General features: G+C 64.1%; 225 protein-coding genes, 2 tRNA genes and 2 pseudogenes (2 of these 229 cut by a window edge). 123 read left to right on the top strand and 106 right to left on the bottom strand.

Annotated features, from left to right (window positions below; translation table 11 throughout):
• The 3 genes from KVP70_RS13985 to KVP70_RS13975 form a co-directional block, all read right to left on the bottom strand.
• Positions 1-1,509 carry the beginning of an EAL domain-containing protein gene (locus tag KVP70_RS13985; RefSeq protein WP_217942829.1) on the bottom strand. It extends 2,631 nt beyond the left edge of the window, so 1,509 of the gene's 4,140 nt are visible here — the first part of the coding sequence; the start codon lies at positions 1,507-1,509; its stop codon lies off the left edge, out of view.
• Positions 1,509-2,642: an ABC transporter substrate-binding protein gene (locus tag KVP70_RS13980; protein WP_229224804.1), complete on the bottom strand. Its 1,134-nt coding sequence runs from the start codon at positions 2,640-2,642 to the stop codon at positions 1,509-1,511. Before KVP70_RS13980 ends, KVP70_RS13985 begins: the two co-directional genes overlap by 1 nt.
• A gap of 118 nt (positions 2,643-2,760) precedes the next feature.
• Positions 2,761-3,687: an ABC transporter substrate-binding protein gene (locus tag KVP70_RS13975; RefSeq protein ID WP_217942827.1), complete on the bottom strand. Its 927-nt coding sequence runs from the start codon at positions 3,685-3,687 to the stop codon at positions 2,761-2,763.
• Positions 3,688-3,869: 182 nt separating this feature from the next.
• On the opposite strand from KVP70_RS13975, the gene KVP70_RS13970 reads away from it, so the two are divergent.
• Positions 3,870-5,216 (top strand): MATE family efflux transporter, encoded by a 1,347-nt coding sequence (locus tag KVP70_RS13970; RefSeq protein ID WP_229224803.1) that lies wholly within the window; start codon positions 3,870-3,872, stop codon positions 5,214-5,216.
• Between the two features lie 110 nt (positions 5,217-5,326).
• The gene (locus KVP70_RS13965) at positions 5,327-6,229 is read left to right on the top strand and encodes a carbohydrate kinase family protein (RefSeq protein WP_229224802.1); all 903 of its coding nucleotides are present in this window, start codon (positions 5,327-5,329) and stop codon (positions 6,227-6,229) included.
• Between the two features lie 43 nt (positions 6,230-6,272).
• Here KVP70_RS13965 and KVP70_RS13960 read toward each other — a convergent pair whose 3' ends face one another.
• From KVP70_RS13960 to KVP70_RS13945, 4 genes are all read right to left on the bottom strand, one after another.
• The gene (locus KVP70_RS13960) at positions 6,273-6,683 is read right to left on the bottom strand and encodes a type 2 periplasmic-binding domain-containing protein (protein ID WP_217942825.1); all 411 of its coding nucleotides are present in this window, start codon (positions 6,681-6,683) and stop codon (positions 6,273-6,275) included.
• Positions 6,684-6,694: 11 nt separating this feature from the next.
• Positions 6,695-7,897: a porin family protein gene (locus KVP70_RS13955; protein WP_217942824.1), complete on the bottom strand. Its 1,203-nt coding sequence runs from the start codon at positions 7,895-7,897 to the stop codon at positions 6,695-6,697.
• A gap of 274 nt (positions 7,898-8,171) precedes the next feature.
• Entirely contained in the window at positions 8,172-8,612 is a 441-nt protein-coding gene (locus tag KVP70_RS13950) for a carboxymuconolactone decarboxylase family protein (protein ID WP_217942823.1), read from the bottom strand.
• Positions 8,613-8,725: 113 nt separating this feature from the next.
• Positions 8,726-12,316 (bottom strand): CHASE domain-containing protein, encoded by a 3,591-nt coding sequence (locus tag KVP70_RS13945; RefSeq protein ID WP_217942822.1) that lies wholly within the window; start codon positions 12,314-12,316, stop codon positions 8,726-8,728.
• 142 nt (positions 12,317-12,458) lie between these two features.
• Between KVP70_RS13945 and KVP70_RS13940 the strand changes: the two genes are divergently transcribed.
• The 5 genes from KVP70_RS13940 (at position 12,459) to KVP70_RS13920 (ending at position 19,166) form a co-directional block, all read left to right on the top strand.
• Complete coding sequence (locus tag KVP70_RS13940) at positions 12,459-15,113, top strand: PAS domain-containing hybrid sensor histidine kinase/response regulator family protein (RefSeq protein WP_217942821.1); 2,655 nt, start codon at positions 12,459-12,461, stop codon at positions 15,111-15,113.
• Between the two features lie 135 nt (positions 15,114-15,248).
• Positions 15,249-15,665, top strand: a complete 417-nt coding sequence (locus KVP70_RS13935; RefSeq protein WP_217942820.1) for a DUF2141 domain-containing protein — start codon at positions 15,249-15,251, stop codon at positions 15,663-15,665.
• A 14-nt stretch (positions 15,666-15,679) separates the two neighbouring features.
• Positions 15,680-17,179, top strand: coding sequence for a carotenoid oxygenase family protein (locus tag KVP70_RS13930; RefSeq protein WP_229224801.1), 1,500 nt, complete (start codon positions 15,680-15,682; stop codon positions 17,177-17,179).
• 17 nt (positions 17,180-17,196) lie between these two features.
• Positions 17,197-18,390 carry a sensor histidine kinase gene (locus KVP70_RS13925; RefSeq protein ID WP_217942819.1) on the top strand — a complete coding sequence of 398 codons (1,194 nt, stop codon included), beginning with the start codon at positions 17,197-17,199 and terminating at the stop codon, positions 18,388-18,390.
• A gap of 20 nt (positions 18,391-18,410) precedes the next feature.
• Positions 18,411-19,166 carry a LytR/AlgR family response regulator transcription factor gene (locus KVP70_RS13920; RefSeq protein WP_229224824.1) on the top strand — a complete coding sequence of 252 codons (756 nt, stop codon included), beginning with the start codon at positions 18,411-18,413 and terminating at the stop codon, positions 19,164-19,166.
• On the opposite strand, the gene KVP70_RS13915 is transcribed toward KVP70_RS13920, so the two are convergent.
• A complete protein-coding gene (locus KVP70_RS13915) occupies positions 19,129-19,854 on the bottom strand; it encodes an ArsR/SmtB family transcription factor (RefSeq protein WP_217942818.1) in 726 nt (241 codons plus the stop codon). The two genes, KVP70_RS13920 and KVP70_RS13915, sit on opposite strands and share 38 nt — an antisense overlap.
• A gap of 75 nt (positions 19,855-19,929) precedes the next feature.
• On the opposite strand from KVP70_RS13915, the gene KVP70_RS13910 reads away from it, so the two are divergent.
• Positions 19,930-20,337: a RidA family protein gene (locus KVP70_RS13910; protein ID WP_217942817.1), complete on the top strand. Its 408-nt coding sequence runs from the start codon at positions 19,930-19,932 to the stop codon at positions 20,335-20,337.
• On the opposite strand, the gene purT is transcribed toward KVP70_RS13910, so the two are convergent.
• Positions 20,315-21,526: a formate-dependent phosphoribosylglycinamide formyltransferase gene (purT, locus tag KVP70_RS13905; RefSeq protein WP_217942816.1), complete on the bottom strand. Its 1,212-nt coding sequence runs from the start codon at positions 21,524-21,526 to the stop codon at positions 20,315-20,317. The genes KVP70_RS13910 and purT overlap by 23 nt on opposite strands.
• Before the next feature lie 54 nt (positions 21,527-21,580).
• The gene (locus tag KVP70_RS13900; RefSeq protein ID WP_217942815.1) at positions 21,581-22,321 is read right to left on the bottom strand and encodes a DUF481 domain-containing protein; all 741 of its coding nucleotides are present in this window, start codon (positions 22,319-22,321) and stop codon (positions 21,581-21,583) included.
• Between the two features lie 335 nt (positions 22,322-22,656).
• Between KVP70_RS13900 and KVP70_RS13895 the strand changes: the two genes are divergently transcribed.
• On the top strand, positions 22,657-23,295 hold the full coding sequence (locus KVP70_RS13895) for a PEP-CTERM sorting domain-containing protein (protein ID WP_229224800.1): 639 nt from the start codon (positions 22,657-22,659) through the stop codon (positions 23,293-23,295).
• On the opposite strand, the gene KVP70_RS13890 is transcribed toward KVP70_RS13895, so the two are convergent.
• Complete coding sequence (locus KVP70_RS13890) at positions 23,285-24,193, bottom strand: LysR family transcriptional regulator (protein ID WP_217942814.1); 909 nt, start codon at positions 24,191-24,193, stop codon at positions 23,285-23,287. The two genes, KVP70_RS13895 and KVP70_RS13890, sit on opposite strands and share 11 nt — an antisense overlap.
• A gap of 131 nt (positions 24,194-24,324) precedes the next feature.
• Here KVP70_RS13890 and gcl point away from each other — a divergent pair, with 131 nt between their 5' ends.
• From gcl to KVP70_RS13860, 6 genes are read left to right on the top strand one after another with little or no spacing between them, the layout of a single operon-like run.
• Positions 24,325-26,100, top strand: coding sequence for a glyoxylate carboligase (gene gcl / locus KVP70_RS13885; RefSeq protein WP_217942813.1), 1,776 nt, complete (start codon positions 24,325-24,327; stop codon positions 26,098-26,100).
• Positions 26,101-26,111: 11 nt separating this feature from the next.
• On the top strand, positions 26,112-26,891 hold the full coding sequence (gene hyi / locus KVP70_RS13880) for a hydroxypyruvate isomerase (RefSeq protein ID WP_217942812.1): 780 nt from the start codon (positions 26,112-26,114) through the stop codon (positions 26,889-26,891).
• 25 nt (positions 26,892-26,916) lie between these two features.
• Positions 26,917-27,804 (top strand): 2-hydroxy-3-oxopropionate reductase, encoded by an 888-nt coding sequence (locus tag KVP70_RS13875; RefSeq protein WP_026334569.1) that lies wholly within the window; start codon positions 26,917-26,919, stop codon positions 27,802-27,804.
• Entirely contained in the window at positions 27,804-29,072 is a 1,269-nt protein-coding gene (locus KVP70_RS13870; RefSeq protein WP_217942811.1) for a glycerate kinase type-2 family protein, read from the top strand. Before KVP70_RS13875 ends, KVP70_RS13870 begins: the two co-directional genes overlap by 1 nt.
• Before the next feature lie 14 nt (positions 29,073-29,086).
• A complete protein-coding gene (gene pyk, locus KVP70_RS13865) occupies positions 29,087-30,526 on the top strand; it encodes a pyruvate kinase (RefSeq protein WP_217942810.1) in 1,440 nt (479 codons plus the stop codon).
• A 6-nt stretch (positions 30,527-30,532) separates the two neighbouring features.
• Complete coding sequence (locus KVP70_RS13860) at positions 30,533-31,441, top strand: urea transporter (protein ID WP_217942809.1); 909 nt, start codon at positions 30,533-30,535, stop codon at positions 31,439-31,441.
• Here KVP70_RS13860 and KVP70_RS13855 read toward each other — a convergent pair.
• Entirely contained in the window at positions 31,357-33,369 is a 2,013-nt protein-coding gene (locus KVP70_RS13855) for a peptidase U32 family protein (RefSeq protein ID WP_217942808.1), read from the bottom strand. The two genes, KVP70_RS13860 and KVP70_RS13855, sit on opposite strands and share 85 nt — an antisense overlap.
• A gap of 29 nt (positions 33,370-33,398) precedes the next feature.
• Positions 33,399-34,319 (bottom strand): LysR family transcriptional regulator, encoded by a 921-nt coding sequence (locus KVP70_RS13850; protein WP_217942807.1) that lies wholly within the window; start codon positions 34,317-34,319, stop codon positions 33,399-33,401.
• Between the two features lie 99 nt (positions 34,320-34,418).
• Here KVP70_RS13850 and KVP70_RS13845 point away from each other — a divergent pair, with 99 nt between their 5' ends.
• Positions 34,419-35,375, top strand: coding sequence for an NAD-dependent epimerase/dehydratase family protein (locus KVP70_RS13845; protein WP_217942806.1), 957 nt, complete (start codon positions 34,419-34,421; stop codon positions 35,373-35,375).
• On the opposite strand, the gene KVP70_RS13840 is transcribed toward KVP70_RS13845, so the two are convergent.
• The 9 genes from KVP70_RS13840 to KVP70_RS13800 form a co-directional block, all read right to left on the bottom strand.
• Positions 35,372-36,109, bottom strand: coding sequence for a substrate-binding periplasmic protein (locus KVP70_RS13840; RefSeq protein ID WP_217942805.1), 738 nt, complete (start codon positions 36,107-36,109; stop codon positions 35,372-35,374). The two genes, KVP70_RS13845 and KVP70_RS13840, sit on opposite strands and share 4 nt — an antisense overlap.
• 49 nt (positions 36,110-36,158) lie before the next feature.
• Positions 36,159-36,347 carry a 4-oxalocrotonate tautomerase gene (locus tag KVP70_RS13835; RefSeq protein ID WP_217942804.1) on the bottom strand — a complete coding sequence of 63 codons (189 nt, stop codon included), beginning with the start codon at positions 36,345-36,347 and terminating at the stop codon, positions 36,159-36,161.
• An 11-nt stretch (positions 36,348-36,358) separates the two neighbouring features.
• Positions 36,359-37,087 carry a class II aldolase/adducin family protein gene (locus KVP70_RS13830; RefSeq protein WP_217942803.1) on the bottom strand — a complete coding sequence of 243 codons (729 nt, stop codon included), beginning with the start codon at positions 37,085-37,087 and terminating at the stop codon, positions 36,359-36,361.
• Positions 37,088-37,091: 4 nt separating this feature from the next.
• Positions 37,092-38,414: a guanine deaminase gene (gene guaD, locus KVP70_RS13825; RefSeq protein WP_217942802.1), complete on the bottom strand. Its 1,323-nt coding sequence runs from the start codon at positions 38,412-38,414 to the stop codon at positions 37,092-37,094.
• 228 nt (positions 38,415-38,642) lie between these two features.
• Complete coding sequence (xdhC, locus tag KVP70_RS13820; RefSeq protein ID WP_217942801.1) at positions 38,643-39,743, bottom strand: xanthine dehydrogenase accessory protein XdhC; 1,101 nt, start codon at positions 39,741-39,743, stop codon at positions 38,643-38,645.
• A gap of 2 nt (positions 39,744-39,745) precedes the next feature.
• Positions 39,746-42,115: a xanthine dehydrogenase molybdopterin binding subunit gene (gene xdhB / locus KVP70_RS13815; protein ID WP_217942800.1), complete on the bottom strand. Its 2,370-nt coding sequence runs from the start codon at positions 42,113-42,115 to the stop codon at positions 39,746-39,748.
• Positions 42,112-43,602: a xanthine dehydrogenase small subunit gene (gene xdhA / locus KVP70_RS13810; RefSeq protein WP_217942799.1), complete on the bottom strand. Its 1,491-nt coding sequence runs from the start codon at positions 43,600-43,602 to the stop codon at positions 42,112-42,114. The genes xdhB and xdhA overlap by 4 nt, the downstream gene beginning before the upstream one ends.
• A gap of 13 nt (positions 43,603-43,615) precedes the next feature.
• The gene (locus tag KVP70_RS13805; RefSeq protein WP_217942798.1) at positions 43,616-45,370 is read right to left on the bottom strand and encodes an allantoate amidohydrolase; all 1,755 of its coding nucleotides are present in this window, start codon (positions 45,368-45,370) and stop codon (positions 43,616-43,618) included.
• Positions 45,371-45,567: 197 nt separating this feature from the next.
• Positions 45,568-46,506, bottom strand: a complete 939-nt coding sequence (locus KVP70_RS13800) for a LysR family transcriptional regulator (protein ID WP_217942797.1) — start codon at positions 46,504-46,506, stop codon at positions 45,568-45,570.
• A gap of 223 nt (positions 46,507-46,729) precedes the next feature.
• Here KVP70_RS13800 and KVP70_RS13795 point away from each other — a divergent pair, with 223 nt between their 5' ends.
• From KVP70_RS13795 to KVP70_RS13775, 5 genes are all read left to right on the top strand, one after another.
• Positions 46,730-47,968 carry a urate hydroxylase PuuD gene (locus tag KVP70_RS13795; protein WP_217942796.1) on the top strand — a complete coding sequence of 413 codons (1,239 nt, stop codon included), beginning with the start codon at positions 46,730-46,732 and terminating at the stop codon, positions 47,966-47,968.
• A gap of 14 nt (positions 47,969-47,982) precedes the next feature.
• A complete protein-coding gene (locus KVP70_RS13790) occupies positions 47,983-49,608 on the top strand; it encodes an HAL/PAL/TAL family ammonia-lyase (RefSeq protein WP_217942795.1) in 1,626 nt (541 codons plus the stop codon).
• Positions 49,609-49,796: 188 nt separating this feature from the next.
• Complete coding sequence (locus KVP70_RS13785; RefSeq protein WP_217942794.1) at positions 49,797-51,098, top strand: NCS2 family permease; 1,302 nt, start codon at positions 49,797-49,799, stop codon at positions 51,096-51,098.
• An 88-nt stretch (positions 51,099-51,186) separates the two neighbouring features.
• Positions 51,187-52,050 (top strand): outer envelope protein, encoded by an 864-nt coding sequence (locus KVP70_RS13780; RefSeq protein ID WP_217942793.1) that lies wholly within the window; start codon positions 51,187-51,189, stop codon positions 52,048-52,050.
• 174 nt (positions 52,051-52,224) lie between these two features.
• Positions 52,225-53,106, top strand: a complete 882-nt coding sequence (locus tag KVP70_RS13775; protein ID WP_217942792.1) for a PEP-CTERM sorting domain-containing protein — start codon at positions 52,225-52,227, stop codon at positions 53,104-53,106.
• 28 nt (positions 53,107-53,134) lie between these two features.
• Here KVP70_RS13775 and KVP70_RS13770 read toward each other — a convergent pair whose 3' ends face one another.
• The 5 genes from KVP70_RS13770 to KVP70_RS13750 all read right to left on the bottom strand — a co-directional run bounded on the left by KVP70_RS13770 (position 53,135) and on the right by KVP70_RS13750 (position 57,350).
• Positions 53,135-54,190, bottom strand: coding sequence for a GGDEF domain-containing protein (locus tag KVP70_RS13770; protein WP_217942791.1), 1,056 nt, complete (start codon positions 54,188-54,190; stop codon positions 53,135-53,137).
• A gap of 93 nt (positions 54,191-54,283) precedes the next feature.
• Complete coding sequence (locus KVP70_RS34875; RefSeq protein WP_304515518.1) at positions 54,284-55,096, bottom strand: beta/gamma crystallin-related protein; 813 nt, start codon at positions 55,094-55,096, stop codon at positions 54,284-54,286.
• A gap of 92 nt (positions 55,097-55,188) precedes the next feature.
• The gene (locus tag KVP70_RS13760) at positions 55,189-55,599 is read right to left on the bottom strand and encodes a type 2 periplasmic-binding domain-containing protein (protein WP_217942789.1); all 411 of its coding nucleotides are present in this window, start codon (positions 55,597-55,599) and stop codon (positions 55,189-55,191) included.
• Between the two features lie 15 nt (positions 55,600-55,614).
• The gene (locus tag KVP70_RS13755) at positions 55,615-56,769 is read right to left on the bottom strand and encodes a hypothetical protein (protein ID WP_217942788.1); all 1,155 of its coding nucleotides are present in this window, start codon (positions 56,767-56,769) and stop codon (positions 55,615-55,617) included.
• A gap of 122 nt (positions 56,770-56,891) precedes the next feature.
• Positions 56,892-57,350 carry an Lrp/AsnC family transcriptional regulator gene (locus KVP70_RS13750; protein WP_217942787.1) on the bottom strand — a complete coding sequence of 153 codons (459 nt, stop codon included), beginning with the start codon at positions 57,348-57,350 and terminating at the stop codon, positions 56,892-56,894.
• A 126-nt stretch (positions 57,351-57,476) separates the two neighbouring features.
• On the opposite strand from KVP70_RS13750, the gene KVP70_RS13745 reads away from it, so the two are divergent.
• Entirely contained in the window at positions 57,477-57,764 is a 288-nt protein-coding gene (locus tag KVP70_RS13745) for an ACT domain-containing protein (RefSeq protein ID WP_217942786.1), read from the top strand.
• Here KVP70_RS13745 and KVP70_RS13740 read toward each other — a convergent pair.
• Complete coding sequence (locus KVP70_RS13740; RefSeq protein ID WP_217942785.1) at positions 57,761-59,059, bottom strand: NCS2 family permease; 1,299 nt, start codon at positions 59,057-59,059, stop codon at positions 57,761-57,763. The genes KVP70_RS13745 and KVP70_RS13740 overlap by 4 nt on opposite strands.
• 136 nt (positions 59,060-59,195) lie before the next feature.
• Between KVP70_RS13740 and KVP70_RS13735 the strand changes: the two genes are divergently transcribed.
• The 3 genes from KVP70_RS13735 to KVP70_RS13725 are packed head-to-tail and all read left to right on the top strand — an operon-like array spanning position 59,196 to position 62,631.
• Complete coding sequence (locus KVP70_RS13735) at positions 59,196-59,549, top strand: STAS domain-containing protein (RefSeq protein ID WP_217942784.1); 354 nt, start codon at positions 59,196-59,198, stop codon at positions 59,547-59,549.
• Positions 59,546-60,514, top strand: a complete 969-nt coding sequence (locus KVP70_RS13730) for an MBL fold metallo-hydrolase (RefSeq protein WP_217942783.1) — start codon at positions 59,546-59,548, stop codon at positions 60,512-60,514. The genes KVP70_RS13735 and KVP70_RS13730 overlap by 4 nt, the downstream gene beginning before the upstream one ends.
• A gap of 8 nt (positions 60,515-60,522) precedes the next feature.
• Positions 60,523-62,631, top strand: a complete 2,109-nt coding sequence (locus KVP70_RS13725; RefSeq protein ID WP_217942782.1) for a CHASE2 domain-containing protein — start codon at positions 60,523-60,525, stop codon at positions 62,629-62,631.
• A gap of 4 nt (positions 62,632-62,635) precedes the next feature.
• Here KVP70_RS13725 and KVP70_RS13720 read toward each other — a convergent pair whose 3' ends face one another.
• Together KVP70_RS13720 and KVP70_RS13715 are read right to left on the bottom strand one after the other, a co-directional pair.
• Positions 62,636-63,226 (bottom strand): OmpA family protein, encoded by a 591-nt coding sequence (locus KVP70_RS13720; protein ID WP_217942781.1) that lies wholly within the window; start codon positions 63,224-63,226, stop codon positions 62,636-62,638.
• 3 nt (positions 63,227-63,229) lie between these two features.
• Positions 63,230-63,682: a FecR family protein gene (locus tag KVP70_RS13715; protein ID WP_217942780.1), complete on the bottom strand. Its 453-nt coding sequence runs from the start codon at positions 63,680-63,682 to the stop codon at positions 63,230-63,232.
• A 40-nt stretch (positions 63,683-63,722) separates the two neighbouring features.
• On the opposite strand from KVP70_RS13715, the gene KVP70_RS13710 reads away from it, so the two are divergent.
• Both KVP70_RS13710 and KVP70_RS13705 read left to right on the top strand, forming a co-directional pair.
• Positions 63,723-64,142 (top strand): ATP-binding protein, encoded by a 420-nt coding sequence (locus KVP70_RS13710; RefSeq protein ID WP_217942779.1) that lies wholly within the window; start codon positions 63,723-63,725, stop codon positions 64,140-64,142.
• Positions 64,143-64,170: 28 nt separating this feature from the next.
• Positions 64,171-64,812 carry an FABP family protein gene (locus KVP70_RS13705; RefSeq protein WP_217942778.1) on the top strand — a complete coding sequence of 214 codons (642 nt, stop codon included), beginning with the start codon at positions 64,171-64,173 and terminating at the stop codon, positions 64,810-64,812.
• 6 nt (positions 64,813-64,818) lie between these two features.
• On the opposite strand, the gene KVP70_RS13700 is transcribed toward KVP70_RS13705, so the two are convergent.
• A complete protein-coding gene (locus tag KVP70_RS13700; protein WP_229224799.1) occupies positions 64,819-67,185 on the bottom strand; it encodes a diguanylate cyclase domain-containing protein in 2,367 nt (788 codons plus the stop codon).
• A 101-nt stretch (positions 67,186-67,286) separates the two neighbouring features.
• On the opposite strand from KVP70_RS13700, the gene KVP70_RS13695 reads away from it, so the two are divergent.
• Complete coding sequence (locus tag KVP70_RS13695) at positions 67,287-67,937, top strand: HAD family hydrolase (RefSeq protein WP_217942777.1); 651 nt, start codon at positions 67,287-67,289, stop codon at positions 67,935-67,937.
• Here KVP70_RS13695 and KVP70_RS13690 read toward each other — a convergent pair.
• Positions 67,934-68,986, bottom strand: a pseudogene (locus KVP70_RS13690) (methyl-accepting chemotaxis protein); the annotation flags it as partial. The gene KVP70_RS13695 and the pseudogene KVP70_RS13690 overlap by 4 nt on opposite strands.
• Positions 68,987-69,370: 384 nt before the next feature.
• Between KVP70_RS13690 and KVP70_RS13685 the strand changes: the two are divergent.
• A complete protein-coding gene (locus tag KVP70_RS13685; RefSeq protein WP_217942776.1) occupies positions 69,371-69,619 on the top strand; it encodes a hypothetical protein in 249 nt (82 codons plus the stop codon).
• A gap of 136 nt (positions 69,620-69,755) precedes the next feature.
• On the opposite strand, the gene KVP70_RS13680 is transcribed toward KVP70_RS13685, so the two are convergent.
• Positions 69,756-70,385, bottom strand: a complete 630-nt coding sequence (locus KVP70_RS13680) for a LysE family translocator (RefSeq protein ID WP_217942775.1) — start codon at positions 70,383-70,385, stop codon at positions 69,756-69,758.
• 85 nt (positions 70,386-70,470) lie between these two features.
• Here KVP70_RS13680 and KVP70_RS13675 point away from each other — a divergent pair, with 85 nt between their 5' ends.
• The 4 genes from KVP70_RS13675 to KVP70_RS13660 are packed head-to-tail and all read left to right on the top strand — an operon-like array spanning position 70,471 to position 74,283.
• Positions 70,471-71,433, top strand: a complete 963-nt coding sequence (locus KVP70_RS13675) for a helix-turn-helix transcriptional regulator (RefSeq protein ID WP_217942774.1) — start codon at positions 70,471-70,473, stop codon at positions 71,431-71,433.
• Positions 71,434-71,465: 32 nt separating this feature from the next.
• Positions 71,466-72,254: a DNA/RNA non-specific endonuclease gene (locus KVP70_RS13670; protein WP_217942773.1), complete on the top strand. Its 789-nt coding sequence runs from the start codon at positions 71,466-71,468 to the stop codon at positions 72,252-72,254.
• Entirely contained in the window at positions 72,251-72,499 is a 249-nt protein-coding gene (locus tag KVP70_RS13665; protein WP_217942772.1) for a hypothetical protein, read from the top strand. The genes KVP70_RS13670 and KVP70_RS13665 overlap by 4 nt, the downstream gene beginning before the upstream one ends.
• A 53-nt stretch (positions 72,500-72,552) precedes the next feature.
• Positions 72,553-74,283, top strand: coding sequence for a DUF4214 domain-containing protein (locus KVP70_RS13660; RefSeq protein WP_217942771.1), 1,731 nt, complete (start codon positions 72,553-72,555; stop codon positions 74,281-74,283).
• Here the strand turns inward: KVP70_RS13660 and KVP70_RS13655 are convergent.
• Together KVP70_RS13655 and KVP70_RS13650 are read right to left on the bottom strand one after the other, a co-directional pair.
• A complete protein-coding gene (locus KVP70_RS13655) occupies positions 74,280-75,266 on the bottom strand; it encodes a sensor domain-containing diguanylate cyclase (protein ID WP_229224798.1) in 987 nt (328 codons plus the stop codon). The two genes, KVP70_RS13660 and KVP70_RS13655, sit on opposite strands and share 4 nt — an antisense overlap.
• A 23-nt stretch (positions 75,267-75,289) precedes the next feature.
• Complete coding sequence (locus tag KVP70_RS13650; protein ID WP_217942770.1) at positions 75,290-76,111, bottom strand: sensor histidine kinase; 822 nt, start codon at positions 76,109-76,111, stop codon at positions 75,290-75,292.
• Positions 76,112-76,254: 143 nt separating this feature from the next.
• Here KVP70_RS13650 and queE point away from each other — a divergent pair, with 143 nt between their 5' ends.
• The 8 genes from queE (at position 76,255) to KVP70_RS13610 (ending at position 83,598) form a co-directional block, all read left to right on the top strand.
• On the top strand, positions 76,255-76,890 hold the full coding sequence (gene queE / locus KVP70_RS13645; protein ID WP_217942769.1) for a 7-carboxy-7-deazaguanine synthase: 636 nt from the start codon (positions 76,255-76,257) through the stop codon (positions 76,888-76,890).
• Positions 76,891-76,892: 2 nt separating this feature from the next.
• On the top strand, positions 76,893-77,339 hold the full coding sequence (gene queD, locus KVP70_RS13640; RefSeq protein WP_116989189.1) for a 6-carboxytetrahydropterin synthase QueD: 447 nt from the start codon (positions 76,893-76,895) through the stop codon (positions 77,337-77,339).
• A complete protein-coding gene (gene tadA / locus KVP70_RS13635; RefSeq protein WP_217942768.1) occupies positions 77,332-77,814 on the top strand; it encodes a tRNA adenosine(34) deaminase TadA in 483 nt (160 codons plus the stop codon). Before queD ends, tadA begins: the two co-directional genes overlap by 8 nt.
• An 85-nt stretch (positions 77,815-77,899) precedes the next feature.
• Entirely contained in the window at positions 77,900-78,844 is a 945-nt protein-coding gene (locus KVP70_RS13630; protein ID WP_217942767.1) for an alpha/beta fold hydrolase, read from the top strand.
• A 10-nt stretch (positions 78,845-78,854) separates the two neighbouring features.
• Positions 78,855-79,784, top strand: a complete 930-nt coding sequence (ldcA, locus tag KVP70_RS13625) for a muramoyltetrapeptide carboxypeptidase (protein ID WP_217942766.1) — start codon at positions 78,855-78,857, stop codon at positions 79,782-79,784.
• 154 nt (positions 79,785-79,938) lie between these two features.
• Positions 79,939-80,922 carry a porin gene (locus KVP70_RS13620; protein WP_217942765.1) on the top strand — a complete coding sequence of 328 codons (984 nt, stop codon included), beginning with the start codon at positions 79,939-79,941 and terminating at the stop codon, positions 80,920-80,922.
• A gap of 54 nt (positions 80,923-80,976) precedes the next feature.
• Positions 80,977-81,927, top strand: coding sequence for a substrate-binding domain-containing protein (locus tag KVP70_RS13615; RefSeq protein WP_217942764.1), 951 nt, complete (start codon positions 80,977-80,979; stop codon positions 81,925-81,927).
• A gap of 33 nt (positions 81,928-81,960) precedes the next feature.
• The gene (locus KVP70_RS13610) at positions 81,961-83,598 is read left to right on the top strand and encodes an ATP-binding protein (RefSeq protein WP_217942763.1); all 1,638 of its coding nucleotides are present in this window, start codon (positions 81,961-81,963) and stop codon (positions 83,596-83,598) included.
• On the opposite strand, the gene KVP70_RS34260 is transcribed toward KVP70_RS13610, so the two are convergent.
• From KVP70_RS34260 to KVP70_RS13485, 26 genes and pseudogenes are all read right to left on the bottom strand, one after another.
• Positions 83,543-84,481 (bottom strand): EDSAP-1 family PEP-CTERM protein, encoded by a 939-nt coding sequence (locus KVP70_RS34260; protein ID WP_229224797.1) that lies wholly within the window; start codon positions 84,479-84,481, stop codon positions 83,543-83,545. The genes KVP70_RS13610 and KVP70_RS34260 overlap by 56 nt on opposite strands.
• 348 nt (positions 84,482-84,829) lie before the next feature.
• The gene (locus tag KVP70_RS13600) at positions 84,830-85,939 is read right to left on the bottom strand and encodes a tyrosine-type recombinase/integrase (protein WP_217942762.1); all 1,110 of its coding nucleotides are present in this window, start codon (positions 85,937-85,939) and stop codon (positions 84,830-84,832) included.
• Positions 85,940-86,197 carry an excisionase gene (locus KVP70_RS13595; protein WP_229224796.1) on the bottom strand — a complete coding sequence of 86 codons (258 nt, stop codon included), beginning with the start codon at positions 86,195-86,197 and terminating at the stop codon, positions 85,940-85,942. It lies immediately after the preceding gene.
• Entirely contained in the window at positions 86,194-86,520 is a 327-nt protein-coding gene (locus KVP70_RS13590) for a DUF4031 domain-containing protein (protein ID WP_217942761.1), read from the bottom strand. Before KVP70_RS13590 ends, KVP70_RS13595 begins: the two co-directional genes overlap by 4 nt.
• Positions 86,520-86,837 (bottom strand): hypothetical protein, encoded by a 318-nt coding sequence (locus KVP70_RS13585; RefSeq protein ID WP_217942760.1) that lies wholly within the window; start codon positions 86,835-86,837, stop codon positions 86,520-86,522. Before KVP70_RS13585 ends, KVP70_RS13590 begins: the two co-directional genes overlap by 1 nt.
• Positions 86,834-88,561 carry a hypothetical protein gene (locus tag KVP70_RS13580; protein WP_217942759.1) on the bottom strand — a complete coding sequence of 576 codons (1,728 nt, stop codon included), beginning with the start codon at positions 88,559-88,561 and terminating at the stop codon, positions 86,834-86,836. Before KVP70_RS13580 ends, KVP70_RS13585 begins: the two co-directional genes overlap by 4 nt.
• A gap of 1 nt (position 88,562) precedes the next feature.
• Positions 88,563-88,790, bottom strand: a complete 228-nt coding sequence (locus KVP70_RS13575; RefSeq protein ID WP_217942758.1) for a hypothetical protein — start codon at positions 88,788-88,790, stop codon at positions 88,563-88,565.
• Positions 88,791-88,902: 112 nt separating this feature from the next.
• A complete protein-coding gene (locus tag KVP70_RS13570) occupies positions 88,903-89,613 on the bottom strand; it encodes an ASCH domain-containing protein (RefSeq protein WP_217942757.1) in 711 nt (236 codons plus the stop codon).
• Positions 89,610-89,984 (bottom strand): DUF2528 family protein, encoded by a 375-nt coding sequence (locus KVP70_RS13565; RefSeq protein WP_217942756.1) that lies wholly within the window; start codon positions 89,982-89,984, stop codon positions 89,610-89,612. The genes KVP70_RS13570 and KVP70_RS13565 overlap by 4 nt, the downstream gene beginning before the upstream one ends.
• Positions 89,981-90,214: a DNA translocase FtsK gene (locus KVP70_RS34255; protein WP_229224822.1), complete on the bottom strand. Its 234-nt coding sequence runs from the start codon at positions 90,212-90,214 to the stop codon at positions 89,981-89,983. The genes KVP70_RS13565 and KVP70_RS34255 overlap by 4 nt, the downstream gene beginning before the upstream one ends.
• A 63-nt stretch (positions 90,215-90,277) precedes the next feature.
• Positions 90,278-91,159: pseudogene (locus KVP70_RS13560) on the bottom strand (recombination-associated protein RdgC); the annotation flags it as partial.
• Positions 91,152-92,312, bottom strand: coding sequence for an RNA-directed DNA polymerase (locus KVP70_RS13555; protein WP_229224795.1), 1,161 nt, complete (start codon positions 92,310-92,312; stop codon positions 91,152-91,154). The pseudogene KVP70_RS13560 and the gene KVP70_RS13555, both read right to left, overlap by 8 nt.
• Before the next feature lie 250 nt (positions 92,313-92,562).
• Positions 92,563-92,922, bottom strand: a complete 360-nt coding sequence (locus tag KVP70_RS13550) for a four helix bundle protein (RefSeq protein WP_217942753.1) — start codon at positions 92,920-92,922, stop codon at positions 92,563-92,565.
• Between the two features lie 20 nt (positions 92,923-92,942).
• Positions 92,943-93,353 carry an Lcl C-terminal domain-containing protein gene (locus tag KVP70_RS13545; protein WP_217942752.1) on the bottom strand — a complete coding sequence of 137 codons (411 nt, stop codon included), beginning with the start codon at positions 93,351-93,353 and terminating at the stop codon, positions 92,943-92,945.
• A 17-nt stretch (positions 93,354-93,370) separates the two neighbouring features.
• Entirely contained in the window at positions 93,371-93,832 is a 462-nt protein-coding gene (locus KVP70_RS13540) for a recombination protein NinB (protein ID WP_217942751.1), read from the bottom strand.
• 28 nt (positions 93,833-93,860) lie between these two features.
• A complete protein-coding gene (locus tag KVP70_RS13535) occupies positions 93,861-94,544 on the bottom strand; it encodes a hypothetical protein (RefSeq protein WP_217942750.1) in 684 nt (227 codons plus the stop codon).
• Positions 94,541-95,266 carry a KTSC domain-containing protein gene (locus KVP70_RS13530; RefSeq protein ID WP_217942749.1) on the bottom strand — a complete coding sequence of 242 codons (726 nt, stop codon included), beginning with the start codon at positions 95,264-95,266 and terminating at the stop codon, positions 94,541-94,543. Before KVP70_RS13530 ends, KVP70_RS13535 begins: the two co-directional genes overlap by 4 nt.
• A gap of 24 nt (positions 95,267-95,290) precedes the next feature.
• Positions 95,291-96,748, bottom strand: coding sequence for a hypothetical protein (locus tag KVP70_RS13525; protein ID WP_217942748.1), 1,458 nt, complete (start codon positions 96,746-96,748; stop codon positions 95,291-95,293).
• Positions 96,745-97,515, bottom strand: a complete 771-nt coding sequence (locus KVP70_RS13520; protein ID WP_217942747.1) for a lambda exonuclease family protein — start codon at positions 97,513-97,515, stop codon at positions 96,745-96,747. Before KVP70_RS13520 ends, KVP70_RS13525 begins: the two co-directional genes overlap by 4 nt.
• Complete coding sequence (locus KVP70_RS34870; protein ID WP_304515517.1) at positions 97,512-98,648, bottom strand: RecT family recombinase; 1,137 nt, start codon at positions 98,646-98,648, stop codon at positions 97,512-97,514. The genes KVP70_RS13520 and KVP70_RS34870 overlap by 4 nt, the downstream gene beginning before the upstream one ends.
• A 230-nt stretch (positions 98,649-98,878) precedes the next feature.
• A complete protein-coding gene (locus KVP70_RS13510; RefSeq protein ID WP_217942746.1) occupies positions 98,879-99,103 on the bottom strand; it encodes a hypothetical protein in 225 nt (74 codons plus the stop codon).
• Positions 99,104-99,236: 133 nt separating this feature from the next.
• Positions 99,237-99,470: a hypothetical protein gene (locus tag KVP70_RS13505; RefSeq protein WP_217942745.1), complete on the bottom strand. Its 234-nt coding sequence runs from the start codon at positions 99,468-99,470 to the stop codon at positions 99,237-99,239.
• Positions 99,467-100,408: a radical SAM protein gene (locus KVP70_RS13500; protein ID WP_217942744.1), complete on the bottom strand. Its 942-nt coding sequence runs from the start codon at positions 100,406-100,408 to the stop codon at positions 99,467-99,469. The genes KVP70_RS13505 and KVP70_RS13500 overlap by 4 nt, the downstream gene beginning before the upstream one ends.
• A 360-nt stretch (positions 100,409-100,768) precedes the next feature.
• The gene (locus KVP70_RS13495) at positions 100,769-101,152 is read right to left on the bottom strand and encodes a hypothetical protein (RefSeq protein WP_217942743.1); all 384 of its coding nucleotides are present in this window, start codon (positions 101,150-101,152) and stop codon (positions 100,769-100,771) included.
• Positions 101,149-101,298 carry a hypothetical protein gene (locus tag KVP70_RS13490; protein WP_217942742.1) on the bottom strand — a complete coding sequence of 50 codons (150 nt, stop codon included), beginning with the start codon at positions 101,296-101,298 and terminating at the stop codon, positions 101,149-101,151. The genes KVP70_RS13495 and KVP70_RS13490 overlap by 4 nt, the downstream gene beginning before the upstream one ends.
• Before the next feature lie 32 nt (positions 101,299-101,330).
• Positions 101,331-101,963, bottom strand: coding sequence for an Lcl C-terminal domain-containing protein (locus KVP70_RS13485; RefSeq protein WP_217942741.1), 633 nt, complete (start codon positions 101,961-101,963; stop codon positions 101,331-101,333).
• A 100-nt stretch (positions 101,964-102,063) separates the two neighbouring features.
• Here KVP70_RS13485 and KVP70_RS13480 point away from each other — a divergent pair, with 100 nt between their 5' ends.
• On the top strand, positions 102,064-102,408 hold the full coding sequence (locus KVP70_RS13480) for a hypothetical protein (protein WP_217942740.1): 345 nt from the start codon (positions 102,064-102,066) through the stop codon (positions 102,406-102,408).
• A 312-nt stretch (positions 102,409-102,720) separates the two neighbouring features.
• Positions 102,721-102,945 (top strand): hypothetical protein, encoded by a 225-nt coding sequence (locus KVP70_RS13475; protein ID WP_217942739.1) that lies wholly within the window; start codon positions 102,721-102,723, stop codon positions 102,943-102,945.
• A 691-nt stretch (positions 102,946-103,636) separates the two neighbouring features.
• On the opposite strand, the gene KVP70_RS13470 is transcribed toward KVP70_RS13475, so the two are convergent.
• The 5 genes from KVP70_RS13470 to KVP70_RS13450 all read right to left on the bottom strand — a co-directional run bounded on the left by KVP70_RS13470 (position 103,637) and on the right by KVP70_RS13450 (position 106,265).
• Positions 103,637-103,858: a hypothetical protein gene (locus KVP70_RS13470; protein ID WP_217942738.1), complete on the bottom strand. Its 222-nt coding sequence runs from the start codon at positions 103,856-103,858 to the stop codon at positions 103,637-103,639.
• Positions 103,859-103,976: 118 nt separating this feature from the next.
• Positions 103,977-104,534 (bottom strand): hypothetical protein, encoded by a 558-nt coding sequence (locus KVP70_RS13465; protein WP_217942737.1) that lies wholly within the window; start codon positions 104,532-104,534, stop codon positions 103,977-103,979.
• Positions 104,535-104,614: 80 nt separating this feature from the next.
• Positions 104,615-105,307 (bottom strand): hypothetical protein, encoded by a 693-nt coding sequence (locus KVP70_RS13460; protein ID WP_217942736.1) that lies wholly within the window; start codon positions 105,305-105,307, stop codon positions 104,615-104,617.
• 18 nt (positions 105,308-105,325) lie between these two features.
• A complete protein-coding gene (locus KVP70_RS13455; RefSeq protein WP_217942735.1) occupies positions 105,326-105,568 on the bottom strand; it encodes an Arc family DNA-binding protein in 243 nt (80 codons plus the stop codon).
• Positions 105,569-105,878: 310 nt separating this feature from the next.
• The gene (locus tag KVP70_RS13450; RefSeq protein WP_217942734.1) at positions 105,879-106,265 is read right to left on the bottom strand and encodes a hypothetical protein; all 387 of its coding nucleotides are present in this window, start codon (positions 106,263-106,265) and stop codon (positions 105,879-105,881) included.
• A 71-nt stretch (positions 106,266-106,336) separates the two neighbouring features.
• Between KVP70_RS13450 and KVP70_RS13445 the strand changes: the two genes are divergently transcribed.
• From KVP70_RS13445 to KVP70_RS13385, 13 genes are all read left to right on the top strand, one after another.
• Positions 106,337-106,612 carry a transcriptional regulator gene (locus KVP70_RS13445; protein ID WP_217942733.1) on the top strand — a complete coding sequence of 92 codons (276 nt, stop codon included), beginning with the start codon at positions 106,337-106,339 and terminating at the stop codon, positions 106,610-106,612.
• Positions 106,609-106,821 (top strand): hypothetical protein, encoded by a 213-nt coding sequence (locus KVP70_RS13440; protein WP_217942732.1) that lies wholly within the window; start codon positions 106,609-106,611, stop codon positions 106,819-106,821. The genes KVP70_RS13445 and KVP70_RS13440 overlap by 4 nt, the downstream gene beginning before the upstream one ends.
• A gap of 273 nt (positions 106,822-107,094) precedes the next feature.
• Positions 107,095-107,433 carry a hypothetical protein gene (locus KVP70_RS13435; protein ID WP_217942731.1) on the top strand — a complete coding sequence of 113 codons (339 nt, stop codon included), beginning with the start codon at positions 107,095-107,097 and terminating at the stop codon, positions 107,431-107,433.
• An 82-nt stretch (positions 107,434-107,515) separates the two neighbouring features.
• Positions 107,516-107,803 carry a hypothetical protein gene (locus tag KVP70_RS13430; RefSeq protein ID WP_217942730.1) on the top strand — a complete coding sequence of 96 codons (288 nt, stop codon included), beginning with the start codon at positions 107,516-107,518 and terminating at the stop codon, positions 107,801-107,803.
• Positions 107,804-107,849: 46 nt separating this feature from the next.
• Complete coding sequence (locus KVP70_RS13425) at positions 107,850-108,581, top strand: phage antirepressor KilAC domain-containing protein (protein WP_217942729.1); 732 nt, start codon at positions 107,850-107,852, stop codon at positions 108,579-108,581.
• Positions 108,582-108,585: 4 nt separating this feature from the next.
• Positions 108,586-108,882, top strand: a complete 297-nt coding sequence (locus KVP70_RS13420; protein WP_217942728.1) for a hypothetical protein — start codon at positions 108,586-108,588, stop codon at positions 108,880-108,882.
• Between the two features lie 22 nt (positions 108,883-108,904).
• The gene (locus tag KVP70_RS13415) at positions 108,905-109,420 is read left to right on the top strand and encodes an Lcl C-terminal domain-containing protein (protein WP_217942727.1); all 516 of its coding nucleotides are present in this window, start codon (positions 108,905-108,907) and stop codon (positions 109,418-109,420) included.
• Between the two features lie 69 nt (positions 109,421-109,489).
• Positions 109,490-110,254 (top strand): hypothetical protein, encoded by a 765-nt coding sequence (locus KVP70_RS13410; RefSeq protein WP_217942726.1) that lies wholly within the window; start codon positions 109,490-109,492, stop codon positions 110,252-110,254.
• A 55-nt stretch (positions 110,255-110,309) separates the two neighbouring features.
• Complete coding sequence (locus KVP70_RS13405) at positions 110,310-111,194, top strand: prohibitin family protein (RefSeq protein WP_217942725.1); 885 nt, start codon at positions 110,310-110,312, stop codon at positions 111,192-111,194.
• On the top strand, positions 111,195-111,443 hold the full coding sequence (locus tag KVP70_RS13400; protein WP_217942724.1) for a hypothetical protein: 249 nt from the start codon (positions 111,195-111,197) through the stop codon (positions 111,441-111,443).
• 83 nt (positions 111,444-111,526) lie between these two features.
• Positions 111,527-111,709: a hypothetical protein gene (locus KVP70_RS13395; protein WP_217942723.1), complete on the top strand. Its 183-nt coding sequence runs from the start codon at positions 111,527-111,529 to the stop codon at positions 111,707-111,709.
• Positions 111,706-112,053: a hypothetical protein gene (locus tag KVP70_RS13390; RefSeq protein ID WP_217942722.1), complete on the top strand. Its 348-nt coding sequence runs from the start codon at positions 111,706-111,708 to the stop codon at positions 112,051-112,053. The genes KVP70_RS13395 and KVP70_RS13390 overlap by 4 nt, the downstream gene beginning before the upstream one ends.
• 104 nt (positions 112,054-112,157) lie before the next feature.
• On the top strand, positions 112,158-114,446 hold the full coding sequence (locus KVP70_RS13385; protein ID WP_416053843.1) for a DNA cytosine methyltransferase: 2,289 nt from the start codon (positions 112,158-112,160) through the stop codon (positions 114,444-114,446).
• 11 nt (positions 114,447-114,457) lie between these two features.
• Here KVP70_RS13385 and KVP70_RS13380 read toward each other — a convergent pair whose 3' ends face one another.
• Positions 114,458-115,039: a DUF6680 family protein gene (locus tag KVP70_RS13380; protein WP_217942720.1), complete on the bottom strand. Its 582-nt coding sequence runs from the start codon at positions 115,037-115,039 to the stop codon at positions 114,458-114,460.
• A gap of 33 nt (positions 115,040-115,072) precedes the next feature.
• Here KVP70_RS13380 and KVP70_RS13375 point away from each other — a divergent pair, with 33 nt between their 5' ends.
• From KVP70_RS13375 to KVP70_RS13230, 30 genes are all read left to right on the top strand, one after another.
• A complete protein-coding gene (locus tag KVP70_RS13375) occupies positions 115,073-115,519 on the top strand; it encodes a hypothetical protein (protein WP_217942719.1) in 447 nt (148 codons plus the stop codon).
• Positions 115,516-115,920 carry a DUF4406 domain-containing protein gene (locus KVP70_RS13370; protein WP_217942718.1) on the top strand — a complete coding sequence of 135 codons (405 nt, stop codon included), beginning with the start codon at positions 115,516-115,518 and terminating at the stop codon, positions 115,918-115,920. Before KVP70_RS13375 ends, KVP70_RS13370 begins: the two co-directional genes overlap by 4 nt.
• Positions 115,920-116,135, top strand: coding sequence for a hypothetical protein (locus KVP70_RS13365; RefSeq protein ID WP_217942717.1), 216 nt, complete (start codon positions 115,920-115,922; stop codon positions 116,133-116,135). Before KVP70_RS13370 ends, KVP70_RS13365 begins: the two co-directional genes overlap by 1 nt.
• A complete protein-coding gene (locus KVP70_RS13360; RefSeq protein WP_262311685.1) occupies positions 116,132-116,521 on the top strand; it encodes an HNH endonuclease signature motif containing protein in 390 nt (129 codons plus the stop codon). Before KVP70_RS13365 ends, KVP70_RS13360 begins: the two co-directional genes overlap by 4 nt.
• Positions 116,521-117,201, top strand: coding sequence for a recombination protein NinG (locus tag KVP70_RS13355; protein ID WP_217942716.1), 681 nt, complete (start codon positions 116,521-116,523; stop codon positions 117,199-117,201). Before KVP70_RS13360 ends, KVP70_RS13355 begins: the two co-directional genes overlap by 1 nt.
• A 32-nt stretch (positions 117,202-117,233) precedes the next feature.
• Positions 117,234-119,873, top strand: a complete 2,640-nt coding sequence (locus tag KVP70_RS13350) for a helicase-related protein (protein WP_217942715.1) — start codon at positions 117,234-117,236, stop codon at positions 119,871-119,873.
• Positions 119,870-120,085: a hypothetical protein gene (locus KVP70_RS13345; protein ID WP_217942714.1), complete on the top strand. Its 216-nt coding sequence runs from the start codon at positions 119,870-119,872 to the stop codon at positions 120,083-120,085. The genes KVP70_RS13350 and KVP70_RS13345 overlap by 4 nt, the downstream gene beginning before the upstream one ends.
• Positions 120,078-120,611: a hypothetical protein gene (locus KVP70_RS13340; protein ID WP_217942713.1), complete on the top strand. Its 534-nt coding sequence runs from the start codon at positions 120,078-120,080 to the stop codon at positions 120,609-120,611. Before KVP70_RS13345 ends, KVP70_RS13340 begins: the two co-directional genes overlap by 8 nt.
• Positions 120,583-121,344, top strand: a complete 762-nt coding sequence (locus KVP70_RS13335) for a hypothetical protein (RefSeq protein WP_217942712.1) — start codon at positions 120,583-120,585, stop codon at positions 121,342-121,344. Before KVP70_RS13340 ends, KVP70_RS13335 begins: the two co-directional genes overlap by 29 nt.
• Complete coding sequence (locus tag KVP70_RS13330) at positions 121,341-121,757, top strand: hypothetical protein (protein WP_217942711.1); 417 nt, start codon at positions 121,341-121,343, stop codon at positions 121,755-121,757. Before KVP70_RS13335 ends, KVP70_RS13330 begins: the two co-directional genes overlap by 4 nt.
• Before the next feature lie 262 nt (positions 121,758-122,019).
• Positions 122,020-122,577: a hypothetical protein gene (locus KVP70_RS13325; RefSeq protein WP_217942710.1), complete on the top strand. Its 558-nt coding sequence runs from the start codon at positions 122,020-122,022 to the stop codon at positions 122,575-122,577.
• 44 nt (positions 122,578-122,621) lie between these two features.
• A complete protein-coding gene (locus KVP70_RS13320) occupies positions 122,622-123,137 on the top strand; it encodes a hypothetical protein (protein WP_217942709.1) in 516 nt (171 codons plus the stop codon).
• A 263-nt stretch (positions 123,138-123,400) separates the two neighbouring features.
• The gene (locus tag KVP70_RS13315) at positions 123,401-123,562 is read left to right on the top strand and encodes a hypothetical protein (RefSeq protein ID WP_217942708.1); all 162 of its coding nucleotides are present in this window, start codon (positions 123,401-123,403) and stop codon (positions 123,560-123,562) included.
• 35 nt (positions 123,563-123,597) lie between these two features.
• Complete coding sequence (locus KVP70_RS13310; protein WP_217942707.1) at positions 123,598-123,885, top strand: hypothetical protein; 288 nt, start codon at positions 123,598-123,600, stop codon at positions 123,883-123,885.
• Between the two features lie 232 nt (positions 123,886-124,117).
• A tRNA-Ser gene (locus KVP70_RS13305) sits at positions 124,118-124,205 on the top strand.
• Between the two features lie 5 nt (positions 124,206-124,210).
• Positions 124,211-124,284, top strand: a tRNA-Gly gene (locus tag KVP70_RS13300).
• Between the two features lie 76 nt (positions 124,285-124,360).
• Complete coding sequence (locus tag KVP70_RS13295; protein ID WP_217942706.1) at positions 124,361-124,498, top strand: hypothetical protein; 138 nt, start codon at positions 124,361-124,363, stop codon at positions 124,496-124,498.
• Between the two features lie 103 nt (positions 124,499-124,601).
• The gene (locus tag KVP70_RS13290; protein WP_217942705.1) at positions 124,602-124,769 is read left to right on the top strand and encodes a hypothetical protein; all 168 of its coding nucleotides are present in this window, start codon (positions 124,602-124,604) and stop codon (positions 124,767-124,769) included.
• A 131-nt stretch (positions 124,770-124,900) separates the two neighbouring features.
• Complete coding sequence (locus tag KVP70_RS13285) at positions 124,901-125,146, top strand: hypothetical protein (RefSeq protein WP_217942704.1); 246 nt, start codon at positions 124,901-124,903, stop codon at positions 125,144-125,146.
• A 153-nt stretch (positions 125,147-125,299) separates the two neighbouring features.
• Entirely contained in the window at positions 125,300-125,938 is a 639-nt protein-coding gene (locus KVP70_RS13280) for a putative metallopeptidase (RefSeq protein ID WP_416053841.1), read from the top strand.
• Between the two features lie 32 nt (positions 125,939-125,970).
• Positions 125,971-126,450, top strand: a complete 480-nt coding sequence (locus KVP70_RS13275) for a DUF2280 domain-containing protein (protein WP_217942703.1) — start codon at positions 125,971-125,973, stop codon at positions 126,448-126,450.
• Entirely contained in the window at positions 126,425-127,744 is a 1,320-nt protein-coding gene (locus KVP70_RS13270; protein WP_217942702.1) for a phage terminase large subunit family protein, read from the top strand. The genes KVP70_RS13275 and KVP70_RS13270 overlap by 26 nt, the downstream gene beginning before the upstream one ends.
• 22 nt (positions 127,745-127,766) lie before the next feature.
• Positions 127,767-129,206, top strand: coding sequence for a DUF4055 domain-containing protein (locus KVP70_RS13265; protein ID WP_217942701.1), 1,440 nt, complete (start codon positions 127,767-127,769; stop codon positions 129,204-129,206).
• Positions 129,206-130,348 (top strand): putative phage head morphogenesis protein, encoded by a 1,143-nt coding sequence (locus tag KVP70_RS13260; RefSeq protein WP_217942700.1) that lies wholly within the window; start codon positions 129,206-129,208, stop codon positions 130,346-130,348. Before KVP70_RS13265 ends, KVP70_RS13260 begins: the two co-directional genes overlap by 1 nt.
• 14 nt (positions 130,349-130,362) lie before the next feature.
• Positions 130,363-130,572 (top strand): hypothetical protein, encoded by a 210-nt coding sequence (locus KVP70_RS13255; protein WP_217942699.1) that lies wholly within the window; start codon positions 130,363-130,365, stop codon positions 130,570-130,572.
• A complete protein-coding gene (locus tag KVP70_RS13250; RefSeq protein WP_217942698.1) occupies positions 130,569-130,760 on the top strand; it encodes a hypothetical protein in 192 nt (63 codons plus the stop codon). The genes KVP70_RS13255 and KVP70_RS13250 overlap by 4 nt, the downstream gene beginning before the upstream one ends.
• A 159-nt stretch (positions 130,761-130,919) precedes the next feature.
• Positions 130,920-131,714, top strand: coding sequence for a DUF6651 domain-containing protein (locus KVP70_RS13245; protein WP_217942697.1), 795 nt, complete (start codon positions 130,920-130,922; stop codon positions 131,712-131,714).
• A 157-nt stretch (positions 131,715-131,871) separates the two neighbouring features.
• Entirely contained in the window at positions 131,872-133,227 is a 1,356-nt protein-coding gene (locus KVP70_RS13240; RefSeq protein WP_229224794.1) for a major capsid protein, read from the top strand.
• Between the two features lie 67 nt (positions 133,228-133,294).
• Positions 133,295-133,714, top strand: coding sequence for a hypothetical protein (locus KVP70_RS13235; RefSeq protein WP_217942696.1), 420 nt, complete (start codon positions 133,295-133,297; stop codon positions 133,712-133,714).
• Between the two features lie 66 nt (positions 133,715-133,780).
• Positions 133,781-135,541, top strand: coding sequence for an SGNH/GDSL hydrolase family protein (locus KVP70_RS13230; RefSeq protein WP_217942695.1), 1,761 nt, complete (start codon positions 133,781-133,783; stop codon positions 135,539-135,541).
• Here KVP70_RS13230 and KVP70_RS13225 read toward each other — a convergent pair.
• On the bottom strand, positions 135,538-136,728 hold the full coding sequence (locus KVP70_RS13225) for a hypothetical protein (RefSeq protein ID WP_217942694.1): 1,191 nt from the start codon (positions 136,726-136,728) through the stop codon (positions 135,538-135,540). The genes KVP70_RS13230 and KVP70_RS13225 overlap by 4 nt on opposite strands.
• Positions 136,729-136,766: 38 nt before the next feature.
• Here KVP70_RS13225 and KVP70_RS13220 point away from each other — a divergent pair, with 38 nt between their 5' ends.
• From KVP70_RS13220 to nadC, 20 genes are all read left to right on the top strand, one after another.
• A complete protein-coding gene (locus tag KVP70_RS13220) occupies positions 136,767-137,288 on the top strand; it encodes a DnaT-like ssDNA-binding protein (RefSeq protein WP_217942693.1) in 522 nt (173 codons plus the stop codon).
• Positions 137,285-137,725, top strand: a complete 441-nt coding sequence (locus tag KVP70_RS13215) for a hypothetical protein (protein ID WP_217942692.1) — start codon at positions 137,285-137,287, stop codon at positions 137,723-137,725. Before KVP70_RS13220 ends, KVP70_RS13215 begins: the two co-directional genes overlap by 4 nt.
• A complete protein-coding gene (locus KVP70_RS13210; RefSeq protein ID WP_217942691.1) occupies positions 137,722-138,105 on the top strand; it encodes a hypothetical protein in 384 nt (127 codons plus the stop codon). Before KVP70_RS13215 ends, KVP70_RS13210 begins: the two co-directional genes overlap by 4 nt.
• On the top strand, positions 138,105-138,695 hold the full coding sequence (locus tag KVP70_RS13205) for a hypothetical protein (RefSeq protein ID WP_217942690.1): 591 nt from the start codon (positions 138,105-138,107) through the stop codon (positions 138,693-138,695). The genes KVP70_RS13210 and KVP70_RS13205 overlap by 1 nt, the downstream gene beginning before the upstream one ends.
• A complete protein-coding gene (locus KVP70_RS13200) occupies positions 138,692-139,105 on the top strand; it encodes a phage tail terminator-like protein (protein WP_217942689.1) in 414 nt (137 codons plus the stop codon). The genes KVP70_RS13205 and KVP70_RS13200 overlap by 4 nt, the downstream gene beginning before the upstream one ends.
• Positions 139,106-139,184: 79 nt before the next feature.
• A complete protein-coding gene (locus tag KVP70_RS13195) occupies positions 139,185-140,390 on the top strand; it encodes a phage tail tube protein (protein ID WP_217942688.1) in 1,206 nt (401 codons plus the stop codon).
• Positions 140,391-140,508: 118 nt separating this feature from the next.
• Entirely contained in the window at positions 140,509-141,009 is a 501-nt protein-coding gene (locus tag KVP70_RS13190) for a hypothetical protein (RefSeq protein ID WP_217942687.1), read from the top strand.
• A complete protein-coding gene (locus KVP70_RS13185; RefSeq protein WP_439897411.1) occupies positions 141,006-141,311 on the top strand; it encodes a phage tail assembly chaperone in 306 nt (101 codons plus the stop codon). The genes KVP70_RS13190 and KVP70_RS13185 overlap by 4 nt, the downstream gene beginning before the upstream one ends.
• A complete protein-coding gene (locus tag KVP70_RS13180; RefSeq protein ID WP_217942685.1) occupies positions 141,311-147,556 on the top strand; it encodes a hypothetical protein in 6,246 nt (2,081 codons plus the stop codon). Before KVP70_RS13185 ends, KVP70_RS13180 begins: the two co-directional genes overlap by 1 nt.
• Entirely contained in the window at positions 147,556-148,608 is a 1,053-nt protein-coding gene (locus KVP70_RS13175) for a hypothetical protein (protein ID WP_217942684.1), read from the top strand. Before KVP70_RS13180 ends, KVP70_RS13175 begins: the two co-directional genes overlap by 1 nt.
• Positions 148,605-150,629 carry a hypothetical protein gene (locus KVP70_RS13170; RefSeq protein ID WP_217942683.1) on the top strand — a complete coding sequence of 675 codons (2,025 nt, stop codon included), beginning with the start codon at positions 148,605-148,607 and terminating at the stop codon, positions 150,627-150,629. The genes KVP70_RS13175 and KVP70_RS13170 overlap by 4 nt, the downstream gene beginning before the upstream one ends.
• Positions 150,626-151,039, top strand: coding sequence for a hypothetical protein (locus KVP70_RS13165; RefSeq protein ID WP_217942682.1), 414 nt, complete (start codon positions 150,626-150,628; stop codon positions 151,037-151,039). The genes KVP70_RS13170 and KVP70_RS13165 overlap by 4 nt, the downstream gene beginning before the upstream one ends.
• Positions 151,040-151,086: 47 nt before the next feature.
• Complete coding sequence (locus KVP70_RS13160) at positions 151,087-151,344, top strand: hypothetical protein (protein ID WP_217942681.1); 258 nt, start codon at positions 151,087-151,089, stop codon at positions 151,342-151,344.
• Between the two features lie 2 nt (positions 151,345-151,346).
• Positions 151,347-151,571, top strand: coding sequence for a DUF7940 domain-containing protein (locus KVP70_RS13155; RefSeq protein WP_217942680.1), 225 nt, complete (start codon positions 151,347-151,349; stop codon positions 151,569-151,571).
• Positions 151,552-152,031 (top strand): lysozyme, encoded by a 480-nt coding sequence (locus tag KVP70_RS13150; RefSeq protein ID WP_217942679.1) that lies wholly within the window; start codon positions 151,552-151,554, stop codon positions 152,029-152,031. Before KVP70_RS13155 ends, KVP70_RS13150 begins: the two co-directional genes overlap by 20 nt.
• The gene (locus tag KVP70_RS13145) at positions 152,028-152,435 is read left to right on the top strand and encodes a hypothetical protein (RefSeq protein ID WP_217942678.1); all 408 of its coding nucleotides are present in this window, start codon (positions 152,028-152,030) and stop codon (positions 152,433-152,435) included. Before KVP70_RS13150 ends, KVP70_RS13145 begins: the two co-directional genes overlap by 4 nt.
• Positions 152,432-152,683: a hypothetical protein gene (locus tag KVP70_RS13140; protein ID WP_217942677.1), complete on the top strand. Its 252-nt coding sequence runs from the start codon at positions 152,432-152,434 to the stop codon at positions 152,681-152,683. Before KVP70_RS13145 ends, KVP70_RS13140 begins: the two co-directional genes overlap by 4 nt.
• Before the next feature lie 144 nt (positions 152,684-152,827).
• Positions 152,828-154,429: an ABC-F family ATPase gene (locus KVP70_RS13135; RefSeq protein ID WP_217942676.1), complete on the top strand. Its 1,602-nt coding sequence runs from the start codon at positions 152,828-152,830 to the stop codon at positions 154,427-154,429.
• Positions 154,430-154,520: 91 nt separating this feature from the next.
• Positions 154,521-155,666 (top strand): quinolinate synthase NadA, encoded by a 1,146-nt coding sequence (nadA, locus tag KVP70_RS13130; RefSeq protein WP_217942675.1) that lies wholly within the window; start codon positions 154,521-154,523, stop codon positions 155,664-155,666.
• Positions 155,663-156,529: a carboxylating nicotinate-nucleotide diphosphorylase gene (nadC, locus tag KVP70_RS13125; RefSeq protein WP_217942674.1), complete on the top strand. Its 867-nt coding sequence runs from the start codon at positions 155,663-155,665 to the stop codon at positions 156,527-156,529. Before nadA ends, nadC begins: the two co-directional genes overlap by 4 nt.
• A gap of 4 nt (positions 156,530-156,533) precedes the next feature.
• Here the strand turns inward: nadC and KVP70_RS13120 are convergent, their stop codons facing one another.
• Positions 156,534-157,571 carry a DUF418 domain-containing protein gene (locus KVP70_RS13120; protein ID WP_217942673.1) on the bottom strand — a complete coding sequence of 346 codons (1,038 nt, stop codon included), beginning with the start codon at positions 157,569-157,571 and terminating at the stop codon, positions 156,534-156,536.
• Positions 157,572-157,633: 62 nt separating this feature from the next.
• On the opposite strand from KVP70_RS13120, the gene KVP70_RS13115 reads away from it, so the two are divergent.
• Positions 157,634-158,209, top strand: coding sequence for a TetR/AcrR family transcriptional regulator (locus KVP70_RS13115; RefSeq protein ID WP_217942672.1), 576 nt, complete (start codon positions 157,634-157,636; stop codon positions 158,207-158,209).
• 102 nt (positions 158,210-158,311) lie between these two features.
• On the top strand, positions 158,312-159,091 hold the full coding sequence (locus tag KVP70_RS34245) for a PEP-CTERM sorting domain-containing protein (RefSeq protein WP_229224793.1): 780 nt from the start codon (positions 158,312-158,314) through the stop codon (positions 159,089-159,091).
• 37 nt (positions 159,092-159,128) lie between these two features.
• Here KVP70_RS34245 and KVP70_RS13105 read toward each other — a convergent pair whose 3' ends face one another.
• Both KVP70_RS13105 and nadB read right to left on the bottom strand, forming a co-directional pair.
• Complete coding sequence (locus tag KVP70_RS13105) at positions 159,129-159,665, bottom strand: GNAT family N-acetyltransferase (protein WP_217942671.1); 537 nt, start codon at positions 159,663-159,665, stop codon at positions 159,129-159,131.
• A 9-nt stretch (positions 159,666-159,674) separates the two neighbouring features.
• Complete coding sequence (gene nadB, locus KVP70_RS13100; RefSeq protein ID WP_217942670.1) at positions 159,675-161,288, bottom strand: L-aspartate oxidase; 1,614 nt, start codon at positions 161,286-161,288, stop codon at positions 159,675-159,677.
• 184 nt (positions 161,289-161,472) lie between these two features.
• Between nadB and KVP70_RS13095 the strand changes: the two genes are divergently transcribed.
• Genes KVP70_RS13095 through prsR form a run of 3 tightly spaced genes read left to right on the top strand, consistent with a single transcriptional unit; the run spans position 161,473 to position 166,233 of the window.
• A complete protein-coding gene (locus KVP70_RS13095; RefSeq protein ID WP_217942669.1) occupies positions 161,473-162,855 on the top strand; it encodes a TIGR03013 family XrtA/PEP-CTERM system glycosyltransferase in 1,383 nt (460 codons plus the stop codon).
• On the top strand, positions 162,855-164,870 hold the full coding sequence (prsK, locus tag KVP70_RS13090) for an XrtA/PEP-CTERM system histidine kinase PrsK (protein ID WP_217942668.1): 2,016 nt from the start codon (positions 162,855-162,857) through the stop codon (positions 164,868-164,870). Before KVP70_RS13095 ends, prsK begins: the two co-directional genes overlap by 1 nt.
• A 16-nt stretch (positions 164,871-164,886) precedes the next feature.
• The gene (prsR, locus tag KVP70_RS13085) at positions 164,887-166,233 is read left to right on the top strand and encodes a PEP-CTERM-box response regulator transcription factor (protein ID WP_217942667.1); all 1,347 of its coding nucleotides are present in this window, start codon (positions 164,887-164,889) and stop codon (positions 166,231-166,233) included.
• A gap of 3 nt (positions 166,234-166,236) precedes the next feature.
• Here prsR and KVP70_RS13080 read toward each other — a convergent pair whose 3' ends face one another.
• From KVP70_RS13080 to KVP70_RS13055, 6 genes are read right to left on the bottom strand one after another with little or no spacing between them, the layout of a single operon-like run.
• A complete protein-coding gene (locus tag KVP70_RS13080) occupies positions 166,237-166,881 on the bottom strand; it encodes a tetratricopeptide repeat protein (RefSeq protein ID WP_217942666.1) in 645 nt (214 codons plus the stop codon).
• A complete protein-coding gene (locus tag KVP70_RS13075; protein ID WP_229224792.1) occupies positions 166,878-168,107 on the bottom strand; it encodes a glycosyltransferase in 1,230 nt (409 codons plus the stop codon). The genes KVP70_RS13080 and KVP70_RS13075 overlap by 4 nt, the downstream gene beginning before the upstream one ends.
• Before the next feature lie 11 nt (positions 168,108-168,118).
• Positions 168,119-168,949, bottom strand: a complete 831-nt coding sequence (locus KVP70_RS13070; protein WP_217942664.1) for a hydrolase 1, exosortase A system-associated — start codon at positions 168,947-168,949, stop codon at positions 168,119-168,121.
• Positions 168,946-169,752, bottom strand: a complete 807-nt coding sequence (locus KVP70_RS13065) for a hydrolase 2, exosortase A system-associated (protein ID WP_217942663.1) — start codon at positions 169,750-169,752, stop codon at positions 168,946-168,948. Before KVP70_RS13065 ends, KVP70_RS13070 begins: the two co-directional genes overlap by 4 nt.
• The gene (locus KVP70_RS13060; protein ID WP_217942662.1) at positions 169,749-169,991 is read right to left on the bottom strand and encodes an acyl carrier protein; all 243 of its coding nucleotides are present in this window, start codon (positions 169,989-169,991) and stop codon (positions 169,749-169,751) included. The genes KVP70_RS13065 and KVP70_RS13060 overlap by 4 nt, the downstream gene beginning before the upstream one ends.
• Entirely contained in the window at positions 169,982-170,689 is a 708-nt protein-coding gene (locus KVP70_RS13055) for a GNAT family N-acetyltransferase (protein ID WP_217942661.1), read from the bottom strand. Before KVP70_RS13055 ends, KVP70_RS13060 begins: the two co-directional genes overlap by 10 nt.
• A gap of 157 nt (positions 170,690-170,846) precedes the next feature.
• Between KVP70_RS13055 and KVP70_RS13050 the strand changes: the two genes are divergently transcribed.
• Genes KVP70_RS13050 through KVP70_RS13040 form a run of 3 tightly spaced genes read left to right on the top strand, consistent with a single transcriptional unit; the run spans position 170,847 to position 175,494 of the window.
• Positions 170,847-172,427: an acyl-CoA ligase (AMP-forming), exosortase A system-associated gene (locus tag KVP70_RS13050; protein ID WP_217942660.1), complete on the top strand. Its 1,581-nt coding sequence runs from the start codon at positions 170,847-170,849 to the stop codon at positions 172,425-172,427.
• Positions 172,424-173,665, top strand: a complete 1,242-nt coding sequence (locus KVP70_RS13045; RefSeq protein ID WP_262311686.1) for a pyridoxal-dependent decarboxylase, exosortase A system-associated — start codon at positions 172,424-172,426, stop codon at positions 173,663-173,665. Before KVP70_RS13050 ends, KVP70_RS13045 begins: the two co-directional genes overlap by 4 nt.
• Positions 173,662-175,494, top strand: a complete 1,833-nt coding sequence (locus KVP70_RS13040) for an asparagine synthetase B family protein (protein WP_217942659.1) — start codon at positions 173,662-173,664, stop codon at positions 175,492-175,494. Before KVP70_RS13045 ends, KVP70_RS13040 begins: the two co-directional genes overlap by 4 nt.
• Here the strand turns inward: KVP70_RS13040 and KVP70_RS13035 are convergent.
• Positions 175,471-176,361: a polysaccharide deacetylase family protein gene (locus KVP70_RS13035; protein WP_217942658.1), complete on the bottom strand. Its 891-nt coding sequence runs from the start codon at positions 176,359-176,361 to the stop codon at positions 175,471-175,473. The two genes, KVP70_RS13040 and KVP70_RS13035, sit on opposite strands and share 24 nt — an antisense overlap.
• Entirely contained in the window at positions 176,358-177,653 is a 1,296-nt protein-coding gene (locus KVP70_RS13030) for a putative O-glycosylation ligase, exosortase A system-associated (protein ID WP_217942657.1), read from the bottom strand. Before KVP70_RS13030 ends, KVP70_RS13035 begins: the two co-directional genes overlap by 4 nt.
• Before the next feature lie 99 nt (positions 177,654-177,752).
• Here KVP70_RS13030 and KVP70_RS13025 point away from each other — a divergent pair, with 99 nt between their 5' ends.
• Genes KVP70_RS13025 through KVP70_RS13005 form a run of 5 tightly spaced genes read left to right on the top strand, consistent with a single transcriptional unit; the run spans position 177,753 to position 185,028 of the window.
• On the top strand, positions 177,753-179,834 hold the full coding sequence (locus KVP70_RS13025) for a glycosyltransferase (RefSeq protein ID WP_229224791.1): 2,082 nt from the start codon (positions 177,753-177,755) through the stop codon (positions 179,832-179,834).
• 9 nt (positions 179,835-179,843) lie between these two features.
• Positions 179,844-181,289 (top strand): lipopolysaccharide biosynthesis protein, encoded by a 1,446-nt coding sequence (locus KVP70_RS13020; protein WP_217942656.1) that lies wholly within the window; start codon positions 179,844-179,846, stop codon positions 181,287-181,289.
• A 10-nt stretch (positions 181,290-181,299) separates the two neighbouring features.
• On the top strand, positions 181,300-182,373 hold the full coding sequence (locus KVP70_RS13015; protein ID WP_229224790.1) for a glycosyltransferase family 4 protein: 1,074 nt from the start codon (positions 181,300-181,302) through the stop codon (positions 182,371-182,373).
• Entirely contained in the window at positions 182,363-183,841 is a 1,479-nt protein-coding gene (locus KVP70_RS13010; RefSeq protein ID WP_217942655.1) for an MBOAT family O-acyltransferase, read from the top strand. The genes KVP70_RS13015 and KVP70_RS13010 overlap by 11 nt, the downstream gene beginning before the upstream one ends.
• Before the next feature lie 2 nt (positions 183,842-183,843).
• On the top strand, positions 183,844-185,028 hold the full coding sequence (locus tag KVP70_RS13005) for a hypothetical protein (RefSeq protein ID WP_217942654.1): 1,185 nt from the start codon (positions 183,844-183,846) through the stop codon (positions 185,026-185,028).
• Here KVP70_RS13005 and KVP70_RS13000 read toward each other — a convergent pair.
• The 13 genes from KVP70_RS13000 to KVP70_RS12940 are packed head-to-tail and all read right to left on the bottom strand — an operon-like array spanning position 185,025 to position 202,187.
• Entirely contained in the window at positions 185,025-185,771 is a 747-nt protein-coding gene (locus KVP70_RS13000; protein ID WP_217942653.1) for a class I SAM-dependent methyltransferase, read from the bottom strand. The genes KVP70_RS13005 and KVP70_RS13000 overlap by 4 nt on opposite strands.
• A 13-nt stretch (positions 185,772-185,784) precedes the next feature.
• The gene (locus KVP70_RS12995) at positions 185,785-188,256 is read right to left on the bottom strand and encodes a glycosyltransferase (protein ID WP_217942652.1); all 2,472 of its coding nucleotides are present in this window, start codon (positions 188,254-188,256) and stop codon (positions 185,785-185,787) included.
• Positions 188,253-189,461 (bottom strand): TIGR04063 family PEP-CTERM/XrtA system glycosyltransferase, encoded by a 1,209-nt coding sequence (locus tag KVP70_RS12990; RefSeq protein WP_217942880.1) that lies wholly within the window; start codon positions 189,459-189,461, stop codon positions 188,253-188,255. Before KVP70_RS12990 ends, KVP70_RS12995 begins: the two co-directional genes overlap by 4 nt.
• A 2-nt stretch (positions 189,462-189,463) precedes the next feature.
• Complete coding sequence (locus tag KVP70_RS12985; protein ID WP_217942651.1) at positions 189,464-191,389, bottom strand: XrtA/PEP-CTERM system amidotransferase; 1,926 nt, start codon at positions 191,387-191,389, stop codon at positions 189,464-189,466.
• 17 nt (positions 191,390-191,406) lie between these two features.
• Entirely contained in the window at positions 191,407-192,573 is a 1,167-nt protein-coding gene (locus KVP70_RS12980) for a TIGR03088 family PEP-CTERM/XrtA system glycosyltransferase (RefSeq protein ID WP_217942650.1), read from the bottom strand.
• Positions 192,557-194,128: an exosortase A gene (gene xrtA / locus KVP70_RS12975; protein ID WP_217942649.1), complete on the bottom strand. Its 1,572-nt coding sequence runs from the start codon at positions 194,126-194,128 to the stop codon at positions 192,557-192,559. Before xrtA ends, KVP70_RS12980 begins: the two co-directional genes overlap by 17 nt.
• Positions 194,125-195,354 (bottom strand): TIGR03087 family PEP-CTERM/XrtA system glycosyltransferase, encoded by a 1,230-nt coding sequence (locus KVP70_RS12970; protein ID WP_217942648.1) that lies wholly within the window; start codon positions 195,352-195,354, stop codon positions 194,125-194,127. The genes xrtA and KVP70_RS12970 overlap by 4 nt, the downstream gene beginning before the upstream one ends.
• Before the next feature lie 3 nt (positions 195,355-195,357).
• On the bottom strand, positions 195,358-196,386 hold the full coding sequence (locus KVP70_RS12965; protein WP_217942879.1) for a FemAB family XrtA/PEP-CTERM system-associated protein: 1,029 nt from the start codon (positions 196,384-196,386) through the stop codon (positions 195,358-195,360).
• Positions 196,386-197,219 (bottom strand): XrtA system polysaccharide deacetylase, encoded by an 834-nt coding sequence (locus KVP70_RS12960; protein ID WP_217942647.1) that lies wholly within the window; start codon positions 197,217-197,219, stop codon positions 196,386-196,388. The genes KVP70_RS12965 and KVP70_RS12960 overlap by 1 nt, the downstream gene beginning before the upstream one ends.
• Positions 197,219-198,361 carry a non-hydrolyzing UDP-N-acetylglucosamine 2-epimerase gene (wecB, locus tag KVP70_RS12955; protein ID WP_217942646.1) on the bottom strand — a complete coding sequence of 381 codons (1,143 nt, stop codon included), beginning with the start codon at positions 198,359-198,361 and terminating at the stop codon, positions 197,219-197,221. Before wecB ends, KVP70_RS12960 begins: the two co-directional genes overlap by 1 nt.
• Before the next feature lie 12 nt (positions 198,362-198,373).
• On the bottom strand, positions 198,374-199,852 hold the full coding sequence (locus KVP70_RS12950) for a TIGR03016 family PEP-CTERM system-associated outer membrane protein (RefSeq protein ID WP_217942645.1): 1,479 nt from the start codon (positions 199,850-199,852) through the stop codon (positions 198,374-198,376).
• 34 nt (positions 199,853-199,886) lie between these two features.
• Entirely contained in the window at positions 199,887-200,651 is a 765-nt protein-coding gene (locus KVP70_RS12945) for an XrtA-associated tyrosine autokinase (protein WP_217942644.1), read from the bottom strand.
• Between the two features lie 9 nt (positions 200,652-200,660).
• A complete protein-coding gene (locus KVP70_RS12940) occupies positions 200,661-202,187 on the bottom strand; it encodes an XrtA system polysaccharide chain length determinant (RefSeq protein ID WP_217942643.1) in 1,527 nt (508 codons plus the stop codon).
• Between the two features lie 157 nt (positions 202,188-202,344).
• Here KVP70_RS12940 and KVP70_RS12935 point away from each other — a divergent pair, with 157 nt between their 5' ends.
• Both KVP70_RS12935 and KVP70_RS12930 read left to right on the top strand, forming a co-directional pair.
• Positions 202,345-202,953: an XrtA/PEP-CTERM system exopolysaccharide export protein gene (locus tag KVP70_RS12935; RefSeq protein WP_217942642.1), complete on the top strand. Its 609-nt coding sequence runs from the start codon at positions 202,345-202,347 to the stop codon at positions 202,951-202,953.
• A 107-nt stretch (positions 202,954-203,060) separates the two neighbouring features.
• The gene (locus tag KVP70_RS12930; RefSeq protein ID WP_217942641.1) at positions 203,061-203,813 is read left to right on the top strand and encodes an N-acyl amino acid synthase FeeM domain-containing protein; all 753 of its coding nucleotides are present in this window, start codon (positions 203,061-203,063) and stop codon (positions 203,811-203,813) included.
• Here the strand turns inward: KVP70_RS12930 and KVP70_RS12925 are convergent, their stop codons facing one another.
• Together KVP70_RS12925 and KVP70_RS12920 are read right to left on the bottom strand one after the other, a co-directional pair.
• Positions 203,814-204,569 (bottom strand): S1 family peptidase, encoded by a 756-nt coding sequence (locus KVP70_RS12925; protein WP_217942640.1) that lies wholly within the window; start codon positions 204,567-204,569, stop codon positions 203,814-203,816.
• On the bottom strand, positions 204,563-206,938 hold the full coding sequence (locus tag KVP70_RS12920) for a hypothetical protein (protein ID WP_217942639.1): 2,376 nt from the start codon (positions 206,936-206,938) through the stop codon (positions 204,563-204,565). Before KVP70_RS12920 ends, KVP70_RS12925 begins: the two co-directional genes overlap by 7 nt.
• 185 nt (positions 206,939-207,123) lie before the next feature.
• On the opposite strand from KVP70_RS12920, the gene KVP70_RS12915 reads away from it, so the two are divergent.
• Together KVP70_RS12915 and KVP70_RS12910 are read left to right on the top strand one after the other, a co-directional pair.
• Positions 207,124-208,404 carry a nucleotide sugar dehydrogenase gene (locus KVP70_RS12915; RefSeq protein ID WP_217942638.1) on the top strand — a complete coding sequence of 427 codons (1,281 nt, stop codon included), beginning with the start codon at positions 207,124-207,126 and terminating at the stop codon, positions 208,402-208,404.
• Entirely contained in the window at positions 208,404-209,465 is a 1,062-nt protein-coding gene (locus KVP70_RS12910) for an SDR family oxidoreductase (RefSeq protein ID WP_217942637.1), read from the top strand. The genes KVP70_RS12915 and KVP70_RS12910 overlap by 1 nt, the downstream gene beginning before the upstream one ends.
• Here KVP70_RS12910 and KVP70_RS12905 read toward each other — a convergent pair.
• The 12 genes from KVP70_RS12905 to KVP70_RS12850 all read right to left on the bottom strand — a co-directional run.
• Complete coding sequence (locus KVP70_RS12905; protein ID WP_217942636.1) at positions 209,422-210,813, bottom strand: SpoVR family protein; 1,392 nt, start codon at positions 210,811-210,813, stop codon at positions 209,422-209,424. The genes KVP70_RS12910 and KVP70_RS12905 overlap by 44 nt on opposite strands.
• Positions 210,810-211,955, bottom strand: coding sequence for a DUF444 family protein (locus KVP70_RS12900; RefSeq protein WP_217942635.1), 1,146 nt, complete (start codon positions 211,953-211,955; stop codon positions 210,810-210,812). The genes KVP70_RS12905 and KVP70_RS12900 overlap by 4 nt, the downstream gene beginning before the upstream one ends.
• A 9-nt stretch (positions 211,956-211,964) precedes the next feature.
• Positions 211,965-213,893 (bottom strand): serine protein kinase, encoded by a 1,929-nt coding sequence (locus tag KVP70_RS12895; protein ID WP_217942634.1) that lies wholly within the window; start codon positions 213,891-213,893, stop codon positions 211,965-211,967.
• Between the two features lie 105 nt (positions 213,894-213,998).
• Positions 213,999-214,910: a LysR family transcriptional regulator gene (locus KVP70_RS12890; protein WP_217942633.1), complete on the bottom strand. Its 912-nt coding sequence runs from the start codon at positions 214,908-214,910 to the stop codon at positions 213,999-214,001.
• A gap of 104 nt (positions 214,911-215,014) precedes the next feature.
• Complete coding sequence (locus KVP70_RS12885; protein WP_217942632.1) at positions 215,015-215,440, bottom strand: hypothetical protein; 426 nt, start codon at positions 215,438-215,440, stop codon at positions 215,015-215,017.
• A gap of 592 nt (positions 215,441-216,032) precedes the next feature.
• The gene (locus tag KVP70_RS12880; protein ID WP_217942631.1) at positions 216,033-216,443 is read right to left on the bottom strand and encodes an Hpt domain-containing protein; all 411 of its coding nucleotides are present in this window, start codon (positions 216,441-216,443) and stop codon (positions 216,033-216,035) included.
• A gap of 58 nt (positions 216,444-216,501) precedes the next feature.
• A complete protein-coding gene (locus KVP70_RS12875; RefSeq protein ID WP_217942630.1) occupies positions 216,502-217,377 on the bottom strand; it encodes a proteasome-type protease in 876 nt (291 codons plus the stop codon).
• Between the two features lie 56 nt (positions 217,378-217,433).
• Positions 217,434-218,237: a transglutaminase family protein gene (locus KVP70_RS12870; protein ID WP_217942629.1), complete on the bottom strand. Its 804-nt coding sequence runs from the start codon at positions 218,235-218,237 to the stop codon at positions 217,434-217,436.
• A 13-nt stretch (positions 218,238-218,250) separates the two neighbouring features.
• The gene (locus KVP70_RS12865) at positions 218,251-219,201 is read right to left on the bottom strand and encodes an alpha-E domain-containing protein (protein WP_217942628.1); all 951 of its coding nucleotides are present in this window, start codon (positions 219,199-219,201) and stop codon (positions 218,251-218,253) included.
• A 9-nt stretch (positions 219,202-219,210) separates the two neighbouring features.
• Positions 219,211-220,641, bottom strand: coding sequence for a circularly permuted type 2 ATP-grasp protein (locus KVP70_RS12860; RefSeq protein WP_217942627.1), 1,431 nt, complete (start codon positions 220,639-220,641; stop codon positions 219,211-219,213).
• Between the two features lie 75 nt (positions 220,642-220,716).
• The gene (locus KVP70_RS12855) at positions 220,717-221,436 is read right to left on the bottom strand and encodes a transporter substrate-binding domain-containing protein (RefSeq protein WP_217942626.1); all 720 of its coding nucleotides are present in this window, start codon (positions 221,434-221,436) and stop codon (positions 220,717-220,719) included.
• 87 nt (positions 221,437-221,523) lie between these two features.
• Positions 221,524-222,320: the 3' portion of an ABC transporter substrate-binding protein gene (locus KVP70_RS12850; protein ID WP_217942625.1), read on the bottom strand. 286 nt of this gene lie beyond the right edge of the window; the window shows 797 of its 1,083 coding nt (coding positions 287-1,083); its start codon lies off the right edge, out of view — the gene reads right to left on this strand; the stop codon is at positions 221,524-221,526.

Here is a 222,320-nt window from a genome sequence, read left to right as displayed (position 1 = left end):
GGCCACCTGCTGCTGCGCCGGACGGCTGCGTATCGTGAAGTGGAAGGTGGTGCCGCTGCCGGTGACGCTGTCGACGCCGATGCGACCGCCCAGCAGTTCGACCAGCTGCTTGCAGATGGCCAGGCCGAGGCCGGTGCCGCCGTAGCGGCGCGTGGTGCTCGGGTCCGGCTGTACATAGGCTTCGAACAGGTGGCGGCGGACGTCCTCGCTCATGCCGATGCCGGTGTCGCGCACCTCGAAGCGCAGGCCGAACTCGGCGCCCGGCGCCAGCGCCACGTCGACCGCCACTTCGCCCTGGTCGGTGAACTTGACGGCGTTGCCGATCAGGTTGATGAGGATCTGGCGCAGGCGCAGCGAATCGCCGGCGATGCGCACCGGCACGTCGGGGGCGATGGTCCAGTTCAGGGTCACGCCTTTCTGCTGCGCGGGACGGGCCACCAGTTCCAGCACCTCGGACAGCAGGGTGCCGAGGCAGAACTCGGTCTCTTCCAGCTTGAGCTTGCCCGCTTCCATCTTGGAGAAGTCGAGGATGTTGTTGATCAGCGCGATCAAGGTGCGCGACGAGTTCCAGGCGACATCGACGAATTCCTGCTGGCGCGGCGTGAGGCGGGTTTCCTTGAGCATGTCGAGCATGCCGACCACGCCGTTGAGCGGGGTGCGCACCTCGTGGCTGACGGTGGCGGCGAACTGCGCCTTCATCTGCGCCATGTTGACGGCGGCGTCGCGCGATTCCTTCAGCTCGGCCTCGCGCTGTTCCAGCACGTTCATCATCTGGTTGAAGGCGTGCGCCATCTCGATCAGGTCGCGCGGGCCTGCGGGCGCGGCGCGCATGCCGGACTCGCCCGATTCGGCGCGGCGCATCAAGGTCGACAGCGCGTTGAGCGGGTTGATCATGTGGCGCGTCAGCAGGCGGCCCAGCACCAGCAGCACCACGGCGAACGACAAGGTCAGCGCCAGGTTGCCCAGCAACAGCGACCAGGTCAGCTGCTTGAGCGTGTTCTTGGCGATCTGCACGTGGACGTAGCCCAGCAGCTGCTGCTGGTGTTCCTGCAGTTCAAACGGCGAGGCTTCGCTCTGGCCGCCGTACACCGGCGCGGCGAACAGCCAGCCGTCGGAGGTTTCACCGACCAGGCCGGCGTGCGCCGGGACCACCTTGTTCAGGTTGGCGACGTCCAGCGTGGCGCCGGCCACCACCTTTGACAGCAAGACCTTGCGCCTGGCGTCCATGATTTGCAGCGCCGCCACGTCCGGGAAGGACAGCGTGGAGTTGACCACTTCGCGGGCGTTCTCGGCCGAGTGGAACAGCAGCGCCAGCGTGCTCTGGCGCGCCAGGTTGTCGGCCACGCGCTGGCCCTGGCCGATGAAGTAGTCGCGCATGCGGGCATTGGCTTCCCACGAATTCATCAGCGCCGAGAACACGGCAAGACCAAGGATGGCGGCCGAGACGATGACCGTCAGTTGGCGCTGGAAACCGGTACGACGGAGAAAGTTACGGACTATGGAGATCATCAGGGCTGCGGGTAGACAAAGTCGAAACTGCGCTGTTGCAATGCGCCCAGGTTGAGGCCGATATGGCTGGCGGTCCGTAAGTTGATGGCGGTCTGCAGCTCGCGCAGCGGCACCAGCGGCCGGCGCCGCACGTCGCCGGCGATCACGCCCAGCGCCGAGGCGGCCAGGGTGCGGCCCAGCTCGACGTTGTCGGGCACCATGGCGAACAGCGCGCCTTTTTTCACGTGCAGCACGTTGCTCGAGAACAGCGGCACGCCGCTGTTCCACGATTCGCGCAGCACCAGCGGCAGGATGGTGCTTTCCTCGACGGTGGTGCTGTCGTGCGGCAGCCAGACGGCGTCGTGGCGGTTGTCGGCGGCGCCGATCAGCTGGGTGTACAGCTGGGCCGCGCGGGCCAGGTCGCCGGCCACGTGGGCTTGCAGCTCCAGGCCCTGGGCCCTGGCCGCCTCGCGCGCCAGCTTGACCAGCCATTCGGATTTCTGCGGGTTGTAGACCACGATCACGCGCTTGAGCTCGGGCAGCAGCGCGCGCAGGCGCGAGAACAGCATGGCCGGGTCGGGCGTCATGCTGATGCCCATGACGTTCTCGGCGTCCGACAGCAGCAGCACGCCGCCGGCCAGCACGGCGATCTCGCGGTCCAGTCCGGCGGTGGCGTTCAAGCCCTGGCGGCCCAGCGCGATCACCACCTTGGTGCCGTTGCGCTTGAGCGTGGCGTTCAGCTCGGCGATGTCCATTTTCGGATCGACCGGATAGCTGCGCACCTTGAGCTTGGTGCGCTCCTCGATGCCTTGGATCATGGCGATGAAGGCCGAGCGGAACGGTTCCTCGACATTCGGATAGACGACGGCGATGCTGCCCTTGCCGATCGAGGCCTGCAGTTCGGGGCGGCGCAGCTGGTCTTCCAGCTGGGCCAGGGTGACGGGGCGGACGTCGGCGCGCAGCGGCGCCAGCGGCGGCAGCAGCAGTGGCTCGGCCGGCGCGATCAGCATGCCGCCATGGGCGGCGCTGGCGCTGACCAGCGCGATGCTCGATGGCACGACACCGCCAGCCGCGTGCGTTGCGCCGGTGACGCTGGCGAGCAGCAGGGCGCCGGCGCGTCTCAAGCGCCGCAGATTGAATATTGTGTTTTTCATCATACTATCTTTGCTGCACCGCTACCACGGCGCCAGGAACGGCGCTGTCAAGATGCTTTCATAGTATAAGCCGAGACTTTGCAATTCGGAAATAAAATCGCCGCTAGCGACCGCAACGCTAGGGCTCGGGGAAGACGGCGTCGAAGCTCCGTTGTTGGCTGGAGACAAGATTCAGGCCGATGTGGCTGGCCGTGCGCGAGTTGAGCGCGCTGCGCACCGCGCGCAGCGGCGTCACGCCCCGTTTTGGCATGTCGCCGTTTTGCATGGCCAGCGCCAGCGCGGCCAGGTCGCGGCCCAGCTGCACATTATTGGGGTACATGCCGAACAGCACGCCTTTTTTGACGTGCAGCACGCTGCTGGAAAACACCGGCAGATTGCGGCTCCAGGACTCCTTCAGTACCAGCGGCAGGATGGTGGTTTCCTCGACGGTGGTGGCGTCCTGCGGCAGCCAGAGGGCGTCGCGGTGGCCGTCGGCGGCGGCGAACTGGGTCTCGTAGGCGCGCGCGGCGCCGGCCAGGTCGCTCGCTTCCAGCGCCACCAGTTCCAGCCCCAGGCCGCGCGCCGCCTCGCGCGCCAGGCGGATCTGCGCCTCGTTGCTGGCCGGGTTGTAGACCACGATCACGCGGCGTATGCCGGGCAGCAAGGTCTTGAGCATGCCGAACAGCAGGGCCGGGTCGGGCGCCAGGCTGATGCCGTTGAGGCGTTCGGCGTCCGGCGCCGCGCCGACGCCGCCGATCACCACGGCCTGCGCCGGATCGAGCATGGCGGCAGCCTTCAAGCCCTGGCGGCCGAGGGCGATCACCACCTTGCTGTTCTTGAGCGTGTTGCGCAGTTCGGCCAGGTCGGTGCCGGCGCCTAGGGCGATGGCGCGCGGCTTGGTCTTGGCTTGTTCTTCGACGCCCTGGAGGATTTCGGTGAACACGGTGCGGTAAGGCTCGCCGATGTCGGGATACAGCACCGTCAGCGTCTGGGCGTGGACCCGCCCGCCGGGTAAGCCCAGCAGCAGGGTGCAGAGAAAGGCAACGACGTTGATGGTTAATCGCACAATGATAGTCGCAGCGTGTTGAGTCAGCGGAAGTGTATCCTTTGCTAACGATTTTACATCCATAGATTATTTCAATGGTGTCAGTGAGAGCGCTTCCAGTTGATGTAAACTAAGATTAATCCGCAACACTTTTCCGCCAGCTCAAGATGCCCGCCGCCAAAACACCGATCCGTACCCCGCCCATGTTCAATCTTGCCTGGCCCCTGCTCGTCGAGCTGGGCATGGCGATCGCTTCCAGCGTCATCGGCACCGGGCTGGCGTCGCGCATTTCAGACGAGGCCGGCGGCGCTTTCGCCATCGCCAGCCAGGTGTCGGCCACACTGTTCATTCTATTCCGCATCATCGGCGCCGGGGTCAGCGTGGTGGTCACCCAGAACCTGGGCGCTGGCCAGCGCCAGGCCGCCAACCGCGTGGCCTGCGCGGTGGTGGGCGCCAGCACCTGGCTGGGCGCGGTCACCGGCCTGTTGGCGCTGCTGGGCGCGAATGGCTTGCTGCATCTGCTGAACGCGCCGGCCGAAGTGCTGCCACTGGCGGCGCCATTGCTGCAGGCGCTGGCGCCGGCCATGCTGCTCGACGCCTGGAACGCGTCGATGGCCAGCGTGATGCGGGCCCACCTGCGCACCCGCGACACGCTGGTGGTGCTGGTGATCATGCATGTCAGCCATCTGGCGCTGGCGATTCCGATGATGCATGGCTGGGGGCCGATACCGGCGCTGGGCCTGCCCGGCTACGCGTATGCGCTGGCGATCAGCCGCGCCATCGGCCTGGCGCTGCATTTGCTGATGTGGCGCGTGCACCTGGGCATCTGCGTGGCGCGCGACGACTGGTGGCGCCTGCCGCGGCGCGAGCTGGGCGCGGTGCTGCATATCGGCCTGCCCGGCGCTGCCGAAAACATCGCATGGCGACTGGCCTTCATGGTCAGCGTGGCGACGGCGGCCGAGCTGGGCGCCAAGTCGCTGGCCACGCAGGCGTATGTGCTGCAGCTGATGGGCGGGGTGATGATGTTTTCCATCGCCACCGGGCTGGCGGTCGAGATCGTGGTCGGCTACCTGATCGGCGCCGGGCGGCTGCGGGAAGCGCATGGCGTGGTGCGGCGTGCGCTGGCGCGCGGACTGGTGGTGTGCATCCTGATCGCCGCCTGCGCCGCGCTGCTGGGACGTTGGCTGCTGGGCTGGTTCACGCAGGACCAGGACATCATCGCCGCCGGCGCCACGCTGCTGTGGATCACCGTGCTGCTCGAGCCGGGCCGCACCTTCAACCTGGTGGTGATCAATGCGCTGCGCGCGGCCGGCGATGCGCGCTTTCCGGTGATGGCGGGCGCCTTGTCGATGTTGCTGGTGCTGGCCGGCGGCAGCTGGCTGCTGGGCGTGGTGCTGGGCTGGGGCTTGCCCGGCGTGTGGATCGCCTACGCCGCCGACGAATGGATACGCGGCCTGATCATGTGGCGCCGCTGGCAGACCCACGCCTGGGTGCCGCACGCGCGGGCGTCGCGCAAACGATTGCGGCCGGTGATCGTGGTCGAGGGTTAGCTAATTTTTGTAATTTAACTACATGCTCTGCGTAATGCGGCCATAATGTTGTTGACCTTATAAATAACGACTGTTATTTTGCTACATTCTCAGTCTTCCGGGAGTGTGTAATGCAACAGCTTTCTGACGTGCGCGTGCTGGTTGCCGGCGGTGTCGGCATCGACACCATTGTGATGGTGCCATCGCTGCCGCTGGCCGAGGCGGACTCCATCCACGTGCCCGCCGTGTACGATTACGTTGCCCACACCGGCAATGGCGTGGCGCTCAACTTGCTGGCGCTGGGACATCACCCCGTGCTGCTCGATTTCATCGGCGCCGACGCACAAGCGGCGCTGGTCCATGCGCGCTACCGCGAACGCGGCCTGGAATTCCATGGCGTGGTGCACCCCAGCGGCACACGGCGCAGCGTCAATCTGGTGTCGCCGGACGGCCGCCGGCTGTCGCTGTACGACGGCCGCCATCCGGACGACTTGCGCATGGAACGCGAATTCTACTTGCCGCACATGGAGCGCGCCCAGCACCTGCACCTGACCATCATGCCGTGGGCGCGCCATTGGTACGAGGACGCCGCCGCCTGCGGCCTGCCGGTATCGACCGACCTGCACGACTGGGATGGCAGCAATCCCTACTATCACGATTTCGCGCGGCGCTCCGACCTGGTGTTTGTCAGCACGGCTGCCTTGCGCGGCCGGCATGAGCAGGTGATGCGGGAGATACTTGAGAGGGGAGGCGCGGCGGCGGTGATCGCCATGGCCGGCGCGCAGGGCAGCTACTTGCTGCGGCGCGGTGATGCCGAGGTGCTGCATGTGCCTTGCGCCAGGCTCGACCTGCCCGTGGTCGACAGCAATGGCGCGGGGGACGCCTTTGTCAGCGCCTTCCTGCACGGGAAATTTCAGGGGGTGGAGATTGAGGATTGCATGCGCCTGGGCGCCATCGCCGGCGCCCATGCCTGCAGCGTGCCCGGCACGGCGGAGCGCAGCTTGTCGCTGGCAGAGCTGGCACGCTATCTTTGAAGCCCGAAAGCTGGCATCCAGCTTTCGGGCCGGGGATGCCGGCTTAAGGCACGGTGAGGATGACCTTGACCGTGTCGTCGACCTGCGACTTCTCGATGTAGCCGATGGCCTGCGGGTCGGCCGCCACGGCCTTCTTTACCTCGGCGCTGGAACCCATCTCCTTCGGTGCGCTGGCTTTACCGGTGAACACCAGCTTGGACCAGATGGCCTTGACCTGGGTTGAGTCCTTGTCCAGCACTTTTTTATAGAACTCGTTGCGCAGCGGGCCGTCGCTGTGCTCGATCGGCGTGAACAGCGTCGATTTGCCGAGGAAGAACTGGGCCGCCTGTTCGCCGAACATGCGCGTGGCCGGATTCTTCGGGCTGACGATGACCACGATCTCGGTTGCGAACGCAGGGGCGATGGCCAGCCAGGCGCCGGTCGCCAGCAAGATTTTTGCGATTGTCGTTTTCATCTGGATTCTCCTTAGAAGACGAAATCGATGGCGGCGGCGTACACGTTGACGCTGCTGCCCGCAAAGCCCGGCTTGGGATTGACGAAGTAGCCGGCGCCGTCGCGCGTCTTGATGCGGTCCATCTGCACCTTGAACGCTGCCGATTTGTAGAAGTCCCAGCGCAGGCCGATGCCGGTGGTCGATTGCAGGCCGGACTTGATGGCGCCGTTGGTGCCGGCGGTCAGCGCGGCCAGCGGGCCGGTGGTCGGCATCGAGGCGAAGCTGCGGATGCTGTCCTGCTTGACGTCGCCGTGCAGGATGAAGGGCACGAACTTGCCGTAGCGGTAGCCTGCCATGATGTACCAGGAGCTGGTGTCCGGCACCAGGCGCGACTCGGTCTTGCGCTTGGCGTATTCGGCCTGGCCGATGATGTTGTTGTAGTCCATCGCGATGCCGGCCGAAGTGAAGGTGCCCTTGATGTCGGTCAGTTTGTTTTCGTTGGCCACCGCGACCAGGCCGACCTTGTTCAGCGTCGCCACCAGGCCGGTGAGGCTGGCGTTGTCGTAGATGCCGAAATTGGCCTGGGAACGGCCCAGGCGATAGGTGAACGGGCCGTTCTCGACCACCAGCTGGGTCGAAATGACCGGCTTGAAGTCGACGTAGTAATTGCCGGGCGCGCGCGTCCTGGCGCGGCCGATCGCGGCTTGTGCGGTCACGGTGGTGTCGCCAAAGCTGTGCTGGTAGGTGACGTCGCCGCCGTCCGCATTGTCGACGCTGACCTGGCGGTACACTTCATTCGGCGGGCGCAGCATGGTGTTGGCGTAGCCGACGTTGCGCACGTCGGAAATCATGTACACCGGCAGGCCGATGCGGCCGACGCGCAGCGAGAAGTCGTCGTTGAGCTTGATCTTGGCGAAGGCCCAAGCCAGCTCGGCGCCGAATTGATCGTTGTTGCCGTTCTTGCGCACCAGGCCCTGGGCGGTGAAGGAGATGGTGTCGCTCCATTTGGCGGTGGCCTGGATGCCCAGGTTGGAATCGACGCCGGGACGGGCGTCCTTGCCGACGCCGGCGGCCTGGTTGACGCGGTTGAATTCTGCCTGGTCGGAATTGGTCATGGTCAGCGCGCCGGTGCCGAATCCGCTGACGGTGATGGGCATGCCGTCTTGCGCATGGGCGGTGGCGGCCAGGGCACTGAGGACTGCTAAAGTTGTCAATGCAAGCTTGGGTTGTTTCATCGTGTACCCCTCCAAAGGTTAATGGCGACTGTCGTTGTGATGTTGTGCGCCTTATTTAGTGTGGACCGGAGGAGCGGGAAGGTGGGTGTTTTTGTGGCAAAATGTCACAAATCCGTTGTTCCGTGGCAACGAATTGCATAATGGAAGCGGTATCACATGATGCAAACGGCAAGCTTGTTTAGTGGATGTGCTTGATGTAACGCGGTATTTCCACGGCCGGCGGCGCCGCTTGTCCTGAACATGCAAGACACAATTGACGCCGGCCGCGGCGGCTTTACGGCGCCGGCATTTTGCGGAAACCGACCCCCAGGCGATTCCAGCAGTTGATGGTATTGATCGCCAGCGTCAGGTCGACCTGTTCCTTGGGCGTGAACTGGGCTTGCAGGCGCTCGTAGTCGGCGTCCGGCGCGTGGCTGGTGGCCAGCTGGGTCAACGCCTCGGTCCACGCCAGTGCGGCCTGTTCGCGCGCGGTGAAGAAGGGCGTCTCGCGCCAGGCCGCCACGCCGTGCATGCGGCGGTCGGTCTCGCCGGCCTTGCGGGCGTCGGTGGTGTGCATGTCGATGCAGAAGGCGCAGCCGTTGATCTGCGACGCGCGCAGCTTCACCAGTTCCAGCAGCGGCGCCTCCAGGCCCAGCTTGTTGACCGCGACTTCCAGCGCGATCATGGCTTTCATCGCGTCCGGCGAGGCGGTGTAGAAATCGGTACGTGCGTTCATGTTGGTTTCCCCTGGCAGTGATGGTTGAGTGCATCCATTCTAGGAGACCAATCACGGCCGGCGGGAGGCCAATCCGGACGAAACACGCTAGTCCAATGCGGCGGTCCCGCCGGCTAGCGGCCGGCGGCGGCGCGCTGGGCGGCGGGCAGGTTGCGCGTGATCGCGCGCAGCATCTGTTCGACGTCGATGGGTTTGGCGATGAAGTCGTTCATGCCGCAGGCGATGCACTGTTCGCGCTCGGACAGCATGACGCCGGCCGTCATCGCCAGCACCGGCAATTCCAGTTCGAGCTCGGTGCGGATGCGGGCGGTCGCTTCGAAACCGTCCATTTCCGGCATCTGCACATCCATCAGCACCAGGTCGTAGCGGTGGGCGTCGCTGCGCAGCCGGTCGAGCGCGGCGCGGCCGTTGTCCACCGCGTCGACGCTGGCGCCGGCGTAGGACAACATGCTCTGCGCCACCAGCTGGTTGATCGGATTGTCTTCCACCAGCAGGATGCGCACGCCGTCGATGCGCAGCCCCGGCTGGGCGCCGCTATCGGCGCTGGCGCTGGCGGCGGCCGGGGTGCCGGCCCGCGCCTGCTGCAAGGTCTCGTTCAGGCGCGCCATGGTGACCGGCTTGAGCAGCACTGCGTTGGCCGTCTCGGCGCCCTGGGTGTGCAGCAGCTTGCCCTGGCCGAAGGCGCTGACCATCAGGATGATGGCGGGGCAGTCCTGCGCCAGCGTCTGGCGCATCGCCTGCATGGTGGCCAGGCCGTTCATGCCGGGCATGTCCCAGTCGACCAGGATGGCGTCGTAGCGGCCGGCTGCGCGGCGCAGCAGCGCCAGCGCCTGTTCGCCGCAGCCGGCGCTGTCGCTGCTCCAGCCGCGCGCGCGGATGGTGCGGCCCAGATAGTCGGCGCTGACCGGGTCGTCGTCGACCATCAGCAGGTGCTGGGGCGGCAACGGCGCGCCGCCAGGCGCCGCCTCGCCGGCCGCTTGCAGCGGCACGGTCAGGATGAAGGCGCTGCCGGCGCCGGCGATGCTTTGCACGTCGATCGCGCCGCCCATCAGCGCGGCGATGCGGCGCGAGATGGCCAGCCCCAGTCCGGTGCCGCCGAAGCGCCGGGTCATCGAGGCGTCGGCTTGCGAGAACGGCGCGAACAGCAACGCCAGCTGGTCGGGAGGAATGCCGATGCCGCTGTCGCGCACCGTGAAGCGTAGCGTGACGGCGCCGGCCAGGGCGTCGCCGGTGCGTTCCACCAGCACCGAGACCGAGCCCTTTTCGGTGAACTTGATGGCGTTGCCGACCAGGTTGATCAGGATCTGCTGCAGGCGGTGGCCGTCGCCCAGCAGGGCCTGCGGCACGGCCGCTTCGACGCCGATCGCCAGTTCCAGGTCCTTCTCGCCGGAGTTGACGGTCATGATGGTGGCGATGGCCTCCAGCACGGCGCTCAGCTGGAACGGCGCCGGCGCCAGCTCCATGCGGCCCGCCTCGATCTTGGAGAAATCCAGCACGTCGTTGAGGATGCTGAGCAGCGAATTGCCGGACCACCGTATCATCTCCAGGTACTTCTGCTGGTCGGGCGAGAGCGCGGTGTTGTTGAGCAGGTGCGTCATGCCCAGCACGGCGTTGAGCGGGGTGCGGATCTCGTGGCTCATGTTGGCGACGAACTCGGACTTGGCGCGGCTGGCCGCTTCGGCCAGGTCGCGCGCGACGATCAGCGAGCTTTCCGATTCGCGCAGCGCCGCGGTCTTTTCCTCGGCCAGCGCGGCGGCATAGGCCTGGCGCGCGGTCAGCGCCCGCACTACGCCGAAGAACAGCAGGCTGATGATCACGCCGGCCAGCAGCACGATGTGGGACTTCTGGCGGTCGATCGAGTTCTCGAACGCCGGCAGCGAGGTAAAGCGCAACGTCCAGCGATGCTGCATCTGGATCAGCGGCGCGGTGCGCAGGTAGGGGTTCGGATATTGCAGCTGGTCGTTGTCGGTGCGGGTGCCGCTGGCGTACAGCAGGGCGGCGGCGCCGGTCTCGGCGCCGTCGAAGATCTCCAGCTGCACCACCTGGCCGGAGGGGCCGAGCAGGCCGGCCATCATGTCGTCGGCGCGGATCGGGCTGTACGAGTAGCCCTGCAGCGCGGCCATGCGCTGCGCCGGCGCCTTCACGGCCAGCTGGCGGTAGATGGGGAAGAACATCAGGAAGCCCGGCCGGCCCTGCTCGGCGCCGTTCTGCACCAGCGTCACCTTGGCCGACAGGACCGGCTTGCCGCTGCGCGCCGCCTCCAGCAGCGCGGCCTGGCGGATCGGCTCGGACATCAGGTCGTAGCCGAAGGCGCGCAGGTTCTGGCCCTGGAACGGCTCGAGATACAGCACCACCGTGGACAAGGGCCCCAGCGCGCTGCCGGCCTTGGCCCAGACGCGGAAATCGGGGTAGCCTTGGCCGCGCACCTGCGCTTCCAGGGCGTCGCGCTGGCCGGCCGGCACCTGGCCGGCATAGCCCAGTCCCATCACGCCGGGCAGGCTGTGGGGCAGATCGAGCGCCTCGGTGAAATTGCGCCATTGCGCGCGGCTCGGTTCCGGCGCGGCGCTGAACAGCGCGCGGGCGCCGCGCAAGCCCGATTCGTACAGGACCATGCGGCTGGCGATGCGCTCGGCGATGTCGGCGCATTCGGTGTCGAACTGTTCGCGCGCGCGGCGCTCGGTGCTCAGCGCCACCAGGTGCCAGACGATCACGGTCAGGCCGACGCAGATCAGCAGCGTGGCCCATTGCGCGGCGCTGTGGCCGCGCACCGCGCCGCTCATGCGGCGCCGTTCGCTGGCGTCGGCGCACAGCACCATGCCGATCAGGCTGCACAACACCACGAAGCTGTCGAGCGAAATCAAGGCGTCGTTGAGGGTGCCGACCGCGAACGGCCCCAGGCCGCGCACCGTGCACAGCACCGCGCCGCCGGCGGTGGACAGCCAGGCCAGGCTGGCGCCGCGCAGCCCGAAGCGGAACGAGGCCCAGGCCACGCACAGCATGAAGACATACGGCAGCCAGCCCGGATCGTCGTTGGCGGTGTAGTGGCGGCCGAAGATCCAGGCGATCAGCGCCGCCAGCAGCAGCAGCGACAGCGTGGCCTCCAGCACCACCGCCTGGCGCCAGCGCGGCCGGCGCCAGGCCAGGATGGCCGGCGCCACCAGCAGCACGCCGGCGACGTCGCCGACCCACCAGGTCAGCACCACGGTGCCCCAGGCCGGCGCCGGCACCAGAGCGCCCAGCACCAGCGTGGCGCTGCCGATACCGGCGCTGATCAGGCACACCAGCAAGGCGATGGTGGCGAATTTGTAGACATCCTGCAACTGGCCGAACGGCCGGGCGGCGTCGGTGTGGCGGCGCATCAGCCAGGCGCCGGCCAGCGCTTCGAGGGTATTGCCGACGGCGATCAGCAGCGACGCCACCACCAGGCCGGCATTGAAGGGCTGGCCGTTGGTGGTGAAGGTGGCCAGGTTGGCGGCCAGCGCGCCCAGCAGGATGGCAGGCCAGGCGCGGTAGCCCAGCAGCAGGACGGCGGCAAAGGCGATGCCGGACGGCGGCCAGACGGGCGTGGCGTTGGTGTGGGCGAAGGCCAGCAACAGGCTGGTGTTGGCCACCAGGTAGTAGCAGGCCGTCAGCAGCAGCAACGCCAGCGGCGCGGGGCCTGACGCGGGTATGGCCGGTTTGAGCTGGTCGGAGCCTGCGCGCATGGCGGATAGCTGGGTTGTCTCGGTGGCAATCACTATACCCCGAGCTGCGGCATATTTGTTGGGTTTATGGCGTGCAGGCGTAGCCAAACCGGCCTACAACATGTAATACTTTGATATCATCTTTCTAGTGAGTACGCTGCCCATGGCGTTGAAACAGTATCTGCCGTCCACCCTGCGCTTCAGGCTCAGCGGCCTGGTCATGCTGCTGGTGCTGGGAGCGACCGTCACCGTGACGGTGGTGGCGCTGGTGCTGGCCGAGCGCGACATGAAGGAAGTCATCGGCAGCCAGCAGTACGCCTTGCTGTCCGGCGCCGCCGCCCACATCGACGAGCACCTGGCCGGCAAGAAGGCCATGCTGGCGGCGCTGGCCGAGTCACTGCCGGCATCCACGCTGCGCGATCCCGCGGCGCTGCGCGCCTACCTGAAGGCGCGGCCGACCGCGCGCGGCCAATTCTCTTTTTTGGAAATCTACGACAGCGACGGCCTGCTGACCGGCGCGCTGGAAGAGGACATGCCGGCGCAGCCCTTTCGCGCCGCCGGCCAGGAATGGTTCGACCTGACCGTGGCGCGCGGCCGTGGCGTGGTGTCGGCGCCGTTCGCCAGCAAGCTGGCCGGCGCGCCGACGGTGCTGATCACGGCGCCGGTGTTCGACAGCGACGGCCGCGTTTCGCTGGTCCTGGCCGGCGGCATCAACCTGCTGCACTATGCGCCGTTCGAGTCGCTCAGCGCGCTCAAGCCGGGCAGCACCGGCTTCACCTTCATCATGACGGCCGAGGGCGTCCTGCTCAGCCATCCGAACAAGGCGCGGCTGCTGCACCATATTAACGAGCGTCCGGGCACCAACCGCGCCACCGAGATGGCGCTGGGCGGCTTCCAGGGCTGGACCGAGGCCGGGAACAAGGATGGCGTCAGGGGCATCTATTCCTACCGCCGCCTGCAGCACGCGCGCTGGATCGTCGCGGCGCGCTTCCCCAGCGACGAGGCGCTGGCGCCGTTGCGCGAGATGCGCTACGAGGCCGCCGCCGCGGCGACGCTGTTCGCCGGCCTGGCCGGCCTGCTGTCCTGGCTGGGCATCGCGCGGCTGCTGCGGCCTTTGCAGCGGCTGCGCCGCAACATCGCCGAGATCAAGAACAGCCGCGCCGGCATCCAGGTGCTGCAACTGGACCGCAAGGACGAAATCGGCGAATTGAGTGGCGCCTTCTACCGCCTGATGGCCGAGCGCGAGGCGGCCCAGCTGCGCACCTATGAAAGCGAAAAGCGGGCGCGCATCCTGGCCGACAATCTGCCGCTGCTGATCGCCTACCTGGACCGCGAACGGCGCTTCCTGTTCACCAACGAGCACTATCGCACCCAGTTCGGCCTCGATCCGCACGAGATGCTGGGCCAGACTGTGTCCGACATTTTCGGTGCCGCCGCCGACAGCTGGCTGGGCGACCTGGATCAGGCGCTGCTGGGCCGCCGGCTGCACTTCGAACGCGCCTTCGAGCAGCAAGGCCTGACGCAGCACTTCATGTTGGACCTGGTGCCGGACGTGGCGGCCGACGGCATGGTGGTGGGCACCTACCTGATGGCGATGGATATCACCGACCGCAAGAACGCGGAGCTGATCCAGGCCGCCGGCGAACAGCGCGCCGCCGCCGCCAGCCGCGCCAAGAGCGAGTTCGTGGCCAATATGAGCCACGAGATCCGCACGCCGATGAACGCGGTGCTGGGCGTGGCCTACCTGCTCGGCAATATGGACCTGAGCGCGCAGCAGCGGGAGTACGTCGACATGATACGGTCGTCCGGCAATGTGCTGCTAGGGATACTGAACGATGTGCTGGACTTCTCCAAGATCGAAGCGGGCCGCATGGAGCTGGCGCCGTCGACCTTCCAGCTGGACGAGGTGCTGGCGGCGGTCAACACGGTGATGACGACCACGGTGGCCGCCAGCGGCATCCGCTTCGACATCGCCACCGACGCCGCCGTGCCGCAGGCGCTGGTGGGCGACGCCATGCGCCTGCAGCAGATCCTGATCAATTTGGTCGGCAACGCCATCAAGTTCACCGAGCGCGGACAAGTGCTGTTGCGGGTGGAGCGTTCGGCCAACGGCATGGCCGGCTATGCCGGCGACGCCGTCGGCCTGCGCTTCGTGGTGCGCGACACCGGCATCGGCATGGACCAGGAGCAGCAGAGCCGCTTGTTCGAAGCCTTCAACCAGGCTGACGCCTCGACCACGCGGCGCTTCGGCGGCACCGGACTGGGACTGGCGATCTGCCGCCGCCTGGCCGAGTTGATGGGCGGCGCCATCGCCGTCAGCAGCACGCCGGGCGAGGGCAGCGAGTTTGTCGTGACGCTGCCGTTCCTGCTGCCGAAGACCACGATGCCGGCGGCGCCCGAGCCGGCCGACGAGTACCTGGCGGAGCAGCGCCTGCGCGGCGTGCGCCTGTTGCTGGTGGAGGACCACCCGCTCAACCAGGTGGTGGCGCGCGGCATGCTGGAGTACGCCGGCGCCAGCGTCGACATGGCGGAGAACGGCCAGCTGGCGGTGGAACGCCTGCGCGAGCATCCGCACGACTATGACATCGTGCTGATGGACGTGCAGATGCCGGTGATGGACGGCTTCGCGGCGACCGGTGTGATACGCCGCGAGCTCAAGCTGGACCTGCCGATCCTGGCGATGACGGCCGGCGTGATGCAATCGGAGCAGGAGCGCTGCATCGCCGCCGGCATGAACGATTTCATCGCCAAGCCGGTCGACGTCGAGCAGATGCTGGACATCATTTCACGCCATATTCCGGCCGGGCGTCGTCCCTGAGGCGGGGCCGCAGCGGTCTGTATTTCGCGCCGGCCGGCTGCATTTCGCGCCGCATTTGCGCATTTCGTCGCATCGTTCTCCGGGCCGGCGGGCCGCTGGCTAGAGTGGAGCCTCTTTCACTCAACGGAGTTCACCATGCGATCCACCAGCTTTGCCGCCGCCTTCCTGACCATCCTGGCGTTGACGCCCGCCGTCGCCGCCGACCTGAAAATCGCCCTCACCGGGGTTTCCAGCGCCGACGGCCAGATCATGGTCGCCCTGTACAACTCGGCCGACAGTTTCCTGGGCAAGCCGTTCCGCGCGACCGCGGCGCCGGCCGTGGCGGGGGCCACGCAGATCGAGTTCAAGGACCTGCCGGCTGGCGACTACGCCTTCTCGCTGTACCACGACGCCAACGCCAACGGCAAAATGGACCGTAACCTGATCGGCATGCCGACCGAGGACTACGCCTTCAGCAACAACGCCATGGGCAAACGCGGCGCGCCGGAATATGAGGCCGCGCGCTTTGCGCTGCCAGCCAGCGGCGCCACGGCCAGCGTCAGCCTGCGCTGATCTGGGAGGTCGACATGAGCCACGCGATGAATGAGCGCCGTCAGTTCCTGACCCGCAGTATCGGCCTGGCCGCGCTGGGCCTGAGTTCCGGCGCCGCGCGGGCCGACAGCGACACCTACCGCCGCTTCCACCAGGCGCTCGAGCACGACGCCAGGCTGTCGGCGTATGCCGGCGTCACCGGTGAACTGGCCGGCGATGCGGTGATCCACGGCCGCATGCCGGACGACCTGCAAGGGACCTTCTACCGCAACGGGCCTGGCCGCTTTGAACTGGGCGGCGAACGCTATCACCACTGGTTCGACGGCGACGGCTACGTCCAGCGCTGGCAGGTCGGCGGTGGCAAGGTCAGTCATCGCGGGCGCTTCGTCGCCACCCAGAAGTACATCGAAGAGACGGCGGCCGGCCAGTTCCTGTATCCGGCCTTCGGCACCTACATCGACCGCAGGCCGGTCAAGTCCAACGACACCGTCAACGTCGCCAATACCAACCTGCTGCCGTTTGGCGGCCGCGTGTACGCCTTGTGGGAAGGCGGCTCGGCCATCGAAGTCGATCCGCAGACGCTGGAGACGCGCGGCATCAAGACCTGGCGCCCGAACTTGAAGGGCATGCCATTCTCCGCCCATCCCAAGGCCGATCCCGACGGCGGCTTGTGGAACTTTGGGAACATGCCCGGCGCGGACAAGCTGATGATCTATCGCCTGAATGCGGCCGGCGAAGTGGCGCGCACCGGCATGGTCGATGTGCCCGACCTGAACATGGTGCACGACTTCGCCATCAGCGCGCGCCACCTGATCTTCCTGGTGCCGCCCTACGACATGAAGTCCGGCCCGGAGCTCAGCCTGGGCGACAGCCTGCACTGGGCCGGCGCAACGCGGCCGCTGCGCGTGATGGTCATCGCCAAGGACACGCTGCAGCTGCGCCAGGTGTTCGAGCTGCCGGCGCGCATGGTGTTCCACGTCGGGAACGCGTTCGAGGACGGCGCCTGCACCCGGCTGGACGCCGTGATGCACGAGGGCGATACGCTGCACGAACTGGCGGACGTCATGCATGGCGAGATACGGCCATTCCGCGACGGCTCCAGCACGGTGCAGATCACGCTGGACTACGTTGCGGGGCAGGCGCGCGAGGCGCGGCTGTTCGGCGCCAGCGAATTCCCGAGGGTGGCGCCGCAAGTGGTGTCGGTCCGCCACCGAAAGCTGGCAGTGATGGGCGTGGCGCCGGGCAGCGCGGACGACAGCTTCAATACCGTGAACCTGATCGACATCGACAGCGGCAAGGCGGACAGCTACCGCTTCGACGCCGGCTGGGTGGCGGAGGAGCATGTGCTGGTGCCACGGCGCGGCGCCCGCGCCGAGACCGACGGCTATCTGGTCGGCGTCGCACAGGATGTGCGGCGCGGCCAGACGGTGTTGACCGTGTTTGATGCGCACAACATCAAAGCCGGCCCGCGGGCGATGGCGCGCCTTTCTTATGCGCCGCCGCCCTGCATTCATGGTAACTTTCTGCCGTCCTGAATATTTTGGAAACCTCGATGAACCACAGCAGCAAACAGGTCACGGCGCCTTTGGACTGCGACAACGCGCGGTTGGCGCACCCGCTGGAACTGATGCCATTTTTCCGCCGCTGGCCAGCGTCGACGCGGCGCGACCTGCTGTACACCCTGATCTGGAACTGCGGCCTGGGCACAGTCTTGACGGTGGTTGATGTGCTGGTGTCGGGTAGCGAGCGGCTGGTGACGGGGCATTGGCTGCCGATGCTACTCATCTCGAACCTGATTGGCTACCTGATCCACTTCGGGCACCTGCTGGCCAACGCCGTCAGCGGCGGCTGGCCGCGCCGCGCCACGGGCTTGCCACGGCTGGTGTTCAGCATCGTGCTGGTGGGGGGCAGTGTGGTGCTGGGTCTGGGGATGGGGACCGCGCTGCTGAACGGTAAAGGTTTCGGGCAGGTGATGGGCAACCGCAGCGCGTTGAATCAGTCGCTGGTGGTGGCCGCGGTCATCGCGCTGATGATGTACCTGATAAGCCGCAGCGCCGAAATGCGGGTGGCGCAGGCGCTGGAGAAGGCGCGGCAACAGGAGCTGATCGCCTCGACTGCACGCCTGCTGGCCGAGGCGCGGCTGCGCGCCTTGCAGGCGCAGATCGAGCCCCACTTCCTCTACAACACACTGGCCAACGTCGTGAGCCTGATTGGCCCGCAGCCGGCCAAGGCCCAGCGCTTGCTGGAGCGGTTTATCGACTATCTGCGCGCCAGCCTGGCGGCCAGCCGCAGCGAAGAGGCCACACTGGGCTCGGAGGCCAGGCTGATTGCCGCCTACCTGGATGTGCTGGGGGTGCGCATGGGTGAGCGGCTGCGCTACCGCATCGAAGTGCCCGACGCCTTGCGCCAGTTCGCCATCGCGCCGATGCTGCTGCAACCGCTGGTGGAAAACGCCATCGCCCACGGCCTGGAGCCGAAGGTGGAGGGCGGCGAGATCGTCGTCAGCGCGCGCGCGGACGGCGAACGTGTCTACCTGCAGATCAGCGACACCGGCGTGGGCCTGGGCAGCACCATGTCGGCCAAGCCGGGCGGCGGCGTGGGCCTGAGTAATCTGCGCGAACGCCTGCGCAGTTTGTACGGCGGCGCTGCTAAGGTAGAATTATTGGAAAATCAACCCTGTGGCATGACGGTGCGCCTCATGTTGCCTTTAAATGCGAGTCCGACATCGATACACTCCGTGCCCTGATCGCCGATGACGAAGAACATCTGCGTGATTATCTGGAAGGCCAGCTGAGGACAGCATGGCCGGAATTGAAAGTGATCGCCAAGGCGGCCAACGGCCTCGAAGCCCTGCGCCTGATCGACGAACAGGCGCCGGACGTGGTGTTCCTCGACATCCGCATGCCCGGCATGACGGGCCTGGACGTGGCCGCGCGGCTGGTGGCCGGCGCCAAGCCGCCGCATATTGTGTTCGTGACGGCCTTCGACCAGTATGCGGTGGAGGCGTTCGAGCATTCGGCGGTCGATTATCTGCTCAAGCCCGCGAGCCAGGAACGGCTGGATAAGACTGTCGGCAAGCTGAAAGCCGCGTTGCGTTCAAGCGCGCCGGCAGCGGCGCCTGGTGTGACGGCGGCGACGCTGCAAGCGCTGTTGCAGCAGCTGGGCGGCGCGGCCCCCGTCGCGGCGGCGCCGGCGCCCACCCTGCAATGGATACGCGCCTCGCAGGGCGAACACACGCGGCTGATCGCCATCGACGAGGTGATCTACTTCCAGAGCAACGACAAGTACACCAGCGTGTTCCTGGCCGACGGCGAGAGTCTGATCCGCACGCCGATCAGCAAGCTGCGCGAGCAGCTGGACGAGCAGCAGTTCTGGCAGATACACCGCAGCGTGATCGTCGCCGCGCGTCATGTGGCCGGCACCCGCCAGGATTTTCGCGGACGCCTGATGGTGGAGCTGAAGGGGCGCGATGAGCAATTGGTCGTCAGCCGCAACTACGTGGATCTGTTCCGGCAGATGTAGGCGCCAGCAGCCTGGCGAATGCTGCGCGCCCCTTGGGCGTCACGCTCACCACGCGCGAACGCGGCGCCCGCAATATCCAACCCTCCCGCACATACATGTCCAGCAGCGCCGCACCCAGCGTGCCCGAAAGGTGGGGGCGGCGCTGGGTCAGGTCGACACAGCATCGCGCAAACGGACGCCGGCTTCCCGGAGGCGGCTGCCCGGGAACGCCCAAGGCAGTCAACTGCCGCCGGCCCGCTTCCGTCAGTTCGTAGTCCTGGCCGGCGATTTCCAGCCACTGGTCGTCGATCATTTTTTGCAGCAGTTGCACCGCGAGTTCGCCGGCCAGATGGTCGTAGCAGGTGCGCGCTTGCAGGAAGTGCGGCGGCATTGCCCGCACCAGCGCCGGCGCCGGCGGCTTTTTGGGCTTGATCGACATGCTGAACGAGGCCAGGCTTTCAATCATGTGCGCAGCTTCCGGGCTGGCGATGCGAAAGTAGCGGTGGCGGCCCTGCGTGTCCGCCGCCAGCAGCCTGCCGTCGACCAGTTTTGCCAGGTGGGCGCTGGCCGACTGCGCCGAGATGTTGGCTGCGAAGGCCAGTTCGCCCGCCGGCCTGCGGGTGCCGTCGATCAGCGACCAGGCGATCGTGGCGCGGGCCGGGTCGGCCAGCAAGGCCGCGACCAGCGCAATGTCAGGATTGTCGTCCATTGTTCATCCCAGGCTGAAGTATCAGTGCCTATCTTGCCTCAGAATGCGATGCATTGTCCATAACGAGGAGCGTCAATGAACACACAGCACCATACCGGCGTGGCGGAGCGGATCGGGCGATATGCCGATGGGGTGGAGGCGTCGGCCGGCTCGCGATGGCTGTACAGCGCGGGCACGCCGGGCATGCGGGCCGATGGCACGCTGCCCGGTGATATCGCGGGCCAGACCGAACTGGCGTGGTCGAATATCATGGCGGTGCTGGACAAGGCCGGCATGACGGCGGCCGACATCGTCAAGATGACGCACTACCTGGTCAACGCCGCGGACCTTCCCGCTTGCGTCGCGGTGCGTAACCGCGTGCTGGGCGAGCTGCGCCCAGCGTCGATGTTGATGGTGGTGGCGGCCCTGCCGCGGCCGGATTTCCTGGTGGAGGTGGAAATCGTCGCGGCGCGGCCGCTTGTTACTTGCCCAGCACCGGCTTGACCTTGGCCGCCGCCTCCTTGGCGCGCAGGCGCGCGGTTTCCACGTCGTCGGCGACGGCCAGCGCCACGCCCATGCGGCGGCGCGCGAACGATTCCGGCTTGCCGAACAGGCGGATGTCGGTGCCCGGCACGCGCAGCGCTTCGGCCACGCCTTCGAAGGCGATGCCCGCCGCCTCATGCTGGCCGTAGATCACTGCTGACGCGCCAGGCGTCTTCAGCGCCACGTTGACCGGCAGGCCGAGGATGGCCTTGGCGTGCAGTTCAAATTCGCTTTGTACCTGGGTCGCCATGGTCACCATGCCGGTGTCGTGCGGGCGCGGGCTCACTTCCGAGAACCAGACCATGTCTTCCTTGACGAACAGCTCGACGCCGAACAGGCCCAGGCCACCCAGGTCGCCGGTGACTTTCCCGGCGATGTCGCGCGCGCGCTCCAGCGCCAGTGGATTCATGCGGCACGGCTGCCAGGATTCGACGTAGTCGCCCTGCACCTGCACGTGGCCGATCGGATCGCAGAATTGTGTCTCGACCTGGCCGTCGGCGCCGATGGAGCGCACCGTCAGCAGCGTGATTTCGTAGTCGAAGTCGATGAAGCCTTCGACGATGACGCGGCCCGAATCCACGCGGCTGCCGGCGGCGGCGTAGTCCCAGGCGGCTTTGACTTCGGCGGCGCTGTCGATCTTGGACTGGCCTTTGCCCGACGAGGACATGACCGGCTTGATCACGCACGGGAAGCCGATGGCGGCGGTGGCCGCCTCCAGTTCCGCCAGGCTGCTGGCGAAGCGGTAGGGCGACGTCGCCAGGCCCAGGGTTTCGGCGGCCAGGCAGCGGATGCCTTCGCGGTTCATGGTCAGCTGGGCCGCGCGCGCGGTCGGGATGCAGGTGATCTTGCCGGCTTTTTCCAGCGCCGCCAAGGTGTCGGTGGCGATGGCTTCGATTTCAGGCACGATCAGGTCTGGCTTTTCCTGTTCGATCAGCGCGGCCAGGGCGGCGCCGTCGGCCATGTTGATGACATGGGCGCGGTGGGCGACCTGGTGGCCGGGCGCATTCGGATAACGGTCGACGGCGATCACTTCCACGCCCAGGCGCTGCAGGGCGATGATGACTTCCTTGCCGAGTTCACCGGAGCCGAGCAGCATGACTTTGGTGGCGTTAGGAGACAGGGGAGTACCGAAAATGCGGGGAGTGTTCATGTAAACGTCCGGGAATAAAGGGAAAACGGTAAATGGCGCGCAGGCGCGGCGCTGTTAGAACGAGTAGACCAGCGTCACCGACGTTTGGGTATCGGTGTTCTTTTTATCTTCCGGCACATTGGTGTCGTTGCGGACGCTGAACGCGGCCTTCATCTGCATGGTGCTGTTGATTTTGGTGCGCAGCGCCGTCTCGGCCAGCGAATGGATGTTCGAGGTGCCGCGTTCCACGCTCAGGTTCTGGGTGAACAGGGCGCTGTCGCTCAATTTCCATTTCAGGTTGGCCGCGCCGCGCACGGTCATGCCGCTTTCCGCTTCGCCGGTTGAACGGGTGCCATTGAAATAGCCAGGGCCGATTTCCACGTCCAGGCTGTGGTCCGGCGTTTTATACGTCTCAGTGCCGTAGCCGACGCCCACGGTGGAGTAGCGCGTGTAGGCGCCGAATTTGTCGTTGACGTGGGTGGCCAGCGCGAACAGCTTGTCGTGATCCTGAAGCAGCTTGTATGCGGCCTTGGCGGAGAACGAATAGCGCTGGGCGGAACGTTCGCGCACTTTTTCGCCGTCGGCTTGCGTGACCTGTTCGTCCTTGAAATAGCCGGCCAGGACGTACTCGTTGCTCCAGTCGGGCAGCTCCTGCCTGGCATCCAGCTTGCCGGTCACCGAAGTGCCGACCGTGTTACCCGAGGTGGAGATGGCGCCCAGTTCAGCGGAGTTGTTCCAACCGTGGACAGGGGCGGTATCCGCAGCGGCAAGGCCGTGGACCAGGGCAAGGGTGGAGAAGAGGAGAATCGCTTTCATGGCGATATTGTACCTTAGCCCAAAAAACAACGCATACAAAGGGGCGCCAGGGCTGCGTGCGAGGCCGTACAAAAAAATAACCAAGCTTGCGAGAAGATCAATATACTTTACAAAGGGGTATCGATCATGAACGCCGCGCTCAGCGTGTCGCAGTTGCTGTTTTGGCGGTGGCGCCGCTGCCGCGCAGCTCCTGGGGCGATCTGCCGCGTCCCTAGGTACGCAAGAGCGTGGGGCTGGACGCTGGAACCCTGCAGGCGGCATATCAAACCATGCAGATGGACGACGAGATGCGCCGCCAGCGGCATCTGGTCGCGCTGCGCTAACGAGGATACAGGATGAGAGCTTTCACCGCTGTAGCATTGACCGCAATGATGTTCGCCTACGGCGCCCGCGCCGATGACAATGTCGCCTATCTGGCCAAGGTCGCCACGTATGGCGCCGGCATCGGCGACTCCGCGGGCGCAGTGTGGGGCGGCGGCATGGCGCGGCTTGATAGTGTGACGGATGGCGCGTTCAACCCGAGCGGGCAGCAGTGGAATTTCGATTCGGTGTATTGGTCCGGCACGCAGAGCGGCGTGACCATCACGCTGGCCCATGCCGCATTGGTCAGTCAGCTGGTGCTGGAGGCCGATAATAACGATGACTACCATATCGAGTTCCTCGACCAGGACCATGTCTGGCAAGGCCTGACGGCCGTCGATACGGACAGCAACCCTCCCGGACAAAACATGTATCGCGGCCCCTTGGAGTCGCCGGTCGTGGCGCGGGCGTTTCGCATCTCCGCCAGTGGCGACAATCACTATTCGATCGCCGAGTTCCAGGCGTTAGGGGCCTGGGTGGTCGATGAGGAACCGGTCGTGCTGCCGGTATCCCCGGTTGATCCGTTGCCGGTGCCGGAGCCTGCCAGCTACCTGATGCTGGCCGCAGGCCTGGCGTTGCTGGCGCTGGCCGGCCGCAAGAACATCAACTGGTAAGCCAGTAATCCGGCCGCGCGTAGATTTCCTTCAGCATGTCGATGAAGAAGCGCACCTTGGCCGGCAAGTGCCGTTGCTGCGGATAGACGGCCACGATGTCGTACTGCGGCAGCGCGTAGTCGTCCAGCACCGTAATCAACTCGCCCGACGCCAGTTGCGACTGGATCTCCCACGACGAGCGCCACGCCAGCCCCAGTCCTTCCGTGGCCCAGCGGTGCAGCAGTTCACCGTCGTTGCAGTTCAAATTGCCATCCGCCCGCACAGTCACCTGCTTGCCATGATCCTGGAAGTACCAACCGCGTTGCTGGCCACCTTGCAGGTTGAAGGCCAGGCAGTTGTGCTGCGACAGGTCGTCCAGCGTGCGTGGAATGCCGTGGCGTTCGAAGTACTCCGGCGTGCCGCATACCACGCGCCGGTTGCTGGCCAGCTTGACGGCGACGAAACTGGGATCGATCACGCCGCCAATACGGATACCGACGTCATAACCATCCCGCACCAGATCGACCACGCGGTCGGTCAGGTTGAACGATATCTGCACGTCTGGGTGTGCGCGCACAAAGCCCGCCGCATGGGGCGCCACGTGCTTGCGCCCGAAGGCTGCCGGCGCCGAGACGATCAGGTGGCCGGTGGCGCGGTGCCGCCCCTCGGACACCATGCGGTCCGCATGCCCCAGATCCGCGAGCAATTTGCGGCAATGGTCCAGGTATAGCGTGCCTTGTTCGGTCAGCGTCAGATGGCGGGTGGTGCGGTGCATCAGCTTCACGCCCAGGCGCTTTTCCAGCGCGTCGATACGCCTGCCCAGCATGACGGGGGTGATGTGTTGGCCCATCGCCGCGCGTACCAGGCTGCCCTTTTCGGCCACGTCGACGAAGGCCTCGATTTGCGTCAGTTTATCCATATGCAGATTATTCCACACTTATTCCATATTTTGAGTATCGAATAAAGCGAGAGTTTGTCTTCTTATCACGGGCCGCCTTTCCCGCTACGATGATCCCATCAAGTTCAGTACTTAACCATCAGGGGACAATCATGGCACGGATGACAGCAGCGCAGGCAGCAGCAATCGTTTTGGAAAAAGAGGGCGTGAATCAGGTGTTCGGAGTTCCGGGCGCCGCGATCAACCCATTCTACGCGGCGTTGAAGAAGCAGGGCAGTGCCAAGCACATACTGGCGCGTCACGTTGAAGGCGCTTCGCACATGGCCGAGGGCTATACCCGCGCCAAGGCCGGCAACATCGGCGTCTGCATCGGCACCTCCGGCCCGGCCGGCACCGACATGATCACCGGCCTGTATTCGGCCCAGGCAGATTCCATACCTATCCTCTGCATCACCGGCCAGGCCCCGCGTGCCCGCCTGTACAAAGAGGACTTCCAGGCGGTCGATATCGAATCGATCGCCAAGCCGGTGACCAAGTGGGCTGTGACCGTGCGCGAGCCGGCGCTGGTGCCGATGGTGTTCCAGCAGGCCTTCCACATCATGCGCTCCGGCCGTCCAGGCCCGGTGCTGGTCGACCTGCCGTTCGACGTGCAGATGGCCGAAATCGAATTCGACCCGGACACCTACCAGCCGCTCGAAGCCTACAAGCCTAAAGCCACCCGCGCCCAGATCGAAAAAGCGCTGACGATGCTGAACGACGCCGAGAACCCTATCCTGACCCCGGGCGGCGGCGTCATCAACGCCAACGCCTCCGAGTTGCTGGTGCAATTCGCGGAGCTGACCGGCATTCCAGTGATCCCGACGCTGATGGCGTGGGGCTGCATCCCGGACGATCACCCGCTGATGGTTGGTATGGCCGGCTTGCAGACCAGCCACCGCTACGGCAACGCCACCGTGCTGGCATCGGACTTCGTGTTCGGTATCGGTAACCGCTGGGCCAACCGTCACACCGGCACCATCGAGGTGTACACCAAGGACCGCAAGTTCGTCCACATCGACATCGAGCCTACCCAAATCGGCCGCGTCTTCGGCCCGGACTTCGGCATCGTCTCCGACGCCGGCGCCGCATTGAAGCTGATGATCGAAGTGGCGACCGAATGGAAAGCCGCAGGCAAGCTGAAAAATCGCTCGGCCTGGGTGTCGCAGTGCCAGGAACGCAAGCGCACCATGCAGCGCAAGACCCACTTCGAACAAGTGCCGGTCAAGCCGCAGCGCGTGTACGAAGAAATGAACAAGGCTTTCGATCGCAACACCTGCTACGTCAGCACCATCGGCCTGTCGCAGATCGCCGCAGCGCAGTTCCTGCACGTGTACAACGCACGCCACTGGATCAACTGCGGCCAGGCCGGCCCGCTGGGCTGGACCATCTCAGCCGCGCTGGGTGTGGTCGCCGCCGATCCGCAGCGCAAAGTGGTCGCGATTTCCGGCGACTACGACTTCCAGTTCATGATCGAGGAACTGGCCGTGGGCGCGCAATTCAAGCTGCCGTACCTGCACGTGGTGGTCAACAACTCCTACCTGGGTCTGATCCGCCAATCCCAGCGCGGCTTCGACATGGACTACTGCGTCCAGCTGGCGTTCGAGAACATCAACGCGCCAGAGCTGAACGGCTACGGCGTCGATCACATCGCCGTGGTGGAAGGCCTGGGCTGCAAGGCGATCCGCGTCCTGAACGCAGATGATCTGCCAGCCGCCTTCGAGCAAGCCCACAAGTGGATGGAAGAGTTCAAGGTGCCGGTGGTGGTCGAAGTGATCCTGGAGCGTGTGACCAATATCGCCATGGGCACGGACCTCGACAAGGTCAACGAGTTCGAAGAGCTGGCGCTGCGCGGAACCGACGCACCTACCGCAATCTCCCTGCTGGACTGAGAGGAATCGCCATGACCAAACTTGCAGCCAACCTGACCATGCTGTTCACCGAAGTGCCGTTCATCGAGCGCTTCGAGGCGGCGGCCCGCGCCGGTTTCCAGGCGGTGGAATTCCTGTTCCCGTATGCCTACAGCGCCCGCGACCTGTCCGAGCGCCTGAAGGCCAACCAGCTGGAACTGGTGCTCCACAACCTGCCGGCCGGTCACTGGGAAGCCGGTGAGCGCGGCATCGCCTGCCACCCGGACCGCGTTGCCGAGTTCCGCGACGGTGTATGGACCGCCATCGCCTACGCCAAGGAACTGGGCGTCAAGCAGGTGAATTGCCTGGTCGGCATTCTGCCGCAAGGCGTGACGCGGCAGGACGCGCAAGTCACGCTGGTGGACAACCTGCGCTTCGCCGCTGCGGCGCTGAAGGACGAGGGCATCCGCCTGCTGATCGAACCGATCAACAGCTACGACATTCCCTGCTTCTTCCTGACCAACACCGCGCAGGCGGCATCGCTGATCGCCGCCACCGGTTCGGACAACCTGTTCATCCAGTACGACATCTATCACATGCAGCGCATGGAAGGTGAGCTGACGAACACCATCAAGAAGCACCTGCCGCTGATCGGCCACGTGCAGCTGGCGGATAACCCCGGCCGCAACGAACCTGGCACCGGCGAAATCAACTACCGCTACCTGTTCGAGCAGTTGGACGCCTCCGGCTATGACGGCTGGATCGGTTGCGAATACAAGCCGCGCACCACGACGGAAGCGGGCCTGGGCTGGCGCGCAGCGCACGGCGTTTAAATCACATCTTTACAAGGAAAATATCATGTCTCGAGTTGGATTTATTGGTCTGGGTATCATGGGCGCACCGATGGCGCAGCATTTGCTGAACGGTGGTCACAAACTGTACCTGCACGACATCAAGAACCCGCCGTTCCCGTTGATCGAAGCCGGTGCGACGGTCTGCACCTCGGCCGCCGAAGTGGCCGCCCGCGCCGACATCATCATCGTCATGGTGCCGGATACGCCGCACGTTGAAGCTGCGCTGTTCGGTGAAGAAGGCGTGGCCAAGGGTCTGCGTCCGAACACCATCGTGGTCGACATGAGCTCGATCTCGCCGATCGAAACCAAGAAGTTCGCCAAGAAGATCAACGCTCTCGGTTGCGAATACCTGGATGCGCCGGTGTCCGGCGGTGAAGTCGGCGCCAAGGCCGGTTCGCTGACGATCATGGTCGGCGGCTCGGAAGCGGCGTTCGAGATCGTCAAACCGCTGTTTGAACTGATGGGCAAGAACATCACCCTGGTCGGCGGCAATGGCGACGGCCAGACCACCAAGGTCGCCAACCAGATCATCGTGGCGCTGAATATCCAGGCCGTGGCCGAGGCGCTGCTGTTCGCATCCAAGGCCGGCGCAGATCCCGCCAAGGTACGCTCGGCGCTGATGGGCGGCTTCGCCAACTCGCGCATCCTGGAAGTGCACGGCGAGCGCATGGTCAAGCGCACCTTCAATCCGGGCTTCCGCATCGAACTGCACCAGAAGGACCTGAACCTGGCCCTGCAAGGCGCCAAGGCGATGGGCGTGTCGCTGCCGAACACCGCGATGGCGCAGGAACTGATGAATGCCTGCGCAGCCAATGGCCTGGGCGGCATGGATCACTCGGCACTGTGCCGCGCGATCGAAATCATGTCCAACCACCAGATCGCCGAGGCGTAATGAGTACCCTGAATCCACGCCAATTCCTGCTCGATCTGTACGGCAGCGCGGTGGACGCTGTCAGTGCCGAGAAGTGCCTGCCGGCCTACCTGCCGGAGCCGCCGAAGAACGGCCGCACGCTGGTGATCGGCGCAGGCAAGGGTGCCGCCGCGATGGCGCGCGCCGTCGAGCGTCACTGGAAAGGTGACATCTCCGGGCTGGTCGTCACGCGCTACGAGCATGGCGTGGACTGCGAGCGTATCGAAGTGATCGAAGCGGCCCATCCGGTCCCGGATGCGGCGGGACTCGCCGCCGCCGGTCGCATGATGGAGATGGTCAAGGGCCTGAGCGAAAACGATCTGGTGTTGTGCCTGATCTCGGGCGGCGGTTCCTCGCTGCTGGCATTGCCGGCGCCCGGTATCACGCTGGAGCAGAAGCAGGCGCTGAACAAAGCCTTGCTGAAGAGCGGCGCCGCGATCTCCGAAATGAACTGCGTGCGCAAGCACCTGTCGGCCATCAAGGGCGGCAGGCTGGCGCTGGCTTGCGCGCCGGCCCGTGTGGTCACGCTGTTGATCTCGGACGTCCCAGGCGACGATCCCGGCATCATCGCCAGTGGTCCGACACTGCCCGATGCAACCACCTGCGCCGACGCGCTGGCGGTGCTGCGCAAGTACGACATCGCCATCCCGGACAGCATCCGCGAGCATCTGGAATCCGGCGCCGGCGAGACGCCGAAGCCGGGCGATCCACGCTTCGCCCGCAACAGCCACCACGTCATCGCCATCGCGCAGGACGCGTTGGAAGCGGCGGCGGCGCACGCTGCCGCAGTTGGCATCACGCCTTACATCCTGTCCGACGGGATTGAAGGCGAATCGCGCGATGTCGCCATCGTCCACGCGGCGATGGCCCGACAGGTGGCGACGCGCGGCCAACCGTTCCAACGGCCTTGCGTCATCATTTCCGGTGGCGAGACCACGGTCACGGTGCGCGGTTCGGGGCGCGGCGGCCGGAATGCCGAATTCCTGCTCAGCCTTGCGGTGGCGCTGGACGGCCATCCCGGCATCCATGCGGTGGCCTGCGATACCGACGGCATCGACGGTTCTGAAGACAACGCCGGTGCCCTGTACGGGCCGGATTCGCTGGAACGCGGCCTGACGCAGAAGCTGCGGGCCAAGACTCTGCTGGAAAACAACGACGGCTACGGCTACTTCAGCGCGTTGAACGATCTGGTGGTCAGTGGCCCGACCCGCACCAACGTCAACGACTTCCGTGCCGTATTAATTCTGTAAAAAAGGAATACCCAATGCGACGTCAACGTCAGGCCAAAATCGTGGCCACGCTCGGCCCGGCCAGCAGCAGCAAGGAAGCCATCCAGGCTTTGTTTGAAGCGGGCGCCGATGTGTTCCGTTTCAACTTCAGCCACGGCACCCATCAGGACCATCAGGCGCGCTGCAACATCGTGCGCGAAATCGAACGCAGCGTCGGACGGCCGATCGCCATCCTGGCCGATTTGCAAGGCCCCAAGCTGCGCGTGGGGCAGTTCGCCGAAGGTAAAGTGACGCTGGTGGCGGGGCAGGAGTTTGCGCTGGACCGCGATACGACGCCAGGCACCGCGCAGCGCGTATGCCTGCCGCACCCGGAGCTGTTCGAAGTAATCGGCGCCGGCCAGTCGCTGCTGCTGGACGACGGCAAGCTGCGCTTGGCGGTGCTGGGCAATGAAGGCCGCGTGATCCGCACTCGCGTGGTCAACGGCGGCGTGCTGTCGGACCGCAAAGGTGTCAACGTACCGGATGTGGTGCTGCCCATCCCTGCGCTGACCGAGAAGGATCTGCGCGACCTGGATTTTGCGCTGGAAATGGGTGCGGACTGGATTGCGCTGTCGTTTGTGCAGCGTCCTGAAGATCTGGTGCAGGCCCGCGCCATCGTCGGCAACCGCGCATCGCTGCTGGCGAAGCTGGAAAAGCCGGCGGCGCTGGATGCGCTGGACGCCATCGTCGCCGTTTCCGACGCGATCATGGTGGCGCGCGGCGACCTTGGCGTGGAAGTTCCACCGGAGCGTGTGCCGGGTGTACAGAAACGCATCCTGCGCGCCTGCCGCCTGCAAGGCAAGCCGATTGTGATCGCCACGCAGATGCTGGAGTCGATGATTTCGGCGCCTGTGCCAACGCGGGCGGAAGCTTCGGACGTTGCCAGTGCGATCTATGACGGCGCCGATGCGGTGATGCTGTCGGCGGAATCGGCCAGCGGCGCCTATCCGACGGAAGCGGTGTCCATGATGAACCGCATCATCTGCGAGGTTGAGAAGGACCCGCTGTACCGTCAGATGATCGACGCCCAGAACCAGGCGCCGATGCCGAACAGCGGCGACGCGATCTGCTCGGCCCTGCGTGATGTGACGCAGATCGTCGGCGCGGTGGCGACGGTGACCTACACCAGCTCCGGCCACACCAGCCTGCGCGCGGCGCGCGAACGGCCGATGGCGCCTATCCTGAGCATCACGCCTAACCTCTCAACGGCGCGCCGTCTGGCGCTGGCGTGGGGCGTGCATTCGACGGTGAGCCCGGACGTGCGCAATGTGGATCGCATGGTGGCTGCTGCTTGCCAGGCGGCGTTGCGGGAAGGCTTCGGCAAACCGGGCGACCAGATCGCGATCACGGCGGGCGTGCCGTTCGGCCAGCCGGGCAGCACCAACTTGCTGCGTATCGCGCAGATCTGGCCGGACGACGAACCTGTGGCCGCGTGAGGTGTGATGTTTTACGAGTGGCCCGGCCGGAATCCGGCCTGGCGCGTCGGGGTTCCGCTGGCCGTCCGTGGCCAGTTGAGCGCCATCGCGCAGATCTATTTGCAGTCATCGCCGATTTTCGGCACCGTCCTCCTGCTTTGCCTGTATCTGACCCAGCCGGTGTTGGCGCTGGGTTGCCTGGTGGGCGCCTGCGTCGCGTCGGCCATGGCCTGGGCGCTGGCTTTCCCCGATGGAGACCGTCGCCAGGGCCGGTACAGTTTCAACGCCGCGCTGAGCGGGGCGGGCCTGTGCGCCGGCTACCAGTTCAGTTCCGCGCTGGTGGCATGGATTGTCGTCCTTGCCGTGTTGACCGCCTTGCTCAGTCGCGTCGCACAACGTGCCGGCATCCCTGTGCTGACTTCCCTGTTCGTGGCCGCGATGTGGCTGACCGATGCCTGCGCACCGCTACTGGGTTTGCGGTCGGCAGCGCAAGTCGCCGCCATTCCAGCCTGCAGCTTGGCGCCGTCAAGCTTCCTCTTTTGCACGCTGGGCCAGGTCAGCTTCGTCGGTCCGGCCGCACTCGGTGTGTTGGTATGGGCGGCGCTGGCCCGCCATAGCAGGCAGTTGGCCTTGTGGATGCTGTATGGCGCCGCTCTGGCCTGGTGCGTCGCGAGCAGCGCTGAATGGGTGCTGAATTGGCCCGTCGTCAGCAGCCAGTCCACCGGTATGGGCATCAACAGCGCGTTGACCGCGCTGGCACTGGCCACCTTCGAACGCTCCCGGTCCCAGCGCCTGCTGGGGCCAGCGCTGAGTATTCTGCTGTGTCTCGCGCTGGCCGCGACCGGCCTGGCTTACTTTACCGCCCCGTTTGTGCTGGCGACCTGGCTGCTGTTGTCGGCGCGCGGGCGTTGGCGGTGGAAGGTCAGCGGAGAGTAGGCGACGTTCGACGGTGGGGGCGAGTTCAGGATGCCTGGCTTCATGGCGCCGACCACGTGCATCTCGCAGGGTTTGCAATCGAAGCGCAGGGTGTAGGTCTCGTCGCCGCTCACCAGGGTCATGGGCTCCGCGCGCACCTGACCCTGAACGCCTTGCACACCCTTGGCCTGCTTCGGACAGAGGTTGAACGAGAAGCGCAGGCAGTGCTTGGTGATCATCAACGGCACTTCGCCCGCTTCCTCGTGCGATTCATAGGCGGCGGCGATCAGTTGCACGCCGTGGTTGTGATAGAAGGCGCGTGCCTTCTCGTTGTAGACATTGGCCAGATAGCTCAGCTGCGTGTCCGGATAAGCGGCGCGGGGCTGGGCGGGCTTCTTGCGCGCCGGGCGTTCCCAGGCCGCCAGGCGCGCCGCCTCATGCGCACCGATGGCGTCGCGACGCAGGCCGTTAATGACGCCGGCCGGCACGAACCATGGCTGCGTAAGCTTCAATTCGATGCCGTCAGCTTCGAACATCGTGCTGCCCAACTTGCCCAGGTGGGCGCGTAGCGAGGCGTCGGCCTGCGCCGCCTGCTGCGCCGGCTCCAGCGCCAAGGCGGCGTCGGTACTGCTGCAGATGCCATCCTCGTCGCGCAGCGACAGGCGCAGGCCGTGGGCGTGTTCGCTCAGTTCCAATTGCAGCGACACCTTGCGTTCGGAAGACTTCTTCTGCAGGGTCGCATCCCACTGGTGATCGCGGTTGCGGAGCACCGTGGTGCCGGGTTTGAGGCCGGTCAGCGTGCGCATGTCCTCATTCGGGAATACGCGCCACAGCTGGCCGTCGTCAACGTCGTCCAGCTTCTGCGCGCGGTTGGCCTGGATGCCGACCGTGTCGCGCTTGAGCATGTAGTTCAGGCCATCGCCATTGGCCATGGGCGCATTGGTGACGATGTCGAAGTAGTCCAGGCCAAGGCGGTCGACCACGCCCAGCTCAACACCCACGTACTTGGGCGAATCGAAGGCGCCGATTTCTTCCGTGCGGCCGTTGGCGAAGTAGTCGGTGTGGCCGCGGTGGAAGGTCTTGTCCACGTCCGGCGTGAACAGGATGCGGGTGTGGCCGCTCGCCGCGCGGGTGAATTCGGTGCGGCGCTCCATGATCTCGTCCAGCAGCAGCCGGTAGTGGGCGGTGATGTTCTTCACGTAGCCCATGTCCTTGTAGCGGCCCTCGATCTTGAAGGAACGGATGCCCGCGTCCACCAGCGCCTCCAGATTGCGGCTCTGGTCATTGTCCTTCATCGACAGCAGATGCTTTTCGTAGGCCACCACGCGGCCCTGGTTATCGCTGAGTGTGTACGGCAGGCGGCAGGCTTGCGAGCAGTCGCCGCGGTTGGCGCTGCGGCCGGTGTCCGCGTGCGAGATGTAGCACTGGCCCGAGTAGGCCACGCACAGGGCGCCGTGGATGAAATACTCCAGCGGTGTGTCGACTTCCGCGCGGATCTTGCGGATTTGTTCGATGGTTAGTTCACGCGCCAGCACCAGCTGGGAGAAGCCGACCGCGCCCAGGAAGCGCGCCTTTTCCATGGTGCGGATATCGCACTGGGTGCTGGCGTGCAGCTGGATCGGAGGGAGGTCCATTTCGAGCAGGCCCATGTCCTGCACGATCAGCGCGTCGACGCCGGCGTTGTACAGCTGCCAGATTTGCTTGCGCGCCGCATCGAGCTCGGAGTCGTGCAGGATGGTGTTGAGCGTGACGAAGATGCGCGAGCGGTAGCGGTGCGCGAAGTCCACCAGGGCGGAGATCTCCTCAATGGTGTTGCTGGCGTTGTGACGGGCGCCAAAGGCCGGTCCGCCGATGTACACGGCGTCGGCCCCGTGCAAGATGGCTTCGCGGCCTATCTCGGCGGTTTTGGCTGGCGCCAGCAATTCGAGTTGGTGATCTAGCAGTGACATGATGGATTCCTGACTATCGAAGCCGGAAATTATAGCAGGCCGCCCTGGGAATCGACATAGGCCGACAGCCCGGCGGCCAGGGCGCTGAAGACGGCGCTGCAGGCAGGGTTGTTGCGCAGGTTTTCGTGCATGGCGAGCCAGGTGTCGAGCTGGATGGACAGCTGATCGGGCAGGACCCGGACCAGCGAGCCATGGGCCTGGCCTAGCGCGGCCTGGCAAATGCCGATGCCGACGCCGGCGCGGATGGCCGCCAGCTGCACCACGTCGTTGTCGCAGCGGAGCTGATGCGCTTCGTGCGGCGGAGCATTGAACCTGGTACGCATGGCGCGGGTGTAGGCGGTTTCGCTGTCGACGCCGATCAGGGTGTGGCCGGCCAGTTCTTCCCATTTCAGGGGCGTGCCGCGCCGCTTCAGGTAGCTGCGGTGGGCGAAGAATCCCAGTTCGATATTGCCGATGCGGCGGGCGATCAAGGCTTCATGTTCCGGCTTGGTCATGCGTATTGCGATGTCGGCGTCGCGTCGCAGCAGGTTTTCCAGCTTGTTCGATACGGCCAGTTCGATCTGGATATGCGGATGGCTGCGGGACAGCTTGGCCAGAAGTGGCGGCAGCACCTCGACGCTGACGACTTCACTGGCCGTGATCCGCACCGTGCCATGGATGCCTTGTTCGCCCTCGCGGCCCATGCTGGAGGCGGCGCGCAGCAGGGCCGAGGAGGTGGCGGCCAGCGTCGCCGCATACGGTTCCAGCTCATAGGCCGCCTCGGTTGGAATGAAGCCCGTTTGGGAGCGAGTGAATAGCGCCAGCCCGAGCGCCTGCTCAAGCGCATCGATATGACGGCCGACTGTCGGCTGGGTCAGCGCCAGCGTCCGGGCGGCGCCCGATAATGAGCCTTCCTTCAGAACGGCGAGGAAGGAGCGGTACAGATCCCAGTTTGGTTCGGCGGTAGTCATACAAAATAGTATAACGTCTATGCGGTTTTCGGCAATTTTCTTTTAGCTCGGGCTGCGTCACACTTCCTCCATCGAACTTCAATCAAGCGGAGGAACAGCATGGAACAGGTAAAGACGGCTTTGGTGTTGGGCGCAACCGGCGGCGTGGGTGGCGAGGTGGCGCGGCTGCTGGTGGCGCGCGGCTGGCGGGTGAAAGCGCTGCACCGGGCGCCGCAGGCGGCCGCGCGCCGTGGTGACGGCATGGAGTGGCTGCCTGGCGATGCGATGGTGCGCGAGGATGTGGTGGCGGCAGCGAAAGGCGTTCAGCTCATCGTCCACGCGGTGAATCCGCCCGGATACCGCAACTGGGGCCAGCTGGTGCTGCCGATGATCGACAACAGCATCGCCGCCGCCCGCGCCAGCGGCGCCCGCATCCTGCTGCCTGGCACCGTGTACAACTATGGCCCGGACACGTTTCCCATCATCGATGAAGAATCGCCGCAGCATCCGGTCACTCGCAAGGGCGCGATCCGCGTCGAGCTGGAGGCGCGCCTGCAAGCGGCGGCCGCCGACGGCGTGCGCACGCTGATCGTGCGGGCTGGCGATTTCTTCGGTCCCAAGGCCGGCAACAACTGGTTCGCACAAGGTCTGATCAAGCCGGGTAAGCCGCTGACCGCCATCAGTTATCCGGGCAGCGCAGGCGTCGGACACCAATGGGCCTATCTGCCGGATGTCGCCGAGACGATGGTGCGGCTGATCGAGAAGGATGATCAGCTGGACACCTTCGCCCGCTTCCAAATGGAGGGGCACTGGGACGCCGACGGCACCCAGATGGTCGCGGCCATCGCGCGTGCGGCCGGCAAGCCTGAGATGAAAGCCAGCGCGTTCCCATGGTGGCTGTTGGCGTTGGCATCGCCGTTCGTGGCGGTGTTCCGCGAACTGCGCGAGATGCGCTATCTGTGGCAGCAGCCAGTCCACATGCCCAACAAGCGCCTGGTGCAGTTGCTCGGCGCCGAGCCACGCACGCCGCTGGACGTCGCGGTGCACCGGACCCTGGCCGGCTTGGGAAATCTTTAAGCCAGGTTGTATTTTCCCAGGATGCGGCGGGTCGTGCCGTCGGCATCCATGGCGGCTTTCGCGTGTTGGAATAACTGGACGGTAGCGTCGTCGAAGTCCAGTGAACCGGCCAGCCAGGCAGTGGTGCTGCGCACCGGCGCGCTGAGATGAAAGTCTTTTTGCGCCGAGCGGCTCTGGAGCGAACTTTGGATGATGTGTTGTTCGCCGAACGCCGCGTCGGCCATGCCCTTGAGCAGATAGCGGTGTACCTCTTCGATCGAATTGGCTTCGATGATATTCCGATAGCCGAGTTCCTGCAAAATCGCCGCCTGCGCCGCCCCGCGCAGCAATGTGATGCGGCGGGCCTTCATGTCTTCCGGATGCTGGATGTCGAACTTGCCGTTGCGCGCTGCAAGGAACATGTAGTGCTCCTCGTACAACGGCGCCAGCCAGCGGAATTTGGTCTCGCGGTCCAGCAGGCGCGTGACGGGGAAGATCGCCGTCTCGGGCATCGACGTGGCCAGGAACAAGGCTCGCTTCCACGGCACAAATTCCAGCTTGAGGGACATTTGTACGCGTTTGCACAGTTCACTCAGCAGTTCACGCAGCGCGCCTGGATGCTGGTCATCGTTTTCCATGACCAGCGGCGGCAAGTGGGTCGTGACGACCCGTAGTTCCTTGCCTTGTGCGGCCCGCGCAAAACCTGTGCCGCAGCTGAGTGCTGCGGCGAGGCTGAGTAAAGTTCTTCGTTTCATGGTGCTGTACGCTGATCTGCGCCGGTTGCGCTGCTTGTATCGTAACCGATTACTCCTGATCAGACCACAGCTTGCCTGCGGTGGCCCAGTTCTCGCGCTTGCACTCGTGGATGATAATGTCGACCGATTCCGCCGTCGCGCCCAGCGTCTGAACGGTGACCTCGGTGATGGCTTTGACAAAGGCGCGCTTCTGCTCCTGCGTGCGGCCTTCGAACAGTTGTACGTTGATAGTTGGCATAGCGGTTCCTTTCAGGAGCGATAGTTGGGACTGAGTTTGTCCAGTTTGCGCAATAGCGCGGGCCATTCCAGCCTGCCGTCCGGCGTGCCGTCGCCCACCAATTCCTGATGCGTCTTGAGGCAGGTCTCGTGCGATGGAACATGACGCCGGCCGCCTGCGGATTGCGCTTTGAGCTGGATCGCGCAGGCTTTGTCGAGCGCCTCCATCAGCACGAAGGCCTCGGCGATGGTCCGGCCGCAGACCAGCGATCCGTGGTTCCGCAACAGCATGGCCGGATGGTCGGCAAGCCGCTCCAGCAGGCGCGCTTGCTCGCCATCGGTCATCGCCAGCCCTTCGTAGTCGTGATAGGCCAGCACGCCGTAGAAACGCAGCGCATGCGCCGACAGCGGCAGCAGGCCCTCGCTTTGCGCGCCGACCGCGATGCCGTTCACGTTATGCAGATGCATGACGCAAGCCACGTCATGACGGGCGCCGTGCACCGCCGCGTGCAGCGCGAAGCCTGGGCGGTTGATGTCGTACTGCGCCGCGTCGACCGGGTTGCCGTCGCGGTCCACCTTCACCAGGTTCGATGCGCACACCTCGTCGAAGCGCAACCCGAACGGGTTGATGAGGTAGCGCTCCGCCTCGCCCGGCACGGCGGCCGAGATGTGCGTATAGATCACGTCATCCCAGCCGTTCAGAGCGCACAGGTGATAGCACGCGGCGAGATCGACGCGTGCTTGCCATTCGCTTGGATTCATCGGCTCAGTCCTGACGCTGGTGTACCACCTTACCGGCGGCGTAGGTGGCGGCGATCGAGCGGTCATCACCCAGCATGGCAATGGCGAACAGCAGTTCCTCGATCGAATCGGTGCGCTCCGTACGGCGCGCCAGCAGCGGCGTGGCTTTCGGATCGAGCACGATGAAGTCCGCTTCCGCCCCCGGCACGAAATTGCCGATCGTGCCTTCGAGCTGCATGGCGCGGGCGCCACCCAGCGTGGCCAGGTAGAACATGCGCATCGCTTGCAGGTAGGTGCCGCCCATGCGGGCCACCTTGTAGGCTTCGTTCATCGTTTGCAGCATCGAGAACGAAGTGCCGCCACCGACGTCGGTGGCCAGCGAAAGCGGGACTCTGTTCGCGTCGGCGCGCTCGAAGTCGAACAGGCCGCTGCCCAGGAACAGGTTGGAAGTAGGGCAGATCGAGATGGCGGACTGCGTCTCACCCATGCGCGCGCGGTCGGCATTGTCCAGCCAGATGCAGTGCGCGTACATCGAGCGCGGACGCATCATGCCGAAATGGTCGTAGACGTCCATATAGCTGCGGGCGCTCGGGAACAACGATTTGACCCACGCCACTTCGTCGGTGTTCTCGGCCACGTGGGTTTGCAGGAAGGTGTCCGGGTAGGCTTTGGCCAGGGCGCCGGCCAGTTCCAGCTGTTCTTCGGTGGAAGTCGGCGCGAAGCGTGGCGTGATCGCGTACAGCTGGCGGCCGCGCTTGTGCCACTTCTTGATCAGCGCTTCGCTTTCGCGCGCGCCGCTTTCGGCGGTGTCTTGCAAGAAGTCCGGGCAGTTACGGTCCATCAGCACTTTGCCGGCGACCATGCGCAGGTTGCGCTTTTCGCTTTCATTGAAGAAGGCGTCCACCGATTGCGGATGCACGGTGCAGTAGACCATGGCGGTGGTGGTGCCGCAGCGGGTCAGCTCATCGAGGAAGAAGCTGGCGACGTTGGCCGCGTGTTCCGGATCGGAGAATTTGCGTTCGGTCGGGAAGGTGTACTTTTCCAGCCATGGCAGCAGGCCGGGCGCGGGCGAGGCGATCATGTCCGTTTGCGGGTAGTGCACGTGGGTGTCGATAAAGCCGGGCATGATGATCTTGCCGCGATAGTCGTGCAGCGGTGTTCCTTGCGGCAGGAAGGCGATCAGCTGGCTGAAATCGCCGGCCAGGTGGACCTTGCCGTCGTTGATGATCAACAGGCCGTCTTCGTGCCAGGAGCAGGCGTTGGGCGCGAATGCCGGGTCGTCGCTGAAGTGCAGAAGGCTGGCGCGATATGCCTGGAAGGTGCCGCTTTGGGTGATGATGCTTGCCATGATATTCATTCCTTGTTCCGTGTTGCGGACGCCAGTTGACGCGCGCGAGTGCGCGACGCGACTGACATGGTCGTCGGCGATGAAGGCGGGCGCTTGGCGCCACACCGGATCTGTATGCGTTGGGGTACTGCTAGCGCGGTGGCTAGGTCAATAGAGTGCGATGACGCGCTCCCGCCCCGGCGCTGCCGGAGAGTGAGTGCGCCTGGCTTGCAGGCAGTTGGAAGAGCATCAGTTGGTGCATGTGGATTGCGTTTCCGATATTACGGTTTGAGCAGATGCGCTCATTTTAGCACCGATTTCCACCGGTACGGCCAGTGCGGCCGCTTCCCAAACCTGCATCAACTGCGCGGCCACCGAGACGGCGATCACTGCCGGCGCCTTGTCGTGAATGCCGGGCAGGCCGATAGGACAGGTCATGTCGGCCATGCGCGCGGCCGGAATGCCGCGTTCCTGCAGGCGGCGTTCAAAGGACACGCGCTTGGTCTTGGAGCCGATCAGGCCGAACCACGTGAAATCTGTACGGCGCAGTATATGCTCGGACAGCTGCTGGTCCAATGCGTGGCTGTGGGTCAGCACCAGGAAGGAGGCGCCGGCCGGCGCTTCTTCCACCACCGCTTCCGGCGTATCGGTCGCTTCGACGCGCACGTTGGCCGGCAGGACCGACGGGAACATATCGTCGCGCTCATCGATCCACACCACCTGGCATGGCAGCTCGGACAAGGCGCGGACGATGGCGGCGCCCACGTGGCCTGCGCCGAACAGATACAGGCGCGGACGGTAAGGCAGGCATGAATCGATCAGCCAGCGCTTGCCGTGATCGTCGATGCGCACCTTACAGTCGATGCCTGGACCCGGACGGGCCAGCGCCGTCGGACCGGGGCCGCACAAATGGGCGCCGGTGGCGTCATAGATGCTGGCCGGTTCGACGCAATCGAGCGGCACCATGCGCCAGCTGTCCTGGCCTTCACGCCAGCGGCGCGCCAGTGAACCGAAATGTTCGCCGGCTTCCGGCATGATGCGCTCGAACGCCAGGTGCACCACGCCGCCGCAGCATTGGCCCAGGCTTGGACCGAGCGGGAAGCGTTCGAGCCGGCGTTCGGCACGCAGCTCACCGGCCGGCATGGCCAGCATTTCCCGTGCGATGTCGGTGGCGACCATTTCGAGGTGGCCGCCGCCGATGGTGTCGAAGGCGTGATACTGGGTGATCAGCATCTTGGCGCCGGGTTCGCGCGGCGCGGAGCCTGCGACCTGCGCCACGGTGACCAGCACGCGCGGCACCGCCTTGCTGGCCGCCGCCGTCAGCGCGTTGAGATTGAAGGGCATGGACATAATTAGTTCGCCGCTTCCGCCGCATCCTGTACCGCGCTGATCGCGTTGAGGATAGCTTCGCTGGTCGCCGGAGCGCGCAGCGGTGGGTTGAAACGATGATCGCCGACACTGGAGCAGGCGTCGCGGATCGCCAGGAATACCGAGAACGGCAGCAGCAACGGCGGCTCGCCGACGGCCTTGGAGCGGTGGATGCTGTCCATGACGTTGCGGTTCTTGAACAGACGCACGCTGAAGTTCTCCGGGCAGTCCGACACGCCGGGGATCTTGTAGGTGGACGGCGCGTGCGTCATCAACTTGCCGGCCGGGTTCCACCACAATTCCTCGGTGGTCAGCCAGCCCATGCCTTGTATGAAGGCGCCTTCGACCTGGCCGACGTCGATGGCCGGGTTCAGCGAATTGCCGGCGTCGTACAGCGCGTCGGCCTTCAGCAGTTTCCATTCGCCGGTCAGCGTGTCGACCACCACTTCCGACACCGAGGCGCCGTAAGCATAGTAGGAGAACGGATTGCCGCTCATGGTTTTCGGATCCCAGTGCAGACCCGGCGTGGCGTAGAAGCCGTCGGACCACAGCTGGATGCGCGCCATGTATGCCTTCTGCACCAGCTCCGCGAACGGGATCGTGTGTTCGCCGACGTGGACGAAGTTGGCCTCGAAGCGCACCGTGTCCGGGTCGCCGTCGTGGCGCTTGGCGGCGAATTCGGCCAAACGTTTGCGGATGGTGTTGGCCGCATCCTGCGCTGCCTTGCCGTTCAGGTCCGCGCCGGTGGAGGCGGCGGTGGCCGAGGTGTTGGCGACCTTGCTGGTATCGGTGGCGGTGGCGCGCACCATGGCGAGGTCGATGCCCAATTCATGCGCCACCACCTGGCAAACCTTGGTGTTGATACCCTGGCCCATTTCGGTGCCGCCGTGGTTGACCAGCACCGAACCGTCGGTGTAGATGTGAACCAGCGCGCCGGCCTGATTGAAGTGCGTGACGTTGAAGGCGATGCCAAACTTGACCGGCGTGAGCGCCAGTCCGCGCTTGAGCACTTTGCTCTTTGCGTTAAAGGCGTTGATGTCCTCGCGGCGCTTGCGGTAGTCGCTTTCGCTTTCCAGCTGCGCGACCAGGTCGTGAATGACGTTGTCGACCACTTTCTGGTTGTACTGGGTGACGTTGCGGCCTTCTTCGTCATTGCGGCCGTAGAAGTTGATCTTGCGGACATCCAGCGAGTCCATGCCGAGGTTGCGGGCGATTTCGTCGACGATGTATTCGATGGCGATCGCGCCTTGCGGGCCGCCGAAGCCGCGGAAGGCGGTGTTCGACTGCGTGTTGGTCTTGCCGGCCATGGCGCGGATGTCGACGTCGCCCAGGTAGTAGGCGTTGTCGAAGTGGCAGACGGCGCGCGTGGCGACCGGCGCCGACAGGTCGGCCGAGAAGCCGGCGCGGGAGACCATTTCCACCTTGGCGGCGACGATGCGGCCGTCGTCGCCGTAGCCCATTTCGTACTCGTAGTAGAAGCAGTGGCGCTTACCGGTGACCATCATGTCGTCGTCGCGGTCGGCGCGCAGCTTGACCGGGCGGCGCAGGTGCGCGGCCGAGATGGCGGCGCATGCGGCCCACAGCGCGGACTGCGATTCCTTGCCGCCGAAGCCACCGCCCATGCGGCGGCATTCGACCACGATGTCGTGCGAATGGCGGTGCAGGGCGTGCGCGACCACGTGCTGCATCTCGGTTGGGTGCTGGGTCGAGCAGTAGATCAGCATTCCCTTGCCTTCCTTCGGAATGGCGTAGGAGATCTGGCCTTCCAGGTAGAACTGCTCCTGGCCGCCGACATGCAGTTCGCCCTTCAAGCGGTGCTTGGAACGCTCGAACGCGGCTTGTGCGTCGCCGCGCGCCAGGTGCATGGGCGGGACGACGAACGATTTGGCGTCGCGTGCTGCTTGCGGCGTCAGGATGGCTGGCAGTTCCTGGTACTCGATGACGGCCTTCTTGACGGCGCGGCGCGCGTTGTCGTGCGAGTTCGCCACCACGATGAAGATGGGCTGGCCGACGTATTCGACCAGTCCTTCCGACAGGATTGGATCGTCGTGGATGATAGGGCCGCAGTCGTTGGTGCCGGGGATGTCCTTGTGCGTGTACACGGCCACCACGCCTGGCATGGCTTTGACGGCGTCGAAATTCATCGACAGGATGTTGGCGTGCGCCTTGGCCGAGATACCCAGCGCGGCGTGCAGCGTGCCTGCTACTTCAGGGATATCGTCGGTGTAGGTGGCTTCGCCGAGGACGTGCAGCACCGCCGATTCATGCGGGTGCGACTGGCCGACTTCGGCCCACGCCATCGGAACGCCGGGAACGGCGGGCTGCGTCAGGAATGCTTCGGATTTGCTGTTCATGCTGCGGCGACTCCCTCTGCGTAGTGATAGGCGTTGATCGATTGCAGCGGCTGGGCGGAGTCTGGATTGGACTCCAGCCAATAGCGACGCAGCAGGTTTTGCGCGGTCTTCATGCGGTAGCCGGCGGTGGCGCGCATGTCGCTCAGCGGCGTGTAGTCTTTGGCCAGTTCGGCCATCGCCAGCTTCAGCGTTGCTTCGTCCCAGCGCTTGCCGTTGACGGCGGCTTCCGCCAGCGGTGCGCGGCGCGAGGTCGCGGCCATGCCGCCGTAGGCGATGTGGGCGTCGCTGACCACGCCGTCCTTCAGCGTGAAGGCGAAGGCGGCGCAGACGGCGGAGATGTCCTGGTCGTAGCGCTTGGCCAGCTTGTAGGAACGGAAGTGGATGTCCTTGCGCGGCAGCGGAATGCGTACGGCTTCGACGAACTCGCCCGGCTGCCAGTCCTTCTTCATGTAATCGAGGTAGAACTTCTCGAGCAGCATGGAGCGCTGGCCCTTATCGCTGCGGATGACTATTTCCGCGCCGAGCGCGATCATCCACGGCGCCGAATCGCCGATCGGCGAGCCGTTGGCGACGCTTCCGCCCAGGGTGCCGGTGTTGCGGATCGGTTGCGAGGCGAAGCGCTGCCACATTTCGTGCAGCTCTTCCTTGTAGTGCTTGCAGGCCGCCTCGTAGGCGTCATTGAGGTTGACGGCGGCGCCGATATACAGCATGCCGTCTTCCTCCTCCATGCGGTACAGCTCCTGCACCTGGCGCACGTAGATCATGTCGCCGAGGTTGCGCATTTGCTTGGTCACCCACAGGCCGACGTCGGTCGAACCGGCGACGATGGTGGCGGTGGGCTTTTCTGCGCGCAGGGTCGCCAGTTCGGCCAGCGTGCGCGGGGCGTAGAAGGTCTGGCCGTCGTGGGTGTAGCTGTACATTTCGGTTCGCTGGATGGTTTTCAGCGAGGCTTTCAGCGCCTCGCGGTCGAAGCTGACAGGAGGCAGCTCGCCCATGCGGCGCGCGGCATCGATGATAGGACGGTAGCCGGTGCAGCGGCACAGGTTTCCGGACAGGGTTTCGTCCACGGTCTTGCGGCATGGTGGCGTGGTCTGTCCCTCCTGTTTGAGGTAGAGGCTCCACAGAGACATGGCGAAGCCCGGCGTGCAGAAGCCGCACTGCGATCCGTGGCATTCGACCAGGGCTTCCTGCACCGGGTGCATATTGCCGTCGGCTTGCTTCAGATCTTCGATGGTGAAGACGGCCTTGCCGTCCAGCGTAGGCACGAACTGGATGCAGGAGTTGACCGACTTCATGGCCACTTCGCCATCGGGCTGCAATTCCGCCACGACCACGGTGCAGGCGCCGCAATCGCCTTCGGCGCAGCCTTCCTTGGTGCCGGTGCAGTGCAGGTCTTCGCGCAGGTGCTGGAGCAGGGTGCGGGTTGGTGCGCCGTCTGCGACGTTGTGCACTTCGCCGCGATAGAAGAATCGAATAGGTTCAGACATGATTGCTCCGCAATTACTTGGTTTTGAACTGGCGCAGGAAGTCCAGGAAGATCTGGGCCGATACTTCGGCGTCGTCGGCGGTCATGGTTTCGAGCGGGTTGTGGCTGATGCCGCCGTTGCCGCAACGCGTGAACAGCATGGCGACGTCGGTCATGCGGGCCAGCGCCATGGCGTCGTGGCCGGCGCCGGACGGCAGTTCGAATACTTCGACGCCGGCGCGCTCGGTGGCGGCGGCGAGTTGCTTGACCAGCCAGGGCGCGCATGGCGCGGCGGGGGCCTGCATGATCTTGGTGATCTTGAGGCCGATCTGGCGGCGCGCGCAGACGGCTTCCGCTTGATTGAGGATGTCGGTGACGGCGGCGTCGCGGGTGGCGTCGTCGGCGGCGCGGATATCCAGCGACAGCTTGCAGGCGCCAGGAATCACGTTGACCGAACCGTCCGGCACGTGGAGCTGGCCGACGGTGCCGACCAGCGAGCGTTCACGTCCGCAGCGGTCTTCCACATACAGCACGATCTCGGCGGCGGCAGCCGCGGCATCCTTACGCATGATCATCGGCGTAGTGCCGGCGTGGCTGGCAAGGCCGGTCAGCTCCAGCTGGAAGCGGCAGCTGCCGGCGATCGAGGTGACCACGCCGGTCGGTAGGCCTTTACCCAGCAATACCGGGCCTTGTTCGATGTGGACTTCGACGAAGGCCAGCACGTCTTCCGGCTTGCGGGCTACCGATGCGATCTTGCTGACATCGTGGCCAGCTGCGGTCAGGGCGTCGCGCATGGTGATGCCTTGAGAATCGGCCTTATCCAGCAGCGCCATGTCGAACTGGCCGATGACGGCGTTGGAACCGAGGAAGGTGCTTTGATAGCGCACGCCTTCTTCTTCCGAGAAGCCGATGATCTCCAGGTCGAACGGCAGGCGTTCGCCGCGTTCATTGAGGTGCTTGACCACGGCGATCGGCAGCAGGATGCCTTCACGGCCGTCATACTTGCCACCGTTGCGGACGGTGTCGTAGTGGGAGCCGGTCAACAGGGCCTTGGCGCCCGGCTTGTCCGACTTGTAGCGGCCGACGACATTGCCGACCGGGTCGATGGATACTTCCATGCCGGCTTCCTTCATCCACGTCGCCAGCTGGGTGGCGGTTTTGCGGTGGGCGTCGGTCATGTAGGCGCAGGTGAGGTTGTCGGCGTCGTCGCTCCAGGCGCCGATGGTTTCAGCCCATTGCATGATGGTCGGACCGAATTGCAGGTCCACCTGCAGCAACGCGTTCAAGCGCATCTCGGCGATGCGGCCGATCTGGCGCAGGCACTCGGCCAGTTCATCATCGCGCTGCGAACGCAGGCGGCGGCTGAAGGCGGCTGTGATCTCGTGGCGCGTCAGGCCGTTGCCGGTCGGGCCTTTGACGGCGAGGATGAAGGGGAAACCGAATTTGGCGTTGTAGTCGGCGTTGAGCTTATGCAGCGTCGCCAGTTCGTCGGCGGAGCAGTGGGTCAGGCCGGCCTGCGCCTGTTCGCCGGTCGATTCGGCGGTCAGTTCACCGGCGAGGGCAGCTTTGCCAGCCAGCTCCGGGTGGGCGCGCACCAGGCCCAGTTGTTCGGCTTCGGCGGCTTTCTGCACCACGCCTTGCAAGGCTTGCTTCAGTGCGGAGAGGGTGGCGAATGGGCGCTGCGCGGCGGCGCGCTCCGGTATCCACGGCGAGTGTTCGTACAGGCCATGCAGCAGCTGGGTGAATTCGTCGGCGCCGCAGCGGTTCAGGTGATCTAGTGTGATTGTCATTGTTGTGCAGGCGGTGGCCCGTCTCCTCTTGGTATATGAGGAATGATATATGGCGAGGGAGGCTGTTATATACGCCCGCAGCCATAATCGCATTCAGCCGGGGCTTATGGAGAGTGTTGTGGGCGTGCCACGGGTTCACCCCGCACACCGTTGGCAGGGGGTCTGACCCCAAGGGGTCAGACCCCATCGTCTTGGGGTCATCTCGCGGTCAGCGCTTGCGCGGCCTGCGTGACCTGGTCGCGCAACCACTTGTGCTCCGGCGCCTGGTGCACGCGCTCGTGCCACAGCTGGTAGAAGCGCATCGTCGGGAAGCGCACCGGCACCGTGAAGGTCTTGATCGGCAGGTTGCGCTCGTAAAAGCGCAGGTACTGGCGCCCGGTGGTGAGCACCATGTCGGTCTGCGTCAGCATGTAGGGAATCAGGCTGAAATACGCGGATTCCACCACCACATTGCGCTGGTAGCCCTGCTGCGTCAGGAAGGAATCGATTACGCCATGGAAGCCGGGCAGCGTGGGCGAGGGCGCCACGTGGGGCAGGCTCAGATAATCGTCTAACGTCATGTCGTTGGAATCGGTGCGCTTGGCATAGGGCGCGTCGGCGCGCATGGCGCAGATGATCGGGTCTTCGAAGAGGCGCGACAGGTGCAGGTGTTCCGGTGGCTGCTCCCAGTTACCGATCAGCAGATCGAGTTCGCCGTCGGACAGCATGCGGATCGCGTCCACTTCGGCGCCCAGGCTGTGGATGATGACGCGGCTCTTGGGCGATTCGCGTCGCAAGCGCGCCACAACGTTGGGCAAAAATTGAATATCAAGGTAGTCCGGCGCGCCGATGCGGAAGGTGCGTCCTTCCTCCTTCGAGGCGAAGGGCGTCTTGTGCAGGAACAGCTGCCCCACCTCGTCGAGGATGCGTTTGGCGGGCGCCTTCAGGCTCTCGCCGTGCTGGGTCGGCACCATGCCGCGGCCGCCGCGCACCAGCAGCGGATCGCCTGTGAGCTCGCGCAGTTTTTGCAGCGAGGCCGAGATGGAGGGCTGCGTTTGATCCAGTTTCATCGCGACGCGTGAAACGTTTTTTTCGCAGAGGAGCATGTACAGAATGCGTATGAGGTGCAGGTCTAAGTGGTCGGGAAGTTGTGCCATGATGATCGATCTATAACGGTGAGCCTATTTTTAATATACGGCTACTGCCATACGAAAAGCCAGAATTAGTTTTATCGTTCGTCCCAGACCATGCGTGATCTGCGTGTGGCTTTCAAGCGGTCGCAGCGGAGCTTTCAACAGTTCGCGGCCAAAAGGGAAATCATCCCAATCGTCTGGAGCGCCCGCGGTGGCAGACGAGCTTAATCCAATCATTGGGGACAACATGGAATTGCTCGCTTACGGCGTGGACTGGCTCAATCTATTGGTGCGCTGGCTGCATCTCATCACGGGGATCGCGTGGATCGGCGCATCCTTCTACTTCGTCTGGCTCGACAACAGCATACGACCACCGAAGCCGGGTTCCGACCTGGCCAAGAAGGGCGTGTCCGGAGAATTGTGGGCCGTGCATGGTGGCGGTTTTTACAATCCGCAGAAGTATCTGGTGTCGCCGGCCGAGCTGCCGTCGGACCTGCACTGGTTTAAATGGGAAGCCTATGCAACCTGGATCTCGGGCTTCTCGCTGCTGTTTATCGTCTACTACTTCAACGCCTCGGCGATGATGATTGATAAGTCGGTCGCGGACCTGTCGCAGCTGCAGGCGATCGGCGTGGGCCTCGGCTCGCTGCTGGTGGGCTGGCTGTTCTACGATACGCTGTGCCGCTCGCCGCTGGGCCAGAAAGATGGCCTGCTGGGCATCATCATGTTCGTGTTCATCGTCGCGATGGCCTATGTGCTGACCAAGTTCCTGAGCGGCCGCGCCGCCTACATCCACGTTGGCGCCATGATCGGCACCATGATGGTCGGTAATGTGCTGATGCTGATTATTCCTGGCCAGCGCAAGCTGGTGGAAGCGATGGAGCAGGGTAAATCGCCTGATCCTATCCACGGCAAGAAGGCCAAGCAGCGCTCTGTCCACAACAACTACTTCACGCTGCCGGTCCTGCTGATCATGATCAGCAACCACTATGCGATGACCTACAGCCATGCCTATAGCTGGGCGCTGCTGGGCGCGATCATCGCCGCCGGCGTGCTGATTCGTCACTTCTTCAACCTGCGCCATCACGGCAAGACCGCGTGGCAGTTCCCTGCGGCCGGTGTCGCGATCCTGGCGGCGGTTGCCGTGGTGATTGCGCCTCGTCCTGCTGCGGCTCCTGTGCCTGCCATCGTCGGCGACACCGCCGGTGAGGCACATGCCAGTGTTGCTGCACCTGACTTCAACCGTGTGCAGGCCATCGTCAGCCAGCGTTGCGTCAGCTGCCACGCCGCGCAGCCTACGCAACCCGGCTTCGCCACCGCGCCGGCCGGCATCAAGTTCGATACGCCTGAGCTGATCCGCCAGAACGCGGCCAAGATCAACCAGCAGGCTGTTGTCCTGAAGGCTATGCCGATCGGGAATATGACCAACATCACGCCAGAAGAACGCTCCGAACTCGGTGCTTGGTTCTCCGCCGGCGCCAACTGATAAGAAGACAGATCATGACTACTACCACCATCAACGGTTTCAACCTGACCGCGGCGCAAGTCGTCGCCGTCGCCCGCGACCACGCCATCGAAGTGAACCTGGCCGCCTCGTCGCGCGCCGCGCTGAAAGAAAGCCGCGACTACATCGAGTCGACCTGGATGCACGACGAAGCGCCGATGATGTACAGCTTTAACACCGGCGTCGGCATGTTGAAGGACACCCGCGTCAAGGTGCAGGACATCGTCCTGTTCCAGACGCAGCTGATCAAGGCCCACGCCTGCGGCATGGGCGAGCCGTTCTCCGAAGAAGTCAGCCGCGCCACCATGCTGTTGCGCGCCAATGCCTTCGCCAGTAACTACTCCGCGCCGCGCGTGGAAGTGGTCGACCGCCTGCTGTCCTTCGTCAATGCCGGCATCCACCCGATCATGCCGCAGAAGGGCTCCGTCGGCGCCTCGGGCGACCTGGCGCCACTGGCCTACCTGGCGGCTGCCATCGCCGGCTTTGAAGAAGCGGAAGTGATGTACAAGGGCCAGCGCATGTCGGCCCCTGACGCGATCCGTGCTTCCAACGTCGGCCCGGTCGTCTTTGAGCTGAAGGCCAAGGACGCATCGGCTCTGATCAACGGCTGTACCGTCTCGCTGGCGGTGGCGCTGCTGGCCGCTTCCGATGCGCGCAATATGCTGTCCGATGCCTGCCTGTCGCTGGGCCTGACGCTGGAAGCGATGCGCGCCGAGATGTCGGCCTTCGATCCGCGCATCCACGAAGCGCGTCCGCACGCGGGCCAGATCAAGACCGCCGCCATCATCCGCGACCTGCTGGACGGCTCCACCCGCACCACGCACGAAGCGCGCGCCGTGCAGTTCCCGGAAGAGCTGCGCCGCACCGACATTCCGTACACGGCCCGCATCCAGGACGTGTACTCGCTGCGCTGTGCGCCGCAGGTCTACGGCCCGGTGTTCGATGCGCTGGACTACATCGACACCATCCTCGACAAGGAAGTGAACTCCGCCACCGACAACCCGCTCATCTTCGGCAAGGACGGCGGCGGCTTCGAGATCATCTCGGGCGGTAACTTCCACGGCCAATACCTGGCGCAGGCGATGGACCTGCTGGCGATGGCCGTGGCGGACCTGGGCAGCATCGTCGAGCGTCGCGTCGCGCGCCTGATCGATCCTACGCTGTCGTGGGGCCTGCCGCGCAACCTGATGTCCGGCGTGCGTGGTGTGAACACCGGCTATCCGGTGATGCAATGCTCGCTCAGCTCCCTCGTGATGGAGAACCGCACGCTGTGCATGCCAGGCAGCGTCGACTCGATTCCGGCCAAAGGCAACAGCGAGGACCACGTGTCCAACTCCACCTGGTGCGCGCGCAAGGCCGCAACTGTGGTGTCGAACACACAGTACATTGTCGGCGTAGAAATGTTGCTTGCCTCCCAGGCGCTGACGATGACAGAAAATCTGCTGCCCGGTTTTGTGCTCGGAAAGGGTACGCAGGCGGCCTACGAATCGGTGCGCGCGCAGATCCCTGCCTGCCTCGACGGCGACCGCTGGCTGCACAACGACCTTGAAGTGGCGCGCTCCTTCATTGTGACAGGCTCGGTGCGCAAGGCCGTGGTATCGAAAATCGGCGAATTCGTCTAGGAGGTTTAGAACGGGGCTACGCCGCATTCAAATGCGGCGCGCCCCGGCTGTTATAGGTGATAACAGATAGCAGGTATGCCACGGAAGCCATTTCGTGACGTGGCCCCTGAGATAAGGTCTAGTCGATTGTTCCCATGTTTAATCGGCGAATGACCAATAAGCAGTTAAAAATAGAACACGGAGACGTTATGTTAATTTTAGAAAAATTCTTCAAGCTGAAAGAGAATGGGACTGATGTGCGCACCGAACTGGTGGCAGGTCTGACCACATTCCTGACGATGGCTTACATCATCTTCGTCAACCCCTCCATCCTCGGTGACGCCGGCATGCCCAAGGGCGCCGTGTTCGTCGCCACCTGTATCGCGGCCGCCCTGGGCTGTTTGATTATGGGCCTGTACGCCAACTATCCGATTGCCATGGCGCCGGGCATGGGCTTGAACGCCTACTTCGCCTATGTCGTGGTCAAGGGCATGGGCATGCCTTGGGAGATGGCGCTGGGCGCGGTCTTCATTTCCGGTTGCCTGTTCTTGTTCGTCAGCGTCTTCAAGCTGCGGGAGATGATCGTCAACGGCATTCCGCATTCGATCCGCACCGCCATCACCGTTGGCATCGGCTTATTCCTCGGCCTGATCTCGCTGAAAAGCGCCGGCATCGTCGTCAGCAGCCCGGAGACGCTGGTGCGCGTGGGCGACCTGCACAAGGCGCCTACCTTGCTGGCCATCGTCGGCTTCTTCATCATCGTTGCGCTGGACCGCCTGAAGGTCAAGGGCGCGATCCTGATCGGCATCCTGGCCGTGACGGTGCTGAGCTTCTTCGTCGCCGGGAATACCTTTAACGGCATTATCGACACGCCGCCTTCGCTGGCGCCGACCCTGTTCAAGCTGGATTTGATGGGCGCGATTTCGGTCGGCCTGCTGAACGTGGTGCTGGTGTTCTTCCTGGTCGAACTGTTCGACGCCACCGGCACGCTGATGGGCGTGGCCAACCGCGCCGGCCTGCTGGTCAACGGCAAGATGGAACGCCTGAACAAGGCGCTGCTGGCCGACAGCTGCGCCATCGTCACCGGCTCGCTGCTGGGCACTTCCAGCACCACCGCCTACATCGAAAGCGCCGCCGGCGTGCAAGCGGGCGGCCGCACCGGCCTGACCGCAGTCGCCGTCGGCGTGCTGTTCCTGGCCTGCCTGTTCATCTCGCCGCTGGCCGGCGTGGTGCCGAGCTACGCCACGGCGCCTGCGCTGCTCTATGTTTCCTGCCTCATGCTGCGCGAACTGGTCGACATCGACTGGTCCGACACCACCGAAAGCGTGCCAGCCGCCATCGCGGCGCTGACCATGCCGTTCACGTACTCGATCGCACTTGGCGTGGCGTTCGGCTTCATCTCCTATGCGGTGCTGAAGCTGTTGACCGGCCGTGTGCGCGAAGTGCGTCCAGTGATCTGGGCGATCGCTTGCGTGTTCACCTTCAAGTTCGTCTACCTCGGCGCAGGCTGAGGAACTAACCCCAACGACTGCCTCCTTACCGGCGCGCCCTGACGGTGCCGGCGGGGACAGTCACGTCCTACAATATGGAAAAACTAAAATGAAAACGAGACAAATTCCACAGCTGGTATGCATCGCCTTGTTGAGCCTGGCCGGATCGGTTCACGCCGCCGACTGGAGCGACACCTCCGTCAGCTGGCGTTACGGCAACGACTATCGCGAGCCGTTCAATCCGAACGACATCTCCAAGAACATCCTGGCGCTGACCCACGTCAGCGGCTACAAGTACGGCACCAACTACTTCAACGCCGACTTCCTGATGTCGGACAAGAACGACCCGGCATCGCTGACGCAGAAGTCCGGCGCCAACGAAGCCTACATCCTGTACCGCAATACCGTCGACCTGAGCAAGGTGACCGGCACCGACTACAAGTTCGGCCCGGTGCGCGGCCTGGGCATCACCGCTGGTTTCGACGTCAACACCAAGAACGACGTGGGCTACAACTCGCGCAAGCGCATGTTCGTGCTGGGGCCGACTTTTATGTGGAACGTGCCGGCCGGTCACTTCAATACCAGCCTGCTGCTGCTCAACGAAAGCAACGCGCCGAGCGGCGCCTTCCCGCCGATCTCCACCGTTACTGGCCGCTATACCTACAAGACGCATGCGATGCTGTCGTCGGACTGGGGTATCCCGCTGGGTTCGCTGTGGGCCTTCGAGGGCTATGCCAACTTTATCGCATCGAAGGGCAAGGACGAGGTGGGCAGCGATACCGGCGCCGAGACCAATATCGACATGCAACTGATGTTTGACGCGGGCGCCGCAATGGGCCACGCCAAGAACACCTTCCGCGTCGGCGTCGAGTACCAGTACTGGCACAACAAGTTCGGCAATACCTCGGCCACCACCGGCGGCCAGGGCTATGTGGCGAAGACGCCGATGATAAGGGCTGAGTACCACTTCTAAACGGTCTGGACCGGAGACGCGAAGGGCGACCGTTGGTCGCCCTTTTTTTAGTGTCGGCTAGGCTTACAGTGCGCCGCCGGCGCATGCACGGCAAACATGGCAGGGCAGTCTCCACGGCGCATGGAACCGAATTTGCTTCTTCTGGTGCGCAGCAACCACAACCAGGCGATAGGCATGAAACATTCCCAAACGAAGGTGTTTTCTGTGAAGCGCGGCGGGTGGCGTGGCATTTTGCTTTTGGCGCTGGCGGGCATCGGCCTTGCCGGCGCGGCACAGGCGGCTCCGGTCCACGTGAGCGACGGCTTGTTCGGCCCGGCAGAATGGATCGTCTCGGCGACGAACGGCGCGCCGCCCCGGCCCACCGTGAGTTCCGCCAGCTTCACCGTCGGTGCGCCGGGCGGCACGCGTTTCTATGTGGAGCAATCGACCAGCGGAGCGCCGGGTTCAACGCTCGGGCACACGCTCAATTTGATGTACGACCTGGGCAGCTTTACGTCCGCCGGGGCAGGCGGGCAGTTCATGGATGTGTTTTTCCAGAACGGCAGCACGGACTATGTCGTGCATATCAGCGACAGTGGTATCCAGTCGTTTGAAAAAAGCCACGCTGTGCGATCGCCGGTCGACGCCGCGGGTGGTTTCGATCTGAGTTCGCCATTCTGGTCCGCGCTCGACGCCGACGATCTGGCGCTGGCCAGGTTCCATGCAGGCGCAAGCTTCGGTTCCAGTCCGAACTATGCGACGCCACACTTCATTGTTGAATTTGACTTGTCCGTCGATACCACCGGAAGCGCCACGCCGTTGGCGCCGCTGCCGCCGGACGGCCTGTATAGCCCAGCGCCGTCGTTCTGGTCCGGCTCGTTTGGCGGGGCGGGGCGCAGCACGATCGTGGTCGGCTCGGCCGTCTTCAGCCTCAGTAGCAACGGCACGACGGTGGTCAATCCTGTGCTGGGGCCAGGCGGCCTGCCCGTTTTGCAAGCGATACCGGAGCCTGGCACCTTGTTGCTGCTGGCGGTGGGCCTGCTCGGCTTGATCGGCCCGAGCCGTCGTCGTCAATGATGCTGCGGTCGAGGATCTGTTCACCGGCTCAGGCGGCGGCCTGCATGCCGCCTGCCAGCACATAGCGATTCTTGCCGTGCCGCTTGGCGAGATACAGCGCCTCGTCGGCTCGCTTGTAGCTGACCGACAGGTCGCTGTCCCTGTCAAACTCGGCAATGCCGATGCTGACCGTGCGCGGTGGATGCGTCGCTGCCCGTACGCCGTCCAGCAGCGCAGCGGCAAAGTCCAATGCGTCCGCAGCCTCGCCATGGAACAGGACGCCGAATTCCTCGCCTCCCAGCCGGCCGCACAGATGACCCGCACCCAGCCCGGCAAGCACCTGCGCTGTGTGGATCAGCACGTCATCGCCGGCGTCGTGGCCCAACGTGTCGTTGATCTTCTTGAAGTCGTCGATGTCTATCATCAGGAAAAACAGCGGCAGTGGCGAGGGTAGCAATTGCATGCGGCGTACCTCCAGCGTGAATTTGCGCCGATTGTTCAAACCGGTGACCAGGTCCTTGAAGGCCATTTCCGCCAACTCGCGCCGGGCGCGGTGGCTGCGCACGCGCAGGTTCAGGAAATAAGCGTGTAAATAGATCGCCATGGCAAAGCTGCTGCCCATGACCAGCAGCGCAAGATTGAACGTAAGCTGCCCCGGCTGCGCGGGAAAATTGCCTACCGTTAGTATCAGCCACACGGCGACGGCTGCGCCGATGTAATTGATCATGCCGCCGAAGATGGGGGCGGCCGACAGCGTCAACACCGTGCCGACCGGCAGCACCCAAAACGTCGGGTCCGGACAGTAGGCCATCAGCAGGCGGAAGGCAAACGCGGTGGCAGTGGTGCCGATGATGCCGGAGACAACCAGCGACTTGACGGAGCCGGCCCGTAGCGAGATGACAAGGCTGAGCAGCATGCCCGGCACGCCGAACAGCAGGCTGGCGTGCAGCGACTGTCCGCCGGCGGCCAGCAAGATGGCGGCCGCGAGCCAGCTCACCAGTCCTACGCTTTGCGAAATGATGGTCACCGGCCGTAGTTCGGAATAGAACTGCTGCTGTTCGTCGGTGTCGCCGCCGTAGTAGGAATAGGGTAGTAGCTTACGCATGCAGTCTCTGGGCCGGCCCATTGGGGGGCTTGAGTATACTTGTTGTTTGCCCACATCCCCCTAAATTTGCGAGAAGTGGGCAAATCTCCAGCATTACATGCGTGGTTCGCCGGTCCTGGCGTTGACCGCGATGGTCTGACCCGGGGCTGTGCTCATCTGCACGCGGTGTTGCTGGCCGCGATAGTTATACGTCACGTCCCAGTATTCCGGCGTCGGGTTGCTGACGTTTTCGCAGCGGCGCACATCGCGCGCATAGCTCTGCGAGTTGCTGTTGTTGGCCATGTTGTTGCCGATGGCCGCGCCAGCTACTGCGCCGCCGGCCGTGGCCACGTCGCGTCCGGTACCGCCGCCCACCTGGTGACCCAGGATACCGCCGATCAGCGCGCCGGCGATGACGCCACCGACATTGTTGCCGCTGCGGGCCGGTTCAGTCACTTGCTGGCGTTCGACCCAGCAGCGCTGTTCCGGCGTGCCCACCACGGCTCGTACCGAGCTGATCGGCACTTCAATCACGCGCTCGCTTGGACGGCGGCGGTATTCATAGGTGGGCTGCGGCAGCGGCGCCGGCGCTTCGTTGTCATAGCGGTCGCGACGGCCTACCGGGCGCACCGAGGAGATGCGGTCGTTCATGCCCATGCCGCCCAGCGACTCGTAGCTGCCGCGGCGCAGCACCATGCAGTTGCCGCCGAAGTTGGCGTCGTCGCAGACTTCCCACTGGCCGCGTTCGACCACCACCGACGAGGCGCGGTCGTTGAAACCGGTGCGCGAGAAGTCATTGACCGGGCGGTTGGCGGTGAAGGTACGGCCGCGCCAGCCGTCATGTTCGTAAAACGTGATTTGGGCCATGGCTTGCGACGTCAAAGTCAGTGCGGCGAGTGCGATGGCGAGTTTCAGGGGCTGGTTCATGTTCATCCTTTTATAGTTGTTCGAGCACCTGCACAATGCGCCGCTTCCGGCGCTCCATCTGTGCGGTCGACAACATAAGCGGATGGCGGGTCTCAGGGCAGGCTCAGGATGACTTTGACGCTGTCGTCCACGGCGGACTTTTCTATGTAGCCGATGGCGTTGATGTCGGCCGCGATGGCCTTCTTGACCTCGGCCGTCGAATGCAGCTCGGCCGGCATCACGCCCTTGCCGGTGAAAATGATCTTGGCCCAGGCGGCCTTGACCTGGGACACATCCTTGCCGGACAGCTTTTGGTAGAACTCGGCGCGTATCTGGGATTTTTCAGCCTGGTCCAGGGGCACGAACATATTGGATTTGCCCAGGAAGAACTGCGACGCCTGATCTGAGAACATGCGGCTGGCAGGATTCTTGGGATTGACCACCACCACGATTTCCATCGCAGCCACGGTATTGCACACAAACGCGGCGCAGATTAACGCCGTCGCTACTTTAAGTTTTCTCATAAGATGCCCTCCGCATTAAAAGACGATTTGCCAGGAGGCCGACAGCAGCTTGGCATCGCCGGTGAACTGGAATTTGGATTTATCGTTGATCTTATCAAATTGCACCTTCAGCGCCTGCGAGGTGGTGTAATCCCAGCGATAACTCAGAGAGGTGGTGTCGTGTTTCTCGGTGCCGTCCGGCCAATAGGCGGCCCGCTCCTGGAATTGCGACCAGGAAATCATGAATGTGTGTTTATCCATCTTATATCCGCCGGAATAAGACTGCGCGGTATAGGTGTTTTTAACCGACGGTCGGTTAATATAGTTAATCTCGCTGCGCAGTAGCCAGTTCTTATAATCCATATTCAAGGACACACCATAGAACGCCTGGCCGACATCGTTGACGAAATCGCCGTTCTGGCCGGTCATGACCAGCGAACGCACGCCGTTGACGACGGCATAGCGTTCGACCACGGTATGCATATAGACCCCGCGCAGGCTGAAGATGTCGTTGCTGGCGTCGATATAGCCGCCGATCATCTTCTTCCAGCTTTCGTCGATCCGGGTCGAATAGTAGAGATTTCCCAGCAGTTCGTTGTCGCTGGTCTTGCGGCGGCCGATCCAGACGTTGCCGGTGTAGGTCCAGTCGCCAACGTTGTTGGTGTAGAGCAGGTTGGCGCCGTCGTAGGAGTAGATTTGCCATGCGTACAGGTCCTGCGAAGGCCGCAGCCACGGGTAGGCGTAGCCGACGTACATATAGTCCGAGTAGTAGTACAGCGGCAAGCGCTTGCGGCCGACCTGCAGGGTCAGGCTGTCCGAAATCTTGTAGCTGCCATAGGCCCAGTCCGCATTGACCGAACTGTCGGCGCCGCGCGCGACCAGTTGCACCGTGGCGGACAATTCGGGCGTGAACTTGAAATTACCCTGCACGCCGGCCAGCGATTCCGGACGCAGGTCGGTCTTATGGTATTCGTAGACACCGGCATATTCATAATTGCCGGTAAAGCAGGGACATTGGTAGCTGTATCCCGGCTTGGCATTAAGTTGATAGGGAATGGGGCTGTCGGAGTTTCCGCTTAAAGCCCGGCCGACGGTTAATTGCGCAAATCCGCTGAAACTGCTGTCGACCGCATAGGCGGAGGATGAAAGGATGGTCAATGTTGCTAATGCGGAAATTTTAGCAATTTGCATCGTGCTTCCCCTTTTATTGAATATTCTATTTTCAATTTACTATCGAAAAAATAAAAGGGCAAGGCTAAAGGCTAAAGTGTCTTATTTGGGTATTGAGTATTTTTCAATGTTAATAGATCATTTTAAGGTTCGACCGAATGCGCGCGTTTCAGGCAACGCAGCACGAAGGTGGAACGGCTGTGGCGCAGGCCGGGAAGTTTGTATAGTTTGCGGCGCAGGAATTCCTCGTAGCCGGCCGTACCGGCCACGGCCACCTTGATCAGGTAATCGTATTCGCCGGTCAACAGGTAGGCTTCCATCACTTCCGGCAAATCCGCCAGCGCCTGGCCGAATTTCTCGAAGATGTCGTCGTCATGGCGGTCCAGCGTGACCTCGATGATGACGGTGTCCGGGTAGCCCAGCGCCTGTTGGCTGAGCAACGCCGTGTAGCCCTCGATCAGGCCGCCGTCCTCCAGGGCGCGCACGCGGTTCCAGCACGGCGTGGTGGACAGGCCGACCTTTTCCGCCAGCTTGGTGTTGCTCAGGCGTCCGTCACGGCGCAGTTCGCGCAAAATACGGCGGTCCAGTTCGTCGATTTCCATGTCGCAGAGTCCTGAAAGATGATTATTCCCCATATTTTACATGGGATGGGATGATCTTCTTCATTGGGCTGAATATCGAGCAAAACAAGGAAGCCTATTTTGCCGGCTCCCGGATATTCTGGTTGCATGAATACCACACAAAAAAGCTACCGATTTTGCATCGAGCCGGACGATCCCATCGCCACCCTGGAAGCGGTGCTGGCGATCGTGCGCCGCTTGGGACTGGAGTTGCGCAGCCTGCGCACGACCACGCATCCACAAGGCGTGGACGTGCAGATAAGGCTGGCGGCCGAGGACGAAGACCCGCTGACGTTGTGCCGCATGCGGCTCAACAACGTGGTTGGCATCTTGGCGGTGCGGGAGATGCCGACGCTGGTGGCATCCCCGGAACGGCTGGCGGCAGGCCGCGCCTAGGCCGTCAGGTAGGCGTACTTGAACAGGAACAGCACGGCGATCACCCACACCACCGGCTTGACCTGACGCGCCTGGCCGGTCAACAGTTTCAGTCCGGCGTAGGTGATGAAGCCAAAGGCGATGCCGTGGGCGATGGAGTAGGTGAACGGGATCACCAGCGCGGTGATGGCAGCCGGTACGCTCTCGGTGGTGTCGCTCCAGTCGACATCGACCAGGTCGCGCAGCATCAGGCAGGCGACAAACAGCAGCGCCGGCGCGGTAGCGTAGGCCGGCACCACACCGGCGATCGGCGCCAAGAACAGGGCCGCCAGGAACATCAGCGCCACCACCAGCGCCGTCAGGCCGGTGCGTCCGCCCGCCTGCACGCCGGCCGCGCTTTCCAGATAGGCCGTGGTGCTGGAGGTGCCGAGCATGGAGCCGGCGACAATTGCGCAGCTGTCGGCCAGCAGCGCCTTGTTCAGGCGCTTCATCTTGCCGTCGACCAGCAGGCCGCCGCGGCTGGCGACGCCCATCAGCGTGCCGGTGGCGTCGAACAGTTCAACCAGGAAGAACACCAGCACCACGTTGAACAAGCCCAGCGAGGCGGCGCCTTTCAGGTCGAACTGGAATAGCGTCGGCGCCAGTGACGGCGGTAGCGACATGAAACCGTGGAAGGTATTCCCGCCGAAGAAGAAGCTCATGACAGTCACCACCACGATGCCGATCAATAGCGCACCCGGCACCCGCAGGCGGTCCAGCGTGACGATCAGCAGGAAGCCGAAGACGGCCATGATGGTCTGCGGCTTGTGCATATCGCCCACGCGCACCAGCGTTTCCGGGCTGGCGACCACCAGGCCGGCGCTCTTCATCGCGATCAACGCCAGGAACAAGCCCAGGCCCACCGTGATGGCCACCCGCAGCGAATGCGGTATGCCGTTGACGATCAATTCCCGCACCTTGAACACGCTCACCAGGATGAACAGGCAGCCAGAGATGAACACCGCGCCCAGCGCCGACTGCCAGGGCACGCCCATGCCCAGCACCACGGCGTAGGCGAAGTAGGCGTTCAGGCCCATGCCCGGCGCCATGCCGATCGGGTAGTTGGCGTACAGGCCCATGATGATGGTGCCCAGCGCCGCCGCCAGGCAGGTGGCGACGAACACGGCGTCCTTCGGCACGCCGGCATCGCCCAGGATGGCGGGGTTGACGAAGATGATGTAGGCCATCGTCAGGAAGGTGGTAATGCCCGCGACCACTTCGGTCCGAACGTTGCTGCCATGCTCAGTGAGCTTGAAAAATTTGTCGAGCGGCGACATGCGCGTTCTCCCTTGTAGCGTCGAGGCCGAAGAATATCATGTACAGGCGATTCTCCTAGGAATTGCTTCTTGCACTAAAAGATGTAAAAATGGAAAAAATCACCATTCCCACCCGCACAGCGCACAGGGCACCATTATGGAACTTCAGCCGCAGCAAGCCGGCAGCACCGTGGTGCTCAGCCCCGCCGGTCGTATCGATCATACGCATGCCGATGCCTTCAAGCTAGCACTCGATCCGCACTTGCGCGACTGCAGCAAGGATGGCGCAGCGCTGGTGCTCGATTTCAGCGGCGTCAACTACATCAGCAGCATAGGCTTGCGCGCGCTGATGTTGGCCATCAAGCAGGTCAAGGCGCAGGGCGGGCGCATGGTGCTGGCGGCGCTGCAGCCGCTGGTGCTGGAAGTGTTCACCATCAGCCGCTTCGACATGCTGTTCGAGATCTTCCCTGACCGCGCCGGCGCGCTGGCAGCCGTGGGTGGCGCTTCATGAAAGCGCGCATCTGGGGCGCGCGCGGTTCGCTGCCGGTGGCGCTGAACCACAAGCAGATCCGCTCCAAGCTGGTGACCGCGCTCGAAGGCGCCATCGGCCGCAACCTCGACACGCCGGAGAAGGTGGCGTCGTACATCGACAACGATCTGGGCTTCGATGTGCGCGGCACCTATGGCGGCAATTCCAGCTGCGTGGAGGTCGAGGTGTGGGAGCCGGACACCGTGCACGAACACGTCATCCTTGACCTGGGTTCCGGTGTGCGCGCGCTGGCGGGCGCCAAGCTGGCGCGCTATGGCCCGGCCAAGCCGCAGACCTACCATGTGTTCATGTCCCATCTCCATTGGGACCACATCATGGGCTTCCCGTTCTTCACGCCGGCCTACATACCGGGCAACCGCATCATCATCTACGGCTGCCACGAGGAGCTGGAAACGGCCTTCCGCCGCCAGCAGGAGCCGATCAGCTTCCCGGTCGGCTTCCATCAGCTGGGCGCGACTATCGAGTTTGTCCAGATGGAGCCGGGCGTTCCGCTGCGCCTGCACGACCTGACCGTGACCGCCAAGCTGCAACTGCACGCGGGCGACTCCTATGGCTACCGCCTGGAACAAGGCGGCAAGGTCATGATCTACAGCACCGACTCCGAGCATAAGCTGGACAACGCGGCCGAGCGCCTGGCCTTCGTCGAGTTCTTCCGCGATGCCGACCTGGTGATCTTCGACGCCATGTATTCGCTGGCCGATTCGATATCGGTGAAGGCCGACTGGGGTCACTCTAGCAACGTGGTCGGCGTCGAACTGTGCCAGTTGGCCGGTGTGCACCAGCTTTGCCTGTTCCACCACGAGCCCATCTACGACGACGCGCAGATCGCCCGCGTGCTGGCCGAGACGCGGCGCTATGCCGAAATCACCGGCGAAGCGCCGCTGGAAATCGTCTCGGCCTACGACGGCATGGAAATCGAACTGTAAGCGCGGCCATGCTGCTCCGCTTGCAAACCCAAGCCCTGGGCGGCGTACGCGCAGGCCAGGGCAGGCCGCTGGCGCTGGTGCTGGCGTGCCTGCTGGCGATGGCGCTGGCCGCTGGCGGCGACGGCCTGCTGCCGCAACTGCGGCTTGCCTTGTTCAACGCCTACCAGGTCCACTTTCCGCGCCAGCGTGCATCGGGGCCGGTCCAGATCATCGCCATCGACGAAGCTTCGCTCAAGGAGTTCGGCCAGTGGCCGTGGCCGCGCACCCGCTTGACCGAGTTGATAGAGCATATCAACGCCCAGCAGCCGCTGGCCATCGGCCTGGATATCCTGATGCCGGAGCCGGACACCACCTCGCCCGAGGCCCTGGCCGCGCGCTTGCCCGCCGGCCCGCTGCGCGACAGCCTGGCGGCGCTGCCAGCGTATGACGACGTGCTGGCGGCGGCCATGCGGCGCGCGCCGATCGTGCTGGGCGCGGCGGGTTTTGCCCATCCCGAAGCCGGCACCAGCGATGCGTTGCGCGTGTGGCCGGTGCATGTGAATTGGCCGGCGTCGTCGCTGCCGGTGATGCGCTTCCCGCAGGCGATGTCCAGTTTGCCCTTGCTGCAAGCGGCATCCAGGGGGCAGGGCCTGCTGTCGGTGAATCTCGAAAAGGGCATCGTGCGGCGCGCGCCCCTGGTCGGGGCAATTGGCGACACGCTGGCGCCGGCGCTGTCGATGGAACTGCTGCGCGTGGCCACCGGCAGTTCCGCGCTGGAGATCGAGGCCGACGCCGACGGCGTCCACAGTGTGTCGGTTGGCGACCTGCGTGTGCCGACCGCGCCGGATGGCACGGTGTGGGTCAATTTTTCAGCGCCCGCGATGGACCGCTACATCTCGGCGCTGGACGTGATGCGCGGCCGGTTGGCCGACGGCGCGCTGCAAAACAAGATCGTCATCGTCGCCATGACCGGCCTGGGACTGACCGACTACAAGACCAATGCCCGCGGCGACTTCATGCCCGGCGTGGACACGCATGCCCAGATGATCGAGAGCTTCTTCGATGGCACCTTCCTGCGTCGCCCCGGATGGATGCGCTGGGCCGAGGTGGCGACGTTCGCCGCGTGCAGCCTGCTACTGGTCTGGCTGCTGCCCAAGCTGCGCCTGTTGTTGGCAGTGCCGCTGGGTGGCGCGCTGGTGCTGGGCGTGTATGGCGTTGGTATGTTGCTGTTTGCGCGGGCCGGATTGTTGTTCGATGCGACCAGCGTGGTGTGCGCCGTCGTCCTGGTCGGCCTCAGCCTGTTGACCAGCATGCTGGCGGCGGCGGTGCGCGACCGCAAGCACAGCGATCGCGCCTTGCAGGTGGCCCGCGTCTCCGCCGCCAAGACCGCCGGTGAACTGGGCGCGGCGCGCCGCATCCAGATGGCGACGCTGCCGCAGGCCGCGCTGTCCTTCCCCGGAGAGCAACGCTTCTCGCTGGAGGCCTTGCTGGAGCCTGCGCGCGAGGTGGGCGGCGACCTGTACGATTTTTTCATGCTGGATCGCGACCGCCTGTTCTTCATGGTCGGAGATGTATCGGGCAAGGGGCTGCCGGCCAGCCTGTTCATGGTGGTGGCGAAGGCGCTATCGAAGAGCATCGCGCTGCGCGGACCGTCGGAAATGGCCGCCATCATGAACGGCGCCAATCGGGAGCTGACCCGCGAGAATCCCGAGATGCTGTTCGTGAGCAGCGTGGCGGGGATTTTGGACGCGTCCAACGGCCAGGTCTTCCTCTGCAACGCCGGTCACGACGCGCCGCGCCGCCTGACCGTGGATGGCCGCGTCGAGCACCTGCAAGCGGCGGACGGCCCGCCGCTGTGCGTGATGGACGATTTCGAATATCCGGTCCAGCACTACCAGCTACAGGCCGGCGAGTGCCTGTGCCTGACCACCGATGGCATCAACGAGGCCATGAACGAAGCGGGTGACTTGTATGGCAACGAGCGGCTGGACCGCTTGCTGGCGGCGTTGCCAGCGGCAGCGGCCACGCCGGCTGCCTTGGTGCAGGCGGTGCGCGACGATGTGCGCCTGCACGTGGGTCAGGCCGAGCCCTCGGACGACCTGACCTTGCTGGTGCTGCGCTGGAATGGCGCGGCTTGATGGCTCAGCGCACGCGGATCTCGACGCGGCGGTTGCGCGGCTCGTCGACGCCGTCGGCGGTAGGCACCAGCAGCTCACGTTCACCGCGTCCCTGCACGGCGATACGGTCGGCGTCGATGCCCACTTCCACCAGGATGCGCTTGACCGTGGCCGCGCGCCGCAGCGACAGCTGGTCGTTGTAATCCTGCTTGGCGACGGTGTCGGTATGGCCGATGACGATGATCTCCGGAGCGGGGCGCGACACCAGTTGCGCCTTGACCTCCGCCAGCCGCGCCGCCGATTCCGGCACCAGCGTGTCGGTGTCGGTGACGAAGTACAGCGTGAACACGGCGGCCCGCTGCGGCATGGCGGTCAGCGTGGTGGCGTAACGCTTGCCGATGTCGGCCCCGTTGCCGGCGCTGACGCTGGCGCCTTTGCCATCGATCGCTGCGGTCTGGTAGGGTTGGTCGAGCACCGTATCGACGCCGGCGGTGGTGATGATCACGGCGCTGGCCTTGCCGTCCTGGCTGGGGAGCAGGGTGATTTGCTCGGTCGGGGTGCGCTGTTGCTGCGAGACGGCGGCCAGCAGGCAGACGATCCAGATCAGCATGGTCATGCCTTACTCCCCATCTTTGACGTCGATGACGAATTCGGTGCCGCGCACTCCCAGGATGGAAGTCGGGGTGCGGAACTGCACCGCGCCCGGCGATTGCTTGGAGAGCTTGCCGGAAATGACGCCCAGGGTGCCGCGCTTGACCGTGGCATTGAGCACGCCTTCATGCGAGGTCGGATCGAAAGCGTATTTTTCAAGCCACACGTTGCTGTTCGGGCCCACCGCCAGCAGCGTCTCGTCGCGCAGCGTGATGCCGACGCTGCCATCGGCGCCGGTGACCACGCGGTCGCTCGCCATCAGCGCTGCGCCGGTGCTGGCCGGGGACTGTTTGCCGGCGTGCTCTATGGAGGCTATGCCCTTGGTGGTCTTGATCATGCCCGCCGGTTGTTCGGCGGCGCAGGCGCCGCCCAGTGCGAAGATGGCGGCAATGGCGGCGACGGCGGCTTTTAAGTGACGCATGATTCTTCTCCTGAGATGAGCATTCCGATAATATGCTCGAATGGACAGAAAAGAAACCGGTATTGCGCACCTGTTGCGGTTTCCGGCGCGGCTGGATGCGGTCTCCGGCGCGATGTCGTTTGCTGCGATGGCGCTTCAACAGGCTGGCCTTGGGCCGGGCGTGGTCGCGCGCGCCGAATTGATACTGGAGGAGCTGCTGCGCAACAGCATCCTGCACGGCCACGGCGGCGACAGCGCCCATTCCGTGTGGGTCGGCGTGGCTGGCGCGCTGCTGGTGTACGAAGATGAGGCACCGGCCTTCAATCCGCTCACGCAAGGCCCGCCGCCGCCCGATCCTGCGCGGCCCATCGAGGAGCAGGCCGTAGGCGGCGTCGGACTGCTGCTGATACGCCAGTTGGGCGGCGCGGTGGCCTATCGCTACCATGAAGGACGCAACCGCATCGAGATCGCCTTACAATAGTGGCTATCACCAACCACCAGGATTATGCATGAGCGAGTTTTCCAGCGATATCTATACCGAGCCTACCCCGATCGACGTCAACACCCTGGATAACCTTGGCCCGCTGGCGCCGATGGCGGGCATCTGGAAGGGCGAGCGTGGCCTCGACATCAAGCCGAAGGCGGATGGTCCGCGCAAGCAGGCCTACGTCGAGCGCATCGAGTTGCAGCCTATCGATCCGGTCACCAACGGTCCGCAGCTGTTCTACGGCTTGCGCTACCTGATCATCATCAACAAGCCTGGCCAGGCCAAGACCTACCACGAGCAGGTTGGCTACTGGCTGTGGGAGCCGGCCACCAGCACCGTGATCCAGACGCTCGGCATCCCGCGCGGGCAGATCGCCATGGCCTCGGCCGTGGTGGCGCCGGACGCGAAGGAGTTTGAACTGGTGGCGCGGCTGGAATCCGATACCTACGGCATCCGTTCCAATCCCTTCCTGGAGTACGGCTTCAAGACCGTCGAGTACCGCATCAAGGTCACCATCAATGATGACGGCACTTGGGGCTACGAGGAGGACACCGTGATGATGATACGCGGCCAGGAAGAACCGTTCCACCACGTCGATCGCAACCTGTTGTTCAAGGTGTCCGAACCGCTGCCGAATCCACAGGCGAGCGGCATCCCCGCCTGATAGCGTTTAGTTGGCGAGCGCGTAACCGTCGCGGCCCTTACGTTTGGCCGCATACAGCGCGCCGTCGGCTCGCGCTATCAGTTCGGCCGGGCTTTCGGCGTTGCGCTCGTGCAGCGCGATGCCGATGCTGGTGGTGATCCGCATCGGCTGGCCGGCGACGTCGAACGGCCGCCGCACCGATTCGATGATCTTGGCCGCCAGCCGCGCGCATTCGCCGGGACCGTCCACCTGTTCCAACACGATCACGAATTCATCGCCCGCCAGGCGCGCCACCGTATCCGAGGCGCGCACATTGCCCACCAGCCGCGAGGCGAACTCCTTCAATACCGAATCGCCGGCGCCGTGGCCCAGGGTGTCGTTGATGTTCTTGAAGTGGTCGATGTCCAGGTAGGCCAGCGCCAGCGGCCGGCGATTGCGCCTGGACCGCAGCACCGCCAGTTGCAGGATCTCTTCGAACATCAGGCGGTTGGCGATGCCTGTCAAGGAGTCGATGCGTGCCAGCTGTGTCAGGCGTTCTTCGATTTCCTTCATGCGCGTGGTGTCGTGCGTGAGCGAGTAAATGCCGACCACCGTGCCGTCGGCAGCAAGCTCCGGCACGAAGGTTGTCTCCAGCGTGTGCAGGCTGCCGTCGATCTGCGCCTTCAGTTCGTAGGTGACGTTGTGGCCGCGATAGGCCTGTTCCAGATGGGCCTCCGCGTGCTCGTAGTGATCGCGACCGATGCCGTCGACCAGGTGGCGGCCTATCAGTTTGTCCGGCTCGACGCCGAACCACTGGAAGAAGGTGGCGTTGACGAACTGGAAGCGGCGCTTGTGGTCCAGGTAGGAGATCAATACGGGTAAATTGTCGGTCAGGAGTTTCAAGCGCTTTTCGCTGGCGGCCTGGCGCAGCTCGGCGCTCTTGCGCTCGGTGATGTCGACCGCCATCAGGTAGACGCCGGCCACGCTGCCGTCGGCGGCGATGTCGGGTATCAGGTCGCCCATCACCTGCTGTGGTATGCCGTCCTTGCGGCCTTCGCGTTCGTAGTGCACGCGGTCGCCGCGCATCGCCGCATCGTGGTAGGGCGCGATCGAGGCGACAAAATCCTTGCCCAGCACCTCGGACATGGTCCTGCCTATCATCGCCTGCGGATCGAGGCCCAGCATGGTGCGGAAGTATTCGTTGGTGAAGTGGTAGCGGTTGTCCCGGTCGATATACGCAACGATGGCGGGGATGCTGTCGGCGATCATGCGCAGGCGCTTTTCGCTGGCGGCGATCAGGGATTCGCTGTCGCGTATCGCTTCCTGCGCCAGTTCGCGCTCCGCCATCAGTTCGTGGAAGGCGCTGCTTAATTCGCCGATCTCGTCGCGCCGCCGCCTTTGCAGCACGCCGATGCTGACGTCGCCGCTGCGGATGTCGCTGATGTTGCGGCGCAGCCGGCCCAGGGGCTTGAGCAGGGCCTGGATCGCCAGCCACGCCATCAGACCGGCCAGCGCGGCGAAGGCGCCGGCCGCCAGCATCGCGTGGCGGCGCATCTCGATCATCGGCGCGAACGCCTCGTCGACCGGGAAGCGGGCGCCGATGATCCAGTTGGTCGTGGACAGGTGCTTGTACGAGTAGATGCCTTCGCTGCCGTCCTTGTTGGCCGCTTCGGTCCATCCCTCGAAGCCTTGCAGCGCCATTTCGGTGGCGCGGTTGTAGCCAGGCCGCGCATTGATATGCTCCAGCAAGCGCTTCGGATTGGGATGGTGCACCAGGATGCCGCCGGTGGTCATGATGAACATGTAGCCGGTCTTGCCCGGTTTTTGCGCGGCGATCTGGGCCAGGAAGTCGGAGTGGCTCAGATCGATGCTGCCGCCCAGCAGCATCACCGCCTTGCCCTGTGCGTCCAGTACCGGATGGAGGATCATGATGGCGGGTAGGCCGGACAGGATGCTCTTGAACGGCGGCGACACCACCACACGGCCGCCGGCCAGCACCTTTTGCATGAAGGCGCGCGGACGTTCGTCCAGCGCCAGCACGGCGGCGCCTTCGCCCTCGGTGTGTATCAGCACGCCGTTGCGGTTGAAGATGTGCAGATTGAGGAACGCCTTGCGCACGGCCGGATGGCGGGCGACGAAGGCGCTCATGCGCTCGGGGTCTTGTCCGGCGTCGGCAGGCATGGCGTCGGCCAGGCTGGCCAGCAGCGCTTTTTTCGCGGTGATCTGGGCGTCCACCTGCGCGGCGGCGGAGGACAGCAGGGCGTATTGCTGGTTGCCGATCACGCTTTTCATATCGCGTTCGGCCAGCACCAGCGCTACCCAGGTGACGATGACTGTGGCAACCAGCACCAGCATGACGACCACCACCGTCATGCGGAATTTGAGGCTGCGTGGCAGCAGTGCTAAAACGGCCATGTTGCTCTGTTTTTAGTATATTGGACGGAGTATTACATACCCGGCCGTGCAAGACCAGCGGGTACAATGCCAGCTGTGACGATTTACACGGGACAGTGACGATGCTGCGGGCGATTTTGTGGGATAACGATGGCGTGTTGGTGGACACCGAACGCCTGTTTTACGAGGCGAACCGGGAGCTGTTCCTGCCGCTTGGGCTGGAGCTGAGCGAGCAGCACTTTTTCGACTGGTACCTGGCCGATAACTGCGGCGCGTGGCACCTGCTCGATCCGCAGATGGACGAAGCCGGGATGGACGCATGGCGTAGCGAACGCAATCGCCGCTACGCCGCCACGCTGGCTTCGGAGCATATACCGGCCATCGACGGCGTGGGCACGGTGCTCGCCAGCCTGTCGCCGCGCCTGCGCATGGGGGTGGTCACCAGTTCCAACCGCGAGCATTTCGAGATCATCCATCACCGCCTTGATCTGCTGCCGCACTTCGAATTCGTGCTGACGCATGAATCCTACGCGACCAGCAAGCCGTCGCCGGAACCCTATCTGCTGGGCCTTGAACGGCTGGGCGTACAGGCCGGCGACTGCCTGGTGGTGGAGGATTCGCCACGCGGCCTGCAAGCGGCGACTGCGGCCGGCATCCGTTGCATCATCCTGCGCAATGCGCTGACGCGCGGCCATGACTTCCCCGGCGCCTGGCGCGTGGTCGACACCATGCCGCAGCTGCTGGCCGAGATCGAACTGCTGATCGCCGCTTAACGGGCCGAAGAGCGGCGTGCCTGCGGCGCTTCCAGCTCGGCGAAGTGTTCCGACGGATGGGCGCTGGCGCGGCGCGCCGATTTGATCGGCTTGATGCTGGCGCTCTTGCGCGCGCCGCCGTCGCCACTGAGCTTGAACACGCCCACCGCGCCTTGCAGGTGCGCGGCCTGGTCGCGCATGGTGGCCGCCGCCGCCGAGGCTTGCTCCACCAGCGCGGCGTTCTGCTGCGTGGTCTGGTCCATCTCGACGATGGCGCCGTTGATGTGCTCAATGCCGGACAGCTGCTCCTGGCTGGCGGCCGCGATCTCGCTCATGATGTCGGTGAAGCGGCGCACGCTGGCGACGATCTCCGTCATCGTCACGCCGGCCTGGTCGACCAGCCGCGCGCCGGCATCGACCTGGTCGACGGAATCGCCGATCAAACCCTTGATTTCACGCGCCGCCGCGGCCGAGCGCTGCGCCAGGTTGCGCACCTCGTTGGCCACCACGGCGAAGCCGCGACCCTGTTCGCCGGCGCGCGCCGCTTCGACGGCGGCGTTCAGCGCCAGGATGTTGGTCTGGAAGGCGATGCCGTCGATGACGGCGATGATGTCGACGATCTTGCGCGCCGAGGCGTTGATCGAGGCCATGGTGTCCACCACCTGTGCCACCACCGCGCCGCCCTCGCCGGCGACGGCCGAGGCCGACACCGCCAGCTGGTTGGCCTGCTGGGCGTTGGCGGCGTTCTGTTTGACGGTGGACGTCAGTTCCTCCATCGAGGAAGCGGTTTCCTCCAGCGAGCCAGCCTGGCGCTCGGTGCGCTCGGACAGGTCCATATTGCCGGCGGCGATTTCGGCCGAGGCGGTGCTGATGGCTTCGGTGCCGCCGCGCACTTCGGAGACGATGCCGATCAGGCTGGCGTTCATTTCCTTCAGCGCGGCCGACAGCTGGCCGATCTCGTCGCGCGAGCGGATTTCGATGTTGGAACTGAGGTCGCCGCCGGCCACCGTGCGCGCCACCCGCACCGCATGGCGGATCGGACCGACGATGCCGCGCGTGATGAACCAGGCGGTGAACAGGCTCATCACGCCGCCGGCCAGGCCGAGGGCGATCATCAGCGTGCTGTAGAAAGAGGCGATCTGCTGCGCGTTGCCGGCAGCGTGTTCCACGCTGGTGGCGCGCAAGCCCAGGGTGCCGACCGTGACCACCACGGCGAGCATCAACGTTGTTAGTGAAAAGGCAATCGTCAGGCGTCGGCCTATCTTGATATCGGCAATCTTCATGTCTCGTCTTTTATTATGTTTGTAAGAACCGGTATTTGCTCCGGGGAACGGAAAGTGTATCAGCGAACGGTCGTGCGAATCTATAACTTTTAGCAATATTTCGCTGCCGTGCGACGACAGTGTTGCGCTTTCGGTAGCATGGTCCTGCAAACCAGAGTGAAGGAGCACATCATGCCCAAAGGAGCGAGTCCCAAGCGCGAGCGGGAGTACAAGGAACTGGAACACAAATTCGAGAAGGAGGGCCGCTATCCGGGCCGGGAAGAGGAGGTGGCGGCCCGCATCGTCAACAAGCAGCGGGCCGAGGCCGGGGAGACCGAGGACAGCAAGCCCAAGGAAAGCGGCGGCGCCAAGCCCCGCAGTGGCACCGGGCACCGGCGCGCCAATACCACGCGGGCGGCACGCCGCAGCAAGCCGTCTTGACCACAACTTTTACCCATTTGCGGTAAAACGATGTAAAATAGTAAGCAGAGTTGTCGCTATTGAAATAAAACTCAGCCTCTGGTAGGGCGGATGTTTGGAAGGGCTGGAACCGTCGCGGTTCCGGCCCTTTTTGTTTTCAGGCCCAGGCCTGGGTGGCACTGAGCATTGCGGTCAGTATCAGCAGCGCGCCCATCACGCGGGCGGCGACGGTGGCGGCGGCCGGATGGCTGGCGAACCAGCCGCTGGCGCCGCTGGCGGCGTAGGCCAGCGCGCCGTAGACGCCCAGCTGGGTCAGCGCGGTAATGCCTCCCAGAACCCCCGATTGCACCCACAGCGGCCCCTGGCCCGGCTTGAGGAATTGCGGGAAGATCGCCAGCATGAAGATGTAGGCCTTGGGATTGAGCAGGCTGGTGGTCAGCGCGCGGCGGAAGATGACGGCGTCCGCCATCGCCTCGGCGCCCGGCGTCGGGTGGAAGATGCTGTCGCTGCGCAGCAGGCTGTAGCCCATCCAGGCGATGTAGACCGCGCCCGCCAGCAGCATGATCTTGAACAGCGGCGGCCAGCATTGCAGCACCACCGCCACGCCCAGCGCGCCCATGCACAGGTGGCAGAAGCCGCCGGCGATGATGCCGCCCACCGCCGCCATCCCCGAGCGGCGTCCGCCCAGCATCGAGCTGCCCATGACGAAGGCCATGTCCAGGCCGGGCAGGGCAACCACCCCGAATACCACGACAAAATACAGGCCCAGGTTGGCGGTTTGACTCATGTTTTGCTCCTTTGTAGGTGTGTTTGCAGCAGCCTAGCGATTAAATAGGACGGATTTGGCCCTGTATATCTGCTATCTTTGCGGCATGTACCATCCAACCACCCGCGTGCTGGCAGTGCTGGAGCTGCTGCAAACCCACGGCCGCCTGAGCGGCGCCGACCTGGCCGGCCGGCTGGGCGTCGACGGCCGCACCCTGCGGCGCTACATCGTCATGCTGGAGGATCTCGGCATACCGATCACGGCCGAACGTGGCCGCCACGGCGGCTATGCGCTGATGCCGGGCTTCAAATTGCCGCCGATGATGTTCACTGACGACGAGGCGCTGGCCTTGTCGCTGGGCTTGCTGGCGGCACGGGGGCTGGGCCTGGCAGAAGCGGCGCCGGCGGTCGCCAGCGCACAGGCCAAGCTGGGCCGCATCATGCCGGATGGCTTGCGCCAGCGGGTGGACGCTATCGATGAGACGGTGCGGCTGGATCTGCGTTCCATCGTCCAGCAGGGCGGCGTGGCGCAGGACAATGCGGTGCTCACGGCGCTCAGCCTGGCCGCCAAGTCGCGCCGGCGCGTGCATCTGCACTACTGTTCCGGCGGCATCGACAGCGAACGCGACGTCGATACCTACGGCCTGGTGTATTACGGCGGCTTTTGGTACGCCGTCGGGCACTGTCATCTGCGCGCCGACATCCGCACCTTCCGCCTCGACCGCGTGGCGCAGGTGGCGCCGGCGCGCGGCCAGTTCCAGTTGCCGGCCGGCTTCGACACACTGCTGCATCTGCGGCAGTCGGTGGCGGCGCTGCCACGCAAGTTCGCCGCCACGATCTTGCTGGAGACCGACCTGGCCACCGCGCGCAGCGCCTTTATCGACACCATCGGCTTGTTCGAGCAATCGGCGGAGGGGATTTTGCTGCACAACCAGTCCGACGAACTGGGCTGGCTGGCGCGGCAACTGGCGGCGGCGCCCTTTGCCTTCACGGTGCTGGCGCCGGCCGCCTTGCGCGATGAGCTGCGCACGGTTGCCGAGCGCTTGTTGCAGGCTGCCAAGCTCCGCTAGAATGCCGCCACGCTAATTTATCCGAAGGAACTATGTACCTGATTCAACGAACCGTCGCTGCGGCGGCGCTCGCTTGCGGACTGCTGGGCGCCAGCCTGGCCTGGGCCGGCAACTGTCCCGCGCATTATGTCGATGGCCGCCTGCCGGAGGTCCGCAACGCCAAGATGGCCGCCGCCACCACCGAGTTGTGCTACGGCGTATTCGGTGTCATGCATTCCGGGATCACGCGCACGCCGCTGTGGTCGGCCGAGCACCTGACCGCCGATAACATCGATGCCGCCAAGAATTTGTCACGCGAGAATTCCTTCCATACAGAGCAGCAGTTGCCCGCCAGCCTGCGCGCCGAGCTGTCCGACTACGCCCGCAGCGGCTACGACCGCGGCCACATGGCGCCGAACGGCGACATGCCGGACCGCGAGACCCAGCACGAAAGCTTCACACTGGCGAACATGGTGCCGCAGGACGCGGACAATAACCGTCATGTGTGGGCCGGCATCGAAGGCGCGGTGCGCAAGCTGGCGCAGAAGGAGGGCGACCTGTACGTGATTACCGGCCCGGCCTTCATCGGCGGCAATTTGCAGAAGGCTGGCAATGTGCTGGTGCCCAGTCATTTGTACAAGCTGGTGTACAGCCCGCGCCAGCGCGCAGGGGCGGCGTTCTTTATCGAAAACCGCGCCGACGCGGAATATGAAACACTGAGCGTGGCGCAGCTGGAAGCGCGGATCGGCATCAATCTGCTGCCGTCGCTGCCGGCCAGTCAGAAAGAGGCGATGTTGCGCCTGCCGAAAGTCAAACCACGTAAATCCCGGAGCCTGTCATGAGTAAATTTGTCCCTTACGCCAACGAATCGGACGTACTGAACATCGGCCAGCTGTCGATCGAGAACCGGCTGGATCGCATCACCCTCAGCGGTGATGTCGACCTGACCGCCGACCAGGCCGGGCTGGCCGACGCCCGCGCCCTGCATGCCTTGTTGGGCGATGTGGTGGCGCGCCTGGAGGCGCAAAAATTGCCCGCCAAATTGCCGCCGCCGGCCCTTCTCACGGTGCCGAATCCATTTGACTAGGTGGATACTGATGATACTATGAAGCAATCGTACTCACTCGCCTTGGCTACATCATGACTTTCTTCACGACCGGTAATAATTCAATCGATGCGCTGGTCTACAGCAGCTGGACCACCAATCCCGGCAAGCCGGTCTCGTTGACCTACAGCTTCATGAATGTGGCGCCGAGCGACGGCAGCGCCGACGACGTCAACGGCTTCGCGCCGATGTCGTTCGCGCAGCAGCAGGCAGTGCGCACGGCGCTGGCGAGTTGGGCGGCGGTTGCCGATGTCACATTCTCCGAAGTATCTTCGGGCGGTAATATCCAGTTGGCGACCAATGACCAGGGCAACCAGAGCAGCGGCTACGCGTATTTGCCGAATGGTGGCGATCCGACTTATTTGTTCCTCAACAATACCGATAGGACGAATACCGTCTACACCGCCGGCAGCTTCGGACCTTCGGTGCTGATCCACGAGTTGGGACATACGCTGGGTTTGAAGCACCCCGGTAACTACAATTCGACCGGCGGGGATATCGACGGCCCCTTCCTGCCGACGGCAACGGACAACCTGGATTACACCCAGATGTCGTACAACACCGGCTCTGGCTACCAGTTGAGCCACCAGTACGGCACCACGCCGGCGCTGTACGACATCCAGGCGATGCAGTACCTGTACGGCGCCAATATGGCCTATCATGCCGGAGACGACCTCTACAGCTTTGTGCGGAGCTCGCCGTCGCAGTGCATCTGGGATGCGGGCGGCTCGGATGTGTTTGATTTCAGAGGCTGCACCGACGCCGTCACCATCAATCTCAACGCCGGCAGCTTCAGCTCGACCGCCCCGGGCTACAACAATATCTCGATCGCCTACAACGTGACGATCGAGCTAGCGATCGCCGGTTCCGGCGGTTCGACGATTTATGCCAACAACAACGGCAACGTGATTGCCGGCGGCAAGGGTGCCGATGTCGTCTACGAAGGCGCCGGCAGCGATACGATCTCCGGCGGTGATGGCGTCGACACCGTGGTGTTCTCCGGCGCCTTTGCCCACTACGCTCTGTCCGGCAATATGGCTGACCTGATTGTGACTGGCGACGGCACTGATCGGCTGAGCGAGGTGGAACTCTTGCAATTTGGCGACCGTACCATCGACCTGTCCGGCGGCGGCAAGATTTTGAAGGGTTCCGCCGCGAACGACGTGCTGGTCGCCGGCCCCGGCAACGATTACATCGACAGCGGGGCGGGCTTCGATACCGTCAATTACAGCGGGGCGCGCAGCAACTACACGGTCAGCGCCAGCGGCGGCGACTTTACCGTCACCGACAACGCCGGCTCGGGCGGACACGACACATTGACCGGCGTCGAGCGGCTTTACTTCGACAGCGGTAACGCCGTCGCGCTGGACGTCGAACGCCACGAGATAGGCGGCGAGGCGTATCGGCTGTACCAGTCCGCATTTCACCGGGCGCCCGATCTGGGCGGCCTCGGCTTCTGGATACGGGTGCTGGACCACGGCTTCACGCTGGATCAGATGGCCGAGCAATTCCTGCTCAGCGCGGAGTTCACCGCCACCTACGGCGCCAACCTGTCCGATACGGACTTCGTCTACCAGGTGTATCGCAATTCGCTGGGCCGCGAGCCGGACGCCGGAGGCGCCCAGTTCTACATCCATAACATCGCCATCGGTGCGATCTCGCGCGCGGGCGTGTTGGCCGACATCTCCGAATCGCCGGAAAATGTGGGCCACCTGGCCACCATCATCGGCAGCGGATTTGACTACGCCTTTGATCCCACCACCTAAGGCGATTCCGGCAGGCTGATGCGGTTGCGGCCCATGTGCTTGGCGCGGTACAGCGCCGAGTCGGCCGTGGCCACCAACTGGCTGGGATCGCTGCCCGGCGCCGCCAGCGCGGTGGCCGCGCCTATGCTCACCGTCACCACATGTTGCGCGCTGCCCAGGTTGGGCAGGTGCAGTTGCTCGACCCTGCAGCGGATGCGTTCGGCCACGATGGCCGCGCCTTTCAGCGACTGGTTGGGCAGGATCACGGCGAATTCCTCGCCGCCGTAGCGCGCCACCAGGTCGTTGGCGCGCATCTCGCTCGACACCGCGCAGGCGATTCTTTGCAGGCATTCGTCGCCGCCCAGGTGGCCGTAGGCGTCGTTGTATTGCTTGAAGTTGTCGACGTCGACCATCAACAGCGACAAGGGCTGTTGCTGGCGCAACGCGCGCTGCCACTCGGCTTGCAGGGTGTCGTCGAAGCAGCGGCGATTGGCCAGGCCGGTCAGGCCGTCGCGCGTGGCCAGCTGCTCCAGCGCCACTTGCGCGCGCTTCTCGTCGGTGACGTCGCGCAAGGTTTCTGCGACCGCGACCAGCTTGCCGTCGGCGTCCAGGATGGGGCTGGCGTCGGCCGCCAGGTAGCGCCGCCGTCCCACGCGCGGCATATCGCACCAGTTTTCCGCCCGCAGCCCGCTGTCGTTGTCGTTGCGCCGGGCGTGCTGGTGGTACAGGGTCTGGACGTCGGCGTCGCGGCCCTGGATCACCAGGTCGGCCAGCGTCGGGCGCTGCTCGTGATAGAAGCTTTTCCAATGGTCGGCAGTGCCCAGCACCTCCCAGGCGTCGACGCCGGTCAGGCGCTCGCAGGCCCGGTTCCAGATGATGACCTTGCCGTGGATGTCGATCACGAAAGTCGGGATGACCAGCAATTCCATCAGTTTCAGCGCGAAGCCGTGTTGCATGTCGGCTTGCGAGAATTCCATCAGGTGCTGGATTTTTTGAGTGGGCATGGGTGGTCCCCGTAATCGGTGGTTTATTGGAGCGGGAAAGACATGGTCAGCGCCGTGCCGTGGCCGGGCTGGCTCGAGATGTCGAAACGGCCGCCGGCCTCGGCCACGCGCTGGGCGATGCCGCGCAGGCCGCAGCCGCGCCGGGCCGGCGGGTCGGGCAGGCCGACGCCGTTGTCGCGCACGGTCAGGCTCAGGCCGTCGGCCACCCGGCACAGGCCGATGCACACTTCGGACGCTTGGGCGTGGCGCGCAATATTGCTCAACGATTCTTGCAGGACGCGGAACACCACGGCGTCCATGCGCTCGTCGGCGGGAATGCTGAAGGCGGCCGGCTCGGCTTCCAGCCGGCAGGGGATGCCGCTGAGCCGCGAAAACTGCTCCAATTGTTGCTGGACCGCGCCTTGCAGGCCGCTTTCCAACTGTTCCGGCTGCAAATCGCGGACAATGGTGCGCAGGGCGCGGCTGGCCGCCTGTACCCTGGCCTCGACCTGGGCCAGCGGCTGGGCCAGCGTTGCGTGGCGCTGCGCCAACGCGGCGATGTCGAAGGACATGGCCAGCAAATGCTGGCCCATGTCGTCATGCAGGTCGCGGGCGATGCGGCGGCGCTCGGCGTCCCGCAGCGACTGCTGGCTGGCGCCGAGGCGCGCCACCTGCAGGCGGGTGTCGCCCAGCGCCTGTTCGGCCAGTTCGCGGCGGCCGCGTTCTTCGGCCAACTTGCTTTCCTGCCGGATCAGGGCGCGGTGCAGGCGCCGCTGTCGCCACAGCAGCAACAGGGCTATGCCGGCAAGCATGACGGCGCCGGCGATAATGACATCGATTTCCAGGAGCGGTTGAGCGTAGCGCATGATTGATCTTCCCCGGTTAGCGTCCACCAGACCAACATATCGTGGTTGCTGCGCGGTAGCATTGTGAAATGTCAACTTCTACCGGCATAGACCGAAAAGTGTAGCGTAAGATATAATTGAGGGTTGTCCTACTGGGAACTGCCGTGACGTACAGCATCAAAGAGATTTTTTACACGCTGCAAGGTGAGGGCGCCCACGCCGGGCGTCCCGCCGTGTTCTGCCGTTTTTCCGGCTGCAATCTGTGGACCGGACGCGAGAGCGACCGCGCCAGCGCCGTCTGCCAGTTCTGCGATACCGATTTTGTCGGCACCGACGGCGAAGGCGGCGGCAAGTTCACCACGCCGGAAGCGCTTGCCGCCACCATCAACGCCTTGTGGCCCGAAGCCTACACGGCCAGTAAATACGTGGTGTTCACCGGCGGCGAACCGCTGTTGCAGCTCGATACCGCGCTGATCGCCGCGATGCACGCGGTCGGCTTTACGATTGCGATTGAAACCAACGGCACGCTGCCGGTCCCCGAAGGCGTGGACTGGATCTGCGTCAGCCCGAAGATGGGTTCCAGGCTGGTGGTGACCAAGGGCAGCGAAATCAAGGTGGTGATCCCGCAAACCGGCCAGGACCTGGGCGCCTACGAGCAACTGGACTTCGAGAATTTCTTTGTGCAGGCCATGGATGGCCCGCTGGCCGAGTTCAATCTCAAACTGGCGATCGAAACCTGCAAGCGCAACCCGAAATGGAAGCTGAGCTTGCAAACCCATAAACTTTTACAGATACCTTAATCATGCTGACCATTACCCGCAAGCTGGAATTCGACGCCGGCCACCGCATCCCCGATCACAAGAGCCAGTGCCGCAACCTGCATGGCCACCGCTACACGCTGGAAATCACGCTGACCGGCAACATCATCACGGCCGAAGGCAATTCCGACAACGGCATGATCATGGACTTCTCCGACATCAAGGCGCTGGCCAAGGAACACCTGGTCGACGTCTGGGACCATTCCTTCATTGTCTACGAAAAGGATGCCGCGGTGCGCGACTTCCTGGCGACGCTGCCGGGCCACAAGACCGTGGTGATTGACCGCATTCCGACTGTGGAAAACCTGGCCCACGTGGCGTTCGGCATCCTGAAGGCGGCCTACAAGGACCGCTACGGCACCGGCCTGCACCTGCACAAGCTGGTGCTGCACGAAACCCCAAACTGCTGGGCAGAAATCACCGATGCCTGACCAGGATTTTATGCGGCAGGCGCTGGAACAGGCCCAACACGCATGGGACCTGGGCGAGGTGCCGGTCGGCGCGGTCGTGGTCAAGGACGGCGTGGTGATCGCGCGCGGCTACAACCAGCCGATCGGCCGGCATGATCCGACCGCGCACGCGGAAATCGTCGCGCTGCGGGCGGCGGCCGAGGCGCTGGGCAACTACCGCCTGCCGGGCTGCGAGCTGTATGTGACGCTGGAGCCGTGCGTGATGTGCTCCGGTGCGATGATGCACGCGCGCCTGGCCAAGGTGGTGTACGGCGCCACCGATCCCAAGACTGGCGCCTGCGGCTCGGTGCTCAATCTGTTCGAGCAGGAGCAGCTCAATCACCACACGGCGATCGCCGGCGGCGTCATGGCCGAGGAGTGCGGCGCCATGCTGAAATCCTTCTTTGCCGCCCGCCGCGCCGCGGCCGCCGCGGCAAAGCGCAACACTTCAGAATAGCGGCGATTTTCCCCGGTCCGGTAAAAATGGTATGCTCAAGCTACTGTCACCGGCACTGATACAGGCGCCATCGAGGGAGGTCGTTTTGGCTACCGCACAAGCTAACGGAATCACGATTGCGTACGAGGCCAGCGGCAATCCGCTGGACCCGCCGGTGCTGTTGATCATGGGCCTGGGCATGCAGTTGATTGCCTGGCCGCAGGACCTGGTCGACGGCCTGGCCGAGCAGGGCTATTACGTGATCCGCTACGACAACCGCGACATCGGCCTGTCGAGCAAGTTCGAACATCTCAAGCAACCCAATCTGATACTGGCCTACCTGAAATCGCTGGTGGGATGGAAGCAGGCGCCGGCCTACACGCTGCACGACATGGCCGACGACGCGCTTGGCCTGCTCGATGCACTCGGTATTGCGGGCGTACACCTGGTCGGGGTATCGATGGGCGGCATGATCGCGCAGATCTTCGCCGCGCGCCACGGCAAGCGCACCTTGAGCCTGAGCTCGATCATGTCCAGCAGCGGCCGGCGCGGCCTGCCGGGCCCGACCCCGGCCGCGCGCAATGCACTGATGCGCGCGCCCGCCGCTCCGCACAACCGGCGCGACGTGATCGACCGCATGGTGCAGGTGTTCCGCATCATCGGCAGCCCGTCGTTCCCGACGCCGGAGCGCCAGCTGCGCGAGAACATCGAACGGGCGCTGGACCGCAGCGTCTATCCGGCCGGCATGGCGCGGCAGATGGTGGCCATCGTCGCGTCCGGCGACCGCACGCCGCTGCTGCGCACGATCAGTTGTCCGGCCATGGTGATCCATGGCGCGGCCGATCCGTTGGTGCCGCTGGCCTGCGGCGCCGATACGGCGGCCGCGATTCCCAACGCCCGTCTGCACGTGATCGAAGGCATGGGCCACGACTTGCCACCGCAATTGATAGAGCGCTTGCTTGCCTTGCTTGAGCAACATCTGCGCGGTAATATATTGCCGGACATTTCTCCGCTGACGCCCCGTCGGGCGGGCAGCGGCACCCATCACTGACTGAGACACTTTGAGCACATCGACTATCGGCATCGCCATCGCGGCCACGGGCGGCTACGCGCCGGACCACGCGGCACTGCAACACGGCATTGAGCGCTTGCGCCAGCAAGGTCATCTGGTCCACAACTATTATGACGACGATAAAAAATTCCAGCGCTTCGCCGGCACCGACGCCGGCCGCCTGGCGCAGCTGAACGCGGCCGCCGCCGATCCCGAGGTGCAGGTGGTGATCGCGCTGCGGGGCTCCTACGGCATGAGCCGTTTGCTGCCCTCGATTGATTTCCGGGCGATGGCCGATAGCGGTAAATTATTCGTCGGCTACAGCGACTTCACGGCGTTCCAGATGGCGTTGATGAAGCAGACCGGTCGCATCAGCTTTGGCGGCCCGATGATGTGCGACGATTTCATCCGCGAGACGCCGGTCGACTATACCTTGCAGCAGTTCTGGGATTGCCTGCGCGGCCCGGTGCACACGGTGCGCGGCGCGGTGGCGAAGGGCGGCTCGGACAATCCGCTGGTCGATGTCAGCGGCAAGCTGTGGGGCGGCAACCTGGCGATGATGGTCAGCCTGCTGGGCACGCCGTACTTCTCGACCCAGGCGGACGGCATCCTGTTCCTGGAGGATATCAGCGAGCATCCCTACCGGGTCGAGCGCATGGTGCTGCAACTGCTGTACGCCGGCGCGCTGGAAGGCCAGCGGGCGCTGGTGTTGGGCGACTTTTCGGGCTACAAGCTCAGCGCCTTCGACAATGGCTATGATTTCGAAACCATGCTGGCCTACCTGCGCGAGCGGCTGCCGATGCCGGTGCTGACCGGACTGCCGTTCGGCCACGTCAAGCAGCGCGCGACGCTGCCATACGGCGGCATGGCGCACCTGGTATCGACTGAGCGGGGCTTCGATCTGAGCATCAGCGACTATCCGACGTTGGCGGGAGTCTGATGGTTTAGGGACACACTTTTGTTGCGCCATGGATGGATTGATTGACGGGCGTCCAGGCCGGTAGTAAAACGGTACTTGCATCGGTGAACTTGTCGGCCCGTGCGGCGCCGCTGGCGCATCGTCGTTCGTTTCTTCTTGACCGAGGAGATTCGCCATGAAGCAAGTGCTGTGGGCCTTATCCACGCTGTTCGTGGCGATGCAAGCGGCGCGCGCGCAAAGCGGTGTCGCGGTGTACGGCGTCATCGATGCCGGCCTGGTGGCCGACCGCGATTCGGGAGAATCGAGCACCAGGGTCGAGAGCGGGCAGCAGGCCGACAGCCGGCTGGGCGTGCGTGGCAGCGAAGACCTCGGTGGCGGCATCAGCGCCATCTTCAACGTTGCCTCGTTCATCAGTGCGGACACCGGACAGCTGGTTTTCGCCAACCGGATCTTCGGTTTTCAGTCCTGGGTCGGGCTCGCCGGCCGCTATGGAACGTTGCGGGTGGGGCGCATGTTTACGCCATATTTCGCCGCGATCGACAACAACGATCCATTCGATGCCTGCGGCCCCGGCGAAGCGACGCGGATCTTCGCGGACTCTGGCGTGCGGATGGACAACACCGTCAAATATACATTGCCGGAAGGCCTGGGCGGCTTCTATGGCGAGCTCGCCTACGGCGCTGGCGAGGTGGCGGGCAACAGCGCCGGCAACCGCCAGCTCAGCATGAACGCCGGCTACGCGGCAGGCCCGGTCAACCTGCAGACGGCCTACCATGCCACCAACGATGTGTTCGGCAACAACGCTGCGCGCAACCACATGCTGGGCGGTACCTACGACTTCCGCCTGTTTAAGCTGTGGATGGCGCTGGCCCGCAGCCGCAACGATGCGACCCTCGACACACGCGATGCGCTGATCGGCGTCAGCGTGTCGTTCGGCGCCAGCGTCGTCGCCGCCGACTATGTGCACAAGCATGACCGCATGCGTGCCAATAGCGATGCGACCCAGGTCGCGCTGGGCTACTATTACTACCTGTCCAGGCGGACCAATCTCTATCTGGTGCATTCCGGACTCAGCAATGGTAGCGCCGCCAGCTACCAGGCCAGCGTGGCCGGCGGCGCCCGCAGCTTGACGTCGCTGGGCGTGCGGCATGAATTCTGAGCGCCGCACCCAGGGGGAGGGACGATGAAAACGCGTGTGTTTCTCAGGCATTGCATGGCAGGCGCCGCCCTGCTGGCGGTGATGCTGGGCCCGGCCAGGACCGATGCGGCCGGCAAGGAAATTGTCTACATTACCGCCAAGCTGGACCTGCCGTTCTGGCGCACCCTGGGCAAGGGGGCGGAGTCGGTGGCGCGCGCCAACGGCTATGCCTATCGCATGCTGGACAGCCAGCTGGACCGCGCGATCCAGCTGCGCCAGGCGGGTGAGGCGATCGCGCATGGCGCAGCCGGCATCCTGATCTCGCCGATCGACAGCCAGAGCGCGCCGGACGTGCTGGAGCTGGCGCGCAAGGCCGGCATTCCGGTGGTGATCGCCGATATCGGCACCAACGGCGGCCAGTATGTATCGTACATCAAGTCCGACAATTATCGGGGCGCCTACGACGTCGGCGCGGCGGTGGCGGCGGCGCTCAAGGAAAAGGGCTGGCAGGGCGACCCTTACGCGCTGGTGACGATTTCACTGGCGCGCAAGAACGGCCAGGACCGCACCAATGGTTTCCGCGATGCCATGAAGGATGCCGGCATCACGCGCGAAGGCGGGCTGCGCCAGATGCAAACCTATTCGGCCGAAGAGACGACCGGCTTTGTCAAGGAACTGCTGGCCGCCACGCCCGGCGTGCGCAGCATCTTCGTGGAGACCGACCAGCCGACCATGGGCGCCTTGCAGGCTGTCAGGACGGCCAGGAGGCAGAACGAGCTGCTGATCGGCTCCTTCGACGCGATGCCCGAAGTGGTCGAGCTGCTGAAGGCCGGCCCGTTGGTGGCGGTCGGCATGCAGCAGCCGTTCCTGATGGGCGAGAAGGCGGCCGAAGCGCTGGTGGCCAGCCTTCAGGGCAAGACGCCGGCCAAGCAGATCCTGGTGCCTATCCTTGTCGCGACCGCCAGGAACATAGGCCAGCTGATGCCGGTCGCAAACAAGACGGTGTTTGGCATCGATGGGAAATAGGCGCCGCCGCAGCCTGCAAGGGCGGATATCGATATGCGCTATCCACACCTGAGAATAGGCCAGCGGCTGGCGCTCGGCTACGGCTTCGTCATTCTGCTGCTGATCGCGATGACACTGGTCGGCGTCGCCAGGTTGGGCGCGCTGAGCCGGACCACGGACGAAGCGCTGCTGGAGAAATATCCGAATACGCTGATGGTCAATGAAGTCATCGGCGAGCTGGGCGCGATCGCCCGCGCCATGCGCAACACGCTGATCATGACCGAGCCGGAGCAGGTCAAGGCCCAGCTGGACGACATCGTCAGCGCCAAGCGCAAGATGGCGGGGCTGCTGGATCAACTCAACCGGCGCGTGCAGGACCCGCGCGGCAGGGAAATCCTGCAGCAGATCGACATCATCCGCTCGGCCTACATCGTCAACCAGGAGGAATTCATCTCCCTGCTGGCCGAGGGCCGCCGCGGCGAGGCCAAGAACCTGCTGCTGGTCGACCTGAATCCGTACCAGAGCGACTATTTCCGCGTGCTGGGCCAGCTGCTGCAAAACGAGAGCGCGATGATGGAGCAGGCCAGCAGCGCCATCCGTGATTCCTACCACCGCGCGCGGACGGTGATGCTGGGCCTGACGGCGTTCGCGGCGCTGCTCAGCGTGAGTATCACCTGCTACATCACACGCACTCTGCTGCGCCAGCTCGGCGGCGAACCGGACTACGCGACCGCGATCGCGCGCCAGATCGCCGCCGGCCGGCTGGAGCTGGAGATTACGATCGCCCCGCGCGACCGCGGCAGTCTGCTGTTCGCGATGAAGGTGATGCGCGACCGGCTCGAGGAACGCAGCCACGCGCTGCAGGACGCCAACGCCGAACTGGAGCAATCGATCGTCTCGCTGCAGCAGACCCAGGAAGACCTGGTGCGCAGCGAAAAGCTGGCCGCGCTCGGCGCGCTGGTGGCTGGCGTGGCCCATGAGCTCAACACGCCGATCGGCAACGGCGTGCTGGCGGCCAGTTCGCTGCTCGACCATGCCCGCAGTTTCGAGGAGGCCAGCGCCCAGGGTTTGCGCAAGTCCGCGCTCGATGCGCATCTGGCCGAGGTCAAGCATGCCGGTGAAATCCTGCTGCGCAACCTGACCAGGGCCGACGACCTGGTGGCCAGCTTCAAACAGGTGGCGGTCGACCGCGAAAGTTCCCAGGGGCGACGCTTCGTGCTGGACGAGGTGATCGCCGAAATCATGCTGACGCTGTGGCCGACGCTGAAGAAAAGCGGGGTGGCGATCACGCATGACATCGCGCCGGGCATCGTGATGCACAGCTATCCCGGTCCCTTGGGACAGGTTGTCACCAACCTGGTCAACAACGCCGTGATCCACGGCTTCGACGGCGTCGAAGGCGGCGCCATTGCCGTCAACGCCCGCGCGCTGGATGCGGACTGGATAGAACTGGAGGTGCGCGACAACGGCCAGGGCATCGCCCCCGACCGGCTGGGCCGCATCTACGACCCGTTCTACACCACCAAACTGGGCAAGGGTGGTTCCGGCCTGGGCCTCAATATCGTCTACAACACGGTGCACGGCGTGCTGGGTGGGCGGATCGCCGCGCACAGCGAGCCGGGCAAGGGCACTTGCTTCACGGTGACACTGCCGGTGAGCACCTTCCGCGCCGGCGTGCTACCACGCCCATGATGCCCAGGCCGGCCAGCAGCATGGCGTAGGTGTCGGCCTCGGGCACGGCCGACTGCACCGCGATGTTTTCATGCATCGCCAGGTTCAGCGTGTAGACGCCGGCCGCCAGTGCGTTGGTGCTGGCGCTGAAGCAGCCCGCGCCGCCGACGGTGCAGCTGGTCGGTGCGAAGGTCAACGGGCCGCCGTTGCCGTTCAACGCGGTCAGCGAAGTATTGAGGGTATAGGGGTCCGCCGTCTCGGTGCCGCCCTGGATGTCGCCGGCGATGCCGTCCGGCGCCCAGTTGAAGACGATCTTGCCGGAATTGTCGATCAAGTTGAAGTTCAGGCCGATCGATCCCTGCGCTTGCGAAGGTGCGATCGCCTTGTCGGTCAGGTAGACCTGGATATAAGGCAGGGCGTCGAAGTGGAAGCTCAGCTTGTCGCCGGCGCCGGCGACGACGGTGGTGGTCAGCAGCGTGGCCGACGAGTTGCCGGCGACCGCGTTGAGCGTGCCGGCGCCAACCAGATTGCCTTCGGTGAAGCTGCGCGCACGGGTGTAGGGCGCGCCGCTCAATTGCAACTGGTCGATGGAGGCGTCGGCCACCGCGTACGACGTGCCGGACGCCGCGTTGCTGTCATAGCTGTTGTTGACGTAGCCGGCCCAGCCCAGTTTGGCCGGCGCGCTGTCGGTCACGCCGGCACCGCCCTTCGATGTGCAATTGCCGTTGGGCAAACACGCGCTGGCGAAGGAGCTATTGACGGACAGGCCGGCGGTGGCGCCGTGGCTGGAGGTGACGACCAGGTTGGTGATTTCGTTGGCCGCGCGGGCAAAAGTGTCGGCGTGCGCGGCGGTGCTGGCGAGGCCGGCGGCTGCGGCCGCCATGGCGATGACTGCTTTTTTCATTAACGTCCCCTTACGATTTTTGGCGTGGGGCATGCCGTGGGATATCCGCGGGCACGCGTGGAGAAGTGATGCTAAGACGCCAAGAAATGTGCTCTTTGATTGATGTCAAATGTGTCGGTGATCGCAATAAATGTGACAATCTGATGAGATGGACGGCCTGGGGGCGTCGCCGTAGAACGGCGATTCGCCCTGCCATGCCCAGCTAGTGGTAAAATGCCCGGTTAATCAAATCCATGCATTAAGGGCCTTATCCGTGCTAAGTACAGCTCAGCACACGATACGGCGTAGAGGCTTTACCTAAAGGCTTTCTGCTTGCATTTATGATATTCGTTGAATATTTTACGAAAATCATTTCGCACTTACTTTCTGCCATCCCTGTCCTCGCAGGTCGTCGTATCTCTCCGTCATGCTCGCTGATTTATGCCCAAGAATTGCCTGCGCGAAATCCTTCCCGTATTGCTCACGATAAAGCCGTTCAGCCAAACTCCGTATTTCGTGGAACGTTGGCGCACTCCGACCCTCTTCAGGAACAATGCCAGCGGCGACGCGCGCCGCGGTGAACGCGTTCGACAGGCTGTTGCTGTTGATGCGATCGCCGGGCTTAGCCTTTGCTACGTGACGCGTGTGGTGCACGAGGTATCGGCTCAGGATATTGTCCCGACAGTCCTTGACCGCATCGTCGAGCGAGATGCCCAACGCGTCTATCCGAATCGACAGGTCAAGCGCCAGCCGCACCCGACCTTGGCCCTTTCCCTGGATCACGTGCAGGAAGCCATCCCGCTTGTCGGCGGTTTTCATTTCAGCGATATCATCGCGGCGCTGGCCAGAGAGTAGGGCGAGGTTCATCGCGCGCCGCAGCCAGATAGGCCCGAGGTCTCGTATCAGGAGGAACTGCTCCAGGCTTAGCCGCTCGCGCTTCACCACTCGGCTCGGCGTGTATGTGGCGGTGACCGGGTTCCTGCCTTGCTCGATCAGCCCTTGCGTCTCCGCCATCCGAAACACGTCACTCAGGCGCGCGCGCAGGTTCATCGCGGTGGCAGCGCCAACACTCTGCTCGATCTCGATCAGGTATGGCGCCAGATGCGCGGTTGTCACCTCGGATATCCGCATCCAGGCGAAAGGCGCCTCAGTGATCCGCTTCAGGTACATGGTACAGCTGCGCAGGGTATTGTCGGCCGGCGGCAGCTTCGACTGCGACAGCCATAAATCCTTATACAGTGGCAGCCATTCGACCAGTTTATAGTCGGTCTTCCCCAGCACCCAGTCAACGAGCGAGGATGGCTTCTTTGCCGCCAGTGCCGCATTTGCTGACCTGGCTTCAGCGAACGCGCGTGACTTTTCCTTTCCGAGCCCTTTCACCTTGCGGCTTTCTGGATTCATGAAATAGAAATATCCGGCCGTGTTCTGATAGAGATTCGGGGGAAACCCCCGATTCTTGGCCAGTCTGGTACGCCCCATTTAGTCTGCCTTGTAGACGGCCGCCGGCTTCACGCGCCAGATGCGGCCAATTTTCTCCGGCTGCGGATGGATCCGCCCTTCGTGAACCCAGCGCAGCAGCGTATTGTTGTGCGGCACCTTCGAGAAGGTCGTAGCAGCCCATTCCTGCAGAGTGATGAAGCGCGGCTTGATTCCGGTGCGTGCCTGGGCGACTGGCTGACGCTCCAGTTCAAGCATCAATTCGGCAAGCCGCCGCTGTTCTTCTTTGCTGTACATCATGGTGGCGTCTCCCGCACCGGCACCTGGCCAGGCGCATCGCTCGCTGCGAGAAGATCCCGGCGCGCTTTCCAGATCGCAGCTGATGCTGCGCGGTCGAGTGGCACTGCACCGCGCGCTATGGCGTCAGCGCGGCGGCTGGCGACGAGGTCGTAGTGCGGCGCCGCGCGCTTATCCTGAAACCAAGATCGGCGCATGCCTATCGCGGCGGCCATGGCGTGGAGATCGAACAGGTCGACCTGATCCGTGAACATGTGGCAGCTATCTACCTTCCGTCCGCGCAGTACCCAGCCCCATGGCTCCAGGTTGTCAACGTAGATAGCCATTACGCACCACCTTTCAGTTCAACCCGCTTGCCGCAGTGATGGCAAAAGCTGACCCGGTTTTCTTTTGGGTCGCCATCAATGAAAGACCACAGTTCACCGCAGGAGCTTGCCCAGGTGCTTTCAATATTGGCGTCTGGCGACCATGCGCAGATGACTTGCTTCGCTTCAAGCAAATCGGCGACCTCCCGTTCCATCTGACGCGCCAAGGGCGTGATGTACTGGTGCACTTCCTGGAAGTACGTGGTCGACGTCAAGCTCGGGAACCGCATCGAGACTGCCTCGATGCACGCGTCGACGCGCGGCGTGCCGGCGCTCATGCTGCACCCCCCCCAGTCTTGCCCTGCGAGCTTTTTAGCGCATCCAGCGCCTCGCCCGCGATCACCTGCGCCGGCGTGTCGCCGCTCACGTTCAATGCGATTCGGCGCAAGGCCTGCACCAACTCCGAATCTCCCTGAGCGGCATCGGCTCCTGGCGCTGGCTGTGCTGGCGATGGGTACAACGCAATGCGTTTTTCAAAGGCAAATTGAGTGACCGACTGGAATTGAATCATCATCGCTCTCAGCGCCATGATCGTTCCGAAAGTGATTTCCCCTCTGTCGTTCTCCCGTGCGCCCACATGCTCAGCCCACTGTGTCACAGTCCAGTTGATCCGCTCGGTCAACTTCTGCTCAAGCGCTGTTGGCTCGGCGTCTTCCGCCGCCACCTGTGCTGCTGACACAGCAGCAAGTAGTTCAAGTGATGCTTGCGTGATTGCCGCGTAAGCATCTTCGCCTTCAGGATCGCGCTGGTGCAGCATCATGCAGAAATTGGCGATGTCTACAGGATCACCCTTCATCACATGTTGGCAAAGCATAGCCGCCAAGTTTTCGATGCTGCATTGCTCCGGGTCATCCCATCCACTGCGGCCCTTTGCGCGGCTGGATAACATCTTCTCGCTCATAGCCTTAGCAAACTGCTCGATATGGTAGTCGTCACCGGACTTCGATCCATCTGACCGATGCCCTATAGCTGGCGCGCTCGGTGCTGAGGCTGGCTGCTGGCGGCTGGATAAATCGCCCATCGTGTAACGGCGCAGTTCAGCCAGCACCTTGGGTGCGTCTCTCTTCCTGTCGATGGACGAGCAAGCAGCGCCAATTAGACCGCGAGGCACGATTATCGGGTCTTCTATAGCGATCAGCGCCGCTTTCGCCTGTTCCTTGATACCAGCGAGATTCCGCGCAAACTGATGCAGCCATGCTGCGTTGACAGTGATCTGCCCGTCATCATGAACTTTCCCGCCCTTGGGGAAGGCGTCCTCGATAGTGTCGAAGGACGGTGCAGCTTGCGCATGCTGCTGTGGGGCGGCTGCGCGATCAGCCACTTCCAAATTGCGCCCGGCAGTGATGCCGTTTGCGTAAGCTTGCTGAACTGCCGTCGCCACTACTTGTGCGGTGTGTGCTTTTGCATCATGCAGGATAACTACGACTATCTCTGGAGATAAATCGCCTGCGTAGTACGTTTTATCGAGCGCTGACATATCCACCGTCACCACTGCCGCAGCAGGTACTGCTGGCACACCAACCGGCTTCGGCCACGCGAACTCGACGTGATCGCGGTTGTGCATCAGCCAATTCCATTCGTCGCGCGTGAACCAGGCAACTGCGCCCATGTCCGACACACAGATACGCGCCGCCGGATCGTCCGTCATCATGACGTAGCCCGTCTTCGCATAGCCATCGCGCTGCATGATGTCGTCGGTCTTGCGCTCGCACATCGGGCTGGTCGTCGCCACAGTGGCAGCGCGGCGCACCGCATGCACTTCCATCGCCTGGCTGCGTACGGTAGCGATCAGCTCCAGCACAGCGGCAGGGTTGGCGGCGGCGATGTAGTTGGCGTCCTTGCTGCTTGGCGCATGGTCCTCGTCGGAGATCGGGTCCTTCGCGCCGTCGGCGTGGATCGACAGGCCGCGCGCGTACAGGTCGTCGTCGGTGATCTGCCGGGTGTACCAGGGGCCTGGCGTCGCAGCTTTTGCGTGCACTTCCAAATTTTCAATATCCAGCATCTCAATTCTCCAAAACAGTTATGTCGCATGGGCGAACCGGCCCGGCGATGCCTTCCAGGTAGACGATCATTTCCTCGTCACCCTTGTGCCAGCAGAAGCCGGCGATGAAGTACTTCAGGCCGCGGTACAAGACAGGCCGGCATTTCTGCTTGGCGCGGTGGATGCGCATGTCGTGCTGCTCGACCAGGTCGCGCGGCGTCTCGACCGGCACCTGGTCGCGGGCGCTCATGCCGCAGCCCAGATGCCGGCCACCATGCCGACAATGAACATCACGATCAGGGCGAGGGCGATGCGGGCCGCGTCAGGGCTGCGCTCGGCGTTCGGTACTTCGTCGTTGTCGGTCATGGTGTCACCCGACGAAATTCCACGCACCAGACCCATGGGTTGTCCGCCCAACTACCCTCGCCGTTGATCTGCTCCCACAGCTGGCGGTAGGCGTTCACCGCCATCGACTCGCTCGGCGGGAACGTCAGCTTCATACCGATGGCGACCGGTGTCAGGCCAATTCCCTCGGCCACTGCATCGATGTCGCTGATGTCATTCAGCCGCTCCGCGCGCACGCTGATGATCTCCAGCAGGATGCGGCTGGCCCAGCGGGGCATGTGAATGCTTGGCGTCACCTTTGCGCTTGCACTAAGCAGCGCTGCGGCGCGCGAACATCCTTCCACACTGTAGCTGGCGCCGGGTGCGCGGGTGCGCTCAACCCAGTATTGGCCGGTTTCCGGTGTGACTGGCACGTCATGTCGGAACAGGCCACGCTGGTCACCACTGCCGGCGAGCATTGAGCGAATACCGCTTTCACGCACCCATAGGCGATCGCCAGGCTGGCCGTATGGGAACTTACGCCCCTGAATCTCATCCGACGCGCCGAAAATCTCCGAGCCCGGCGCTTCATACCCGCCGTTTTTGATGACGGTAGGATTGTAGAGCCCGACGGTAGGGTTCCAGTATGGCCCAGGGTCTGGCTTGACGATTCGCCGCGTCTGCGTCTTGCTGCCGTCGAGCAGTGCGCGGACCATCGGCGAGGAGAACAAAATTGGCCGCTCTTTCATGCCGCCACCTCGATCAGTTCCATCCGGATGCTGACCTCGTTATCGAAGTCTATCCGGTCGGCGCTCACCAGCTTGATGCCGTCCGATCCGTCCAGCAGCGGCCAACCTTCAACACCTTGCACGGCGAACTCGTGCACCGCGCCAAGGCCGCTGGAGATTTCTTCCGCCAGCGCCCGGCGGCAAAGCATGTTGAGCACAGCGACCACAACATCGTCGTCTGCTTCCGCCAGCCGGTCGTCGGCGCCGCTCCAAAACTCGTTAATCAGCGTGCACAGGGCGATCATCTCGTCGCTCTCAGGCGCGCGCACGTCGACGACGACATCGCTACAGGTATCGTCGAAGGTAAGGGTGTATCGGGCCCAGGTAATCATGCTGCCACCCCGGCCACGTTCGCCACCACGTAGACGCCCTGCGTGCTGCCGACCACGTCGGCGGCTTCCATGGCCTGCAGCAGGCTGGAGGCCCGGTTGTAGGTAATCCGCAGCACGCGCTGCACCAGCGATATCGACGCGCGGTCCTGCTCTCGCACCAGCGCCACGGCGGCCGGGTACAGTGGGTCGGTGGCACTGCCATCGCCATCCGGGATACCACCCAGCCGCATCACTGCGCGCTGCGGCTGCACCGGCTCGTCGCCGGCCGCCGGCCGCGTCACCGGAGGCTCGCCCTCAGCCACGCCGCCCAGCGCCTCGACCAGGTCCGCCAGCAGCTTGGCCAGCTCGCCGCTGACCAGCGCGAAGTCGCCATCGAAGCGCTCAGCGTCGTCCTTGGCGTAGTTTTTCTCCGTCAGCACATCCAACAGCTTCACCGACTTGACGGCCAGGCTCTGGTCCAGCACGAAGCTGATCTTGCTATCCCATGTCATGGCCAGGCGGATGCACTGCTTCCCGGCGGCGATGTGGCGGCGCAACTCGTCCGCCTCGAGCGTGTGGCGCTTCCACTGCACCTGGGCCTTGCTCTCGCCGGTCGCCTGCAGGGTGGCGTCCATGTCGACCGTGAAGCCGGCTGGCGCATCGTCCGCCTGCAGCCACTCGGTCATCACGCCCACCGGTGAGCGCTGCACGCGCAAGCTCTCGACCGGGAACTTGTCGACGGCCTTGAGCAGCAACCTGATGACCTGGTCCGCCTTCGCCGGGCTGGCCGCGCCCACCACCAGCCATCCGTTGACCGGGTCGATCCAGACCCAAGTGCTGTCGCGCTTGGGGAATGCGCGCGGCAGCAGTTCGTCGGCGACGCGCTCGCGCAACTCCTTCATCGCCTTCTTGCCGGGCGCGAAGCCTTGCGCTTCTTCCATCTCGGCGGCGCGCGCCTTCGTCACCTGGTTGATGACGGCCGCCGGAAGCACCTTGGACTCGGTCGTGAGCTTCAGCAGGAACTGGCCGTTGATGACGTGGACCAGCTCGCCGGCCGGGCGCGGCGGCTCCCAGCCCTCGCGCAGCAGTTCGTTGCTGCCGGCCGGCGCGAAGGCCTGCTGCGCCAGCATGCGGTTGAGGGACTCGGCCGAAGTCAGGAAGCCGGGCAGGCGGTACATCTGAAGATTCTTAAACATGGTCAGCCTTTTGTTGGGTTGGGGAAGGGCGGCGATAGGTTTTGGTTAGGCCGCCGTTGACGCTGTGGCCGCGCCGGAGTACTGCGCGCGCCAGCGCCGCCCGGTCGCTGCGGCTGCTGAGCGACTGTCCGAGCAGGCCGAAGTAGCTGTTGGCGGATGCGAACACCTCGTCGGCGTCGATGCGAAGCACGCGGTTGACGGCCTGGCGGACGGTGCGGCGCCGGGTGCGCGTGTTCCATGGCTTGATGACGTGGCCGACGAAGTCGATCCCGCGCGCGACCGGCTGCAAGATGGTCTTGGTCGGGTTCAGGTTCGCGTGCAGCACGCCGGGCAGGAAGGTGTTGATGTCCGTCAGCGCGGCGTTCAGCCACTGCGGCGACTCGTGCAGCAGCACGAAGTCATCCACGTAGCGGATGTAGTGCTGGGCGCGCACGCGGTGCTTCACGTGCTGGTCCAGCGCATCGAGGTAGACGTTCGCGAAGAACTGTGATGACAAATTCCCGATGGGAAGTCCGCGGTGGGCCGGGTGGTTGGCCAGCCGCTTGTGCGCCGGAACCAGCGCCAGCAACTCCGGCGCGCCGCGCAGTTCGAAGTTCTCACGAGGGTCATGGAACAGAATGGTTTCGGCCAAGGCCAGCCACCAGGGCTCCGTGATCCGCGCCGCCAGCTGGCCGTGCAGCACTGCCTTGTCGATGGCGACGAAGAAGTTGGCGAGGTCGCATTTCAGATACCAGACTGGCTTCGACCAGTTCTGGCTGATGCTGCGCACTTTCGCCTCCAGGCGGCCGGCGGCGTACAGCGTGCCACGGCCCGGGATGCATGCGCAGGTATCTGGAATGAATGAGGCGTAGAAGCGCGGCGCCACGTGGTTGTACAGCACATGGTGCACGATACGGTCGGGGAAGTCAGCAGCCCAGACCTCGCGCGGCTTGGGGCGGGTGACGATAAAGCAGACCGAGGTGCCGGGCTTGTACGAGCCGTCGATCAGTTCGTCGTACAGCTGGATCAGGTTGCGCTCAAGGTCCTGCTCGAACACGAGAGCGCTGGGGGTATTGCGCTTGTGGCGCCGGCAGTCGAAGTACGCGACTACCAGCTCCTCAAAAGAGAAGTCTGCATCGGGTTGATCTGCGGACGGCGCGCGCGGCGCCGGCATACGACTTGTGGTTGTTGTTCTGGTTGCCATTGTCGAAGTTCTGGTTCCAAGCGTTAGTCGGGTAGTCGGCGTGCTGCGTCAATTCGTACTATCTACGTCGCCCCGGAGAAGGCTCTCGGCCGATCAGCGGGGTAACTGCGCCAGGCCTTCCCGAACACCGTCGGGCGGTTCCTGTGATGCGCGTGGCGGTGGCCTCGTGAGCCAGCGGTACGACCAGATTAAAATTGCACAGACCTGAATGCCGTAGCGGTCAGGTAGCGGGCAACGATGCGGGCTTCTTCCCACGCCATCCATTGGCCTGCCGGCCGATGCTGCTGGTGATCGCGATTGCCGCGGCATACTGCGCAAGCGAGATCAGCTTCAGGTCCGTCGCCAGCCTGAACAGCAACTCCGTTACCTGGACGTGCTCGATGAGCTTGTTCAGGTAGGGCACCTTGTCGATCGCCACGTTTGCGCGATAGACGAGGGTGGAGAGCTCCAGGCATTCGGCGTTGATCTTCTGGCCGACCGTCGTTTTGAAATCTCGGCGCATGTTCTTGATGAGATTCATCGCCAGGAGCATCAGCTCGTAGGTCGCCTTGTAGATCGGCAGGTCTTTGTGGAGGGCCATGGGTTCCTTAAATTACTAAATTACTGAATTGGCAATCTGCGGACGGCGCGCGCGGCGCCGGCATACGACTTGCGGAGGTAGTTCTGGTAGCCATCGTAGAAGTACTGGAGCCAAGCGTTAGTCGGGTAGTCGGCGTGCTGCTCGCAGGACCAGTAGTAACGTGGCTTGAAGTGCGACTTCAGGTTGGCGATCAGCAGGCTCTGCTGACGACGAGTGGGCAGTACGCCGCCGTTCTTCTCGGCCCACGCCATCGACTTGTCCCAGTCCGCATCCAGCAACTCGCCCGGCAGCAGGAAGACATGCTCATCTGGTGCGCCGTTCTCGCCCAGCAGCAGACCGGAGTAGGTCTCGCCCGGTTTCAGGTTCTCTACCAGAAACTGGCGCTTGCTCGCCGCCATCAGCGATTCGATTTCTGCGGTATTCGATTGCATTGCTTCTCCTTGGTGATTTAGCCGCGTGGCGGCGATTCGTGAAATTCGACGCCCATCTGGCCGCCAAACGCGTGAATCTGTTCCATGTACTGGGCGAAGCCCTTGACCGTCAGGTCGGTCGAACTGCCGATCAGCACCGGCTGGCCGCCCGGGTCGAAGTCCCACTTGCGGTACTTCTCGTCCTTGCACAGCTCCGGGTCATATTCATCCGGCAGGAACTGCTGCTTGAAGTACTCGTGCCAGATTTCGGCGCTGTACTGGCGCTCGTCGCTCCAGCACTGCTCGGCGATGTCCTTTAGCGGCCCAGCCCACATACGGGCATTCTGGTCAAGCTTCCGCGCCTTCACTTCCTCGCGCACCAGCAACTCCAGCGGGCGCTCAGCATCCAGCGGCACGTTGCGGAGCAGGGCGATTGCGCGATCAACCTGCTCCTGGCCGCGCAGCAGCAACTTGCGCTGCTCGAACTTCTGGCGGGTCAAGGCGGTACTCCCGCTGTGCTGTGCGCGGTCATGCTGGCACCGCCTCGGCCGCCGGCTGCTTGGCCGCGTCGTACTTCTCGATGCCCCAGGCTAGTGCGTAGCAGCACCAGACGATGCTGTGCGTGTACTCGGTCATGTCGTTCTCGAACAGATCGGTGAACGTCCAGCCATACGGGCGCTTCGGGTTGCTGCGCGGATCGTGGCAGAAGTCGTAGGCAGCGTATTGAGCGCGGTCGCCGCCGTCCTCCAGCATGCGTAATACCTCATCGTCCACCGCTTCCCAAAGTTCACGGCGCCCAGCCTTGTCGAGTGCGCCGCTTTCCTTCGCGCTGCGCATCCAGCCGATGCGGTAATCATTGATGACGCGCTTGAACTTGGCCTCATCGAACTGCTTGACCTTGCCTCCACCCCGATTGCCATCGACAGCGATCAGCTTCTCGGTCCAGTAGCCCAGGTTGATGCTCAGCGATCCATCAGCGCGGCGCGGCTTGCGGAAGAACTCGAACATGTCCGCCGTGCGCTCGAACACGTAGGTACCCATGTCGCCTGTGTAGCAGAGGTGGCCGGGCCAGGTGATCAGGTCGAAGTACTGGTTGCTCGTGCCCGGCTCCTTGAAGCGGACGTGGCGGCCCACACCGTCGTCGCGGATCACGATCATTTCGTGCTTGGCGACGTCGCCCAGGAACTGCTCTTCGGTGCAGGCGGCGCTCACGGTGCCACCGGCGCCAAGTCGGCCACGTCGATCACGATGCCACGGCAGTACGGCGTGCCGTCCTCGATGATCTCGAAGGTGGCATGCGGCACGTCGGTATGGTAGGTCCAGCTGTAGCCCGGCTCGGCCGCCCACATCGCCTCGACCTTGCGGGTCGCCGGCTCGCGCGCGAAGTAGTCCTTGAGCTCTGCGTCCTCCTCGATGTTCTCGCGCTCCGGCAGCACGCCCTTGGCGTCGATCAGCGCGGTGCCGCCGCCGTAGCAATCGAACTCGCTGTTGGTCGCTCCTCGGAACTCCATCAGGTCGTCGCTGGCGCCGAAGATCACCAGCAGGCCGGCCGCTTTGGCCTGGCCCTGCTCGTCCTTCGTCAGGCCGAACGGATATTCGCGGCCGGACAGCGATGCAGCGAGCTGGTCGCGGTACGGGCGGTGTGTGGGCGCGGCGGCTACCGGCGCCGCCAGCGCCGCCGCATCCAACTTCACGAACGGGAACAGATCCGGAAACTTCTTGATGCGCTGGATGAAGAACGAGCCCGCCGATTCGGCAGCCTGGAACTCGGCGAACATCGCGGCGTCGACGTTCTGGTAGTGGTAGGTGTCCACCACGCCGGTTTTCTTCGGGTGGAACTGGATGGCCAGCAGGTTCAGTTCTGGCGAGTGGCCGTAGGCCGCAAACTGCGAACTGTTGACCGGCTGCATGGTGATGGATGGGGTGGCGCTCATGGTGATCTCCTGGTGGTGGGCGGATTAGGCGGCGTACTTGACGCGGACAGTGTCGACGTGGCGTTGGATGGCAGCGCAGATGCGCGGGAAGTCGGCGTCGTGATACAACTTGGCGGCCCTGTCGGTGTCCGCTGGCGCGAAGCCGAGCGACAGCAGGCCGTCGGCGCTGATTGCCAGCGGAGCGATGCGCTCGTTGATCTGGCCGAGGCGCAGCGTGGGCGGCGTGTACTCGGCATCGACCACGTCATCAGCCGGGGCTACATCAGCGAACAGGCCGGCGGACACTAAATCAGTGGCGAGGTCAGCCAGGCGGCCATGATCGGCCAGCGCTGCGGCCTGGCCATCGGCAACCACGTTCGCCGCTGCCGCGCTGGCGGCGCTCGCGTTCGCCGCGGCAATCGCTGCTTCGCGGGTGGCGGCCTGCTGCTGGCCGGCGGCGCGCTCGTTGGCTTGGCGCTCGGCGGTGATGGTGGCCTGCTGCGCTTCCATCTGGCGTTTCGTCTCGGCAGCGACGCGGGCCTGCTCAGTGGCTTCGCGCTCGGCTTGGGCTGCGGCCTGCTGGGTGGCCAGTTCGGCGCGCTGGCGGTCGATCTCAGCTTGCGCCAGACGATTGGCCTCGGCCTGGGCGTCAGCCTCAGCCTTCAGCTTTGCGGCTGCGGCCTCACGTTCCCGCAGTGCTGCGGCTTCCTGTTCGGCGGCCAGCGCGGCCAGACGGTCAGCTTCGGATTTCTGCTCGGCGGCGACGCGGTCGGCCTCCACTTGTGTCAGGCGGGCACGTTCGGCGGCGGCTTCGCGCAACTGGGCCAACTCGGCGCGCTCGGCCGCGATGCGGGCCGCTTCTTCTTCGCTACCCAGCGCGGCGGCGCGGGCGGCAGCCAACTTGGTCATCACCTCGGTGCGCGCCGTCAGCGCTGCATCCAACATGGTGCCGAACGACTCGCCCGGCACGTCGGTTTCTAATTCGGCGATCATGGCGGCTATGTCGGCAGAGGACTTGCCGACGGCTTCCAGCGGCAGCTCGCGGATGGCGACGATGCGCAGGCGGATGCGCTCCTGGCGCTCGACTTCGGCCTTCTTCAGGTCATCCTTGCGCTTCTCCTCGGCCTTGATGGCGGCGTCGAACTTGGCTTCGTACGGCAAGACTGCGGTTTTCAGCTCGGCGTATGAGGTGTCCAGGAGCTTGCCGATTTCCAGAATCGGGGCCTTGCGGACTACACGGGCCTTCTCGCCAGCTACCCGCACATCGTCGCGGAAGGCGGCGCGGTACTTGACCGCGATCTCCATGCCGGCCGTGGTGCTGGCGTCCGGCGTGATCGTGTCGGCCTCGGCCTTCAGGATGGCGAACTTTTCGTTGAAGGGCTTGAAGACCTCGGCGACGTACTTGGCCGGGTCCAGGGTGATCAGCTGGCTGGTCGCCGGTACGACGCCGGATTGGGTTGCGACGGCGCCGACTGCTTCGTTTTCTGCGGGATGGTTGTTCATGCTGCTTCCTTCATTCGTAAGAGCGTTTCGTTGTAGGTAACCAATTTTTCAAACTCGGCCAGTTCTTCGACCATCTGGTCGATGTACTCGTCGTCGCGCTGGAAGGTGCGCAGCCAGAGGTGCTTGTCGATGATTTCCAGGGCGGGGCAGTACAGGCAGAAGTCCCACCACCGGCGCCCGGTGATCCACATGCAGCCCTGCACCTGGTCCATGAACTCGCTGGCGTCGTTCTCGATGTATATCCGCTGCAGCCGCTCCGGTGAGATCAGGCACTTATATTCGCTGCCACCGTCGCGCCCGACCAGCCCGTCGGCGCTGGCGCCGAACAGTCGATCCTCGGTGATGACGAATCCGGCGCGCTCCACCATGTGACCACTGGCAATCTCGTGTTCCCGGCGCGCCGCTGGCTCCAGTTCGTGGCCGCGCCGCATGGCGTAGGTTTCGAAGCTCTCATCCAGGGGCATGCCACTGATCCGCTCGATGGCCAGGCGGAATGCGTAGGCCTTGGCTGCTTCCGAGAAATCGCCGACCGGCAGCCCCTCGATGGCGCGCTGAATACACTCGGCCTTCGGTGTTGCGCGGTAGCCGGCAATCTCACGTGCGTAGCCCTCGCTCATGCCTTGCCGGATCGCCGTGACGTACGCCTGCTGCTTTTCGTCCAGGCCGCCGGTACGCGAGCGGGCCACCACGAACATGCTGGCGGTGATCACGCCGGCGCGGGCCTGGTGCCATTCAGCTGAACCCTGGTCGCAGTTCAGGACGATCATTGGGCGGCTCCGGCGGCCTCGGCGCGCGCCTTCAGGGTTGGGTAGTGCTCAGCCAGGCCATCCTGCGTGGCCGGCGACAGGCGGCCCCATGCATCATTGAACAGGTCCAGCCCTTCGTCGGCCAGCGCGCTGAAGTCCGCCAAGATCGCTTGCATGTCCTCCGACAGTGGACGGGCGGCGCCGGCGGTTGGCTCGGCGTCGAAGGTGCGCGCTTGGTCGGCGGCGTTGGCGTCAGCCTTCCATCCGTCGTGGAATGCGGCCAGGGCCTTGCGGTTCGGCGTGCCGGCCTCGGTCCAGAATTTCTGGTATGCGGCGACGCCCTTGGAGGCGGCCATCTTTGCCTGCTTGATCAATTCATCTGATGCTTCTGGCGCTGGCGCGGCGCTGGCGATTTGTTTGGCTGCCGGCGTGATATCGCGGATTTCCCGGTTGACTTCTTCCAACTCGTCAGGGGTGTAGACGCCCAGAATCACGTCCGGCGCATACAGGCGACTCCAGCGCTTGACCGCCAGATATCCCAGTTGCTGCTTCGGGTCGGTCGCCCACAACGGAGAGTTGCGCACGCTGGCCTGCACCAGCAGCAACTCCAGGTAGCGTGGCTCGGTCTCGCCGCGCAGGGTTGCCCACACGCGCACGCCGCAGCCGTCCTCGGCGCGCATGTCGTAGTCGGGCACACGGTACTGGTAGGCTTTTTTATAATCCTTGTCGCCGTATTTACCCTTGGCTGGCGCGTCCATGACCTTGGTTTTGCCGATGATCTTTTCCCATGGGCCATACCACTCGTAATTGAAGCGATCGAGTGTGACGCCGCTGGCTTGAATCGCAGCATTCACCAGCTGCGCCTCGTAGCCCAGCGTGCCGTTGACCAGGTGGGTTTTCTGCGCCACGGCGTATGGATTCATGCGCCATTGCATTGCCTGCATGACGATGGCGGCGCAGTCGGCTGGACTGCCTTTCAAGTGGTCTGGTATGGTCGTGCGCGCCTTGGCCATGTGGTCGCCCAGACGCATAATGCTGTCCATGCTGGCGCCGTCGAGGATCAGCGACGCGCTGCTGGTGGCGACCATCGGCATATCGGCTGCCGGCGGCGCCAACTGCATGGCGGACTGCGATTCTTTGGTGACTGCATTCATCGTATTCTCCGTTGGAACTTCGTTATTTCTGCATCGAGCAGGGCAAGTCGTAAAGCGTGTTGCGGGCGGTGGCCGGCACGCAGGTTGCGCAGCGTGGCGCCGGCCAGTTGGGCGATGGCTGCTGTCAAGGCGGCACCTGCGCGTCGCGGCAGGCGCTCTCGGCGTCCGCGTGGGCCATGTAGGCGTAGCTGGCGCCGACGAACAGCAGCATCGCGGCGACGGTCAACCAATCACGTAGCCGCATGGTCACCTCCTTGATCGGCCTGCTGGTGTTGCCCTGCGCGGTCGCGGCGCGCCTGCATCACCTTCCCCAGTTCGATATCACGCTGGACGCGGCCGACACCCAGGCCCTCCAGCGCGATCTCCATCAGGCGCAGTTGGCGCGTCACGCGGTGGTTTGGTTCGCGGCAGAGACGGATGATCTTGTACAGAGCTTTTTGGGCATTGGTGGTCATGGCATCTCCACTGGTGGGATTGCAAGGTCGACCAGCCACTGGGCCAGCAGGACCAGCAGGCAGACGGAGCCCAGCATCAGGCGAGGGTGGCGGCTGGTCCAGCAGCCTGGCGCGCCGAAGAGGAGGCGGGCGATCACGGCGCAACTCCTTCACGGCTGACCAGCTTCGGCGCCGGCGCGTTGCGGTTCGTGCGCTCGATCTCGCGCAGGGCGTAGGTGCTGCCCGTGGCGATGCGGTCGCTGGCGTCCAGGTTGCCGCCGGTGATTGCGCCCAGCAGGCCGCTGTCCTGGTACTCGTAGTCCATCGCGGCGAAGACGGCAAGGCGCGAGTCGCGGCCGGCGGTCATGTGGTTGGCGGCGGTGTTCATGCGGCGCTTTCCACTTCGCGAGGCGCATGCACGATTGGGAATGTGCGGCCGACGCTCGGGCGGGCCAGTTCCGGGTTGTTGCGCATCCAATCCTGTACAAACCACAGTTGACCGCAACCGCCGCCGATGTCGTCCTGGCCGGCCGGATCAAAGCAGCGGGTCGAGTAGCCGTAGGCGCCGAGCTTGCCCATGAAGTCGGTGGCCAGTTGGCGCTGGCGCACGTTCGCCGCCGCAACCGATTCATCGCGCTCACAGACCACGGAGATGGTCGCCTGCCAGACATCCGGATCGAACATCGCATAGATGCGGTCGGCGTCGGCCTGAACCGTGTTGCCTTCGTGCGCGCGGTAGTTGAAGAATGGCTGGCGCCCAGTAGCTACGAACCAGGCTTCGCCGGCCGCCGCGATCTGATGCAGGTTCAGCTTTGCCTTGAACGGCACCAGTGCGTCACGCGCAGCATCGGTGCTTTCGTGCACGGAGAACTGGAGGCCAACAGCAGGCACCTCGACCGACAGTGCATTCACGCGCTCATAGTCCACGGCCGGCGCCGAGGTGCTGATCAACAGCGAGAAGCGCGGGTACAACGCATGCAGCTGGCGGATGGCGTCGGCCAGGTGACCGAAGTTCAGCAGCGGCTCACCCATCGACATGAACATGATCTGGCATTTCTCAACCTTGGCTGGGTCGATGTCGCGGTCGGCGAACAGGTGCTGAACCTGGCCAACGATCTCGTCGGCGGTCAGACTGCGCACGAACGCATCGCCAGCGCCACAGAAACGGCAGCCGACAGGACAGCCGCTTTGCGTCGAGCAGCAGATGACGGTGCGTGCCTCGTAGGTCGGGTATTTGTACAGCACGGCTTCGGCGACGGCATTGCCGAAATCGAACACGTACTTGCTGACGTTCTGGTCGGTGGAATCGATGCGCTTCACTGCCATGATGATCTCCTGTTGACTTCGTTGTTGGGGAGCGCGTAGGCCGCTCGCTGCCTGTGGTGTCCGGGCTACTTTCACTTTTACAGACTTGCCCGCTCAGCTTCACGGGGATTTCCGGGTCCGGGATCAGCTGGCCAGATTCAGTCATGCGGAAACCAACAGGGGAGGCGGCTAGCATGTGCGGTGCCGTATGTACGGCGCTGGCTCTGCGCTTTTGCTCGACCAGCTACAACCGGCCGCCTCCACTCTTGGCCCTGCGCTCACCTGGCGCAGCTCAGGGACCATGCTGATGTCTCAGGGCGCTTTTCGGGACGCCATTCCTGTACCGGCTTGCCTACGGCGCCGGCCGACCGCTGTTTCTCGTTACGCGCCGCCGCGCATCCACTCGACGGCGATCATCTGCCGGCGGTTGCGCGCCCGGCACTGCTCCGGATCAGCGCTGGCCGCGCGCTGCGCTGCCACGACCTGGGCCTCGGCCTCCTCGTCAGCCTGGCGCCGGGCCACCGCCAGCACTGCGTCACGGAAGGCGAGGCCGGTCAATTCCGCCGACGAGGTGAATGCTGCAATCAGCAGGGCGGCCAGTTGGCCGTTGTTCGCCAACTCCTCCAGCAGCCCGTTGGACAGGTCGCGGGTTGCGTCCTTGTCGCCGGCGATGACCGCGGCGCGGCGGCGCTGGAAGATGCTGGTGGACAGCTGCACCACGTAGCCGGCACAAACTTCCGCGCGCTCTTGAGCGTCCTGTTTCATAGCTTGCTAACTGCGTTGTTGGGCAGAAGCTTCCAGCCAAGTTGGCTGCGGATTTCGGCCAACTCTGGCGGCGGCAGGCGCGACAGCGTGCGCTGCTGAAGCCACAGGCGGGTCTGTTGCTTGCTCGGGTGTGTGGTATGCGTCATGACTGGCTCCGGATCAGTTTTAAATTACTGAATTACTGAATTGGCAATCTGCGGACGGCGCGCGCGGCGCCGGCATACGACTTGTGGTCGTTGCCCTGGCCGCCATTGTCGAAGACCTGGCCCCAAGCGCCAGCCGGGTAGTCGGCGTGCTGCGTGCTCGACCAGTACCACTCGTCGTCATCGAAGGCATCAGCGCCGCCGGCGCGGAAATTCTCGACCGTGGTCTGCATCGGTGATTCATCGGTGTAGGCGGTGCCCACTGGCAGGCTGCCCGGGTTCACGCCATCGATGCCATCGGCGTAGTTCTCGCGGTCGGTCGGTTTCAGGTGGCGGTATTGCAGCTCCTGCTGGTCGCGCGCCGGGATTGACCAGTCGCTGAAGCCGTTAGTCGTCAGCGCCAGGACGGCCAGCGCCAGTTCGCTGCCGGCGGCGGCCATGGCTTGGGTGTTCGACAGGCCGTCGGTGCGGCTCATGGCGCCAGCAACCAGGTCCAGCGACTCGTTCCATTTGCCGCGCAGCTCACCGGTAGCGCCGGCCGTGACGTTCGCGAACATCTGCCCGTTCTCGATCGTGATGCCGGTGAAGTAGCCGCCTTCGAGCGGTGCGCCGATGGCGGGGAGGGCGGAAGCTGCGAAGACTGGTGCTGCGGCGAGTGCTTGGTTCATGAACGGCTCCTGTGGGTTATGGGGTGCTTCAGTGGCAAAGCCCGCTCGTGGCGGGCAGGGATCAGTCTTGCGGCGGGGTTCGCTCGGCGGTCCAGACGGAGTGGACGATGAGCGCGATGCCGGCAGCGGCGATCAAGGCAAGGGCGTAACCCATGGCGATCAGCCCAACGAAGCCGGAACGGCCACGGTCGAGAAGTCGAAGGCTGGTGCTGGACCGGCTACTGCTGCGAGTGCTGCGAGTTCTGCTGGGTTCATCGTGTTCTCCGTCGTGGTTGGTGTGTCGATGGAAAACAGTTTAGCAAACACTAAATCAGAACGTCAAGCAAATACTAAACTTTGTGATAAAATAATTTCGTCGTGTGAATTTTGCGACCGCCCACCGGGAAGATCAGAAACCGGCGGTGCTTTTTTCTCGCGCGTTTGCGTGGGTAGAGTTGACTTGTAGTGCTGTGTGGTAATAGTTTGCTGTGGTTGTATAAAAAACATAAAACCAAGCAGGGGATAAAAACACAGTTCATTGCGAAGCAATGGACGCCGCGCGGCGAGCGCATGTGTGATTGATTAGATAAATGATGAGTCGTCGTGTAAGCAACCAACTTCAAGCTTTAGCTACTACGCGGGCGAATACCATAAAACAGAGTTTGCGTGGAAAAAGATACGACGTTTTGTAGACGATTTTTGAAGTGAAAGGCCGCTTGGCGGTCGCCCATCCTGGGCAAAAAAAATGCCTCGACTGGCGAGGCTGGAAGGAGTTGATATGCACCAACTACATCAGGAAGATCGTCCTGGCGATGTGATGATCACGAGAACGTGTATTCCTTCCAAGGAATCCGGGACGCATCGATTGACGCAAGGAAATTTACCAGATCCGTCCGGCCCTGGTATTGAAACCGGCCACGCCCATCTTGCGACGCCAGAACAACTGAAAGCCCTGGAAAAAGTGGTTGCGCGTCTGCCCGAGTCCTATCTGAGTCCGAGCTAGTATTCATCGCAGAGGGTTTGACGATGACAATCGCAAAGGTCACCCCTTGCTCTTTGATAACCGCACCTTGAAATTTCATGTTTTTCTTTCGTAGTTTTGGAATGCGCCCGCCGCCGGGAAGCAATCGGGCGCGTTTCATTGTAGCGAAATTGACAAGCTAAAATATCACCAATAGTCATTGGCTCCGCCGTAGCCGCACCGACTGCAGACGTAAAAAAAGCCAGCGCTGTGCGAGCCTGAGAAGGGGTTGTAAACCGTGGGGAAGAAGAGTAAATTCCGTCAGTGATGGCGGGCCGGCGCTAACCGACCCGCTTCCCACTAGGAAAGAATTCGATCAACGAGCACGTGCAAAATTGCTGCAAGCGCCCAGAGATTGATTTCCACCTTTACTGCTTTGATCGTCAGTTTAAACATGGCAGAAGCCCTGTTTGCGCTGGCGGTACCGCCAACTGGTTGAGGGTTGGCTTATTTTTTAAAGTGCGGTTGCTTGCACTTCGCCTTGGCGCGCTGCAGCGTGCTTCGGCACCATGCTAGCGAAGTGATCCGCCCGCATGGCTCAGCTCAGTGGGTTCGATTATCCGGAATCCACCGGGCTCTACCACCACGTCACCTTCCGCACCTTGCTGGATGCGGACATGGCTTGCGACCATGCTCTTTCGGCCCGCGCATCGGATGGCGCGCGGGCTATTCTTTACCCCAACTCAGCGTCGTCGCCCGCCAGACCGCCGCGCGTGCCGCCCTTGGCCAGCAGCTCGCCATCGACAAGGCCGCCCTTCGTGCCACTGGTGGCTAGCAGTTCATCGTCGACCAAGCCGCCAGTCCTTTTCGTGCCTCCGTTATCCGCCAGTTTTTTACCGTCAGGCTTGGCGACCGCGGGCGATTTCTTTGCTGGGACGTGGGATTTTTTGATCATAGGCCACTCCTGCTAGTTGGATTCAAGGGGGAGTTTGTGCATTGCTCAGCTGCTGAACCCGCCAGCCAAGCGCTTGTGTAGCTGGCCGTGGCGCACCGGATGGTGCGCGGGCTATTTCTTATTTGGGACAATTTTCACGGATAAAGTCTACGGATTCTCTGAACCCCTTCAGGTCGATGTCCTCGCCCAGCATGCCGCCAATAATTGTTCCAATTTGAACTCGAAGTCTTTTCCCGTCATACAGCTGGTCAAAGTAAGGCTCCAGGATTAACGAGCCCAAATCGCTTTCACTTTCGGTAGCCCTCTGCTGCCCTTGAGCAGGTTCATCATTGATCCGAACAGTGTAGTATTTCACTCCACCTCGGCCTCTCATCGAAATGAAGAAATATCGCAACCCTCCCTGAATGTTCCAATCGCCCTTATACAACGCGACACACGACTTCTTGTCCGTCATTGCGTTGATGCTTTGGTCTACTGTCCAGAATCCGGAACGAAAGGCGGTCTTGGCTGTTGGAGTTGCCGCTTTGTTACTGGTAGAAGGCTTTTCTGTTGCAGCGCCGGTGTCATAACAAGCCAAGCGAGCCTTGTCAGCTTTAATGGATGCACAGTCTGCGCCAAAAGCGAGCACTGGCAGTGCGACGGTCGCCGTCAGAGTTAAGCGGAGAATGGGATTCATCGAGTTCCTTGAGGCGGCAGATGCGTGCCGGGTCGCCCTGCAATTATAGGAAAATTGACAACTGGAAATCTATCGAATTGTCACGATCGATTTACCATGTCCAGCACGGACTCATCGCGGCCTGCGGTGATCTCGGCGCACCTGGTGCGCAGCTTGTGTAGGACGGCCGGACCGATGCCTTTGAACGCGAGCAACTGCTCGTCGCTGGCTTGGTCGATTCGCGCGGGCGTGTCGAGAGCCACATCCCACATCGCCAAAGCCGCATGATGGGGCAGGGTGGGCACGGTCGCCAAGAAGGTAGGGAAATAATGTTCGCATATTTCATCGACATAGTGTCCACTCAGTCCGCTGTATTTTGCCCATTCCGGCCGAGTGACTTCCGCACGCAATAAGCGGAGTCGCTCCCTTGCTGGAAGTCTCAACTCCACTACTTTGCGTAGAGCGATGAGAAATTGGGGATAGATCAGATCATAGCCATTTCTAATTGCCATCTCGAACGTCTGCCACCCAATGCCAGGATCATCCATATCTATGCCGATTTCACGCAGCGTCTTGAGCTTAGTCGACCAGTGGCCTTGATGTGAATTATCTGCAAATTGCGGCGGGCAATAATTCAGGTCGTAGTGGCGGTACCCATGCCATTGCAGTACCGCTAGCGGGGTATCGAAGTGCAATGCGGCACGGAACTCAACGCCATTGCATATTTCTGAATTGAGCCGTATTCCCTCAGCGCCGCCAGGCGAAATCTTGCTCCAGCATCTCCAAACCTTCACTCAACCCTCCGCGCAGCGTTACTTGCTGGCCAGGTCGTGCATCTCCTTGACCAATGCTTTTGTCTCCGCACTGTCGCGCGCTAAAACGCGTAGCAAGTCGTAGATCGGGCCTGCTTGGAGCCGGTCGATAATCTCCGCGTTGAGCGTGCGGCCGTTGTACTCGGCGATCTCCATCAACTTGGCATGCAATTCTCTCGGGATTCGCAGCGATGTCTTAATGTAGTCGTCTTGCGTCGGCTTCTTGATGGGCGATTTGTTCATCGCCCAATTGTTTCTGACCCGCCAAGTTTTAGGCTAAAAACTCCTTCATAATGAAGGGTGATTGTGAGAATCTGTTACTTTTCATTTCACAAGTAAAGGTTAAAAACCCCTCTACTTTTGATATGCAATCAAGGCAAACCTGTAATATAGTTAACACACTGTAAACATTTGATAGCAGAGTATTATGGAAAACTTACCCCGGATAGTTGCTGCATACGAGAAGATGGATAAGCAGGCACGCGACAAGTATGTATTGCGTATGGAGCAGTCCGCCATCCGATACCCGATGCAGGTCCAGCAGCGTGCAAATCTACGACTTGTTACTAATGAGAACCGGTGACTGAATTAGGCGCTCTGTTGCCTCGGCCTCATCTAAGATATCCCTCTGCCCCCGTTCACTAGTCGTTCGGAAGAGAGTTACCAAGTGCATTTCTTCTTCGTTCAACCAAGCGTAGAAAGGCGCGCGCGATGCGGGCGACTCGCGTGGCGGCTCAACTGGGCGCACATACTCCACGCCATCCGGCGTATCGAGATAACCGGCGCCCATCTTATATTTTTCCTCTAAGCGACGAGCGACCTTCTCCCCGAAGGAGCCATCCCCGCGCAATTGCGAAAAAAGACTCTTCTCTTGTTTTGGTATGCCGTTGTCGGCAACCCACTTGGCAAGGTTCGCTCTGCGAGTGTCAGTGATGTTCATGCGCGCAGTTTAGTGTTTATTAAAGTAGTAATCACTTGACAGGTGGTTTAGCATTCACTAAACTCGCCTGCATGGACCTGAAAAAATACATCTCCGCCGAGCGCGGACGCGCCAAATCGCTTGCTGCCCACCTGGGCATCTCGCCTTCATTCCTTTCGCAAATCGCGGCAGGAACAGCGCCAGCTTCGCCATCCAGGTGCTTGGAGATCGAGAAGGGCACCGGCGGCCAAGTCACACGCAAGGACCTGCGCGAAGACTGGCGCGAAATCTGGCCCGAGCTCAAGCAATCCAACGCCAATCCCCAGCGCGCCACCACCCCGCGCAAGCCTGCGAAGGAAGTCGCATGAAAACCGCTACCCAAGATCACTTTTTGTGCGTCGTCATAGTCGCCGCTATCGCGGAAGCACGCCGCGCAGGCGATGACGTGAAAGTCGCCAGCGAGGCTGCCGCCAAGGCGTATGTGGCTGGACTAGTAGCGGCGGATGCGCCCGGCGAAAACAGCGGCGAGCGGGTTATCAGCGCTACGGGCCAGGTGGAATATCGCCCTCCGTCGTGAGTAGTTTTTGCAGTTCCGCAATGGCTGTTCGAATCGGTATCTCCTGCAGCTTGGTGGAGTCCATTGGACCCTCAAGTGTCATTGGCCCCGTTATGTCGATTCTCACGTTGAGCCAGCCGAAGTCGTATGTGCCCGAAGTTTTGACTTTCCCGTTGATGAAAGTCGCAGTCATTTCTTTTTTGCAGTCCATGGGAGATCCCTTTGCAAGTTGTTGTGTGAGAACTGCAACTGTAACGCATTGGAATCTCCCGCCCATATTTTGGAAAGCACCACATGAGCAACCACGCCAATCTCGCCGCTGCACTGCTTGCTGCCTTCAGCCTCGACACAGACAAGGCCGACCCTGTCGCCATCGCCGATGCGCTGGCAACCGTGCTTGTCGCGTTCGCCGACCTGGTGCGCGGCCCAGCGCCGGTGTTTGCTGAGCTGGCCGCCGTCGAGCTGGCGCCGCTGCCAGGCCAGGCCGAACTGATCGCCGAGGTGCGCAATCTGATCTGCGAAATCCGCGCAGACCGCCAGGCGTTTGCCGAAGAGCGCAAGACCAACAACCGGCTGTTCCGTTCCTTCGTCGGCGGCATGCCAGGCGCCGAACACAGCGGCCTGCCGGGCTGACGCCGCTCACCGAATTCCGTATCACTGCCGGCCAGACCGCCGGCCTAAATCCTGAAATCCGCATCACTAAAGGAGCTGCATCATGAACCACACCATCAACCGCAAGCCCGACCCCCGCCTGCATCCCGTCAAGGTCTACCTTGGCGAGGAGGAGTTGGCGACCCTGCAAAGCCACTGCCATGCGATCGACACCACTTGCAGCGCTTTCCTCCGCAAGGTCGGCCTTCGTATCGCGTCAGCACACCAGCAGGTTATCCGCTACCCCGGGCGCCGTGAAGGTCCGAGTGCAGGCCTGGGCAGGGCCTTCTCGTTCCCGGGGCAGGGCGCCCGGCGCGTGCAGCGCGGCGCGTTGCGGCCGATGCGTTCCTGAAATAACCCGATCCGTACCGACCGGGCCACCAATCGATAGGGCTTCCATGCGCCACCTGATTTCCACCGCAGCACTGATCATGACCAGCCGTGAAATTTCTGATCTTGTTGAATCACGCCACGACAACGTGAAAATTGCCATTGAGCGGCTTGCTCACCGTGGCGTGATTCAACTTCCTGCAATGCAGGACGTCAAAAACGGCCAAGGCCAGACGGTGACTGAATACCACATCGGAAAGCGCGACAGCTACGTCATCGTCGCGCAGTTATCGCCGGAGTTCACAGCGCGGCTAGTCGATCGCTGGCAGGAACTGGAGGCGGCGGTCATCGCGCCGGCGGCGCCGGCCGAGCTGTCGCGCATGGAGTTGATCGAGCTGGCCATGGCCGCCGAGCGTGAGCGCCTGATGCTGGTGGCGCAGGTCGCCGCCGACGCGCCAAAGGTTGCCTTCGCTGAAGCGGTGCGCAACGTCGATGGCCTGTGCAGCTTGGAGAAGATCGCCAAGACGCTGGGCTGGGGCCGCAACCGCTTCATCGCGGCGCTGAAGGAGGCTAAGGTTTTGCAGGCCTCGCGTATCCCGTACCAGAAATACATCGAGCGCGGCTACTTCGAAGTAGTCGAGCAAACGCCGTGGGAGGACTCGAAGGGCGATTCGCACGCGTCGTTCACCACGATGGTCACCGGCGCCGGCCAGGTCTGGCTGGCGAAGAACTTCCAGCATGAGCGCCACGTTGCGGCGCAGATGGCCGCCATCGGTACCACGCTCGTCGCCGCCCACTGAAAGCATGAACATGACAGATTTCAACCGCATCCCGGTTGGGCCGCTGCTTTCCCTGGCCCAGCTCTCGATCTCCCTGCACAAGGCGCAGAACGCCGTGGCTGTTGCTCGGTTCGACTATCTCGACCGCCTGAAGAAGTTCGAGCGCAAGCGCGGCGCTGTCGGCCGGCTCGACAAGAACAACGCCGCGCACGCCGCCGCCATCGCGTACACCGCTGATGAATACGAGGCGCTGCTGGCCGCGCGGCGCAACGCCTACAACATCAAGCGCCGCTGGCAGAACGCCTGCCGCAAGTTCAACTGAAGCACCCAACCCGGAGACACGCATGGATCACGCAGACGTACTACACATCATCGAAGACCGCACCTTCACCGCGAAGATGGGCGAGCGCACCATCACCGGCCTGATGGTCGAAAGCACCTGGAACGGGCTGACGAACTACACCGCCGCCAACGGTGCGAACCTGGTGGTGCTGGACGCCGAGCGGCGCGTGGTCACCGGCAGCGCCGCGCTGCTGGTCCACTTGGGCCTGGGCGAGCCGCAGATCGGCGCCGAGTTCAGCGGCGGCATCTACGCCGGCCTGACCGAGGTTGACGGCAAGCCGGCGCGCCTGATCATGTTGCTTCCGCACGCCGTCGATGTGTCGTGGGATACCGCGATGGACTGGGCGAAGCTGCAAGGCGGCCACCTGCCTACGCGCGCCGAGCAGCGCACTCTCATCGAGAACGTGAAGAGTCACTTTGAGCCCCGTTGGTATTGGTCCTGCGACCAGCACGCCGACTTCCCGTCTTACGCTTGGCTCCAGCTCTTCGGCAATGGCTACCAGGTCAGCTACCACTAGTCGTATGCCGGCGCCGCGCGCGCCGTCCGCAGATTGCCAATTTAATCATTCAGTAATTTAGAGGACAAGATGGCAAACGAAAACAACACCGGCGCCGCGCCCGGCGCACTGCCGCCGCTGCCGAACCTGGCAAGGATGGCGCCACATGAACTGAATTCCGCGCTACTTGAGTTCGGCAGCGCCGCGTGGCACATGGGTCTCGACGTCGGGCTGGAGCATGCGCCAGCCGTCACCGACACCGGCTTGCTTGAGCTGCGCGACCACCTGGCCGCTGCAGCGCAAGACAACCAGGCGATCACGCTATCGCCTGTAGCTGCCAGCGCGCTGCATCACGCGATGACTACGCCGTCGGCAGCATCCAGCCCAGCCGGCGAGGCGATGCAAGAGGCGCGCGCGTCGCTGGATGAGGCCCTGGCCAGCGATGAGCTTCGCCAGTTGAAGGCTGAGGCGCAAGCGCTGGCCGCCGACGGCGCCAACTGGAGCATGCACGTCGGCTGCATGTTCTTTCTTGCCCTGATCGAGCGCATCGAATCGTTGGACACCAAGCCGGCCGGCTACATCGCCAGCCAGGACATGGTCAAGCTCGGCAACTGCCGCGCTGAGCTGTGGGCCGCGCCGCCAGCCGCCGATGCTGTGCCGGTATTCCTCGGCGCTCCAGCGGCGCCAGAAGGCTGGCAACTAGTGCCAAAGGTTCCGACGCCAGAAATGATCATGGCTCTGGCCGTGCTGCCGGACATGGTCGACGGACGAATCATCCGGTACAGCATCGACAAGCTGCCAGATGCGTACGCCGCCATGCTCGCGGTTGCGCCAGCCGCCGGAACTCCGCCCTGACCGAATTTACCGGGCCGCCGCGCCCCGATCTGCGCGGCAATATATCGGAGAAATCATGAATTTACCCAATCTGTCCGGCAAGCAAATCCGCAACATCGTAGTCGGCGCCGTCGTCGGCATCCTGTTGCTGTCGTTCTGGCCACTGAAGTCGGTCCCGACTGGCTCGCGTGGCGTAATTACGCAGTTCGGCGCAATTAAAGGCGTCGAGCAGGAGGGGCTGGCCTTCGTGCCGCCTTGGCAGCGCCTGTCGATCTTCAGTATCCGCGCCGAAGAGGCGAGCATCGAGAATGCCGACGGCAGCACCGCCGACACCCAGCCAGTCAAGGTCAGCATGACGGTGCGCTACAGCATCGCCACCGACCGCGTCGCCGAGGTCTACGAGAAATACAGCCACGATGGCAACCTGGCCAGCTACGTGCAGACGGCGGCGGCCGAGGTATTCAAGGCAGTGACCGCACGCTACACGGCGCCGGACCTGATCAGCAAGCGGTCCCAGGTCTCGGGCGACATCAGCGCCGCCCTGCGCGAGAAGTTGCGCCTGTACGGCGCCAGCGTGATCAATATCGACATGCGAAATTTCTCGTTCGGCGGTAGCTACATGGCGGCCATCAACGAGAAGGTCACGCAAGAGCAGCTGCGCTTGGGCGCCGAGAATAAGCTGAAGACCGTCGAGGCCGAGCAAAAGCAGAAGGTGGCGATCGCCGAGGCTGAAGCCAAGGCGCTGTCAGCAAAGGCAGACGGCGAGGCCTACGCCAACCTGACGGTGGCCAAGGCCCAGGCCGAAGCCTTGCGAGTTCAAAACGCCGCGCTGGCGCAGAACAAAGACGTGCTGGAACTGCGCCGCATCGAGGTGGAGCAGACGAAGGCCAATCGCTGGGACGGCGTGTTGCCGACGACGATGTACGGCTCCGCCCCGATCCCGTTCCTGAATGCCAAGTAGATGGGCAGCGAATCGCCCGAACGCGGCACGGTCGCCAAGTTGCTCGACTTCGTCAAGGCCGAGCGCGGCCTTATGAGTGACGCCGAGCTGGCGCGTGAGATGGGCTGCGACACGGCCTACGTGTGCAACCTGCGCAAGGAACGGATCGCCTTGTCTTCAAACACGATCCTGAACCTGCACATCAATTTCGGTATTGGCGTGCAGGAGATCTTCGACCGCTCCGGCCAGCAATTCCGCTGGGGCAAATAGAAAAGCCGGCGTCCAGGCCGGCTTTGTACAGCAACTACAGAGGCAATGATGATACCACAAGAAAAAATCACGGCGGTGAATCCATGACGACCGCGAACTACCAAAGCACCAAGGTCGTCGAGGCCGCCAAGGACTGGCGCGTCACCGACAAAGCGGAGGCCGGTGCACCGCCGGCGGCGAAAGAGCAGGCGCGCAAGGAGCACCGTTTCAGCAAGCAGAAGCTGCGCGCCGCCGTCGACGAGCTGGCGAAGAAAGGTCAGCCATGACGCGCATCGTAAAAATATTCCCTCCGGCCGGTAGCCGCTCGCGCGCGTTGCTCATCGCACTTCAGCAAGGCCCTGGCACCTTCTACCAGGTGTGCGAGCGCGCCAACTTCGACATCGAGGACTCCCGCCTTGAACTGGCCCTGCGCCACATCTTCGACCACATGATCGGCGGGAACGTGAGCTTGCGCGGCCTGACCTATTCGCTGACCGAAGATGCACGGATCTCGTTGGGCGAAGCGCCACCCGCGCCGTACGTTGGTCAGGTGGCCGGCCCAGCCTATCGAGGCACCGCCTATACCGCGCCCGTCAAGATTGCGCGCCGCGCTGCTGGAGCACACGCATGAAGCGCGACGACTTCAATTTCGATCTGCTGCTGGGCGACCTTGCGGCGGGCGCGTCGACGCCGGTTCCAACGTCTCGGCCAGCAGGACCTCGTTCGCCGCGGCGCGTGAAGCGCGACTTCCTGACGCCGCAACTGGACCTGGGTCATGAGTTAATCATAGACAACTTTGCAGGCGGTGGCGGGACCAGCACCGGCCTGGAAGAAGCATTCGGCCGCCCGGTGGACATTGCGATCAATCACGACCCCGAAGCCCTGGCGCTGCACGCCATGAACCACCCGCTCACGAAGCACCTATGCGAGAGCGTTTGGGACGTCGACCCGATCAAGGTGACGAACAACCAGCCGGTCGGCTTGGTCTGGTTGTCGCCGGACTGCAAGCACTTCAGCAAGGCCAAGGGCGGCACACCAGTGGCAAAGAACATTCGCGGCCTGGCCTGGGTGACGCTGCGTTGGGCGGCGAAGTGCAAGCCGAGGGTGATCATGCTGGAGAACGTCGAGGAGTTCAAAACTTGGGGGCCGCTGCTGGTGGACGCCGAGGGCAACTTCCGTCCAGACCCCTCGAAGAAGGGCAGGACGTTCGAAAGCTTCCTGCGCCAGCTGCGCGGCCACGGCTATACAGTCGACCACAAAGAGATGCGCGCCAGCGACTACGACACCCCGACGATCCGCAAGCGATTCTTCCTGGTTGCGCGGCGCGATGGCCTGCCGATCCGTTGGCCCGTGCCGACGAATGGCGCACCGACGTCCGCCGGCGTCCTGGCCGGTAACCTCGCGCCCTGGCGCACGGCCGCCGAGTGCATCGACTGGACCATCCCGTGCCCTAGTATCTTCGAACGCAAGCGGCCGCTGGCCGACGCCACACTGCGCCGCATCGCCAAGGGCATCCAGCGCTACGTGGTGGACGCGGAGACGCCGTTCATCATCGGGCAGGGCGGTCCGATCTATTCCGGCAAGCCGGTATCGGCCGATCAGCCGTTCGGCACGCTGACAACCGAGAATCACCGCGCCCTGGTCGTGCCCAGCATCGTACCGGTCACGCACCAGGGCGGCGACCGCAGCGAATCGGTTCATGAGCCGTTCCGCACAATCACCAGCGCCCAGCGGGGCGAGAAAGCGCTGGCCGTGGCCACGCTGGTGGATGCCGCGCACGGCGAGGTTTCGCCGAGCGGCGTCAAGCGCTGGGGGCCCGGCTGCAAGGATATTTCTACGCCACTCGGGACGGTGACGGCATCTGGCGGCAACGCAGCGCTGGTGACGGCATTCTTGAACGAACACGCCAATTCCAGCAATCAGCGCACGATGCCCGCCGACGAGCCGTTGCGCACCATCTGCGCCCAGGTCAAGGGTGGTCACTTCAGCGCCGTCTCCGCGACGCTAGTGGGCGTGGGCGGCCGTGCTGGGGAAAGCCGACCACGTGGCGCTAACGAGCCGGCGGCGACGATCACTGCGAAGGGCGATACCGCGATCGCCACTGCCTTCTTGGCGAAGCACTACACCGGTGTCGTTGGCTCTGATCTGGAAGACCCTCTCGGTACTGTGACCAGCTGCGACCACCACAGCCTGATAACTACACACATCCAGCGCGACATGGGGCGAAGCGTCGGGCACCCTGCTGATGTACCGTTGGCAACCGTGACAGCTGGGGGCGGCGGAAAGGCGGCGTTGGTATCCGCTCACATTACCAAGTTCCGTACCGGCGCCACCGGCAGCGACATGAACTTGCCAGTGCCGACGATCACGGCGGGGCCCAAGGAGAACCCGGCCGGCGCACCGCACGCGCTGGGCATCGTCACCGCGCACATCGAGGCGATGTATTCGCAGAAGGGCGACGAATCACGCGGCCAGGACGCGCGCGAGCCGATCAAGACCGTCACGGCCAGCGCCCAGCACGCGGTGATGACCAGTAGCCTTGTGAAGCTGCGTGGCACCAGCAGCACGGCCAGTATGGATGAGCCGCTGCACACGGTCAGCGCCGGCGGCCAGCACCACGCCGAGGTGCGTGCCTTCTTGCTTGCGTACTACGGTACCGATCAGGACCAGTCGCCGAATTCGCCGCTGGCCACCGTGACGAGCCGCGACCGCTTCGGCCTGGTTACCATCCAGGGCGTCGACTACCAGATCGTCGATATCGGTCTGCGCATGCTGGAGCCGGCCGAACTGTACCGCGCCCAAGGCTTCCCTGCCGCCTACGTGATCCGCGAAATCCCGGACCCGAAGCTGCTGTTCAAGGATGGGCATCAGGCCGATGGTAACCCATTGGATCTGCCGCGCGTGCCGCTGACGAAATCAGCCCAGGTGCGGATGTGCGGCAACAGCGTTTGTCCGCCGATGGCGCGGGCGCTGATCCAGGCGAACTTCATGCACGAGCGCGAGATGGGGACGGTCGCAGCATGACGCTCGCTTCGTCAATTACTCTGCGGCGGAAGGTTTGTGACTTCCATCTTAATTGCTTGGCGGCCGGAGAGCACCGCTTCAATACCGGATCTGATTGCATTTGCCTGATTCTCCAGGTTGTTGTGGGCTTCGGGGTTGTACCTACGCTCTCGCAATTCGAGTGCTTCAAAGTCGTAGCCCTGAGCGACTGCTATCGCAATAAGCAGTTCGTTGAATTTGTCGTCCCGACGCCGGAAGAGTCGATTGTGCTCATCCGGGGATGCATCTGTACCGAGATTTTCAGCGAGGGTCGCGAAGTATTCGTGCCATGCGCGCGTGACGTTCTTTTCGTCTTTGGTTTGATGACGCTCACCAGGCACAAGTCGGCCATAGAAGGCGATATCAATCATGTTGAGGGCCTGCACGTGCTCAGGCGAAAGGCGCGTTGCTCGTGTAGCCATGAGCGACCGGAAAATTCCTTCCTTCATCGAATTTTTTGCCTGGCTTCGTTCTATCCACTTTTGCGCCTGAACGGCTGCGACAGGGCCAATTACCGTTGCTAGGACTACGAGCCATTCGCCGAGTCGAACGGCTGGTTCAACTGCATCACTCATGTTGCCCTCCATTAATAGAAAGGCAAATATACCATGCACTACACCCTGAACGAGGTCGACCGCCACCACCAGGTCAACATCAATGAATCCGCGCCACCGGTGTTGATCCCGAAGCGCTGCGTCTGCGGCAAGGCGGCTACTGCCAAGCAACTGGACCAGCACAGCAAGTGCGTCGCCTGCCAGCTGGCCGACCGCGTCGCCACGCTGCAGCCGGAAGACTTGGCGATCCTGCGCCATATGGTGGGCGCGACGGATCACCACCCGCGTTCGCGCTGGGGCTTCCGCAACGAGTACTTGTGCAATCACCGCGACAAGCCGTCGATGGGGCGACTGATGTTGGCTGGCTTCGTCATCGCCGGCGATGCGATGCTTGTGTTGTCGCCATCGGACCTGCGCTACTTCCACGCCACGGCGGCCGGATGTAAGTTGGCGGGCCTGCCGACGAAGCGCGCTTCCGTGGCGCTGGGAGCGCGGCCATGACGACCCTCTACCTGGCCGGGCCGATGAGCGGAATCGTCGACGCTGACGGCGTTCCAAATTTGAACTTCCCACTGTTCAACGCCGAGGCCGCCCGCCTGCGCGCGCTGGGCTACACGGTCGTGAACCCGGCCGAGATCAACGGCGGCGCGGCCGAACTGGTGGCCTGCGCAGCCATGACGCCGGCCGAGCTCAAGGCCCACTGGCGCAAGTGCATGCGCCGCGACATCCCGGCCATGATGGAGTGCGACGCCATCGCGCTGCTGCCGAACTGGTTCAAGTCGAAGGGCGCCAAGCTGGAGGTGCGCATCGGCTCGGACCTCGATATGCCGATCAACATGGCGGCGGACCTGGTCGACCGGGTGTGGGATTTCTCGGATTTGGATTACGAGGAGGTGGCGTGATGCATTTCGACGACACAATCCCCAGCCGCGCCGAAGCACGCCAAGATGCCCGCAAGCAGGCCCAGGCCGGCGCTGAGCGTGCACTGGCTGACGCCGACCGCCGCAACGGCGCGCTGATGCGCAAGGACTCGCGGATGGTGCGCCTGCTGAAGGCGTATTGCGCGGTGCCGGATGACGGGCGTGATGCATTCGTGGATCGGGCGGTGTCGCCGTGAAGCTCACAAAAGCTGAGCGTGCCACACTGGCCAGCATGTTCGTCGGCCGCTGCGCCTATTGCGGCGATCCGCTGGGCGGACGCTGGCACGCTGACCACAAAGACCCAGTCCTGCGCGGTTATGCCGAGCCCAGCGCCGAAAATCCGACAGGCATCCTCCACACGCACCGTGATGTGATCGACAACATGATGCCGTCCTGCGCCCCCTGCAATCTGGACAAGGCCAGCTACACGCTGGAGCAGTGGCGAACGAAACTGGAAGGCTCGGCCGCATCGCTGACGCGCTACAGCTCGACGTACCGGCATGCCTTCCGCTTCGGACTGGTGAGGCCGGTGGCCGAGCGCGTGACGTTCCACTTCGAGCGTGCCACCGAGGTGCAGCCTTGATGCGTCGCAGCCCACTCAAGCCCGGTACCGGTTTTAAGAGCCAAGGTTTCGCGCGCGGCGAGCGCATCGAAGCCCGCGAGGTGACGAAGGTCAAGGTGGCGCGCGAGAAGAAGCACAAGTGCGCTGTGCGGACTTGCCGCGCCGAGTTCGTCCGGCCGCAGCCGTTCGTGACCTGGTGTTCGCCGGAATGCGGCGCCGCGCTGGCCATGGCGAAGATCGAGAAGCAGCGCGCAGGCGCCGCGAAGGCGGAGCGCAAGGCCGACAAAGAGAAGCTGGCCAAGTTCAAGCGCAAGGCCGACCACGTCGCCGACTGCCAGAAGGCATTCAACGCCTGGGTGAGGTTCCGCGACCGGTTGGAGCCGTGCATCGATTGCGGCCGCCGCGCCGGCGCCGGCTCGCTCACCGGTGGCGCCTGGGACGCCGCTCACTACCTGTCGCGCGGCAGCCACCCGCACCTGCGCTTCGACGAGAGGAATGTGTTCGCCCAGCTCAAGGGCTGCAACCGGCCCGGCGGCACCACTGCGGCATCGTTTCGCGCCGGCGTCATCGCGCGCATCGGCCTGGCCGCCGTTGAGGCGCTGGAAGCCGACAACGATCCGCGCAAGTACTCGGTCGACCAGCTGATCGCCATGACCGCGCACTACAAACAATTACTGAAAAACCTGAAAGCCGCTGCCTGACGGCGCCGGCATAACCATTGAACGGATGAGACATGAGTGCATTTAGCCCTGAAGAACAAAAATTGCTGATCCAGGCCGAGTACGGCCAGTTCTTGCGCGAGAAAATCAAGATGGCCCCGCTGAAGGGGTTCGACGTTCCGCTCGAGCAGATCAATCCTACTCTGAAGCCGCATACCCGTGACCTGGTGCGCTGGGGCCTGGCGGGCGGGCAGCGCGGCATCTTCGCCAGCTTCGGCCTACACAAGACCGCCACCAACATCGAAATCATGCGCCTGATCGGCGTTCACCGTCCGGGCCTGCGTCTGATCGTGCTGCCGCTGGGCGTACGCCAGGAGTTCGTGCGCGAGGCCGCGAAGCGCTTCACCGGCGAATACGCGGTCAAGCTGCAATTCATCCGGACGACCGCTGAAATGGTCGACCCGGGCGTGATCTACATGACGAACTACGAGTCCGTCCGCGAAGGCAAGATCGATGTCGCGCTGTGCCGCGCGGTGGCGCTGGACGAGGCGGCCGTGCTGCGCAGCTACGGCAGCAAGACGTTCCAAGAGTTCCTGCCGATGTTCGAAAGCGTCGAGTTCAAGTTCGTGTTCACGGCCACGCCAAGCCCGAACCGCCTGAAGGAACTGATCCACTACGCCGGGTTCCTGGGCGTGATGGACACCGGCCAGGCGCTGACCCGCTTCTTCCAGCGCGACAGCGAAAAGGCAGGGAACTTGACCCTCTACCCGCACAAGGAGCAGGAATTTTGGCTGTGGGTCGCCAGCTGGGCGGCCTACCTGCAAAAGCCGAGCGACCTGGGCCACTCCGACGAGGGTTATGCGCTGCCGCCGCTGGACCTGCGGGTGCACGAGCTGGCCAGCAACTACGACGCCGCTGGCGCCGAGAAGAACGGCCAGGGCCTGCTGATCCCGAATGTCGCCATGGGCCTGTCGGCCGCCGCCGGCGAGAAGCGCGAAAGCATGGCTGACCGCGTGGCCAAGGCCGTCGAGTTGGTGCTTGCGCGCGCCCCCGGCGAGCAGGCCATTGTCTGGTGCGACTTGAACGACGAGCAGCGCGCGTTGGAGAAGGCGCTGGCCGCCGCCGGCGTCACGGTTTCATCGCTGGATGGCAGCCAAGACCCGGACCACCGCGAGCAGCTGATGGACGACTGGCGCGAGCGGCGCACCGACGTGTTCCTGTCGAAGCCGGTGATGTACGGCGCCGGCCCGAACCTGCAGCAGTGCCAACTGATGATTTTCACGGGCATCGGCTTCAAGTTCGCGGACTTCATCCAGGCGATCCACCGCATCTTTCGCTTCGGCCAGGACGGCACCTGCCGTGTGCACATCCTGCATACCGAGGTTGAGCGCGCTGTGCTGGCCAGCCTGATGGAGAAGTGGCGCCTACACGACGACGCCCAGGCCATGATGGGCAATATCATCCGCACGTACGGCCTGGACAAGCTGTCCATGCAGGACACGCTGGCGCGCACCATCGGCGTGCAGCGCCAGGTTGCCGTCGGCGAGCACTTCACCGTCGCGAACAACGACTGCGTGCTGGAAGCGCTGGAACAGGCGGACAACTCGATGGGGATGATTCTGACTTCGATTCCATTCGGAAACATGTACGAATATTCACCGAGCTACAACGATTTCGGCCACACACAGGACAATGCGCAGTTCTGGCGCCAGATGGATTTCCTGACCCCGCAGTTGCTACGCATCCTGCAGCCGGGCCGCATCTACGCTTGCCACGTGAAGGATCGCATCCTGTTCGGCAACGTCACCGGTGCCGGCATCCCGACGGTGAGCCCATTCCACGCTGAGGCGATCTTCCACGGGCTGAAGCACCGCTTCGACTACATGGGCATGATCACGGTCGTGACCGACGTGGTGCGCGAGAACAATCAGACCTACCGCCTGGGCTATTCCGAGGTCTGCAAGGACGGCACGAAGATGGGCGTCGGCATGCCCGAGTACATCCTGCTGTTCCACAAGCCGCAGACCGACCGCTCGCGCGGCTACGCCGATACGCCAGTCACCAAGGCAAAGCCGCTGTGCCAGGGAGATGACGGCACGCCGGTGGACTTCGATCGCACGCTGCCGCCAATTCCCGGCACCGGCTACACCGTCGCGCGCTGGCAGGTCGACGCGCATGCGTTCTGGCGATCGGGCGGCAACCGCCTGCTGGGCGCGGCGGAGCTGGCCTCCTATGGGCCGGCAAAACTGGCGAAGATGTTCACCGAGCTGTCGCTGACCAATGTCTACGACTACGAACTGCATGTCGGCGTCGGCGAGCACATGCTGGCCAACAAGGCGCTGCCGGCCACCTATATGAGCCTGGCGCCCGGCAGCAGCGATCCGATGGTATGGCATGACATTGTCCGCATGCGCACCTTGAACGGCGAGCAGTCGGCGCGCGCGGTCGAGAAGCATGTTTGCCCATTCCAGGTTGATGTCGTCGACCGCCTGATCCTGCGCTACACGAACCCGGGCGAGAAGGTCTATGACCCGTTCAGCGGCCTCGGCACGGTACCGGTGCGTGCGGTGAAGCTGCGCCGCTACGGCGGCGGGTCCGAGCTCAGCACCAGCTACTTCGCCGACCAGGTGCACTATTGCCAGGCGGCCGAGCGCGAAATCAGCATCCCGACGTTGTTCGACCTGGTGGCGCTCGACCAGAAGAACGCATCGTGACCCGCCGCCACGCACTCACTGATACCCAGGTGCGCGAAGTCTTCGCCGCCCACCAGTCCGGTGTGCGCGGCGCCGGCTACCAGTCGCTGGCGCGCCGGTTCGGCGTCGGGGTGTCCACCATCCGCGACATTTTGACCTGCCGTTCGGCCTACGCCACGGGCAGATGCGCGCCGTCTGCACGCGCCACCGCGCAAGGAGCCGCCCATGCTTGACCAGAGTTTTCAAGTGGCGACGCTGACCCCATTCCAGCAGGTGACCGCGCAGCTGAAGGAGGCGCTGCGCGAGAACGCCGAGCTGAAGGCGCAGATCAAGGTGCTGACGGCGGCGCCGGCCGGCGGCAAGCCGAAGCGCGCGCCCAAGGCCCTCAAGGCATCTGGCGACTACCCGCCCGAGTTCCTTGCCGCCTACGACGCCGGCCGCAAGTGGCGCACAGGCTCGACCCTGCCGGCCGCATTCACTGCGTGGAGCGCGCGCATCAAAAAGGGCGACGCCGACACAGCTGCGACGATCATCGCCCGCACCGCCGAGTACGCGGCCTTTTGCATCGCCACCGGTACCGAAAAGAAAATGGCGCAGACCTTCTTCGGGCCGGGTGAGTATTGCCTGGCTGAGTGGCCCATACCGTCGGCGCCGGCCGCGCGCGGCGGCAAGTTCGACCCAGTAGCGCACGTCAACCAAGGCAGCATGCCGCCACAAGGAGACTGGTTCGATGGAATTATCGACATCACACCACGCTGACGGGCCGTCCGTTTGGCTGATGCCGCGCCCGAAGCTGGGAGGGAGAACGATTCTCGACGAACTGTTCAACCGGTTCGATGGGTCGTACGCTGGGACGTGGAAGGCCAAATTCAGCGGCCCGCAATCGATCCAGAACTGGAAGGACGCATGCGCGCGGGTATTTGACAGGGAAGGCCTGACGCTGTCGCAGGTCGCGGCCGGATTTGAGGCGTACGAGCGCCTGTACCCGACTTGGCCGCCGACGGCGCAGGAGTTCGCCAACATCTGCAATCCGCCGGTCGACCCAGTGGCCGCCTACCACGAAGCACTGTCCGGCCTGGAGGCGCGCGGTAAGGGTGAGCAAGGCGCTTGGTCGCACCCGGCGATCTTCTGGGCCGCGTCCGGCATGCGCATCGAGTTGGCCAGCCAGCCCGGCCAGTTCATGAAGGAGCGCTGGGCGGCAGCCCTGAAGGCGCAGCTGGCGCGCGGCACGTGGGAGCCGATCCCGGAGCCGCGCGTGCTGCTGCCGGCGCCCGGCAAGTCGCCGACGTCGCAGGAGGACGCGCAGCGCATGCTGGCCAAGCTCGGCGCCCAAGGCATCACGAAGACGGCCAAGAGCGACATCGACGGCAAGCGCTGGGCGAAACGGATCATGGAGCGGTTCGAGCGCGGCGACCGGTCGCTGAAGGCTTTTCAGATCAAGGAGGCGCGGATTGCGCTGGGCATCAAGACCGATAACGAGGAGGAATCGTGAAAAAGCCACGCAAATACCAAGGCGCCGCCGTCTCGCCGCTGATCGTATTGGCCTCCAAGCAGTTGGTAGGGCAGGGCGATACCGACCAAATCGCGCTACCGCTCCTGATCCACTTCGACGGCGCCAAGCGCGGGCGCGGCTCGGTGGCCGCACACCGGTTCTTGACGACGCACCTGATCATCGCGTCAGCCATCGCCACCGGTACTGGGCTCAAAGCCATGCATGCCCAGGTGGTCGCCGCCTATGCCGCGCTGACGAAGGCGGCCGAGCGCCCCACGAAAGAGCTCGACCTGACGACCAGCGAATACGCGACGATCCGCAAGGCCATCGCCTCCTACCTGCACGTGCTGCCGCAAATCGAAGTGGGGCTGATGATGTTTGCGACCGGGCACGCCGCCAAGGTGCTGGCGTGAACGCGCCACTCAGCCGAGACGAGCTCCTGGCCGTGCTACTCGCGCCGGCGCGCCGCGATCCCGAACCGAGCCGCGCGCTGCCAGCAGCAGCCTACCGCGACCCGGCGCAGAGCGTGCAACTGGAGGCCGAGAAAGCGAAGCCGGCGCGAAAGAAACCCAGACCGCCAAAGGTGAATAAGAAATGGCGATAGTTGTAGGTTTCACCAATTACATTTCGATTTTGCTGTGTTAACCTTTGGCATTCTTCCCCGGAGCAACTCACATGGGCTTTGCCGATAAGTACGTTTGGGCCTTGGGCGCCAGCACATTGCAGGACGACGAGACACACCACGCGACCGAGCCGCTGTTTGCCGCGGCAGTCGCTGACACCGTCGGCATCGGCATCGGGGCGCTGCTGTCGCGCGTCAAGTTCGCCGACGGCTCGATCAGCAAGGTCTTCGAGTCCGGCACGCAGAACCTGCCGCACTTGATCCGCACATGGTCGGCGCTGGTGGCGCAAAAGGGCGAGGAGCGCAAGTGGGTGAAGATTCGCGCCGAGTGGGATGTCGCCGCCGCGTCCGCGCTCTATGCGCGCGTGGCTCAGCGCTCGCTGGCGCACTGGCTCGACGGCAAGTGCAAGGCATGCTGCGGCACCGGCGTGACGGCCGAGCGGCGCATCTGTCAGACCTGCAAGGGCAACCGCGCCGAGGAAATCACTGGGCAGGGCTTCGAGGCCAACCTGGTCAAGGACATGATCAGCGAGCTGGATGGCCTGCTTCAAGCGCACAACGCGCGCGCCGCCGCCCGGTTGCGCCGCGAGCCCGCCGGGTCGATTCTCTGACCCTCGACATTATCACGAAGTTCTATCTCTAGAGGCCTCGCGCAATGAGCATCAGCCAGTCCCGATTCGAAGCCATTTTCAGCGGCCAGAGCTCCGTCGCAAAGAAGGTCTATGACGCCGTCCCGATTTCCGAAAGCTGGAACGTGAAGCGGATCACCGCCGAACTGATTCGCCAAGGCACCGGCCAGGACCCACGCACCATCGCCGGCTGCCTCGACACGCTGAAGCGGTCCGGGCTAATTAATGAACTGCTGCGCGGTGAATTTCGCCGCGAGTCGGTCAAGGAAGTGACTGTCAAGAAAGTGGAGGTCGAAGTGAACTCGAAGCCTGTAGGTGTTCCAACCCCTGAGGCGCCCGCGCCGGTCTTGCAACCAGGCGTATCGCCGATGGATGTCCTAGGCCATCTGGCCGCACGTGCCGCCGCGTTGTCGCAGATGGCGCGCAACCTGTGCGCCGACATCGAGAATGCAGCCGTCGAGATTCAGCAGCACGTGGAGAGCGTCGAGCAAGATACGCAAAAGTTCAAGCAGTTGCAGTCGCTCCTGAAAAGCATGAGCTGATTTTATTTTCGAAAGTTGTAGATTTCTACATTGCGCGGCGTTGATATGCGTTGATATGATGGAGGCCTTAAATACTTTCTGCGTGTCGTAATGCGGGCTCACAAGCCCCACCGCTAGCAGGGATTTGCGAGTTGTGTCAGCCGTGATGCTGCCGCTCGCCTGTACGACCCGCCCACTTCGCAGATAGCGCTGGGGCAAAAATCCAAAGCCCGCGCCGCAAGGTTCGCGGGCTTTTTCATTCGGCGCCACACCGCAAGGCTGCCATGACGAACACGACGCACCCGAGTAAGCAACTGGTCCGCGACTATCTCGACGCGCGCACGCGCTCCACGGAGCCGCCGCCCACGCCCGCCGAGGTGCGGCGTGAGCTCGGCTGGGATCTAATCCCCGCGAACCGCCAGCCGGACCGCGCCGACGAACCGTAAGCCGCCCGGCCAGCGCGGCACCCGAGAGGATTCACATGATTACCCCAACCGTGGGCCGCAAGGTCTGGTACCGCCCGAACGCATACGACAAACTGGGCCCGGGCGGCATGCAAGCCTATGGCGAGCAGCCGTGCGATGCAACCATCGTCGCCGTGCATTCGAATGCGCTGGTCAACTTGGCAATCTTCGACCACAACGGCAATCTGCATAAGCGCACCTCCGTGACGCTGCTGCAGGACGATGCCAAGGCGAACGAGGGAGCATCGTACGCCGAATGGATGCCGTACCAAACGACCCAGGCCGCGAAGCACGCAGCCGAATAGAACTGGCCGGCCGCGTGAGCACACCGCGCCACCCAGCAACGGAGGTGCGCCATGAAGTAGCCTCGCCCAAGACATTTTAGAAAGAGCACCCAGCCGGGCGCCGCCTTCGGGCCGCGCGCCAAACCGGCCGCCAGGACGCTGTAACCAGGCACCCAATTCGCTGTACCTGCGGTAGCCCCGACGTTACGACAACGGGCGAGAGCGCAGGGCGGCAAGTAGCACCAGTGTCACCGGAAGCATGGCTGAGAGGCCGAAAGCAACGGCTTGCTAAGCCGCACGCTCGCAAGGGCGCCCAGGTTCGAATCCTGGTGCTTCCGCCAGTTTTGCGGGTGTAGCTCAATGGCAGAGCTGACGCTTTCCAAGCCTATGACCAGGGTTCGATTCCCTGTACCCGCTCCAGTGTCTCCCGCCCAGCTCGCGCTGGTCGTTCGCCGCCGCGCGCCAGTCGCCGGTGGCTTTTTTATTTGAGGTGGCCATGGGCCTTGATTTCGACTTGCGTGGCTTCGTGATCTTCTGCGTGCTGGCCGGCGCCGCTGTCGCGACTGCGCTCATCTACGGCCTGCCGTGGCTGTGGTCAGCCATCAAACCGCTGCTGCACGCGGCATCGGCATGAGTCTCCTCGCCGCCATGATGATCCTGTGGAGCGTTGACCGCCCCGCACCGGTGCCGGCCGCTCCGGCCTCGCCGAACGCATCCTGGCCGTACCGGGCGCCGGCATGAGTGCCGCCGAGAACTGGGCGAACCAGAAGGTGAACACCGTCATCTGGCGCGCCGACATCGACACTTCCCGTCGGTGGATTTCGATCTGCTGCCAGCTGCTGCGCATGCAGCGCGACATCGTGCAACGCAGGATTCAAGGGCCCGGCTCCGGCAAGGCGAGATAGATCACGTGCTGCCGCCAGCGCGCTTCCAGTGGCGGTCAATAACGGGCGCAGTCGTCGTCGAGCAAGAGCCGGAAGTCCTCCGCAGAACACCGCGGTCTGTTACGGACCGGGCGGCGACAACAAGGACTCACATGAACCAGCACCAGCACCCTTCGAACAACGACGTCCTCGGCGCACCGAAAGGCTGGGACCAGGATGAAGTTCCATGCCGGGCCCTGCCGATCACCCGCGTCAGCTACGACGGCATCGCTGCCGTGATGTCCTACTGGAAGCCGACCGCCGACGAACTGGCCATGCTCAACGCCGGCGGCTCGGTCGCGCTGTCGATCATCGGCACCACGATGCCGCCGGTGATGCTGGCGGTCGACCCGGCGTAAGCGCATGGAATTCGTCCACTTCAAGGTATTCGAGGGAAGAGACGCCAAAGGCCGCCCGATCAGCGCATGGTCGTTCTATGCACGCAGGACGGAATGGAGGCGCGGCTTCGTTGTAGCGCTTGGCCCATACCGGTTCGCGCTGCTCGCCGGCTGATGGCTGCGAAGAAGCCCGTCGCGCCCGGCCAGACCAGGCCGATGCCGCCCGAAAGCTTCACCGACGCACTGAGCGCCCGCTACATGCCGGCGCCCGAAGTGCTCAAGTGGGTCCGCGCCGAGATCCTGACCGAAGGCGGCCAACTGCACAATCCCGACCACGAGCACCTTGAGTACGCCGACATCCAGTTCCTCTGGGCGCCGGAAGGCTTCAACAAGCAGGGCCGCACGGTGCTGGGCCAGTGCGAAGAGGTCACATTTCGCTGCGGGCCATGGCAGAAGGGCCGCCAGCAACAACAGATGGCCGACTGGTTCGGCATGGTGCCGCAGTTCCTGATCACCCTGGACGCGAGCTACTGCCTCACCTGCAGCGACGTCGAGTTCTGCGCGCTTGTCGACCACGAGCTCTACCACGCAGCGCAAGAGCTGGACGAGTTCGGGCAACCGGCGTTCAACAAGTACGGGCTGCCTAAGCTCTGCATGCGAGGACATGATGTCGAAGAGTTCATCGGCGTGGTCCGCCGCTACGGCCCAGGCGTCGATGTGCAGCGCCTGATCGATGCCGCCAAGGGCGCGCCGGAGGTGGCGAAACTTAATATTGCGAGGGCTTGCGGTACGTGTCTGCTGAGAGCGGCTTGACCTTGACATGCCCTTGACGGAAGGCAACTCCCATGGCGGCACTCAAGGATGACGTGAAAGCCTTCATCGTGCAGGCCCTGGCGTGCTTCGATAAGCCTACACAGGTTGTCGCGTCGGTCAAAGAGCAGTTTAAGCTCGATGTCACACGTCAGCAGGTGGAGGCTTACGACCCGACCAAATACGCTGGCCGGACGCTGAATCTCAAGTGGAGCACGCTGTTTAACGACACGCGCAAGCGCTTCCGTGAGGATACCGCGGACATTGGCATTGCCAGCCGCGCCGGCCGTCTGCGCGCACTTGACCGCATGGCAGGAAAGGCTGAGGACAAGGGCAACATCCCGCTGGCGATCCAGATCATCAAGCTGGCCGCCGAGGAAGTGGGCGACGTCTACGTGAATCGCCGCCTGGACGCGCCCAAAGCACCCGTCGGTACGCAAGAGGGCGGAATTCCGGCCGCTGCCGAGTATGTGCTGAAGCCTGACGAAGATGTCCCAGAACAGCCCGTACTCTGATCCGCCGATAGCGCTGACGCCGAAGCAGGCGAACATCTACTGCTGGGGCTGGCAGAAAAAGGCGCGCTTCCGCGATGCGGTTTGCGGCCGTCGCTTCGGCAAGACGTTCCTGGGCAAGGCTGAGATTCGCCGCGCTGTGCGTCTGGCCGCGAGTTGGGGCGTCAGCGTTGAAGATGAGATCTGGTATTGCGCGCCGACGTTCAAGCAGGCGAAGCGCGTGTTCTGGCGCCGCCTCAAGCAGGCGATCCCGGCCAGCTGGCGAGCAAGCAAGCCGAACGATACCGAGTGCTCGATCACCACCAAGGCCGGTCACGTCGTTCGCATCGTCGGCCTGGATGCTTACGACAACCTGCGCGGCTCTGGCCTGTTCTTCGCGCTGGTCGATGAGTGGGCGGATTGCCCATATGCGGCCTGGGAAGAAGTGCTACGCCCGATGCTCTCCACCTGCAAGTTCACCATCAACGGTGAGCAGCGGGTCGGCGGCCACGCGCTGCGCATCGGAACGCCGAAGGGCTTCAACCACTGCTACGACAGCTACCTGGACGGACAGGGCCGTGAGCCCGACCACAAGAGTTGGCTGTACACCTCGGTCGACGGCGGCAACGTGCCGGCGGAAGAGATCGAAGCCGCGCGCCGGAAGATGGACCCGCGCACGTTCCGCCAGGAGTACTTGGCGAGCTTCGAGAACTACCAGGGCGTCATCTACTACTGCTTCGACCGCCGGAAGAATCACACGGACGATACGGTCAAGGCTGGCGATGCGCTGCACATCGGCATGGACTTCAACGTCGGGAAAATGGCCGCGGTGGTCTACGTGATCCGCGACGACCTGCCGCGTGCGGTGGACGAGTTTGCCGACGTGTTCGACACGCCGGCGATGATCCAAAAGATCAAAGACCGCTACCAGCAGGCAGGCCAGCTGCATACCATCGCGGTGTACCCGGATGCCTCCGGCCAGAATCGTAAAACCAGCGGCGCGAGCGAGTCGGACCTGTCGCTGCTGCGCACGGCTAAATTTACCGTGGTCGTCGACCCGACCAATCCGGCAGTCAAGGATCGCATCAACAGCATGAACGCCATGCTGTGCAACACCTACGACGAGCGCCGCTTCCTGGTCAACACGAACAAGTGCCAGAAATACACGCTCTGCCTTGAGCGCCAGATCTACGACGACAAGGGGGAGCCGGACAAGAAGGGTGGCTTCGACCACATGAACGACGCAGGCGGCTACTTCATCACGAAGCGCTGGCCGGTCGTCAAACGCACCGCATCGGTGAGTGCGATGCCAAAATAGTTATGCAGAAAAAGAGGGCTCCATGAGCGATGTGCGCACACAATCGGATGAGGCGGCAGAGCTGAACGCCGGCACTCCGCTGGTCAAGGCGCTGCTCGGCGGGACGAAGGCGATGCACGCCGCTGGCAGTAAGTACATGCCACGCCAGCCTCGCGAGGACCAGGAAGACTGGCAATACCGCCTGGACACGGCCACACTGTACCCAGCCTTTGAGCGCACCGTCGAAGTCTTGGCCGCCAAGCCATTTAGCAAGCCGCTGAAGCCTGCGGACGATACCCCGGCGCGCATGAAGCCGTGGGTGGATAGTATCGATGTCGTGGGCAAGAAGGGGCGGAATCTCCATACATTCGCGTCCGCCATCTGCCAGGATGCTATCGCATATGGTTTCTGCGGCATTCTGGTCGACTATCCGAAAGTCCAGAACATCCGGACCAAGGCCGACGAGATCGCATCAGGCGCCCGTCCATACTTCGTGCACGTCCGCAGTGAATCCATTCTCGGCTGGCTGCCTGCCGACGCGCAAAGCGTGGAAGAACTGACGCAGCTGCGCCTTCTGGAATCAGCCTCGGTTGCTGACGGTGAGTTCAACAGCAAATGCATCGAGCAGGTGCGCGTCCTCGGTCGCGGAACCTGGCAGGTGTGGCGCAAGGCTGAAACTGGAAACAAGGAGTGGGCAGTCCACGACGAGGGAACAACGACGATCAGCACCATTCCATTCGTGCCCGTCTACGGAAAGCGCAAGGGCTTCATGTGTGCGACGCCACCAATGATGCCGCTCGCCGAGCAGAATAAGGACCACTGGCGCGAATCGAGCGATCAGCGTGACAGCGTGCGGTTCTGCCGCAAGCGCATGCTGGTCTTCATCGGCGCCGAGCCGGAAGGCGAAGTCACTGCCGCGTCGAACTACTTTGTGAAGCTGCCACAGGGGTCGGACGCGAAGATCCTGCAAGGGTCCGCCGAGGCTGTGAAGATTGGCCGTGACGAGATCAATACGATCGAAGAGCAGATGCGCCAGTCCGGATCGGAGATGCTTGTCATCCGGCCCGGCAAGGTCACAGCGACGCAAACGACATCTGAAAATCAAGGCAACCTTTGCGCGCTGCAACAGATTGCCTTCGATCTCGACGATTCGCTGAATACAGCCCTGCAGCTGATGGCTGAATGGGTGGGGGAATCGCAAGGCGGGCACGTCGCGGTATTCAAGGACTTCGGCGCGGCGACATTGGCCGAGGCAAGCGCTGATCTGCTGCTTAAGGCGACGTTGGCCGGCGAGATGTCAAAGGAATCGCTGCACGAGGAACTGCAGCGGCGCGGTATTCGCTCGGGAGAAATCACCTGGGAGGAAGAGAAGAAGCGCATCGAGGCTGACCGTGAACTGGACGGCATGCCGCAGTTTTCGGTGCCGATGCCTGGAGCTCCGGCGCCGACCCCTTCGCCAACGCCAGCCGCAGCGGCTGAATAATGAGCGCCCTCGAAGAGTGGCTGCTTGAGGCGCTGCTCGGCAACGGCATAAAGATGCTGCGCGTCGAGGCCGAGATCAAGGCCAAGGTGCTGGCCCTGCTGATCCTGATGCAGAAGGATCTGGTCGGGGCGCTGGCCAACGCTGGCGAGCTGTCCGAGATGGGCAAGGCCGCCAAGGCGACGGTGCTGCGCGAGTCCAACGCGCTGATCGCCGACTACTACGGCCGGGCGCAGCTGCAGGTCGACCTGTACGGCATCGCCGAGGTCGAATCGCTGGGCGTGAAGAAGGCGCTGGCCAGCGTGATCGAGCGCGCGGCCGGGCCGGCTGGCGTCGAGGTGCGGCTGGGCATCGGCATCCCGAGCGAAGGCTACCTGCGCAAGCTGGCCAGCGACGTGCTGATCCAGGGCGCGCCGTCGAAACAGTGGTGGTTGCGCCAGCAGCTGGACACGCAGTTCAAGGTGACGAACGAGATCCGCATCGGCGCCGCCCAGGGCGAGACGAACGCGCAGATCATCAAGCGCATCGTCGGTCAGGAGGTAACGGTCAAGCCGGCCGCGCCGACGGCCAAGGGGCCTGCGGTACCGGAATTGGTGCCGGGTGTGCCGGGTGTGATGCCGCTGGCGCGCAAGAACGCCGCCGCCATCGTGCAGACGAGCATGGCGACCGTCTCCGCCGCCGCGCGCCGCGCCACGCTGGAGCTGAATAAGGACATCACTAACGGCATCATGCAGGTGAGCGTTCTCGATTCGCATACTTCGACGACCTGCATCGCCTACAGCGGCGCGTGCTGGGACTGGGACTATCAGCCAATCAACGGCAACGACCTGCCATACCTGTCGGGCGTGCCGCGACACTGGAATTGCAGGAGTATAGAAATTGCAATTCTTAAGACACTGCGCCAGATGGGCATCGACATGGATGAGCCAGACCCCGGTCAGCGCGCCTCGGCCGCCGGCCCGATCAGCGCCAAGACGACGTTTGCGGAGTTCCTCAAGGCGATGGGCCCGGCCTACCAGAATGAAACGCTGGGACCGGGCCGCGCAGAACTGTTCCGCGCCGGCAAGCTGACGCCGCGCGACTTGGTGAACATGGACGGCCGCCCGATGAAGCTGTCGGAACTCAAGGTGCTGCACTCGAACTGATGTAGAATCGCCGGATGACATTCGATGCCAAAACCCTGCTGGCCGCGCCGCTGGTCGACCTCACTGTCGACGGGCTGGCCGCTGCGCTGGCGACGCTCCAGGCGGCCGGCTTCGGCGGTGCTGGCGTGAAGCTGCCGGGCGGCGCGCCGGTCCGCAAGCTGAACCTGGCTGCGCACGGCGAGCAGGCCGCGCATTTCGTACTGACCGATGGAGCTCTAAAATGAAAATGACCGTCGACGAACTAATCGCGAAGCTGCAGGAGATTTCTGCTGCCGGCGCTGGACAGTTGCCCGTGGAAGTGCACAAGAATGAGGCGTACGGCTCTTTTGATGTTGAAGTCTCGGTCCAGCCTCCTCGCATCGGTGTGCACGGCCCAATCCCGGCACGCGTCTGTATCGACCCCGCTGATTAAAGCCAGTCATCAATAAACCCAACCCGCTCCGGCGGGTTTTTTTACGCCCACAGATTTATCTGACCGCCCTCGAGGTGGTTTTTTTATGCCGCAAGCGGACGCGACGCGGTGCACGGCCGGAAGGCCATTCGATAGGGCGGATGCCCGGAAAGCTCTCAAATGAAACTGAAACTCGACGCAAATGGCAATGTGGTGGTACAGGACGGCAAACCAGTGTACGTGCTGGACGACGGGCGCGAGATCGCGCATGACGCCGCTGCAACCGTAGCGAAGATTTCCAGCCTGAACGGCGAGGCAATGAGCCACCGCCAGGCCAAAGAGGCTGCCGAAGCCGCCCTGAAGCCATTCAAGGATGCGGGCATCGAAGACCCTGCCGCCGCTGCGGCTGCGCTGCAGACCGTCGCGAACATCGCCTCGGGCGACCTGACGACCGCAGCTAAAGTGCAAGAGATTCGCGACGCCGCAACCCGCTCGGCGAACGAAGCTGTCGCCACTGCCACCCGCGCGGCTGAAGAGAAGCAGCGCGCGCTGACCGAGCAGAACACCAAGCTGACGCAGGACCTGAACAATCACATCGTAGGTGGCAGCTTCACCGGCTCGAAATTCATCGCCGACAAGATGGCCATCCCCGCCGACATTGCCCAGAAGGTGTTCGGCGACCGGTTCAAGGTCGACAACGGCAAGCTGGTCCCTCTCGATGCTGCTGGCAACCCTATATTTTCGGCTACCAACCACGGCAACCATGCCGACTTCGATGAAGCCATCCAGGTGATGGTCGCCCAATACCCGAACAAAGACATGATCCTGAAGGGCTCCGGCGCTTCCGGCGGTGGCGCTTCCGGTGGTGGCGCCGGTGCTGCCGGCGGCAAGTCCATCAGCCGCGCTCAGTTCGACGCCATGGACGGCGCCTCCCGCGCTGCCGCAATGAAGGGCGGCGCCACGATCAGCGACTAAGTCGCAACACCTGCTTCATCAGGCCCGCTACGCGCGGGCTTTGTTGTATCTGCATCACTGCAATTCCTTTGCCGGCGCCTGGATGGGCAAGCCGGTGCTTTGGGCTGGATGGCCTGTCTGCTTTGAAACCCCAAACCACCAACTGAAAGGCAATACCATGAAGATGATCCTCTTCGCAGTCGCCGCCATCATCGCGCTGGCCCTGGTCCCCGTTGTTCAACTGTTCGCTGACGTTACCGGCGTCGGCCATGGTGCTGCGCTGACCACCAGCCTGCACGGCAAGGCGTTCGCCGAGATCGCACGCGCCCACTTCCAAAACTACATGGCTAACACCGGCATGCAGATGGGTATACTGACCCTGAACGGCCTGATTCCAACCATTTACGAAGCGATGGACACGGTATCCCGTGAACTCGTCGGCTTCATTCCTGCTGTATCCCGAGATTCCACGGCAGCTCAGGCCGCCGTCGGTCAGGTGGTGATGTCGCCGGTTGTCGGTGCTTTGCCAGCTGAAGACCTGGTAGCCGCCGCATATGCTGACGTCGCACCGTCGCGCACCATCGGCAACGTGCAGATGACCATCAGCAAGGCACGCTCCGTTCCGTTCGGTATCACCGGCGAAGAAACGCGCGGCTTGCAAAGCTCCGGCACGCTGGGCACTATCAATCGTGACAGCATCGTCCAGGCGTTTCGCACCCTGACGAACGAAGTCGAGACCGACCTGGCTGCGCTGCACATTTACGCATCCCGCGCATACGGCACGTTCAACGTCACCCCGTTCGGCACTGCTGCCGACCTGAGCGACTTCGCCCAGTCCCGTAAGATCCTGGACGATAATGGCGTGCCGCAGTCGGACCTGCACATGGTGATGGGTTCGTCGGCTGTGGCCAACATTCGCGGTAAGCAATCGGGCCTGTTCAAGGTGAACGAGGCCGGCAGCGACGACCTGCTGCGTCGCGGCGCGCTGGGTTCGGTGGAAGGTTTCGACCTGCATAATTCCGGCCAGGTGAAGAAAGCCGTCACCGCTGGTACTGGCGCCTCCGCCACGACCAATGCCGCAGGCTATGCCGTCGGCGCGACGACCATCACACTGGCCTCGGCCGGAACTGGCGCGGCGATCGCAGGCGACATCATGACCGTGGCGGGCGACACCGAGAAGTATGTGATCGTCACCGGTGACACTGACGTGTCGAACGGCGGCACCATCGTTATCGCTGAACCAGGTCTGCAAAAGGCAATCCCGGCCTCTGCCACCGCCCTGACCCTGATCGCGGCCACCACTCGCAACATGTTCTTCCATCGCTCGGCCATCCAACTGGCAACCCGGGCGCCGGCCATGCCGGAAGGCGGCGACTCGGCGGATGACGTGGTGCTGATCACCGATCCTTATTCGGGTATCACCTACGAGTTCTGCCTGTACCGCGGCAAGCGCTCGGTCCGCTGGGAGGTCAATCTGGCCTGGGGCGTGAAAGCTGTAGCGCCTCGCCACATCGGCCTGCTGATCGGCGCGTAAGCGCGACCTGCGCTCACATCAACCTGCTCAGCGGCCAGCGCCGTTGAGCATCTACCGCGAGAACAACATGTCCACCACGATAAAAATCAAATCCACCCATCCAGCATCGCAAGGCCCGTTCGTCATCATCGAGCGCGCCAACTTCAATCCCGAGTTGCACGAAAAGTACGACGACGGCAGCGACGATGGCGACCTGCCTGAGCACGTGCCGACCATGGCTGAACTGCTGGCCGCCCGCGATCAGCTGCAAGCTCGCGCACGCGAGCTGGACGCCGAGGCTCAGCGTGTCGCGGACCAGACTGTTGCAAACGAAGCCGAGGCCCAGCGCCTGGCTGACTTGGCCGCCGCCGCTGCCGCCGCATCCACCGTGCCGGCCGAGATCGCCGCCATGAGCAAAGACCAACTGCAAGCCGCGCTGACCGAGAAGGGTGTCGCGTTCCCGGCAGCCGCCAACAAAGCCGACCTGATCGCGCTGCTGACCGCGTAATCCACGCCGTCCCAATCGTCTGCCCGCCGTGCGCGGGCTTTTTTCGCCCCAACGCCGAGAGCATCCATGACCATCACCACCACGATCAAAGCAGGCGACTCGCCGCAGACCATCACGCTGCACGAGGGCAAGGCGCTGACGCTGACCGGCGCAGCTGGCGCCGTCGGTGTCGCGTACCAGCTCGACCTGGTGCTCGGCGGCACGAACTCGGTGAAGTCATGGGCGGTCGGCACTGGCGCACTGCCGCAGATCGGCCCCTACTCCGGCACGCAGAATATCCTGATCACCTGCACCGCAGGTAGTATTAATGCGACGGTGGGGGATGCGGCAGTGACGAATTCAGCCACCATCGCAAATCTCGGGAATACCTCGATCGTGCACGCTCCGCGCACCCTGCTGCTGGCTAGCGATTCCATCGGCGCCATTTCCGAGGTCATTCTCGGCGCCACGTCGGTGGTGGACAATGGTGACGGTACCGGCACTGCGACCAAGGGGAGCACTTGGGGCGCCAGCGTCGGTGAGCCGATCCGCATCTGCTCCGCGACTACCAAGACTTTGAATGTGATGGACAGCTACATCTCGGCGATCACCAACGGCGGTAACTCGCTGGTGTTCCCACTGGGCGGCCGTACATCAACCGTGACATCGCCGTCCACACCGAGCGTGGTGTTCCCAAACCGACGTGGCTCACGCGGCTACCTGAACGCCATGGAGATGTTCCTGGGCATTTCGTTCAAGACGACGTGGTGCGGCGTGGCGGGCGCTACGTCCACACAGATCAACACGCTGCTCAACGAGACGCCTCAGACCGGCCTGTACGATGTTGGTGTTTTTGAGCTCGGCATGAATGACGTCTACTCGGCGCTGCTGGACACGGTTACAGCCTGGCCTCTGCTGAAAGCAGCCATCGACAACGTGCGCGGCCGGTGCGGAACGCTGCTGGCCCTCCCTATTCCCCCGCGCGACAGCAGCAGTGGGCAGTGGACGGCGCAACGCCAGACCTATCATACCCAGCTGAATCGCCTGATCTACGACTACGTGCTGTCCATCGGTGGTTACTTCATCGACACCTGGAAAGCGATGCAGAACGGCGTGACCTATGTGAATCCCGCCGCGACCAACCCGGACCCATTGACGGCATTCATGTTTGACACGACCCATCCGGCATGGCCAGGCGCATTGGCGATAGGCCGAGCTATGGCCACTCCGCTATTACCTCGCATGGGCGCGCCAGGCTGGCAGCCATCGCACGCCAACATGCTGCTGGCGGACAGTGGAAACCTGCTGACCGATGCGGCATTCGCGGTTGATACCAACGCCGATGGTGTCTCTGATGGCTGGGCCTTAGTCAGCACCACGGCCAATATGAGCGTCGTTCCCAGTCGCGTACAGCGCACCATCGCCACGGATGGTGATGGTGTGGGTTACAACCAGAAACTGCTGTGCAACTACGGAACTGCTACCGGCACTGCTTCTACCAAATTCAGTAAGGCCGGCATGCAAGCGCTGGTTGCTTCGTATGTTGGGCAAAAGGTGCAGTTCAAGCTGCCATTCTCGCTCACTGGCGCTGTCGGCCTGATCGGTCTGGAGCTGACGATTATGGGTACACTCCCGAACAGCCAGAGCTGGCAGATCTACGGGAATGCGCTCGACAGCAGCGCCAAGGCCATCACCGGATCGTTGGCCGGAACGCTGATGACGCCAGAGGCAATTGTTCCGGCGGGGCTTACGAATCTCGATATATGGGTTCGCCCCTACTTCAATTCGACGCAGACAGCAGACATGACGCTGTTGCTGTGGCAGCCGGATCTGCGCATAGCCAGCTAGTCATCCCCACCTGCTAGCTTTCCTTTGCCTCGTTTATGTTTATTTAAGAATGGTCGGATTTCTGCCCACGCTGCCTTAAGTATTCGGTCGTATTCCAGGGCACGTTGCTGCTGCTCAAGAGTAGAAAGTATGGCCGTGACATCGGCTTTGCTATCAAGTACTTCCCCAAATTTCTGCTCAACGTTTGCAACAACTTCAATCGCAAGCGGAAGTACGTCGTCGATTGTAAGCGGCGGATGATTTCCTTCCATGGCAAGCGTTTGCATCATTACGAGAACCCAGCTCATCCTAATCGGGAGCGGAGGATGGGTCTTACCAATTGCAATCTCTCCGTCCCATGGGGATGGGTTCAGCATCCGGAAAAAGGTATATCCAGCGATAACGGTGGAGGAAACAACAGCCTGCACCGTGCCATATAGGCAGTGCTGTGCGAGCGATCTGAAATAAGTATTCAAATCTGCAACACTAGCGTTTGCGTTGAGTATAGGTAACTCAGCATCTTGGTATTCGGCCAATCTGCTTAGGCCCCATTGGAGTTGGATTAACACTGCATTGCAGTCCGCGTCCATTTCTAGGGCCTGGCGGTACAACCAATCCGGCGCTTCTTCGGTGTTAATCATTTCAATCATTTGTGTTTGCCGGAAAGTATTAACGAGTTCTAGATGACCGTTCTTCACATGGGCGAATTCATGGCGGATCAGAAATTCCATAGATGCAATTGCCATTTGATGGGCACAAAAATATCTAAGAATATCGGAACAGGTTAGTCCATCAGCGCTGACGTACCGTGGATCGATTTGTATACTTTTCCAGTTTTCGCCCGGTAGATCAGGGATAGACCCGACATCGAGAGAATCGGGCGAGGCATATAGCGCTACAAACCAACTGAATGCAGTAATTATTGAGCCTGAATAGATTCCAATGAGATCGGTCTCGCTTGGCCCAGCTTTAGTGGCGTAACAGGTTGCGTTTGAATTCTCGTTTGATATCACCTCTAGCACGAGAGGACGTTGACCGTCGAGATAAAAGTGCCTTCGCATAGTCTCGCATGAATTGCGAAAGATCGGAATGCTCTGACTTATTGCCGCCACGTGCCCGGCTGGCATCCAGTCTGCGGGTTCGAACCTGCCGCCCTTGCTGGCAATAAAGCGCTCGAGTTCTTCATTGTAGGTTTCTTCAATTGCCATCGTCGCCTCTAATAAACTTGACCATTGGGAATATTATTATGGCACTAAATGTCGAAACCGGCGCCGGCCTGGCGAATGCCGAGAGCTACATCTCGGTCGCGGACGCGACGACTTACCACGCGAACCTCGGCAACTCCGCATGGGCGGCGCTGGCGTCCGACACCGTGCGCGAGCAGCTCTTGCGCCAAGCGACCGAGTACATGGTTGGCCAGTACCGCGACAACTGGAAGGGTCAGCGCACGAGCGCCACGCAGGCGCTGGACTGGCCGCGCTACAACGTGCAACTTCCCGATGTCGGCATTGGCCGATATCCCGCCTACGTCCAGCCCAACGTCGTCCCGGTCGAGGTGGCGAACGCCTGCGCCGTTCTGGCGCTGCAAGCCATCAGCGGCCCGCTGGCGCCGAACCTGGAACGCACCATCAAGCAGGACACGGTCGGCCCGCTGACGACAATCTACGCTGATGGGGCTCCAGAGCGGCCGCGCTACACGGCCGTCGACAACATGCTGAAGGTGTACTTGGCCGGATCGGGCACGTCGGGAAGGTTGGTACGCGGATGAGCGCCAGCCCGAACATGCACCGCGAGGCCTTCAACCTTCTGTGCGAAGACCTGATCTACCAAGGCATGTCGCGTGCGGTCTGGTCCAGTTTGGTCTTTCCGGATTGTGTGGTCAAGGTGGAAGATCGCCGGGGCTATTTCCAAAACGTCGTTGAATGGGAAACCTGGCAGCGCGTCAAGGATACACCGATGGCGCGATGGTTTGCCCCCTGCCGGTGGATCAGCCCAAACGGGGCAATTCTGGTAATGGAGCGCACGCGCGCGGCCGGCGATGCCCAATATCCCGAAAAGATGCCGGCCTTCCTGTGTGACTTCAAGCGTCGCAATTATGGAATGCTGGGCGCCGATCTGGTTTGCCACGACTACGGGACGAATATGTTGTTCGAGAACGGCATGACGAAACGCATGGTTGGCGCCAACTGGAGTGACGGTGCATGAGCGACTACGCCACCAAAGCCAAGAATGCCGACGCGACGTTCCGCCGCAGCGGCCAGCTGCTGACACTGACCTACAAGCAGCCCGGCACCTACGTCGGCGGCGCGCAGATTCCGGGTGTGCCCATCGTGAAACAGGCCTGGGGAATCGAAACCGGCGTCACCGCGCGCGACCTTGGCGTGGGCGTCATCAACGGCACGCTGATCAAGTCCGGTGACCGCAAGATCATGATGTCCGCGCTGGATAGCGCCGGCGCAGCATTGCCACAGATGAAGAACGAGGACCTGGTGCTGGCCGGCGGCGTGACCTACTCGGTCAAGAACGTCGACAAGGTGGCGCCCGGCGGCGTGGTCGTCATGTGGCAGCTGGTCGGCCGCGTCTGATGGGCACGTTTGCGCTGCAGATTCGCGCATGGGTGGACAAGACCAAGGGCGATCTGGACACCGCTGTGCGCTACTGTGCGATGGCGGTCGACGGAAAGCTGATGTACCGCTCACCGGTTGGCGACCCGACAAAATGGAAGGTGAACCCCAATAAGCCGAAGGTCTTCGGCAAGTTCAGCGCCGTAGGACCAAAGGCGAACTGGCAGATGGGCTTCATGAGCGGAGGAGCGTCAACATACCGCACATCCGGTGCCGGCTATGTTGGCGGGCGCTTTCGTGGCGCGTGGATGGTTTCCATTGGCACGCCAGATAATTCCGTCGGCACTGCACTGGACACGGAGGGCAGAGCAACACTGGAGGCCCACAAGGTGATCATCGCCGCGGCAAAGGCTGGCGATGTTATCCATTTCCGCAACAACATGCCCTATGCGGATCGCCTGGAAAAGGGGTGGTCCCAACAGGCTCCTCTTGGCATGGTCGCGTTGACCGTGGTCGAGTGGCAAACGATCGTCGATAACGTCGTCAACGGCATACGCGCCGGCACCAGTGCAGCAGAATTCGCGCAAGGCTTCGAGACCTATTCCCTATGAGTATTCCAAATATCCGCAACGCGTTGGAGCAGGCGCTGGCCAGCATCTCGCCGGCGATCGACATCGTGCACGAGAACGGCGAGCGGTACGAGCCTCAGGAAGGCGTGCCGTACTGCGAGGCCTACCTGATGCTGGCCGAGCCGAGCAACCCAACGGTTGGCGAGCACTTCTACCAGGAGAGAGGCATTCTGCAGGTCAACCTGCAATACCCACCTCTGGCGGGCACCTTGGCATGTGCTCAGCAGGCTGAGTTGATCCGGGCGCTCTTCAAGCGCGGGGCTGCCTTCACCGACGGCGGCGTAACCGTGCAGATCGACCGTACCGCCGAGATCGGCGCTGGCGATCAAGTTGAAGGGCGCTGGAAGCAGATCGTCAGGGTCCGCTGGCACGCCGACATCTTTACCTCATAAATCACCGAAGCCGCCGCAAGGCGGTTTTTTCATTCCGGCTCGCCATGTGCGGGCCTTTTTCATTTCTGAAAGGCTTCACATGTCCGCTACTGCAAATGGCATCAACACCCTGCTGGTGATCGGCAAGCAATCCGCCGAGGGCACTAAGGCCCTGGTCGGCAGCGGCCAACTCTACCCACGCGTGACCGCGTCGTTCGACACCGACGCCGACAAATACTCGTCCAACGAGATCGACCCGAGTCAACAGCAGGGCGACACCCGCCTGGGTAACTTCCGCACCAGTGGTGATATCAAGGGCGAGGCCTCCTGCGGCTCCTACGCGATCCTGATGGCTGCGCTGATGCGCCGCGACTTCACCGCCGGCGGAGTCACCACCGCGCAGGTCACCATCTCCTCGGCGGCTGGCGGCTTCGTTCGCTCGGCGGGCTCCTGGTTGTCCGATGGTCACCGCGCCGGCACAGTGGTGCGCGCCGCCGGCTTTGCAACCACCGGCGTGCCGAACAACGCGAAGAACTTCTTCGTCACCAGCGTCACCGCGCTGAACCTGAACGGCCAGTTCCTGGACGGCTCGACCTGCGCCGTGAAGGCGGCCGGCGACACCGTGACCATCACCGCCACCGGCAAGCGCACCTATACGCCGCTGACCGGCCACACCACCGACTGGTTCACCGCTGAAATCCAGAGCCCTGACATCACTGTTTTCCGCAGCTTCGTCGACCAGCTGGTGAGCAAGATGGACATGGCCGTGCAGCCGAACGGCATGACCAGCTGCGACTTCACCTTCATGGGCAAGCGCGAAGACCCAACCCTCGGCGCCGCCTACTTCACCTCCCCGGCGGCCACGCCTAGCACCGGTAAGTTCTCCGGGGCCACGGCCATGCTGTCGGTCGCTGGCGTTCCCTCGCTGATCTGCACCGGCATGTCCGTCTCGATGGATGGCCAGGTGAAAATCGACCCGGTCATCGGTTCGAAGTTCGCCACTGCGGCATCGCGCGGCAAGGTCGTTGGCACCGGTCAGTTCACCGTCCTGATGCAGGACAGCACCTACCTCGACTACTTCAAGGCCGAGACCGAAGTATCGCTGGCCTACGCCATGGCCGCGAGCAATGCGGCGCTCGCCGATGTCATGACGCTGGCCGCTGGTCGCATCAAGATCACTTCGGCCAAGGTCGACGACGGCGAGAAGAACAAGATCGTCACCTGCCAGTTCGACATCTTGCGCTACAAGGGCAGCGACCTGCAGCACGAGCTGACCACCCTGGCGATCCAAGACACCACTCTGTAATCCGGCCGTTCGGCCACCACTCACGGCGCAAGCCATCCCCAGCACCGACCGGTCGCTGTCGCCTTCGCGGGCGCGGCGGCCGGCACGGGCACATATTTCCCCGCGAAAGGTACTACCCATGAACGCTGCTCAAACCATCGCCGCTGTCGGCTTCGATATCCTGAACTTGACCACTCCTGTTGATCTGGCCGCGCCGGTCACTTTCGACGTGAACGTGCTGTTCAACGACGACGGCGACGCGATCGCCAGCCTGGTCATCGTCGGCAAGAATAGCCCCGAATACCAGGCCGAAAGCCATGCCCTGCGCGCCGAGGGTCACAAGCGCGCGGCGAAGCGCCAAACCGCCATCGATGCCAAGACCGACGAGGGTGCTGTGAAGCTGGTCGACCTGATCGACGGCAATCAAGAGCGCCTGGCGCTGGCCGTTGTTGTGGGCTGGAAGGGCTTCACCAGCGCCGGCGTCGAAGTGCCGTTCGATAAGGCGCTCGTAAAACAGGGCTTCGCCAAGTATCCAACCTGGGTTGATCTGATCTCCGCCGCGCTGGCTGTGGACGCAAATTTTATGAAGCTCTCGTCGCCAACCTCCTTGCCTTCGCCAAACACCAGTTCGAACGAATAAGCAAGGCCGCCGACGGCAACGCAGTCGGTGATCACGTTGATGCCGCTAAGCGTCACCCGCTCTACAAGGCGGATGACGCGCCGGCGGCGCCTGAGGTGCCGCTGGAGCTTGAATACCTCTGGCTGCTGTTCCTCAAGCTCAGCCGCAAGAGGCAGAACGGTATGGGGCCAAACCCCATCACCAGCGAGGAAGTTCTCGCCTGGTGCACCCGCCAGCAGGTCGTGCTCACCCCATCCGAACACACGGTCATCGACCAAATCGATGACCTGTTCCTGTCGCAACAATACAAGAAGGAAAAGTGATGCCTGATATCGCCTCAATCGGACTCGGCATGGATTCGCGGCCTGTTGTGGAAGGCACTAAGGCACTTGATGCCCTTGGTGCGTCCGCAACAGCTGTAGAGCCGAAGATCGATAAGGTCGCCAAGGCGGCGGATGGAATGAGCGAGGCGAGCGCCAAGGTCTGGCGTTACGGCACCGATGCGGCTAAGGCGGTTGAGGCGCTGGGCGCGGCGAGTGCGCGCACCGGAGAGCGCACCCAGGCCACCAATGGCCAGATGTCCGACACGGCCAAGATCATGCAAGCCCAGGCCACCGAGGCGCGCGCAGCAGCCCAGGCCAACGTCGCGCTGGGGGCCTCCTCTCAGCAGATGACCATCGGCTCCCAGCTCTTCATCGAGAAGCTACGCGAGCAGGCCGCCACAGTGGGCATGAGCCGCTCGCAGCTGGCCGCCTATCAAGCGGCGCAGCTGGGCGTCTCGCGGGAGGCTGAGGCCTCCGTGGCAAAGCTGAAGGCCTACGAGGAAGCGATCAAAGGGGCGGCCGATGCTAAAGCTCAGGCGGCGAAGCAGACCAACGTACTGACCGACGCCATCAAGATCCTGGCGGCTGGCTACGGCGCACTGAAGCTGACCGAATACATCAAGGACGCCGCGCTGCTGGCCGCGCGTTACGAGACGCTGGGCATCGTGTCGACCGTCGTCGGCAAGAACGCTGGCTACACCAAGACGCAGATGGACACGGCCACCGACGCCATCGCGCGTCAAGGCATCACCATGATCGAGTCGCGCCAGTCGGCAATCAAGCTGGTGCAGGCACACGTCGACCTGACCAATGCGACCGGCCTGGCCCGAATCGCGCAGGATGCCGCGGTGATCGGCAACATCAATTCGTCCGAGGCCTTCGACCGCCTGGTCAACGGCGTCGCTCGCGGCAACACCCTGATCCTGCGCAACATCGGCATCAACGTGAACCTGCAGGCGGCGTATCAGCAGATGGCGGCCGAGCTTGGCAAGAGCACGAAAGAGCTGACCGAGAACGAGCGGGTGCAGGCGCGCCTGAACGCCGTGCTCGAACGCGGGACCGACATCGCCGGCACCTACGAGGCCTCGATGGACACGGCCGGCAAGCAGCTGAAGTCCATGCAGCGCTACACCGAGGACCTGAAGACCGTCATCGGCGAGACCTTCACCGAGGTGCTGACCATCGGCGTCATGGCGCTGACCGACCACCTCAAGGACGCGAACAAGGAAGTCAACGAGCTCTCAAAGAATCAGCAACTGCACGAGTGGGGCCGCTCCTTGGCTGACGTGTTCATCTGGGTTGCGAACAAAGTCGGCAATGCCACGACACTGCTGCAGCAAGCATCGGCATGGGCTGACCACAAGTCCGCGCGCGATGACATCGACTCGAAGTACAAAGGCCTGGCTAACGACAACGCCAAGAACTCCAGTTTCTGGGATATCGGCTTCTCCGATTCCGGGAAGCGCCTGGCTGCCGCAAAGGCCGCCGAAATGGCGGAGGAGAACGTCGCTTACGTGACCCAGCAGGCAAAGCTTGCCGGGCAATACGACGCCTTCGCAAAGGCGGGCGCCGAGCGCGAAACCGTGATGACGGCCAAGCACAAGGCCGAGGCAGACGCACGCCTGAAGGTCGATACCGATTATGCGGAGAAGTCGCGTGCGGTGCAGGTTGCATACGCCGGGTACAGCCTGAAAATCCAACAGGATGCCCAGATGGCGCTGGCCAAGTCCGTGTACGTCGGCACTCCAACGTTCCGTGATACCGAAGGCCGTGAGCCGAAGGCAAAGGTCAATCAGGTCGAGAGTACCGAGTTGGCGGACCGGCTCGCCCGCATCCAGGACCTGGTCGGCGCCGAGAAGCAGATGTACGACACCATGTCGAAGATGGACGACATGTTCCATGCCGCCGGAAAGATGGGTGACGCCGAGTATTACCAGAACAAGCGCGACTACGCGGCCGCCGCGGCGAAGGACCAGATCGACGGCTACACCAAGCAGATCGCTGACCTGCGGGCGTACCACAACGCGACCGCTGCTGAGGCGGCGAAGCATGCCAAGCAGATCAACGACATCGAGGCGAAGCGCGCGGCCGCCGGCGTGAATGCGCAGGATGAGCAGAACCTCCTGACCGCCAAGGAATCCCTGCGCCTGGATGCGATTGCATCCGCATCCGAGGATGCCACAAATAAATACCTCGCCGGCCTGGATCAAGAGGCTAAAAAACTGGAAGAGTCGAACGCCGCGCACGAAACATCGAAGGGTGCCGTCGAGCGCGAGAACATCGCCCGCCTGGATGCTGCCATCGCGGCCCAGCAGCAGTTCATGGCCGAGCAGGTGCTGTTCGGCGCCACCGACGCCGAGTTGGCGCAGGCGCCAGTCATCCTGAAATATCTGGAGGACGTGCGCGCCGCGCGTGCGCGCATTGCCGCAGGCATGGATCAGCAGCAGGCCGGCCAGTTCAAGGACAAGATGGCCGACCAGGCGATCAAGGATTGGCAGCGCGCTGGCCAGAGCATCGCCGATAGCCTGACGTCCGCCTTCGGCGCCGGCGGCAAGGCACTGGGCGGCATGTTCCAGGCATATGCCAAGGGCATGGAAGGGCAGCTGCGCGCGCAGAAGGACCTGGCCCTCGCCAAGAAGCAGGCCGATGACGATCCGGCAAAGATCGAGGCGATCAACCGCGCCCAGCTGGCCGGTGCCCAATCGCAGATCCAAGGCTACGCCGGCATGACGTCCGCTGCCCAGGGATTCTTCGCTGAGGGCTCGCGCGGCTACCAGGCCATGCACGCAGCGACCGTGGCGTTGCAGGGCGCCGAGATTGCGCTCAGCCTGATCAAAGGCGTCAACGCGGTGCTGACGCAGGGTGAGGGTGATCCCTACTCGGCGTTCGTTCGCATGGCCGCCATGGCCGCCATCGTGACTGGCCTGGGCGTTGCGCTCAGCGGCGGTGGTGGCGGTGGTGGCGGGCAGTCGGCCGCCGACGTCCAGAAAGCACAAGGCACCGGTTCGGTGTTCGGCGACAGCTCCGCGAAGTCGGACTCGGTGCGCCATTCGATCGAGCAGATGTCGGCGAATACCGACCTGCTGGTCCCGATCAACCAGGGCATGCTGACGTCGCTCAAGGCGATCGAGGCGTCGATGGTTGGCCTGACCAACCTGGTGGTGCGCACGCCGGGCGTCACCGACGGCACCAACATGGGCATCCAGACCGGCACAATCGGCAAGTCGACTGGGGCATCCATCGCCGCCGGCGCGCAGGTTGGCTCGATGATCGGCGGTTATATCGCTGGCCCCGTAGGCATGATGGTCGGCGCCATCGGTGGGGCAATCGTCGGCGGCCTCAAAAGCATCTGGGGCAAGACGACTCAGAACATTGTTGATTCCGGCCTTCAGTATGGCGGCAGTGTGCGTAGTCTCCAGGACGGGAAGGGCTTCGACCAGTACGCCAGCGTGGATACCACGAAGTCGAGCTTCTTTGGCCTGTCGAAGAGCACCAGCAACTCCGTGCAGACCCAGGGCTTGAATGATGAGCTGTCGAAGCAATTTGGCCTGATCTTCACGAACCTGGACAAGTCCCTGCAGGCCGCATCGGTGGCACTGGGCGGCTCGGCCGCCGACGTGACCAAGGTGCTGGACGGCCTGACGCTGGAAAGCACCAAGGTCTCGCTCAAGGGGCTGACCGGCACGGCGCTGACCGATGCGCTGAACTCGGTCATTTCGAAATCGATGGACGACATCGCGTCGGCCGCCTTCCCGCAGATGGACCAGTTCCGCAAGGTGGGCGAGGGTTATGCCGAGACCGTCATGCGTATCGCCGGCGACTACGCCAAGCTCGACTCGATCCTGGCTGCTACCGGCACGACGTTCGGCCCGGTAGGCATGGCCAGCCTCGCTGCGCGCGAGCACCTGATCGAGCTGGCCGGCGGCATCGACCAGCTGAACAGCCAGACGAACTCGTTCTCGCAGAACTTCCTGTCGAAGGCCGAGCAGCTGGCGCCGGTGCAGAAGTACGTCACCGACCAGCTGGCCGCCATGGGCCTGCAGAGCCTGACCACGCGCGACCAGTTCAAGGACTACGCGCTGGGCCTAGCCAACTCCGGCGCTCTCGCCACCGACGCCGGCGCGCAGCAGTACGCCTCGCTGATGGCTCTGTCTGAAGCCTTCGCCAAGACCCATGCCGCCACGGTCGACCTGACTAAGTCGGAGCAGGAAGTTGCTGACGAGCGCACCGACCTGCAGAACAAGCTCGACGATCTGACGATGTCGCAGGCGCAGTTGGCGGAGAAAGCTGAGAAGGCGATTTCATCCCACAACCTGGCGCTATACCAGCAGGTACAGGCTGCCGAATTGCTGGAGAAGAAACGCGCGATGGAAATCACGCTCATGGAGCTGACGGGCGACAAGGCTGGCGCGCTGGCGGCGAACCGCGCAACTGAACTCGCCGGCATGTCGGCGGCGTTGCGTCCGACGCAAGAGCTGATCTACGCCCAGCAGGATTTGGCCGCGGCAACACAGGAAACGGCCACCATCCTCGGCCTACAAGCTCAAATGTACGCTGCCAACGGCGACAAAGTCAGCGCGGCAGCGGTTCTGGAACAGCAGCATGCAGCATCGCTGGTTGGCCTCACTCCGGCGGTGGCGGCCGCAACGCAGGCCACCTGGGCTGCGCAGGCTGCTGAGAAGGCGAAAAAGGATGCTCTGGACGAGTCGAACGCGATCCTCGGATTGCAAGCCCAGTTGCTTGCATCCACCGGTGATAAGGCCGGCGCCGCCGCAGTGCTGGAGCAGCAACACATCAACGCCTTGACCGGCCTGACACCCGCCGTCGCTCAAGCCACCAAGGAACTGTGGGCAGCGCAGGCGGCCGAGAAATTCCATGCGGACGCCATGGCAAATCGTTCGGCGGTACTCACGCAGCAGGCCGCCTACTACACGACCATCAACGACAAGGCCAGCCTGGCCCGCGTCACCGAAGATCAGCGCACCGCGTCGCTTGTCGGTCAGACCGCCGAGGTTGCGAACTGGACGCGCATGGCATGGGCTGCAGCGGATGCCGAGAAGGCGCGCACCAACGCGCTGGCGGAATCGAACGCGATATTGCAGCTGCAGGCGCAAACTGCCGCCGCAACCGGTGACCAGGCTGCCGCGGCTGCGGTTCTTGAGCAGCAACATACCAATGCCATGATTGGCTTGTCGCCGGCCGTAGCGGATGCTACTCGGACGATGTGGGCCGCCGAGCAGGCTGCGAAGGCCAAGGCCAGTGTTGATAGCTTGACCGTCGAACTCCTCAACGCTCAAGGGTTGTCGCAGGAGGCTGTCAACCTGCAGCGCCGGGCGGAGATTGCCGCCCTCTCGGACACTGAGCGCGCGCTCAAGGAGTCCACTTATGCGGCGATCGACAAGGCCAAGACGGGCAGCCTGCAAGTTCAGCTTCTGCAAGCGCAGGGCAATGATGCGGCGGCCACCGTCCTTCAGCGTCAACAAGCGCTTGCCGCACTCGGCGTTCAGGATCGCGCCCTTCAGCAGGCAATTTACGACGCGCAAGACAAGCATGTAGCTGACCAACAGGCCGCTCAGGTTGCTGCGGCCATGGCTCAGGCCCAGCAGCAGGCGGCCGAGGAGTCGAAGCGCGCTGCCGAGGCGCTGAAATCCGCATGGCAGGGCCTGACCGATTCGATCACCGATGAGGTGAAGCGTATCCGCGGCCTGATCGATGGTGGTGGTGAGCAGTCCTACGCCAGTTCGCAGGCGGCATTTGCCATCGCGACGGGGCAGGCGCGCTCCGGCGATCAGGACGCGGCGAAGTTGCTGCCAAGCCTGTCGAAAGCGATGCTCGACCTGGCGGAAGCCAACGCCGTGACGTCGTTCGATCTGCGCCTGGCGCGCGCGCAGGCAGCAGCAAGCCTGACGCAGACCAACAGCATCATTGCCGCGCAGTTCGGCTTGAAGGTGCCGAGCTTCGACGTCGGCACCGACTACATAAGCCAGACAGGCCTGGCCCTTGTGCATCAGGGCGAATCGATCACGCCTGCTGCGTCCAACCGTCCGTACACGCAATCGAACGCCGGCGGCGGCAACGCCGAACTGGTGGCCGAGATTCGCGCGCTGCGTGCGGAAGTGGCTGCACTTCGCAGCGACAACTCGACATGGAGTGCGCCTATGGGGCGCGACATGAAGCGCGTGGCTGACACGCTGGAAATTGTCACCGATGGCGGCAACGCCATGCGCACGAAAGAGGAGGCGTAATGCCAGTTGAATCGGACTTTCGCATCATCCGCCCGCTGTCGATGACGGATGCACTGCTGAGCAGCAGCACTGTCCCGGAGATCAAGGAGGTGGAATGGAGTAGCGGTTCCACGTATGGCCTTGGTGATGTGCGGGGCGTCTCCGGCGCAAACAACTCTCAGCAGGTATATCAGTCGCTGGCGGCAGCCAATACAAACCATGCACCAGCCAGCTCGCCGGCATGGTGGAAGCCCATGGGTCTGGTGTATGGGACCTACTCTTCGGGCGCCACCTACGCGCTGGGCGACATCGTTACCGTGATCACAGCAAACTCCCATCTGCTGTACCAGTCGGTGATCGCCGCCAACGTCGGAAATCCTGTGTCGGACGTGACGAAGTGGACGGTTGTTGGCGCGACCAACCGCTGGCTCATGTTCGATAAATCGGTGCAGAGCCAGACGGTTGCTCCACGGAGCATTACCCAGGTCATCACGCCGGGGGCGCTCGTCAACACCATCACGCTCCTCAATATCACCGGCGCCAGCGCCACCGTTTCCCAGGCGGTGAGCGGGTACAGCAAAACAAAGCGGTTGCTGAGCCATGACGTGCTGAACTGGTACGACTGGTACTACGAGGATCTGACCCAGCTGACAGACGTGGTTTTCGATGACGTCCCACCATACCCGGACAGCGCGCTCACCATCACCGTGGACAACGGCACCGTCGATGCGGGCCTGGGCTGCTGCTTCATCGGCAAGAGCCGAACCATTGGCAGCACGCAGTGGGAACTCACCGGTGGCGTCCTCAGCTATTCCACCAGCAAGGAGGAGTTGGGCGTCATCACGATGGTCAAGCGCGCAAACGCAAAGCGCCTGAATTTCGAAGTCCGAATCAATCTTGGCTTCGAGGACGAGGCATACAGGCTGCTCACGCAATACACCGACGTGGAGATCGTGATCATCGCGACGTCTTCCTACGCCATGGGCTTGGCCTACGGCTTCCTGGGGCAATGGAGCGTCCCTATTTCCAACAGCGGAAAAACCGCACCAATCGAATTCCGGGCCCTCACATGACGATTACGCAAGTTATTACCCCGCTCCCGGCTAATCCGGATCCGGCTGTCGATGGCGCAGAGCAGTTCAGCATCAAGGCTGCTGCGAGCGTGCTCGCCCAGAAGGCCATGGTGCCCGAGCTGAACACGATGACCGCGCAGATGAATACGACCGCCAGCCAGGTCACTACTGACGCTGCCACGGCTACGGCCCTGGCGGCTGCGGCGGCCGCATCGGCCATGGATGCAGCTTCCGCTGCGACTGCTGCTGCCAATGCCTCCAACGCGATCAAGTGGGTGAGCGGCACCACGTACGCCGATGGCGACGTGGTCTGGTCTCCGCTATCATCGGGCCGGTTTGGCTACCGCCGCATCGGCGCTGGCGCGGGCACGACTGACCCGAGCCTCGACCCGACGCACTGGGCTCTGCAGCTATACCCCCTCGGCCTGGGTGGCGCAACAATCACAGGCAGCATCTCTTTGGTCAGCACATCAGCCGCAGCCATCAAGCTGGCCGCCACTCTCCCTGGCCAATACGTCCAACTGCCCGTCGCCACCACCTGCGTAAAGGCTGCCCTGCAGTTTGTGTGTGACAACACCACTGGAGAGTTCTACCACGGTATCCAGGACGGCGCCGGCAATGTGCTTGGTTGGGTACGGCCCGGCACCACGGCGGTGTTCGGCCTGGCCGATAACACCACCTCAGCCGGCGTGTGGATTATGACCGGGATCAGCAAAGTGGGCGTCACCGCCATGCTCGATGTCCCGTCGTGGATTACTGGCAATAATATTGCCCGCCTGGCGGTCGACGCGAACCGCACCATGCTTATGGTATTCCTCAGCGGCGGGCCTACGTACGTTGTGGTCTACGACGCGTCCTCCCAGAGCTGGGGTAGCCCAGTGTTCCTTGGCAACGTGAGTAACGGCTGTGCAAGGATGGCGCTTTCCACTGCCAATCAGGTGCTGGTGGCATATGCAAACGCCAGCACGCTGTACTCACTGACCCTGACAATTTCTGGTGTCGGAGTTACGCCCAATACCGCCGGTCTGAATTCGGTGGCCACCTCCAGTAATATTGTCGATATGAGCGCGCTGCGCGGCGTCGGAGCTTCTTGGGTTCTCGGGTATGTGCTGTCTACCGGCAGCGCCACAGGGGCGCGCACCATCTCTCTATCCGGGACGGCGCCCACCATCGGTGCCGAGTCAGCGCTCAGCGGAACGGCTACGGCACCAAGGGTCTTTGCGACTGGCAGTGTGGCCCGCATCGTCAGCGCCGGCACTAGTGGCCTCTACTGCCAGCCCTTCACCATCTCCGGCTCGAGCATGGCGCCTGGAGCTGCTGCCTCTACAGCAGCCACGGCTGCGGATTGTGTCGCCTTCATGAATGGCAGCGGTAATATCGTTGTTTTCTACATTAACACTACATCGTACGGAGCGATCTTCAAGTTGACGTCTACGACCGAGGCGGTCAGCTCGGTCAATTTGAACTCCTCCACAATGGGGACGTTTGGGTCTCTAGATTACGTCGAGCTGTCGACGACCAAAGTGGCGTATCTGACGCAAGCCTCATTCTCCGGCATAGCGGGGACTGTCACAGATACGGCGGGAACTATAAGCACCGGCACGCCGCTCACCGTGGCCGAAACGATAGGGGCCATTGGCGCGTTGGCGCCTGTCGGCACGGTCGCCCGCTTCTCGGTAACATCAGCAACCCTGAAGAGCTGCCAGTTGCGTTTTGACTGCTCCAGCTCCTCGCCAGCGCTACTGGCTTCCCCCGCATCCGGAGTGGATATGGGGGACGTTGGACTTCGCCCGAGGGACGGCTCTCGCAGCTGGCAATTACTCACGGCCGGAGCTACGTCTCTCGTGCTACCCGGCAGCACCTCCTCACCGATTGCGGTCTACACCCCGAACGGCATCCGGTCGCTTCCCGCGCTTGATGTGCTGGCACACGTTGGCGTGCCAGGCGCGGCCAACGAGGCGTGGGTATCAACGCAGACCGCAATCGGAACATCCATCCGTCGAATCGAGTCCGCCGCATGAAGACCCTGAAAACAGCCAATGGCCAGTTCGGCCCATTCCGATCTGCCGTAGCCATGAGCGACCGCTACCACTGCGATGGCATCGACTACTTCTTCTCGGTCGTCGGCGCCCCTGGCACTTCCACGATCGATGAAGGCACTCCCGACCCGATCCCGGTGCCGCCAGTAGTACCCGCCGTCATCCCGATGCTCAACGCCCGCACCCAGCTGTACTTGGCTGGCTGGCTCACTCCCTGGGAGGATCTGCTGGCCGCGATGACCGGCCCTGACGGTGATCTGGCGCGCATCAAATGGGCCACCGCCCAGACCGTGCGTCGCGACGATCCTCTCGTGTTGTTCGCCATCGCGGCGCTTAACAAGACGGACGCCGAGGCCGATGCGCTGTTCATCGCCGCCGCGGCGATCCCATAAATCACACCCACCAAGCCCGCGCACGGGCAACACGTCGAAAGGGCGCTATGCCAGATCCAAATCAAGACGCGCTTATCGAGGCCCGAATCAGCATCGCCACATTGGAGGCTGAAGTCAGCCACCTGACCGCCGGCATGATCGACCTCAAAGCCAGCCAGGCAGCGATGGGCGCGAAGCTGGACGCGGTCCTGGCCCAGTTGTCCGAAGCGAAGGGCGGCTGGAAGACCCTGATGCTGGTGGGCGGTGCCGCCTCATCCATTGGCGCCGGCCTGACCTGGCTCCTGAACCACATACCGAAAGGCTAAAAATGCAACTCGTAGAAAACTGGCAGGCCATCCTGAAGAAGGCGTGGAGCTTGAAGTTCACGGCCGCCGCCGCCATCCTCGGCGGCGCAGAAGTAGTCGTCGGCCAGATTCAGCCGGCCGGCATCCCGAACGGCATCTTCGCCGGCATCGCCATGCTGGTGTCGATTGGCGCATTCGCATCGCGCCTGCTGGCGCAACAGGAGATCCATGATGACCCGGCCAAGTAACCGCAGTCTGGCCGCGATCATCGGCAGCGTGGCGGCGGCCGGCGTGCTGGCGCTGACGCCACTCTTCGAAGGCACGGTCACGAAGACCTACCGCGACCAGGGCGGCGTGCTGACCTACTGCACCGGCGCCACCGAGGATGCACAGTGGGGCCGCACCTACACGCCTGAGCAGTGCAAGGCGCAGCTGGACCGCGACCTGGCGCGCCATGCCGAGGGCATGATGGCGTGCATCCATGTTCCGATGGCCGACGGCCAGAAGATCGCCTACACCGACGTGACCTACAACATCGGAGTGACGGCGTTCTGCGGATCGAGCATGGCGCGGCGCACGAACGCGGGCGACGCCGGCGGCGGCTGCGAGGCGTTGATGGCGTGGAACAAGATCGGCATCACTGAGAATCGCGGCCTGACTCGCCGGCGCGCCGCGGAGCGCGACATCTGCTTGCGGGGCCTGGAGTGAGCGCCCTCGGAGACCTGGCCGGCGCCGCCGGCGGCGCAGTCACGGGCGGCCTGTGGAAGGTCGGCGCCATCGTCCTGGCCGTGCTACTGCTGACCACGGCCGGCGGCCTGGGCTTCGAGTGGTGGCTGGCGGCCCACGATCGCGACATCGCGCGCGCCGACCTGAAGACAGAGCGGGGCGTCAGCGCCGGGTTGCGCGTCGCAATCGGCACCCAGAACACGGCGGTCCTGGCGCAGGCCACGCTGGCGCGCGAGGCGGAGGCGCGCGGCGAGGCTGCTCAGAAGTTGGCCGCGGCAAATGGCCGGCGCTTCGATGGCGCACTGGCCAGCTTGGCTGGCACCCGCGCCGCGACCTGCACCGAGGCCATGCCGGCCGTCAACCAGCTGCTGAAGGATATCAAATGAAAAAGCTGATCCTGGTGCTGGCCTTGGCCGGCTGCGGCAGCGCGCCGCCGGCGCCGGCGCCGCAGATCGTCAACGTGCCGGTCTACACCCCGTGCGTGAAGGAATCGCCGGCTCGGCCGGACTTCGAATTCGGTGCGCTGTCGCTCGATGCCACCGACGGCGACAAGGTCCTGGCGCTGGCCCGCGACTGGCCGCGCGGCCGGAAGTACGAGGGGGAACTGGAAGCGGCGCTGGCCGGTTGCCTGTAGGCTGAGCAACGGTCGCGCCTCGTTGAATATACAGTTGTAAGTCATTGATTTTCACTGTCATATACAGTTGTTCATGGTGGGTGTTGTATAATGCTGCCTTTCCGCCTAACGGCATGATTTTATTCAGAAAAGTCCATATTTAACATGCTAAGTACAGCAAACATCACCATGCAATTCGGCGCCAAGCCGCTGTTCGAAAACATTTCCGTCAAATTCGGCGATGGCAACCGCTATGGCCTGATCGGCGCCAACGGTTGCGGCAAGTCCACCTTCATGAAAATCCTGGGCGGCGACCTGGAGCCGTCGGGCGGCAACGTGATGCTGGATACGAACGAGCGCCTGGGCAAGCTGCGCCAGGACCAGTTCGCGTACGAAGACATGCGCGTGCTCGACGTGGTGATGATGGGCCACACCGAAATGTGGGCGGCGATGCAGGAACGCGACGCCATCTACGCCAATCCGGAAGCCACCGACGACGACTACATGAAGGCCGCCGAGCTGGAAGGCAAAGTCTCCGAGTACGACGGCTACACCGCCGAATCGCGCGCGGGCGAGCTGCTGCTGGGCGCCGGCGTGGCGATCGACCTGCACAAGGGGCCGATGAGCAATGTGTCGCCGGGCTGGAAACTGCGCGTGCTGCTGGCGCAGGCGCTGTTCTCGAATCCGGACATCCTGTTGCTTGACGAACCGACCAACAACCTGGACATCAATACGATCCGTTGGCTGGAAGACGTGCTCAACGAGCGCAATTCGACCATGATCATCATTTCCCACGATCGCCACTTCCTCAACCAGGTCTGCACCCACGTGGCCGACATGGACTACGGCACCTTGAAGATCTATCCGGGCAATTACGACGAGTACATGTTCGCCTCGACCCAGGCCCGCAACCAGCAACTGGCCAACAACGCCAAGGCCAAGGACAAAGTCGCCGAGCTGCAGGACTTCGTACGCCGCTTCGCCGCCAACAAGTCCAAGGCCCGCCAGGCCACCTCGCGCGCCAAGCAGATCGAGAAGATCAAGGTCGACGACATCAAGCCATCGTCGCGCGCCTATCCGTTCGTGCGTTTCGACGGCGAGAAGAAGCTGCACCGCCTGGCCGTCGAGGTCGATTCGATCTCCAAGAAATACGACCGCCAGCTGTTCAACAACTTCAGCATCATGGTGGAAGCGGGCGAACGCATCGCCATCATCGGCGCCAACGGCGCCGGCAAGACCACGCTGCTGCGTTGCATCGGCGGCGACGACATCGCCCACCTGCACGCCGACCACGGCATGGTCAAGTGGGCCGAGAACGCCAACGTCGGCTACATGCCGCAGGACCCGACCGAAGAGTTCGCCAAGGACACCACGCTGACCGACTGGATGGGCGACTGGACCCAGGAAGGCGACGACGACCAGGCCGTGCGCTCCATCCTGGGCCGCCTGCTGTTCGGCGGCGACGAGGTGAAGAAATCGGTCAAGGTGCTGTCCGGCGGCGAGAAGGGCCGCATGATGTACGGCAAGCTGATGCTGGGCCGCCACAACGTGCTGCTGCTCGATGAGCCGACCAACCACATGGACATGGAATCGATCGAGTCGCTGAACATCGCGCTGGAAAAATACGCCGGCACGCTGATCTTCGTCTCGCACGATCGCGAATTCGTGTCGTCGCTGGCCAACCGCATCATCGAGATCAAGGAAAACGAGATCATCGATTTCCGCGGCAACTATGAAGACTACCTGACCAGCCAGGGCATCGATTAAGCCTGGCCCCGAAACTAAGAATCCCGCCGCCAGCGGGATTCTTTGCAATGTGCGATAGTTATTGCCTCACGTTTTACGCTCACTGAACACCATGCAAACCATAGAGATCAAATCCGTCGAGTACGAGCATCCACAAGACGGCGCCAGCTGCACCGCCCACGCCTGGGCGCGCACGCCGGCGACGCCATCCGCCGAACAACGCATCGCCCTCAAGGAGCGCATCAAGCGCTTGCTGATCGAAAAGCAGGCGGTGCTCGTTTCCCACTATTATGTCGACGCCGACCTGCAAGACCTGGCGGAAGAAACCGGCGGCTGCGTCTCCGATTCGCTGGAGATGGCGCGCTTCGGCCGCGACCATCCGGCCAAGACGCTGGTGGTGGCCGGCGTGCGCTTCATGGGCGAGACCGCCAAGATCCTCAGCCCGGAAAAGCGCATCCTGATGCCGGACCTGGACGCCACCTGTTCGCTCGACCTGGGCTGCCCGGTCGATGAATTCACCGCCTTTTGCGATGCCCATCCGGACCGCACCGTCGTCGTGTACGCCAACACCAGCGCCGCCGTCAAGGCGCGCGCCGACTGGATGGTGACCTCGTCGATCGGCCTGGACATCGTCAAGCACCTGCACGAGCAGGGCAAGAAAATTTTGTGGGCGCCGGACAAGCACCTGGGCTCCTACATCCAGAAACAGACCGGCGCCGACATGCTGCTGTGGCAAGGCTCCTGCCTGGTGCACGACGAATTCAAGGGCATCGAACTGGAACTGCTGAAGGCCGACTATCCGAACGCCAAGGTGCTGGTGCACCCCGAATCGCCGGCCAATGTGGTGGCGCTGGCGGACGTGGTCGGCTCGACCACGCAGATCATCAACGCCGCCGTCGAGTCCGACGCCGATACCTTCATCGTCGCCACCGACAACGGCATCCTGCACAAGATGCGCGCCGCCGCGCCGGGCAAGCGTTTCATCGAAGCGCCGACCGCCGGCAACAGCGCCAGCTGCAAGAGCTGCGCGCATTGCCCATGGATGGCGATGAACGGCCTGCAAAACCTGGCCGACGTGCTGGAGAATATGGACAACAGCTCCGCCAACGAGATCCACGTCGATCCGGAGATCGGCAAGCAGGCGGTGACGTCCATCAACCGCATGCTCGATTTCGCGGCGGCCAAGAAGGCCAGGGTGCAGCCAGGCGCTGACCTGGCGAAAGAAGCTAAACTGTTTTCGGGAATCGGTCCGGCATGAGTACCTTAGTCAACACCTTTGCACCTTTCGATGACGCTTTGCGGACGGCCTTCGAGGCCAATATGCTGGCGGCTCTGCTGGAAGACGTGGGCAGCGGCGACCTGACCGGCCTGCTGGTGCCGGTCGGCGGCCGCGCCACCGCGCGCGTGATCGTGCGCGAGGATGCGGTGCTGTGCGGCGCGCCCTGGTTCGAAGGCATCATGAACTGCATGCAGGCGGGCATCGAGATCGACTGGCAATACGCTGAAGGCGATCTGATGAAGGCCGACAGCCTGGTCTGCACCATCCAGGGCCCGGCACGCGCACTGCTGACGGCCGAGCGCGCCGCGCTGAATTTCCTGCAGCTGCTGTCGGGCGTCGCGAGCGCCACCCGCAAGTATGTCGACGTCATCGCCGGCACCCGCGCGGCCATCCTCGATACCCGCAAGACCATGCCTGGCCTGCGTCTGGCGCAGAAGTACGCGGTGCGCGTGGGTGGCGGACAGAACCAGAGACTGGCGCTGTATGACGGCATCCTGATCAAGGAAAACCATATCGCGGCGGCCGGCGGCATCACCGCGGCGGTGCTGGCGGCCAAGCGCCTGGACAAGGGCGTGTCGATCCAGGTCGAAGTGGAAAGCATCGCCGAGCTGGAGGAGGCGCTGGCGGCCGACGCCACCTCCATTCTGCTCGACAACTTCAGCCTCGACATGATGCGCGACGCGGTGCGGCTCAACGCCGGCCGCGCCTTGCTGGAAGCTTCCGGCGGCATCAACTTCGATACCGTGCGCGCCATCGCCGAGACCGGCGTGGACCGTATTTCGATCGGCAGCCTGACCAAGGATGTGCGCGCAACGGATTACTCCTTGCGCATCGTCGGCTAAGGCGTCAGCCGGCCAGCTTGCGCATCAGCGCTTCCACCGGCCCGCGCTGGAAATGGCGCGACCACCACCAGGCACAGGCGCTGGCGGCCACGCAGAACAGCAGCGCGGCCGTTACCGCCGTCGCCACGCCCTGGCCGCTGAGCAGGCCCAGGGCTTCCAAGGTTCCCATACCCAGCAGCACGTGCGCGATGTACAGCGTCAACGTCTGGCGGCCCGCCGGCGTGGCCAGCTGCAACACCCGCTTGCGCTGCAGCCAGGCTGCGCTGCGCAGGCACAGGCCGATCACCAGCACGGCGCCGCCGGAACTGGCCAGCAGATATAAAGGCATGGGCGGTATCGGCTTGGTCGTCAGCAGCTCGGACAGCCCGGGCAGGGCGGCGCGCAGCAGCAGGCTGATACTTTCCGCCGCCAGCAGCGTGGCGCCGCCCCAGGCGATCATCCGGTGCTGGATCGCGCGCCGGCCCAACGGCAGCCGGCCGAGCAGCATTCCCAGCAGCAGAAAGCCCAGCCACGGCAACACCGGATGCCAGCCGTTGAACAGCAGGTTGCGGCCGAAGCCGGTTGGCGTCCAGAAGCCACTGTAAGTGTAGCTGTGCCAATCCCAGCCCGCGCTGTAATTCTGCGTCAACACCAGCCCGGCGAACAGCAGGTCCATGGCGAGGATGCAGGCCGCCAGCGCCTGCCACGACAGCCTCAGCAGCAATGCGCCAAACAGGAAATAGAAGGCGTAGTAGTGCAGGATGTCCGCTTCGAACAGCAGCATGTTGCACAAGCCCAGCACCAGCAGGAAGACGGCGCGGCGCAGCGTGACGGCGACGGTTTGGGCATGGTCGTTGCCGGCGGCGGCGATGCCCAGGCCTATGCCGGCCAGCACAACAAAGCAGGCGGCGGCCCGGCCTTCCAGCGCGCCGGTGAGCACGGCCAGCAGGCTGTCGCCCTCCTTGATACCCATCGCCATGCGAAAGTTGACGATCACCATGCCGACAAAGGCAAGGAATCGGGCCAGGTCCAGCCCTTCAAGACGTTGTTTCTGATGTTGCATGTGGTTTCCTCATCTGGTTTGAAGTATGATGAACGAACGTTCGTTCATGGTATGAGGTCCTTATGGCAGAGTCAAGAAAGCAATTGATCGTGGAGGCCGCCTGCGCCTGTTTTCTGCGCAAGGGCTACCACCAGACCGGTGTGCGCGATATCGCCGCGGAGGCGGGCATCAGCCTGGGCAATCTCTACAATCACTTTTCGGGCAAGGAGGCGGTGCTGGCCGAGATCGCCGCGCTGGAGGCGGGCGACTTGGCGCCATTCATCGCCCACCTGCAGGCGGAGGGCGATCCGGCCGCAGCCTTGACGCGCTTCGCCGGCGCCTACCTCGACTTTGCGGGGCGGCCCGAGAATGCGTTGATGACGCTGGAGCTGGTCGCCGAGGCGGTGCGGAACCCGGCCATCGCGGCGACGTTTGCCGGCAATCGGCAAGGCTTGCTGGCGGCGCTGGTGGGTTTGCTGGAGCAGGGTGGGGACAGCGGCCGGCTGCGCCGATGCGCCTTTCCGGCGGAGACCGCGAACGTGATACTGGATCTGGTGGAAGGCCAGGCGCTGAGGGCGGTACTGGGCGAGGTGGCGCAAACGGCGCCTGCGCGCGCGGAATTATTGGATTTTATCGCTCATGCGCTGCAAGTGGCATGAAAAATTTGCATGCAAATATGTAAAAATTTACCATTATGAATTCCTTAAATGCAATATAATCTGCCTTGTCATTTTTATAGCATTAATTAAAGGAGTAGGTGGATGAAAAAACAATTATTGGCGGCGGTGGTGGCAATGGTGGGTCTGACGGGCATGGCGCACGCGGATGGGTTCTACAATGGCGGTTTCGAGGCCGGCACCACGGGCGGCTGGACCACCGGCGGCGGCTATCGCGCCGGCACCAACAACAGCATGCAGCCTTCGCAATTCCTGCCAGGTGGCAACCTGAACGGTGACAATGGCAGCCGCGGCGCTGTGGTCGGCAGCAGCTATGTCGATCCCAACCTGGGCTCACTGCTGGGTTCGACCGTGTACAACGGCAACTATTCATACCGCGCCGAAGACACCACCAGCGGCGGCTATGCGACCGCGATCAGTCAAAAAGTCAGCAACTACACCGACGCAAACATCTACTTCGCCTGGAAAGCCGTGCTGGAAAACGGCGGCCACCAGGAATATGAATCGGCGCTGATGAAGCTGACCCTGACCGACGACACCACCGGCCAGTTGCTGATCAGCCGTAGCTACAACGCCGGCTTCAGCGGTTCGGGCGTGGACAGCCGCTTCGCCAAAGAAGGCAATCTGTTCTACACGCCAAGCTGGCAAGTGGAGCAACTGAGCATCGACCAGTCGCTGTCCGGCCACAGCTTCACGCTGTCGCTGCTGGCCGCCGATTGCCAGCCAACCGGCCACACCGGCTATGCCTATCTGGATGGCTTCGGCGCCGTGACGCCGTCAGTGCCTGAGCCTACCACCTACGGCATGCTGCTGGCTGGCCTGGGCCTGCTGGGCTATATGGCGCGTCGCAAGAAATCGGCTTAATCCGGTTGAGGGCGCCGGCGGCCGATGCCGGCCGGCGCTAGGTGTTGATACTTTTCCGCATTTTTGCCAGCGGCACCTTGATGTCGTCCGGCAGTGTAATCTCGAACCGCTCCACCATCGCAAAGCCGCAGGCCAGGTACAAGGGCACGCCCGGCATAGTGGCGGCCAGTTCCAGCGTGCGGAAACCGGCGGCGCCCGCCGCCTCGGTGCAATGGCTCAGCAGCAGCCGGCCCAAGCCTTGCCGGGCCGCTGACGGCTCGACGAAGAAGGCGCGGATGCGCGCCGCTTCCGTGGCCGGATCGAGCAGCGGATCGGCGCCTTGCTTGGTGCGGTCGGCGCCGAACAGCGTGCTGCGCTTGCTCCAGCCGCCGCAGGCCACCAGCTCCCCATGCTTTTCAATCAAAAAATAAGTTTGATCGGCGACCAGTTGCGTATCGACGCCGAACACGTGGCGGGTGATCGCCACAGCCTGCTCCGGGCTGTAGAAGCCGTCGCTCAGCGCTATGCCGGAACGGGCGATCAGTGCTTCCATCGCGGGGATGTCGGCCGCCAGGGCTGCGCGCACGGTGATCACGCCCGCCCCTTACTTGCGGCGCGCCGGCGTCAGGATGCTCGGCAGCGCTTTCGGCAGCGTCTCGGGGTAGTCGCGGCTGAAATGCAGGCCGCGGCTTTCGTGCCGCTGCAGGGCGCTGTTGACGATCAGGTTGGCCACGTCGACCAGGTTGCGCAGCTCCAGCAAGTCGTGCGTGATGCGGAAGTTGCGGTAGTACTCGTCGATTTCTTCCTTCAGCAGCGCGATACGGTGCTGGGCCCGCTCCAGGCGCTTGGTGGTGCGCACGATGCCGACATAATTCCACATGAAGCGGCGCAGCTCGTCCCAGTTGTGGGAGATGACCACTTCCTCGTCGGCGTCGGTGACGCGGCTTTCGTCCCAGTCCGGCAGGTAGGGCACTTCGCCTTTTTCCTTGGCCGCGATGTCGGTGGCGCAGGCGCGGCCGATGACCACGCATTCCAGCAGCGAATTGCTGGCCAGGCGGTTGGCGCCGTGCAGGCCGGTGCAGGCGGTTTCGCCCACCGCGTACAGGCCGGGCAGGTCGGTGCGGCCGTGCAGGTCGGTGACCACGCCGCCGCAGGTGTAGTGCGCGGCCGGCACGATAGGGATCGGCTGCCTGGTGATGTCGATGCCCAGTTCCAGGCAACGCGCGTAGATGGTCGGGAAGTGCTCGATCAGGAACTCGGCCGGTTTGTGGCTGATGTCCAGGTGCACATAGTCGAGGCCGCGTTTCTTGATCTCGAAGTCGATGGCGCGCGCCACCACGTCGCGCGGCGCCAGTTCGGCGCGTTCGTCGTGGGCCAGCATGAAGCGCTTGCCGGCGGCGGCGCCCGCTTCCGGCGGCAGCTTGAGCAGGCCGCCTTCGCCGCGGATCGCCTCGGTGATCAGGAAGGACTTGGCGTAGGGATGGTACAGGCAGGTCGGATGGAACTGGATGAATTCCATGTTCGACACGCGGCAGCCGGCGCGCCAGGCCATGGCGATGCCGTCGCCGCTGGCGGTGTCGGGATTGGTGGTGTACAGATAGACCTTGCCGGCGCCGCCGGTGGCCATCACCGTGTGCTCGGCGGCGAAGGTCAGCACCTGGCCGGTCTTCTCGTCCTGCACGTACAGGCCGTAGCACTTGGGCTGGGCGTTGGCCTTCTTGAGCGGGTGCAGCTTGTCCGAGGTGATCAGGTCGATCGCGCAATGGTGCTCGAACAGCGTGATGTTCGGATGGGCGCGGACCTTTTCCTCCAGCGTGACCTGCACCGCGTGGCCGGTGGCGTCGGCCGCGTGGATGATGCGGCGCTGGCTGTGGCCGCCTTCGCGGGTCAGGTGGAAACCCAGTTCGGCCGAGTCGTCCTTGGTGAAGGGCACGCCTTGTTCGATCAGCCATTCGATCGCCTCGCGGCCGTGCTCGACGATGTAGCGCGTGGCGCTCTCGTCGCACAGGCCGCCGCCGGCGACCAGGGTGTCGTCGATGTGCTGGGTGTGGCTGTCGCCGGAATCGAGCACGGCGGCAATGCCGCCCTGGGCCCAGTTGCTGGCGCCATCCTTCAGCGCACGTTTGGAAATGATCGCGACTGTGCGCGTTTCGGCCAGGTGGAGGGCGACCGACAGGCCGGCCAATCCGCTGCCGACAATTGCAACATCAAATTTCATGATTACGTTTGGATGCGGTTGAGAACCATGACTATAGACCATTTGTCATGAACGCGTCATATCCGGCTGATTTTCCGGGTTTTTAGGCCGGAACCGACCAGCCAATTGTGGCCGCTCAAAGTGCAAGCGCCGCCAGTTGGCGATGATCGGAGCTACACCGCCGTTTGGTGTCGGGGAGCGGATCGTGATCAGGATATTCCACCATTATGTGTCTAAAATAGCCTTCATGCTGTTGTTGCTGGAGTTGCTGGTACTGTTGACGGCCGCCGTGGCCAGTGCGCCGCTGTGGCTCAAGGGACGGCATGGCGGCGACCAGCTGTACCTGCCGGCGCTGGCGTTCGCGCTGGTCATGGTGCTGAGCATGGGCACGCTGGGCATGTACCAGCACAATCAATCCAGGGAAGACATCAAGAGCACCTTGCTGCGCATCCTGCCGTCGTTCGTGCTGGGCTTTGGCTTGATGAGCTTGCTGTCGAACATGCTGCCGGGCGCGCAGTTCGGCCGCGTCGGCAGCGTGGTGTTCGTGCTGGGCGGGGCGGCGGTGCTGCTGGCGCGGCTGGTGGTGTTCACCTCCGCGCAGTCGAGCATGCTGGAACAGCGCCTGATCGTCATCGGCGACGGCGCCACCGCGCGCGAATGCCTGGAGCTGGGCGCCAGCAGCGTCGGCTTCCATGCGTTCAAGGTGGTCGGTTTCGTGCCGGTGGCCGGGGAAGTGTCCTGCGTGCCGGACTCGCTGCTGCTGCCGGCCGACCTGTCGCTGCTGTCGCTGGCGCGGCGCTATGCGGCCGACGAGATCGTGGTGTCGGTCGGCGACCGCCGCAATGGTGCGTTCCCGGTTCGGCAATTGCTGGAGTGCGCGCTGGGCGGCGTGCCGGTGACCGACGCCGCCACCTTCTTCGAGCGCGAGGCTTGCCAGATCCGGGTCGACTCCTTGCAGCCGAGCTATCTGATCTTCGGCGGCGGCTTCGACCAGAGCTTGCTGCGGGCGGCGGTCAAGCGCGCGTTCGACCTGGTGGCCAGCGGCGCGATCTGCCTGGCGGCCATGCCGGTGATGCTGCTGACGGCGCTGGCGATCCGTCTCGAGGATGGTGGGCCGGTGTTTTATCAGCAGGAGCGGGTGGGGCGCGACAACCGATTGTTCAAGGTGCTGAAGTTCCGCAGCATGCGGCCCGACGCCGAACAGGACGGCACGCCCAAGTGGGCGGTGCTGAACGATCCGCGCGTGACCATGGTCGGCCACTGGATACGCAAGCTGCGCATCGATGAGCTGCCGCAGATGTTGAATGTGTTCAAGGGCGAGATGAGTTTTGTCGGACCGCGCCCGGAGCGGGCCTATTTTGTCGAACAGTTGCGCGGCGAAATAGCCTACTACAACGTGCGTCACAGCATCAAGCCTGGCATCACCGGGCTGGCGCAAGTGCGCTACAGCTACGGCGCCTCGGTCGAGGACGCGCTGCGCAAGTTGCAATACGATTTGTATTATGTGAAAAACAACAGCCTGTTCCTCGATTTGCTGATCCTGATCGACACGGTGCAGGTGGTGCTGTTCGGCAAGGGCGGGCGTTGATGTCCTGGTCGCTGGTGGCCGGCTTTAGCTACGGGCTGGCGGCGCTGGCGTTTGCGTTGTTGGCGGCCTTGCTGCTGCGCGGCGGTTGGCGGCAGCGCGGCCATGCGGGCGCCTTCGGGGCGGCTTGCGTGGCGACGGCAACATGGGCGGCGCTGGCGGCCGCCGGATCGGCCTGGCGCGCCGGCCTGCTGGCGGCGATGGATGGACTGGAAGCACTGCGCACCACGGCCTGGCTGGCGTTGCTGTTGGTATTGTCCGGCGGCGGTGCGCGGCGGCGCGGCTGGCTGGCCGCGGTGGGCGTGCTGGCGGTGCTGGCGTGGCTGGCGGCGGCCGACGGGCGGGCGTTGGCGGCGATCGTCATCCGCCTCGGGCTGGCGGTGCTGGGCATGCTGCTGGTCGAGCATCTGTACCGGGGCACGCCGCCATCCTCGCGCTGGGGCATCAAGTTTGCCTGCCTGGGCGCGGGCGCCCTGTTCGCCTACGACTTCTACCTGTACAGCGAAGCGCTGCTGTTTCATCGCGTCAACGATGAGATCTGGGCCGCGCGCGGCGCGGTCAACGCATTGAGTGTTCCCTTGTTGGCCCTGGCGGTGGCGCGCAACCCGGTGTGGACCGCAGGCTTGTCGCTGTCGCGCCAGATCATGTTCGGCTCGGCGGCGCTGCTGGGTTCGGCGCTGTACCTGATGGCGATGGCGGCCAGCGCCTGGTATCTGCGCTACATCGGCGGCGTGTGGGGTACTTTGATGCAGCTGGCCTGCCTGTTCGGGGCGGCGCTGTTGCTGTCGGGCGTGCTGTTTTCCGGCACGGTCCGCTCGCGGCTAAAGGTCTTCATCAGCAAGCACTTTTATCAGGGGCGCTACGACTACCGGCGGGAATGGCAGCGCTTTACCCACGCGCTGGCCGAAGACAGCGCGGCGCTGCCGCAGCGGGCGATCCAGGCGGTGGCGGAATTGGTCGAGAGCCCCGCGGGGCTGCTGTGGCTGCGCCGCGAAGGCGCCGACTTCCAGGCGGTGGCGCGCTGGAACATGCCGCTGCCGCAGGCGGTGGAAGCGGCCGACGGCGCACTGTGCACGTTTCTGGCGGCGCGCGGCTGGGTCATCGATGTGGCCGAGTGGCGCGACCATCCGCAGCGCTATGGTCTGGCGGCCTTGCCGTCCTGGCTGGTTGACGCCGACGCGCTGCGGCTGGTGGTGCCGTTGATGCTGGAACGTAGCCTGTACGGCTACATCTGCCTGGCGCCGCCGCGCGCCAGGCTGCTGTTGAATTGGGAGGTCTGCGACGTGCTGAAAATAGCCGGCCGGCAGGCGGCGAGCTATCTTGCACATCAGGCATCGGCCAACAGCCTGGCGGTGGCGCGGCAGTTTGAATCGTTCAACCGCATGTCGACCTTTGTCGTGCACGACTTGAAGAACCTGGTGTCGCAGCTGTCGTTGCTGTTGGTGAATGCCGAACGACACCAGGCCAATCCAGCGTTCCAGGAAGACATGCTGGAAACGCTGGCCCATACACTGAGCAAGATGAAGTCGCTGCTGCTCAAGCTGCGCCGCGACGAGGTGGCCGAGCAGGCCGCGCCCCTGCAGCTGGAAACCCTGCTGGAGCAGCTGATGCGCGGCTACGCGCAACTGGAACCACGGCCGGCGCTGGAGTTGTGCGCGGACGGACTGGTGGTGCTGGCCAACCGCCAGCGCCTGGAACGGGTGATCGGCCACCTGATCCTGAACGCGGTGGAAGCGACCCCGCGCAACGGCCGCGTGGCCATGCGCCTGCTGCGCGGCGATGCCGCCGCCGTGATCGAACTGAGCGACACGGGCCACGGCATGAGCGAACAATTCATCCGCGAGCGGCTGTTCCAGCCGTTTGAATCAACCAAGCGCGCCGGCATGGGCATAGGCGTGTTCGAGAGCCGCGAGTATGCGCGCGAAATCGGCGGCCGCCTGGAGGTGAGCAGCGTACCGTCGCGCGGCACCACGTTCCGCCTGGTCCTGCCGCTGCATGTGGATGCGGCGGCAGCCTGATCGCGAGAGGAGTGACATGGGAAAAAGTAAATTGCTGGTGGTGGAAGACGATGCGGGCCTGCAGAAGCAGCTGCGCTGGAGCCTGGATGCCTACGAGGTGGTGCTGGCGCACGACCGCGAGTCGGCGATGTCGCAACTGCGCCGGCACCAGCCGGCGGTGGTGACCATGGACCTGGGCTTGCCGCCCGACCCGGACGGCGCGCGCGAAGGCTTGGCCTTGCTGCAGCAAATGCTGGCGGCGGCGCCGGATACCAAGGTCATCATCCTGTCCGGCAACCAGGCCCGCGAGCACGCGCTGAAAGCGATCGCCATGGGCGCCTATGATTTCCACCAGAAGCCGCTCGACGCGGACACGCTGTCGCTGGTGGTGGCGCGGGCCTACTACCTGCATGCGATGCAGCAGGAAAACCGTCGCATGCTGCAGATCCAGTCGGACTCGCCGCTGGCCGGCATCATCAGCCGCGACCCCGGCATGCTCAAGGTGTGCCGCAGCGTGGAGCGGGTGGCGCCGTCGTCGGCGACGGTGATGCTGCTGGGCGATTCGGGCAGCGGCAAGGAGTTGATCGCGCGCGGCCTGCACCGCCTCAGTGCGCGGCACGACAAGCGCTTTGTCGCCATCAATTGCGCCGCCATCCCCGAGCAGCTGCTGGAAAGCGAACTGTTCGGCTACGAAAAAGGCGCGTTCACCGGCGCCCAGCGGCAGACGTTGGGCAAGCTGGAACTGGCGCACGGCGGCACCTTCTTCCTGGACGAGATCGGCGACATGGCGATGCCGCTGCAGGCCAAGCTGCTGCGCTTCCTGCAGGAACGCGTGATCGAGCGGGTGGGCGGACGCAGCGAGATCAGCATCGATGTGCGCATCGTCTGCGCCACCCACCAGAACCTGAAGGCGCTGGCCGAAAGCGGACGGTTTCGCGAGGACCTGTTCTACCGGCTCAGCGAGATCGTGCTGTCGATACCGCCGCTGCGCGAGCGCGTCGGCGACAGCGCCTTGCTGGCGCACCATTTCAAGAACAAGTTTTGCGCCAGCGAGTCGCGCTCGGCCCTGCATTTCAGCCCCGAGGCCCTGGCGGCGATCGAGGCCTATCCCTGGCCGGGCAATGTGCGCGAGATGGAGAACTGCATACGGCGGGCCGTCATCATGGCCGACGGTCCACAGATCACACCGTCGGACCTGGGCCTGCCTGACAGCGCCGCCGCCGAAGCCAGCGTCAACCTGCGGCAGGCGCGCGACGCCGCCGAGTACAAGGTGATGGTACAGGCGCTGGCGCGGGTCGACGGCAACATCGTCAAGGCCGCCGAGTTGCTGGGAGTCAGCCGGCCGACCCTGTACGACCTGATGAACCACCACGGCCTGAAGTAGCGCCTACTCGGCCTCGCGCCACTGGCCGGCGGCGGTCAGCTGGTTTTTCAGGCCCGGCAGCGGGAAGCCCAGGCCATAGGCCTGATGGGCGCTGGCGCGCGCCTGTTGGTAATCCTTGCGCTTGAGGTAGAGCAGGCCGAGGTTGTAGTGCGTGGTGGCGTTGCCTGGCTCCAGCCGGACCGCCTCCTGCAGCTGCTCCAGCGCGGCGTCGGATTGACCCAGTCCCAGCAGGTAGCCGCCGAACAAGGCGTGGACCCTGGCGTCGTCCGGACGGAAGCGCAGCGCGCGATCGAAATAGCAGCCGATCGAATAGCGGGCGCCGTAGGGCTTGGGGGTCTTGTCGCGCAGCGCCAGCTTGCTCATCGCGGCCAGCGCCCGGTGGTGGTTGGGGAAATGATCGAGGGTGTAGCCGATGTCGGCGCCCAGCGAGCCGGTTGCGCCGCGCACCAGCCGTTCGACTTCCGGCGTGAAATGGTATTGCTCGACCACGGTCAAGCCTTCGCGGTCAGTGGGGTTGGTGTAGTCGCCGCCGGGATCGTGGCGGACATAGGTGCCGCAGTCCTCGCCGATGGGGACTCGCGGCGCGGCAGCGCTTCCCGTTGCGATGGCGAGCAGCAGGGGAATGGTCAGATGTGCTGATGGTTTCATTTCATGTCCTGGTGGGTGGCGTGGTCCAGCAGCGTGGCCAGTTGGCCGGTGCGGGCGGCGCGCGAGTGGCCGTCGATGACGGCGCGCGCGGCCAGCGGTGCTTGCTGTGTTCGGCACAGATGCAGAAAGCGCATCAGGGCGGCGGCGATGTCGTCGGCGTTGTCGAGCTGGCCGATGGTGTCGATGCCGGCGGCGCGCAGCGTCGCCGCCGTGTCGCCGGCGGCGTCGGTCAGCGCCAGCACGGGGCGGCGGGCGCGCAGATATTCGTACAGCTTGGCCGGGATCTGGCTGTTGCAGTTGGCGGCCTGGAGCAGCAGCAAGCCGTCGGCGTCCAGCATCTCCGCCAGCGCGGCGTGGTAGGGCTGCGGCGGCGCCAGTTCGACCAGCCCGGCCACGCCGGGGTGGTGCTGCATCAGCGCGCGCAGGTGGTCATCGTGGGCGCTGGCGCGCAGCAGCAGGCGAAAGGTTTCCGGCGCGATGCGGCGCTCGGCCGCCAGCCTGGCCAGCGCCGCAAACAAGGGGGCCGGGTCGCGCTCGGATGGATAGATGACGCCGCTGTGCAGCAGCTTGAACGGGCTGCTCCGCGCCGGCGCCGGCGCGGCCGCTTCGGCGATGCGGAAGCTGGCCTCGTCGTAGCCGTTTTCGATCAAGGCCAGGCGGCGCGCGTCGGTGTGTGGATGACGCAAGCCGAGCTCGCTCAGGGCGCCGGGCGTGGTGCAGACCACGGCTGCCGCCCGCCGCATCGATTGGCGCTCGATCCAGGCGTGGATGCGACGGCGGCGCGGATCGGGCGGGTAGTCGTGATCGACCATCGGGTCGCGCTGGTCGGCGATCCAGGGGAGGCCGGTGAGGCGGTGAAGGCTGAGCGCGATCAAGTGCGCCGTGGCGATGGGATAGCTGGACCAGATGGCGTCCGGGCGGTGCTTGCGGATCAGGCGCAGGCCGGCCGGCACCGCGCCCAGCCACCAGGAAATCCAGCGGTCCGGCTGGGCCAGAAAGTCCGGGTAGCGCCCGCGCAGCGCCAGGTGGCGGGAGCTATCCAACGCGAAGCTGCGATGCACGGGCACGTCGCGGCCGTCCGGGACGGCGCCGACGTCCTCGTAGGCGCGCGGATGCACCGTCAGCACCATCGGCTGCCAGCCGAATTGCGGCAGGTGCCGGCTGAACGCCAGCGTGCGGTGGATGCCGCTGCCTCCGCACAGCGGCGGGTAATGATAGGCGATCATCAGCACCCGCTTCACCATGACGCCAACCAGTCGGCGCAGGCGGCGGCCACGTTGGCGCGCCAGACCTTGCTGGAAAAAGTGTGGTTGGCTTGCGGAACGTGGACCAGGCGCACCCGTGGGCCGTCGAGCAGCCGTCGCCAATGCGTCTGGTGGTCGTACAGCGCCGAGAATTCGCGCGCGCCGAGGTCGGCGCCGCTGAGCACGATCAGGGTGCGGCCGTGGAATTGATGCAGTGCGCGGTAGAGCCGCTGCGGCAGCGAGGCGTCCGTTGTGGGCACCTGTCTTGCCGTGGAAGCGAGCGCGATGAAGGAGCGCAAGCTGCGCCTGAGCTGCACGGCGCCGCCCTTGAGCTTGAGCCAGAAGTCGCGCTCCAGCAGTCGCTGCACGTAGTAGTGCCTGAGCGTGGCGCGCGCGTTGCCTTGCTCGGTGCGCACCCAGGGATTGAGCATCACCAGCCCGGTCACGCGCGGATCGCGCGCGGCGTGGCGGGCGGCCGCGGTGGCGCCGTCGCACAGCCCCCACAACACCAGCTCGCGCATGGCCGGCAGCTTGCTGAAGAACTCGGCGATCGCGGCGTCCAGGTCGTCGTCCAGCTGTTCGAAGTGGCGTGGCTCGCCTTCGCTGTCGCCCATGCCGCGGTAATCGAAGCGCATGACGGGGATGCCGGACGCCGCCAGTTCCTGCGCCAGCAACACGAAATGCCGATGGCTGCCGATGCGGTATTGCGGCCCGCCGGTGATGATCAGAACGCCGCGCGCTTGCGGCCGCTCCGGCAGGTGCAGGATGCCGACCAGCGAGCAGTCCTGGCAGGGAAAGTGCAAGGCCAGGCGTTGCCAATTCATGCTGGCCCCGCCGGCATGGCGGCCAGTGTCGCGCTGATCAGGGCGGGCACTTCGGCGATCTCGGGCGTGGACCAGAAGGGCGCTCCGGCCAACGGGAAGGCATCGACATGCGCACCGGCGCCTTCCCAGCGCTCCAGCAGCAAGGCCGATGCCGGCTGCAAGCCGACCGGCTGGGTCGGCGCGGCCAGTTCCAGCCATTGCACCGGGCAGGCGGGACGGCTGCCGGCCTCGGCGTTCCGGATGGCGTCGCACAGTTCGGCGGCCAGTGTGTAGCCGGCTACTTCATCCGTCTCGGCTGTCTCGCCGGCGCCGAATAGCTTGGCCGCGTTTTGCAGCCGCATGAACTGGTGCAGGTGCGGGCGTCCGCTGACCACCGCCTGCCACAGCACCAGGCCGGCCGGCGTCGGCCGGGCTTGCTCGGCGAACTGCAAGGCCAGCAAGGCTCCCAGGCGCAGGCCCCACAGATAGGCTGGGCCGGGGGAATGTTCGGCCAGCCATTGCCAGCCCAGCGCCAGGTCGGCCAGCCAGATATCCCAGCGCGCATCCGAGAAATCGCCGCTGCTGTCGCCGCAGCCGTACAGATCCAGTTGCAGCACGCCATAGCCGGCGCCGGCGTAGGCGCGGGCCTGGAGCGCGGCCATGCGCCGGCTCTTGTTCAGCTCTTCGGCAAAAGGGTGGACGTAGAGCAGCGAGCCGCGCACCTCGGCGCCAGGGTGCGGCGGGTAATAAAGGCAAAAACGGTCACCCGCGCCCGCCTTGAGAAAGAAGGGCAGCGCGTGGCTGCGTTGCGCGTAGCCGTTCACGCCAGCTTGCCCTGCACAAATGCCGACAGTGTGCCGACGGTGGCGAAATGGCGGGCATTGATCTCATCGTCGTCGACAGTGATGCCGAATTGCTGCTCCAGCGCCACGATGAGGTTGACGACCGCCATCGAATCCAGCTCGGGCACACTACCCAGCAACAGGGTGTCTTGATTGAGCTGTATTTTCGCCAGGCCCAGCGTGGCGCGCAAGGTCTGGCAGACTTGATCTATTACCGGCATGGCGGCTCCTCAGGTAAGGCACTGGTATCGAACAGTAATTGTGGACAGTTGCCCACGTCGCGCGACAGGTGCACAAAGGGCGCCTGGCTGGACCACATCCATTGCCAGCGGCCGCAGCGCAGAAAAATGGCGCTGCCCATGGGCACCACGCCGATGCGGGCATGGGCGCGCAGCGACGCCGGGTTGAAGGCGGAAATGCGGCTGCACGTCCAGCGTACGCCATGCTGGCGCAGGTGGCGGCGCGCCGCCTCCCACAGGCGGGGAAAGACCCAGCCCAGGCGTTCCTCCGGCCGAATCCAGATATCGAAATCCCAGGATGCGCGCGTACTGGCCAAGCGGTAGCGGACCCGCACTTCATCTTCCAGGTAGGCATCCGATATCAACCAGAGAAATCCGGCCAGCCGTCCCTTGCGCCAAGCGGTCAGGCTGTGCGCGCCTTGTGCATGGCGTTGCCTGACCACGTATTCCGGACGTGGATAGTCAGCCGGCGTGAGGTCGGCGGCGGCGTGGCTGCGGATATCGATGTCCTGTCCGCGCGTGCCGCACAGCGGGGTGTCGCCAACGTACTGGGCCACAAAATGGTAACGGTACAGCGCCCACGAGCCGGCGCTGGCCGCGTCCAGCACCTGGGCGATCCAGTACAGCATGGCATTGAGCCAGCCCAGTTGCAGATAAGTGTGACGCAGGCCAGTAGTCATCGCGGCGGGACAGGTTGGAAGCGGAATACCGATTAGAACCCGCACACAACACGGCGAGTTTGACCCAGCACAAGCGGGCTGCATGCTTGAGCCACATCAAGGAGTCGATGCCGATTTCTCTCAATCATAGAGGGCAGTCTATCTATGGGATATCGCTATGACGCAGCTAGTTCACGAATTCATCTTTCAGTCGGCGCAGCGTGAACCGCGGCGCCAGGCGCTGTCGTACCAGGGTGTCGGGCTGAACTACGTCGCGCTGGCGCAGATGGTGCAGCTGGCCGCCGGCGCCTGGGTCCATCATGGACTGGGACGCAGCGAACGGCTGGCGGTGTTCATGGAAAAACGCGAGGAAGCGGTGGTGGCCATGTTTGGCGCGGCGGCCGCCGGCGCGGTGTTTGTGCCGGTCAATCCGGTGCTGAAGCCGGAACAGGTGGCGCACATCCTGGCCGACTGCGATGTGCGCATCCTGGTCACCACGCGCGAGCGCTACGGCCTGTTGGCGGCGGCGCTGGCCGCTTGCACGGGCTTGCGCAAGGTGGTGGTGATCGGTTCGATGGAAGCGCTGACGCCGCCCGACGACGTGCAGCTGCTGTCGTGGCGCGAGTGCATGCGCGAGGCGCCGCAGACCGCGCTGCATGCCTGCATCGACAGCGATGTCGCCGCCATCCTGTACACCTCGGGGAGCACCGGGCGGCCCAAGGGCGTGGTGCTGTCGCACCGCAATCTGGTGGCCGGTGCGCTGAGCGTGTCCTCGTATCTGGTCAATACGCCGGAGGACCGCATCCTGTGCGTGCTGCCGCTGAGCTTTGATTATGGCCTGAGCCAGCTGACCACGGCGTTCGCCGTGGGCGCCTGCGCGGTGTTGCTGAACCACCTGTTGCAGCGGGACATACTCGACGCCGTTCAACGCGAGCGCATCACCGGCCTGGCCGCCGTCCCGCCGCTGTGGATGCAGCTGGCGGACCTGGACTGGCGCCATGCGCAGCGGCTGCGCTACATCACCAATTCCGGCGGCGCCATGCAGCGCCATACGCTGGCAACGCTGCGCAAGGCCCTGCCGTACACGCAGATCTACCTGATGTACGGCCTGACCGAGGCGTTCCGCTCGACCTTCCTGGCGCCCGAGCAGCTGGACCGCAGGCCGGATTCGATCGGCAAGGCGATCCCGAATGCGGAAATCATGGTGCTGCGCGGCGACGGTTCGGCCTGCGCGCCCAATGAACCGGGGGAGCTGGTGCACCGCGGCGCGCTGGTGGCGATGGGTTACTGGAACGATGCGCAGCGCACCGCCGAACGTTTCCGTGCCTTGCCCGACCGCCTGGGCGGGCTGCCGGTTCCCGAGCTGGCGGTGTGGTCCGGCGACACGGTGCGCTGCGACGACGAGGGGTATTTGTACTTCATCGGCCGCAGCGACGATATGATCAAGACCTCGGGCTATCGCGTCAGTCCGACCGAAGTCGAAGAAGTGGTGTACGCCACCGGCATGGTGGCCGAAGCCGCCGCCATCGGTGTGCCGCATGCCACCCTGGGACAGTCGATCACGGTAGTCGCGGCCACCTTGCCGCAGGGCGCCATCGACAGCGCGGCCCTGCTGGCGGCCTGCCGCCAAGCCTTGCCGGCCTACATGGTGCCGGCCGCGATCGAGATCCGCGGCGTGCCCTTGCCGCGCAATCCGAACGGCAAGATCGACCGCAAGCTGTTGGCCGACCAGTTGACCGGTGCGGGAGGCCAGTCGTGACGGCGCCGGACGGGCTGCCGCGCCATGCCGAAGCCCAGCAGTTTCCGACGCTGGATGACGTGCTCCAGATCGGCGGCATCCTGCTGACGCGCCTGGCGGAGCGGGTGGGGCGCACCCCCTTCTACGCATACGAGCGGCGCCACATCGCGAGCCGCGTCGGCTTGCTGCGCCAGGTGCTGCCACGGGGCGTGCAGCTGCACTACGCCGTGAAGGCGAACCCGATGCCGGCGCTGGTGCAGTTGATGGCGGGGCTGGTCGATGGCTTCGACGTCGCCTCGGGCGGCGAGCTGAAGGTCGCGCTGGATGCCGGCATGGCCGCCGAGCGCATCAGCTTTGCCGGGCCGGGCAAGCGCGACGCGGAATTGCGCTGCGCGGTGGCGGCCGGCGCGCTGCTGCATCTGGAGTCGGAAAGCGAAATGGAGCGCCTGGCGCGCATAGGCAGCGAGCTGGGCATGACGCCGCGCGTGGCGGTGCGGGTCAATCCGGATTTCGAATTGAAGTTGGCCGGCATGAAGATGGGTGGCGGAGCGCGCCCGTTCGGCGTTGACGCGGCGCGGGTGCCGGCGATGCTGCGCAGGCTGGCGCAGCTGGAACTGGATTTCCACGGTTTCCATTTGTTCTGCGGCGCCCAGAACCTGTCGGCCGCGGCGCTGTGCGAGGCACAACGGCTGAGCGTGGAGCTCGCCCTGCGCCTGGCGGACCAGGCGCGCGTGCCGATGCGCATGCTCAACATCGGCGGCGGCTTCGGCGTGCCATACTTCCCCGGCGAACGGGCGTTGGCGCTGGACGCCGTGGCCGACGGCCTGGCGCAGTCGCTGGACTTGCTGCGCCGGGGCTCGCCCGATACCGAACTGATCCTGGAGTTGGGGCGCTATCTGGTGGCCGAGGGCGGGATCTATGTCTGCCGCGTGCTGGAGCGCAAACGCTCGCATGGACAGACCTTCCTGATTACCGACGGTGGCCTGCATCATCATCTGGCGGCGTCGGGCAACTTCGGCCAGGTGATCCGCAAGAACTATCCGGTCGCGATCGGCAATCGCATGCAAGGCGCAGCGCTGGAGACGGTGTCGGTGGTGGGGCCTTTGTGCACACCGCTCGATTTGCTGGCCGATCGCATGGAATTGCCGCGCGCCGAGGTGGGCGACCTGGTGGTCGTGTTCCAGTCCGGCGCGTACGGGCTGACCGCGAGCCCGACCGCCTTCCTCAGCCATCCCTTGCCGCTGGAGGTGCTGGTATGAGCGGCCTGTGCGGCTATCTGGCCGCGACCGACAGCGGCGGCGTTCAGCATACGCTGGCCGGCATGGCGTCGCCGCTGGCGCGCTTTGACGACAGTCCGATCCGCATGGTGGCGGCGCCGCGCGGCGGCGTGGCCGTGGCCGCCGCGGCCGACAGCGTCAGCCTGCATGGCGCCGGCGGCGTGCTGGTCGCCGTCTGGGGGCGGCCCCTGCTGAACGGCTGCGGCGAAAACATCGCGGAACGCTTTGCCGCGCTGTGGCTGATCAACGGCGCCAAGGCTTGCGCGGCATTGTCCGGTCCGTTCGCGGTGTGCGCGATGGCCGACGCGGGCGGGCAATTGTTGCTGGCCATAGACCGCAGCGGCGTGCACGCCATGCACTACCAGCAGGTGTCGCAAGGCGTGTTGTTTGCTTCGTCGGCGGCCGCATTGCAGGCCCATCCACACGCGGTGTCGACGCTGGACCCGCAGTCGCTCTACAACTATCTGTATTTCCATACGGTGCCGGCGCCGCGCACGGTGTATCGCGGCCAGCGCCGCCTGCAGCCCGGCGAATATGTGCAGTACCGGCACGGCCACCTGGAGACCGGCGACTATTGGAAGATCGAGTATCAGGAACAGTCGGCCATTCCGTTCGGCGAGCTCAAGCGGCAATTCCTGGCGACGCTGGAGAGTTCCGTGCGGCGTTCGGCCGATGGCGCCAGGACCGGCGCCTTTCTCAGCGGCGGCACCGACAGTTCGACCCTGGCCGGCATGCTGGCCAAGGTCAGCGGCCGTGCGCCGCCCACCTATTCGATCGGCTTCGACGTGGCCGGCTACGATGAGATGCGCTACGCGCGTATCGCCGCCCGTCACTTCGGCACCGATCATCACGAGCTGTATGTGACGGCGGGGGACGTGGCGGCCGCGATACCGCGCATTGCCACCGCCTCGGACCAGCCTTTCGGCAATTCGTCGGCGGTGCCGGCCTACTATTGCGCCAACCTGGCGCGCACCGACGGTGTGACCCGCCTGCTCGGCGGCGACGGCGGCGATGAACTATTCGGCGGCAACGAGCGCTATGCCGATCAGGCGGTGCTGTCGCGCTATGAACAATTGCCCTCGGCATTGCGGCAGGTGGCGCTGGAACCCTTGCTGTTCGGCCTGGCCGGCAAGCTCGACCTGGCGTTGCTGCGCAAGGCGCGCAGCTATGTCACGCAGGCGGTGGTGCCGATGCCGGCCCGCCTGGAAACCTATAATCTGTTGCACCGTTACGGACCGGCGGCGGTGTTGCACGCCGACTTCCTCGCCGGCGTCGACGAGCGGGCGCCCGGCGACCAGATGAGTAAGTGCTACTGGCAGAACAAGGGCCTGAGCCAGATCAATCGCATGCAGACGCTCGATCTGCGCTACACGCTGGCCGACAACGATTTGCGCAAGGTGCGCCTGGCCTGCGAGCTGGGCGGGGTCGATGTGGCCTTCCCCTTCCTCGACGACGAGATGCTGGCCTTTTCCGCGCGGCTGTCGCCCAGGGATAAGCTGAACGGCACGCAGCTGCGCTACTTCTTCAAACGCGCGCTGCGCGGCTATCTGCCGACAGCCATCCTGCGCAAGAAGAAGCACGGTTTCGGCTTGCCCTTCGGCCATTGGCTGCAGCGGGATGCTGGCTTGCAAAGCCTGGTGCTAGATAGTCTGAGCGACCTGAAGAAGCGCCACATCATCCGCGAGGACTTCATCGAGCACCTGATGCACGGCTTGCTTGCCGAACACCCCGGCTATCACGGCACGATGGTATGGGTGTTGATGATGCTGGAGCAGTGGCTGGCCAAATCAGGCGTGCCGGCTGGCAAGTAGCCTGAACAGAAAACGCAGTCGGTCCGGCTCCCACGGCGTGTAACGCGGCAGTTGCAGCGGATCGCTGGCGGCATGCGCGACGCCGGCTTCGGTGCTGACCGCCGCTGTGAAGCCGAGCTTGCGCGCGAGCTCGACATGGCGCTGATTGTAGTCCACGCCTGGCTTTCCGTTGGGGTAGGCGAACAATGTGACCGGCGCCTGGATCAGGCCTTCGAGCGCCGACTTGCCGCGGGCCATGTCGGCCTCGGCCGCTGCGTCCTCTTGGCGCGCCAGGATGGGATGCGAGGCGGTGTGGCCGCCGATTTCCATGCCGGCCGCATGCAGCGCGCGCACTTGCCTGGAGTCCATCATCAACTGTTCCCGGCGCACCGGGGCCAGGCGGCGCGCCAGCGCCTGGCGCTGTGCGCTGGGCAGGTATTTGAGCGCCGCCAGCAGCTGCTCGATGGCCTGCTGTTTGTGGCGCGTGGTGTGCAGCAGCAAGGCGTCGCATCCCGGCGCGCCGGAGTGCAACACATTCTGCCGGGCCTGCCGTATGCAGGCGATCACGTCGTCGTTCCACATCTGGCCGCCGTCCAGGTAGTCGCTGGCGATGAAGAACGTGGCGCTCAGCCCGTGACGCTGCAGGATCGGCAAGGCATGGGTGACGTTGTCCGCATAGCCGTCGTCGAAGGTGATGCAGGCGGCGCGCGCGGGCAGGGTGCCCAGGCGCAGCTGCTCGCTGGCGCGTCCGAGTGGCAACACGCGAAAACAATGCTTCAACATGGCCATGTGGCGGTCGAAGCGCCGCGCGTACGGCAACTCCGGCAGCAGGGGATCGGCCTGCGCCAGCACACGATGATAGACCAGGATCGATAGGCGGTGGTTCATGACTGCCCGATCGCCGGCTGGCGGTTGTCCAGGCCGCTGTGCACGCTGGGGCGGACGGCGTGTTGTCGTTGCGCGACCAGTGCGCGGGTGGCGACGATGATGCCCATCAAATAATAGGGGACGTCGAAATAGAGCAGGCTGAGGAAGGCGCCGCCGACCGCGAAGCCGACCAGGCTGGCTTGCACCATGGTGGCGAGCTGCTGCGCCCATTCCAGCTCCGGCTGGTCGCGGCTGTGGCGCACGATCCAGGCCGCCGAACGCCATGTCAGGCCCAGCAGCAGCAGGTATAGCGCCAGGCCGACAAAGCCGTGCTCGCCCAGCGCCTGGAAATAGATGCTGTGGGCGGCGTGGACGTCGTGCGGATTGGGTGCGTAGAGAAAAAAGGTGGCCGGCTCGGCGATCTCGAACCCGCCGCCGAAGAAGCGGTCCTTGGCCAGGTTCCACGCCATGTACCAGGCGTTGATGCGGCCCATCGCGGACTCGTCTTGCTGGTAGGCGCCGATGCTGTCCATGCGTTCGGTCCAACGCTCGGGCATGAACAGCAGCGCGAGCGGGGCCAGCAGCGCGATCAGGATGCCGGCGGCGAATTTGTGGCGGCTCTTGAGCCACATCATCATGATCATGGCGGCGATCGCCAGCAGCCCGCCGCGCGAGTAGGACCCCAGCGCCGCCATCGCGCTGAGCAGCATCATCGCGCCCAGGCCATGCCGCAGCCAGCGCTTGTCGCTGCGTAGTTGCAGGTAGCGCATCAAGGGGATGGTCATGATCAGGGCCAGGGCGATTTCGTTGTTGTCGCCGATGAAAGTGCCTTCCGGCCCCCAGACCCGCTCGCCGCCGCCGGTGCGCAGTGTGAAGAGGCCGCCCTTGACGCCATAGAAGCCCAGCGACATCACCAATACCCACAGCAAGCGCTGGATGTCGTCGCGATGACGTATCACCATCATGGTGACCAGGCTCATCAGCATGATCTTCATGACTTTGCTCCATTGCACATAGGCAAACGCGGGGAACATGGCGAACAGGGTCGTGACGTTCATCCACAGCACCAGCGCGATCAAGGTGAAGGTGACGCCCGAGACCGGCAGGGTCTTGGCCAGGCGCGAGATGGCGACGCTGAACAAGGTCGTCACCGCGACGATAAAGGCGAAGGGGAACGTGGCGGCGAAGCCCCAGCTTTGCGTGTGCGGATTCATCACACTGATCCATACCCACATCAGCACACCGTTGACGGGATTGCGCAGGATCAGCGGCAGGCTGCCGAAGACGATAAGGGTGATCAGGATGTCGCGCATGGGCAATGGAACTCGTTGATGCGGCTCAACGATGCATTTGAGCCTGTCATTACACTGGATTGTCACGTTCTGCAATCTTAGGATATGGGAGATGCGCCCTTGTTGACCGTTCTCATGGCGACCTACAATGGCGCGCAAACCCTGCCCAAAGTGCTGGATGGCTATTGCCGCTTGCAAGCACCAAGCCAGGCCTGGCGCTTGGTCATTATCGAGAATGGCAGCAGCGACGGCACCGGTGCCCTGATTGCGCAATATCGCGAGCGCCTGCCGCTGCATCTGCTGAGCACGCCAGACAAGGGCAAGAACGCGGCCCTGAACCTGGGCGTGGAATGGGGCTTGCACCACTGCGACGGCGACGCCCTGTTCATTTTCAGCGATGACGACGCCACGCCCGCGCCGGATTGGCTGCTGCAATGGGAGCGCTGCGCCACCGCGCATGCGGACTACGCGGTGTTTGGCGGGGCGATCGAGGCCGATTGGGCGCTTGCGCCGCCCGAGTGGCTGCCGCGCCTGGTGCCGGTCGGGCTGACGTTCGGCCTGACCGCCGGCGCGCTGGCCGAGGGCCCGGTCTTTCCTGGTCTGGTATGGGGCGCCAACATGGCGGTGCGGCGGGCGGTGTTCGATGCCGGCTATCGCTACGACACCACGATCGGTCCGAATGGCGGCGCCTATGCCATGGGCAGCGAAACCGAGCTGACCCGCCGGCTGGCGTTGGCAGGCTACCCGGCCTGGTTCTGTCCCCATGCGAGGGTGGCGCACCACATCCGCGCGCATCAGTTGACGCAAGAGTACGTGCTCGACAAGGCCTGGCGTTTCGGTCGAGGCAAGTATCGACAAGACCGGCCGGGCACCTTCCCCGAGTGGTCGGGCGTGCCGCGCTGGATGCTGACGCGGTTCGCGCTCGAATGCGTGGGCTATCTGCGCGCGCGCCTGCTGGGCGACGCCGACGCGCAGTTCCGGCGGCGCTGGGAACTGGCTTTCCTGCGCGGCTATTTCTTCGAGGCCAGGCGGGGGCGCGGCGAGGCCCGCAAACGGGTGCTGATTACCAGCTATTCCGGCGAACTTGGCGGGATGGAAATGCGCATGGCGCAGGAGTTGCGTTACCTGCGCCTGGCCGGTGTCGACGGCAGCCTGGCGCTGCGCCGCTTCGCCGGCATCGAAGCCTGGGCAGGACGGCTGGCGCACGAGCAGATCGTGGTGGCGGAATTCGATCCGCCGGCCTTCTTCGAGCAATGGTCCTGGCGCCGCTGGAACTTGCTGCGGGCCAGGCTGGGCGCTGCGCAGCGGCTGCGCGCCTTTCGCGCCGACCTGGTGCATATCGCCTGGTGCTGGACCAATTACGGCGCCTCCGCCTTATGGTTGGCGCGGTACTGCCGCCTGCCGGCCGTCATCAGCGTACACAATGCTTTCCCGGCGGCGGAAATCAGCGACTGGCACCGGCCCTTGCTGCACCAGGCTTTTGGCGCGGTGCGCGGGGTCTACGCTGTGTCGCGCTCGGCGATGGCGCATTTCATGGCCATCTATCAGCCGTATTTGCCGGCGACCGCGCGCGTGGCCGTGATCCCCAACTGTGTCGACACCGATCGTTTCAAGCCGGGTGCGGAACTGCGCCGCGCCGCGCGCCAGGCGCTGCAGCTGCCGCCGTCCGCGCTGGTGATCGGCGTCGCCGCCCGCCTGTCGGTGCAAAAGCGGCCTCATCTGCTGCTCGACCTGTTCGTGCTGCTGCGGCAGCGATTTCCGCAGTTGTATCTGGTCCTGTTCGGCAGCGGCCCGCTTGAAGCGGGGCTGCGGCGGCAAGTGGATCTGTCCGGATTGGCGCCGTATGTGGTGTTCACCGGCTTCGTGCCGGACCTGGAAAAACTGCTGCCGGCGCTGGACCTGCACGTCCTGATGAGCCGGAACGAAGGCTTTGGCATCGCGACCATCGAGGCGATGGCGTGCGGCGTTCCCGCCGTGGCGACGGATGTGCCGGGCAGCGCGGACATCCTGCGCGACAGCGGCGGCGGACTGCTGGTGCCGCCCGATGATATCAAGGCGGCCGCGGCCCTGGTGGGGGAGTTGCTGGACCAGCCGGACCGGCGCGCGGCCATGGGACGCCAGGCGCGCAAGGAAGCCGTCGAGCGCTACAGCCGCGCTGTGGTGGGCCGGCAGGTGCTGGCCTTCTACGACCAGCTGATGTGAGGCGGCGCCATGCAGCCGCGTATGTCCTTCCTGGTCTCCTTCGCTGAAAAGTACACACTGCTATTGGTGAACACGGCCGGCACGATGATACTGGCGCGGCTGTTGACGCCGGCCGAGATCGGCGTCTACGCGGTCGGCGCCGTGCTGGTCGGACTGGCGCAGGCGGTGCGGGATTTCGGCGTCGGGCCATACGTGATCCAGGAGAAGCAGCTGAACGAGCAGAAATTGCGGGCGGCCCTGGGCACCAGCATCCTGGTGGCCTGGTCCCTGGCGCTGGTGGTGCTGCTGAGCAGTGGCGTGGCGGCCAGGTTTTATCGCGATCCGCGACTGAGCTCAGTGTTGCAGCTGCTGTCGATCAACTTCCTGCTGATACCGTTCAGTTCCCTGGCCTTGCCCTGCTTGCGGCGCCAGATGCGCTTCTCGGCCATCTTCGCGATCAACACCGCCAGCAGCAGCGTGCAGTTGCTGGTCTCGGTGGGACTGGCCTGGCTGGGGCATAGCTATCTGAGCCTGGTTTGGGGCGCGGTGGCGGGCACGGCGGCGGGGTTGCTGGCAAGCGTATGCTGCTGGCCCAGTGGCTTGCCCTGGCTGCCCGCGCGGCGCGGCATGGCGGCGATCCTGTCGTTTGGCACCATCTCCACCGCCGGCAGCGTGATCGACGAACTGGGCGTGGCGGCGCCGGACCTGATCGTGGGCAAGTTGATCGGCGTCGCCGAGGTGGGCATCTTTGGCAAGGCGCAAGGCGTGTTGAACGTGTTCAACCAACTGGTTACCAGCGCCATCTCGCCCGTCATCTTTCCGCTGTTCTCGGACCAGGCGCGGGCCGGCGGCGACCTGCGGCAAGCCTACCTGACCACCGCCAGCTACGTGACCGTGCTGGCCTGGCCCTTCTTTGGATTTGTGGCGATTTCGGCGCCGGCAGTGGTGCGCCTGTTGTATGGCGCGCAGTGGGATGCATGCGTGCCGTTGATACGCATCATGTGCCTGTCGAGCGCCTTATATAGCATGTTCAGCATGGCGCGCTATCTGTTCGTGGCGATGGGCGCGGTGCGCACCCAGGCCAAGCTGGACGCCTTGTCGGCGCCGGTGCGGGTGCTGGCCGTGCTGCTGGCCGCGCCGCTGGGGCTGGAGTGGGTGGCCTGGGCGGTGGTGCTCGGCGGCGTGTTCAGGAGCATCTGGACCTTCCGCTACCTGAGGCAGTTGGCGGCATTGCAGGCCGGCGCCTTGCTCGGTGCGCTCAGGCGCAGCGCCTTGGTCGCGCTCAGCAGCCTGAGCGGGCCGCTGCTGTTGTTTGCCTGGCATCCGCTGACGCCGGAGCGCGCGCTGTACCAATTGTCGATGGCCGGCCTGCTGGCGCTGCCGCTGTGGCTGGCGGCCATCCTGCTTTTTCAGCACGAGCTTGCCGCCGAATGCACCTTGGCGGGACGCAAGGTCTGGGCCAGGCTAGTCAAATAGGGAGCACTTTATGCGTGTAGGTATGCTGTCGTATCCCATGCTGTTCCAGCGCGAGGGTGGGTTGCAGGTGCAGGTGCGCGCCACCATGCGCGCCCTGCAAGAGCGATCGGCGCCCGGCCTGGAGGTGGCGCTGGTCGACGCCAACCGGGAGCGCCTGGATCAGTTCGACCTGATACATGTTTTCTCCGCGATCAACGGCAATCACCGCCTGGTGGAACTGGCGGTCGAGCTCGGGGTGCCGGTGGTGTTGTCGTCGGTGCTGTCGCCGGGGTGGGGGCGGCTCGATGGCATGCGTGCCCGGCTGGCCGACCGGCTGACCGGCCGCCTGACCGGATGGAACGTGCAAACCAGTTACGCGCAAACCAAGTGCGCCTTGCAACTGGCGCACATGGTGATTGCGCTGGGCGCGGCCGAACGCGACGCGATCGTCAGCGCGTTCCAGATCGCCGAGGCGAAGATCCGTGTGCTGCCGAATGGCATCAGCCCGCACTTCTTTGGCGCGCGGCAGGAAGAGTTCCGGCGTTGCACCGGGTTGTGCGGGCCATTTGTGCTGATGGTGGGGGCCATTTCGCCCTACAAGAACCAGCTGGGACTGGTGCGGGCGCTGGCGTCGACAGCATTGCCGGTGGTGCTGATCGGCCGGGCGCAGCGTCAGCACCAGAACTATCTGCAGCAATTGCTGGCGCAGCCGCGGGTACGTTGGCTGGGCCAGCTGGAGCATGACGATCCGCTGCTGGCCAGCGCCTACGCCAGCGCCTCCGTGCTGGCCCTGCCCAGCCAGGGCGAGGTGTTTCCCTTGTCGGTCTTGGAGGCGCTGGCGGCCGGCACGCCGGTGGTGATGACCGATGAGAGCGCGCTCAGCCTGCCCGACAGCGCCTTCGCGGTAAAACAATTGCCGTGGGACGATACTGCCGGATTGCGGCTTGCCGTGGAGGGCTTGCTGGCGCATCCGCCGGACCGCGCGCAGGTGCGCGCCCTGGTCGAACGGTTCAGCTGGCAGCGTGTCGCCGAGCAGATGGTGGCCTGTTATACCGAGCTGTATCACAGGACGCGCCGCGAGCAAGAGGCGCGCCGTGCTGTTTAATTCCTTCAGTTTCCTGTTCCTGTATTTGCCGGTGGTATTGGCCGGCTATTACTTGCTGGCGCGTATGAACCCGCCTTGGGCGATCGGCTGGCTGGCGCTGGCGTCGCTATTCTTTTACGGCTACTGGGACTTGCGGTATCTGCCCTTGCTGATGCTGTCCATCCTGTTCAATTATTGGGCCGCCAGCCGCATGCAGGCGGCGGTCCGGCGCCGGCGCTGGCTGCTGCCGGCGCTGACGGCCAACCTGGCCTTGCTAGCTTACTTCAAGTATGCGAACTTCTTCATGGACAACGTCTATGCGTTGACCGGTGCGCCTGCGCGCGGATGGGAGGTGTTGCTGCCGATTGGCATTTCCTTCTTTACCTTTACGCAGATCGCCTTCCTGCTCGATTGCTACCGGGGCAAGGCTGGCGAATACCGTTTCGTGCACTACGCCTTGTTCGTCAGCTATTTCCCGCATCTGATCGCCGGGCCGGTGCTGCATCACAAGGAAATGATGCCGCAATTCGAGCGCCCGCCGGGCTTGAATGCGGCCGATGTCGCGGTGGGCCTGTCGATCTTCGTGCTGGGCCTGGCCAAGAAAGTGCTGCTGGCAGATCCGCTATCGACGCTGGTGGGGCCGGTATTTGCCGCCGGTGCCCATCCGCAGCTGGTGGAGGCGTGGATCGGCACGCTGGCCTACACCATGCAACTCTATTTCGACTTCTCCGGTTATTCCGATATGGCGATCGGCCTGTCCCGGCTGTTCGGTGTGAAATTGCCGCTAAATTTCAACTCTCCCTACCAGGCGCGCAACATCGGTGAGTTCTGGCGGCGTTGGCATATGACCTTGTCGCGCTTTCTGCGGGACTATCTGTATGTGCCGCTGGGCGGTAATCGCCATCACCGCTATCGCAACCTGATGCTGACCATGCTGCTCGGTGGACTATGGCATGGCGCTGGCTGGACGTTCGTCGTGTGGGGCGGCTTGCACGGCGTGTATCTGGTCGGCTATCGCGGCTGGCTGGCGCTGGCGGGCGAAGGACCGCCGCGCTGGTGGGGCAGGTGGCTGACCTTCCTGGCCGTGGTGGCTGCGTGGGCGGTGTTCCGGGCGCCTGACCTGACGACCGCCGCCGGTATCCTGGGCGCAATGGCCGGAGCGAACGGGGTGGCCCTGCCGAGTGGGCTGGCTGGCTATGCGTCCTACTTGCCCGCCGGTCTCAGTTTTTCGGGCATCCGCTGGATAGATTTCGGCGGCAGCGCGGTGCCGGTGCTGATGCTGGCGATGGTGCTGGCCTTGATGGCGCCGAACACGCAGGAAATCTTCCGCCACTACGCGCCGTGCATTGAACAGTTCTTTGCCGCGCCGCGACGCTGGCACTGGACCTGGCGTCCACGCCGGGCATGGAGCCTGGCGTTTTCCCTGTTGTTTCTCGGTTGCCTGTTCAGCATGAACCGGGTCAGCGAATTCCTCTATTTTCAATTCTGATCATGAGCCAGCAAGCCGGCGCCGAATGGCGCAACTATGTCAGCGTATTTTGCGCCAGCAGCGTCCTGGTGATCGCCGCGGTCACGGGCTTGAATTACGCGGTCGATCCGTATCTGACCCATCAATGGCAGACGCCGCGGCTTCAGCAACTGCGGCCGGGCAGGGAAAAGCTCAGCGCCTGGGGCAAGACCTATGCCTTGGCGAAATTTAAGCCCGTGGTGCTGTACGTCGGCAATTCCCGCACGGAACTGGGCTTGCCGACCAGGGCTGCGCCGTTTGCCGACCAGGACGTGTTCAACGGCGCGCTGTCCGGTGCCTCGCTGGGTGATGCGATGGCAATGGTGGACCATGCGGCACGGGTGGGGCGGCTGAAAACCCTGGTGTGGGGCATCGACGCACCCTCGTTCACGCTGGAGGTCGGTAATACGGACTTCGACCGCGAACTGGTGGCAGACGGGCCCTTTTATTTGTGGCGGCGGATGTTGATCAATGCCAGGCGGGCCCTGGCCTTTGACATGACGGCCGATTCCATCCGTGTGCTGCGCGGGACCTTCGGCAGCGTTTGCCATTCCAGCCTGGCGTCGTTCGGGCAGCGCGACGACGCCTGCGTGCACGAACGCATCGAGGGACTGGGCGGGACCGGTGCCGCCATCGTTCCGCGGGTGCGGGAGTTCCTGCGCGGCGCGGGGCCGACGGACGAGGCGATGCGGGCGCTGGACCGCAGCATGGCCGAGCTCTGCAAGGCCGGAACCCGGGTCCGCCTGTATCTCAACCCCACCCACGCGATGACCGTCGACGCCTTGTACTGGTCCGGCAAGTGGCGGGCCATGGAAGCCTGGCAACGATCGCTGGCGGGCATGGGGCAACGGTATCGCGCCGTGGGCTGCGATCTGCGCATCGTTGACTTTTCCGGATTCAACAGCGTAACGACCGAGGCCATCCCGCAAGTGAGCAAGCAGCCCGCCATGCAGTACTACTGGGAGACTTCGCACTATCGCAGCAAGGTGGGCGACATAATGCTGGCGCGGATGTTTGGCGGCGGCGACGTGCCGGCCGATTTTGGTGTCGAGCTCAGTCCGGACAAGCTGGACGGGCATCAAGCGGCGATGCGCCTGGCGCGCGAGCGCTATCACCGCTTCCACCCGGTGGAGATCGGGATGGTGCGCGCCGTCGTCGCAGAACGCTAGCCCTTGCGCAGGACCGCGCATCCTTTTTCGCAGGTCTGCTGGGTGTATGCCAGTTCCGGAAACGCCTGTCGCCAGCGCTGCAGAATCTCCTGCTCGTCCGGCCGCGCGGCGTCGTCCAGGAAGACGGCGGCGCCGGCACGCAGGCGCGGGAATAGCAGCGGCCCGGCCGGGAAGCGCGCCAGCGGGCGGGTCGCCTGCGGTGGGCCGTCGATCACCAGCAGGTCGACGGCCAGCGGCTCGGGGAGCCGGGCCAGATCGTACCAGGGCCAGGCCTGTCCATCGATGTCGTGCGGCGTCAACGGCGCGTCGATCACGGTGGCCCAATCCTGCAGCCCGTGGCGGCGCAGCTGGGCGCGCGTCTGCGCGGCGAAATGGCGGTCGTGCTCCAGGCTGTAGACTTTGCCGCCTCCATTCAACTGCATGCAGCGGGCCAGCACCAGGGTGGAGATGCCGCTGCTGCATTCCACCACCGTCGCCTGCTGCAAGGAGCGCGCATGGCGCGCCACTTCCAGCAGAAAGTCCGGCGACGCGGCCCAGCCCCGCGTCGGCGGCAAGCTGTGTTTCAGATCGAGTTCGACGTACAGGCCTTGCAGGGCCTCCAATTGACGGAACAAACCGGCCTGGTCGTTGCGATGCTGGTCGCGCACATCGTACAGCAGCACGTGCACGTGGCGCAGCTTGTGTAGCGCATACAACGAGACCGCCAGCAGCAAGGCCAGCGCGGGGAAGGCGAGTAGGGACATGACGGCTCCTGGTTTAGTTGGCGACTACCTTGCTGATGACGTAACGATGTTTGCCTGACGCTTCGGCCGGTATCTCGGCCACCTCTTCAATCAGTATTTCCACTGACGCGCCAAGACGGGCGCGGAACTGGCGGATGATGTCTATCCTGATCAGCGCCGGCAAGCCGCTCACGCTGACCAGCAGCACGCGGGTGATGTCCAGGTTTTCCTGGATGATCTTGAAGGCGCGTATCTGCGGCAGGTCGCGCAGCACGTAGATCAGTGCCAGGCCGTGCATGACCGTGCCGTCGCGCGCCACGACGAAATCGGTGACGCGACCCTCGACCCGCTTCAGCAGCGGCAGGCCGCGTCCGCACGGGCATGGGCAGGTGTCGAGCGCGCCGACGTCGCCGGTGGCGTAGCGGATGAAGGGGAAGTCGCGGCTGGCGAGGTGGGTGACCACGATGGCGCCGCTGTCGCCGGGCGCGACCGGTGCGCCTTGCGCGTCGACGATTTCCAGGATGACGTCTTCGGCGGTGATATGCATGCCGCCTTCCGGGCATTCATGGGCCAGGAAGCCCGCGTCGCGGCCGCCGTAGCCGTTGGCGACCGGCGCGGCAAACGCCTGTTCAAGCAGGGCGCGCTGCTCGTCGTACAGCCGTTCAGCAGTGACGAACACGACTTTGACGCCCAGTCCATCAAGCGCAATCCGGCGCGCCTGCGCGTGCTTGACCAGCAGGCACATGGCCGACGGATAGCCGAACAGCATGGCCGGCCGCTGGCGCTGCAGGCGGCGCAGATAGTCGTCGAGGCGGGCGGCCGACAAATCGAAGGCCGGCAGGAGCAGGCTGCGCAGCAGCCGGTCGCGCCGCATGCGCCAGCGGTCCTGCGCCTTCAGTTCGATGGGCGAGCCCCACATCAAGGCCTCGCGATCGCCGATGTCGACGCCCCACCAGCGCGTGGCGCGCCATTTGGCGGCGACGTCGTGGCTGACGCGGTCCTTGCCCTGGTAGAAGATCAACGGTTCGCCGCTGGACCCGCCCGTGTTGAAGCGCTGCAGCGGCCCGGCATTGTCGGCGACGAACTCGTCGCGGTGGTGGTTGATGTCGGCCTTGTGGATGATGGGCAGGCTGCGCAGGTCGCGCAGGTCTTGCACGCGGGTGACGTCGAAGTCGTGGCTGGCGTAGAGCTGGCGGAAATAGGGCACATGTTCCGACGTGTGCAGCAGCAGCGCGCGCAGGCGCTGCACGCGCAGCGCTTCCAGCCGTTCCGGCGGCCACCACTGGCTGTGTTCCATCTGGCGGCGCAGGGCCACGCTGCGGTGTTGCTTGAGCATTTCATGCAGCGGAAACAGCAGGCGCGACACCAGCGCCGTGTAGCCGCCGGCCGGTGGACGCCTGAGCACGCGCCGGTATTGCGCCAGCAGCAGGGGCGCGACTTGCTGCCAGGCGTAGCGCCGGGCTTCGAGCTTGCCGGCCTCGGCCAGCGTCCGCGCCAGCTGGGGCGCCAGCAGGATGGCCAGCATGGCCTCGGCCATGGACTGCGCGTCTTGCGGCGGCACCAGCAGGCCGTTGACGCCGTCGCGCACCAGATACGGCACGCCGCCGACCGCCGTGCTGACCACCGGCACGCCGCTGGCCCAGGCCTCGAGTATCGAGATGGGCATGTTGTCGGCCAGACTGGGATTGAGCGCCAGGCTGCTCTGGCGGTACAGGGCGGCCATGGCGGCGTTGTCCAGCTTGCCGGTGAAGCGCAGCGCAGCGCCCAGCGCCAGCGTGTGGGCCAATTGCTGCAAACGCTGCAATTCGGGGCCGTCACCGCAGATGGTCAGGCGGGCTTCGGGCAAGCTGCGGCGCACGATGGCGAAGGCGCGTAGCGCCGTCGCCTGGTCGTAGAGCGGCTCCAGATGGCGGGCGACCAGGATGGTGGCGGGCGCCGCCGCCGGGCCGGCCGGGTAAAAGCGGGCCAGATCGACGATGTTGGGCACGATCTGCGCACTCATGCCGTGCAAGGAGAAGACTTCGGCCAGGAAGGCCGACGGCACAATCAGCGCGTGCGCCCTGGCCATGCTATAGCGGACCACGGCGGCGCGGCGCTTGAGGAAGGTCATGGCTTCGCCGCCGCGATAGTTGACCAGCACGCCTTTGCCCCGCCAACGGGCGATCCAGATCGCCGGCGCGGCGTGCAAGTGCCATGACCAGCCCGAATTGGCCATCACGTGCACCAGTTGCGCCCGGCCGGCCGCGCGCCACAGGCGGCACAGGTAGGGCGCCAGCCGCAGCGCCGCGCGCAGTCCGCGCACCGCCCCGAGCCACGCCGGCCGCGGCGCCGCGTTGACCTGGACCAGTTCGACCTCGGCGCCGGCCTCGCGCAGCAGCCTGGCGAGCTGCTCGGTCTGGTTGGCGATGCCGCCAGCCGGCGGCGGCAGCGGCCCCACCAGCGCGATCCGCACGCCTGTGAGCGGCGTGGCGCGGCTGTCGGCGGGCAGCGGTTGCGGGCCGTTCATGCGGTGTGCGCGCGCAGGCGCTGGTAGATGGGGCCATAGCGAGCCACCGTGGCTGGCCAGCTGCGTTCGTTTTCCACGTAGGCGCGCGCGCGCTGGCGCAGCGACGGCCAGCGCTCGGCGTGCTGGAGCAGGTCGAGTACCTGGGCCGCCAGGGCCTCGGCGTCGCCGGCCTTGAACAGCACGCCGGTCTGGCCATGCTCGATCAGTTCCCGGTGGCCGCCGACGTCCGACGCCACCACCAGCCGGCCCTGGGCCATGGCCTCCAGCGGCTTGAGCGGCGTCACCAGTTCCGTCAGCCGCATCGGCAGGCGCGGATAGATCAGGATGTCGGTCAGCTGGTAGTAGTCGGCGATGCGTTCGTGCGGCACGCGGCCGGCGAACTTGACCTGGCCGCGCAAACCCAGGCGCTCGACCAGCGCGCGCAATTCGGCCTCCTGCGGGCCGCCGCCGACCAGCAGCAACTGCACGGACGGCGCGCTGGCCAGCAGGCGCGGCATCGCCGCGATCAGCAGCGCCAGGCCCTCGTAGGCGTAGAACGAGCCGATGAAACCGAGCACCAGATGGCCGTCCAGGCCCAGGCTGAGTCCGAGCTGCTGCGGTGTGGCGGAGGCCGCCGAAAACTGCTCGCCATCGACCGAGTTCGGTATCACCGTGACCTTGGCGGCCGGGATACCGCGCGCGATGATATCGTCGCGCAAGCCTTCGCAGATGGTGGTGATGGCGTCTGCCCGGCGCAGCACGTGGCTTTCCAGCGCGCGCGTCAGGCGGTAGCGCAGGCCGCCGGCGCGGCTGGTGCCGTGGTCGGCGGCGGCGTCTTCCCAGAACGCGCGGATTTCATAGACCACCGGTATGCCCAGCGCGCGCCCGACGCGCAGCGCGGCGACGCCGTTGAGCGCGGGCGAGTGCGCGTGCAGCACGTGCGGGCGCGCCTTGGCGGCGATCGTCATCAGGCGCTGCTGCAAGCCCAGCACCGCGCCCCAATGGCGCAGCAGCGGCAGCCGCGCCCACCAGCGGCGCAGCGGCTGGGTGCGGAAGAAATGCCAGCCGTCGATTTCCTGTTCACGCTGGCCGTCGCCCTGCTTGGCGCTGGTCAGGTGGATGGTGTGCCAGCCCAGCTTGCGCTGCTGGCGCAGTATCGCCAGCGTGCGGAAGGCGTATCCGCTGTGCAGCGGCAGCGAATGATCGAGGATGTGCAGCACACGCATCTTCATGCTGCCTGCCGGACCAGGTTGCGCGGCGCGGCCGCTGGCAGCTGGCGCAGGAAGGATTCGAACATCAACAAGGACCACAGTGGCGCGCTGTGGTCGCTGCGGCCGGACAGGTGCTGCGCCAGCAACGTTTGCACCTGCTTGAGATTGAACAGGCCGCAATCGGCCAGCACCGGACTGCGCAGGCTGCGTTCGAGGTGGGCCCGCAGCGGGCCACGGAACCAGGCCGCCAGCGGGACCGAGAAGCCCATCTTGTTACGATACAGCAGCTCCTTGGGCAGGTGCCGCTCGAGGCCGCGCTTGAACAGGTATTTGCCGATGCCGCCGCGCAGCTTCAGTTCCGGCGGCAGGCTGGACATCCATTCGACCAGGCGATGGTCGAGCAAGGGCACCCGCACCTCCAGCCCGTGCGCCATGCTGGCGCGGTCGACCTTGGTGAGGATGTCGCCCGGCAGATAGGTTTTCAGGTCCAGGTACTGGATGCGCGACAGCGCGTCCTCGGCAGGGCAGTCGCGGGCGTGCCGGTACAGCACTTCCTGCGCGTGGTAGCCGGCCAGGTCGCGCTTGAGCGCGGGGCTGAACAGGGCCTGGCGCATTTTGTCGTCCATGATGCTGACGCTGTGGAAATAGGCCGCCACGCTGTCTCTGGCCAGCGACTCGAAGGTGGTTTTGGCGCGCAGCGGACGTGGGGCCCAGTCCGCCTTGGGATAGAGGCGGCCGAGGGTGCCGAACAGCGGCCGGCGCAGGCCCAGCGGCAACATGGTGCGCCAGCGCTCCTCGTGCAGATGCCAGCGGTAGCGCCGGTAACCGGCCAGGTTCTCGTCGCCGCCGTCGCCGGACAAGGCCACCGTCACGCGCTGGCGCGCCAGTTCGCAGACGCGGTAGGTCGGCAGCGCGGAACTGTCGGCATAGGGTTCGTCGTACAGGCCGGCCAGACGATCGACCAGGCTGAGATCGTCCTGTTCGACGCGCTGCACGTGGTGGCGGGTACCGTAGCGTTCGGCGATCATTTGCGCGTAGGACGTTTCGTCGAACTTAGGGTCGCCGAAGGAAATCGAGCAGGTGTTGACCGGCTCCGCCGACGCCTGCGCCATCAACGCCACCACGGCGCTGGAATCGACGCCGCCGGACAGGAAGGCGCCCAGCGGCACTTCGGCCACCAGCCGGATGCGCACCGCCTCGCGCAGGCGCGCCAGCAATTCGTCGGCGGCCTGCGCTTCGCCCAGCGCCGGCTGGACTTCGAAGGGGATGTCCCAGTAGCGCCGCGGCGCCGGCAAGGGCTGGCCCTTGCGCAGCAGCAGCGTGTGGCCGGGCGCCAGCTTGCGCACCTGGCGGAAAATGGTGCGCGGTTCGGGGATGTAGCCGTAGGCGAAGTAATCCTCGACCGCCAGCGGGTCGAGTTGGCGCCGCAAGCCATCGTGCAGCAGCAAGGCTTTGATCTCCGAGGCGAACAGCAGCTGGCCGTTGTCCAGCAGCGCATAGTGCAGCGGCTTGACGCCCAGCCGGTCGCGCGCCAGGAACAGCGTCTGCTGGCGGCGGTCCCACAGCGCGAAGGCGAACATGCCGCGAAAACGCTCGACGCAGCGCTCGCCCCATTGTTCCCATGCGTGGACGATGACCTCGGTGTCGCAGTGGGTGCGGAAGGTGTGGCCGAACAGCTGCAACTCGCGCATCAGCGGCTGGAAATTATAGATCTCGCCGTTGTAGACCACGGCCACGCTGTGGTCTTCGTTGAACAGGGGCTGCTGGCCGCCGCCCAGGTCGATGATAGCCAGGCGCCGGTGGCCCAGCCCTATGCCCGGCTCCAGATGGGTGCCGCCCTGGTCGGGGCCGCGGTGGCGCTGGCGCTCGGTCATGGCGTGCAGCAGGCCGGCGTCGATGTCGGCATGACGGTATAGATCGTAGATCCCTGCGATGGCGCACATGGCGGTCCTTTCATCGGTCACGTTGCTGGGGGGGCGGCGAGGGCGTCGTAGACGGCCAGGTAGGCGTCGGCCATGGCGTTGAGGCTGTATTCGTCCAGCACCCGCCGGCGTCCGCGCTGGCCGTGGCTGCCGGCCAGCGCCGGCAGGCGGTAATAGTCGTTGAGGGCGTCGGCCAGCATGGCCGGCGCGCGCGCCGGCACCAGGGTGCCGGTCCAGCCGCTGTAGACCAGGTCCGGATTGCCGCCGACCGCCGTGGCCACCACCGGCAAGCCGGTCGCCATCGCTTCCAGGATGGTGTTGGACATGCCTTCGGCCAGCGACGGCTGGACGAACACGTCCATGGCCCGCATCAGTTGCGGGATATCGTCGCGCTGGCCCGGCAGCCAGGCCAGCTCTTCCATGCCGGCCTGGCCCAGCAGCTCCTGGCAGGCGTGACGGCAGGGGCCGTCGCCGACGATGAGCAGGCGCAGGCGGTCGCGCGGCAGCGCGTGTTCGGCGATCAGCAGGATGAACGCTTGCACCAGCGACAGGTGGTCCTTGACCTCGGCCATGCGGCCGACGCTGCCAATGACGAAGGCGTCCTCACATAGAAAGCCCGGCGGGCCGACGGCGGCCGGCGGCCCCAGGCGCGGATGGAATTGCAGGCTGTCGACGCCGTTGCAGATGTGGGTCACGTGTTGCGGCCGGGCGCCGATCGTGCCGATCAGCCAGGCTTCCAGGTCCTTGCTGACAGCGATGAAATGTCCGATCAATGGCCGCAGCAGCTTGCGCAGCCAGCGGTATTTGCGGCTCACGCCGTACAGGTCGTCCATGTCGCGGCCGTGCTCGCCATGCACGCGCAGGCGCACGCCCGCCACTGCGGCCAGCAACTGGCCTTCGATGCCGGACAGGTTGCGGGTGTGGATCAGCAGCGGCTGCAGCCGCCGCAAGGTGTGGAACAAGCGCAGATAGTGGCCCCAATCCTTGCCCTCGCGCTTGTTGATGCTGATGATCTCGACGCCGGGCCGCTGAATGCGCAGATGGTAGTCGGTGTAGTCGCGCAGGCAGACAATGGCATGGCGGTAGCGCTCGGGCGGCAGGTGATTGATCAGGTTGATCAAGCCGTTCTCCAGGCCGCCCACGTCGAGGCGATGGATCAGGTGCACGATCAACGGCGCGGCGACCAGTTCAGCGTCCGGCGACATGGGCAAATCCTTGTTCGATGGCCGGCTGCATGGCCGACAGCAGCGCCTGCATGGCGAGTGCGGCCTGCTCGGCTTGCTCGTCATAGCGCGCGGCGAGCGCGATCTCGGCGCCGTTGTCGGCGCCGCCGAGTAGTTTGCTGCGCGCCAGCAACAGCTTGAGCAGCAAGGGGCTGGCGGTGTCGCGCTGCGCCTGGCGGTACCAGCGCCACACAAGCACCTTGCTTTCGCCGGCCTGGACGGTGGTTTGGCGCACCCGGAGAACTTGCTGGCCAAGGTGGATTTGCCGGCTGGTTTCGGCCGTCTCCTTCCACGCCGGGCCGTCGGCCGGCGCCGTCCATACCTGGGTCAGCAGCTCTTCCCCCTTGGCCTGGTGGCGATACCACGTCAGTTGCAGCGACACCTGTTGCACGCCGTCGCTGTAATTGGCCGACCAGCGCTGGGGTTGTCCCGCATGCCGGGCGCGCCAGTCGCCGGCCTGCATGGCGCTGGCCCGCCACGGCGCGGGTGGCGGTGCCAGTGTCAGCGGCGTGACGGCGTAGCGTTGATCGGTCGGCGGGCGAAGGATCAACTGGGCCAGCAGCGGCCACAGGGCGACGCACAGCACCCCCGCCAGCGCCGCGGCCAGGCAAGCGGACGGCCGCGTTGCCGGCGCCTGGCCTGGCGGATTGGCGGTCGCTGCACGCGGTGTCGGCGGGCTGGCATCGCGCCAGCGCGCGCCTACCCAGAACATCGCGCTTGCGACCACGCCAAAAAATACCCAGCCATAGATCAGATGGTCTATGCCGACGGCCAAGGTCATATTGCTGTAGTGGCCAATCAAAACGATCAGGAAGGCGCGCAGGCCGTTGGCAAGGATGGGCAGCAGCAGCGCGACGACGATGAAGGCGGCCCGGCGCCAGCGGCCGTGGTAGGTCAGGTAGGCGTACAGCGTGCCGAGGGCGACCGAAGCGATCAGATAGCGCAGGCCGCTGCACGCTTCCTCCACCGACCAGTTTCCGCTAGGCAGCGACAGGAAGCTATGGTCGCGGAAGACGGGGATGCCCACCAGTTGCAGCGCGCCGACCGTGAAGCTCGCGGTGAACTCTATCAGCGGCGAGATGAACACTTCGCCGAACGGAACGGCCAGCAGCAGATAAGCCAGGGCGAAGGAGATGGCGTACGCGTAGCGCCAACCCAGTATCAGCGCCACCAGTGCGGCCACCATGGCGACCAGGCTGTACTGCTGCAGCACCGGCACGTTGGCGACCGTGGCCAGCAACCAGAGCAGGCCCAACAACGCCAACGGCAACAGCATGGCCGGCGCGGGACGCAATGGCAGGCGGGCCAGTTCTGCGCGCTGACGCCAGATCAGCCAGAGACAGACCGGCGGCACCACAAAGCCGTGGGCGAACGTTTGTGAATGCCACCACAAGTTGATCATGGCGGCGACGGTCGGCCAGTAAGCGGCCAGCAGCGCGGCGAGCGCCAACAGCAGGCAGCCGTGCGGCCAGGCCTGCGCCGGGCTGGCCGCGGGCTCGGCCTGCGGCGCCGGAGCGGGCGACAAGACGGCGGTCATGGCATCGGCTCCGCGGAATGGCGCTCAGGCTCGGTGACGTAGAGCACGACGCCCAGCCGTTCGAGATTGCTGTGCCACTGGTAGTCGCGCAGCACGTGCTGGCGGGCCGCTGCCCCGAGGCTGTTTTCCGTCCGCAACTGCCGGCCGATGTGTTGGATGAACTCGACGGCCCCGGTGGCACAGAGCAGATCGCGTCCCGGCACGGCGGTGAGTCCTTCCAGGGCTTGCGGTGTCGCCACCACGGTCTTGCCCATGGCCATGGCCTCGAGCACTTTGTTCTGGATGCCGCGCGCGATTTGCAGCGGCGCGACCGCCAGCGCGGCGTGCTGCAGATAGGGACGGATATCGGGCACCGTGCCGCTGACATGGATGCCCGGCTGGCGAGCCAGCGCCGTGACCGCCGCAGCGGGACGTGCGCCGACGATGTGGAACTGCAGATCAGGAAATTCCTGCCGCAGCGTGGGCATGACGCGCCGGGCCAGCCAGCAGACGGCGTCGATATTCGGCCAGTAATCCATGGCGCCGGTGAACACCAGCACGCGGGCGCCCAGGTAGAGATCCGGCGCGCCGGGCTGCGGCGAAAAATACTGGCAGTCGACGCCGTTGCTGAAATAGCCGGTCTTGTGGCCCGATTCCGGCGCCCGCAGGCGGAATAGTTCGGCCTCGGCGCGCGAGACCAGCAAGGTCTGGTCGAAGCTGCGGGCGGCGGCGCGTTCGAATTCCAGCAAGCTGCGGCCTTCGCGCCGGTACAGCGAGGACAGCGGCCAAGGCCGGTCATCGGCGTAGTGTTGCCATTTCTCCGAGTCGACATCGACCAGGTCCAGCACCCGGTGCAGCGGGCCGCGCGCGGTGCGCGCCGGCAGGTATTGGGCCATCGGGCCGGAAAAGACCAGCGCGCTATCGATGCGGTGGCGCTTCAGCGTGGCGGCGACCCAGTCGCGCAGTTGCGGGTGGCGGTAGTAGGCGACGCTGAGGGCTTCGCCACGCCACAGCGCCGGTATGCTGGCCAGCCGTGCCAGGCGCGGGTGGAGGCGGACAAAGCAGGTGCTGGCGCACTCGGCCGCCAGGTGCCCGGCATGGGCCAGATCGGCGGGATCGTCGATGAAGCTGCCCAGGTGCACGCGAAAATGGCGCTGTAGGTAGCGCAGCACGTGGTAGGCGCGGATCTTGTCACCCTTGTTGGGAGGGTAGGGGATGCGGTGCGTCAAGTACAGCAGGTCGCGCATGGGTCAGCCCAGTTGCCGCACGATGTGGGGGCCGATCGCATTGGCCAGCGACAAGGGCAGCATGCGCCACGCCCGTATCAGCAGTTGCAGGCGCGGATTCAAGGGCTGGACGTCCTTTAGCTGTTTGCCTCGATGCAGTTGATAGTCGTAGCGCAGCGGCTGCGGCTCGAAGCCCCAGTTCTTTTTGAACGCGAACGCGCCGGTGCCGTACTTGCTGCGGCCGAAGTCGAACAGACGGCGGCCGCGCTCGGTAGCGCGCCGCATCACTTCCCAGTACATGAAATCGTTGCCGGCGTGGACACGGGCGGCCTCGCCGCCGCCGCCGTAGTAGGGCAGGATCTCGTCGCGAAAATGGAAACTCAGCACCGAGCAGATCGCACGGTCGCCGTGCTGGACGCTGAGGATTTCGCAGTCGTCGCCAAAGGTCTGCTGCAAGGTGCGGAAATAGCGGCGGCTGAACACCGGCGTGCCCAGGCGGTGCACGCTGGTGGCGTAGTTGGCGTAGAAACGGTCGGTATCGGCGTCGATCACGCTGCTCAGGCCGGCCGCCATGCCCTTGCGCACCATCGCGCGCTGCTTGCGGGGGATGGCCAGCAGGTTTTGTTCAGGGTCGGCGGCGAGCGGCTTGCGGAAAGTGGCGTACAGGTCCTTGTGCAGCCAGTCCGCGTGGATCGATTGCAGCTGGCGGTATTCGAGGTGGTCGACCCGCAGGCGACGCGCCAGTTGCTGGGCCGCCTGGTCGACCGCGGCGGCGGCGCCTTCCTCCAGCGCGGCAACGCCGCCGTAGACGCAGAACGGCAGCGAGCACAGGGTGTTGCCGAACAGGCGGCTGTTGACCTGGGCCAGCGGCAGCACGGCCTGGATCTGTCCGGCCGCTTCCGCATACAGATACCAGGTGGGATGGCCGAAAGCGGTTTCTATCACCCGCTGCCAGCCGGCGCGATGAAAGAAGGTGGCGTCGGGGCAGCGTTGCACGAAGGCGTCCCAGCGCGCGTGGTCTTGCGGCCCCATCTGTTTTACGCTCCACTGCATCATGCATTTCCCAGAAAGAGGTGGTCGATCCGGCCCCATTGAAAATCGCGCAGCAGATGGACGATGCGCCCCTCCATCCGGTGCAGGTTGAGGTAATGGCGAAACCGGGTCTTGAAGGCGATGCCGTGTTGGCGGGGTTGGCCGGGATCGAGTTCCCACGGATGAAAATAGAATATGCCAGCTTGGCCGTCGACCGAATTGATACGCCGCAAGGCCCAGCGGGACGCCGCGTAGGGCAGCAGGCGGAAGTAGCCGCCGCCGCCGGCCGGCCAGTTGCGTCCGAACAGGCGTATGGTGCTGATCGGCAGTTCCAGCACGCCGTACTCGCCGCGCGGGCGCCAGGCGAAGCGCGCGCCGTCCGGCATGCCGTAGTGGTCATGGCGGATCGGATAGATGCTGGAGCTGTAGCGGTAGCCCGCGGCGTACAAGCTGTCCAGCGCCGCCAGGTTGGCGGCGCCGATGGAAAAGCTGGGCGCCCGGTAGCCGAGCACGGCGGTGCCGCTCAGCTGTTCAAGTAGTTGCTTGCTGCGCTGTATGTCGTCGAGAAATTGCGCGGGCGTCTGCTCGTTGGCGCGCAGGTGGGCGTAGCCGTGGCTGGCGAGCTCGTGGCCGCCTGCGACGATGCGGCGTACCAGCGTCGGATAGCGTTCGGCGATCCAGCCCAGCGTGAAGAAGGTGGCGTGGGTGCGCTGTTGCGCCAGCAGGCCGAGGATCAGGTCGACATTGCGTTCGACCCGGCACGGCAATGTGGCCCAGTCCGCGCGGCGGATGTGGCCGGCGAAGGCGGACACCTGGAAATAGTCTTCGACGTCGATCGACAAGGCGTTGCGCATCAGCTTGCCTCCTGGGCGGCGGCCAGCCAGTGACCGATGCGGCCGGCGATGCGTTCGGCGGCGTGGCCGTCCCAGCAGGCGGGGATGCGTCCGGCCTTGCCGCCGTAGCGCAGGATGTCGCGGCTGAGCGCCAGGATGACGGCCGGATCGCGGCCGGCGATGGCGTTGCTGCCCTCGGTGACCGTGACGGGCCGCTCGGTGCTGTCGCGCAGCGTGAGGCAGGGCACGCCGAGCGCCGTGGTTTCCTCCTGCACGCCGCCGGAATCGGTCAGCACCAGGCTGGCCGATTTCATCAGGCCCAGCATGGCGCGGTAGGATTGTGGCGGCAGGCAGGCGACGCGCGGCACGTCCAGCAGGTGACCGAGTTCATATTGCTGCAGCATGGCGCGGGTGCGCGGGTGCAGCGGAAACAGTACCGGCACCTCATCGCTGAGCCTGACGATGGTTTCCATCAGCAGGCGCAAGCGGCGCGGATCGTCGACGTTGGACGGCCGGTGCAGCGTCAACAGGGCGTAGCGGCTGTCGGGCTGGAGGAAGCCGGCCAGATGGACCTGGCGCAACACGTCCAGCACCGGCGTGGCCCGCGCCAGTTCGCGCTGCAGTGTGTCGATCATGACGTTGCCGACAAAATGGATGCGCGCCGCCGGTATGCCTTCGCGCTGCAGATTGCTCATGCCGCTCGCCTCGCTGGTGAACAGCAGCGTCGACAGCTGGTCGGTGAGGATGCGGTTGATCTCCTCCGGCATGGCGCGGTCATAGCTGCGCAGGCCGGCCTCGACATGCAGCACCGGGATGTTTTTCTTGGCGGCCGTGAGCGCGCACGCCAGCGTGGAATTGACGTCGCCGACCACCAGCACGGCCGCCGGCGCGCTGGCGTCCAGCACCGGCTCGAAGCGCTGCATGACCAGCGCGGTCTGCACCGCGTGGCTGCCCGAGCCGACCTGTAGCTGCACGTCCGGCGCGCGCATCTCCAGCGCGGTGAAGAATTCGCCGTCCATGTCGGCGTCGTAGTGCTGGCCGGTGTGGACCAGCACGGACTCGAGCGGATAGTCGGACCCGGCCAGGGCGCGCAGGATGGGCGCCATCTTCATCAGGTTCGGGCGGGCGGCGACTACGCAGACGATGCGGGCGGGTGTAGGCATGGCTGGTTCCTCTCAAAAGGCGACCATCAAGGCCGCGCCGATGCCGTTTTCACGGTAGTTGCCGCCGGCATTGCTGCTGTGGCGGACATGGCGCAGATCGACGCTGACGCTGACCTTGGACTGCAGTTGATGTGTCAGGGACACGGTCAGCGCGCTGTTGCGGTCGGTGCGGCCGGTGCTCAGCGATTCAGCCCTGCTGAGGCTGGCGCCGACGGTGAGGTTGCTGCGCGGCGACATGCGGTAGTTCCAGCCCGCCTGGGCGGTGTTCTGGCGGGTGCGGTCTTCCAGCGCCAGTTGGTCAGGGCCCAGCAAGGGGCTGTCGATGGCGTTGCTGGTCTGGGCGGTGCGGCGGCTGCTGCCCAGGGTGAACGCCAGCGCGCTGCGCGGGCCGCTGTACACCGTCGCCAGCTTCAAGTCCTTCTGCAGATAGTAGCGATGGCTGAAGAAGTTGACGCTGCCGTTGGGTCCCAGCAGCTGCGACACCAGCAGGAACAGCTTGATGGTTTGCAGGCGGGCCTGCGGGTCGGGGATGCGGGTGGCCCACAGCTGGTCCAGGAAATCGCCCAGGCCGGTCGGCGGAATGCTGAGGAACTCGCCGTGGGTGGTGGTGATGTCCTCGTTGTAATTGAGCGTCCAGTACATGCTGCGCAGGCGGTAGCCCGCGTCCAGGCTGTAGGTGTTGCCGAAATAGCGGCGTCCGACGCTGGCGGCCACCTTGGTGCGCGCCGACGGCGTCCAGTTGCCGCCCAGCGACCAGTGGCGGCCCTGCGGCTGGGCGCTGTTCGAGTGATAGTCGTTCTTTTCGTAGCCGCCGGTGGCAGACAGCGACAGGCGGCTGTTGAGCGGATAGCTCAGCGTCAGCGCGACGTCGCTCATGGTGACGGTGGGCAGCGTGACGTCGTCGATATTCTTGCGGTTGGCGCGCAGGGCCCAGTTCCAGCCCTGGCCGCCGTTGTCGCCGGTCAGCTGCAGGCTGGTGTCGTCGCTGTGCACATTCATCAGGCGGCCGCTGCTCACGCGCTGGTAGTCGTAGCGCAGTTGCGCGGTGGCCAGGCCATGGAAGTAGTGTTTCAGGTAGGGACTGAGGCTGGTGGCGCGCACGGTGCTGTTGTTGCCGGTGACCTGGGCCGGATCGACCAACTGTGGACCGAAGGCCGATATGTTTTGCTGGCTGATGCTGGAACGGGCGTCCAGGTACAGCCATTCGGGCAGCACCTCGGCGTGGCCGCTGGCGTCGAGTTGCTGGGTGTTGCGGTCGGCCCGGCGGGTGTAGGCTATCCTTTGCAGCGAATAGTCCAGTGCGAGGCTGAGCCGTGGACCGCTGGTGCTGATGGCGATGCCGGGCGAGAGCTCGGTGGTGAACTCGCCGCGCGCCTGGTCGGACGGCGCCAGGTTCATATTGTTGCTATACGATTCCCGCAGCCGCACCGTGGGCGTGACGGTCCACTCGGCCGGAATGGCGCAGGCCGGCAGCGAGAGTAAAACCAGCATGCTGAGCTGATACGGGGCGCCGCGCGGAGCCAGGTTAATCATAATAACCATAGTATTCGCCGCCGGGAAAAGCCTTGCTCTTGTTGTAGATCAGATTGACATGCGGACAGTGCTCGATGTGGCGCAGCGCTTCCTTGACCGCGTGCTGGCTGGTCGTCTCGGACTCGACCACCATGACGATCTGCCCCATCTGCGCCGCCAGCACGCTCGCTTCCGTGGTCATCAGCAGCGGCGGCGAGTCGAAGATGACGATGCGGTCGGCGTAGCGTTCGGCGATCTCGGTCAGCAGCCGGCTCATGCTGCGGCTGGCCAGCAGTTCGGTGGCGTGCTTGTTGGCGCGTCCGGCCGGCAGGATGCTGAGCGTGGCGACATTGGTCCGCAGGATCACGTCGGACAGTTCGGTGCGCTCGCGCAGCAGGATGTCCATCAAGCCTGGCTCGGCCGGCAGGCCCAGCACCTTGAGCACCGACGGCCGCGCCACGTCCGCGTCCACCAGCAACACCGTGATATCCATTTCCATCGCGATGCTCATCGCCAGATTGACCGCGCAGAAGGTCTTGCCTTCGCCGGGCAGGGCGCTGGTGACGACGATCAGATTGCCGTGACGCAGAGCGGGGACGTCGCGATCGCCGCGGGCGTTGCGCAGCAACGGCCGCTTGATGATGCGGAAATCCTCGGCCACCGGCGTGCGGCCGCCGTCGTGGGTCACCATGCCCAGCTGGCTGAGCCGCTGGAGATTGATCTCGATATGGCGCGGCGCGCCGTTGCCGGACATGGTAGGTTCGGTGGATTGCTCCATGCGCTACTCCTAAAATCGGAACGTCGCCATCGCCAGCACGGCGCCGTAGGCTACAAACAGAGAGGACAGGGCGGTGCCGAAGACATAGCGGCCACGTTTGCGTTTGATCTTCTGGGCGTCGGTCCAGTTCATGGACACCGTGCCCAGCACCGGCAGCCCCGTGCGTTCGCGCAGCTCGCTGGGGCTGAGGAAGGTGGGGCGTACCTGGCTGATCAGCAAGGCCGCCGCCAAGCCGGTCAGCAAGGCGCCGCCCAGCACCAGGCTCGACAGCAAGACCCGGTTCGGGCCCGCCGGCAGCAGCGGCACCGTGGGCGGATCGATGATCTTGAAGGCCATCATCTCGGTGTTGGAGCTCAGCTCGCCCGACAGCTTGGCCGCTTCGCGCCGTCCGATCAGTTTTTCATAGTTGTCCTTGTTGATCAGGTAGTCGCGGTTCAGCTGGGCCAGCTCGGACTCGACTTCCGGCACCGCGTTCGCCTGCGCCAACAGCCGCTGGTGGCGGGCGGTGTACTCCTGCACGCGGGCGCTGACGGCCGCCACCTTGGCGTCGGCCTCGGTCTGCGCGACCTTCAGTTGTTGCAGCATCGGGCTGTAGTTCTTGCCCGGGTCGCCGGCTGGCTTGAGTTTGCTTTCCTCGATCTTGCGCGCCTCCAGCTGCGCCACCAGGCGCTTGGCGGCGATGATGTCCGGATGCAGCTCGGTGTATTGCATGCGCAAGGCGTCGAGGTTTTTGTTCAGCGCGGCGATACGTCCGTCGAGCTCGGGACTGTCGATGCTGGCGGGGTTGATGTCGGCGCCCAGCACCGGCTCGTCGCCGCTGATCTGGCTGCGGATGGCGTTGCGCGCCTGCTCGGCTTCGAGCAACTCCAGCCGGGCGGCGTTCAGCGTGTCCGCCGACTGCATAATCTGACTGCTGTAGTCGACGCCCTGGCGTGGCAACAGGCCATTATTCTTTAATTTGAATTCCTTGACCGAATTCTCCGCCGCAATAAGTTTGTCTTCATAGGATTTAATCTGCTCGTCGATGAATTGCACGGCTTTCCTGGTTTCGCCGTTCTTCCCTTTGAAACTGCCCTCGACGAATATCGTCAGCAGCGCCTGCACGACGTCGCGCACCAGTTTCGGATTGCGGTTGTTATAGGTGATGGTGTAGATGTCGTAAGTGTTGGTGCCGCCGATTTTAATCTTGCTCATTAATTCGTCCAGTTGCTGCTCGTGATCGCGCGCGGTCTTGGCATTCAGATCCAGGTCCACCATGCGCATCACGCGCTCGACGTTCGGGCGGCTGAGCAAGGTGCGGCTCATGATGGAAACCTGCTGCTCGACGTTGGGCACGCTGGTCATGCCGGACAATAGCGGCTTCAATATGCTCTGGGTGTCGACAAAGACCCTGGCGGTGGTTTGATAATCGTCGGGCAGCAGCGCCACCTTGGTCCAGCCGGCCAGCGCCACCAGCCACATGACGGCGATCGCATACCAGCGATATTTCCATATCCCCTGCAAGCTGATTAACAACTGGCTAATCATCTGCTCCATGATGTGTTTTCTCCAGTAGCTCGGCGAAGGTGAATCCAAATTATATGGCTCGGAATATGGCGTTCTTTTCTTAACTGGGCAGTGATTGAGCCAGATCAAGCAGCGGCGGACGGCTTTTCTCAATCATGGAATCCGGTCTATTCAAACGGGATTCGTCATGCATACTATTCTGCGTATTGCCTTTTCTACGTTGCCGGCGTTGCTGCTGGCAGCTTGCGCGCACCGCGTCGCACTGGCGCCGGAAGCGCCGATGCCCCCCCAGGGCGATTACCTGATCGGCGCCGGCGACGTGGTCAACATCAATGTCTGGCGCAATCCGGAAGTGTCGGTCAGCGTGCCGGTCAGGCCGGACGGGAAAATCACCACGCCGCTGGTGGAAGACTTGCAGGCGGCCGGCAAGACCTCGACCCAGTTGGCGCGCGATGTGGAAAAAGCGCTGGAAAAATACATACAGCAGCCGATGGCGACCGTCATCGTCACCAGTTTCGTCGGCCCGTACGACCAGCAGATCCGCGTCATCGGCCAGGCGGCCAAGCCGCAGGCGCTGGCCTATCGCCAGGGTATGTCGCTGATGGACGTGCTGATCGCCGTGGGCGGCGTCACGGACTTCGCCGCCGGCAACAAAGCCAACATCATCCGCACCGTGAACGGCACACGGCAGAGCTTGCCTGTGCGCTTGCAGGACCTGTTGCGCGACGGCGATATTTCTGCCAACGTAGCGGTGTTGCCCGGTGACGTATTGGTGATCCCCGAGAGTTGGTTCTGAGCGCAAAAATATTTTGAATTTCGGGGAACTTTTCATCCACAAGGCAGGTCTGAAGAGCATGAGCCCAGTTTGTCCTTTGCCGACAGCTGGCCGACAGACCTGACAGGATGCCAACCGTGCAACATGACGACGCAATAGTTTCTTTTGAGGCCGGTCCAGGCCTGCGCGACCTCGTGGTCGGCGAGGGCGAAACCAGCAAGGAACTGGACCACACCATAGACCAGCAGATCTTCCACATCCGTATGGCCAACTCGCAGGGGCGGCGCGAAGCGGCCAGCTTGTTGCTCAAGAAAATGTACGGGTGGCGCGGCTACTCGGTCGACCCCAACGCCAGTCACGCGCTGAACAAGATCACGCTGTTTGCGGAAACCGGCGGACAGACCGTCGGCACCATGTCGCTGTGCCTGGACAGCGGGGAGGTGGGCTTGCCCGCCGATGAAAACTTCCGGGACAAGCTGGACGATCTGCGCAGCCAGCACCGGCGCCTGTGCGAGCCTTCGCGGCTGGCGATCGACAAGGGGGTGTCCAAGCGCGTATTCGCTGCGCTGATCCACATCTCCTATATCTATGCGCACAATATCCACGGCTATACCGACTACGTGATCGAGGTCAATCCGCGCCATGTCATGTTCTACAAACGCATGCTGGGCTTTCGCGATTTCGGTGGCGAACGGCCCTGTACGCGGGTCGGCGCGCCGGCCGTGCTGCTGCGCCTGCAGCTGGACTATATGGGTGAACAGATCCGGAAGTTCGGCGGCATGATGGAGCAGCAAACCACGGAGCGTTCGTTCTACCCGTATTTCTTCCCGACCTGGGACGAACCCGGCATCACCGGGCGTCTGATCGCCGGCAAGACCTGACTACTTGGGCGGCGGCGGTTCGAGCAGGCTGGCGGGGATGGCGTAGGCGATGCCGCTGGGCGCGGAGATCGCCGCTTCCTTGACGCCCTTGACGAATACCATGTTGACCACGCCGATCACCTCGCCGGTGTCGGGATCGAACAAGGGACTGCCGCTATTGCCCGGATAGGCCGTGCCATCGAGCTGGAACACGGCGTAGGGCGTTCTTTGCAGCTGGTTCAGCAGCTTTCCGTCGAGCTTGCTTGAGCTGAGCGAGGGCATGGCCACGGGTGTAATCGCCGATACGATGCAGCGATGGGTCACGTGACGCAGGCCGAGCACCATGCCGAGGGGGAAACCCATAAAGGCCAGCGATTTCCCCTCCTGCACCCTGGCCGAGTCGCCCATTCGGAGGGCGGGAATCGGCGCGCCCTGCACCCGCAGGCGGGCGAGGTCGTGCTCCTTGTCGATCATCGACACGGCGGCGGCGCGGAACTGGGCGGATTCGCCCTGGCGCACCAGTATTCCCAGGTTCTCGCCCTGATCGGTGCGCAACAATTCGTTGACCACATGGGCGGCGGTCACGACGGTCAAACCGTCTTCGATCACGAAGCCCGATCCGATAAACTGCAGGGCCGGGCTGCGGGTTTTTTGAAAGCTGCCGATGCCAACCACGGATGGCTTGACGAGCTCGATAGTGTGGCTGAGTTCATCTGCGGAGGAGGAAAAGGCCAGGCTCAAGGCCAGCAACGCCGGCCAACAGATAGGTTTCAACATGGGGCGCTCGCAACAGGACGGATGGAAGGGGCGGGCCGCAGTGCGGCGGCGTACAGCAGCAGCATCAATAACAAGGTGATGCGGGGGACGTCGAACAGGCTGTCGAACAGGCCGACGACCTGGAACGCGGCCAGCGCCGCCAGCAGCGCCAGCGCCTGGGCGGCATCCGCGCCGTCGCGCGCGCAGCGCAGCAGTTCGGCGGCGGCGCTTGACAGCAGGCCGGCATAGGCCAGCAGCCCTGGCCAGCCCATTTCAAAATACAGGTTCAGTCCCAGGTTCTTGAGGTGCCAGGGCAGGTGATGGCGATCGCTGCTGAAGAACCAGTAGTTGTTGGCGTCGGAGAAAGTGCCGTTGCGTACCAGTTCATGCTGGCTGTCGACATGACGCAAGCTCACATTGTCGATGTCCAGCGCGGCCTGCCCGCCTTCCACGGCGATTTCCAGCTGAACCCGGCGGCCGGGGTGTCCCAGGGCGCCGGACGACAAGGGGAATTGATACCTTTGCCAATAGGGCGCATAGGGGATCTGGCGCATGGGCAGAGGAATGCAGCCCTGCGGATAGAGCAACTGGCGTTCGCACAGATTCACTTGCAGGAAGGCGGGAGCGCCGCTGTTCCATAGGTCCAGCGCCAGGATGTAGGATGTATTGCTTTCGATGGGTAGGATTTGCAGCAAGCGCAGCAGTTCGCCATAACCCGCAGGATAGGCGCCGGCGGACAGGCGCAGAAAGCGATTGCCATCCTGATCCAGATAGCGATAGCTCGCCGGTACCTCGTGTTGCGGATTGCGCCAATAGTACAGGGCGGGGAACTTGCCCAGTCCCGCGCCGAGGATCGCGGTACCCAGATCGTCATCCATCAGTCCCAGCGCGTTGCTCCAGTGCCGGAAGCGTCCCGACAGATCGCTCGCGGTGCTGGCAAAACGCTCGGCGACGAAGTAGCCGTTGTAGACCGGGACGGCGGTCGCCAGCACCATGGCGCAGCTGATCAGAGCGGTCAGGCTGCCGTGTCGCAGGGACCACAGCGGGCGCCGGCGCAGGACGTTGAGCGCAAGCGGCGACATGGCCGTCAGCAGCAGGCCGGCGCTCGGCGCCAGCGTGGCAGCACCGGCATGATGGTAGGCGATCCATGCGGCATCGACCGCCAGTCCCGCCAAGGCCAGCATGGCCAAAGGCATCAGCGGACGCCGGCGGCAGGCGGCCAGTGCGAACGCGGCGGACCAGACGAGAAAGAGCAGATAGGGACTCTTCAGTAGGGCCACCTGCGGTTCGCCGACCGGCAACAGCCACGCCAAGCCTGCGGCGACCACGACGCCGCAGAGCAAGCTGCTCGCCAGAACGAGCGGCCGCAAGGGCAGGGCGGAGACGATCAGAGACGCCGTCAACAAAACCAGGGCCGCCCCCAAGCCGCGATAGCCGCTGCTTTCAAATACCACGCCCAGTACGCAGGCGGTCAGCGCGGTGCCGGCGGCGACGATCAGCGGCGCGCGCCAGCGGCGCCTGGCCGGCCCGGCGCGCAGCGACGTCATCAAGGGAATGGCGGCGAGGATGGGGGCGGCCAGCGCATAAGCGGCGTACAGCCCGCGCGAGAAGGTCGCCAGGCCGGCGTACAGCGCCAGCGGCAGCATCAGCAACGCTGCGGCCTGCCGCGCCGACCGCTGGTGGTCGAACAGCCAGGTTGCCAGCAAAGGGAAGCTCATCGCCAGATAGCCGTCCAACGCGGCCCCGCCGGTGTGCATGGCGGAGAACGGCGCCGTGATGCGATAGTCGCTGGAAAAATTGAGCAGCCCAGGAAACTGCCACCGTTCCCATATCGCGGCGACACTCGTCAATAGCAGGCCGATCAACATGCCGGGTAACAGCAAACGGCGCAAGCCTTCCAGGCTCGGACCCAGCGCCTGCTTCAACGGCGGCAGCAGCACGTAGCTCCAGAACCACGCCTTGCCGACGCGCAGCGCGTTGTAGGGACTCAGGTAGTTGTTGAAGGAATTGGCGTCAATCGGTGGCAGCGGCTGCAATCCGCGCCACAGCGCGAGGCAGCAGGCGCCGGCCAGCAACCACAAGCTGAAGCGGAACAGCGGCGGAAACGCCGGTCGCGTGTCGGTGAGATCGAGACGCCAGTAACAGGCGCCAGCCGTCAGCAACAGGAACAGGTCGATTTCTTCCAGAAAGAACCAGCCGGTATGCGGCGCCAAGTCCAGCACGGGCAGCAAGGCCGGCAAGGCCAGCAGCCACGCTGCGGGCCGCCAGCACAGCAGGGCGCCGTATCCCAGCAAGATGGCGGACAGCCAGCTGTCATGCAGGGGATAGACGCCGAGCGCCAAGATCAATCCGCCAAAAAACGCCACGGAAAGGAGGCGGACGCACATCATGAGACTCTCCTTGGCGAACGGTAGGGATAGGGTAGGAACTCTGGTCGCCTGACTCTTTGATTCAACACAAACGGAGCGCCCTTGCGGCGCAATCGGCGCAGATTTGCGACATCTCAACAGCGCTCCGGAAGCGCTCCGTAGAATCGGCCGAGACGCAGGTTTAACACTCAGACGCGAGGTGAGTTATGGAAGTCGTAGCCGTGGTGGGATTGGGATATGTGGGACTGTCGCTGGCGGTGGCTTTCGGCGCGCGTCGCCGCACCATCGGCATAGACCTGTCTGCGCGCAAGGTGGCGAGCTACCGGCGCGGAATCGATTCGGGTGGCGAAGTGAGCAGCGAACAGTTTGCCGCGGCGCGCCTGCTGGAGATGGGGTGCGATCCCGCCGCGCTGAGCGACGCCGACTTCATTGTGGTGGCCGTGCCGACGCCGGTCGACGGCGCCCACCAGCCGGACTTTTCCGCGCTGATCGGGGCCAGCCAGTCGGTGGGGCGCTACATGAAGCCTGGCGCCGTGGTGGTCTATGAATCCACGGTCTACCCCGGCGCCACCGAGGAGATCTGCATCCCCTTGCTGGAGCAATGCTCGGGGCTGAAATGGCAGCGGGATTTTCATGTCGGTTTCTCGCCTGAACGCATCAATCCGGGCGACAGCGAGCATACGCTGGCGACCATACGCAAGATCGTCGCGGGCGACGACCAGGCCACGCTGCAGCGCGTGGCCGCGCTGTATGAGGAGGTCGTGCACGCCGGCGTGCATCGCGCGTCCAGCATCATGGTGGCCGAAGCGGCCAAGGTGATCGAGAACACCCAACGCGACCTCAATATCGCGCTGATGAATGAACTGGCCATCATCTTCGACCGGATGAACATCGATACGCTGGAAGTACTGCAGGCGGCCGGCACCAAGTGGAATTTCCTGCCGTTCCGGCCCGGCCTGGTCGGCGGGCATTGCATAGGCGTCGACCCCTACTATCTGACGCACAAGGCTGAATTGCTGGGCTACCATCCGCATGTGATCCTGGCGGGGCGCCGCATCAATGACGGCATGGCCAAGTTTGTTGCCGAGAAGACGGTCAAGGAGATGGTGCGCGCGGGGTTCAAGCTCAAGGGATGCCGGGTCAATGTGCTGGGGCTGACGTTCAAGGAAAACTGTCCGGACTTGCGCAACTCCAAGGTCGCGGATTTGATCGCCGAGCTGGAATCCTATGGCTTGCATGTGCACGTACATGATCCGGTGGCCGATCCCGACGAAGCGCAACATGAATACGGCGTGCGGCTGGAGTCGTGGGACGAGCTGCCCTGCGCGGAGGCGATGATCAGCGCGGTGGCCCATCGCGAACTGGCCGAACGCCCCTTGCAGCAGCTACGCGCCAAGATCGTCCAGGACGGTTGCTTCATCGACCTCAAATCCCAATTTGACGAACAGGCATTGCGTGAATGCGGCCTCAGCGTCTGGAGGCTATGATGGCTGACTACGAAGACGGCACACCGGTCACCACCAGCTACCAGGATGTGCGCGAACATCTGCAGCAGCAACAGTACCGCTGGGTGATCACCGGCGTTGCGGGATTCATCGGTTCGAACCTGTTGCAGTGCTTGCTGGAGCTGGGCCAGCGGGTGGTCGGACTCGACAGTTTCCTGACCGGCCACCGCCACAATCTGGAGCAAGTCAGGGACACGGTAGGCCCGGAGGCCTGGCGCCGCTTCGAACTGATCGAGGGCGATATACGCGACGTGTCCGCCTGCAACCGCGCCTGCGCTGGCGCCGACTTTGTGCTGCACCAGGCGGCGCTGGGCTCGGTGACACGCTCCCTGCACGAGCCGTTGCTGTGCAACGACATCAATATCGGCGGCTGTCTCAACGTGCTGGAGGCCGCGCGCCTGGCCGGCGCGCGGCGCATCGTCTATGCCGCCTCCAGCGCCAGCTATGGCGACCATCCGGCCTTGCCCAAGCAGGAAGCCTTGATCGGCAAGCCGCTGTCGCCGTATGCCTTGACCAAATATGTGAACGAATTGTACGCCGACGTCTATGCGCGTTGCTACGCCAGCGAATGTATCGGCCTCAGGTATTTCAATGTGTTCGGGCCGCGCCAGGACCCGGCTGGCGCCTACGCAGCGGTCATTCCGCAGTGGATCGCGGCGATGATAGGGCGGCGCCGGCTGGTGATCAACGGCGATGGCGAAACCAGCCGGGACTTCTGCTACGTCGCCAATGCCGTGCAGGCCAACCTGCTGGCGGCGTTGACTGATCGTAAGGACGCGGTCAACCAGGTCTACAACGTGGCGCTCAACGAGCGCACCAGTTTGAACGAACTGTATCTGATGCTGCACGGCTTGCTGGTGGAGCACTACCCGCATTTGCGCGATTATCAGCCGGAGTACGGCGAATTCCGCGCCGGCGACGTGCGCCATTCGCAGGCTGACATCTCCAAGGCCAGCGAGCTATTGGGCTATGCGCCCACCCACGATCTGCGGCGCGGACTCAGGCAGGCTTTGCGCTGGTATATGGCATATCTGGGTGGCTGACCGTCAAGGTTCGTGGCACACCACGAAAGTCCACCGTCAATAAGGTGACCGGCTTGCGCCAGATGCGGGCCACATAATTGAGCACTTGCTCGGCGGCGGCCAGGTCCAGACCGCGCCCGTCGCTGGCATGATCGTGCCGCAGGACCAGGCTCTGGTCTTCCTGCACCTTGTCGACCGCGATGCGGGGCGCGCCGTAGTTGTATTTCGGCGCCAGTATGGCTTCCCGGACCTCGTGTATGTCGCGGCTGAGCATGCGCGTCTCCCCATCCTTGCGCATCTGGTAGCTGAACAGGCCCAGCTCGGAGGCCAGGTCCGCCTCAAGGTGGTTGCGGATGAAGCCGAAGTCATCCTCCTCGTTGCAAATACGGCGCGCCGCCTCGATACCCTGCCGCTCGACGATGCGCTCCCACATGCTGAAGCCCAGGTGGTAGGGGTTGACCGCAAGCGCCAACTGCTGCTCGCCCGCATACGGGCGCACCACATCGGAATGGGCCTTGAGGGCTTGCAGGTAGATGGCGGGCGGCAGGAACTCCGCCTCGCGCAACAATCGTGCATGCCAGTAGGAGGCCCAGCCTTCGTTCATGATCTGGCAAGCGTGCACCGGATAAAAATAGAACGATTCTTCACGCACGGCCAGGAAGATGTCGCGCTCCCAATCCTGCAGCTCCGGTGCGTAATGGGCCACGAACCACAGCAAGTCATATTCGGGGTGCGGCGGCATCGGCGCCCGCCCCGTTGGCTGCGGCGACGCAAGCGGCTCGCCGGGAAGGGAACGATAGCGCTGCTGGAAGGGCTCGCCGGCCGCCCGCGGCGGCGCCGGCTTGGCGTCGGGGTAGGGTGGGCGGTACAGCTCCTGCTGGATGTCGATATGCGGCTCCAGCGCCAGCGCCGCGTCCAGCACGGCCTCCACCCGTTGCTGGCCGTGGCGCGCCAGCGCCAGTTCGAGGCGGTACGCGCGCGCCGCGCTTTGCTCGAGTATATGGCCGCCCGCCATGTTCAGGAAGCGGTCGAACAGACAGTTGCGTCGAACGAAATCCGCATGGCCGATGACGTGCGCGGCCACCAGCGTGTTTTCGGCCAGGCTGTTCTGGTTCATCATATAGGCCCGGCATGGATCGCCGGGGAACATCACCTCGAAGATGCGCGAGTGCCCCATGTTCTGATGCAGCAGCTGGTGGATGTAGCGCAGGCCGAACGACCAGTGATGCATGCGCACCGGCACGCCGTACACCGCGATTTCAAGCATGAAGTTTTGCGGCACCAGCTCGAAATCGACCGGGCAGTATTCCAGTCCGAGCTCGCCGGCAAGTTGCTCAATCCGGGCGGTCCAGTCCTCAAGCGTACTCATGCCGCTTCCTCGGCGGCCGCCTGGTGCGTCAGAAATTGTTTCAAGGCGCCGATGATGTCCTCGCTCTGGGTCAGCACCACACTGGACAAGGGCAAGCCCTGGCGCTCGCGCTCCTTCCACAGCCGGCCCATCTCGGTCTCCAGCATGCGCGGCATGCCCGGCAAGGTCTCGACATAGGCAAGATAATTCATGCGGCCCGCCAGTTGGCCCAGCAGCTTGCCGGCCGCCGTCCGGTCTTCGGAAAAGTTGTCGCCATCCGAGGCGTAGAACAGATAGCTGTTGTAGCTGGCGGGATCATAGTGCTCCTCAAGCAGCGTGCGCGCCAGCTCAAAGCCGGTCGATGCCATCGTGCCGCCCATACCGCTGACCTCGAAGAAATCCCTTTCGTTGAATTCCCACGCCCGCGCCGCGTGGGCCAGAAAGCGCAATTCCAGCCGGTGGTAACTGCGGCGCAGGCCTTGCAGCGCCAGAAAAAAGAAAGTCTTGGCCAGGCGCCGCTCGGCCTGCGTCATGCTGCTGGAAACGTCGAGCACCATGAACACCACGGCGTTGCTGCTGGGGCGAGGCCGCTCCACCAGCTGGCGGAAGCGCAGGTCTTCATTGGTAAATGCCGCCGGCGCACGCTGCACCGCACGCCGCTTGATGGCTTCCTTGATGGTGCGGCGCCGGTCCAGCCGGGAACGGGCGCCGTGCTTGTCCCAGCCGCGATGCAGGAATTCCGGCTGTTCCAGCGTGGCGTTGCCGCGCGGCTGTAGCGAGGGCAATTGAAATTCTTGCCACAGCCAGTCGACGATGTCGTCGATGGCGAACTCCATCATCAGCGTGACGGTGCCCGGCGCATTGCCGGCGCCGCCCTCATCGCCATAGGCTTCATCGGGTGGCAACAGCAAGTCGCCCGGTTGACCGGGGCCCTGACCGGCGCCGGTGGTGCGATTGTTTTCCGCGAGACGGAAGCGCGCATGCTCCAGCAGCCGCAGCGGCACCTGCACGCTGTGCGGACCGGGTTCGCTCATCAGGTTGGACGAGGATATGATCTCGGGCAAGTGGTCGCGCACGGCGTTGCGCACTTTGTCGTTGTGGCGCAGCCAATCGCGCGCGCCCCGGGAAAACAATTCGTACCAGTCGCGTTGGCCGGTCTGCATGGTCTGGCCTCATTCCTGCGCCAACAGCGTGGTGACGTAGTTCAAGGCTTCCCGTGCGCAATGGCTGTCGTAGCCGTAGTCGTCAACCAGGCGCTGCTCCACCGCGGAGATCTTGGCGCGCACCTCGTCGTCGGGCCGCTTACTGGAGCTGACGAGGCGCAGCACGTCGCGGCGCTGCTCGAACAGATATTGCTGCAAGGCGTCACGCAGCTGCGCGTGGCTGCCCAGGCCGAAACGTTGGCCGCGCTTGTACGCGCTCATCGCCTTGCGCACCACCTCCTGCCGGAACGACTGCTTGCCGGAATCGGAAATCGCAATCTTCTCCTCGACCGCACGCAAGAAACGTTCGTCCGGCCGCCGTTCTTCGCAGGTGATGGGGTCCTTGACCTGGCGGTTGTCCAGCATGGCTTCGACCTCGTCCAGATACTTGCCCAGTAAATCCTCGATCTCTTGCTCGAACGAGACGAACAAGGCTTTGTGCACATCTTCCTTGACCCAGCGGTTATAGAAATCCTTGCGCGTCAACACCAGATAGTCGACCCATTTGCGCTTGCGGGCCGATTCGATCCGCGCATCGCTTTCGATGCCATCCTTTAGCGCCAGCAGCACGTCCATCGTGGTCAGGCTGCTGCGGGAGGTTTGAATGATGGCATTGGACAGGGCATTGATGACGAAGCGCGGCGACACGCCGGACAAGCCCTCGTCGGGCGCCTTCTCCTTGCTGCGCAGCCGTTGCGCGTCGGACGGATGGACGCCGTCCACGTCTTCGCCGGCATGGATGCGCACGCGCCTGGCCAGTTCGCCGTCGCGTTCCTCGCCTTCGTGCAGGCGGGTCAGGACGGCAAAGACGGCCGCGGCGTGCAGCACATGCGGGTCCAGGTGGACGCTGCGGAAGGCCGGCGCCGCCGCCAGGATCAGCTTGTGGTAGATGCGCGCCTCATCCCGGTAGTTCAAGGTGTAGGGCACCTGCACAATCACCATGCGATCCAGCAAACCCTCGTTCTCGCTCTCCTGCAGGAACTTGCGGAACTCGGCGAGGTTGGTATGGGCGAGGATGGTCTCGTCGAGATAAATCAGCGGAAAGCGTGCCACCTTGACGTTTTTCTCTTGCGTCAGCGTCAGCAGCAGGTACAGGAATTCACGCTTGACCTTGAGGATTTCTATCATCTCCAGCATGCCGCGGCTGGCGGCGTACACGGCGCCCGACCAGGACCATGCGCGCGGATCGCCTTCGTCGCCGAACTCGGCCACCTTGGACAGGTCGACCGAGCCCACCAGGTCGGCGATATCGGCCGTATTGGGGTCATGCGGCGCATAGGTGCCGACGCCGCTGCGCCCGGCTTCGGAAATGAAGATGCGCTCGACCGGCATGCGCAGGAAGTCGCCGCTCAGTTCGTGTTCCAGCCGCATCCGGCAATGGGGACACAACTCGCCGGTCAGGTCGACGCCGTAGGTTTCGCGGAAGCCGGGACGCATGGTGTGCGGCACCAGATGCAGCGGCGATTCGTGCACCGGGCAGCCGGCGATGCCAAACAGGGCGCCGGCGTCGGTGTAGCTGTATTCCTCCAGGCCGCGCTTAAGCCGTATCACCAGCGTGGACTTGCCGCCGGACGGAGGCCCCAGCAGCAGCAGCAGGCGCCGCCCGACCTCGGAACCGGCGGCGGCGGCCTTGAAATAGTCGGCCACGCGCGCCAGCGCCTCGTCGATGCCGAAGAGTTCGTCGGCGAACAGCTTGCAGCGCAGCCTGCCGTGTTCGTCTTGCTGGCCGCTCCAGCCCAGCATGTCCCAGATGTATTGATGCGAACTGCGCACGAATTGGCAGGGCGCCATCGGCAGCACCTGCTCCATGAACTGCGCGAAGCTGCCGCTCCAATGGCCCGCCCGGTGCTGGCGCGTGAAGGCTTGCAGTTGCTCCCGGTATTGTTCCCGTTGATCCATCGTCGCATCCCCTCCTGTGCAGTCAGCACAGACAAGTATCTGCGCCAGGACGGGCAGGCTATATGAGGTGCGTCAAATGGACTCGGGGATTTTTATGGCTGAAAATCAGTCAGCGCGGTCCCACGGCGGCGTGCCGGAAAATGCCTCGACCAGGAAGTCGATCATCACCCGCACCTTGGCGCTCAGGTGGCGGCGGCTGGGATAGACGGCCAGCACATCGATATCGGACATGTGGTAGTCGGGCAGCACCCGCACCAGCCTGCCGGCGCGCAAGTCGGCGCCGACCAGGAAGCTGGGCTGCCAGATCACGCCCAGGCCGCCCAGCGCCGCGCCGCGCGCGGTGTCGCCGTTATTGGTGTGCATCACACAGGGCACTTTGACTGTATGAGGCTGCCCTTGGGCGTCCAGCATCTGCCACTCGTCGGCCGTGGCCGCGTAGCTGTAGCCGATGCAGCTGTGTTGCAACAACTCGGCAGGCTGCATCGGCATGCCACGCTGCTGGATGTAGGCCGGCGCCGCGCACAGGATGTTGTGCGATGTGGCCAGCTTGCGCGCCACATGGGAGGGCGAGCCGGCGCGCGAGATGCGGATCGCCATGTCGTAGCCTTCCTCGACGATATCGACCACGCGGTCGATCAGCACCACATCCAGCTGCACCTCCGGATATTTCTGCATGAACCTGGCCCACAGCGGCGCCAGGTGCAGTACGCCGAAGCTGAGCGGGGCGTTGATGCGCAGCACGCCGCGCGGCTGCATGGTGGCCGAAGAAACGATGGCTTCCGCCTCGGCCACGTCGTCCAGGATGGACTTGGCGCGCTCGAACAGCGCCTCGCCGCTGGAAGTGAGCGACATCTTGCGCGAGCTGCGGTTCAGCAGCCGGGTTTGCAGATGCGCTTCCAGGTCGCTGATGTAGCGGGTGACGTTGGCGGGTGAAGTATCGAGCGCGTCAGCGGCCCGGGCAAAACCTTCCCGGCGAACTACCTCAACGAATACTTCCAGTGCACGCAACCGGTCCATACGGCGCTCCCATTCATGTTTTGTAAAATATATATCAACAACACAATAAAAAAGCCGCAGCACCAGACGGGTGTTGCGGCTCTATGGCGATGGGAGCAGGGCGCTCAGCGCGGCAGGTAGTTCACGTTGGCGGCTTCCTTGATTACGCGGCCGGCGGTGATGGTGGCGTTGCCGGCAGCGTCTTGCATGCTGGTGGAATTGCCGCGATACATACCCACCAGTCCTGACGCCGCCTGGGCGTCGCCGGCATTGGCGGCGCGCTCGAACAACTGCTGGGCTTCGCCGCGTTTGGCCGGGTTCGCCAGATAGCGCAGGGCCAGTTCACGCTGGGCCACCGGCGAACCCTGTTCGGCCCACTCTTGCAAGCGACGCTCGGCGGCCGGTTGGCCCTGCGGGCCCAACTGCATGGCGGCGGCTTCAATCATGGTCGGCGAAGGTATCCCGTCTTCCTGCGCCTGGCAAGCGATCAGCGCTCCCACCAGCACCAGCACCGACGACACCAGCACGCCAGACTTGTTGAATAATTCCATATTTTAGTTACCCTTGGTTAAAGCAGTACCACCGTCAGTGAGCAGAGCCGTCTACTGGGCTGTCCAGGCTAAAACCCTGGGCCGTCTGCCGTGGCACTTCAAATGCTGCGCGCGTCGTTCAAGTGTCTCGACGCAATGCACCATTATACTTGCACTGAGACAAATTATCAATTGCGCAAGATGCCGTGGCGCAATAAACTTATCTTTCCATTCTACAAAAACATCGGCAAACATGGCGCACACTAGATTCTGCCTTGCTAGCTGCTTGAATTTGGCGGTACGGGTCGGATATTATCACGAAGCTTTTCAGGCACCTGATTGCAAGCCGATATTCAGGGTAACAATTGTAACCATTCGTTAAGAGAGGCAATATTGCGCTGACGGCAGGTGCTAGGTTGCACTGCAACACGGATAAGTATTCACAATTTCTGAATAATATGCCCGCATTTTTTGCATATTTATGCGGAGGACGTTGTATTTGGTTGACTCTGAGGCAGTAATAAACTGACCAGCAATTCATCAGGCGTGACGCGCGTGCAGCGGTCCGGGTGACCGCTCGTTAACGGTGATAGTCCAGCATCTTACTGTGAAGTCAGGCTGGGGTGGCTTGTCCGCCTGGCGGTGCATTTCCTTGCAGCCAGCCGTCGGCCGACTGCAATACCAGCTGATACTCGGATTCCAGGTCCCGCAACAGGGCCGGGACCCGATCCAGCAGGCGCCCTGCGATGGCCTGCTCCAGTTTGAGCGACGAAGCCACCAGGCGCTTGGCGCCCAGCGTGCCTATCGATCCCCGCAGGCTGTGCAGGATCTTCCCTGCGTCGGTATAGCGTTCTTCGCGCAGGGCGACGGCGGCTTGCTGCATCGGCGCCATGCCGGGCGCGCAGGCGTCGCGCACGATCTTCGAGACTACGGCCAGCGCCTTATCGTCATTGCCCATGTATTTGAGCAAGGTATCGACCGAAAAGATTTGCTCTTCGGCTAACGGCGGTAAGGCGTCAGACATGCATCGCTCCGTGTAAGGTGAAAACTCCCTGCATCATACTCTTTCCGGAACGCTGGTGTTACTGTTGCCCGTCATGAAACTGTTGGGTGAGCGTCTGCAAGGGCGTGTTCGACAGCGGCGGCATCGCCACAGTCGCCGGCGGCGCCACGCGCACCGGCTTGCCGCCGGCCTGGGCCGAATGCAACACATTGCTGGTCGCCTCAGGCGCCGCGTCCCAGAGCGGATGGTCCAGTCCTTCGAAGACGCGCTTCAGTTGATGGCCCCAGGTGTTGCGTATCATCTGGAAATACTGGTTGTGCTCGTCGATGGTGACGAAATGGGTGACCGCGAGTTTTTCCGTCTCATAGACCAGCAAATCCAGCGGCAGTCCGACCGACACGTTGGAACGCAAGGTCGAGTCCATCGAAATGAGCGCACATTTGGCGGCATCGTCCAGGCTGGTGGCCGGGGTGACCACGCGGTCGATGATAGGTTTGCCGTACTTGGCTTCGCCGATCTGGAAATAGGTGTTCTCATCGTGGGATTCGATGAAATTTCCGGCCGAATAGATCTGGAACAAACGGCAGCGTTCGCCCTTGATCTGACCGCCGAAAATGATGCTGACATTGAACTCGATGCCAAACTCGGCCAACGCCTTGGCGTCGCGCTCGTGCACCCTGCGCACGGCGTCGCCCAGCTGGCGTGCCGCCTCGTGCATGCTGGTGGCGGTCCAGATGCTGCGGCCCTCGGCGTTCTGCTGTTCTGACACCAGCTGGCGTATCGATTGCGAGATCGACAGATTTCCGGCGGTCATCATCACCATCATGCGTTCGCCGGGGATCTCAAACACGCTCATCTTGCGGAACGTGCCGACCTGGTCCACGCCAGCGTTGGTACGCGAATCCGAAAGAAACACCAGCCCGGCATTCAGGCGCATGCCCACACAATAGGTCATCGTTACAAGTTGTTGATTGGAATAATTATGATTGTACCCCGTCGTTGCGGCCCTATCTATTGCGGCACGATCTGCACGTCCACGCTCATCGACTCGGTGCCGCCGCCGCGCCGCACGCCCCGCACCGGCGCCGCCGCGTCGTAGTCGCGGCCGATGGCCAGGCGGCAATAGGCGTCCGTCATCAGCCGCGCGTGGGTCACATCGATGCTGACCCAGCCGGTGTAATCCCTGTCCTCGGCCCAGGCGTCCACCCAGGCATGGCTGGCGGCGTGGTCGCTGGTTTCCGGGTCGATGTAGCCGGACACATAGCGCGCCGGTATCCCGTGCGCGTGACAGCAGGCCAGGAACAGGTGCGCATGGTCCTGGCACACGCCTTGGCCCAGCGCCAGCGCATCGCTGGCGGTGGTGGTGACGGCGGTCGCACCGCTTTGATACCGGACCGCACCAAAGATGTGCTCCGCCAGGCGGATCAAGTCCTTGGTCTGCGCCTTGCCGTCCGGCAGGCAGGATGCCGCCAGCTCCAGGATGCCGGGCGTGGGCTCGGTCAGCCGGGTCGACACCGTGAAGATCAGCGGCGACAGGCTGTCGCCGTTTGGTATCCGCCCCTGTTTCGGGCTGGTGGTCTCGATCACGCCGCCGGCGACGATGGTCAGCCCCTGGTGCGGCACGTTCATCGTCATCATGTGCGACAGGTTGCCATAGGCATCAGTGTAGGCGTGCACATGGCCCGGCATGGCGATGTTCCACGACAGCACATGCTGCTGCGCTTCGGCGCGCGGCGTCAGGTGCAGTTGCTGAATGGTGTAGGCCAGCGGCGTGGTGTAGGTGTAGCGCGTTTCGTGGCGTATCGTCAGTTGCATGGAGTGTCTCGCTTCAAGCCGCCAGCGGCACCAGGAAGTCGCGGCTGACGCGATTGCCCAGTTGATTGATGTCGGCCAGGAAGCCGGTCAGGGTGTCGTGCAGGCCGGCCGCCAGGATGTCGTCGATTTTGCCGAATTGCAGTTCGGCCCGCAGCCTGCCGGCGAAGCGTTCCGTATCGGCGGAAACGTCGTTGCGCACTTCGCCCAGGTTCTGGACCACTTCGTCCATGCAGGCCAGCAAGGAACGCGGCATGTCGCCGCGCAGCATCAGCAACTCGGCGATGCGGGCCGGGGTGATGACGTCGCGATACACCTTGCGGTAGATCTCGAAACCGGACACCGAGCGCAGCAGCGCGCCCCAGTAATAGAAGTCGCGTTGCGTCATGGCCTCGCCGGTGCTTTCCGCGCCACCGCCGTGGAACTTGACGTCGAGGATGCGGGCGGTGTTGTCGGCCCGCTCCAGGAAGGTGCCAAGCCGGATGAAATGCACGGCTTCGTCGCGCAACATGGTGCCAACCGTGACGCCGCGCGACAAATGGGAACGGAACTTGACCCATTCGAAGAACTTGCTGGGATCGTTGTCCAGCAGATCGCTGTTCAGGCGCTTTTGCATGTCCAGCCAGGTCTGGTTCTGGATTTCCCAGACTTCCGTGGTCAGCGTGCCGCGCACGGCGCGGGCGTTTTCGCGCGCCTCGGTCAGGCAGGCCACGATGGAGGAGGGATTGTCCGGGTCGCGCACCATGAAGTCGATGACGGCGCGCGCCTCCAACGTGTCGTACTTGCGGTCAAACGCGGACTGCAGCTCGGAGATGCCGAGCATGGCGCGCCAGCCGTGGGCGTTTTCCTCGTCGGACTGCGGCAGCATCGACGTTTGCACGTTGACGTCGAGCATGCGCGCGGTGTTTTCGGCGCGCTCGGTGTAGCGGGCCATCCAGAACAGGTGATCGGCGGTGCGGCTTAACATGAGCTCTCCTTAGCGTTCCAAAATCCAGGTGTCCTTGGTGCCGCCGCCCTGCGACGAGTTCACCACCAGCGAGCCTTCCTGCAAGGCTACGCGGGTCAGCCCGCCCGGCACCATCGCAATGGTCTTGCCGGACAGCACAAACGGTCGCAGATCGATATGGCGCGGCGCGATGCCGCTTTCCACATAGGTGGGGCAGGCCGACAGGGCCAGCGTCGGCTGGGCGATATAGCCGTCCGGCCTGGCGATCAGGCGCCGGCGGAAGTCCTCGATCTGCTGCCTGGTCGAGGCCGGACCGACCAGCATGCCGTAGCCGCCCGCGCCATGGACCTCCTTGACCACCAGCTCGGGCAGGTTGGCCAGCGTGTAGGCCAGGTCTTCCTTCTTCCGGCATTGGTAGGTCGGCACGTTGTTCAGCACCGGCTCTTCGGACAGATAGAACTTGATCATGTCGGGTACAAAGGGATAGATGGACTTGTCGTCCGCCACCCCGGTGCCGATGGCGTTGGCCAGCGTGACGCGCCCGGCGCGGTACACCGACAGCAAGCCCGGCACGCCCAGCGAAGAATCCGGACGGAACGCCAGCGGATCGAGGAAATCGTCGTCCAGGCGGCGATAGATCACGTCCACCCGCTTGGGGCCGCGCGTGGTGCGCATGAACACGGTGTTATCGCTGACAAACAAATCCTTGCCCTCGACCAGCTCCACGCCCATCTGCTGGGCCAGGAAGGCGTGTTCGAAGTAGGCCGAGTTGTACATGCCCGGCGTCATCACGACCACGGTGGGATCGTTGATGCCCATCGGCGCCACCGAGCGTAGGTTATCGAGCAGCAAGTCCGGGTAGTGGTCGACCGGAGCGATCTTGTTGCGGGCGAACAGTTCTGGGAACAGCCGCATCATCATCTTGCGGTCTTCCAGCATGTAGGAGACGCCGGACGGTACCCGCAGGTTATCCTCCAGCACGTAGAACTCGCCCTGGCCGGCGCGCACGATGTCGACCCCGGCGATGTGCGCATAGATGTCCGACACCACCTTGATGCCCTGCATCTCGGGCCGGTACTGGGCGTTCTGGTAGATTTGCTCGGCGGGGATGATGCCGGCCTTGATGATGTTCTGGTCATGATAAATATCATGGATGAACATGTTCAGCGCCTGGACCCGTTGCACCAGCCCGGTTTGCAGCTGCTTCCATTCGGCCGCCGGGATAATGCGCGGTATGGTGTCGAAGGGGATCAGCCGCTCGGTGCCGGCATCGTCGCCATAGACGGCGAAGGTGATGCCGACCCGGCGGAAGGTCAGATCGGCCTCGGCCCGCTTGCGCTCGATGGTCTCGGCCGACTGGCGCTGCAGCCAGCCGCAAAACTCGCGGTAGTGTTCACGTACCTCGGCGCTGGCGTGATGGGCCAGCCCGTCGGCGGTCATTTCGTTGAAGAATTTAGCCATATCGAACATTCCCTGATGAGTACATGTCTCTTCTATCAAGAAACGTGCCAGATGAAATGCCCGATTTTGGTGCGATTATTCCTTCTGCGCTTGCAGGCGCAGCTGTTCGATTTCGCCGCTGTCGCGCATCTTCTTGATGACGGCGGCCAGTCGCAGCGCCAGTTTTTCGTGTTTCCTGTTCAGGTAGGCGTACACCGGGAGGCGTTCCATGAGTCCGGCCTGGCGTATGCCGGCGTTCCTGAATTCGGCACTGGCCAGCATGGGTTCGACGATCTCGGCGGCATCGATGTACAGGTCGCTGCGCCCGATGACCAGCTTGCGCAGGCCCAGTTCCGCGTTCAGCACGCCGGCAAAGGCGCCGGCCGGCAGCACCGCGGCCAGCCGTTGCTGGACCACCGGGTAGCCGAAGCGGAAATCCACGCGGTAGCTGGTGCCCCGCAGCGATTCCCAGCCGTTGCTGAGGCGCAGGTCCGGATCGCGGGTGTAGGCGACGTCGCTGGCCACCAGCGGCGCTTCCGCCACTCGTATCAGGACCGACTGCATGGCGCCGTAATCGTAACCGCGCGCCAGCTCGCCGTCGACGTTGCCGGCGATCGCCTCGGCGCTGGCGCGGGCGGCCGGGAAAGTGCGTATCGTCATCGTCACGTTCAGTTGCCGGAACGCTTCCGTGTAAATCAGCCGCAGCCAGCGATAGGCGTAGCTGCTCTGCTGTTCCAGCATGCTGCCCATGACGATGTGCGCCACCTCATCGGCGGCCAGGCATGGCGCGATGCCCAGGCCCAGCAGCGTACCCATCGCTATGACCCGCCTGCGCTGCATATCCGCCCCTTGTAGTCGTCTATAGCACGAGTATAGCTTGCCAGCCAGGCAAGACGGTACAACTTATTGGGCCATGTCGATCTGCCAGAAGCCGTTGCTGGTCTCGGTCTTGTGGGCCACCATCGCGGCCGGCAGGGTGACTTTCAATGCCGCCATGCGCGCCGGGTCGACCATCACCGTCGGCGTCATCTGGCGCAGGATGGGCAGCACGTCCGGCTTGGTGTGACGCTGCAGGATCTTGGCCGCCTGGCTGCCGGCCAGCCGGCCGACCTGGGTGAAATCGGCGCCCACGTAGAGCGCCGCGCCCGGCACCCGCACCATCGCCAGCGTCACCACCGGCACCTTGTTCTCGATGCCGAAATCGCCCAGGTCGATCGCCGCCTCGTAACGGTGCAGGCCGTAGTAAGTGTCCAGCGGCACGGCAAAGATATCGACGCCACGGCCGCCGTTATACAGTTCCTTCAGCGTTGGCGCGATCGGATCGGTCTTGTTCACCAGCCGCGTGCTGACGTCCAGCCCCAGCGGCTTGCCGTCGCGGGTTGCCTCCGCCACGTTGGCGACGCCGTTTTCATCATCGGTGTGCACCATGCCGATCCGGTGGGCGTTGGGGAACACGTCACGGACCAGTTTCAGCGAGTCGGACATGTCGGTGTACAGGGTGGAGCCGGTCGCGCCTTCGCCGGCGTCCACCAGCGATATGCAGCCGGCATCCTCCGGGTTGGCCACCGCCGTGAATACCAGCGGGATATGGGCGTCGACCAGCATGCCGCGCGCATACTTGGTGGCCGGCGTGCCTATCGTCAACACCAGGTCAGGCTTGGTGGTGACGATGCGGCTGGTCTCCTGGCGGATGCGCAGCA

The sequence above is a fragment of the Duganella violaceipulchra genome, assembly GCF_019166075.1.
GTDB classification, from domain to species: domain Bacteria; phylum Pseudomonadota; class Gammaproteobacteria; order Burkholderiales; family Burkholderiaceae_D; genus Rugamonas; species Rugamonas violaceipulchra.
The sequence above is the reverse complement of the archived record's forward strand: the minus strand, read 5'-3'. Positions and strand labels throughout refer to the sequence as shown.

Excerpts from the sequence above, each read along its gene's own strand:
- KVP70_RS13980 (WP_229224804.1), bottom strand. The coding sequence starts at position 2,642 with ATGAAAAACACAATATTCAATCTGCGGCGCTTGAGACGCGCCGGCGCC.
- KVP70_RS13970 (WP_229224803.1), top strand. The coding sequence starts at position 3,870 with ATGTTCAATCTTGCCTGGCCCCTGCTCGTCGAGCTGGGCATGGCGATC.
- KVP70_RS13965 (WP_229224802.1), top strand. The coding sequence starts at position 5,327 with ATGCAACAGCTTTCTGACGTGCGCGTGCTGGTTGCCGGCGGTGTCGGC.
- KVP70_RS13960 (WP_217942825.1), bottom strand. The coding sequence starts at position 6,683 with ATGAAAACGACAATCGCAAAAATCTTGCTGGCGACCGGCGCCTGGCTG.
- KVP70_RS13955 (WP_217942824.1), bottom strand. The coding sequence starts at position 7,897 with ATGAAACAACCCAAGCTTGCATTGACAACTTTAGCAGTCCTCAGTGCC.
- KVP70_RS13950 (WP_217942823.1), bottom strand. The coding sequence starts at position 8,612 with ATGAACGCACGTACCGATTTCTACACCGCCTCGCCGGACGCGATGAAA.
- KVP70_RS13945 (WP_217942822.1), bottom strand. The coding sequence starts at position 12,316 with ATGCGCGCAGGCTCCGACCAGCTCAAACCGGCCATACCCGCGTCAGGC.
- KVP70_RS13940 (WP_217942821.1), top strand. The coding sequence starts at position 12,459 with ATGGCGTTGAAACAGTATCTGCCGTCCACCCTGCGCTTCAGGCTCAGC.
- KVP70_RS13935 (WP_217942820.1), top strand. The coding sequence starts at position 15,249 with ATGCGATCCACCAGCTTTGCCGCCGCCTTCCTGACCATCCTGGCGTTG.
- KVP70_RS13930 (WP_229224801.1), top strand. The coding sequence starts at position 15,680 with ATGAGCCACGCGATGAATGAGCGCCGTCAGTTCCTGACCCGCAGTATC.
- KVP70_RS13925 (WP_217942819.1), top strand. The coding sequence starts at position 17,197 with ATGAACCACAGCAGCAAACAGGTCACGGCGCCTTTGGACTGCGACAAC.
- KVP70_RS13915 (WP_217942818.1), bottom strand. The coding sequence starts at position 19,854 with ATGGACGACAATCCTGACATTGCGCTGGTCGCGGCCTTGCTGGCCGAC.
- KVP70_RS13910 (WP_217942817.1), top strand. The coding sequence starts at position 19,930 with ATGAACACACAGCACCATACCGGCGTGGCGGAGCGGATCGGGCGATAT.
- purT (WP_217942816.1), bottom strand. The coding sequence starts at position 21,526 with ATGAACACTCCCCGCATTTTCGGTACTCCCCTGTCTCCTAACGCCACC.
- KVP70_RS13900 (WP_217942815.1), bottom strand. The coding sequence starts at position 22,321 with ATGAAAGCGATTCTCCTCTTCTCCACCCTTGCCCTGGTCCACGGCCTT.
- KVP70_RS13895 (WP_229224800.1), top strand. The coding sequence starts at position 22,657 with ATGAGAGCTTTCACCGCTGTAGCATTGACCGCAATGATGTTCGCCTAC.
- KVP70_RS13890 (WP_217942814.1), bottom strand. The coding sequence starts at position 24,193 with ATGGATAAACTGACGCAAATCGAGGCCTTCGTCGACGTGGCCGAAAAG.
- gcl (WP_217942813.1), top strand. The coding sequence starts at position 24,325 with ATGGCACGGATGACAGCAGCGCAGGCAGCAGCAATCGTTTTGGAAAAA.
- hyi (WP_217942812.1), top strand. The coding sequence starts at position 26,112 with ATGACCAAACTTGCAGCCAACCTGACCATGCTGTTCACCGAAGTGCCG.
- KVP70_RS13875 (WP_026334569.1), top strand. The coding sequence starts at position 26,917 with ATGTCTCGAGTTGGATTTATTGGTCTGGGTATCATGGGCGCACCGATG.
- KVP70_RS13870 (WP_217942811.1), top strand. The coding sequence starts at position 27,804 with ATGAGTACCCTGAATCCACGCCAATTCCTGCTCGATCTGTACGGCAGC.
- pyk (WP_217942810.1), top strand. The coding sequence starts at position 29,087 with ATGCGACGTCAACGTCAGGCCAAAATCGTGGCCACGCTCGGCCCGGCC.
- KVP70_RS13860 (WP_217942809.1), top strand. The coding sequence starts at position 30,533 with ATGTTTTACGAGTGGCCCGGCCGGAATCCGGCCTGGCGCGTCGGGGTT.
- KVP70_RS13855 (WP_217942808.1), bottom strand. The coding sequence starts at position 33,369 with ATGTCACTGCTAGATCACCAACTCGAATTGCTGGCGCCAGCCAAAACC.
- KVP70_RS13850 (WP_217942807.1), bottom strand. The coding sequence starts at position 34,319 with ATGACTACCGCCGAACCAAACTGGGATCTGTACCGCTCCTTCCTCGCC.
- KVP70_RS13845 (WP_217942806.1), top strand. The coding sequence starts at position 34,419 with ATGGAACAGGTAAAGACGGCTTTGGTGTTGGGCGCAACCGGCGGCGTG.
- KVP70_RS13840 (WP_217942805.1), bottom strand. The coding sequence starts at position 36,109 with ATGAAACGAAGAACTTTACTCAGCCTCGCCGCAGCACTCAGCTGCGGC.
- KVP70_RS13835 (WP_217942804.1), bottom strand. The coding sequence starts at position 36,347 with ATGCCAACTATCAACGTACAACTGTTCGAAGGCCGCACGCAGGAGCAG.
- KVP70_RS13830 (WP_217942803.1), bottom strand. The coding sequence starts at position 37,087 with ATGAATCCAAGCGAATGGCAAGCACGCGTCGATCTCGCCGCGTGCTAT.
- guaD (WP_217942802.1), bottom strand. The coding sequence starts at position 38,414 with ATGGCAAGCATCATCACCCAAAGCGGCACCTTCCAGGCATATCGCGCC.
- xdhC (WP_217942801.1), bottom strand. The coding sequence starts at position 39,743 with ATGTCCATGCCCTTCAATCTCAACGCGCTGACGGCGGCGGCCAGCAAG.
- xdhB (WP_217942800.1), bottom strand. The coding sequence starts at position 42,115 with ATGAACAGCAAATCCGAAGCATTCCTGACGCAGCCCGCCGTTCCCGGC.
- xdhA (WP_217942799.1), bottom strand. The coding sequence starts at position 43,602 with ATGTCTGAACCTATTCGATTCTTCTATCGCGGCGAAGTGCACAACGTC.
- KVP70_RS13805 (WP_217942798.1), bottom strand. The coding sequence starts at position 45,370 with ATGACAATCACACTAGATCACCTGAACCGCTGCGGCGCCGACGAATTC.
- KVP70_RS13800 (WP_217942797.1), bottom strand. The coding sequence starts at position 46,506 with ATGGCACAACTTCCCGACCACTTAGACCTGCACCTCATACGCATTCTG.
- KVP70_RS13795 (WP_217942796.1), top strand. The coding sequence starts at position 46,730 with ATGGAATTGCTCGCTTACGGCGTGGACTGGCTCAATCTATTGGTGCGC.
- KVP70_RS13790 (WP_217942795.1), top strand. The coding sequence starts at position 47,983 with ATGACTACTACCACCATCAACGGTTTCAACCTGACCGCGGCGCAAGTC.
- KVP70_RS13785 (WP_217942794.1), top strand. The coding sequence starts at position 49,797 with ATGTTAATTTTAGAAAAATTCTTCAAGCTGAAAGAGAATGGGACTGAT.
- KVP70_RS13780 (WP_217942793.1), top strand. The coding sequence starts at position 51,187 with ATGAAAACGAGACAAATTCCACAGCTGGTATGCATCGCCTTGTTGAGC.
- KVP70_RS13775 (WP_217942792.1), top strand. The coding sequence starts at position 52,225 with ATGAAACATTCCCAAACGAAGGTGTTTTCTGTGAAGCGCGGCGGGTGG.
- KVP70_RS13770 (WP_217942791.1), bottom strand. The coding sequence starts at position 54,190 with ATGCGTAAGCTACTACCCTATTCCTACTACGGCGGCGACACCGACGAA.
- KVP70_RS34875 (WP_304515518.1), bottom strand. The coding sequence starts at position 55,096 with ATGAACCAGCCCCTGAAACTCGCCATCGCACTCGCCGCACTGACTTTG.
- KVP70_RS13760 (WP_217942789.1), bottom strand. The coding sequence starts at position 55,599 with ATGAGAAAACTTAAAGTAGCGACGGCGTTAATCTGCGCCGCGTTTGTG.
- KVP70_RS13755 (WP_217942788.1), bottom strand. The coding sequence starts at position 56,769 with ATGCAAATTGCTAAAATTTCCGCATTAGCAACATTGACCATCCTTTCA.
- KVP70_RS13750 (WP_217942787.1), bottom strand. The coding sequence starts at position 57,350 with ATGGAAATCGACGAACTGGACCGCCGTATTTTGCGCGAACTGCGCCGT.
- KVP70_RS13745 (WP_217942786.1), top strand. The coding sequence starts at position 57,477 with ATGAATACCACACAAAAAAGCTACCGATTTTGCATCGAGCCGGACGAT.
- KVP70_RS13740 (WP_217942785.1), bottom strand. The coding sequence starts at position 59,059 with ATGTCGCCGCTCGACAAATTTTTCAAGCTCACTGAGCATGGCAGCAAC.
- KVP70_RS13735 (WP_217942784.1), top strand. The coding sequence starts at position 59,196 with ATGGAACTTCAGCCGCAGCAAGCCGGCAGCACCGTGGTGCTCAGCCCC.
- KVP70_RS13730 (WP_217942783.1), top strand. The coding sequence starts at position 59,546 with ATGAAAGCGCGCATCTGGGGCGCGCGCGGTTCGCTGCCGGTGGCGCTG.
- KVP70_RS13725 (WP_217942782.1), top strand. The coding sequence starts at position 60,523 with ATGCTGCTCCGCTTGCAAACCCAAGCCCTGGGCGGCGTACGCGCAGGC.
- KVP70_RS13720 (WP_217942781.1), bottom strand. The coding sequence starts at position 63,226 with ATGACCATGCTGATCTGGATCGTCTGCCTGCTGGCCGCCGTCTCGCAG.
- KVP70_RS13715 (WP_217942780.1), bottom strand. The coding sequence starts at position 63,682 with ATGCGTCACTTAAAAGCCGCCGTCGCCGCCATTGCCGCCATCTTCGCA.
- KVP70_RS13710 (WP_217942779.1), top strand. The coding sequence starts at position 63,723 with ATGGACAGAAAAGAAACCGGTATTGCGCACCTGTTGCGGTTTCCGGCG.
- KVP70_RS13705 (WP_217942778.1), top strand. The coding sequence starts at position 64,171 with ATGAGCGAGTTTTCCAGCGATATCTATACCGAGCCTACCCCGATCGAC.
- KVP70_RS13700 (WP_229224799.1), bottom strand. The coding sequence starts at position 67,185 with ATGGCCGTTTTAGCACTGCTGCCACGCAGCCTCAAATTCCGCATGACG.
- KVP70_RS13695 (WP_217942777.1), top strand. The coding sequence starts at position 67,287 with ATGCTGCGGGCGATTTTGTGGGATAACGATGGCGTGTTGGTGGACACC.
- KVP70_RS13685 (WP_217942776.1), top strand. The coding sequence starts at position 69,371 with ATGCCCAAAGGAGCGAGTCCCAAGCGCGAGCGGGAGTACAAGGAACTG.
- KVP70_RS13680 (WP_217942775.1), bottom strand. The coding sequence starts at position 70,385 with ATGAGTCAAACCGCCAACCTGGGCCTGTATTTTGTCGTGGTATTCGGG.
- KVP70_RS13675 (WP_217942774.1), top strand. The coding sequence starts at position 70,471 with ATGTACCATCCAACCACCCGCGTGCTGGCAGTGCTGGAGCTGCTGCAA.
- KVP70_RS13670 (WP_217942773.1), top strand. The coding sequence starts at position 71,466 with ATGTACCTGATTCAACGAACCGTCGCTGCGGCGGCGCTCGCTTGCGGA.
- KVP70_RS13665 (WP_217942772.1), top strand. The coding sequence starts at position 72,251 with ATGAGTAAATTTGTCCCTTACGCCAACGAATCGGACGTACTGAACATC.
- KVP70_RS13660 (WP_217942771.1), top strand. The coding sequence starts at position 72,553 with ATGACTTTCTTCACGACCGGTAATAATTCAATCGATGCGCTGGTCTAC.
- KVP70_RS13655 (WP_229224798.1), bottom strand. The coding sequence starts at position 75,266 with ATGCCCACTCAAAAAATCCAGCACCTGATGGAATTCTCGCAAGCCGAC.
- KVP70_RS13650 (WP_217942770.1), bottom strand. The coding sequence starts at position 76,111 with ATGCGCTACGCTCAACCGCTCCTGGAAATCGATGTCATTATCGCCGGC.
- queD (WP_116989189.1), top strand. The coding sequence starts at position 76,893 with ATGCTGACCATTACCCGCAAGCTGGAATTCGACGCCGGCCACCGCATC.
- tadA (WP_217942768.1), top strand. The coding sequence starts at position 77,332 with ATGCCTGACCAGGATTTTATGCGGCAGGCGCTGGAACAGGCCCAACAC.
- KVP70_RS13620 (WP_217942765.1), top strand. The coding sequence starts at position 79,939 with ATGAAGCAAGTGCTGTGGGCCTTATCCACGCTGTTCGTGGCGATGCAA.
- KVP70_RS13615 (WP_217942764.1), top strand. The coding sequence starts at position 80,977 with ATGGCAGGCGCCGCCCTGCTGGCGGTGATGCTGGGCCCGGCCAGGACC.
- KVP70_RS13610 (WP_217942763.1), top strand. The coding sequence starts at position 81,961 with ATGCGCTATCCACACCTGAGAATAGGCCAGCGGCTGGCGCTCGGCTAC.
- KVP70_RS34260 (WP_229224797.1), bottom strand. The coding sequence starts at position 84,481 with ATGAAAAAAGCAGTCATCGCCATGGCGGCCGCAGCCGCCGGCCTCGCC.
- KVP70_RS13600 (WP_217942762.1), bottom strand. The coding sequence starts at position 85,939 with ATGGGGCGTACCAGACTGGCCAAGAATCGGGGGTTTCCCCCGAATCTC.
- KVP70_RS13595 (WP_229224796.1), bottom strand. The coding sequence starts at position 86,197 with ATGATGTACAGCAAAGAAGAACAGCGGCGGCTTGCCGAATTGATGCTT.
- KVP70_RS13590 (WP_217942761.1), bottom strand. The coding sequence starts at position 86,520 with ATGGCTATCTACGTTGACAACCTGGAGCCATGGGGCTGGGTACTGCGC.
- KVP70_RS13585 (WP_217942760.1), bottom strand. The coding sequence starts at position 86,837 with ATGAGCGCCGGCACGCCGCGCGTCGACGCGTGCATCGAGGCAGTCTCG.
- KVP70_RS13580 (WP_217942759.1), bottom strand. The coding sequence starts at position 88,561 with ATGCTGGATATTGAAAATTTGGAAGTGCACGCAAAAGCTGCGACGCCA.
- KVP70_RS13575 (WP_217942758.1), bottom strand. The coding sequence starts at position 88,790 with ATGAGCGCCCGCGACCAGGTGCCGGTCGAGACGCCGCGCGACCTGGTC.
- KVP70_RS13570 (WP_217942757.1), bottom strand. The coding sequence starts at position 89,613 with ATGAAAGAGCGGCCAATTTTGTTCTCCTCGCCGATGGTCCGCGCACTG.
- KVP70_RS13565 (WP_217942756.1), bottom strand. The coding sequence starts at position 89,984 with ATGATTACCTGGGCCCGATACACCCTTACCTTCGACGATACCTGTAGC.
- KVP70_RS34255 (WP_229224822.1), bottom strand. The coding sequence starts at position 90,214 with ATGCGGCTGGGTGGTATCCCGGATGGCGATGGCAGTGCCACCGACCCA.
- KVP70_RS13555 (WP_229224795.1), bottom strand. The coding sequence starts at position 92,312 with ATGCCGGCGCCGCGCGCGCCGTCCGCAGATCAACCCGATGCAGACTTC.
- KVP70_RS13550 (WP_217942753.1), bottom strand. The coding sequence starts at position 92,922 with ATGGCCCTCCACAAAGACCTGCCGATCTACAAGGCGACCTACGAGCTG.
- KVP70_RS13545 (WP_217942752.1), bottom strand. The coding sequence starts at position 93,353 with ATGCAATCGAATACCGCAGAAATCGAATCGCTGATGGCGGCGAGCAAG.
- KVP70_RS13530 (WP_217942749.1), bottom strand. The coding sequence starts at position 95,266 with ATGAGCGCCACCCCATCCATCACCATGCAGCCGGTCAACAGTTCGCAG.
- KVP70_RS13525 (WP_217942748.1), bottom strand. The coding sequence starts at position 96,748 with ATGAACAACCATCCCGCAGAAAACGAAGCAGTCGGCGCCGTCGCAACC.
- KVP70_RS13520 (WP_217942747.1), bottom strand. The coding sequence starts at position 97,515 with ATGATCGTCCTGAACTGCGACCAGGGTTCAGCTGAATGGCACCAGGCC.
- KVP70_RS34870 (WP_304515517.1), bottom strand. The coding sequence starts at position 98,648 with ATGAATGCAGTCACCAAAGAATCGCAGTCCGCCATGCAGTTGGCGCCG.
- KVP70_RS13510 (WP_217942746.1), bottom strand. The coding sequence starts at position 99,103 with ATGACCACCAATGCCCAAAAAGCTCTGTACAAGATCATCCGTCTCTGC.
- KVP70_RS13505 (WP_217942745.1), bottom strand. The coding sequence starts at position 99,470 with ATGAACACCGCCGCCAACCACATGACCGCCGGCCGCGACTCGCGCCTT.
- KVP70_RS13500 (WP_217942744.1), bottom strand. The coding sequence starts at position 100,408 with ATGGCAGTGAAGCGCATCGATTCCACCGACCAGAACGTCAGCAAGTAC.
- KVP70_RS13495 (WP_217942743.1), bottom strand. The coding sequence starts at position 101,152 with ATGAAACAGGACGCTCAAGAGCGCGCGGAAGTTTGTGCCGGCTACGTG.
- KVP70_RS13490 (WP_217942742.1), bottom strand. The coding sequence starts at position 101,298 with ATGACGCATACCACACACCCGAGCAAGCAACAGACCCGCCTGTGGCTT.
- KVP70_RS13485 (WP_217942741.1), bottom strand. The coding sequence starts at position 101,963 with ATGAACCAAGCACTCGCCGCAGCACCAGTCTTCGCAGCTTCCGCCCTC.
- KVP70_RS13475 (WP_217942739.1), top strand. The coding sequence starts at position 102,721 with ATGCACCAACTACATCAGGAAGATCGTCCTGGCGATGTGATGATCACG.
- KVP70_RS13470 (WP_217942738.1), bottom strand. The coding sequence starts at position 103,858 with ATGATCAAAAAATCCCACGTCCCAGCAAAGAAATCGCCCGCGGTCGCC.
- KVP70_RS13465 (WP_217942737.1), bottom strand. The coding sequence starts at position 104,534 with ATGAATCCCATTCTCCGCTTAACTCTGACGGCGACCGTCGCACTGCCA.
- KVP70_RS13455 (WP_217942735.1), bottom strand. The coding sequence starts at position 105,568 with ATGAACAAATCGCCCATCAAGAAGCCGACGCAAGACGACTACATTAAG.
- KVP70_RS13450 (WP_217942734.1), bottom strand. The coding sequence starts at position 106,265 with ATGAACATCACTGACACTCGCAGAGCGAACCTTGCCAAGTGGGTTGCC.
- KVP70_RS13445 (WP_217942733.1), top strand. The coding sequence starts at position 106,337 with ATGGACCTGAAAAAATACATCTCCGCCGAGCGCGGACGCGCCAAATCG.
- KVP70_RS13440 (WP_217942732.1), top strand. The coding sequence starts at position 106,609 with ATGAAAACCGCTACCCAAGATCACTTTTTGTGCGTCGTCATAGTCGCC.
- KVP70_RS13435 (WP_217942731.1), top strand. The coding sequence starts at position 107,095 with ATGAGCAACCACGCCAATCTCGCCGCTGCACTGCTTGCTGCCTTCAGC.
- KVP70_RS13430 (WP_217942730.1), top strand. The coding sequence starts at position 107,516 with ATGAACCACACCATCAACCGCAAGCCCGACCCCCGCCTGCATCCCGTC.
- KVP70_RS13425 (WP_217942729.1), top strand. The coding sequence starts at position 107,850 with ATGCGCCACCTGATTTCCACCGCAGCACTGATCATGACCAGCCGTGAA.
- KVP70_RS13420 (WP_217942728.1), top strand. The coding sequence starts at position 108,586 with ATGAACATGACAGATTTCAACCGCATCCCGGTTGGGCCGCTGCTTTCC.
- KVP70_RS13415 (WP_217942727.1), top strand. The coding sequence starts at position 108,905 with ATGGATCACGCAGACGTACTACACATCATCGAAGACCGCACCTTCACC.
- KVP70_RS13410 (WP_217942726.1), top strand. The coding sequence starts at position 109,490 with ATGGCAAACGAAAACAACACCGGCGCCGCGCCCGGCGCACTGCCGCCG.
- KVP70_RS13405 (WP_217942725.1), top strand. The coding sequence starts at position 110,310 with ATGAATTTACCCAATCTGTCCGGCAAGCAAATCCGCAACATCGTAGTC.
- KVP70_RS13400 (WP_217942724.1), top strand. The coding sequence starts at position 111,195 with ATGGGCAGCGAATCGCCCGAACGCGGCACGGTCGCCAAGTTGCTCGAC.
- KVP70_RS13395 (WP_217942723.1), top strand. The coding sequence starts at position 111,527 with ATGACGACCGCGAACTACCAAAGCACCAAGGTCGTCGAGGCCGCCAAG.
- KVP70_RS13390 (WP_217942722.1), top strand. The coding sequence starts at position 111,706 with ATGACGCGCATCGTAAAAATATTCCCTCCGGCCGGTAGCCGCTCGCGC.
- KVP70_RS13380 (WP_217942720.1), bottom strand. The coding sequence starts at position 115,039 with ATGAGTGATGCAGTTGAACCAGCCGTTCGACTCGGCGAATGGCTCGTA.
- KVP70_RS13375 (WP_217942719.1), top strand. The coding sequence starts at position 115,073 with ATGCACTACACCCTGAACGAGGTCGACCGCCACCACCAGGTCAACATC.
- KVP70_RS13370 (WP_217942718.1), top strand. The coding sequence starts at position 115,516 with ATGACGACCCTCTACCTGGCCGGGCCGATGAGCGGAATCGTCGACGCT.
- KVP70_RS13365 (WP_217942717.1), top strand. The coding sequence starts at position 115,920 with ATGCATTTCGACGACACAATCCCCAGCCGCGCCGAAGCACGCCAAGAT.
- KVP70_RS13355 (WP_217942716.1), top strand. The coding sequence starts at position 116,521 with ATGCGTCGCAGCCCACTCAAGCCCGGTACCGGTTTTAAGAGCCAAGGT.
- KVP70_RS13350 (WP_217942715.1), top strand. The coding sequence starts at position 117,234 with ATGAGTGCATTTAGCCCTGAAGAACAAAAATTGCTGATCCAGGCCGAG.
- KVP70_RS13340 (WP_217942713.1), top strand. The coding sequence starts at position 120,078 with ATGCTTGACCAGAGTTTTCAAGTGGCGACGCTGACCCCATTCCAGCAG.
- KVP70_RS13335 (WP_217942712.1), top strand. The coding sequence starts at position 120,583 with ATGGAATTATCGACATCACACCACGCTGACGGGCCGTCCGTTTGGCTG.
- KVP70_RS13325 (WP_217942710.1), top strand. The coding sequence starts at position 122,020 with ATGGGCTTTGCCGATAAGTACGTTTGGGCCTTGGGCGCCAGCACATTG.
- KVP70_RS13320 (WP_217942709.1), top strand. The coding sequence starts at position 122,622 with ATGAGCATCAGCCAGTCCCGATTCGAAGCCATTTTCAGCGGCCAGAGC.
- KVP70_RS13315 (WP_217942708.1), top strand. The coding sequence starts at position 123,401 with ATGACGAACACGACGCACCCGAGTAAGCAACTGGTCCGCGACTATCTC.
- KVP70_RS13310 (WP_217942707.1), top strand. The coding sequence starts at position 123,598 with ATGATTACCCCAACCGTGGGCCGCAAGGTCTGGTACCGCCCGAACGCA.
- KVP70_RS13295 (WP_217942706.1), top strand. The coding sequence starts at position 124,361 with ATGGGCCTTGATTTCGACTTGCGTGGCTTCGTGATCTTCTGCGTGCTG.
- KVP70_RS13290 (WP_217942705.1), top strand. The coding sequence starts at position 124,602 with ATGAGTGCCGCCGAGAACTGGGCGAACCAGAAGGTGAACACCGTCATC.
- KVP70_RS13285 (WP_217942704.1), top strand. The coding sequence starts at position 124,901 with ATGAACCAGCACCAGCACCCTTCGAACAACGACGTCCTCGGCGCACCG.
- KVP70_RS13280 (WP_416053841.1), top strand. The coding sequence starts at position 125,300 with ATGGCTGCGAAGAAGCCCGTCGCGCCCGGCCAGACCAGGCCGATGCCG.
- KVP70_RS13275 (WP_217942703.1), top strand. The coding sequence starts at position 125,971 with ATGGCGGCACTCAAGGATGACGTGAAAGCCTTCATCGTGCAGGCCCTG.
- KVP70_RS13270 (WP_217942702.1), top strand. The coding sequence starts at position 126,425 with ATGTCCCAGAACAGCCCGTACTCTGATCCGCCGATAGCGCTGACGCCG.
- KVP70_RS13265 (WP_217942701.1), top strand. The coding sequence starts at position 127,767 with ATGAGCGATGTGCGCACACAATCGGATGAGGCGGCAGAGCTGAACGCC.
- KVP70_RS13260 (WP_217942700.1), top strand. The coding sequence starts at position 129,206 with ATGAGCGCCCTCGAAGAGTGGCTGCTTGAGGCGCTGCTCGGCAACGGC.
- KVP70_RS13255 (WP_217942699.1), top strand. The coding sequence starts at position 130,363 with ATGACATTCGATGCCAAAACCCTGCTGGCCGCGCCGCTGGTCGACCTC.
- KVP70_RS13250 (WP_217942698.1), top strand. The coding sequence starts at position 130,569 with ATGAAAATGACCGTCGACGAACTAATCGCGAAGCTGCAGGAGATTTCT.
- KVP70_RS13245 (WP_217942697.1), top strand. The coding sequence starts at position 130,920 with ATGAAACTGAAACTCGACGCAAATGGCAATGTGGTGGTACAGGACGGC.
- KVP70_RS13240 (WP_229224794.1), top strand. The coding sequence starts at position 131,872 with ATGAAGATGATCCTCTTCGCAGTCGCCGCCATCATCGCGCTGGCCCTG.
- KVP70_RS13235 (WP_217942696.1), top strand. The coding sequence starts at position 133,295 with ATGTCCACCACGATAAAAATCAAATCCACCCATCCAGCATCGCAAGGC.
- KVP70_RS13230 (WP_217942695.1), top strand. The coding sequence starts at position 133,781 with ATGACCATCACCACCACGATCAAAGCAGGCGACTCGCCGCAGACCATC.
- KVP70_RS13225 (WP_217942694.1), bottom strand. The coding sequence starts at position 136,728 with ATGGCAATTGAAGAAACCTACAATGAAGAACTCGAGCGCTTTATTGCC.
- KVP70_RS13220 (WP_217942693.1), top strand. The coding sequence starts at position 136,767 with ATGGCACTAAATGTCGAAACCGGCGCCGGCCTGGCGAATGCCGAGAGC.
- KVP70_RS13215 (WP_217942692.1), top strand. The coding sequence starts at position 137,285 with ATGAGCGCCAGCCCGAACATGCACCGCGAGGCCTTCAACCTTCTGTGC.
- KVP70_RS13210 (WP_217942691.1), top strand. The coding sequence starts at position 137,722 with ATGAGCGACTACGCCACCAAAGCCAAGAATGCCGACGCGACGTTCCGC.
- KVP70_RS13205 (WP_217942690.1), top strand. The coding sequence starts at position 138,105 with ATGGGCACGTTTGCGCTGCAGATTCGCGCATGGGTGGACAAGACCAAG.
- KVP70_RS13200 (WP_217942689.1), top strand. The coding sequence starts at position 138,692 with ATGAGTATTCCAAATATCCGCAACGCGTTGGAGCAGGCGCTGGCCAGC.
- KVP70_RS13195 (WP_217942688.1), top strand. The coding sequence starts at position 139,185 with ATGTCCGCTACTGCAAATGGCATCAACACCCTGCTGGTGATCGGCAAG.
- KVP70_RS13190 (WP_217942687.1), top strand. The coding sequence starts at position 140,509 with ATGAACGCTGCTCAAACCATCGCCGCTGTCGGCTTCGATATCCTGAAC.
- KVP70_RS13180 (WP_217942685.1), top strand. The coding sequence starts at position 141,311 with ATGCCTGATATCGCCTCAATCGGACTCGGCATGGATTCGCGGCCTGTT.
- KVP70_RS13175 (WP_217942684.1), top strand. The coding sequence starts at position 147,556 with ATGCCAGTTGAATCGGACTTTCGCATCATCCGCCCGCTGTCGATGACG.
- KVP70_RS13170 (WP_217942683.1), top strand. The coding sequence starts at position 148,605 with ATGACGATTACGCAAGTTATTACCCCGCTCCCGGCTAATCCGGATCCG.
- KVP70_RS13165 (WP_217942682.1), top strand. The coding sequence starts at position 150,626 with ATGAAGACCCTGAAAACAGCCAATGGCCAGTTCGGCCCATTCCGATCT.
- KVP70_RS13160 (WP_217942681.1), top strand. The coding sequence starts at position 151,087 with ATGCCAGATCCAAATCAAGACGCGCTTATCGAGGCCCGAATCAGCATC.
- KVP70_RS13155 (WP_217942680.1), top strand. The coding sequence starts at position 151,347 with ATGCAACTCGTAGAAAACTGGCAGGCCATCCTGAAGAAGGCGTGGAGC.
- KVP70_RS13150 (WP_217942679.1), top strand. The coding sequence starts at position 151,552 with ATGATGACCCGGCCAAGTAACCGCAGTCTGGCCGCGATCATCGGCAGC.
- KVP70_RS13140 (WP_217942677.1), top strand. The coding sequence starts at position 152,432 with ATGAAAAAGCTGATCCTGGTGCTGGCCTTGGCCGGCTGCGGCAGCGCG.
- KVP70_RS13135 (WP_217942676.1), top strand. The coding sequence starts at position 152,828 with ATGCTAAGTACAGCAAACATCACCATGCAATTCGGCGCCAAGCCGCTG.
- nadA (WP_217942675.1), top strand. The coding sequence starts at position 154,521 with ATGCAAACCATAGAGATCAAATCCGTCGAGTACGAGCATCCACAAGAC.
- nadC (WP_217942674.1), top strand. The coding sequence starts at position 155,663 with ATGAGTACCTTAGTCAACACCTTTGCACCTTTCGATGACGCTTTGCGG.
- KVP70_RS13120 (WP_217942673.1), bottom strand. The coding sequence starts at position 157,571 with ATGCAACATCAGAAACAACGTCTTGAAGGGCTGGACCTGGCCCGATTC.
- KVP70_RS13115 (WP_217942672.1), top strand. The coding sequence starts at position 157,634 with ATGGCAGAGTCAAGAAAGCAATTGATCGTGGAGGCCGCCTGCGCCTGT.
- KVP70_RS34245 (WP_229224793.1), top strand. The coding sequence starts at position 158,312 with ATGAAAAAACAATTATTGGCGGCGGTGGTGGCAATGGTGGGTCTGACG.
- nadB (WP_217942670.1), bottom strand. The coding sequence starts at position 161,288 with ATGAAATTTGATGTTGCAATTGTCGGCAGCGGATTGGCCGGCCTGTCG.
- prsK (WP_217942668.1), top strand. The coding sequence starts at position 162,855 with ATGTCCTGGTCGCTGGTGGCCGGCTTTAGCTACGGGCTGGCGGCGCTG.
- prsR (WP_217942667.1), top strand. The coding sequence starts at position 164,887 with ATGGGAAAAAGTAAATTGCTGGTGGTGGAAGACGATGCGGGCCTGCAG.
- KVP70_RS13080 (WP_217942666.1), bottom strand. The coding sequence starts at position 166,881 with ATGAAACCATCAGCACATCTGACCATTCCCCTGCTGCTCGCCATCGCA.
- KVP70_RS13075 (WP_229224792.1), bottom strand. The coding sequence starts at position 168,107 with ATGATCGCCTATCATTACCCGCCGCTGTGCGGAGGCAGCGGCATCCAC.
- KVP70_RS13070 (WP_217942664.1), bottom strand. The coding sequence starts at position 168,949 with ATGAATTGGCAACGCCTGGCCTTGCACTTTCCCTGCCAGGACTGCTCG.
- KVP70_RS13060 (WP_217942662.1), bottom strand. The coding sequence starts at position 169,991 with ATGCCGGTAATAGATCAAGTCTGCCAGACCTTGCGCGCCACGCTGGGC.
- KVP70_RS13055 (WP_217942661.1), bottom strand. The coding sequence starts at position 170,689 with ATGACTACTGGCCTGCGTCACACTTATCTGCAACTGGGCTGGCTCAAT.
- KVP70_RS13050 (WP_217942660.1), top strand. The coding sequence starts at position 170,847 with ATGACGCAGCTAGTTCACGAATTCATCTTTCAGTCGGCGCAGCGTGAA.
- KVP70_RS13040 (WP_217942659.1), top strand. The coding sequence starts at position 173,662 with ATGAGCGGCCTGTGCGGCTATCTGGCCGCGACCGACAGCGGCGGCGTT.
- KVP70_RS13035 (WP_217942658.1), bottom strand. The coding sequence starts at position 176,361 with ATGAACCACCGCCTATCGATCCTGGTCTATCATCGTGTGCTGGCGCAG.
- KVP70_RS13030 (WP_217942657.1), bottom strand. The coding sequence starts at position 177,653 with ATGCGCGACATCCTGATCACCCTTATCGTCTTCGGCAGCCTGCCGCTG.
- KVP70_RS13020 (WP_217942656.1), top strand. The coding sequence starts at position 179,844 with ATGCAGCCGCGTATGTCCTTCCTGGTCTCCTTCGCTGAAAAGTACACA.
- KVP70_RS13015 (WP_229224790.1), top strand. The coding sequence starts at position 181,300 with ATGCGTGTAGGTATGCTGTCGTATCCCATGCTGTTCCAGCGCGAGGGT.
- KVP70_RS13005 (WP_217942654.1), top strand. The coding sequence starts at position 183,844 with ATGAGCCAGCAAGCCGGCGCCGAATGGCGCAACTATGTCAGCGTATTT.
- KVP70_RS13000 (WP_217942653.1), bottom strand. The coding sequence starts at position 185,771 with ATGTCCCTACTCGCCTTCCCCGCGCTGGCCTTGCTGCTGGCGGTCTCG.
- KVP70_RS12995 (WP_217942652.1), bottom strand. The coding sequence starts at position 188,256 with ATGAACGGCCCGCAACCGCTGCCCGCCGACAGCCGCGCCACGCCGCTC.
- KVP70_RS12990 (WP_217942880.1), bottom strand. The coding sequence starts at position 189,461 with ATGCGTGTGCTGCACATCCTCGATCATTCGCTGCCGCTGCACAGCGGA.
- KVP70_RS12985 (WP_217942651.1), bottom strand. The coding sequence starts at position 191,389 with ATGTGCGCCATCGCAGGGATCTACGATCTATACCGTCATGCCGACATC.
- KVP70_RS12980 (WP_217942650.1), bottom strand. The coding sequence starts at position 192,573 with ATGTCGCCGGACGCTGAACTGGTCGCCGCGCCGTTGATCGTGCACCTG.
- xrtA (WP_217942649.1), bottom strand. The coding sequence starts at position 194,128 with ATGACCGCCGTCTTGTCGCCCGCTCCGGCGCCGCAGGCCGAGCCCGCG.
- KVP70_RS12970 (WP_217942648.1), bottom strand. The coding sequence starts at position 195,354 with ATGCGCGACCTGCTGTACTTGACGCACCGCATCCCCTACCCTCCCAAC.
- KVP70_RS12965 (WP_217942879.1), bottom strand. The coding sequence starts at position 196,386 with ATGCAGTGGAGCGTAAAACAGATGGGGCCGCAAGACCACGCGCGCTGG.
- KVP70_RS12960 (WP_217942647.1), bottom strand. The coding sequence starts at position 197,219 with ATGCGCAACGCCTTGTCGATCGACGTCGAAGACTATTTCCAGGTGTCC.
- wecB (WP_217942646.1), bottom strand. The coding sequence starts at position 198,361 with ATGCCTACACCCGCCCGCATCGTCTGCGTAGTCGCCGCCCGCCCGAAC.
- KVP70_RS12950 (WP_217942645.1), bottom strand. The coding sequence starts at position 199,852 with ATGCTGGTTTTACTCTCGCTGCCGGCCTGCGCCATTCCGGCCGAGTGG.
- KVP70_RS12945 (WP_217942644.1), bottom strand. The coding sequence starts at position 200,651 with ATGGAGCAATCCACCGAACCTACCATGTCCGGCAACGGCGCGCCGCGC.
- KVP70_RS12940 (WP_217942643.1), bottom strand. The coding sequence starts at position 202,187 with ATGGAGCAGATGATTAGCCAGTTGTTAATCAGCTTGCAGGGGATATGG.
- KVP70_RS12935 (WP_217942642.1), top strand. The coding sequence starts at position 202,345 with ATGCATACTATTCTGCGTATTGCCTTTTCTACGTTGCCGGCGTTGCTG.
- KVP70_RS12930 (WP_217942641.1), top strand. The coding sequence starts at position 203,061 with ATGCCAACCGTGCAACATGACGACGCAATAGTTTCTTTTGAGGCCGGT.
- KVP70_RS12925 (WP_217942640.1), bottom strand. The coding sequence starts at position 204,569 with ATGTTGAAACCTATCTGTTGGCCGGCGTTGCTGGCCTTGAGCCTGGCC.
- KVP70_RS12920 (WP_217942639.1), bottom strand. The coding sequence starts at position 206,938 with ATGATGTGCGTCCGCCTCCTTTCCGTGGCGTTTTTTGGCGGATTGATC.
- KVP70_RS12915 (WP_217942638.1), top strand. The coding sequence starts at position 207,124 with ATGGAAGTCGTAGCCGTGGTGGGATTGGGATATGTGGGACTGTCGCTG.
- KVP70_RS12910 (WP_217942637.1), top strand. The coding sequence starts at position 208,404 with ATGGCTGACTACGAAGACGGCACACCGGTCACCACCAGCTACCAGGAT.
- KVP70_RS12905 (WP_217942636.1), bottom strand. The coding sequence starts at position 210,813 with ATGAGTACGCTTGAGGACTGGACCGCCCGGATTGAGCAACTTGCCGGC.
- KVP70_RS12900 (WP_217942635.1), bottom strand. The coding sequence starts at position 211,955 with ATGCAGACCGGCCAACGCGACTGGTACGAATTGTTTTCCCGGGGCGCG.
- KVP70_RS12895 (WP_217942634.1), bottom strand. The coding sequence starts at position 213,893 with ATGGATCAACGGGAACAATACCGGGAGCAACTGCAAGCCTTCACGCGC.
- KVP70_RS12890 (WP_217942633.1), bottom strand. The coding sequence starts at position 214,910 with ATGGACCGGTTGCGTGCACTGGAAGTATTCGTTGAGGTAGTTCGCCGG.
- KVP70_RS12885 (WP_217942632.1), bottom strand. The coding sequence starts at position 215,440 with ATGGAATTATTCAACAAGTCTGGCGTGCTGGTGTCGTCGGTGCTGGTG.
- KVP70_RS12880 (WP_217942631.1), bottom strand. The coding sequence starts at position 216,443 with ATGTCTGACGCCTTACCGCCGTTAGCCGAAGAGCAAATCTTTTCGGTC.
- KVP70_RS12875 (WP_217942630.1), bottom strand. The coding sequence starts at position 217,377 with ATGACCTATTGTGTGGGCATGCGCCTGAATGCCGGGCTGGTGTTTCTT.
- KVP70_RS12870 (WP_217942629.1), bottom strand. The coding sequence starts at position 218,237 with ATGCAACTGACGATACGCCACGAAACGCGCTACACCTACACCACGCCG.
- KVP70_RS12865 (WP_217942628.1), bottom strand. The coding sequence starts at position 219,201 with ATGTTAAGCCGCACCGCCGATCACCTGTTCTGGATGGCCCGCTACACC.
- KVP70_RS12860 (WP_217942627.1), bottom strand. The coding sequence starts at position 220,641 with ATGGCTAAATTCTTCAACGAAATGACCGCCGACGGGCTGGCCCATCAC.
- KVP70_RS12855 (WP_217942626.1), bottom strand. The coding sequence starts at position 221,436 with ATGGGTACGCTGCTGGGCCTGGGCATCGCGCCATGCCTGGCCGCCGAT.